The organism is Bacillus sp. 5mfcol3.1 (assembly GCF_900114335.1).
Taxonomy (GTDB): Bacteria; Bacillota; Bacilli; order Bacillales; family Bacillaceae_G; genus Bacillus_A; species Bacillus_A thuringiensis_S.
This window is the reverse complement of record NZ_FOST01000002.1, coordinates 713,360-944,045: the sequence shown is the minus strand read 5'-3', so window position 1 is coordinate 944,045 and position 230,686 is coordinate 713,360. Positions and strand designations below refer to the sequence as shown.

The following is a 230,686-nucleotide window of genomic DNA, read 5'->3' as shown; positions in this document are numbered from 1 at the left end:
ACAGAATGCTCACTACGACAATCAAATACATGAATAAGCTGAGCAAGTACCAACGTCGCGAACGCTACAGTTTGTGCATATTTCAGTTCATTTGGATGTTGGTTATACGCAATAATAAACGCTACTAACGTCACTGCCCCAATTAAAAAACCTCGACTTATTATTTTCCACGCAAGCCCTCTAGCGAATACCCCTTCTTTCGGGTGGCGCGGCGTTCTCTTCATCACATCTCCTTCAGCCTTATCCAAACCTAATGCCATCGCTGGTAAACCATCAGTAACTAAGTTCACCCATAAAATTTGAATAGGAACCATCGGCAGGGGTAATGCAAGTAACATCGCAAATAACATAACTAAAATTTCTCCAACATTTGATGCTAATAAATATCGGATGAACTTACGTATGTTCTCGTATATATTTCTTCCTTCTTTAATCGCTGACTTAATTGTAGCAAAATTATCGTCTAGTAAAACAAGTGAAGAGGCTTCTTTTGCAACATCTGTTCCTGTAATCCCCATCGCTATCCCAATATCCGCTGTTTTTATAGCTGGAGCATCGTTCACTCCATCACCTGTCATCGCTACTATATGCCCTTGATTTTGCAGTGCCTTAACAATTTTTAATTTATGTTCAGGTGATACACGAGCGAATACATACGTATCTTCTACAACATTTTCTAATTCCTCCACATCCATATTCGCGAGTTCTACTCCTTCAACAACGCGTCCATCTGGTGGCAAAACTCCTAATTGTTCAGCAATCGCCATTGCTGTCACTTTATGATCACCTGTAATCATTACTGTTCGAATACCAGCTTCTTTACACTCTTTTACCGCCTGCGCCACTTCTGGTCTTGGTGGGTCAATCATACCTTGTATCCCAACCAACATAAAATCTTTTTCAACGTCTCTTTCATGTTCAATAGAATCCGTTATTTTTAAAGGTTTAAACGCAACTGCAATTGTTCGAAGCGCTTGACTACCTAAGCTATGAATAGCCGCCTGTACTTCTTTTCTATATAGCTCACTTAACGGCTGTTGCTTATCCCCCCATAAAATCGTTTGACTCATTTGTAAAAGAACATCCGGTGCTCCCTTCGTAACAATAAACTTTTTCCCCTCTCGATCTCGTACAATAACACTCATCATTTTTCGAGTTGAATCAAATGGAAATTCACGAATAACTTCAAATTTCCCTTTCAATGCCTCACGTGTTATCCCAGCTTTCATTGCTGCAGCTACAAGCGCTCCCTCTGTTGGATCTCCATCTAATACGTACGCCTTTTTCTTTTGAATAATATTTGCATTGTTACATAGTGAACCAAATGTAAGTAGCTGATAAAGTGCTTTTGTCTTAGCTGGATTCACTTCTTTTTCACCTTTCATAAAAGAGCCATTAGGTTCATATCCTTGCCCTGTCACTTTCCACAATTCTCCGCCTGACCACATATGTGTTACCATCATTTTGTTTTGCGTCATTGTTCCCGTTTTATCAGAACATATAACGGAAGCACAACCTAACGTTTCTACGGCTGGTAACTTTCGTACAATTGCTCTCTTTTTTATCATACGCTGTACACCAAGTGATAAAGCTACTGTAACAATTGCTGGCAACCCTTCTGGAATAGCCGCAACAGCCAGAGACACACCAGCTAAAAACATATGATATACTTCATTCCCTTGATACACACCAGCTAATACAACGAGTGCTGTCAAAATAAGAGCCACAATAATTAATATTTTTCCGAGCTGTTCTAACCTTCTTTGCAGTGGTGTTTCCATTTGCTCTGCATTTTGTAACATATTTGCAATTTGCCCCATCGCTGTATTCATACCAGTTGCTACAACGACTCCTGTACCAGATCCTCGCGTAATCATTGTCCCCATAAAAGCCATATTTTTTTGATCACCAATTGCAACATCTTGCCCTTGCAATGCTTCTACCTTCTTTTGTACAGGTACGGACTCCCCTGTCAAAGCAGACTCTTCAATATATAAACTTGATGCTTCAACAAGACGCACATCAGCCCCAATACGATCACCACTGGAAAACTTAATAATATCACCTAAAACAAGTGCTTTAGATGGTGCTTTTACCCACTTTCCATTCCGCATTACAGTAACTTGTGGAGCGGCTAGTTCCTTTAAAGCTTCCAATGATTTTTCAGCTTTTCTTTCTTGAAAAAATCCGAGAATACCATTGATAATAACAATGGCAACAATAGCAATAGAATCAATGTATTCACCTAAAAACGCAGAAACAATTGTTGCTCCAAACAAAACGAGTACCATGAAATCTTTAAACTGTGCTAAAAATACCATTAGTGCAGAAGGCCTTTTTGCTTCTTCTAATTCATTAGTACCAAATTTCTTTACGCGCCCTTCTGCTTCTTTCTCTGTAAGTCCAACCTTTACATTCGTATTCGTTCTTTCTTCCACTTCATGTGCCCGCATTCCATACCAGTTCATCCTGCCATCGACCTCCTGATTCCAGACATACTCTATTGAAAGCTTATTCAGCCTCGTCCAAAAAAATGCTATAATTAACTTTTAGTTAGAAAGGAGTGTTCATTTATGGCATTCGATGGATTATTTACAAGAGCAATTACACATGAAATTGCAAATTCTCTTTACACAGGAAGAATTTCCAAAATATATCAACCTTCAAAGTATGAGATTTTATTACATATTCGAGCAAACGGAAAGAACCAAAAACTAATTCTTTCGTCTCACCCTACATATGCGCGTCTGCACTTAACGAATCAAAACTACGATTCACCAGCAATACCGCCAATGTTTTGTATGCTTCTTCGTAAACATTTAGAAGGTGGGTTTATTGAAAAAATTGAACAAATTGACTTAGAACGTATTATTCAAATTACAGTCCGCAGTCGGAATGAAATTGGAGACGAATCATTAAAAACATTAGTAATCGAAATAATGGGCCGACATAGTAACATTATCTTAGTAGATACGAAAACAAACGTTATTTTAGATAGCTTAAAACACATATCTTTAGCGGTAAACCGCCATCGTACTGTATACGCTGGAGCTGAATATATTGCACCACCAGCACAACATAAAATTAACCCACTTCAGATTGAAACAAATGATGAATTTATTAGACCACTAGACTTTCTATCTGGAAACATGGATAAACAGCTTGTCGGCACCTTTACGGGAATATCCCCGTTATTCGCAAAAGAAGTAGTGAAAAAAGCTGGTATGGTAAATGAAAAAGCATTAGCGGATGCATTTTTCTCCATACAAAAACCATTATTAACTCATACATATTCACCAGCGATGACTACTTCAAATGGGAAAGAATTCTTTTATCTTTTCCCTCTTGCACACTTGCAAGGAGAAGATAAGACGTTCTCATCTGTTAGTGAATTGCTTGATCGTTTCTTTTTCGGAAAAGCAGAGCGCGATCGTGTAAAACAACAAGCTCATGATTTAGAACGCTTTATGCAAAATGAAAAAAATAAAAACGAGAAAAAACTCATTAAACTCGAAAAAACACTGCAAGATGCTGGAAAAGCAGATAAATATCAACTATTTGGAGAGCTACTTACAGCTAATATGTACGCTTTGAAAAAAGGCGATAAAGATATTGAGGTCGTTAATTATTACGATGAAAATGGCGGAACTGTAAAAATCACATTAGATCCTTTAAAAACACCATCTGAAAATGCACAACGCTATTTCCAAAAGTATCAAAAAGCAAAAAATTCAGTTGTTGTTGTAGAAGAACAAATCGAAAAAACCAATGAAGAAATTCTTTATTTTGATAGCTTACTTCAACAAATGGAAGCTGCTTCTTCAAAAGATATTGAAGAAATTCGTGAGGAATTAGCTGAAGAAGGTTATGTGCGCAATCGCAAAACGAAAAACGCAAAGAAAAAGCCTACTAAGCCAGTATTAGATAAATATTTAGCAAGTGATGGCACAGAGATTTTCGTTGGTAAAAACAATAAACAAAATGATTATTTAACAACGAAGTTTGCCCGCCGTGATGAAATTTGGTTACATACGAAAGACATACCTGGCTCTCACGTTGTCATTCGTTCTTTAGAGCCTGCTGAAGAAACTTTACTAGAAGCTGCCAAAATTGCCGCTTATTACAGTAAAGCGAAAGAGTCTAGCTCTGTACCTGTTGATTTCACTAAAATACGCCATGTGAAAAAACCGAGTGGTGCAAAACTTGGTTTTGTTACGTACGACAATCAGCAAACCGTATATGTAACACCAGATGCTGATATTGTAATGAAATTAAAAGCGTAAATACAAAAATGCGTTGCTTATAAGCAACGCATTTTTTATATTCGTTCACACTAGTTCATATACCCATTTACTAATTCATAACATCTTGCTTTTGTCATCTTATATTTCTCTTCTGAAGCTTCTATACGCCTCATCGTTCCATTATTTGTATCAGTACCAATTGCTTTAACTTTACTTTCTTTTTCTTTAACCCACGCAATTTGTTTCGTTTTTAACGACTGAAACGCATCAGGTGACATCGTACTTTTTAATGTACTGTAAATTTCATTTAGTTTATTATCCCACAGTTCATAATTTCCTTCTATTTCATTTACTATATCATTGGTTGACATAGCATTCGTATGTTTTTCTTGTTTATCTATAGCAGCTAATTCACTTAAAACATTTGCTCTATCTATCTTTGAAGAAGATTCTTTTTGCGATTGTTTCTCTTCTTTTGAGCCTGTATACGCACTCGAATCCTTTCTCTGTACTTGTTCTGTTTCTTGAATATTTCTTTCTTTCGTTACCTTTTCATACCTATTTTTATCTACATTGTATGAAATAAGAGATGTTTTCGCATTTACAGTAATTAATCCGTTACTATCTTTGAATATGTATTTCTTATCGCCACTATTTTCTTCACTTACAAATGACACATTCTTATCGTCTGGCATTTTTAAAATTCTATTTGCTTCTTCTTTTGTAAGTTTTAAATCTTCAGGAAAAACAAATGACCATTTATCCATTAACCATTCCCCTTCTTTATACACCAAATGAAATTCCCAATCTTGGGCCGCATTACCTATTTCATCTTCTAAACTTAATGTATGTACCGTTAAATTTTCTTTATCTTGTGAAGAAGAAAATCTTATTTCAGTTTGAAAATAATTTGGGAATGGTAACATATCAGTCTCTCTCGATCTATTAAAGTTAGCAAGCAATTCAGGAAGCTGATTCTCTACAAACTTTTCTGAAACCAATCCTTTAACTCCTTTTTTAGCTGTCTCTAAATCCCCAGGATTATTTCGGCTCCATCCATTTTCTTTTTCCATCTCACTAAACGCATTTGCTATTCCATCTACACTCTTTCTTACAATCTTTTTCGCTTCTTTTTCTGTCACTTCTGGCGCTTCATCAAGCTGTTCAATCGTTTCATTTACTTGAACTTTGTTTTCACTTGTTTCACACCCCGTTATAACAAGCATACTAGCGGCCAAACAAAATGACATTACTTTACTTAATTTCTTCATACATTCACATTCCTTAACCCAATTTTTTCGTTACATCTCTTTACCTACAAAAAAACGTAACAATCCCTTATTATACCAATTTTTTAATTTATTTATACAAAAAATATAATACTTAAATTAAAAAGATTTTGTTTGCAAGTTTACATTATTGTTCATTCACATAAAAACTTACTGTAAAAATTTTATATATATTTATTTTACATCCGTCTAGTTTTTTTGACACACAGCTACCCTCTTCTCTTTTATTCTAAATAAATATATTGGCACAATTCTTGCTTTATTAATGTAAAAAGGAGGAATTAAAATGAATATAAGAATAACTAACATCCAAAAACAACTACATAATTACGGAATCGACGGGTTACTTATTACAAAGAAAGAAAACCGTCAATATGCAACAGGCTTTACAGGTAGCGCTGGCGTCGTCTTAATCTCTGCCGATCAAGCTGTTTTTATCACTGATTTCCGCTATGTAGATCAAGCGAAATCACAAATAAAAGATGCTGAAATTATTATGCATAAAGGAAATTTAGAAAAAGAAATTGCACATCAAGTATCGAAATTAAACATTCAAAAACTTGGAATTGAAGAAAACAACATGACATTGCAACAATATAAAAACTTGCAAAAATACGTACAGGCGGAAATGATTCAAGTGTGCGAAATTATCGAAAATATTCGTATCATTAAAGACACGCCTGAAATAGAAACAATGAAAATTGCAGCTAATATCGCGGACGAAGCATTTCACCACATTCTTACGTTTCTAAAACCAGGAATAAGTGAAAATGCTGTACGAGATGAATTAGAATTTTTCATGCGAAAAAAAGGGGCTACATCTTCTTCATTCCAAATCATTGTAGCCTCAGGCGTTCGTTCTTCACTTCCCCATGGAGTTGCATCAAATAAAATAATCGAACGAGGGGATATCGTTACATTAGACTTCGGTGCACTTTACGACGGATATTGTTCCGATATAACACGTACTGTAGCAATAGGGGAACCATCGGAAGAATTCAAAAAAATATACAATGTTGTACGAGAAGCGTTAAAACGTGGGACTGAAGCGATTAAGCCTGGAGAAACTGCGAAAAGTATCGATGATATAACGAGGGATTACATTACAGAACATGGATACGGTCAATACTTTGGCCACTCTACTGGGCACGGTCTTGGGTTAGAAATACATGAACCTCTTCGCTTATCTCAAGAAAGTACGGCTACTTTAGAAGAAGGTATGGTTGTTACAGTTGAACCTGGTATTTACATTCCGAACTGGGGCGGTTGTAGAATTGAAGATGATATCGTCATTACAAAAGATGGATATGAAGTTATTACAAAATCAAATCGAGAACTAATTGTTATTCCTTGTTGAAATCACGACCTTTTTTAAAGGAGTTTTTCGTTGCACATAGAATTCTTTCTCTGGAGTCATCGTTTAAGAGGGGGAATTTAAATTGAATTTTGTAATTGATAAGATAGATGGGTTACAGCCTGAATTTTCAAATCTTGTTTCCATGATGAATTACGCTCGCTATACAACAATGCAAGGGGTGGAAGGTTTAACAATTGAGGAACTTGATTATTTATATGATAAGGACACAAATTCAATTGGCATGTTATTGTATCATATGGCTGCTATTGAATTTTACTACCAGATTCATACTTTTGAAGACCGTGAACCAACGGAGGCTGAATTAGAACGCTGGTTACCTGGCATTGAATTAGGCGATCTTGGGCGTGAGAAAATAAAAGGAAACGCTATAGAATTTTACATAAATACATTACAAGAAGTACGTTCCAAAACAATCGAGACTTTTCAATCGTTACCTGATGAATGGTTATTTAAAACGACAGACTTTTGGTATGACAAACCAGCAAATAACTATTTTAAGTGGTTTCACGTTTTTGAAGATGAAATCAATCATCGTGGACAAATTCGTTTAATTAAAAAGATGCAAAAAGCTCATGCAGTAAAATGAGGAAATGCCACCGAATAAGGTGGCATTTTCTTTTATTCATTAACGAATAGCTTTTCGTTTACTATTTTAGTGACTACCACTACCAACATTAAAATGCATATTAAATATAGCATTTTCGCAATAAACAACCACCCTTGAAACATTACAATTCCATCTATTATCTCATTTCCTTTCCATAACAAAAACGGAATTGTGCTGATTATAATGACAAATTCGATGCTGAAAACCATTTTCTTTTTTCGACTATATGCTTTCCATTCATTCCAGCGATACATAGGAGCAAAAATCAATACTCCTATACATAATATAACTGGTACCCATTCACTGTTAAGAAATTGTCCTGAAATAATTGATAATAGTAAACAAACTAGCACACCATAATATCCTATTTTTTCTCTCATTCGTACTCCCCCATTCTACTTCTCCTTTAATATGTAACTTGCTATACTTATAACAATTCTTAGAAAAATAACAACTATAATTACAAGATAAAGACCGTTTGCAGAAGACATCCATTCTTGAAAAATAGACATTTTCTCCATTTGTTTCTGACCCTCTATTAAAATAACCCCTGCGAACAATGAGCAAACAACGATGATACCTATCATAATTCCGATACTTTTTACTGTATTGTTTCATACCATCCCAGTTATATAAAAGTATAAATACAAACCCGAAAACAAGTATAATACTTATCCATTCATTGTTTGTAAATAGCTTTAAAATGATTAATAGACTACAAGATATGATAAATCCCAAAAATCCAATTTTTTTGTGCATAAGCCCTCCTCGAATTCCATTTTTAGGATTAATTGTATTGTAACATCCATTTTTATCCTTACCATTGCAGTACATGAAATTTTACCTTTTTTTCTGTTTCTTATACTCACATACTTTCCCTACTTTCATACAATAAACTACACGATTGCCTAAGGATGTGAATGTTATGGGAGTTGAATTAACGCTATTACACGCTCTCTATGTTATTTGTTTACTCACTATTATTACCTTTTTTATTCTCCGGAAAGATACTACAATTATTTGTATCGTTTTTATCTTTTTATTAGCATTAACTGCTACAAGTTCTATCCCTCTTGCCGTTAGCGGCATTTTTCAAAGTTTTATTTACGCCATTACTGAGCTATTACCAACTATATTAATCATTTCTATTATTGTATCCATGAGCAATTTACTCGTTCATACCGGTATAAATGATACAATGATTTCACCATTTACAAAGATGATCCGTACCCCTACCCTCGCCTACTGGATTATTGGCCTTTTGATGATGACAATTTCTTTCTTCTTTTGGCCTTCTCCCGCTGTCGCATTAATGGGAGCTATTTTATTACCGGTTGCTGTACGCGTAGGGCTCCCCCCAATTGGAGTAGCAATTGCTATGAACTTATTCGGTCATGGGATTGCTTTATCCGGCGACTTCGTTATACAAGGCGCACCAAAATTAACCGCAGACGCTGCTGGTCTCCCTGTTTCCAGCGTCGTATCTGCAAGTGTTCCACTCGTTATCGTTATGGGCGTTGTGACAACTTCCGTCGCTTTTTTCTTCTTACGAAAAGAGTTTTATACAGGCTTAGCTATACAAGAATCTATTCTATCAACTGAGTCTTCTAAAACGCTCACTTCATTATCTCCTCGCACAAAGAAATGGCTCGCTATTTGTATCCCTATCGTATATATCATTGATATCCTTTGCATGATTCAATTTCAACTACAAGGAAGCGACGCAACTGCACTTATCGGCGGAACAACTGTTATTATGATTATCATCATTTCTCTCATCGCCTACAAAGGTAATGGACTGAATAAAACGACCGATTATTTCATAGAAGGGCTCCAATTTGGCTTTAAAATTTTCGGACCAGTTATTCCTATCGCTGCACTCTTTTATTTAGGAGATAGTGGCTTTGTGAAAATTATCGGGGACTATTTACCGAAAGGTTCACATGGAATCATTAACGACTTAGGCATCGCTTTATCTCAAACTGTTCCTTTAAATCAATATGTATCGGCAGGGACATTAACCATCGTTGGTGTCATTACCGGCTTAGATGGATCAGGTTTTTCAGGTATATCACTTGCTGGTTCCATTGCCAATCTTTTTGGAACAGCACTTGGCCATGGAACAGCTACATTAACAGCACTCGGGCAAATTGCAGCTATATGGACCGGGGGCGGGACGTTAATTCCTTGGGCACTTATTCCTGCTGCTGGGATTTGTAAAGTCGATCCATTTGAACTTGCACGCCGAAACTTTTTACCGGTTGTTATCGGTTTAATTGTCACCACGATCGTTGCGATGTTTATCCTATAACGTAAGCAAGTGTTCTCTTGCTTACGTTTTTTGCTTGTAAAATTCATCATGAATTATCAGTTTTCAAGAGGGATTCGTTATTACTTAGCGAAATTATATTAGGAGAGTAATTATTTCAAAACGTTTACGAGAAACAGATTACTGCAATTAGAAAAGGGGACATACCTATGAATGAATTGATTTTCGTCTTATTAATTTGTCCATTATTTATCTTTATCGTATCTGTTATTGGAACACGCAAAACGAAAACGTATTACGTAATGCCGATTGTAACGTTTGCTAGTTTTTTAATAATAGGTGTTATCGCCTTTACTCCAAAATTTTTCTTTTGGGTTGGCATGTACAGCATCTTCTCGTTTATCGTTTCTTATATGACGCTATTGTTTGTGAAAGGATATGAGGTTGCTGAAAACGCTAAATAGTTGTTAACAAGGAGACAGCAATATGATTTTCTTTGATATTGATGGAACTTTACTTGATTATGAGGCTGCTGAAAGAAATGGTATTATAGATTTTTTTCAAATATATAATACTATTTTTTCAGGCAATGAATTAGAGGCAACGAAAGTCTGGCATGAATTATCAGAAGAATATTTCAACAAATTTTTATCCAGGGAATTATCTTTTCAAGAACAACAAGTAATGCGAATGTATCATTTATTTAAAACATATGGAGTAAACCTATCACCCAAAGAATCTCAACATAGATTCAATCAATATATAGAACTATATAAGAACAACTGGACCGCGTTTGAAGATGTACACTATACATTACAGAACTTGCAGCAAGGCGGTCACTCATTAGGTATCATTAGTAATGGTGACTATGAACAACAAGTCGAAAAATTAACTGCCCTAAACATTTTAAAACATTTCAAATATATATTTACTTCTAGTGAACTTGGTATATCGAAACCAGATCCTGAAATTTTTCACAGAACCGTATTACAATCGAACCTTGAAATGAAAGATTGCTATTATATTGGCGATCGATTAGAGACTGATGCGATTAGTAGTACAGCAGCTGGGATGCAAGGGATATGGTTAAATCGAGATAACTCACAACTCAAGTACGATATTCCTACTATCTGTTCTTTACATGAAGTTTTAACAATAATATAAAAAACGACCGCGTTCCCCCGCGGTCGTTTTTTTCATGTTACGCTGTGATCCAAGCTTCGTTAGCTGGATTTTTACGCCACTCTTGTAATTTTTTCGTTTCAGCTTGTCCGATCATACCTTTTTCTGCTGCAACTTCAGTTAATGCACTGTAATCACTTAAAGAATATGATGCTACGTTAGCTGCTTCTAGCTTTTCTTTTCCTGCTTCTAGCTCGTATGTGAAGATTGATACGATTCCTAATACTTCACAGCCAGCTTCGCGAAGTGCTTCTACACATGTAATTGCACTTCCGCCAGTTGAAATTAAGTCTTCTACTACTACAACTTTTTGACCTTTTTCAGCTTTTCCTTCAATTTGATTCCCTTTACCGTGGCCTTTTGCTTTACTACGTACGTAGCACATTGGTAAATCCATACGATCGCTTACCCATGCAGCGTGCGCAATACCAGCAGTTGCTGTTCCTGCAATAACTTCTACAGTTGGGAAGTTCTCTTTAATTAACTCTTCTAATCCAGCTGCAATCGCTTGACGTACTTTTGGATAAGATAAAGTTAAACGGTTATCACAATAAATTGGTGATTTCATACCTGAAGACCATGTGAATGGATCATTCGGTTGTAAAAATACTGCTCCAATTTCTAATAAATGCGATGCGATTTCTTTTTTCATACTGTTACACCTTCCCACTGTTGTTTTACTGTTTTATACGCTTCAAGCGGATTTTCTGCTTTTGTAATACTACGTCCAACTACGATGTAGCTTGAGCCAAGTTCCCTCGCACGTTTCGGTGTTGCTACGCGCACCTGGTCATTTACATCATCGCTTGCAAGACGAATCCCCGGTGTTACTGTTACAAATTCATTCCCGCATACTTCACGTAATTTTGGAACTTCAAGCGTTGAGCAAACAACGCCATCAAGTCCACTTTCTTTCGTTAGTTTTGCATAATGAGCAACCGCTTCTTCTAACGTCTTCTCAATGCCAATCTCTTTTTTCATCATAGCTTCCGAAGTGCTTGTTAGTTGTGTAACTGCAATACAAATCGGTCTCTCTTTTCCTTCTTGCTTACCTTCCTCTAATCCCTCAATCGCAGCTTTCATCATGCTGCTTCCCCCAGCAGCATGAACATTTACCATATCAACATCTAGACTAGCTAGGCTACGCATAGCGCTTTTTACTGTATTCGGAATATCATGAAGTTTTAAATCTAGAAAAATCTTATGTCCTTTTTCTTTTAAGTACGTAATAATTGCAGGGCCTTCTTTGTAAAATAACTCCATACCAACTTTGACAAATAACTCTTCCCCTTCAAAGTGGCGCAAGAATTGTTCTACATCTTGTTTCCCTGGAAAATCTAGTGCAACGATTAACGACTGTGACATGTTTGCTTCCAGCTCCTTCCTTGACATTCCGAAATGTGATCAAATCCTAATTCATCTAGTAATGCTGGTAACTCTTCAATAATTGTCGGACATACGAACGGATCGATAAAGTTCGCTGTACCTACTGCAACTGCGCTTGCGCCAGCGTAGAAGAATTCAATTACATCTTCCGCTGTTTCAATACCACCCATTCCGATAATTGGAATGTTAACCGCTTGGCTTACTTCATGTACCATACGAATTGCTACTGGCTTAATCGCAGGACCTGATAATCCGCCTGTACGGTTTGCTAAAATTGGTTTAGCTGTTTTTAAATCTAAACGCATACCAAGCAATGTATTAATCATCGTTAAACCATCTGCACCTGCATTTTCAATCGCTTTTGCAATTTCCACTATGTTTGCCACGTTTGGTGACAATTTCACGTATACAGGTACTTCAGAAACCTCTTTTACTCGCTTCGTTAAATCAGCAGCAATTTCAGGATTTGTACCAAAGGCGATACCACCTGTTTTTACGTTCGGACAAGAAATATTTAATTCTAGTGCATGGACATTAGGCGCTTTAGAAATTTCCTTTGCAACCGCTACATAATCCTCAGCTTGTGAGCCTGCAACGTTAGCAATGATTGGAAGGTCAAATTGTTCTAACCATGGTAATTCAGAATTCATTACTTTTTCTAACCCTGGGTTTTGAAGTCCGATCGCATTTAACATGCCGCCCGGTGTTTCAGCAACACGAGGTGTTGGATTTCCATAGCGTGGTTGTTCTGTCGTCGCTTTAATCATGATTGATCCTAGTACACTTAAATCGTAAAACTGTGCATATTCACGACCAAATCCAAAGCATCCAGATGCCGGTATAATTGGATTTTTTAATGATAATCCTGGTAATTCAACTTGCAATCTGTTCATAGTACAACCTCCCCGATTGGAAATACTGGTCCGTCGCTACACACCTTCTTGTAAGAATGTCCACTTGGATCTTCTTGTAAGTGGCATACACATGCGAAACAAGCTCCAATACCGCAGCCCATACGTTCTTCTAATGAAATATAGGCTTTTTTCTCTTTGTAACGTCCTTCTAATGCACGAAGCATCGCTAACGGACCACATGAATAAAGAATATCAAAGTCAATTCCGTAATTATCAATTACATCTGTGACAAATCCTTTTGTACCGTGTGTACCATCTACTGTCGCAACGTACGTATCACCAAGTTCTGCAAATTTTTCTTCATAGAAAACTACATCTTTCGTTTGAAAACCTAAGATGTGAATTACACGTACACCTTTTGCAACGAGGCGCTGTGATAGTTCATAAAGTGGTGGTACACCAATCCCCCCGCCTACTAGTAAAGCTGTTTGACCAGCTTCTGCTTCTTCTACAGGAAAACCGTGTCCTAGTGGTCCTAGTACGTCTACCATTTCACCTTGTTTTCTAGTTGCTAATGTTTTTGTCCCTTGTCCTTCCGCACGATATAGCATTGTAAATTCGTTCTTCTCTTGATCTACATTACAAATACTAATCGGGCGGCGCAGAAGGGGCGCAATGCCCTCTGCTACCTTAATGTGTACAAACTGCCCTGGTTCGTTCATTTGCTGTACTAAAGTTCCTTGAAGCACTAACTCGTAAATGTTTTTTGCGATTTCTTTTTGATTAACGACGATCATATTTTGCTTTTGCATCATGCATGTACCACCTCGTGACGCTTTGTTTGCGTAATTTCTTTCATTGAATGAGCTGAGAATGTCATAGATTCTAATACTCGTAAGATTGCTCTTGTTGTATCAAGTGATGTTAAGCAAGCCACGCCATTTTCTACTGATTCACGGCGAATGCGGAAACCATCACGCGCTGGTTGTTTACCTTTTGTTAATGTGTTAATTACAAACTGTGCTTTTCCTTGACGGATAATATCTAGTAAGTTGTAGTCTTCAGAATCAATTTTGTTTACAACTTGTACTGGGATATTTTGCTCTTCTAATGATTGTGCTGTTCCAGCTGTTGCTAATAAGTTATAGCCGATTTCGTGGAAACGTTTTGCAATTTCCATCGCCTCTTCTTTATCTTTATCCGCTACAGTAATGATTACTGATCCGTGCGTTGGGATGTTAATTCCTGAAGCAACTAATCCTTTATATAATGCTTTTTCAAGCGTTAAGTCTTTACCCATTACTTCCCCTGTTGATTTCATTTCAGGTCCTAATGTTGTATCAACTGAACGTAGTTTCGCGAATGAGAATACCGGAGCTTTTACATATACTTCTTTCTCTTCTGGGTGATAGCCCGTTCCGTATCCTTGCTCTACTAGGTCTTGCCCTAAAATAACTTTCGTTGCAACATTCGCCATCGGTACGCCTGTAATTTTACTTAAGAACGGTACTGTACGGCTTGCACGTGGGTTTACTTCAATTACGTACACTTGATCTTTGAATACTACAAACTGGATATTTAGTAATCCAACAATGTTTAATCCTTTTCCAAGTGCAATTGTATGTTCAATGATTTGTTCTTTTAGTTTTTCAGATAAACTTTGTGGTGGATATACTCCAATTGAGTCACCAGAGTGAACTCCAGCGCGTTCAATATGTTCCATAATACCTGGAATGAATACATTCTCACCATCTGAAATTGCATCTACTTCAATTTCTTTACCAACCATGTAACGGTCGATTAATACTGGGTGATCTGCATGAACTTTAACTGCATTTTTCATGTAGTGCAGCAGTTCTTCTTGACGATATACGATTTCCATCGCACGTCCACCTAGTACGTAAGATGGTCTTACTAATACTGGATAACCAATTTCTTCTGCGATTGCTACCGCTTGTTCTACAGTCGTTGCTGTTTTACCAACTGGTTGCGGGATACCAAGTTTTGTTAAAGCAGCTTCAAATTTATCACGATCTTCTGCACGGTCTAAGTCTTCAAGTGATGTTCCTAAGATTTTCACACCGTGAGCCTCTAATTTCGCCGCTAAGTTAATTGCCGTTTGTCCACCGAACTGAACAATAACGCCTTCTGGTTTTTCTAAATCAATGATGTGCATTACATCTTCAATTGTTAATGGTTCAAAGTATAATTTGTCAGAAATACTGAAGTCTGTTGAAACTGTTTCTGGATTGTTATTAACAATGATTGCCTCATATCCAGCTTCTTTAATTGCCCATACAGAGTGAACTGTTGCATAGTCAAACTCAACCCCTTGACCGATACGGATTGGACCAGACCCTAGTACAACAACACTCTTACGATCTGTTATCACCGATTCATTCTCATCACCATATGTGCTGTAGTAGTATGGTGTTGCAGATTCAAACTCTGCCGCACAAGTATCTACCATTTTATAAACAGGAGTTATATTGCTTTCTTTACGCATATCGTAAATTTCACGCTCCGTTTTGTTCCAAGCAGCTGCAATGTAGTGATCACTGAAGCCCATTTCTTTCGCAGCTTGTAGTACTTCCATATTTCCTACATTCGCTTTTACTTCGCGTTCCATATTTACGATGTTTTCAATTTTTTGTAAGAAGAAGAAGTCCATTTCACACCATTCGTTGATTTCTTCTTTCGTTACACCTTGACGAATTGCTTCTGCTACAATAAACAGTCGCTCATCGTCTGCTTTAATAATGCGTTTTTTCATTGTTTCTTTATCAAGTTCTTTTAAGTGGTCTAATTCTAAGTGATAAATGCCAAGCTCTAAAGAACGAACCGCTTTTAATAATGATTGCTCTAAGTTACGTCCGATTGACATAACTTCACCAGTTGCCTTCATTTGTGTACCAAGTGTTCTGTTTGCTGATTCAAACTTATCAAATGGCCAGCGTGGAATTTTTGAAACAACATAGTCTAATGCTGGCTCGAAGCAAGCGTAAGTTTTTTGTGTTACTGGGTTTATGATTTCATCTAATGTTAAGCCGACTGCAATTTTCGCTGCTAATTTTGCAATTGGATATCCAGTCGCTTTAGATGCTAGTGCAGATGAACGACTTACACGTGGGTTTACTTCGATTACATAGTATTGGAAGCTATGTGGATCTAGTGCAAGCTGAACGTTACATCCACCTTCAATTCCTAATGCACGAATAATTCGTAATGAAGTGTTTCGTAACATTTGATATTCACGGTCGCTTAATGTTTGGCTTGGTGCTACTACGATAGAATCACCTGTGTGAACCCCAACTGGATCGATGTTTTCCATGTTACATACTACAATCGCGTTATCATTCGAATCACGCATTACTTCATATTCAATTTCCTTACAACCAGCAATGCTCTTTTCTAATAAACATTGTGTTACTGGACTATGTTTTAATCCACCGGATACGATTTCAATTAGTTCTTCTTCATTACTACAAATTCCGCCACCTGTTCCTCCCATTGTAAATGCTGGGCGAACAATAACTGGATAACCAATTTCTTTTACAAATTCATGTGCTTCTTCCAGCGTATGAATGATCGTACTAGATGGAATTGGTTCATTTAAATCCTGCATTAATGTACGGAATAAATCGCGATCCTCCGCTTGCTCGATGGCTGATAATTTCGTTCCTAAAATTTCAACTCCGCATTCTTCAAGTATGCCTGATTTCGCAAGTTCAACAGCCATATTTAACCCTGTTTGACCACCTAATGTTGGTAAGATTGCATCTGGACGTTCTTTACGAATAATACGGCTTACGAATTCTAATGTTAATGGTTCGATATATACTTTATCTGCTGTTGCAGTATCTGTCATAATTGTTGCTGGGTTAGAGTTAACAAGGATTACTTTGTAACCTTCTTCTCTTAGAGATTGACAAGCTTGTGTACCAGAGTAGTCAAACTCCGCTGCTTGCCCAATTACAATTGGTCCTGATCCGATTACTAAAATTGTGTTAATGTCTAGGCGTTTTGGCATAACTCTTCCCCTTCTTTCTTGAAGTTTTCAATCATTGCTAAGAAATCTTCGAATAAATCATTTGCATCTTCAGGTCCTGCTGAAGCTTCTGGATGGTATTGTACTGTAAATGCTGGGAACTTCTTATGACGAAGACCTTCTACTGTTCCATCATTTAAAGCAACATGTGTAATTTCAAGCTCTGTATTTTCAACTGATTCTTCTTCTACTGCGTAACCATGGTTTTGAGATGTAATTGCTACTTTTCCAGTTGCAAGATTTTTTACTGGATGGTTTAAACCACGGTGACCGAATTTCAACTTACTTGTATTTGCACCAGATGCTAGAGCGAACAATTGATGTCCTAGGCAAATTCCGAATAAAGGAACTTTACCGATAATGTCTTTTAACATTTCAATTGCTTCTGGTACATCTTTTGGATCCCCAGGTCCGTTACTTAACATAATTCCATCTGGGCTAAGGCGTAAAATTTCTTCTGCTGTTGTGTTGTAAGGAACTACAATTACATCACAGTCACGCTTATTTAATTCTCGTAAAATACCATGTTTCATTCCGAAGTCTACAAGTACAACTCGGTGTCCGCGTCCTGGACTTGGGTATGGATCTTTCGTCGATACGCGTTTCACGTGATCTGTAAATACTGTCGCTTTTAATTGGCTCACGATGTATTCTACATCTGCATCCATGTTACAAAGGCGTCCGCGTAATGTACCGTATTGACGAATTTTTCTCGTTAATTTTCTCGTATCAATTCCTGCTAATCCCGGGATGTTTCTTTCTTTTAAGTAATCATTTAACGAAATTTCATTACGGAAGTTTGATGGATGATCACAAATTTCGTTTACGATTAAACCATTTACAGATGGGTGAATCGATTCGAAATCGTCACGGTTAATGCCGTAGTTTCCGATTAATGGGTACGTGAATGTTACGATTTGACCGCAATATGATGGATCAGATAATGTTTCTTGATATCCAGTCATTCCTGTTGTAAATACAACCTCACCTGACTTTTCGATTTCTCCTCCGAAACCTTTTCCAATTAATACTGTTCCATCTTCTAAGATAAGTTGTCTTTTCATACTAATGCACTCTCCTTTTGCCATGCGATCTTACCACCAACGATTGTCATTACCGGCCATCCTTGGCATTTCCAACCTGCGAATGGTGTATTTTTTCCTTTTGATAAGAATGTTGTTGGATCAATCTCTTCTTCTTGTTCTAAATCAATGATTGTAATATCAGCTGTTCTACCTTCTTTCAGGCGACCTGCTTCTAAGCCGAATGTATCAGCTGGCTTTTCTGTTAAATATTGAATTAATTGTTCTAGCGTAATAACTCCTTTTTTCACAAGGTTTGTGTATAGAAGCGGGAATGCTGTTTCAAAACCAGTAATTCCGAATGGTGCTCTTTCAATTCCTTGTGCTTTCTCTTCCGCTGTATGCGGTGCATGGTCAGTTGCGATCATATCGATCGTTCCATCTAATAAACCTTCAATTAATGCTGCATGGTCTTCTTTTCCACGAAGCGGTGGGTTCATTTTAAAATTAGGATCAGCTGATGGGATATCATCTTCACATAACACTAGGTGATGTGGTGTTACTTCTGCTGTTACTTTAATTCCAGCGCGTTTCGCATCACGGATTACACGTACTGAACCTTTCGTACTTACGTGACATACGTGATAGTGACAATCTGCTGCTTCCGCAAGCAATATATCCCTTGCAATATGTACAGATTCACATACTGATGGGATACCGTTTAATCCGTGTTTCTCAGAAAACTTCCCTTCATGTACACAACCTTTATTAATAAGCGTATTCTCTTCACAGTGCGCAACTACTGCCATATCTAATTTTGCTGCACGTTTCATAGCCGCTAACATCATGCTCGCATCTTGTACGCCTACGCCGTCATCTGTGAAAGCAAATGCTCCAAGTTCTTTTAATGTTTCGAAATCTGTCATTTCAGAACCAGCTTGACGTACTGTAATTGCTCCGTATGGTAGTACGTTGACATGTGCTTTTTCTTTAATACGATTTTGCAAGTCTTCCATATGTTCTCTGCAATCTGGTACTGGACGTGTATTTGGCATTGCACAAATTGTAGTGAATCCACCTTTTGCCGCTGCTAGTGTACCTGTTTCAATTGTTTCTTTATGTTCACCACCTGGTTCACGAAGATGTACGTGTACATCTACTAATCCAGGTGCGATTAACTTTCCGTTCACATCGATTACTTCAGCATTATCTGCCGTAATATTTTCTGCTACCTTAGCGATTTTACCGTCTTGTACGAGAAGATCTGTTGCTACAATTTTTCCTTCTTCATTCATATAACGACCATTTTTAAACAAGTAATTCATGTTTCATTCCTCCTAATACATTTGGTAAGGCGCGTTTTAGTACAGCCATTCTTACGTAAACTCCATTTTCCATTTGTTTAAATATGCGTGAACGCTCACACTCAACAAGTTCACTTGCAATTTCAACATCACGGTTTACGGGAGCTGGATGCATAATAATGCTTCCTTCTTTCATACGCTTTTCTCTTTCTACTGTTAATCCGTGTTTCTCATGATATTCTTTCATAATGTCTGTTTCATAATGATCATGACGCTCATGTTGTACACGGAGTAACATCATTACATCCACTTCTGGAACAAGTTCATCTAATGGTTTGTATGTTCCAAATGTGTTGTCTTCACCTTTCCACTCTTCTGGACTTGCAAAGTAAATTGTTGCACCAAGCTTCGTTAATGCTTCTGCATTAGAACGTGCTACTCGGCTATGACGAACATCTCCTACTATTGCAATCTTCAAACCTTCAAATCTTCCAAACTCTTGTTTAATTGTAAGAAGGTCGAGTAGGCACTGTGTTGGGTGGTTTCCACATCCATCTCCAGCGTTTAAGATCGGGATATTCACCTGATCTTTTAGTTCATCGAAGTAGCGATCTTGCTCATGGCGGATGACCACTGCTTTTGTTCCGATTGATTCTAGTGTTCTTATCGTATCGTATAAAGTTTCTCCTTTTTGTACGCTAGATGCATCAGCTGAAAAGTTTAAAACATCTAGTCCTAATCTCTTCTCAGCAACTTCAAAGCTAAATCTCGTTCTCGTACTATTCTCAAAGAACAAGTTTGCAACAAAAGTTTGCTCTGTCGTTTTGCTCTCTTTTCCATTCGCAAAATCTTCTGCGTCTTTTAGGATTTCTGAAATTTCTACTTCCGATAATTCACTCATCGTTAACAAATGGCTCATCGTCATCCCTCATCTTTCTGATTTTTATGTTACCACTTTTGTATTTTTATAACAACCTTTGCATAAAAATACCCTAGTCATGTAAGACTAGGGTGCAAGGAAGAAGCCACCCTTTTCTGTCTCACAGGACTGAATTAAAAGGTTATTTTTATGAAGCAATCTGCTTAGATTGTTTTGTATGTTTTTCTTGTTTTGTTTCTGGTAGTAGTAGATTTAACAGTACACCTACAATTGCTGCAAGCGCCATTCCTTCGACTTGGAATGAATCCCCTACGTGAAGTACCGCTCCACCAATACCGATTACTAGTATTACTGATGCAATCATTAAGTTTCGTTTGTCACTTAAATCTGTTTTATCATCTACCATCATGCGTAATCCGCTTGATGCGATTACACCGAATAGTAAGATTGATACCCCGCCCATAACTGGTGTTGGGATCGAATGAATCAGTGCAGAAATCTTACCGATAAATCCGAACATGATTGCGAATACTGCTGAACCGATGAATAAGTATACACTGTATGCTCTCGTAATTGCTAGCACACCGATGTTTTCACCATACGTTGTATTCGGTGGCCCACCGATTAGTGATGCAATTAATGTTGCTACTCCGTCACCGAAGATCGAACGGTGTAAACCTGGTTTTTCAATTAAATCTCTTTTAATAACATTTCCAAGTACAATTTGATGTCCGATATGTTCTGATATTGTTACTAGTGCAACTGGTACCATCAAGAGTACAATCTTCCATGTAAACTCTGGTGTGTATGTTACAAATGGTACTGTGAAATCTGGTACAACAAACCATTTTGCCTCAGCTACCGGCTTTAAGTCTACTAGCCCTTGGAAGTAAGCGAAGATATATCCGCCGATAATGCCAAGTAACACTGGTATGATACTGAAAAATCCTCTTCCGAATATCGAGCAAATGATTGTAATTGCTAATGTTACTAATGCTACTGAAAAATGTGTAAAGCTGTATTTGCCATCCGCACCGTTCATCGCCATGTTAACCGCTGTATGTGCTAAAGCTAGACCGATTACCATTACTACTGGACCAACTACGATTGGTGGTAGTAGTTTCATAATCCACTCTGATCCTGATTTCTTAATTCCGAGTGAGATTAAGATGTACACAAGCCCTGCTAGTAAACCACCAAGCATTGCTGCTCCCGGCCCACCTGCCGTTTTCGCTGTTATAATCGGTGCGATAAAGGCGAATGATGATCCTAAATATGCTGGTACTTGACCTTTCGTTATAAGAAGAAACGCTAGCGTTCCTAATCCACTTGATATTAATGCTACTGATGGATTCAATCCTGTTAAAAACGGAACAAGCACTGTTGATCCAAACATCGCGAACAAATGTTGTATACTTAAAAATAACCATTTTCCCGGTTTCGGTACTTCATTAACGTCTAACACTGGCTTTTGTTCCATTGTTACATCCTCCTTCAGTTTAAATCTTTGCAATAAAAAAACTCTTTGTGCCTGTGCACAAAGAGTCCTATACTTTCGTATGCCAAATTTGACATATGAAAGCCAAGACCCTTTGGCAGCCTCACAGGACTACATTTAAAAGGGCTTTACTTATCGTATATGCTTACTCGATCTTGTTGATCTGTCTCTTGCAAATCAACTTCGATACGCTCTTCACTTGATGTTGGAATGTTCTTTCCTACATAATCAGCGCGAATTGGTAATTCACGATGACCTCTATCAACAAGAACCGCCAATTGAATTTGAGATGGTCTACCTAAATCCATAAGAGCATCCATTGCTGCTCGAACTGTTCTTCCTGTATATAATACGTCATCAACGAGGATAACTTTTTTCTTCGTAATATCTACAGGGATATCAGAACCTTTTACAAGTGGTTCTTTATTTTTGGATTGTAGTGTTAAATCATCACGATATAACGTAATGTCTAACTCTCCAACTTCCATTTCTTTTCCTTCAATTTGACCAATTCGTTCTGCCAAACGTTGTGCAATAAAAATTCCACGAGTTTTAATTCCGACAAGAACACAATTATCGACACCTTTATTTCGTTCCACGATTTCATGACTAATTCGTGTTAAAGCGCGGCGAATCATTTGGTCATCTAAAACGACAGCTTTCTCTTGCATGCTCTACACCTCCAAGCTTTTTTTCTTGCGTGAGAGTAATGGTATAAAAAAAGTCCTCTCAGCGTGTGCGAGAGGACTTTTGAAAAAAGGGTACAACATACCCTAAGTATTTCAAACCGTTACCTTCTCAACCTCACGGGGCTGTGTTAAAGGATCATTATTTAACTGTTGTCAGTATCTCAGTTTTCTTATGATTTGTCAATACTATTTTCGTAAAATATTTAATGCGTCTTCAAACACTTCTGGAATCGGTGCCTCAAACTGAATATATTCACCAGTACGAGGATGATCAAAGCCTAAAATACCCGCATGAAGTGCTTGTCCATTCATATCTAACGTTTTCTTCGGACCATACTTCGGATCTCCTGCAAGTGGATAGCCAATATATTTCATATGAACACGAATTTGGTGCGTACGTCCCGTTTCTAAGCGACATTCTACAAGTGTAAAGTCTTTAAAACGTTCTAACACTTGGAAGTGTGTAACAGCGTTCTTACCATTTTCATCAACTGTCATACTTTGACGCTCTTTCTTATCACGACCAATTGGTGCATCGATAGTTCCCTTATCATGCGGAATCACACCGTGTACAATCGCTTTGTAACGTCTCGTTACTGTTTTGGCTACAAGCTGATTTACAAGCGATTCATGTGCCATATCATTTTTAGCAACCATTAATAGTCCAGATGTATCTTTATCAATACGATGCACGATACCTGGACGCATTACACCGTTAATGCCTGATAAGTCTGTACAATGGTGCATAAGGCCGTTTACAAGTGTACCACTTGTATGCCCTGGTGCTGGATGTACAACCATGCCACGTGGCTTATTTACAACAAGCACATCTGCATCTTCATAATAAATTTCTAAATTTAAATCCTCTGGTTGAATATCTAGCGCTTCTGGCTCAGGAATCGTTACTGTAATTTCATCTTCTTCTTTTACTTTATAATTCACTTTTACTGCTTTCCCGTTCACTGTCACAACATCATCTTTAATCCATTGCTGTACTTGTGAACGTGACCATTCGTTATTTATCCCTGTAACGAATTTATCAATTCGCTCGTTTTTTTGCTCTGCTGCAACTGTTACTTGTACTACTTCACTCATTCAATTACTCCTTCGCTTTCTTGCCTTCTAATAATGTTTGAATAATAATTAATACAACACCAATACATAATGCTGAATCAGCTATATTGAATACTGGATAGTTGTACGAGAAAATATACACGTGAATGAAATCCACTACTTCTTGTCTAAATACACGATCAATAAAGTTACCAATTGCCCCGCCCAAAATTAGACCTAACGAAATACCTAGAAGCTTGTCTGTTTTCGCATACTTTTTCATATAAAATACGATAAACACTACAAAAACAACTGTAATAATGTAGAAGAACCACATTTTATTTTCTAAAATACCCCAAGCAGCGCCTCTATTTCGATGTGATGTTATGTATAATACATTGTCGATAATCGGAATACTCGTACCCAATTCCATGTTCTTTACAATTAACCACTTCGATATTTGATCGATAGCAATGACAAATAACGCTATTACATAATATATCATTTTCATTTCCCCCACAAAGACAGTGTACCTCAAAATTTTAGCATAGCTGCTACCTTTTCACAATGAACCTTTATAGAAGAATAAAATAAATTAAAAAAAGGTAATATAATATCGTTGTGCGTATTCATACATTTACCTTTTCATAGAAGAATTCATGAATCGTACGAGCAGTCGGCATTGTCTTCATTTGCTTTGTCGAAATTAATCTCCCCGTCTCTTCACAAATACCGTACATGTCTATTTCCATTTTAAATAATGCGCGTTCTACATCCTTTAAATCCTCTTTTATATCATGTAATAGCAATTTTTTCTTTATCTCTTCCTTAATTTCATATCCAAGCTCTTGGCTGAACTCGACATCATATTTGTGCATTACTTCTTTAGCTAGTCTCTCTTGCAACTCTTTTCTCATCAATTGCAATTCTTCTTTTATTTCCATGTAAATTTCATTCACGTGTACATTCCTCCTAGCTGTAATGTACAGTTAGTGTGTCCGAAATTTATTTGCTTACCTCACACACATTTTTCCTTCACAGGAAAGAGTCTGAAAAGTTTTTTTGATATGCCATCAACAAAAAAACTGACTGCATGAATAGCAGTCAGTTTTTTATTATTTTACATAGTTTTCTTTAACAACTGTTGCACAACGCTCACATAATGTTTCATGTTCAGCATCTTTACCAATTGTTTCTGAAACTACCCAACAACGTTCACATGTTTCACCAGTTGCTTGAGCAACAACAACCGCTGTATGTTCATACTTCGGTGCATCTGCTGGCGCTTCATCCATCATACCACCAAGTTTATACTCAGAAACGATGAATAATTGCTTTAAGTCTTCGCTAATAGACTCTAACATGGCTTTCATTTCTGCAGTTGGATATAGCGTAATGCTTGCATTTAATGACTTACCGATTACTTTTTCATTACGAGCTACTTCTAGTGCTTTTAACACGTCATCACGTAATGTCATAAATGCATCCCATTTTGTTTTTAACGCTTCCGCGTCATCTAATTGTACAGCTTCTGGCATATCAGTTAATTGTACACTTTCTTCTGTTACGCCTGGAATGTATGGCCATACTTCATCAGCTGTATGCGGTAAGATTGGTGTTACAAGTTTTGTTAACGCAACAAGAACATCATATAATACAGTTTGAATTGCACGACGATCTTCGTGATTTGCACCTTCAATGTATAAAATGTCTTTTGCAAAGTCTAAGTAGAATGAACTTAAATCAATTGTACAGAAGTTATGAATTGCATGATACACAGCAGCGAAGTCGTATGTCTCATATGCTTCTTTAACTTTTGTAATTAAGTCATTTAATTTCACTAACATGTAACGATCTACTTCACGAAGTTCAGCTACAGCTACTGCATTTTCACTTGGCTTAAAGTCGTCTAAGTTTCCTAATAAGAAACGGAATGTGTTACGGATTTTACGATACACTTCTGCTACTTGTTTTAAAATATCATCTGAAATACGTACGTCAGATTGATAGTCAACAGAAGATACCCATAAGCGTAAAATGTCTCCGCCTAATTGATCCATAATTTTCTTCGGTACGACGATGTTTCCAATCGACTTACTCATTTTACGTCCTTCACCATCTAGTACGAAACCGTGACTTAATACGCCTTTATATGGAGCTTTACCTGTTACAGCAACTGCTGTTGATAATGAAGAGTTAAACCAACCACGATACTGGTCAGATCCTTCTAAATATAAATCAGCTGGACGCTGTAAATCTTCGCGCTCTTCTAATACCGCTTGGTGAGAAGAACCTGAATCGAACCATACATCCATGATGTCTGTTTCTTTACGGAATTCGCCATTTGGGCTACCCGGATGTGTAAATCCTTCTGGTAATAGACCTTTCGCTTCACGCTCGAACCATACGTTAGAACCGTGTTCACGGAATAAATCTGCTACATGGTTAATTGTTTCATCCGTAATAATTGGATCACCATTCTCAGCATAGAATACCGGAATTGGCACACCCCATGCACGCTGACGAGAAATACACCAGTCACCACGGTCACGAACCATATTATGAAGACGAGTTTCTCCCCATGCTGGTACCCATTTCGTTTCCGCTACAGCTTCTATTAATTCTTTACGGAATGCTTCAATAGATGCAAACCACTGTGCTGTCGCACGGAAAATAATTGGTTTTTTCGTTCTCCAATCATGTGGGTATGAATGTGTAATGAATGTTAGTTTCAGTAACGCGCCTACTTCTTCTAGTTTTTCTGTAATTGGCTTGTTAGCTTTATCATAGAATAAGCCTTCAAATCCAGGTGCTTCATTTGTTAATACACCTTTATCATCGACTGGGCAAAGTACTTCTAATCCATACTTTTTACCAACAACGAAGTCATCTTCCCCGTGTCCTGGTGCTGTATGAACACAACCTGTACCTGCATCTGTTGTTACGTGATCTCCTAGCATAACTAATGAATCACGATCGTAGAATGGATGTTTTGCAACTGTGTACTCAAGTTCGCTACCTTTTACTGTTTTCACAACTTCAGCATTTTCCCACTCTAACGTTTTTGCAACTGTCTCAAACAGCTCAGAAGCAATGATATATTTCTCATCATTTACTTTTACAATACTATATTCAAGCTCTGGGTGAACAGAAATACCTAAGTTAGCAGGTAATGTCCAAGGTGTTGTTGTCCAAATGATGTACTTTTCATCACCTTCTAATACATTCTTTCCATCTTTTACAGGGAATGCTACGTAAATAGATGCTGATTTTTTATCTTGATATTCAATTTCAGCTTCTGCTAAAGCAGATTCACTCGTTGGAGACCAGTAAACTGGTTTTTGACCTTTATAGATATAACCTTTTTTCGCCATGTCACCAAACACTTTAATTTGTTGTGCTTCATAAGCTGGCTCTAAAGTAATATATGGATTATCCCAATCTGCACGTACACCTAAACGCTTAAATTGTTCACGTTGACGTTCTACTTGTTCATATGCATACTCTGCACATAACTTACGGAACTCAGCAACTGTCATTTCTTTACGCTTTACGCCTTTATTTGTTAAAGCTTGTTCAATTGGTAAACCGTGCGTATCCCATCCTGGAACATATGGCGCACTAAAACCAGTCATTGATTTATAACGAACAATAAAGTCTTTTAATACTTTATTTAATGCATGTCCCATATGAATGTCACCATTCGCATATGGAGGTCCATCATGCAATACAAATAAAGGACGACCTTTTGTATGTTCTTGTACTTTTTCGTAAATATTCATTTCAGCCCATTTTTCTTGCATTGCAGGCTCACGTTTTGGTAAGTTCCCACGCATTGGGAACTCTGTTTTCGGCATCAGTAATGTATTTTTGTACTCCATGCTCAATTCCTCCTTACATGTATAAAAGAAATACTTAAAAAACGGAATAAAAAAGAGACTTTCTCATCCCAAAAAGGGACGAGAAAGTCTCCCGCGGTACCACCCTAGTAGATCATATACATATGTATAGAATCCTCTTTATATTCTTAACGCGAATACACGCCTACGCTTACTCTATTTGTTCAGCGCGGAACTCCAGGGTGATATTCCCACTATCTCCTTATCCTGAGCTTACACCATCCTCAGTTCGCTATATAAGGTTTGAAAAGGTACTTATCCCTATCTTCGTTTTTCTTAATAAATATGTTGTTTAAAATTATATGTAATAATGAGAAAAACGTCAAGCTTACACTGTTTCTTCTTTTTTCAACAGTTCATCTACTTCGTCTTCTAACTCAATTAGTTTATCCCAATCATCGTTGTTTAACATTTCAAGCTGTGTTTCTAATAACATACGGAAACGAGTTCGGAATACTTTCGCTTGTTTCTTTAGCTCTTCAATATCAAAAGCAACTTTTCTTGATTTTACTAATGCTTCGTTAATAATACGATCAGCATTCTTTTCAGCTTCACGCACAATTAATTTCGCTTCTTTTTGCGCATTACGTTTTACTTCTTCCGCTGCTTCTTGCGCAACAACGATAGATTTGTTTAACGTATCTTCAATATTAGAGAAATGATCTAACTTCCCTTCTAACTGCGCAACTTTTTCTTCTAAAGCTTTTTTCTCACGAATGACCAATTCATAATCTTTGATAATTTGATCAAGAAACTCATTTACTTGATCTTCATCATAGCCACGGAATCCGCGACCAAATTCTTTGTTATGAATATCTAATGGTGTTAACGGCACAACGCCACCTCCAAGTAGTTATCTAAATTTCCTCTTTCAATTATATCTTTTCTTCGACAAAATAGGAGGATTTCCTTCTAAAAAACCAATCATTTTAGTATACCATACAAAATTCTCCATTTGTCGCGTTTTGTTCTACCTTCTACAGAAAATAATTTACTTCGGCCATATCCTCTAACAGAAAAAACGTCTCCTGGATAACATTCATAAGAAGTTTGCTCCACTGTTTTCCAATTGACTTTTACTAAACCATTTTTTATGAAAGGTTGTACTTTCTGTCTAGATAAATGTAACATTTCAGCTAACATAACATCTAAACGAAGTGAAGAAACCGTTCCAGATTTCTCCCCCCACGTTTCATGTATTTGTAGAATTTGTTCTCCTTGCACTGCTGATAAGGAGACTTTTACTTTTCCTATTGCTTGTAAGTTCATCTCAATGTACGATACGATTTCTTTCGCAACTACAATTTGGGCACGATTTTCTTGCAGCAAAATATCACCACATTTTTCTCTCGTTAAACCAAGAGACATAAATGTACCTAATATTTGCCTATGTTCTAGCGTATAAAACTTGGAAGGATAGTCAATTTCTAATACTTCTACTTGAAATTCTTCTTCATTTAATTCTAGATAGTCTGGATAAATGAGTGCTCTTTTACGCTCTGCATTAGGCGTTGCACCACCAAATTGCACAGCGACATCTCCTTGTCCAATTACCATAGAAACAATTTGTTGCTGTCTTGGATCAAGGAAATCTGTTAATTTCACTTGATGGTACTCCGCTGTTCGCTTCCACTCCAGCACTTTATCTACAAAGACCTCTTCATCAGGCCTAAAATGTTCGTAAATGCTCATGTATTTAACCTCTTACTATAAGAAATAGCTGAACAAACTGAACAAACCACTTTTAGCAAGTTTTAACGCAAAAATCGCAACGAGTGGAGAAATATCAATCATACCAAGCGGCGGAATAAATCTGCGGAATGGTTCTAAATACGGTTCACAAATTCGCGCCAAGAACTCTCCAAAAGATGATTCCTTTGCACCAGGAAACCATGATAGGAGAATGTAAATAATCAGTGCCCACGAGTAAATCTCGATAGCAGAACTTAACACCATTAAAACTGTTGTCATGGCGTATTACCACCTCTTTATATTTGTTTCTTCTTCTTCACCGAATAACTCTGAAATTGCACCAACAATATCAACATTTTCAGGTGTACACATAAATGTTTTTGGTCCTATTTTTTGAATGTCCCCGCCTATAGCGTATACAGTACCACTTAAAAAGTCAACGATACGTACCGCTTGATCAGTAGACATTCTCTGCAAATTAATTACAACAGCTCGTCTACCTTTTAAGTGGTCCGCAATCCCTTGTGCTTCCGAATATGTGCGTGGTTCTAATAAAACAACTTTTGAAGATTGTTTTGCTGTTTCAATACTCACAACATTTTGCTTCGGTTGCGCTTTTGGAAACGTAACATCTTGTTGTTCTGGTGGATCTTGCTGCTTTTTCATGTCTGTTTGCTCCTTTTCATAACCATATTGAGCTGCTTCTTTTTCTTCCGGTGTATCAAAAAAGAAGTATTTTACTTTTGACCAACTCATAATAAGATTCTCCTTCCTTTTACGCTTTTCCTACTAAAATCGTTCCCAAACGAATATATGTAGCCCCTTCTTCAATTGCAATCGTGTAATCGTTGGACATTCCCATTGATAATTCTTTACATGGCGCATGTAATAACTCTAGCTCCTGCACCTTTGTTTGCAACATACGTAATTCCTTAAAACAGCGTCTGATTTCTTCCTCTTCTTCTGTAAATGGAGCCATCGTCATTAGTCCAACCACTTCAATTTTATCGAATTCTTGCAAACTTTGAATAAAAGAAACAACCTCTTCTATTGCTAATCCTTGCTTCGATTCTTCAGATGAGGTTTTCACTTGAATAAAGCATTTCACTTTCTTATCAGCACGTTTCTGAATTTCTTTCGCCAGGGAAAGACGATCTAACGAATGTAAATAATCAATTTCATTAATGATTTCTTTTACTTTTCTCGTTTGTAATGAGCCAATAAAGTGCCAATTAACTTTTGAACCGAAATGCTCATATTTCTGTAAGAAACCTTCATTTCTATTTTCACCTAAATCGATAATTCCAGTTTCAATTACTTCGTTTGTTTTTTCAATCCCTACAGTTTTTGTCACTGCAACAAGTTTAATATCTTGCAACGAACGTCCAGCTCTAACGCAAGATTCTTTAATAGCTTCGTTTACAATTACTAAATTTTCTTGTACTGTCACTTGCTTCCTTCCTCCTTAAAACCTATGAAACTCAACATTCTTCCTGTCTTACCTTGATCACGACGATGAGAGAAAAATAGTTGCTCTTCACAGCTTGTACAAAGAGATGACATTACAATATGCTCTTCTTTTATGCCTGCTTGTACACATAATATACGATTAATTTCTTTTAAATTAATTGCGTACTGCCCGTCAGAAATTTTTTGATGAGGAACAGCACCGTTAATTACTTTCTGTGCTGCTGTTAATACACGATCATCCACAACATAACAACAAGATCCAATCGACGGTCCAATTGCAACATGAATTTCATCACTTGAAATACCTTCTGCATTCCACTTTTGAATCATTTCCTTTGCAATCTCTTGTACAGTGCCTTTCCATCCAGCATGCGCAAGTCCTATCATACCATGTGATGGTGCATAAAAATAGAGCGGAACACAATCCGCGTAACAAGACGTTAACAGAACATCTTCATTACTCGTATAAATGCCATCTGTTTTTGAAATGCCGTCCTCATATAAATAAACGCCACTTCCTTTTTCCTGTTGCCCTACTTTTTCAACATGATGATCATGAACTTGTTCAGAGCAAATCCAGTTTTCTAATGGTTTTTGTAACTTATTTGCTAAAATGCGTCTGTTTTCATGAACGTTCTCCACGATATCATTCACATGTAATCCTAAATTCATCGCATGAAAGGAGCCCGTACTTATCCCACCATCTTTTGTCGTAAATCCAGCAGTAATGTTTCCAAGTTCTTTCCACGCTTGTAAATACAGTATACCGTCCACATATTTAAATGGTTCTCTCATAATAAAGCGGCTCCTTTTAATTAAAATAACAGAAAAAAGCATGGTACTTCCTGTCTATTTTACCATACTTTTATTTTTTCATAATCCTAACAGAAAAAAAAGAGGAATTTGTAATATTCTTTATGAAATTGTCGGTGTTTGTATTGATTCTGTTACAGTATTAACAGGATCTACTCTTACAAGTATGACATCCTCCCCAATTTTCACAATTTCCTTCCAAGGAATTACAATCTCAACATCTTTTCCAAAAATACCTAGCATACGTGTCTGTTTGGAAATAATAACAGAACAAACTTGCCCTGTGTTCATATCAATTTCAATATCTCCAATATTCCCAATCCTTTTTCCATCTGAAATATTTATAACATCCTTCATCTGTAACTCTGAAATTCGTATCACCATTTTTACCCTCTCCCTTATATGACGAATTGGAAGCTGTTTCTCATATTTACAGGAAGCCACCTATACGAAACACCATGCTAGTTTCATTATATGAACACTAATCCCCTACTATGAGCACAAACCATATTACATATAAAAAGGTCTCACCATAATTGGTGAGACCTTATCCTTGAATCGTTTTATTCATTTGTTTAATGGCTGACTTCTCTAAACGTGATACTTGAGCTTGGGAAATCCCAATTTCTTCTGCAACTTCCATCTGTGTCTTTCCTTGGAAGAAACGTTTTCTAATAATCATTTTCTCTCGATCATTTAAACGCTTCATTCCTTCTTTCAATGCTAGTTCTTCAACCCACTGCTCGTCCTTTTGTTTTTCATCACTTAACTGATCCATAACAAAGATAGGATCTCCTCCATCATTATAAATCGGTTCAAATAATGAAACTGGATCTTGAATTGCATCTAAAGCAAATACTATCTCTTCATGAGTTACTTCTAGCACTTTTGCAATATCCATTGCTGTTGGTTCTTTTGAATTTTCTGCAATTAACTTCTCTCTTACTTGCAAAGCTTTATACGCAATATCTCGCAATGAGCGCGATACGCGAATCGGATTATTATCACGCAAATATCTGCGTATTTCCCCAATAATCATCGGCACAGCATACGTTGAAAATTTTACATTTTGGCCTAAATCAAAATTATCAATTGATTTCATAAGTCCGATGCAACCAACTTGGAATAAATCGTCAACATATTCTCCTCTGTTATTAAATCTTTGGATGACGCTCAGTACAAGACGTAAGTTTCCATTCACTAATTTTTCTCTTGCGCTTATCTCTCCACTTTGCATTTCACGAAATAATTTACGCATCTCTTCATTTTTTAATACTGGAAGTTTAGCTGTATCAACACCGCAAATTTCTACTTTGTTTCTCGTCAAAGTGTTCCCTCCTATCGGGAGTTGCTGTACAGTGTAAAGTATTTCCTTTGAAGGGGATTTTATGCATATGGTTTTTTCACGATTTTTCATTTAAATTATCTTTCCTAATACAACTAAATAGAATAAGACCAGCCTACATAACGGCTGGTCCTATTCTTCACACCATTTTATTAAATTCTTTTCGTAATCTTTTTATAATTCTTTTTTCTAAACGCGAAATGTATGACTGTGAAATCCCAAGCATATCCGCCACATCTTTTTGCGTCTTTTCCTCTCCTCCAGCAAGCCCAAACCGAAGTTCCATAATTTGTTTTTCACGATCATTTAATTGGTGTAATGCTTTCATTAAAAGGTGACGATCTACAGTAGCTTCTAAATCTTTTGTAATAATATCATCATCTGTACCTAACACGTCAGACAACAATAGTTCATTCCCATCCCAATCAATGTTTAGCGGTTCATCAAAAGAAACTTCCGAACGATTTTTGTTATTCCGACGTAAATGCATTAAAATTTCATTTTCTATACAACGCGATGCATATGTTGCTAATTTTATTTTCTTTTCTGGATTAAATGTATTTACCGCTTTAATAAGGCCGATTGTTCCTATACTAATTAAATCTTCAATATTTATCCCTGTATTTTCAAACTTTCTTGCTATATATACAACGAGCCTTAAGTTGCGTTCAATAAGTAATGACCTTGCTGCCTGATCTCCTTTTGGCAATTTATTCAAAAGAACTTCCTCTTCTTCTTTCGTTAACGGTGGTGGCAACGCTTCACTTCCACCAATATAATAAATTTCATCGGTCTTAATTCCTAATTTCAGCAATACTTTATACCAAAGGTATACTAAATAAAATTTTAATTTCATCATATTATCCCGCCTCTCATTATTAAGCGATCACCATTTTTTGTGAAATCAACATTTTTGGATGCACAATACATTGATACTCCCCATTAGTAGACAGTTGTTGTGTATTTAATCCAATTAATACTTTGTTTACAACAATAGAACTACCTTCATGATCAACTTGCACACTGTCAGGCTTAATTGCCCACAAAAATTGACTTTCTACTCCTACTGCACGGAAAGGAATTAAACGTAATTTTGTCGCCCAACCAGAATCATTTTCTGGTATTTGAGGAATTTCTGTTTTGGAATAAATTTGTTCTGTTAACCAAGATGGTAAGCAATGTTCTAATGATGAAACATGCATAATCATAACGGGTGTTTTTGTTAATGGGTCGTAAAGTTGGTTCCCACTGTCAATAAGACCTGCCAGTTCTAGTTCTTCTTCCGCTAATTGAATTTTTACTTTCACAATTTGGTCATAGTGTATTTTCGTGACCTCTACGCTTTCAATACGCTTTTTAGAAAAATAATAAATTACCGGAAAACCAAAAATAACAAATAACCAACTAATTGGATCGCCGTAAGAAATTGACTGAGATTGAACCAATCCATTTACCATTTCATTCGTTTGCAAAAAGAAATGAGTTCCAATTAATCCTCCGCCAACCATAAAGGTTACAAAGTAAAAAGTAAAAACAGTTTGTGCATAATTTCTAAATGTTGTAAACCCAAATGCTGTATACACAATAAGTAACGAGTACAGTAGTTTCATAATTGGATGTGTCATCATAGAAGCAAAAGGAGTAAAGGCAAAAATAACAATAGTTGAACCTATAAATGCCCCTAACACAAGCCTCCATCTTTTGATCTTCTTTTTTAACACGGTAGCTGTTAATAAAAGCAAAAGAAAATCAATGCAGGCGTTTAACAACCAAACAACGTCGGCGTAAACAACCAAACAATTCACCTCTTTTTTCAAGTTGAGACTAGTATAATGCATATCCAATAGGAAAGTGTGTCAATTTGCGGAGGTGTTTTTTTGTTATTTTGTGATTTCTAGACATAATCTGTCGGTAAAAAATAAAAGTACAAATTCATAGAATGATATACTCTTATTTTCACCAACAAAATATATTGAAATATACGAAATAAAAAAAGACCTGCTTAGCAGGTCTTTTCCATTTAAAAAACAAAAAAGGAGCATGAAAGCTCCTTTTTTTATCGTCTACGACGGTTACGTAAAAATGCTGGAATATCGATATCATCTGAATCTGAATGACGCTCATGTACAACTGGCTCTTCACGCTTCATTTCACGTTTTACTTCACGTTGTTTTGAAGGTTGAGCTACTGGTTGTTGCTGTTGTTGCGTGTGGTTCGCATTCGGACGAATAATTGGTTTTGGTGGTTGAGTTGCAATGCTATCATCAAAACCAGTTGCAATTACAGTTACAACGATATCATCTTTTAATCCTTCGTTAATAACAGAACCGAAGATCATATTTACTTCTGGATCTGAAGCTGAAGCTACGATATCTGCCGCTTCTTGTACTTCATATAAGCTTAAGTTAGCGCCACCCGTAATGTTCATGATAACACCTTGAGCTCCATCAATAGATGTTTCTAGTAATGGACTAGAAATCGCTTTTTTCGCAGCTTCTGCAGCACGATTTTCCCCGTTACCAGAACCAATACCCATTAAAGCAGAACCTCTATTAGACATAATTGTCTTTACGTCTGCAAAGTCTAAGTTAATTAAACCTGGCGTTGCAATTAAATCCGAAATACCTTGAACACCTTGACGTAATACGTTATCAGCTTCACGGAATGCTTCTAACATTGGCGTATTTTTATCAACAATCTCTAATAAGCGATCGTTTGGAATTACAATAAGAGTATCTACATTTTCTTTAAATGCTGCAATACCAGATGCTGCTTGCGTCGCACGCTTACGTCCTTCAAAAGTAAATGGACGTGTTACAACACCAACTGTTAAAGCACCTAATTCTTTTGCAACTTGAGCAACAACTGGAGCTGCACCAGTTCCAGTTCCACCGCCCATACCGGCAGTTACGAAGACCATATCCGCACCACGAAGTGCTTCTTGGATCTGTTCTTTACTTTCTTCTGCAGCTTTTTTCCCTACTTCAGGGTTTGCGCCTGCACCAAGTCCACGCGTTAATTTTCCACCAATTTGCATTTTCGTTTCAGCTTTTGATAGATTTAATGCTTGTGCATCAGTGTTCACAGCGATAAAGTCTACACCTTGTACACCGTGTTCAATCATACGGTTTACAGCATTGTTTCCGCCACCGCCGACACCGATAACTTTTATATTCGCTAATTGATCTTGAGTAGTATCAAACTCTAACATGTCGAAATCCCCCTAGAACCTCATTTTTCGTGTCCAATTTTAATCCCATAAATAACGGAATACACGTTTTACTTTTGACATCATGCGGTCATCATTTTGATTATTATTGTTTTGATTACGAGTTTTTTGTTTTGCAGGTTGCTGTTGTACCGGCGTTGGTGCTGGTGCTGGTACTGGTTCAAAATGCTCTTGCTTTTCCTGCACATTTTTCCCACGTAATTTAGCTTTTTGATAAGAATGTTTAATTAATCCAACTCCACTTGTATATTGGGGCTCACGCACACCAATATAATCAGGAGTTGCTACACGAACATTTTCATGTAAAATATCATATGCAAGGTCAAGAACACCTGGCATAGAAGCAATTCCACCAGTTAGTACATAACCAGAAGCCACTTGCTTTACTCCTAACTTACGCACTTCATCTTGAACAAACATTAAAATTTCCTCTACACGAGCCTCTATTATATCCGATAATTCCAACTGAGAATATTGTTCTGTTTGATCACTTCCCATAATAGGAACCGTAAACATCTCTTCTTCAGATGCTGTATCATAAAAAGCATGTCCATATTTCAACTTAATTTGATCTGCATTTTCTGTTGAAGTTTTCAACCCAATCGCAATATCCTTCGTTATATGGTCTCCACCTAATGGTAATACGCTCGTCGCTTGTAACTCTCCATCTTTAAAAATAGATAAAGTTGTAGATCCTCCCCCCATATCAACAAGGGCTACTCCTCTATTTTTTTCATCTGAAGATATAGCAACTGTTGCAGCCGCTAAAGGTTGAAGACAAATATCAACAATTTCAAGACCTGCTTTTTCTACACAACGAAGTAGGTTATGTAGTAAAGTTCTCGAGCCTGTAATAAGTGTACCTTCCATTTCTAATCTTACACCGATCATCCCGCGTGGATCGTTAATCTCGTCAAGACCGTCTACGATGAACTGTCGAGGTACCACATCAATAAACTCACGCTCTGGAGCAATTGACACAACTTGTGCTGCATCTAGAACGCGTAAGACATCTTCATTCCCGATTTCACGATCTTCATTTGAAACAGCGACTACTCCGTGACAAGGAAGTAGCTGTACCTGGTTTGCATTGACACCTACTACAACTTGCTCAATGTGGATTCCCACCATGCGCTCAGCTTGTTCAATTGCTTTTTTAATTGATCGAACAGTCTCGTCTATATCAACTATCGATCCCTTCTTTAAACCATTTGATTTTACATTTCCAACACCAATAATGTTTAAGCTGTCATTAACCATTTCACCAATGATGACTTTAACATTGGATGTACCGATGTCAAGACTAACATATATTTCATTGCTGTTCATTCTTTGGCACCTCCTTCTTTATTTATACCATACAACTCAATATATGGAACAACAATCGCAACTTTACTATTTATAAGAAAAATATTCAACGTCTTTATACGTTTCCCTTTTTTAACCCTATATTTTTCTTATTTTTATTTAGCATTCAATTAAGAATATCGCAGTAAACTATGAATAACTGCTTATCTTGAAATAATTCTATTTCGAGTGTAAAGTTTACCGCCAAGTATAAGTCTACACTAAGATGTACTCATAGAAAAGTGAAACTTGTACCAATACTAGTATGAATCTAAGAATTTTTACATATTTTTCATCAAATGAACCATTCTTCTAAATTCGTATACATATAATAGAACATTCGTTTTGTTTTTTCTGCTATAATCAACGAAAACTACCATTCTATTCTTTTTTTTCTTCCGCACCTAATTCTTTCGTATATGCACCTACTTCTAAGTCAATTAATACCTTCTTACCTGGCTCAATTGTTTTTAAAATAAGCGGATAGGCTTCCATACGTTTTGCAAAATTTTGAATCGTAGTGCTCACTTCATAACCTTCATTCATATATAAAGTAAGATGATCTTCATTCGCATTCGTTGGTGAATAGCGAATCTCCGAAATAGATTTTAAAATAGCTGGTGTTAATTTTTCTAGTTCAGCGATTAACTCCTTCATTTTCTCTTCTTTAAAAGGTTCGAAAATCGGTGCTGCAACAGGAAGTTTTCCATTAGGTAGTACATCAAGCGTTTTTCCATTTTCTAATAACGGTTGTAATTTTCCCTCTTTATTTATATAACCAATCGTTAAATATTCTTCGATATGAATATCAATCTTGTTTGGAAAACGTTTTTTTACATTTACTGCTTTAATTTCTTTTCGCTTCGTTAAGTTTTCTTCAGCTTTATGTGCTGTCACTCGGAAATAACTTGTATCATATGTCACGCCTGAATCCTTCATTACTTGCTCATCCGTCATATAGTGATTTCCAAACACACTAATCTTTTTTATATTACTAAGCGGAGACCGAAAATAAATTAAAAAGAGCACTAATAAAAATAAAATTGATATGTATAAAATCAATCGATGATTAACATTTTTTTTGTTTTTTTTCTTTTGATTTTTCAATTTTGGTACACGATCTTGTAGTTTAATCACTTTACTATTATTCATGTACGATCCCCCTATGTAACATAAAGAACGGCATGTTCCTCATGCCGTTCTTATCTTCTTATTATAACATAAATGATAATGAGCGGAACGAATAACCGTTATCTTCCAATGATTTCTACTTCTGTATGCATATCTACATCAAATTTATCCTTAATTGTATGTTTTATTAATTCAATTAAGGACAATACATCTTGCGCTGAAGCTCCCCCGGTATTAACAATAAAATTGCCATGCATTTCAGAAATTTGAGCTCCACCAATCCTATAACCACGAAGCCCTGCTTTTTCTACTAAATCTCCTGCAAAATGTGGGATTGGATTCCGAAATACACTTCCTGCACACGGGTGATTCCATGGTTGCGTTTCACGGCGGTAATCTTTATTATTTTGCATGCTACGTACAATTTCTTCACGTTTTCCCGCCTGTAATTGAAACTCCGCCTCTAAAACAATACCAGGACGTTTCGTTTGCAATACAGATGCCCGATAAGAAAACTCCAGTTCTTTATTCATTAACCAGTCAATTGTACCGTCTTCAAACAGAATGAGAGCCTTCGATAATACACTCGATATATCCGATTTATGTGCACCTGCATTCATATATACTGCACCACCGACACTTCCTGGAATACCGCTTGCAAACTCCAATCCAGCTAACCCTTGACGACTAAGTAAAGTTGACAATTTAATAAGAGGATATCCACTACCAACTCTTACCTTATGTTTTTCGACCTCTAAGTGATCTAATCCTTCTCCTAAACGAATAACAACACCTTCTATGCCTTGATCAGATACAAGAAGGTTTGAACCGCGCCCAATTACAGTCCACTTCGTTTTGTATTGCTTTACTAACTGTAATGTTTTTTCAATACCGGCTACATGCTTTGGCACAATTAAAATATCCGCTGGTCCACCTATTTTCATAGTTGTATAACGTGCTAACGACTCGTTAACTAAAACATGACCAACGTCTGCTTCTATAAGCTCATTTACTAATTGTTCCATAGACAATCTCCCCCATATTAAGTCTCCTTATGACAATAATATGCAGGGCGTTCACCTAACGTTATCCCTCTATTTACGGGCAGTACAGCTCCTAAATCAAAATTCGGCGGTAACAAAGAAGTTAGGCGAGAATCGGGATGCCAGTAAACATCCGATTAGTGAAAGGTAATAATCAACGAGAAAGAATCACTCCCCACCGATTAAAGCCTCACTTTATTTTTTTACAAGCTTATTCATTACTTCATACAGCTTATTTGCTGCATCTGGAATACCTAGTTGCTTAGCAGCTAGCTTCATATTTTGTAATGTTTGTGCATCCAATAAAATCTCATCAATATCACGAATAAGCGTTTCAGCTGTTAAATCTTTTTCAAGTAACATTTTTGCCGCTCCTTTATCAACAACTGAACGTGCATTCTTTTCCTGATGATTATTTGTTACGTACGGACTCGGTATTAACACACTTGGTTTTCCTAACGCTGTTAATTCTGCAAGTGTTGTTGCCCCAGCCCTTGAAACAACAAGGTCTACACCAGTTAGTACCTCTGGCATATTATGAATGAACGGCTTAATAATAACATTGTTCGGGTTCCCTTTTTGCTTCACGGCTTCCATCACTTTGTCATAATGTACTTCACCTGTTACATATAGTATTTCGTAGCTTTTGTTCCCAAACTGTTCAATTGCTTCAACGAAGGCATCGTTAATCGGTCTAGCTCCACGACTTCCACCAAATATAAGTACAGACTTTTTAGGAAGAGAAAGCCCAACTGAACGTTTCCCTTTCATTCCATTTTGATCCATTACCTCTGATGCTCGCGGATTACCTGTCATTATCACTTTTGACTCTGGAAAATGCTCTGTAGCTGCTTCAAAACAAACAGCAACTTTATCAACATAACGACTTAAAAATTTGTTCGTTACACCTGGTACACTATTTTGTTCATGTACAATAGTTGGAATACCTAATTTGGCTGCAGCGTATACAACTGGTCCACATACATATCCACCCGTTCCAATTACGATATCCGGATTAAAACGACGAATATATCGTTTACTATCCTGTACACCTTTTAGAAAACGCATTACTGTTTTCACATTATCTAATGATATTTTTCGTTTAAATCCACTTATAACAATAGACTGAAATGGTATACCTGCTTTTGGAACGATTGTACTCTCTAGTCCATTTTCCGTACCAATATATAAAAATCTTGCTTCTGGATTTAACTTTTTTATTTCTCTAATTAAAGCAAGAGCTGGATAAATATGACCACCAGTACCCCCACCACTAACTAATACACGCACTACTAACTCCTCCGCTTCTCTTTTCTTATTTCCATTATATTTATTTCTATATACATATTGCATTTTTACACACATACGAAAAACCCTGTCTTATAAACAGGGTTTAGTAGCGAGAATGGCGACTTATATTTAATAATACACCTACTGCCATTAACATTAATGTCAAACTTGATCCACCATAACTTAAAAACGGCAAGGTAATACCCGTAACAGGCATCAGTCCTGTTACAACACCAACATTAATCATTACTTGAATCGCAATCATCGCCACAATACCTACTGCTAAAAACGTACCATATAAATCTGGCGCTCCTAATGCGATACGAATCCCGCGCCATAATAATAGACTAAATAATAATAACACAAATGAACCACCAATAAAACCTAATTCCTCGGATAAGATCGCAAATATAAAGTCAGTTTGTGGTTCAGGTAAATAAAGAAATTTTTGTCTACTTTGTCCAAGTCCAAGCCCAAATAATCCACCAGGTCCAATTGCGAGTAATGATTGGATAATTTGAAATCCACTTCCAAGCGGATCTGACCACGGATCTAAATATGATGTAATGCGTTTCATTCGATACGGTGCTGATGCAATTAATCCTACAAATCCCGCTACACCAATCAAACCAAACATTGCAAAGTGAAAGACCCTCGCTCCCGAAATAAATATCATAATGATACATGTCCCAACCATTACCGTTCCTGTCCCAAGGTCTGGCTGTAACATAATCATCCCAAAAGCAAGAAACACAAAACTAAGAGCCGGTAATAAACCACGTTTAAAAGATGTGATCAATTTTTGCCGTTCCGCTAAAAACTTCGCCAAGAAAATAATCATCGCAAACTTCATAAATTCTGATGGTTGAATCGAAAATGCTCCGATCCCAATCCAACTTCGTGCTCCTCCTCGAACAAGACCTACTCCAGGAATAAGAACGAGAATAAGAAGAATGAAGCAAACTAGCAAAATTACTTTTGAATACGTACGCCACACCCAATAATCAATTTTCATAATAAAAAACATAGCTACTACACCAAGACCCGCAAACAGTAATTGTCTTTTTGCAAAAAAGAATGAGTCCCCCATTTTATAAGAGGCCCAAACTGCACTCGCACTATAAACCATAATCATTCCGATTGTCAACAATGAAAGTGTTACGATGATGAGCATAAAATCAGGCGTTTTCTTCATTACCCACAAACACCACCTCTTTAGGCAGAACCTTTTGCCCTATGTAACAAAACATCAGTAGGTGTTAGCCTACTGATGTTTTGATTTACTTTATATAAGTTTATGCACAGCTTGTATAAAAATGTCTCCTCTTTCTTCAAATGTTTTAAATTGATCCCAGCTTGCACACGCTGGAGAAAGAAGAACAACATCACCTTCTTTAGAATGAGCATAAGCTTTCACCACTGCTTCATCTAAAGTATCGACACTTTCAATTATATCTAATCCCGCTTTTTCTGCCGCTCTTACTAGTTTGGGAGCTGTTTGTCCAAATGTTACAATCGCTTTTACATTTTTGAAATACGGAATTAAATCATCGAATTCATTTCCGCGGTCAAGCCCACCTGCTAGTAACACAATCGGTTGTGTAAACGCAGATAGTGCTTTCTCAGTCGCTAACATATTCGTTGCTTTTGAGTCATTATAAAACTTACGGTTGTTAATCGTTGTTACATATTCTAAACGATGTTTTACACCCGTAAAACGTTTTAACACGACCGTAATTGCTTCATTAGAAGTACCTAATAATTTCGCAATACTCATCGCAGCTAAAATATTTTCTAGATTATGTTGACCAGGTAAAACGATATCGCTTACTTCAACAACTTTTTCACCTTTGAAATAAAGAGCGTTATCTTTTATACACGCGCCATCTTCAATTTCTTTCGTTGTCGAAAACAAGATTTTTTGACCTTTAGTATCCGCAGATAAAGCCATCACATCTGCATCATCCGCGTTTATTACACTATAATCGTTTTCTGTTTGGTTTTTAAAAACATTTGCTTTTGCTAAACCATATTCCTTCTTCGTCCCATGATAATCTAAGTGGGCTTCAAATAAGTTTAAGAACGCTGCAATTTTAGGCTGGAACGATTCTACTCCCATCAATTGGAACGATGAAAGTTCTGTAACTACAACTTCATTTTCTTTTGCATCCTGTGCTACTTCACAAGCTACAGTTCCTATATTCCCTGCAATAACAGGATGCTTTTGTCCTTCTTTTAACATTTCAAATGTCAGCATTGTTGTCGTCGTTTTACCATTAGATCCTGTAATTCCAACAAATGGCGCTTTTGAAATACGATATGCTAATTCAACTTCCGTAACAATTGGAATTTGCTTTTCTTTCGCAGCAACTAATATTGGATTAGAATACGGGATTCCTGGATTTTTAACGACAAGAGAAATATTTCTCTCTAATAATTCTAAAGGATGGCCACCGCATACAACGTCCATTCCTTTTGCTTGTAATTCTGCAGCAAGTACATTGTCAGCTAAAGGCTTTCCGTCATTTACAATGACATTCGCCCCTAACTTTTGTAACAATGTAGCTGCTGCATAACCACTTTTTGCAATGCCTAATACAAGAATATTCTTATTTTGAAATTCAGTTACAGTTTTCAATTACATCCACACCCCGATATAAATTCCTAACACAGCTAATAAAAATCCTGCAGACCAAAACGTCACAACAACACGCCACTCTGACCAACCACATAATTCATAATGATGGTGTAATGGACTCATTTTAAAGACACGTTTTCCTGTTGTTTTAAATGAAATGACCTGAATAATAACCGATAAAGTTTCCATGACGAATACTCCGCCAATAATTACAAGTAGCAATTCTTGTTTTAATAAAATCGCTACAGCTGCAATGGCTCCACCTAAAGCTAATGAACCTGTATCTCCCATAAACACTTTTGCTGGATTCGCATTGAATACTAAAAATCCAAGTACAGCTCCTACCACTGCCATACAGAATATCGCTACTCCAAATTGCTCTTGTGCCACAGCAATAATACTAAATGCTCCAAATGCAATAGCAGCTGTTCCTGATAATAAACCATCTAAACCGTCAGTTAAGTTAACTGCATTTGATCCACCAATAAGCATAAATAGTACAAGTACAAAATACGCCCAACCTAATTCAAACTTAACATCCGTTCCCGGAATCATAATGTATGTGTGGAACGCTTGCCCTTTTCCAATTAAAAAGAATGCAATAGCAATAACAAGCTGCCCTACTAATTTTTGTTTTGATGTTAAACCAAGATTTCTCTTCTTAACTACCTTTATGTAGTCATCTAAAAATCCGATTAATCCGTAACCAAACGTCACTAATAGTAATAACGAAACCTCTGCACCTAAATAATTAAACTTAATCGCCATAATAAGTGAAGTTACCATCATAGATACGTATATGACGATACCACCCATTGTCGGTGTCCCTGATTTTTTTTGATGTGACTTTGGTCCCTCATCACGAATACTCTGTCCGAACTTTAATTTTCTTAAAAATGGAATAAACAATGGCGAAAGGGCAACAGAAATTAAGAATGCTACCCCAGCCGTTACTAATAAACCTTGCTCAAGCACATGTAGTCCTCCTCTCACGTTGTTACTCTTCGTTGTTTAAACGCCCTGTAATTGCTTCTTTCGCAACTTCTCGATCATCAAAATGATGAACTTCTTTACCAATAATTTGATACGTTTCATGACCCTTACCAGCAATAATAATGATATCATCTGCTTTTACTTTAGTGATTGCATGGTGTATCGCTTCTTTTCTATCAATAATCACTTCATAATTATTTCCACTTGCACCATGTACCATATCATCTAAAATAGCCGCTGGATCTTCACTTCTTGGATTATCTGATGTGTAAATTGCATGAGTTGCATATTTTGTTGCAACACTTGCCATTATCGGTCTCTTCGTTCGGTCCCTATCGCCACCACAACCAACGATACAATACACATCACCTTTTGCGAATTGTTTTGCAGTTTTTAATACATTTTCTAAACTATCCGGCGTATGTGCGTAATCAACAATAACTGTATAATTTTGTCCTCCATCAACAACTTCAAAACGCCCTGGAACCCCAGCTAGTTCCTTTATAACAGCAATGATTGTTTCTAATTTCACACCCGAAACAAGTCCTGCTGCTGTTGCTGCAAGTACGTTATACACATTAAATTTACCTATTAATTTCATCGTAACATTTACACTTTCATACGGTGTGACAAGGGTAAATGTAGTTCCGCCACTCGTCATAACGATATTTTTTGCCATAATGTCACTTGTTGTATCAATACCATATGTTACAACAGTTGCTGCAGTACTTCTCATATACTCTTCTGTTACATTATCATCGCTATTCAGCACAGCGTACTTTTCACGATTATGATTATAACTATTGCCAAGCTGTGCAAATAGTAACCCTTTTGCATGTTTATATTCTTCCATCGTTTTATGATAGTCTAAATGATCTTGTGTTAAGTTCGTAAACACCGCTACATCGTAATCACATCCGTGTACACGACCAAGATCTAACGCATGTGACGAAACTTCCATTACCGTGCTGTCCACACCTTGTTCAACCATTTTTGAAAACGTCTGTTGAAGTGTTAGTGCATCTGGTGTTGTATTTTTCACCTCAAATGTTTCATCACCGATTTTCATATTAATCGTTCCAATTAGCCCTGTTTTATGACCATGTGCTCGCATAATCTCATCCATAATATGCGATGTTGTTGTCTTTCCATTTGTACCTGTAATTCCGATTAAATGTAACTTGTGTGTCGGTTGACCATAAAAATAATCAGCTAAAACCGCTAACGAACGAAAAGTATTTTTCACAAGTACAACTGGAACGTCAACATCAATTGGTCTTTCCGCAACAATAGCAGCCGCTCCTTGTGCCGCTGCTTGCTTAGCAAAATCATGGCTATCAACCGTATATCCTTTCATACATACAAATAAGCTTCCTTCTTTCACTTTACGTGAATCAGCTTCTATAGATGTGATTTCTGGATTTTCTTTTGGAACAACTGGAAAATCATGCAAACATGATAAAAGTGTATGCAACTTCATTTCACTAAACCCTCTCTACATTGTTTATTTATCTTTTTTTCAGTAAGCAACACATTACCTCCTATATAAGGAGGTAAGTGCTACTGGCCTATTTATGACTGAGATACTTATTGTCTCAAGTTAAGTAACTGTTCTATAAAGAACTCACTTCCACCAATTGTACCATAAAACGTACTATGTTACCTTTAATTCCCGAAGTAAATTCTAATTTTTGAGCCTTCTTTTACTTTAGCTCCCGCTTCTGGTGATTGCTTAATTACTTTCTCTCCATCTCCACTTATATCAAGCTGCAAATCGACGAGTTGTGTTTGTAAATCTTTCTTTTTCATTCCAATTAAATTCGGAACTTCCACAGTTGGTGTATCGCCCCATTTATATTCTTTTTCAACTTGTTCTTTTCTCGGTTTCACTCCCATAACAGGAAGCGCATCTCGAAGGATATTCCCGACAATTGGAGCTGCTACCACTCCACCAAACTGTGTAACCCCTTTTGGATTATCAACAGCAACATACACAACAATCTCTGGATCATCCGCTGGAGCAAATCCGATAAAAGATACAATATAATTATTCTCTAAATATTTACCATCTTTCACCTTTTGAGCAGTACCCGTTTTTCCACCTACACGATATCCATCAATATAAGCACCTTTACCAGAACCTTTCGCTACAACATTCTCTAATGCATAACGAACTTTTTCTGAAGTTTCCTTGGAAATAACTTTTCTTTTCTCAACAGGTGTCTTTTTACTAACAACTTGATTATTTTTCGGATCAATAAACTCCTTAGCTATATACGGCTGATACAATGTTCCACCATTTACAGCCGCCGCTACAGCTGCTACTTGTTGAATTGGTGTAACAGAAACCCCTTGGCCGAATGAAGTTGTCGCTTGCTCTACTGGACCAACTTTATCTAAATTAAATAAAATCCCACTGCCTTCACCTTGCAAGTCAATCCCAGTCTTCTGCCCAAAACCAAAATTACGAATGTATTTAAATAATCGGTCTTTACCAAGGCGATCACCAAGTTCAATAAATCCCGGGTTACATGAGTTTTGAACGACTTCTAAAAACGTTTGACTGCCATGACCTCCTGCTTTCCAGCATTTCAATCTAGCTCCACCGACTTCAGCTGCTCCATCATCATAAAACGTATCCTTCTCTAAGTCTACTAAATTTTCATTCAATGCTGCAGCTAGTGTAATGATCTTAAATGTTGAACCAGGCTCATACGTACTCCACACAGGTAGATTTCTGTTATACACTTCTGGAGAGACACTTTGAAAATCCGCTGGATCAAAACTCGGCCGACTAGACATACCTAAAATTTCACCATTTTTAGGATTCATTGCAATTGCAATCATACCGTCTGGATTATAAGTTGACTCCGCAATATTCATTTCTCTTTCCATAATCCTTGTAATACGCGCATCGATTGTTAATCCTAAATTCAAACCGGCTTCTGGCTTTTTGAAATCATCACCAACATTAGGCATCCTTTGTCCTTTCGCATCTGCAAAAAAACGAACATGACCTTTGTCCCCATTTAGCTCTTTATCATAATATTTTTCTAGCCCCATAAGACCTTGGTTATCGCTACCTGCAAAACCTAATACATGTGATAAAAAGTTTCCAAATGGATAGTACCGGATAGAATCCTCTGCGATATACACGCCCTTCAAACTTAATCCTCGTACTTCTTTCGCTTTGTCATGTGATATTTTCCTTCCGCCTTTATCTAACCTTACAATCGATTCTTTTTTTGTAATTCTTTTATAAATCTCATCTTTTTCCACACCTAATACTGCAGCTAACTTCTCTGCAGTCTCTGCTGGTTTTTCAATTTGCCTCGGTACAACAAAGACAGTTGGAGCACTTTTATTCGTGGCAAGTTCCACACCATTTCGGTCTAAAATTTTCCCACGTTCGGGTTCAAAAGTAATATTACGACTCCATGAATCTTTCGCACGATCCGTTAACATATTCCCAAGAAAAAATTGCACATATCCAAGACGAATATCGATAATAGTGAAAATAAGTATACCTGATATAAGTATAAAAATAAGTCGTTTTCTAACTGTTACATTTGATACACGCATATCGGAACAAGCCTCCCTTACGCCTAGCTTGTTCCAATATATGCTTGTACTTATTTAATTAGAACTTCTTCTCTTTTACCATTACGGCTTTTCTGCTTCTTGTTGTGGTTCGAGTGGCGGTACGAGTGTGACACCTAATTCTGTACCAGGTTGTAATAATGTTCCTTCCGCCACACTTTGCTCTGTTACGTATCCTGTACCAGAAGGCTTCAAGTTAAGCTGTAATGTCTTCGCTAAATTCATAACATCACGCAGTGCCCATCCTTGTATATTTGGCATTGTAGGCTTATCTCCTACCAAGAAGACTCGGTCGCCTTTCAATGTTTGTTCAGTTGCTTTTGGTACTTGTTGCTGTACTTTCCCTTCACCTAGTACGATTGGACGAAGTTTTGCTTTATCAATTGCTTTCCCCGCTTCAGCCATCGTTTTACCAGTTACATCTGGAACAGTAGTTTGTTGTTCTTTCAGATGTTTTTTCGGATCTTTCACTTCATTTGGCTTAATCTTTAAATACTCTAAACTATTTTTTGTTACATATTTAAAAATATCAGCTAAAGGCTGTGCACCGTTCTCATCATCTTTTAATTTCGGCTGTTTAACAGCTACATACACAACAAGTTGTGGGTCGTCCATTGGTGCCATACCTAAGAATGAGAATATATAATTCTGTCTTCCTGTCATATAGCCGCCTTTTCCATCCGGAATTTGCGCTGTCCCTGTTTTACCACCAACTGAATATCCATCAATTTTATAAGCTGTCCCTGTACCTTTCGGAGATGTAACAACACGTTCTAATAACTGTCTTACTTGCGCTGCTGTTTCCTTTGTAACAGGTTTTCCTACTTCTTCTGGCTTATGTTCTAATTTTACTTTGTCTGTTATTGGATCTACAATTTTATCAATTGCATAAGGTTTCATCATTTTCCCATCATTTGCAATGGCCGTTGCAGCTTGTACAAGCTGAATTGGTGTTACAGTGGAACCTTGTCCAAAAGCTGTTGTCACTTGTTGTATTTGCTGATCAAATAAAATTGTATTCGATCCTTCACCTGATAAATCAATGTTCGTTTTTTCATCTAATCCAAAACTATGAATATATTTTCGGAAACGTTCTGGACCAAGTTTTTGATCTCCTAAAATTGCAAACGCTACGTTTGAAGAACGCTCTACCCCTTCATCAAACGTGATAGAGCCCCAACCAGCACCACCGTTATGATCTTTTATTTTCCTATTTCCGACTTGATATGTCCCGGACTGATAATAATCTTGCCCTTTGTACACACCTTCATTAATAGCTGCCGCTAACGTGAAAATTTTCATTGTTGATCCAGGTTCAAATGCATTGGCAATTGCGTCATTGAAGAAATATTTAATTTGACGATCATTAGGGTCATAACTAGGTTTAGTAGACATCGCTAATATTTTTCCGGTTTTTGGATCTGCAACAATCCCTATTAAACTTTCTGGCTCATATTGCTTACTTGCTGCTTTCATCGCGTCTTCTAAATAACTTTGGACACGTTGATCAATTGTTAAATAAGCGTTATCTCCATTTTTAGGTGCCTTTACATTAACTTTTCCACCATCAAGGGATACACCTTTACGATCACCTGTATACGCTACTTCTCCATTAGAAGCACTTAAGTATTTATCCAAGCTTTTTTCTATGCCAAATTGACCTACCGAGGTTCCATTCTCATTTGGTTTTGCATGACCTATAACGTAAGATGCAAAATCACCGTTTGGATACACCCTTGCATTTTCTGTAATAAAAGATATTCCCGGCAATTTCAACGCTTCTATTTGTTCCTTCTTTTCTTTCGTCAAATCCTTGCCTAACGTTCCAAATTCGACTTGACTTCTACCTTCCTTATTTAAAGAAGCTAAAATATCCTCTTCGCCTTTTCCAAGTACTCCTGCAATTTTCTTTGCAGTATCTTCTTTATTCTCAACAGAGTTAGCACCTTTTAGCGCAGCTACTATTTTATAAGAGTTTGCGTCTTGTGCTAACACATGACCGTTTTGATCATAGATGGTTCCTCGGTTCGCTTCAAGAACTCCTTTTTTACTATGCTTTTGTTTAGCAAGTGCATCTAAATCCTGATTATGAACTGTTCCTGTTGATTGTATGTAAAAAAATCGGGCTAATAACAGCAAAAAGAGCAGGAGGAAAAATATCATAAAATAACCTGCTCCCTTATTGGTATGAAATTTAGTCATATTCTTCTTCATCGTTCCTTCACACCTATTGCCTTATTTGAGGCCTTTCACATTATTCGCATTAATTTCTAGCCCATGTTTTTTTGCAACTTCAGCGATTCGTTCATAGCGACTTAACTTCTCTACTTCAGCTTGTAATTCTTGATTTTCTTTTTGCTGCTGTACAATTTTTTCTTCTATCGTCGCTGCTTCTACATTAACTTGATAAAGGCCTGCTTTATTTCCAATAAACGCGACACAGGCATACAATAAAAAGCCAATAAACGCTACATACAACAGTTTTTCGATTCTTGTAATTTTCGCTTTAACCTTCGGCTTAGCCATCTGCTGTGGGGGCGTTTGAATTTGCACCTCTTCTTGCGCTTGTTGTTTGTACTTTACAGCTAAATTAGTCATACCTCTCTCTCCCTTTTATCGTTTTTCAGCGATTCTCAACTTCGCAGAACGCGCACGATTATTTTCTTCTAGCTCTATATCAGAAGGTAAAATCGGTTTTCTTGTAATAAGCTTTAATTTCGGCTTAAATTCATCAGGAATAATCGGTAATCCTGGTGGCAATTGTGGCGTTGTACTATTTCGCTTAAACGTTGTTTTACAAATACGATCTTCCAATGAATGGAATGTTATAACACTAACCCTTCCACCTGGCTTAACCATCTCAATAGCAGATTCCAATGCTTCTTCAAATACTTTTAATTCATCATTTACAGCTATACGAATTGCCTGAAACACCCGCTTAGCAGGATGCCCACCAGTTCTACGAGCAGGAGCCGGAATACCTTCTTTAATTAGCTCTACTAATTCTCCTGTCGTTTCAATAGCTTTATTCTCACGATAAGCTTCAATTTTTCTTGCAATTTGTTTTGAAAATTTCTCTTCACCGTATTGGAAGAAAATCCTTACAAGTTGTTCATATGACCAGCTATTTACAACATCATATGCCGTTAATGGGGCATCTTGATCCATCCGCATATCTAACGGTGCATCATGATGATAACTAAAGCCTCGCTCTGGTGTATCTAATTGTGGGGATGAAACACCTAAATCAAATAAAATACCGTCTACTTCTGTTATACCTATTTCTTGCAGTTTTTCAGCTAAATAACGGAAGTTACTCTTTACTGTTATAAACTGTTCACCGTATGAAGAGAACTTTTCTTTCGCGTTTTGAATCGCTATCTCATCTTGATCAAACGCTATTAATTTTCCACCTTCAGTTAATTGGGATAATAAATAAGAACTATGTCCTCCTCCCCCCAGTGTACAATCTACATATGTACCATCTGGCTTTATATCTAAGCCGTCTACTGTTTCCTTTAAAAGCACTGTTACGTGTTTAAACATTGTTGCACCTACTCTTTTTCCAATTAATTATGTTGAATGTATCCCTTCCTCTAAGCACATATTTCACGCTTAGAGAATGAAATAATACGAAAGAACGACTCATTTAACTTACCAACAAAGGCAACATACTATACAAATCGCTATTTTCTTTTATTATATACTAAATTTTATCATCTTTTGCGGGAATTTAAATAAAAAACTGTCGAAAAAGCGAATAATACGTTTACATTTTGTGCTATTTTGTCATATATTTAAGTATCCAACACAATTACCATATCCAACACTTTTTTTGATTGATAATTCAGAAAAAAATCACTTCACAGTAAATTCAACGGAATAAAAATAAAATCCTGCTCCAAAGAGCAAGATTTTATAGTTTTATAACATGATGTTTTCCGTCCCAAGAAAAAGGGTTTTCCATTACACGATCAACGAAATCCAAACCAAACTGATTTAAATAATAACATACATTCCACACACGTTCTTGCGGCGCACCTAATGGACGAAGTGCGAATTGTATACGGCGGAATTTATTTAGCTCAACCTCATACTTTTTCTCAACATTTCTTTTCAACATTCTTTCCAGCAGTTCAATTTGTTCATTAATTTTCAATTCGTTTTTCCCTGCAAACGCACCTAATCCTGGCTCTATTTTCTTTACAAATTGCTGTAAAGATATATGAATATCGGCAATTTCTTTTTTCGCCTTTTCAAAATGATCATCAATCGGTTCCTCTACTCGATTAGACAACCAGTTTTCACGCAGTTTATCGACATCATTTAAAAACGGATCACTTTCTCTCAATTGCAGATCGAATAAATCTGTCGCTATATCTCTCTCCACATAAGTAATTGTAAGACGAGGAACGACAGGTGGCATTTGAAAACCGACAGTATGGAATACTTGTTGTAATTCACTCCAATAAGCTAATTCCCCTGGACCTCCAATAAATGCGAGCGTAGGAAATACATACTCTTGCATAAGAGGACGCGTTACAACATTATTACTAAAACGTGCCGGATTTCTCTCCATTTCTTCAATCAACTCTTCATATGAAAAGGAATGCGCCCCATCCTTTCCAACAAACTTACCTTGATGCTCTTCAAGCAATACTCGTTCATTATCTATTTCCATGAATATATGCACTGCATGAGACTTCGTTTCAATAATCGGTTTGTATCCTAGTTCTTTAATTACTTCCTGCTGATTACGAAGCCCCTCTTGCACCTCTTTATACTTACTTATAATTCGCTTAAAAAATGGAATTTCTAACTTTCTTAATTCAGGATGATGTGAATCAACAAGGATTAAACCAGAATTAGCAAAGATTTTCGTAATAAGATGAGCAAAGAAATCTACATACGTATTCGATTTTTTCAAAGCATCATCAACAAATTTTAATACATCCTTTGTAAAATTTGTTTCTGGGTATGTTTTAAAAATCTCTTCAATCCAACTTCTACAATCTTCAACAGAAAGTTCAGACTCAGAAGCACTCGCCTTTTTCGGATTACGATCATAAAAAATAGTTTTTTTCATCTTTTTATTTTTCGCTACAAAAGTATGGTTAATCTCATCCATATCATGATCTTCACCCGCAATCCAGAAGACAGGGACAACTTTAACTCCTAAACTTTCTTCCTTTTCCTTTGCAAGCTGTAAAATTGAAATAACTTTATGAATTGTATAAAGCGGTCCAGTTAATAACCCCGCTTGTTGTCCAGCTATAACAACATATGTATTTTCATCTCCAAGCGCTTTTACATTTTGAAGTGTAGATTCTCCCGCTTGTAATTTTGTATTATATTCTAATAAATGCGCTACTAAATCTTGGCGGAAAAACTCCCTTTCACGCAAATCATGTAAACGTTGTTTAAAAGCATCTTCTGTTAACATATAATCAAAACATGACTGTATCTCTTTTTTACCGTTCATATAGTCCGCTACAACACCTTGTTGCGGAACAGAGATTTCTTTTATCTCCATATAATTCTTCCTTTCGTATCCAGTTCTCTCACCAATCCACATTGTAGTCAATGTTTCACTTAAAAGCAAAGAATAACACTTATACTCTTGTTTCTAACCCCTTTATTGCATCGAACAAAAATTGAAGTATCGGAACTGGTCGTTGCTGTTTCTTAGCCTCTTCTAATACATACCCAACAATCGCATTAATTTCCGTCTGTCTATTCGCTCTTACATCCGCTAACATAGAGGATGTATTACGAGACGTTCCTTCACACACATTTCGTACCATTTGCCATACCATTTCTTTTTCTCCTCTAATAAGAAATGCGACCTCCTGAAACACTTGCTCCATCATTTGATAAAAAAAACGATTCGTGATTAATTCACCATTCTTAACTCCCAATAACGCTGTCAACGGATTGATACATACATTTACTACTAATTTTTTGCGCATAATCTCTTCCCAATCTGTTTCTATTTGAACTGGAAAATAAGCAACCGGAAAAGAATGAAATATTTTTTTAAAATGTATAGATTGGCCACAAACCACTCCAAATCTCGTTACACCTACTCCAGTATGATGAACGATGTGCCCTCCCTCTTTTTTCGCACCATGTTCTACAATACCAACAGCTATATTTTCACTCCCTATTTGCAGCATCTTTGGAAGATGCGACATTCCGTTTTGCAAAAAGATTAATGATGATGCACCTTCCACAAACGGTAGTATGTCATCTATATGATATTGCTTCACAGCAATAAATATATAATCTAAATTTTGCGCTACCATACTTTCTATCGGTAAAACAGCTGGATATACTGTTTCACATCTTCCATCTCTAATACAAGTTACACCTGTTTCATTTAACTCTTCAGCTTGCTTAGCTGTTCTTGTAAACAACGTAACATCTTGGTTACTTTTTTGTAAATAAAATGTATACAATAGACCAATAGCACCTGGTCCGACAATTCCAATTTTCATTTTCACACAAGGGATTCACATTAAGCGCCCTTGCCTCCCCCCTTTTTTATATCTTTTTAAAGTACATAAGCACACCCTATAATTTCGTTGTCCTCTGCCAAACAAATACACTCTCACTTTTCACTATGTATATACTGCCTATTAATACGCTTATACTCTTAGTTTAGCAAATCCTCAAAAAAATAATAAAAGAAATATACTATCTTCTTCATAAAAATAAAAAAATGAGTTATACTATTATTATAAATATTTTTACTTTTCTGCATTCAACGAGATAAGAAAAGGATGTGATGTAATGGGATTCCCAAAAGTTGAGCGCTTGCTCATCAATTATAAAACGTTAGATGAATTCAAAAAATTTAAAGGGTGCGGAGCCCAGGAACTATCTATGCTGGAAGAATTGCAAGCAAACATTATTGAAAACGACAGTGAATCTCCATTTTACGGTATTTATTATGGCGGATCACTAATCGCACGTATGAGTCTATATATGAAAAGAAACGGCGGAGAACCATTCGAAATTACAGGTCCTTACCTAGAACTTTATAAACTTGAAGTATTACCAACTTTTCAAAAACAAGGATTCGGACAAATGCTTGTAAATCATGCGAAACAACTCCAATTTCCTATTAAAACGATAGCGCGTATTCATTCAGCTGGTTTTTGGGATAAATTAAATTTCAGCCCCGTATCAGTAACTGATGGAGATTTTTATATTTGGCATCCAGAAACAAATTTGAATGCGGTTACAAATGAAGAATCGGCTTAAGAAATAAAAAAAACAGCTGTATAACAGCTGTTTTTTTATTTCTTAAGCTTCTCTAACTTCTCAGTCGAGCGAGCATTGTTTCTTTCCGCTACCATTACACTTCTTTTTTGATCGATATAATCAAGCAATGTTCTATACTCTTCCTCATATACTGATAATCGCTCCAGAAGACGCTCTCTTTCTGTTTGTAATGATTCAACTTGTTGTTGCAACACCGTTAAAGAGTTTTCATCTTTATAATTTTGCAAGAAATCAATAACATCATTCAACGTAATTGACGTAGGTTCTAACACTTTTGTCTCTTTCACTTCATAATTTTCTACTTTACGAAGTTGCTTCGCTTCCTCAATACGTTCTTTATATTGCTTTCTTACGTAAGAATTCCATCTAAATCCACATGCTGCTGGTGTACGAGATAAATTTTTCCCCACTTCCTTAAAGGCAGAAAGTTGTGTTCCACCTTCTCGAATATGCCGGAGTACTACTTCTGCCAGAAGCAAATCTTCATCATCAGTCCAAGCATCTTGTCTTGTTGTCGCCATTTCTCTAGTCCTCCCTATGCATTTTTTATTAAGCATATGCAGTTACTAGAAAAGATAGAATACAACAACTAAAGATTAAGACAAAAAAAATAAACGCAGAAGATATCTTCTGCGTTTATTTTCCCACAATTACTTGCTGATTACTTCTTTACCTTTGTAAGTACCGCATGCTTTACATACACGGTGAGCTAATTTCGCTTCACCACAGCTTGGGCACTCTACCATACCAGGTACTGATAATTTGAAATGCGTACGACGCTTTCTTTTTACTGTTTTAGAAGTTCTTCTAAAAGGTACAGCCATTCTTCCCACCTCCTTAAAAGAAATAGTTATTTTCATATGAAGGCCTGAACCAGTCTTCCGATTATTTGTCAAAAAACTTTGCAAGTCCTGCCAATCTTGGATCAACAGTCTTTTCTTTGTCTTCTTCCGAAATCACTTGCCAGTCTTGACCTTGCGTCGGTGCTCCACCAGAAACATCATCACTGAAAATTTGCATTGGAATCTCCAAAAGTATATTTTCCTTGATTACGGGCAGTAAGTCAAGTACTTCTCCTTCTAAACAATGAATTTCAGCTTCAGCTTCAAATTCTTCTTGTGAAGTTTGGAACACCTCAGTTGTTTTAATGTCAAATGGTAATGTCACATCTACTAAAGAGCGAGAACATGGTAAAACCATGCTTCCAGTTATATGTAGATGAAACGTAAACTTACCGGAGCCAAAATCAACTCTTCCCGTTACATGAACAGGATTAATTTCACGAATATCTTTCTCGACCTCTTTTAGCTCACTTACATCTACCATCTCATCCAATGTCAATCCTTTATTTCTCAATTTATTCAATTGATGGATGGACCATTTCATATCATATCACCTCAAGGCAACAAACAAAATTATAGCTAGCCATTTTATATTTGTCAATGTTTTTTCTTTACACTATAATGAAGTCATCATAGTAAATAATATATAGAGTATCACGTTTTTCAAAAAGATGCTACATCGAAAGGAGAGATTACCATAAAAGCTGGTGGTATTGTTGTTGAATATAACCCTTTTCATAACGGTCACCTTTATCATGTGCAACAGACAAAAAAGTTAACACAATCCGATATAATAATTGCCGTTATGAGTGGTCCTTTTTTACAGCGTGGTGAGCCCGCACTCATTTCCAAATGGTATCGCACTAAAATGGCCTTAGCAAACGGCGTAGACCTTGTTGTAGAGCTTCCATACGTCTTTGCAACACAAAAGGCTGAAACCTTCGCAAATGGTGCTATTTCCATTTTAAATGCCCTACATGTTTCTGAAATTTGTTTCGGTAGTGAGGATGGACAAATCGAAAATTTTTATAATACCATCTCCGTACAAAAAAACGAAGAAGAGACTTTTAACTGCCTTGTAAAACAATTCATGGACGCTGGAAATAGTTATGCAAAAGCAACATCGGATGCTTTTTCACACATTTTAACATCCGAAAAAAACATAGATATGTCACAACCAAATAATATTTTAGGCTTCCAATATATGAAAGCAATTCTGTCACAAAATAGCTCTATACAAGCTCAAACTATAAAAAGATTCGCCTCTCATTATCATGATGAAACATTTAATGACCAACATATTGCAAGCGCGACAAGCATTCGGAAACAACTCTTTAGCGAAGAAGGATCATTTACAACAATTGAACCTTTTCTCCCACAGGCAACCACTTCGCTTTTAGCAAATTACAAACAAAACTACGGGATATTACATAATTGGGAACAATACTTTTCATTTTTTAAATATAAACTCATGACAATGTCTTCAGGAGACTTACGACATATATATGAAATAGAAGAAGGTTTAGAGCATCGTATTTTATCAAAAATACAAAACAGTTCCTCCTTCTATTCATTCATGGAAGCATTAAAAACAAAACGTTATACATGGACTAGACTACAAAGAGCTTGTACACACATTTTAACAAACACAACAAAAGAGGAAATACGTAGCGCAAATATAGAACAACATGCACCATATATCCGCCTGCTAGGCATGTCACAAAAAGGACAAACTTATCTTTCAAAAAACAAGAAAAAAATCGAACTTCCAATCCTTACTCATACAAAAACATTTGACCATGCTGCTTTAGATATAGAGAAAAAAGCAAACTCTGTATATTTCTCCATCATGCACGAACCGTTACGCACGCAACTATTAAAACAGGATATAACACACCATCCTATTCGCTATGATGAAACAACTACAAAATTCCTATAAAAAAACCTCTCTATTTCAGAGAGGTTTTTTCCTTATCCATCTTTTCTAAATATGTTAACGCATCATCCAGCGTATCCACTGGTACAATTTTCATTTTTGTTTTAATGTCCTTTGCAGTCTCAAGTGCATTTTTATAGTTCGATTTCTCCGCTCCTTTTTCATTTGGCGCAAAGAACACCTCAGCCCCAGCATCGCTAGCAGCCACCACTTTTTGATTTATACCACCAATCGGGCCAACTTCTCCTTTTTCATTAATTGTACCTGTTCCAGCTATTTCATGTCCTTTTGTTAAGTCTTCTTCCACAAGTTGATTATATATTTCTAATGTGAACATTAAACCTGCGGATGGTCCACCAATTTCATGAGAATTAATTTTCACTTTCGGATCGACCACTAATTCTCTTTCCGTAACGATAGAAACACCTATACCGACACGTCCATTCCCATTAGGAATCGTCTTTACATTTAAATTTTCTTTCAATTGTTTTCCATTTCTCATGTACTCAATACTTACAGCATCGCTTTCTTTTTTCCCAGTCATATATTCAATAAATTGCTCCGTCTTTTCAAATGTTTTTCCATCAACAGCTATAATAACATCACCAAGCTTAAGCTTTCCTTCTGACGGCATTCCTTTTGCCACACCAGCAACTAATACACCTTTATTTTCAAAAGAAACGGAGCGATTTGCACGTTTATATGCATTATAAATTGCTGCATTTTGTGAATCTTTCATCGCATAATTTTGGCGAAATTGATATTCTTCATCACTCTCACCTTTTTGCAATATTTCTTCCGCTTTTGAAATATGTGTATATTTATTAAACTGTGCCGCTATTAAATTCACCACATTTGCTGGTCCCATTGAAACCGTAACAAGCATAAAATCACCAGATTCTTTCGTTCCACCCTCAACTTGAACGTAAGGCTCTAATTTGGCAGCCATTCCTGGTTTTGTTACATAATACGGTAAACGCACGTAAACAAGTAACATCGCCAATATAACCCCTATTAAGATTGCATATATAAACCGAAAACGCTTAAACATTATGTTTCTCCTTCCACTGCTCAATTAATAAATAAATATTTGAAACATGTTTTTCCGCTTCTACTTCTCCAACTCGAATAATGTCTTCAATGTTTGTAAAAGCACGTGAACTAAATTGCTCTACAGCTGGTCGCATCATTAAATCCGATGCAATTTGCCGATTCATTACAAGCTCATGCTGCATAATTTCTATACTTTGCATGATTACGTCATAAATGGACGTAACATCGCCATTCACCTTAATTGGAGACACATCCACAGCGATAACAATATCGGCCCCTAATTCTTTCACAACCGATACTGGGATACGATCAATAACCCCACCATCCACTAATAATCGTCCATCTATTTTTTCTGGTACAAACACTCCAGGAACAGATATGCTAGCCCTCACCGCATCTGCAACTGGTCCACTTGTAAAAACCACTTTTTCCCCCTTCAATATGTCAGTAGCCACAACAGCCGTCGGGATATCTAACTCTTCTAAATTTTTATTATATGTAAACATTTTAATCATATCTTTGACACGTTTTCCAGCAATAAATCCCATTTTCGGTACCGTGAAATCTAAATAATACTTCCGCTTGAAAACAGATGCCAATTTATACAATCTTTCAACGTTACTACTTGCCGCATAAAACGTACCTATTAGCGCCCCCATACTACTTCCTGCAATCATATGAATAGGGATACCAGCTTCCCTTAAAACCTTTATTACACCAATATGAGCAAACCCTTTCGCTCCTCCAGACCCAAGTGCTAAACCAATCTTTGGTTCTTTCATTTTTCTCACCCTTTAATTTTTTTCATTCCTTTTTCATACTTATGGTCTAAATTCACTACGTATCCACGTATACTGAAATGAACGTTTTTTGGGACAAAGGGGGATTTACTTACATGTATGAAAAATGGAAAACCGCTTTCCTTACCATATCAACGCTTTTTTTAACCTTTTCTCTTGTACTCCACCCCCAAGCCGCTTTACAAGCTTCTATTCGCGGGTTAAATATATGGTGGGAAGTTGTATTCCCTTCACTACTACCGTTTTTCATCATTGCGGAACTTCTAATTAGTATCGGTGTTGTAAAATTTATTGGCGTTATATTAGAACCACTCATGCGCCCACTTTTTCGCGTTCCAGGGATAGGTGGATTCGTTTGGGCAATGGGAATGGCTTCAGGTTTCCCTGCAGGCGCCAAACTAAGCGCTAGACTACGAAAAAGCAACCTTTTAACTCAGATTGAAGCGGAGCGCCTCGTTTCTTTCACAAATTCTTCTAATCCACTTTTTATTTTCGGTGCTGTGTCTATCGGTTTTTTTAATAATCCAAAATTAGGGATTATATTAGCGGCTGCCCATTATTTAAGTAACTTTGCTGTCGGATTAATTATGCGTTTTTACGGCCATAATACCGCTTACAAAAATAATACACACACTACAAAAAAACGCCGCTTTCAAAACCCTTTTTTAATTCTTCACGAGACACGCTTACAAGAAAAAAGACCAATCGGTAAATTACTTGGGGATGCTATCGTTTCTTCTATTCAAACATTACTTATGATTGGCGGATTTATTATTTTATTCTCTGTGTTAAATAAAATGATTACTGTATTCCACATTACAGCAGCTCTTTCTTTTATTATGCAACATATTTTATCATTCTTCCAACTAAGTACAGATTTTAGTATACCTATATTATCAGGTGTTTTCGAAATGACACTCGGAAGCCAAATGATTAGTCAAATAAATGAAACACCCCTCTTACAACAAGCTATGGTAACAAGCTTCATTTTAGCATTTAGCGGTCTTTCTATTCAGGCACAAGTTGCTAGCATATTAGCTGAAACAGACATCCGATTTAAACCCTATTTTTTCGCACGAATTATTCAAAGTATTCTTGCCCCTATTTTTACATTTATATTTTGGACACCATTTTATGAGAAAGTAAGTTCTTTCTCACCTATGCAAAAAGATATTCCTGTATTTTTATCCAAGCATCCTTCTATACTACATGAAATTTGGACATCTTTTATACATTACGGACCAATTTTCACATTATTTTGTCTATATTTATATGTTATTTTATTATTTTTTCGCACGTATAAAGAAAAACCCCGTTCACTTTAACGGGGTTTGAAACTTTTCTTTTAAAGCACGCTCTACAATAGGAGGCACAAGATCTACTACACTCCCTCCATACCTCGCAACTTCTTTCACAATACTCGAGCTTAAAAATGAATATTGGTTGTTTGTCATAATAAAAAATGTTTCAATATTTTCATCTAATTTTCGATTCATAGAAGTAATTTGCATCTCATATTCAAAATCAGAAACTGCTCGTAAACCACGTAATATTGCATTTGCATTACGCATTTTTGCATACTCTACTAACAGCCCACTATGCGAATCTACTTTTACATTCGGGATATCCTTTGTCGCTTCTCGAATTAGTTCTAATCGCTCTTCAACTGAAAAGAATGGTTTTTTAGATGAATTGTTTAAAACGACTACGTACACCTCATCAAATACTTTTGCTCCCCTTTTAATAATATCCAGATGCCCAAGGGTAATTGGATCAAAACTTCCTGAAGAAATAGCTATACTTGTCATTCTGTCCCCTCACCTTCATACTTATAAATCGATATTGCAGTAATCCCATAATTCTCAGCTCGTACTTTTACAAGCTTTCCTATTGAATCAGGTAAAACTACATCATTACCATGCTCTGCCATAATTAATCCATCACTATGTAGCAATCCATGTTGATCCATTACACTAATTAAAGATACAATTTTTTGCTCTTTATATGGTGGGTCTATTAATATAAGATCGAATGACATTTCACGTTTTATAAGCGCCTTTACTGCACGTTCCGCATCATTTCGATATACTTCAGCTTGTTCCTGTATTCTACAACTTTCTAAATTTTGATGAATTACTTTTATCGCTTTACTATCCCTATCAACAAAAATCGCTTTATCGATCCCTCTGCTCAAAGCCTCAATTCCAAGGCCACCACTACCACCAAATAAATCAAGGGCGATACCACCATCAAAATAAGGACCTATCATATTAAAAATAGATTCTTTTACTTTATCTGTCGTTGGACGTGTTGTATTACCAGGAACCGCTTTAAGTGGGTGTCCTTTACATTTTCCTGAAACTACTCTCATCTGTTGTCACTACCTTTATTTCAATCTATCGAGCGATTATAGAAAGCCATTCCCACTTTGGTAACCGTTAACAAATTACATTCACCAAAATATTAGAAAACTCAGCATCAAATAACCACTCATTATTTTTATGTATTCATCTCATCATTCACTAATATGAATCCAATATGTATATTAGTTCCACTTTATCTTTTTTATCCTATCACAAAATAAAAAAAAGAAAAATAAAAAGCCTGACATAAAATTTAATTTCATTATGTATATCTTCATTTAGATTGGACATAAATAATTATAACAACATCACCTTCGATGTTGTTGCCAACCGCGGAGAAGACTTACGTTTCCCCATAAGTTCTTCCTCCGGTTTCTCCTCTCCCTTTGCCTTCTTACTAGTACATGCTAGTATAAGAAGGGCCCTGCTATGCAGGGTTTTTTTTCTTTGTGTGCTTTTCATTTAAAAAGTGAAATGGTACAGTAAAAGAAAGAGGAGGAAAAAATATGATTCAACGCTTTATAGAACTCGGAGAAGGCTACTCTGATTTATATGAATTACTTGAAATTGCCAAAACAAATCAAGAACGTATAGCACATATGTTACAATTTGAAACGATAAAAAACGATAAAAGAGTGTGTTCGCTTGTTGTAATATTAAAACCAACTACTACTGGTGATTTCCAACCATTATACATATGTCGTGAAGGCATTCCTGTATTTGAAAATAAAAAAAGTAAACGTGTCATTTTATTTGAAGAAACGGCAGAGCAACTCGGAAAAAAAGTGGCTACTTTTACTGTAAAGCCATCTACAACTTTCCCAGAAAAAGAACTATTTTTTAATCATTTAATTGGTATTTTACGAATGAACAATTTCATTCCTCCGATGAAATAACACTTTATTTCAATTAAAAAATCCCCCGCTAAATTTAGCAGGGGATTTTTTCTATTAGCTATAATCGTATTCTTTTGCTCGATCAGGACGGGAATTTTCAAATTCCGTTTTTAAATACGGGCGATACGACTGTTCTATCTTTTTCACAAAAGGAAGTTTGTTCAACTTATGCATCATATGCTCAATTTGTTCCATGTCACAATATACTACAGCATATTTTAATCGTTTTGATATGTAATGTATATTACCATATTTCCTTAAAATCTTGGCATGTTTCAATGAATGTAAATAAACAATCATACTTTGTCGTTGCCCGAACATAATCTTCTCCATCTTCTCCTTTTAAAAACATATATTTTATATTCTATGAAAACCAATCAGAAATTTATAACATTACAGGACAAACTCTGTATACGTTTTCTTCCAACTTCTAAAAAACGGGGTACATCACCCCGTTTTTTTACAACCACAACCTCCGCCAGTACCACAACCTCCACCACAGCCACCAGCATCAAAGAATGGATTTCCTGTTGGTACTTTAATGGAAGAAGACACTTCCGAACCGATTGCTACACTAACTTCATCTAATAACTTCTGCAAAGCAGTTTCTGCTCTTTTAAAAGCTGCAACCTTATCATGTAAGTCCACAGAACGCTTTAATTCTCTCATTTTCATCGATACGGTAGTGTAGTCAGGATGGTATTTTCCAAAGCGCTGTACTTCCTCATACCGTTCTTTCATCGCTGTAAATTGCTGAATTAACGTCTGAAGTTCTATATCTTCATGTAATTCTCTATAATACTTACGATAATCTTCTGCTATATCTGAACAGATAATCGCTTTTGCAAGCTGCTCTGCCTTATCTAATATTAATACGCTTTCTAGCGTCGCTACAATCATGAGAGACACCTCCGAGTATCCATCATACCACATTTAGATTAGAACTACTAATTGAAGTGACTTACTCAAAAGAAAGATATAATGAAACTATTTTCACACTATATCCGTACACACTTATACATTAATATGTTCCGCTATATTATATTTAAGAACATCCCATTTCCCACTATTTTGTTTCACATAACTAATACACGCATTTTTTAATGGTGTCTTAAATGTAATTTCATCTGGTTCAATGGCATGTAAAATTGCTTTTATCGCGTGTGAGTGAGCAACAATAATAATACGTTTGCCAAAATGAGTTGTTGCAACATCTTCTAAAGCAGCAAAGCAACGAGCTACAATCTCTTCATCTTGCTCCATACCTTCTACTTTACCCTCAGCAATCAACTCTCTAACAGTCGCAACTGGCTTCCCTGAAGCTTCTCCAAAATTCCGTTCAACAAATCGATCATCTAATAAAATCGATTGTAATCCAGCCGCCTTTGCGATTTCATTAGCCGTTTCTTGCGCTCTAATTAACGGGCTACTTATAATGATATCCCACGTTTCTTCTTGTAAAGCAGCTGCACTTTGACTCGCTTGCTTCTTACCAACTTCATTAAGCGGAATATCTTCTCGTCCCTGAATAATTTCTTGAAAATTCCAATCAGTTTGTCCATGTCGTACTAAACAAATTTCCGTCATGCTGCAACTCCTTTTTAAATAATCAATCTCTATTGTAACAAAAGTTCTGCATGACGGACATATTTTTCACTTGTAATTAGGTTGCATTTTGTTGCTTCATATACTGAAACATATCAATCATGATGGAAGCAACAGCCAATTGATTTTGAAATTTTTCCACTTTATCTGGTATTGTTTTTTTGAAATGTTGCATCGCCGCTAACTCAAAAGCCTCTTTTTCTTCAGGATTTCGTGTTAATTTTCTATACCAGTACGGTTGCTCTCTAATATAGCGAGATAAATCCTCATCAGCCTTTATAAACTCCATAATTTCTGCTCTCATCATCTTTCCCCCTAATCCTTTTGAAAGAAAAACGGGTTATTTTCTGAAGTACTTTGTTCTTGCTGCGTACGGTTACCTTGAAATTGCTGAATAACTTGTTGCACGCTCCCAATAGCACTCGTCACATTAGCTAAATGGTTCTGCATTTGTTCCACGTCCAACTTTTTAAAAAAAGAAAGCATTTGCCCCATCACATCAGCAGTTTTTTCCTCTTCAGTTCGATTATCTTCTTCTTTTTTATTTTCTTTTACCGAAGAAAACGCAGGCGCTCCATCCGGTCTATAAGTTGCCCATATTGGATCTTCTTCACCCAGTAAGTACCATTCTTCATAAAATTGTTGCCAAGTTTTGTGACCACTTCTAACCTCATGAACCATTTTAGGGTGATGGTTTACAAATTCTTTAAACTGTTGAACCGATGGATGTAACGGCCCTTTTGTTGTTGGCATAATCCTCACCTCTCCATGTATATCTACTATATAGTAAGAAAAAAAAGGCACATGGTTCGCCTATTTTTAGACGATTCATGCACCTTTTTTTCTGCTATTTGCATACGGTCAGATTCCCACCTACAATTCAGTGAATACGAAGTAACTAATTAGGTGATGTAACACCCCACCGCTTACAGTTTCGCTTTATTTTCGAATAAAGTTTTGTGTATAAAATTTATCGTATACACCAACACCTAATCCTGTAAATTGTTCATTTAATAAATTCTTTCTATGCCCCTCACTATTTAACCAACCTTGCACTGCCGCAATTCCATCACTATGTTGCGCCGCTATGTTCTCACCAGCAAGTTGAAATCCTACTTTCCCGCGCTGCAAACGATCTCCTAGCGTACCTAATGTAGGTGAGTCATGAGAAAAATAATTATTGTCTTTCATATCTTTACTGTGACCAACAGCAACATCTGCCGTTTCCTGATCCCATGTTAATAATGGTAATTTATGACGACTTCGAATGATATTTGTTAAATCAAAAATTTGTTGCATATTCCCATTTTCTACTTGTTTTATCTTTTCTGGAGTCAATGGTTGTTCTGCTATTAATTCACCTGAATAAACGAGCTGATATGGTCTTTGGCGTAATAAAGTTTCATCATCCATATAACGAACACCCACAAGCTCATGTGTAAATTGATCAAAATACAATTGCGCCCATCCATCTTCTACAGGTATTAACGGTTGTTCCATGACTTCGGTATCAGATAGTTCAAATTGATAACTATTTTTCCCTCTTTTTAATGAAATTTCATGCGAAAGCGGACTTTTTTTATATACTTCTTCATATTTTTCATTTATATAATAAGGTGGAACCTTAACTTGTTCACCAGCAGCGTACGCCGTTATAACTTTACGTTCAGAAACTCCGAATTGAACATACTGAGTTAAATCCTGATTGTATACCCACCATTCATATCCGTATGCAGATGGCTCTATTCGAGAGGGTTCTCCCCACTTCGCTAATAAATTTTCAGAGTCTTCACCAATCATATTTAAAACAGTGTCTGAGGAGTCTTCCTTAATTTGCTTTTTCTTTTTCACAATTTTATTTTCTTGCTTTGATTGAGATGGGGTTAATATATATTGTGAAACGAGTAATTTCCCGTATAAATCAACAGCTAAAATTAAAATTGTAATCATTACGATACGCAATAATTTCTTCAAACGATATACCTCCTGAACAAAACATAAAATTGAGATATACACAAATCCTTTTCTTTCTTTTTGTGTGTACCGTACTCTTTTCACTATATCATATTTTTGTGAAAAAAGTCTGGATTATCCCTTTTCTCTCAATATGAATTGCACTTTCTTATTATTCATACTATTATAAAAATAATGGTGTAACATTAAAAAAGGAGGTATTATATGCAATTTACAAATACGAAATTTAATGGAGCCGTCGTTGAATTAACTCTTTTAACTGAAATCATGGAAAACAACCACTTCGTACTTGCTGGACAGTGGGATTATGAACGGGTTACATACGATTATAAATTTGAAATATTAAAGGATGTTTATTATTTGCGAGTGCAAGGCGTTGCTGTTGAAGGTGACATTGGCAGTAGACACGCTGAAGTAAAACTACTCCCTCCCTTATTAGGAAAACATTATTATCCTCACGGCGTTGAATATGGCGATGATGAGACTTTCCCAACGAATGTACTTCAAAAAAGTGAACAACTCCTACAAAATGTCGAAAAAGAGTTAAAAGAACTTCAAATTATTGATTAACAAAAACAAGCGCATCAATATGATGCGCTTGTTTTTTCCCTCCCCTAAGAATGAATCGTTTTTTTTACTGGATATCCATAAATAGATCCATCTTTTACTTTAATCTCATCTTCCCAAGGAACCTTATATTTACCTTCAGCTAAATCTTTTACAAACGTATATGGATTTTCTTTCACCCCACCAGGAGTTGCTACATATCCTCTTGAACCTAGATTATATATATTATTTTCTAATCCCCATCCTAATCTAGCCTGATCTGCTAGTTCTGGATATACTTCAGCAGTAACAATCTCCCAAGGATTTCGATGCCCCTGTACTAAAGTAGTCCCATCAAAATTACATACTTGTCCTTCACCAAAGTAATAAAATACACCATCATAACCCGCTAAGTTTACCGACAATGTATACATTAAATTCTGCCATGCATTTGAACGATTGGTTAGCATCCATTGTTCACTAACTTGTGTGCTATACCCAGAAATACGAATCAAGACATTTGCACCTTTATAGGCCGCTTCACGAGCTACTTCAGGGAACATGCCATCATGACAAATACAAACAGCTAATTTACTTCCTCCAGGTCCATCACAAACAGGTAAACCTAAATCTCCAGCTTTCCAAGGCTCGACTGGCACCCAAGGATTTAGCTTACGATACTTCAAAATCATTTCACCTTGTGGATCAATAATAACTGCTGTATTATATGGCTCTCCACCATCAGGGTTTTTTTCCATTATTGAAAAAACACCATATACTTTAGATTCCTTACATGCCTCAGCAAATAAGTCTGTTTCTGGCCCAGGCACTGTACATAAAAATTCTTCTGTAGTCCATTTTTTTGTATTGAGCCCTTGTGTACTATATTCAGGAAATACTATCAATTCTAATCCAGGGTAACCTGATTTGGTCGAATGAATTGTTTTTATGATTTGTTGAATTTGTTTATCAATGTCTGCACGTGACTCTACTACTGGTACTGGATATTGAATTAGCGCTGTCAAAAAACCACTAATCGGCTTTACCATACTTCCACTACTACCCATTTAAATTCCCCCTTAAAATAGTTCGTGTTTATTAAAGATAACAATATATTTTTGTAACTCTCTAAAAAACTTGCACTACATATGGAATTATTACGCATGAAAGCTAGTAGTAAATTTTATATCCACTTTTAGTACACGCCTACACTAACTTAACATAAATAATTAGAAAATTCAATCTTTCATAAAAAACTAAAACTAAGTAAAAAAAGCGTATGGAATCCCATACACTTTTTTTACTTAGTTTGTAAATACGGCGGCAATTGTTGCAACTGCTCCTTATCCTTTTCACGTTCTCTACGTGCCCATCTAAAGAATACATAGCCTATAATTGTACCGTACACTATTTCCTGGACAATTTTCATTATGATACCACCAGTTTGCTGGTCTTGTACTACTGGCATCCAGTGCAAAAATTCCGGTCCCGTTATATTTAAATCTGATAAAGTGCCCGCTGGTACACATAGTTCCATCGCTTTCATCCAAGCAGCCGGATCCGTATACGTTGCAAATAACGGGGCTGTCGCAAAAATTATTAACGCACAAGCTGGCGTTAATAATATACCATTAGCAAACATGTAACCAAGTTTCTTTATATCACTTAACGTTTGATATTCTGGTAATGGATTTAACATCGGCCACCACATCATGATTGCTGTAAAAAACAATATAGCGAGACAAATAGGATGAGCAATTTGACTTTGTTTTACCGTATCAAAAACAACTGGTAAATGATAAAAAGAAAACAGGCCGTTAAATACAAACAACGCAATAAGTGGTTTAGCAAATACCTTTAATATAATTTGAACGAACTTAAAAGAAGTAATGTAACGATATAACCAAGTTGGTATACCAAGCAACAGTAACGGTGGAACTGCAATATACATGACTGCCATTTCAAACATATGAGCACTAAATATAATATGGCCAATTAAATCAATAGGCCCTCCCTTTACAAAATACAAAAGAACAATACCAGTCGTAAAATAAAAAATTTGCTTCTTACTCACCTTCGTCGCATTTTCAAATCGCATTCTATAAGGTCCAATAATTAAGAAGTACCCAATAAGAATCGAAAGCATAAATAATAAAAAAATTGGACTCCATAAAGCCTGAAAACCAAATATCCACAAGTTACTCATTTTCACACCTACCTTCGTAAGGTTATCCCATAATATGAAGAGGGAGCTGTGACAACACAAGCTCCCTTATATTTCACTTTTCAAATCCACACAATTGTCATAAAAGCTAAAATTGTAATTAACCCTATTAGCAGGCCAGAGTAAAGAAAGAAACTTGCTGCTTCATGTCCTTTATGGCTCATATGCATAAAATAATACAATTGAAAAATTACTTGTACCACTGCTAATAGTAAAATAAATGGCACAGAGAAAGTCGGACTAAAAGTTTTTGGATACGCCACTGCTACAAATGCAACTAATGTTAAAAAAATCATTAATGCAAACGTAATAACTTGATGCTTCATTTCCTCCGCACTTTTTCTCTTCCGATAAACAAGATCAACTTTAGGATTATTTGTTTGCTTTATCGCCATTGTTTATCCCACCATTCCCATTAAATATACTACAGTGAAAATAAACACCCAAACTACGTCAATAAAGTGCCAATAAATTGATGCAACATAAAACTTCGGTGCATTGTATAAATTTAGACCTCTCTTCGCATTTCTAAAGATTAATGTTAAAATCCAACACAACCCAAACAATACGTGGAGTCCATGTGTACCAACAAGAGCATAAAATGCAGAGCCAAACGCACTACTTCTCATAGTATGCTTAAATTCATGTGTATAATGATAAAACTCATATATCTCAAACCCTAAAAATCCTAAACCTAGCAATACAGTTACTAGTAACCAAAGTTGCATTTTCTTAAAGTTAAAGTTTTTCATGTGATACATCGCATATACACTTGTTAAGCTACTCGTTAATAAAAGCATCGTCATAATGAAAACGAGTGGCATTTGGAACATTTCTTGAGATGTTGGTCCACCATTTGTAGAATTCTTTAATGCTAAATATGTTCCGAATAAGGAAGCGAACAACACTGTTTCGCCTCCAAGAAATAACCAAAAACCGACAAACTTATTTTTCCCTTCAAGGGTTGCTTTTTCAGGCTCTGCTGGAAATGTTTCATTCGTTAATTTTTCATCTACATGCATTATGCCTTGCCCCCCTTATCATCTAAATCTTCCTTATGAATATGGTATCCATGATCATCGATTACTGAACGTAGGAACATTGCGCCAAATGTAATGATTAAACCAATAATTGCTACTAATAACCAGAACTTATCTTTTCCGCCCTGCATATACATTGCACCAAATGCCGCTATAAACAATCCGAAAGAAATGACAAATGGTGAAAACGAAGGATTTGGCATATGAATATCACCAATTGGTTCCGCTGCTGTCATCTCTTTATTACCTTCACGTTTTTCAATCCAAAACGGATCTAATCCGCGAACAAATGGTAGTTGTTTAAAGTTATATTCTGGTGTCGGTGCTGGCATCGTCCATTCTAATGTACGTGCATCCCACGGATCACGACCAGCTTTTTCTTTTGATACTGTCGTTTTAATTACATTGAATAGAAGAACAATCGTCCCAAGAGCCATAAACACCGCTCCGATAGAACTAATCATATTCCCCATTTCCAACCCTTGCCCTTCAAGATATGTGTAGTAACGGCGCGGCATACCAATCAAGCCAAGGAAATGCTGAATAAAGAACGTTAAATGGAAACCGATAAAGAATAGCCAAAACGTTATCTTTCCTAATGTTTCATTTAATACTTTATTAAACATCAGTGGCCAATAATAATGAGCTCCTGCAAGTAAACCAAATACAACACCGCCAACGATTACATAATGAAAATGTGCTACTACGAAATAATTATCATGAAATTGATAATCAGCTGGTGCAGATGCTAGCATAACCCCTGTAACTCCACCCATGACGAATGATGGAATGAAAGCTACTGCCCACATCATCGGTGTCGTAAAACGAATATTTCCGCCCCACATTGTAAAGAGCCAGTTGAATATTTTGATACCAGTCGGAACCGCAATCGCCATTGTTGCAACTGAGAAAATAGCATTAGCAACTGGACCAAGTCCAACAGTAAACATATGATGCGCCCATACCATAAATCCTAAAAATCCAATTAATACAGTCGCAAACACCATCGATGAATAACCAAACAATCGTTTTTTCGAAAATGTCGCGAAGATTTCTGAGAATATTCCGAAAGCTGGGAGTATAAGAATGTATACTTCTGGATGACCGAAAATCCAGAATAAATGCTCCCATATAATTGTATTCCCACCCAATGCTGGATTAAAGAAACTTGTTCCAAATAAACGATCTAACATTAAAAGTCCTAATCCTACAGTTAACGGTGGAAAAGCGAATAATATAAGCGAAGATGTTACAAATGTCGTCCATGTAAACATCGGCATACGCATATACGTCATTCCTGGCGCACGCATATTAATAATGGTGACAAGGAAGTTAATCCCTCCAATTAATGTACCAATACCTGAGATTTGCAAACCGAGTACATAGAAATCAACACCATGACCTTTAGAGGCTAAAGCTAAAGATGCATAAGATGTCCATCCTGCATCAGGTGCTCCACCTAAAAACCAACTTAAATTTAAAAATACTCCACCAAAGAAAAATAACCAAAATCCGAGTGAATTCAAAAACGGGAACGCTACATCACGTGCACCAATTTGAAGTGGTACAGCGGCGTTCATAAATGCAAACACGAGTGGCATAGCTGCGAGGAAAATCATTGTTGTACCGTGCATCGTCAATACTTGATTATAAGCATCCCCAACAAGAAAAGCGTTGTTAGGAATCGCTAATTGAAGGCGAATAAATAGAGCTTCTATTCCGCCTATTACAAAAAACAATCCACCTGCAATTAAATAGAGAATGGCAATCTTTTTATGGTCTACTGTCGTTAAATAATCCCATATGACAGCACCCATCCCCTGTTTTTTTGCTACAGAACTCACGTTTTCAACCTCCCCTTCGCGAATAATCCCTCTTTACTTTTCAACTTTTAACGTTTGTAAGTATGCATTTAATGCATCAATTTGATCATCCGTTAAGTTGCCATATTTGCCAGTCATTTTGTTTCCTGGCTTCATATTTTCAGGATCTTTCAGCCATTTTTTTAAGTTTTCTTCATTGTTTTCGGCAATACCGGCAACCATATCGCGATCCGCAAAGTTTGCTAAGTTTGGTGCGATACGAGCGGAAGGTGGTCTACTATCATTAGATCCAACTGCGTGACAACCAATACAGCTTTTATTAAATATTTCTTGGCCCTCTTGCGCCTTTGTTGAAGCTACTTCTTTCTTCCCATCAATCTTCTTCATATCAGCAAGCCAATTTTTGTACTCGCTTTCATCTAAAGCTTTCACTTTAAATTGCATTAAAGAATGTGATGGGCCGCAAAATTCTGTACAAAAACCATTATAAGTGCCCGATTTATCTGCCTTTAACCACATTTTGTTCACATTGTCTGTATTTGTATCCATTTTCCCAGCTAAAGATGGAACCCAAAATGAGTGTTTAATATCGGCACCCTTCAAATTTAAATACACTTTCTTACCTGTGGGGATGACTAAATCTTGCGAAGTTACTATCTTTTCTGATTTATAAGAAAATTCCCACCAATAAAGATTCGCTGTTACATCAACAACGATAGTATCTTTATCAATATTCTTTTTCTCCATCGCACTTACATCAGCAAGTTTGAATGTATATGTAACCGTTGGAACAGCTAAGATTAGTAAAAGAATAATCGGAATAACTGTCCATATAATTTCTAGCTTGTGATTTCCTTCAACTTGCTCTGGAATATAATCTTCCTGACCTTTCTTTTGTCGGAAACGCACAATTACATACAAGAAAATAATAGTAACTACTAGTACTACTCCTACCATGATTGCACTCGCCAGTAGAAGTAAATCATATTGCATTTTTGCTACTTCTCCTTGCGGAATTAAAGTAGATTGAAAGGCTTTACCGCATCCCCCTAACAGTAAAGCCAGCAGTGAAACGAACGAAAGCAGTCGCCACTGTTTCTTCATACAAACAACCCCCACTTTCCTTGTGAATTAGATTGTACTTTATAGTTAAGTAAAGTAAATCTCAACGTAAAGAAATCCAATTATGTCGTTGTCTTAGAAGAATGTAACTACAATCATTGATACAAATAAGATTGTTAAATAATTTAGGGAATAAACAAACATTTGCACAGACCATTTTATGTCATCTTTCTTACGGAATCCATAAAATCCTAAAGCGATCCATCCGATGTTAAGCAGTGTTGCAATTACCATAAATGTTATCCCTAGTCCACTCATATAAAATGGTAGTGGTAATAAACATACTGTCCAAATCATAATTTGGCGTTTCGTAATTTCAAATCCATGAACTACAGGAAGCATTGGAATTCCTGCATTTCGATATTCATCAACACGTTTCATCGCTAATGCAAGGAAATGTGGGATTTGCCAAATAAACATAATTAAAAATAACATCCAAGCAATTGGATGACCTAAAGATGGATCGATTGCTGCCCATCCAATTAAAGGTGGAACTGCACCAGATATACTACCTACAACAGTATTTAGTGTATACTTTCTCTTTGTCCATAAACTATATAGAACAACATATGTGAAAGCACCAATAAATCCCATTAAGACTGCCATTGGTGTTGTTAATAATAAAAATACAAAACCAAGAAGTAATATGACTAGTCCAAATGTAAGTGCAAATCCTGGTTTATATTTTCCAGTAACCGTTGGACGGGTCTTTGTTCTTTCCATTAATGGATCGATGTCTCGATCAATGTAGTTGTTTAAGCAACATACCCCTGCCATAACTAATCCAGAACCAACGATTGTAAAGAATAACTTATCCAGATTGTCCATTACACTTAATCCATTAAAGTGTAATGCCAACCAAAATCCTGTAAATACAGTAAGTGTATTTGAGTTTACAATCCCCATTTTAACGAGTGCTTTTAAATCTTGTATCCGAGTTGTTTCCGGTACACTTGTAACAGCGGACTCATCATGCAGCTCACTTGTTGCATGGTTCATCACTCTAACCCCCTCTTAAAACTTTCATCTTTCTTTTTGCGCCTATTTCAAATGAAATAATTCGCTTCTATATAGCAATATTATTACAGTAGAAACATTGTTAACCCATTCTACTACTAATCTACGCCCATACTCCAATATATTAAATCATATTTCCCGAACATTTTGTGAAGAAAACATGAACTTTTTGTGTCGAATATAAAAAACTTCATTCTGACTTGTCCTTATCATAACATGATGTTACCTTCTATAATAAACTATTTTATCCTATTTAACACGTATTCTCCCCATTTCTTTTCAAAATAGCCTATTTTTCACCTAATTTTTTCCTTAGGAACCCTGTTTTTACACCTGTTTTCTCCCCCTTTCCTTTCCCCTCCATTTCTTTGCTATTTTATTATTTTTTATATATCATAGGAACTAGCGCGTTTTATTCTATACATAATGGAATGAAAATATTTCGCAATAACTTCATAGCAGAAAGATGGTGAAAGAGATTGCAACGCTTTATTAAATGGTTAGCAGTCATTACAAGCCTTGATTTATTAATAGTTTTATTAGGAGGCGCTTTAGTTACAAAAACAGGTTCTGGTCAAGGTTGTGGTAAATCATGGCCACTTTGTAACGGTGAATTTGTTCCATCTAATTTATCAATGGAAACTATTATTGAACTTAGCCACCGATTAACATCAGGATCAGCTGGAATTCTTGTCACTCTCCTTTGTATTTTGTCCTGGAAATATTATAAACATGTGCGTGAAACAAAAACGTTAGCAATTTTATCCTTCGTATTTTTAGTTGCACAAGCATTAATGGGAGCAGCAGCAGTTGTTTGGGGACAAATGCCAGCTGTACTTGCTATCCATTTCGGTATTTCCTTAATTTCATTTGCTTCTGTCATTTTATTAACGTGTCTTATCTTTGAAATTGACCAAAAATTTGATGCACGTTCTCTTATTATGGACAAAAAAATGAAATTTCATATTTATGGTGTAACAATTTACAGTTATATCGTCGTCTACACAGGTGCTTTAGTACGTCACGAAAGAGCTAGCTTAGCCTGTCCAGACTTTCCTTTATGTAGCAAAAACAGACCTATGCCAACTCAACTACATGAATGGGTTCAAATGGGCCATAGAGTTGCAGCAATGTTAATTTTCGCTTGGATACTTTACGCGATGATTCTCGCTATTCGTCATTACAAACAGCAACCTGTAGTATATTGGGGATGGATCATTTCATTTATCCTTGTTACACTTCAAGCTGTAGTAGGAATTTTAGTTGTATTTACAAACGCTAGTTTAGCAATGGCATTGTTACATTCTCTATTCATTTCTTGCTTGTTTGCCGTACTATGCTATTTAGTTATGTTAGGAACAAGAAGTAAAGTGAATGCAAAAGAAGCCGGATCAACTTCTAAACAAACAAAATAATTTAAAACTAAAATCCCTTGCCAATTCGGCAAGGGATTTTTTGCAATAAAGAAAAGAGCTGTATATTTACAAAGCTCTTTTTTTATTTTAGTGATCTAATTCAATAAGTAAATCACCCGTTTGAATTGCATCACCATCGTTAACATATACTTTTTTCACTTTACCATTGAACGGCGCTTGAACTGTCGTTTCCATTTTCATCGCTTCTGTAATTGCCATAGAATCGCCTTTTTTCACTTCATCGCCTTCTTTTACAACTACTTTAATTACCGTTCCTGGCATTGTTGCACTAATGTGATTTGGATTTTCACGGTTTCCTTTCACACGTTGTGCAACTGTTGCTTTCACACTCTCGTCTTTCACGACAATTTCACGTGGTTGACCATTAAATTCCAAGTAAAGGACACGATTTCCATCCGGCTGTGGTTCTCCAATTGATACAAGTTTAACCATCAATGTCTTACCTTGTTCAATTTCCACATCAATTTCTTCACCTAGTCTCATACCATAGAAGAATGTCGGTGTATCAAGTACAGATACATTTCCATAAAGCTCAGCAACTTTTTCATAGTCCATAAATACTTTTGGATATAATGCATATGCAACTACATCAAAAATTGTTACTTCGCGTCCAAGTTTATGGAATAATTCTTCTTTTAACGCGTCGAAATCTACTGGCTCTAGTAGTTCACCTGGTCTTACTGTTAACGGCTCTTTCCCTTTTAAAATAATCTTTTGCAATTCTTTCGGGAAACCACCGTACGGTTGACCTAAATCACCAGAGAACATTTCAACAACAGATCCAGGGAAGTCCAAAGCATGTCCACGCTCTAAAACATCTTGTTCTGTCAGGTGGTTTTGAACCATAAATAACGCCATATCGCCAACAACTTTTGATGATGGTGTTACTTTTACAATATCTCCAAACATGTCATTCACACGACGGTACATTACTTTCACTTCATCAAAGCGATCTCCTAAACCAACCGCCTTCGCTTGTTGCTGAAGATTACTATACTGTCCACCTGGCATTTCATGCATATATACCTCTGTGTGAGGTGCATTCATACCACTTTCAAACGGTGCATAGTATTTGCGTACATCTTCCCAATAATGAGATAGCTTTTCTAAAGAATCGATATTAACATCTGGTTGTCTTTCATTTCCACCTAGTGCATAGAATAATGTGTTCGCACTCGGTTGTGACGTTTGACCAGCCATAGAACTCACTGCTACATCGACAATATCAACACCTGCTTCAATTGCCTTCGTATACGTTAATATACCATTTCCACTCGTATCGTGCGTATGCAGGTGAATCGGAATCGATACCGTCTCTTTTAATGCTGAAACTAAATCATATGCTGCGTTTGGTTTTAGTAAGCCAGCCATATCTTTAATACCTAAAATGTGAGCTCCCGATGCTTCCAACTCTTTTGCTAAGTTTTTATAATAATTCAAATCATATTTACTACGTAATGGATCATGAATATCTCCTGTGTAGCACATTGTTGCTTCTGCAATTTTACCAGTATCTCGTACAGCATCAATTGCAACTCTCATACCTTCTACCCAGTTTAAACTATCAAAAATACGGAACACATCAATGCCTGCTTGAGCAGAACACTCCACAAATTTTTGAATTAAATTATCTGGATAGTTTTTGTAGCCAACTGCGTTTGACGAACGTAGTAACATTTGGAATAAAACGTTCGGCATTTTTTCACGAAGATCTAGTAATCGTTCCCATGGATCTTCTTTTAAGAAACGATACGCGACATCAAACGTTGCACCTCCCCACATTTCAGCTGAGAATAGGTTTGGTAACATTCTCGCTGTTGGCTCTGCAATTTGATGCAAATCTTTTGTACGAATACGAGTTGCAAGTAATGACTGATGTGCATCACGGAATGTTGTATCCGTTAAAAGTACACGGTTTTGATCCTGTACCCATTTTACTAATCCATCTGCTCCACGCTCGTCCAAAATTTGTTTCGTTCCATTTTGGATTGGCTCTGAATGTTTTAAACATGGAATACGAGCATCTGGGAATATTGGCTTTTCTTTTTTCCCTACTCCTGGGAAGCCATTTACTGTTACTGAACCAATATAATTTAACATTTTCGTTCCGCGGTCTTTACGTTTTGGGAACAAGAATAGTTCAGGTGACACATCAATAAACGAAGTATCATATTCTCCTGATAAGAAGTTTTTATGTTTTACTACATTCTCTAGGAATGGAATATTTGTTTTAATACCACGAATACGGAATTCTTTTAAGTTACGTTCCATTTTTGCAGCAGCTTGCTCAAAAGTAAGTGCCCAAGTTGTAACTTTTACAAGTAAAGAATCGTAGTATGGTGTAATAACTGCACCTTGGAAGCTATTTCCTGTATCAAGACGCACACCAAAACCACCGCCTGATCGATACGCCATAATTTTTCCTGTATCCGGCATAAAATTATTTAGTGGGTCTTCAGTTGTTACCCGAGATTGGATTGCAAATCCGTGTACAACCACTTCCTCTTGCTTCGGAACACCTACTATTTTACTATGTAATGCATGTCCATCAGCTATTAAAATTTGTGATTGAACGATATCCACTCCTGTGATCATCTCTGTAATCGTATGTTCTACTTGAACACGTGGATTTACTTCAATAAAGTAAAACTCATCATCTTTTACAAGGAATTCTACTGTCCCTGCATTTAAATAGTTTACATTTTTCGTTAACTTCACAGCAGCATCACAAATACGCTGACGCAGATCATCTGAAAGTGATACACTCGGTGCTATTTCTACAACTTTTTGATGGCGACGTTGTACAGAACAGTCACGCTCGTATAAATGAACAACATTGCCTTCTTCATCTGCTAAAATTTGTACTTCTATATGTTTAGGTTTTTCAACGAATTTTTCGACGTAAACTTCATCATTACCAAAGGCTGCTTTCGCTTCTGATTTTGCTCGATTATATGATTCTCCTAATTCCTCACTAGTACGCACAATACGCATACCACGACCGCCACCACCAAGGGACGCTTTAATAATAATCGGGTAATCATACTTTTCAGCAAATTTTTCGACTTCTTCTAATGAATCTACTGGACCATCACTACCAGGTATAACTGGAATTTGTGCTAGCTGCGCTTGTGTTCTTGCTTTCACTTTATCTCCAAACATATCTAAATGCTTACTTTTCGGACCGATAAAGATAATTCCTTCTTCTTCGCAACGTTTCGCGAATTGAATATTTTCTGACAAGAAACCATATCCAGGGTGGATTGCATCTACATGATTACTTTTTGCAATCTCAATAATGCCTTCAATATCTAGATAAGCATCAATTGGTTTTTTTCCTTCCCCAACTAAATAGGACTCATCGGCTTTATAGCGATGATAAGAACCACTATCCTCTTTCGAATAGATTGCAACTGTTTTTAATCCAAGTTCCGAACAAGCTCGAAACACACGAATTGCAATCTCTCCACGGTTAGCTACCAATACTTTTTGAATACGTTGCAGCTTTGTCATGATTTTCCCCCTCTACTTTCCTACCACTCTAGAGATAAAATATATACACACTTTAAAAAGCGTGAAGTTCTTCACTTTCCACATTATATTATACTTAGAAAGCTTCACTTTATTTTTATCCATCATACCTTATTTTTTAACAAATGATAAGTTTTCTGTGCAATTTGTTTCACAAAAATAGTATAGCATACCTCTTCCTTTTCTAACAACTTAATTGTATATCACATTTAAACAAATGTGATACATCTTTTAACTGAAAGAGAAATTAATACATCATATTTAAAACTACTTGAAAATAAAAAACACATCCTGCTCTAAAGCACGATGTGTTTTTTATTTTACAACTACAAGATGTGGTCCATTTTGTTCTCTTTCTTTCATTAGACCATTCTGTTGTTTCTCTTGTCGTTTCACGTGACTAGCAATATTGAGTAGTATTCCCATTGCAAGTAGATTAGCTAATAAAGAACTTCCGCCGTAACTAACAAACGGTAATGGTACCCCTGTTAGCGGTATTACTCCAGACATACCACCGACATTGATAAACGTTTGAACTCCAAACAAGCTTGCAATTCCGATAGCTATTAAACTTCCAAATGGATCTGTACACTTTTGTGCAACTCTAAATGACCGAATAATAATAAGTAATAAACAGATTAAAATGATAGCTACACCTATAAAACCAAGTTCTTCAGATATAATTGCCATTATAAAATCCGTTTGCGGTTCTGGTAAATAACCATATTTTTGTACACTATTCCCTAAACCTCTACCATTAAGTCCTCCAGAAGCAATTCCAATAAATGAATTCACTAATTGAAATCCATCCTTTTGAGGATCATTAAACGGATCAAGGAAAACAGAAAAACGTGCCTTTTGATATGGATTTAATGCATAATTACCAAGAAGATATAGTGCCGGAATCCATACTATAGAAGTTAAAGCAATTCGTTTAATCCATAAGTTAACCTGTACTCCCGAACAAAGAAACATAATTCCTACTGTTCCTGCAATTAACAAATCAGTACCTAAATCATTTTGCTTTAATATTAAAAACATGATTATACCAACACCAATAAGTACTGGACCTGACCCTTTGGAAACAGGTGTATTCGTTTCTTGTCTTTTGGCAAAGAAATGAGCTAAGACAAGAATAACTGTTATCTTAACAAATTCTGCAGGCTGTATTCCAAATATCCAGCCGTTTGCACCGTTTACTTTCTTAGTGAAAAAGGCAGCTGCAGCTAATAAGGCAACACTAGCACCGTAACTCCCCAACAAAAAAATTCGTTTTCTCCAAACTTTATATGGGATAGTAGCAATAATTATTAATACTATTGTCCCAACAACTAAAGTAATTAATTGTCTTTTAAAAAAGAAATTTGCTGGTTTATCAAATCTCGAAATCGCAACAATGGAACTAGAACTATATACCATTATTACTCCCAGCACACATAAGATAACAAGAGGAAGTAACAATGAATAATCCATTGATTTCCATACTTTTTTCATTTCATTTCCTCTTTCTGTTTCAATTTAATTATTGTTGTATTCCATATGTACATTGATTCTTCCTGCTTTATTATACAAATAAAAAGCCCAAACTAATTTAGTTTGAGCCCCCTTATTTGAACCCGTTATTGTTGTTTGTTTGTAAACGCTTCATGAAGTGCAGATAACTCACGTTCGAGCTCACCTAACATTGCTTTCCCTTGTTCTTCTGCAATAAGACCAAGGCGAACTGCAAAATCGACCTCGCGGGATAGTCCAAACATTTGTGTGTCTAACACTTCTTCATATAATGGACATTGCGGCATTGTAAGATGGTCCATTTGCACCTTAATAAGTCTTAAAATCTTCTCTGCATCCGCTTGTAGAAGGGCTAGTGCCTTTTCCTGATGATTTGCTACTGTCTCAGACGCCAAATTGATTCCCTCCGTTTCCGTCCTACTCTCCTCTATCCTATCTATTAATATTAGCGATAGTTTTAATAAATTGCAATAGAAACATTTTTTGTGACAACAGTGTCTAATGCTATTATACTGAAAAGTGGGAGTATAACACAAATGGGGGAACAACAATGAGCGAAATTTTATTTATTAACGGAAAAGTACGTTTTCCAATCACTATTGATCCAACTGTTTGGATCTTTGATGATCGAAAAGTAGATTTGACAACTTACTTTGATGAAACTAGAGAAAACACGTCTGAACTAGAAACTTATTTAAAAAACACTTCAGAACATTGGGATCGTGAAATTCGTGATGGTGCTGCCTTCCCGCCGATACAACAAAGTGTAAAGAAATATAAAAAAGAACAGCTAATTACTGGAACATTTGGTATACCATTTCATCCATTCCTTGCTAACGCTGAAATTTTAGAGGACGCTACGCAAGTTGAAATTGAAACTGTAGATCATACAATGACACTTCCATTAGAAACTGTCAAAAATGCTATACTAGGTTTTTCAAAAGAAGGAAAGCCATTAAAAGAAGACGGACCTGTTCATCTCTATTTCAATGATGGATCTAATCGACAAAATCCAATCCGGAACATCCGTAAATTTACAATTATTTAAAGAAAAGGAGTGAGCTTAAGCTCACTCCTTTTTACAATAAATCTGCTGCTAGTTGAGCTAAATTAGATCGCTCCCCTTTAACAAACTTCACATGACCACTAATGCGCTGTTCTTTAAACTTCTCTACAACATACGTTAAGCCATTATTATATTCATCTAAATATGGGTGATCAATTTGCTGAGGATCTCCCATCAATACAATCTTACTCTTTTCCCCTACCCTAGTTAGTATCGTTTTCACTTCATGCTTTGTTAAATTTTGTGCTTCGTCAATGATAATGAACTGATCTGGAATACTTCTCCCGCGTATATAAGTAAGGGCTTCTACTTCAATCGAACCCATTCCAGCTAAAATAGCATCTAACTCTCCTGGCTTTTTCGTATTAAATAAATACTCTAGGTTATCAAAAATTGGTTGCATCCATGGTCTTAACTTTTCTTCTTTTTCTCCTGGTAAATAACCGATATCTTTTCCGACTGGGACAATTGGTCTTGCAACGAGTAATTTTTTATATAACCCTAAGTCTTCTGTTTGCATAAGTCCCGAAGCTAACGCAAGTAACGTTTTTCCTGTGCCGGCTTTCCCCGTTAATGTTACAAGCGGAATATCTTCACGAAGCAACAATTCTAACCCCATAATTTGCTGCACGTTTCGTGGTCGTATCCCCCACACTTGTTCATTGTGAAAAATAAGTTTCTTTACCTTCTTACCTAAGTGATCCACAATGCCAAGCGCAGAACTAGAGCCCCCTAATGCATCTTTCATTACTACAAATTGATTTGGGTAAAAAGGGTGATTCGCAATTTCAGATAGAGGCAATTCACCTTTCTCATAAAAATAATCCAATTGTTCTTTTGATATATATCCTTCTAAAAAGCCAGAATATATATTTTCTACTTCAATTACGCGATCACTTAAATAATCTTCAGCCTTCAAACCAATTGCATCAGCTTTTACCCTTACGAGTACATCTTTACTTACTAAAATAACAGACTTCCCGTCCTCTTTTTCCTGTTCTTCTAAAGATAGATTTTTTGCTACAGCTAAAATTCGATTATCATTTGTTTTTTCTACAAAAATATCTTGTAGTTGCACAAATGAACGATGGTTTAATTCAATACGAAATGTTCCGCCATTTTCTAGCGGGATACTTTCATGCAGCTTTCCTATTTCACGAAATTTATCTATTAACTTAGATACATAACGAGCATTTCGTCCTACTTCATCCATATAACGTTTTTTCGAATCAACCTCTTCTAATACAACTGCTGGAATCACTACTTCATTGGTTTCAAATGAAAAAATAGATAAAGGATCCTGCAAAAGTACATTCGTATCTAACACATAAATTTTATCCAACCTGTTACCCCCTGACTCCACTTTTAAATTTGTAGAACAAGGGTTTCATCCATAAAATATGGACGAACCATTGTTATAATTATATGTACCGTGTAAACGAGGTAGAATCGAAAATCATAGTCATTAAACCTTTTATTTATTCTTTATTCATTTCTATTCAATATATTACTTTTTATTATAATTATTAACGTTAAATCACAATAACCGATTACAAAAGTGAATAAACGAATTTCTTATTTAGCACATTTATAATTCTCTTATTCCTACTAGCACTTCGTTATCCAGCTTTTTGGCCGCCCGAAGATCGTATGTTTTTTCATATGTTGGTTCAATTGCAAGTTTCGCTCCATAAAACATAACATCACGTACTTCTTGCACATTAACTTCTATTACAGTTAATTTCAAAGAAATACCTTCCATTCTATCTGTCAAAATTTCACCTGCACCACTTATGGAAAATACGGATTCATTCGCCATTATAGTCAATACTACACCTGTATTATGCCTTATATTTTCCACAATACGTGAACGTTGATCTACTGCAAATCGAATACTAGTTTTGCTCACTGCATACACCCAAGAAATAGCACTTACGTTAGGAACTTGTTTTTCGAAATCTGTCGTTGCTATCATCACAATACACTCTTTACGCAACGTTTGTACTAAACCCTCTGTTAAAGTAGGCTCTACTACATTCGCCATATTTTCACCTCCAAACATACTTGGTATATCCTTATCATAACTTATTTTTCGAATTGCGAAAATATTATTTTTTCCCACTATTATTCAAAAACATTATACTTCCATGATATACTTATACTGATAGAATTCGTATTGAGGTGACGAAATGAGAGTCAAATGTATGATTTGTGATAAAAAAGATATGTTAGATGATGAAAATCCTACGGCAAAAAAACTGCGTAATCGCCCTATTCATACATATATGTGCATGGAATGTTCGGAACGAATTGCAGAGCGTACAATGGAACGTCATGCAAGTGGTAATTTCCGATTATATCGTGATAAAAAAGTTGAAGACGATTGGTAAAATGTAAATAAGTCCTTACTCATATAGATAAGGACTTATTTATATTTTTCAGGCTCAAGATTCATTTGATCCAAGAAACAATCAATGGCTTCTAGCGGAAACCTTGCAGATTTCCTTTCCCCATTCATTTCATATGTAATTAAATACATTTCCTCGTTCTTTTTAACTTCCACATCTTTTAATTTATGTTCTTCATATATCATATTTTGAAATAACAAATACGTTTCTTTTGCAGCACTATCATCCGGACGTGCTTCCGCAACTGTTTTAATTGTTAACCAATTATATAGTGCATCTTGTACTGAACGCATAAAACTTCGCCCCCTCACCCTGCTTTTTGTTGTTTCGCTTGACGCAAACGCAATCTATAAATTCCAAGTACAATTGCCGCTACAACAAGTCCTTCTCCAACAGGTAAAAATACAGCAAAAAAGGTTAATACTGTACATCCAATTGCTAATGATATGTATATTACTATATTTTTTAGTACAGACAACTTTCTAGCAAATCCTAAATTATAGACGAGAGCACTTAATATAATAATCGTCCCATAAAGTAACCACATTCCTAACTCTGGATTTTCATCAACTTTACATAATTTCGCAAAAAAAGACATTCTTTCTAACACTATTTATCCCCCCTTCTCATAAAAAACAAAATTTCTTTATGTACTTAATACAAGAGTAACCTGCGAAAAAAATACTGTCCACTAAAAAGAGTAAATATTCTAAAAAATAAACATAAAAAAACAGCTACCTTAAAGGTAGCTGTTTTTTTTATGCTTCTACAGATTTCTTTTTCTTAGCAGCTCTTTCACGTTCGCTCTTATCAAGAATCTTTTTACGTAAACGAATTGATTCTGGAGTTACTTCACAGAACTCGTCATCGTTTAAGTACTCTAATGACTCTTCTAGAGTCATTAAGCGTGGTTTTTTCATTGTTGAAGTTTGATCTTTCGTTGCAGAACGAATGTTAGTTTGTTGTTTCATTTTCACAACGTTAACTGTTAAGTCGTTCTCACGAGTATGTTCTCCTACGATCATACCAGCATATACTTCTGTACCTGGTTCAACGAAGATTACACCACGGTCTTCAACTTGCATAATACCGTATTGTGATGCTTTTCCTGTTTCAAGTGAAACTAGAACACCTTGGCGACGTCCACCCACTTGTCCAGCATGTACTGGTTGGTAGCAATCGAATGTATGGTTTAAAATACCGTAACCACGAGTTAATGTTAGGAATTCTGTTGTGTAACCAATTAAACCACGTGCCGGAACCATGAAAGTAAGGCGAACTTGACCGTTTCCGTTATTCACCATATCTAACATTTCACCTTTACGTGCACCCATTGATTCCATAATAGAACCAGTGTATTCTTCAGGAACATCGATTTGTACGCGCTCTACAGGTTCACATCTTACGCCATCGATATCTTTAATAATTACTTCAGGCTTAGATACTTGTAGTTCATAACCTTCACGACGCATGTTTTCAATTAAGATAGATAAATGCAATTCCCCGCGTCCAGATACGATCCATGCATCAGGAGAATCTGTATTATCTACACGTAAACTTACATCTGTTTCTAATTGTGAACGAAGACGCTCTTCAATTTTACGAGATGTAATAAATTTACCTTCACGACCTGCAAATGGGCTGTTATTTACAAGGAATGTCATTTGTAGCGTTGGCTCATCAATACGTAATAATGGTAAAGCCTCTTCATGCTCAACCGGACATACCGTTTCACCTACGTTGATGTCTTCCATACCTGAAACAGCTACTAAATCTCCAGCTTTTGCTTCTTCAATTTCTTGACGTTTTAATCCAATGTAACCGAATAATTTCGTTACGCGGAATTGTTTTACACTTCCGTCAACTTTCATTAAAGCAACTTGTTGTCCAACCTTCATTGTACCGCGGAATACGCGTCCAACTCCAATACGTCCAACGTAGTCGTTGTAATCAAGAAGTGCTACTTGGAATTGAAGTGGCTCTTCGCTGTTATCAACTGGTGCTGGAATATGTTCGATAATTGTATCGAATAATGATTTCATATTCTCTTCTTGATTTGCCGGATTTGAATCCAAGCTTGCTGTTCCGTTCATTGCTGATGCAAATACAACTGGGAACTCTAATTGATCTTCGTTTGCACCAAGTTCGATGAATAAGTCAACTACTTCATCAACTACTTCATCAGGACGAGCGAAGTCACGGTCAATTTTGTTTACAACAACGATTGGAGTTAAGTTTTGCTCAAGAGCTTTCTTTAAAACAAATCGTGTTTGTGGCATACAACCTTCATATGCATCAACAACAAGTAGAACACCATCAACCATTTTCATGATACGTTCTACTTCTCCACCGAAGTCAGCGTGACCTGGTGTATCTAAAATGTTAATTCTTTTATCTTCATAGTGAATCGCTGTATTCTTCGCTAAAATTGTAATACCGCGTTCTCTTTCTAGATCATTTGAATCCATTGCGCGTTCTTCAATATGTTCATTCGCACGGAATGTCCCCGCTTGACGTAATAACTGGTCAACAAGTGTTGTTTTACCATGGTCAACGTGGGCAATAATTGCTATATTACGTAAATCTTGTCGTTTTTTCAACATGTCCAACTCCTAATGTCTTTTTAATCCTTCTCTATTATAAGAGCGAAGGGGATACAATAGCAATTAAAATAAAAGCAAGAATGAAAATATAGTTGTATTCTTACTTTTGTGAAAGTAAAATGAGATTGGAGGGTGAAGAAATGGAACACATTCAATATCGCTTTTTATTAACCGCAATTATCGGTGTTATTTTCTTAATCGGTATCGGCATTATGATTGCTGAAAATAGTCCAATCGGTATTATTATTTGCATTATCGGTACATTTGTTGCAGTTGGATACGGTTTTGTAACAAAAAGAAAAATGCGCAAATCACAATAACGCTAAAAAGTAAGAAGCTTATACATAGCCTCTTACTTTTTTTGTGGCTCTGATATAAAAGATAACACTTCTTCATACACTCCTGGTTTTGCAACTAGCACACTGCTCTTCTCTATGATAGAAAGTGACGCTCCAGAGAATGTCGTTACCTTCCCTCCAACTTCTTCTACAATTATCTGTCCTCCGCCAAAATCCCATGGTGATAATCTCGGCGTTACATATGCATCTATTCTTCCTGTTGCAACGTACACCATCTCTAACGCTGCACAGCCATACGATCTCGTGCCCCTTGCTTTCTTAACAAGTGCCATCATACTTTCCATATTAAGCAATGGATTATCTGTAAGCCATATCGCATTTAAAGCTACAATACCTTGCTCTACAGTTCCTTTTTCCAATGGAGGAATTGATATATCATTACAAAAAGCTCCAGATCCCTTGACTGCATGATATAGTTCATCATGTACTGGATCATAAATAAGTCCAATCTTTCCGATACCGTTCTCATAAATCCCAATTGAAATTGCAAAATTTCTTTTTTGATGAACAAAGTTCATCGTGCCGTCAATTGGATCAATTAACCAAACAACCCCGTCAGAAGACGTTATCTCGTCTCCATAACCTTCTTCTCCTAAAATATTATGATTCGGGAATGTTTCTTTAATTTTCCCAATTAAAAACTGTTCTATCTCTCGGTCCATATTTGTAACTAAGTCAGCTGCATTGGATTTTGTTTCTATAATAAGTGCTTTTTTCATGGATGCTATTAAATGCTCTCCTGCATCCCGAATCCACCGTTTGGCGTGTGCATCGATGTCTTTCCATACTTCTTGCATGTTTAAACACTCCGATCTTTACTGTTCACAGAAAAAACGAACCCTTTATAAGGTTCGCACCAACTAATTTTTTATACATATACTATTATTACGCTTCTAAACGAATCATTTCAAGTCTTAACACTTCTAACTTTTGTACACACTCTTCTTTTTTCTGTTTATCATCTTCCATCATCGCATCATATAAAGTTGCTAATTCATAATCTAGCTCCAAACGTAGCACCGGTATTCTCTTTTCGGCATCTGTTCTCTTTAACGCATTAATCACCTGTCTCATATTATTTGCCTCCTCCCAATATTCGTCTGCCCTCGGACTAGAATTAATTCAATTTTCTGATTTTTTGTTTTATACTATACTATGTTGGATAAATCATCTATGCAACAAAATTATATTTTTTTATTTAAATTTTTTTGTGCTGTTTTTTTTATGAATAGTACAAGCTATGCTAAAATAAAAGCAAAATAGGAGTTGGAGGAACAATCATGACAATACAAACATTCAAGTCAACTGATTTTGATGTCTTTACAGTTGATGGTCTCGAAGAACGAATGAGTGCAATTAAAACGAACATTCATCCTAAGCTAGAAGCTTTAGGGGAACAATTTGCAGAATACTTATCCCAACACACTGATGAGAACTTTTTTTATCATGTTGCAAAACACGCACGTCGCAAAGTCAATCCACCAAACGATACTTGGGTTGCTTTTTCAACAAATAAACGAGGATATAAAATGCTACCGCATTTCCAAATCGGCTTATGGGGTACTCATGCCTTCATATACTTTGGTTTAATCTATGAGTGTCCACAAAAAGTTGAGACGGCTCATGCCTTCTTAGAACATTTAAATGATTTAAAAACAAATATTCCAAATGACTTCGTTTGGTCCATTGACCATACTAAACCAAGTGTGAAATTACATAAAACACTTGAAACCGAAGACTTACAAAAGATGATTGAACGACTAGCTACTGTAAAAAAAGCAGAATTATTAGTTGGTATTCATATATCACCAGAGGAGTTTTCAGCAATGACCAACGAACAATTCCTTGCTAAGATTGAATCTACGATGCAATCACTCCTTCCTTTATATGCACTTTGTAATCGATAGTAGAAAACGGACAATTTATATTGTCCGTTTTTAGTTGTTATCACATTATATCACTTCAGTTTTTATTTTTCAAAATATTTTTTACATTTTTACAAGCTTTTGTTCTTCGACTTCCTTTGCTCTTTGAATAGCACGATATATAGAGTATCCACTTACTTCTTGAAACTCTTTATCAATTTTCTTTTCTTCTGCTTTCGATGGAACAATCTCTTTAAAACGACGATATAAACCCATTAATTCTTCTCTTATAATTCCTTTTTCATAAGCTTTCTCAATTGCTTCATAAAACTTCACAATAATAACCATTTCCTCATTTGACCAATCATAATCTAACGGATATTGATATTCCATTTCGCACCTCATTTATCATTTCTTCTTGTTTCATTATGCTATCTTAAAGAGAATATTTTATTCTTCATTATAGCCACTCTGCATTATACACTATTTATTCATTTTAATGGAATTGTCTTCCTCTATTCATTAGTTGAGGCTAACTATTAAACATACTCACCTTAAAAATATTTTTTTCTATACATCTATAATTATTGGTGATATAATGCTTTTGTTTTATAGAAAATAAAGTGAAGCTACCATCTCAAAACCGATTTTTTGAATGGCAGAAAAACAAGCCTCATTCTAAAAAAAGAACTTACCTTTTTTAGAGCAGGATTATATAAAACAAATTATACTAAATATTATGAAGAAGAAGGGGTGTATAGATTGTCCCAATACGAAACACCATTGTTTACCGCTTTAGTTGAGCACAGTAAGCGAAATCCAATTCAATTCCATATTCCTGGTCATAAAAAAGGACAGGGCATGGATCCTACATTTCGCGAATTTATTGGGCATAATGCATTAGCAATTGATTTAATTAATATTGCGCCACTCGATGATTTACATCATCCAAAAGGTATGATTAAAGAAGCACAGGATTTAGCAGCCGCTGCATTCGGTGCAGATCATACTTTCTTTTCTATTCAAGGTACAAGTGGCGCTATTATGACAATGGTGATGAGCGTTTGCGGTCCTGGTGACAAAATCCTAGTACCACGAAACGTGCATAAATCAGTAATGTCAGCTATTATTTTCTCAGGTGCAAAACCGATTTTCATGCATCCTGAAATCGATCCGAAACTCGGTATTTCTCATGGAATCACAATTCAATCTGTCAAAAAAGCACTTGAAGAGCACTCAGATGCAAAGGGCTTACTTGTTATTAACCCAACGTACTTTGGATTTGCTGCAGACTTAGAACAGATTGTACAATTAGCACATTCTTATGACATCCCTGTACTAGTCGACGAGGCTCATGGTGTTCATATTCATTTTCACGATGAATTGCCGATGTCAGCGATGCAAGCTGGTGCAGACATGGCAGCAACAAGTGTTCACAAATTAGGAGGCTCTTTAACTCAAAGTTCTATTCTTAATGTGAAAGAAGGCTTGGTGAATGTAAAACATGTCCAATCTATTATTAGCATGCTTACAACTACATCAACTTCTTACATCTTGTTAGCATCACTTGATGTTGCGAGAAAACGTCTTGCTACAGAAGGAACAGCACTCATAGAACAAACAATACAATTAGCTGAACATGTTCGTGATGCTATAAATTCTATTGAGCATCTTTACTGTCCTGGAAAAGAAATGTTAGGTACAGATGCTACCTTTAACTATGATCCTACAAAGATAATTGTATCTGTAAAAGATTTAGGTATTACCGGCCACCAAGCTGAAGTATGGCTTAGAGAGCAATATAACATTGAAGTAGAACTCTCAGATCTATACAACATACTATGTCTTATCACTTTAGGAGACACAGAAAGTGATACAAATACACTTATTGCAGCATTACAAGATTTAGCAGCAACATTTAGAAATAGGGCAGATAAAGGTGTTCAAGTACAAGTAGAGATTCCAGAAATTCCAGTGCTAGCACTTTCTCCTCGAGATGCTTTTTATTCGGAAACAGAAGTCATTCCATTTGAAAATGCAGCGGGTCGTATTATAGCTGATTTTGTTATGGTTTATCCGCCAGGGATTCCAATCTTTACTCCGGGGGAAATTATTACACAAGAAAACTTAGAGTATATTCGTAAAAACTTAGAAGCAGGTTTACCTGTACAAGGTCCTGAAGATATGACATTACAAACATTACGTGTTATTAAAGAGTACAAGCCTATCAGTTGATAGGCTTTTTTTTCACCTTTTTTCCTTTTCTTCATACGATACTAAAGAATGTAACGTATAGGTGGGGATACTATTATGATTGTAATAGGCCGTTCTATTGTACATCCTTATATTACAAATGAATATGAGCCATTTGCAGCAGAGAAACAACAAATTTTATCAATAATGGCAGGAAATCAAGAAGTTTATTCCTTCCGAACAGCTGATGAACTCAGCTTTGATCTCAATTTACGAGTTAATATTATTATCTCTGCACTAGAACTTTTTCAAAGTGGATTTCAGTTTCGCACATTTCAACAATCCTTTTGCAACCCCCAGTATTGGAAAAGAACATCCCTTGGAGGATTCGAGCTTCTTCCAAACATACCACCTTCTATTGCCATACAAGATATTTTCAAAAACGGAAAACTATATGGAACTGAATGCGCAACCGCTATGATCATTATTTTTTATAAAGCTTTATTATCATTGTATGAGGAAGAAACTTTCAATCGTCTATTTGCAAACCTTTTACTTTATACATGGGACTACGATCAAGATCTAAGACTCATAACAAAAAACGGTGGCGATCTTGTTCCAGGTGACCTCGTTTACTTTAAAAATCCACAAGTGAATCCAGCTACGATTGAGTGGCAAGGAGAAAACACAATCTATTTAGGAAATTTCTTTTTTTACGGACATGGCGTAGGTGTAAAAACAAAAGAAGAAATTATTTATTCATTAAATGAACGACGAGTCCCTTACGCTTTTATTTCAGCTTTCTTGACCGATACTATTACCCGTATAGATAGCCGTATAATGAGCCAATACGCTTCTTCTAGTACACCACAGACATCCATAAGCTTTATTCCAATTAGAGATGATGCAATCGTTGCAACAGTTGGCCATACAACTACAATTTATTAAAAAAGCGCCTACACATGTAGGCGCTTTTTCTTATTATTAAGCTTTTGTATGTTCTTTATGGTCACATTCGCAATGAGATCCACATTTCCCGTATAGTACTGTTGATTTTTCATCTTCAAAATGTCCAATTGTTCCTTCACATACTTGGCATACGATTGTTCCCATTTTCATTTCCCCCTGAGTTTTAATAGTAATCTATTTATCTATCATTAAGCTTTCGCATTATCTTTTCTAGCACAGTCACAATTTGTTCCACATTTTCCGTAAAGTACTGTCGTTTTCTCATCTTCAAAATGTCCGATTGTTCCTTCACATACTTGGCATACGATTGTTCCCATTTTTCATTTCCCCCTAAGTTTATGGTCCTAAAAACTTTTAGCTGTCCATTTCCTATCAATTATTGGGCTTTTGTATGCTCTGTGTGATCACATCCGCAAGATCCACATTTCCCGTAAAGTACCGTTACTTTCTCATCTTCGAAGTGTGCAATTGTACCTTCACAATCTTGACATACGATTGTTCCCATTTTTCATTTCCCCCTAAGTTTATAATCCCAAAAACTTTTTTGTAACCGCTTAACTTTCTGTCTTTATTTTAATATGTTATACTTTTTACGTCAATAGGTTTTTAGTATAACACATTAAATATTTTAAATTTTAATTAGTATGCGATATTAAAATAAAAAACAGCCATATTTATAAGTACGACTGTTTCACATTAATTATTCTTCATATTCCGCATGTAAAGAAGTTGACGGAACTAGAAATTTGAAAAACTGAGCTAACTCCTTCGCTTCCTCTTCTGATCCTAATTTAAAAATCTCCTGTATATATTGAACATTCTCTACATCATCTCTTCCGAGTAAAGTAGACCTTCCTGTTTGCATACAAACAATGAGCGGTTTTCCAAAAAACATATTTGTATAAATAACACCAAAATCATAACGTGTATCATGTGTCATAAACCCTAAAAATCGTACCTTCACACTTTCATGCTCATCATACAATTTTTCAAACATTGGTTTCCACCTTTCTACATCACGTTTCATTAATAGTATATTAAACAAAACATGTAATACTCCTTTTAATTGTCAAAAAATTCAGTAGGATGTAGAATGATAGTATTCTACTAAGTTAGGGGGAACTTATATGCAACACGCCTTTATTACGCTTGTACCAAAATCCAAACAACAATCTGTTTCAATAGATGATATAAAACAACTTTTTCATTATTATAAAACAGTTACTTCTAAAACTGGTGCCCAAATTAATTACACGTATACAAATACCGCTTTTCCTTATGAAATTTTAGATACATCTACAACAACATTAAAACTTCAATCCAATCACGACCGGTATGACTCAATTTATATTGGTGTTGGTATAGAAAATGAACAATTTTTCATCCAAGTTTCTTTACCACCTAATGCAACATATGGTGACAAAGGGAAAGCAAATGAATTTTGCCGTTTTTTAGCGAAGAAATTAGAAGGAGAGTTACAATTATTTAATGGAAGAACAATGTATTTTTATAAACGTTAATTTAAAAAATAAATAATACGATTAAAAATAGTATACAATTCGAACATGTAAGAAATAACGCTTGCTTTCTTACGTGTAATACAAAATACGCTATTACATAGGCTAAATACAGGAATACGAAAAAAAGAATAACTTTATAATGAAACTTATCACCATTCGATAATGTTAATACAGTGGAAAAGCCACTCCATAGTAGTAAATGATAAAATATAACATGTAATATTTTCATGGAACCTTCTCCTTTGACATGCTCTATTTTATTAATATATGGGGTTAAGTTTGAATCAATTACATATTATAGGATGATATATATTACCTTTGAAGTAAGTTACGCCTAAATCATTTGTTAAAGTATTATATATTCATTCGACAAGTACGTTTAAAGACCTTGCAAGTCATTTGATGAAAATAAAAATAGCCCCTCTCTTACAATAAGAGAGGGGCTATTTACATTACTTAAATTATTTTACAATGTGAATTGGCATTCCAAGAGCAACTTCAGCTGCTTCCATTGTGATTTCACCTAATGTTGGGTGAGCATGGATTGTTTGAGCGATATCTTCAGCTGTCATTCCAGCTTCGATAGCTAAACCAATCTCAGAGATAATATCAGAAGCACCTGCACCTGCAACTTGAGCACCTACAAGAAGACCATCTTCTTTACGTGTTACAAGTTGTAGGAAACCGTCAGTGCTGTTTAATGATAATGCACGACCGTTAGCAGCGAATGGGAACTTAGATACAGTTACAGTCATTCCAGCTTCTTCAGCTTGTTTTTTAGTGTAACCAACAGATGCTAATTCTGGATCAGTGAAGCATACTGCAGGAATTCCGATGTAATCGATAGCTGATGCATGGCCACTAATTGCTTCTACAGCTACTTTACCTTCGTAAGAAGCTTTGTGAGCTAATGGTGGTCCAGGAACGATATCACCGATTGCATAGATGTTTGGTACATTTGTACGACATTGCTCATCGATTTCGATGATGCCGCGGTCAGTCATTTTAACTCCAACTTGCTCAAGACCGATTTCTTGAGTGTTTGGACGACGACCTACAGTTACTAATACGTAATCTGCTTCTACAGTTTGGATTTCACCTTTAACTTCAAAGCTAACTTTTACGCCAGTTTCTGTTTCTTCAACGCCTTTAGCCATAGCTTTTGTATGGATATTTACGTTACCTTTTTTCTGTAGAGCACGTTTAACAACAGAGCTCATAGCTTTTTCGAAACCAGCTAAGATTTCGTCGCCAGCTTCTACTACAGTAACTTCTGTACCGAAGTTAGCATATGCAGTACCTAATTCCATACCGATGTAACCGCCACCGATTACAACAAGTTTTTTAGGAATTTCAGGTAAGCTTAAAGCACCTGTAGAGTTGATAACACGTTTAGAGTATTTGAATCCTGGAATTTCGATTGGTGTAGAACCAGTTGCAAGAACAGCATTTTTAAACGTATAAGTTTGAGCTGCATCTTCAGTCATAACGCGTAATGTATTAGCATCTACGAAGTAAGCTTCACCGCGAATGATTTCAACTTTGTTACCTTTAAGAAGGCCTTCAACACCGCCAGTTAATTTCTTAACTACGCCGTTTTTCCATTCTTGAACTTTTGTAAAGTCAACTTTTACGTTCTCTGCAGTGATACCCATGTCATCAGAATGCATTGCATTCTCATAACGATGACCTGCATTGATTAACGCTTTTGAAGGAATACATCCAACGTTTAAGCATACGCCACCAAGGTTAGCTTTTTCAATGATTGCTACCTTTTGACCTAATTGTGCTGCACGAATTGCCGCAACGTATCCACCAGGACCTGCACCAACAACGACTGTATCTAATTCAATTGGGAAATCTCCTACTACCATTGTTATTACGCCTCCATTACTAATAATTGTGGGTCATTCAATAGACGTTTAATTTGGTTTAACGCTTTTTGAGCAGTTGCGCCGTCAATTAAACGATGGTCAAAGCTTAGAGATAATGCTAATACTGGAGCTGCAACGATCTCACCATTTTTCACAACTGGTTTTTCAGCGATACGGCCGATACCAAGGATTGCTACTTCTGGGTGATTGATAACTGGAGTGAACCATTGTCCACCTGCAGAACCAATGTTTGTAATTGTGCAAGAAGCACCTTTCATTTCAGTTGGAGCTAGACGACCTTCACGTGCTTTACCAGCAAGATCATTGATCTCGTTAGAAATAGTGAAGATAGACTTACGATCTGTATCTTTAACAACTGGTACTAATAGACCTTTGTCTGTATCAGCTGCGATACCGATGTTGAAGTAATGTTTATGAACTACTTCTTGAGATGCATCGTCTAAAGAAGTGTTTAACATTGGGTATTCACGTAATGCAGATGTTAAAGCTTTAACAACGTATGGAAGGTAAGTTAATTTAATACCTTTGTCAGCTGCTACTGCTTTGAACTTCTTACGGTGAGCAACAAGCTCAGTTACATCAACTTCATCCATTAATGTTACGTGAGGAGCTGTATGCTTAGAGTTAACCATTGCTTTCGCAATCGCTTTACGGATACCACTCATTTTCTCACGAGTTTCTGGATATTCACCAGCTGGAATTGGTTGTGCTTTTGGTGCTTCTTCTTTCGCTGCTGCTGGAGTAGCTTCTACTGCTGCTGGAGCCTCAGTTGCTGCTACAGTTTGTCCACCATTTGCAAATGCATCGATGTCAGCTTTTACGATACGGCCGTTCTTACCAGTACCAGCTACTTTATGAATGTCTACACCTTTTTCACGAGCGTATTTACGAACAGATGGCATAGCGATTACGCGCTCATTTACTACTTCTGCAGTTGCTGCTGGAGTAGCTTCCGCTGCTGGAGCTTCTACTGCTGCTTCTTCAGCTTTTGGAGCTTCATCATGATCGTCACCTTTAAATTTAAGGTTTTCGTATCCAGGAGCATCAAATTTAATTAATGTATCTCCTACGATTGCAACTGTTCCTTCTTCTACAAGTACTTCAAGTACTTTACCTTTAACAGGAGAAGGGATTTCTACTACTGCTTTATCATTTTGCACTTCAAGAAGTACATCGTCTTCATTTACTTCATCGCCTGGTTTAATAAACCATTTTACGATTTCACCTTCGTGGATACCTTCACCGATATCTGGTAGTTTAAATTCAAATGCCACGGAATTCAGCCCCCTGATTCATTTCATTATTATGGAATATGTACAAAAGAAACCAGCATGTGCTGATTTCTTTTGCACATGAAAAACTAAAAATTAGAAGTTCATTACTTTGTTTACAGCTTCAACAATATCCTTGTGGTTTGGTAACCATACGCTCTCTGCTTGAGAGAATGGGAATACTGTATCAGCAGCTGCAACACGTACAACTGGCGCTTCTAAGTTTAAGATTGCACGGTCGTTAATTTCCGCTACAACGTTAGCTGCAATACCAGCTTGTTTTTGAGCTTCTTGAACTACAACTACGCGACCTGTTTTTTCAACAGAAGCGATGATTGTTTCGATATCTAATGGTTGAACTGTACGTAAGTCAACAACCTCTAAAGAGATACCTTCTTTTTCAAGTTCTTCAGCAGCTTTTAATGCAGCGTGAACCATAGCACCGTAAGCGATAACAGATACATCTGTACCTTCACGTTTGATATCAGCTTTACCTAAATCAATTGTGTATTCGCCTTCTGGTACATCTTGACGGAATGAACGGTACAATTTCATATGCTCTAAGTAGATAACTGGATCGTTGTCACGAATCGCAGAGATTAAAAGACCTTTAGCATCGTATGGAGTAGATGGAATAACAACTTTTAGACCAGGTTGTTGAGCCACTAATCCTTCTAAGCTATCAGCATGTAGTTCAGGAGTATGAACACCACCACCGAATGGAGAACGAACTGTTACTGGAGCAGTCCAACGTCCACCAGAACGGTAACGCATACGAGCCAATTGACCAGAAATTGAATCCATTACTTCAAAAACGAAACCGAAGAATTGGATTTCTGGAACTGGACGGAATCCTTCAAGTGCAAGACCAACTGCAAGTCCACCAATACCAGACTCTGCAAGTGGAGTATCCATTACACGATCTTCACCAAATTCAGCTTGTAAACCTTCAGTAGCACGGAATACACCACCGTTTACACCAACGTCTTCACCAAATACAAGTACGTTAGGATCATTTTTCATTTCAACGCGTAAAGCATCAGTGATTGCTTGAATCATTGTCATTTGAGCCATGGCTTACTTCGACTCCTTTTCTTTGTAAATTTCATATTGTTCAGCTAAGTTGTAAGGCATTTTTTCGTACATGATTTCCATTAAATCAGTTACTTTTTGTTTTGGAGCTTGGTCAGCCTTAGCAATTGCTTGTTTGATATCTTCTTTTGCTTCTTCGATTACTGTCTCTTCAACTTCTTGAGACCATAGGCCTTTAGCTTCTAAGAACTTACGGAAGCGTACGATTGGGTCTTTTTGTTCCCATTCGTTTTCGATATCTTTCGTACGGTAACGAGTTGGGTCATCACCAGCCATTGTATGTGGACCGTAACGGAATGTTAAAGTCTCGATTAAAGTAGGGCCTTCGCCATTTACTGCGCGCTCACGAGCGAAAGCAGTTGCTGCGTATACAGCTAATGGATCCATACCGTCTACTTGAATTCCGTAAATACCTGCTGCTACTGCTTTTTGTGCTACAGTTTTAGCTGCAGATTGCTTTTCTACTGGAGTAGAAATTGCATAACGGTTGTTTTGAACAACGAAGATTGCTGGAGCTTTGAATGCACCTGCAAAGTTCATACCTTCGTAGAAGTCACCTTGTGAAGCACCACCGTCACCAGTGTAAGTAATTGCAACAGATTTTTTACCACGTAGTTTCATACCTAACGCAACACCAGCAGTTTGGATGATTTGCGCACCGATAATGATTTGTGGAGCTAATGCATTTACATTCTCAGGCATTTGGTTACCCATGAAGTGTCCACGAGAGAATAAGAATGCTTGGTATAATGGTAATCCGTGCCATACTAATTGTGGTACATCACGGTACCCTGGTAAGATGAAGTCTTCTGCTTCAAGTGCGAAATGACTCGCTAATTGAGAAGCTTCTTGTCCAGCTGTAGGTGCGTAGAAACCTAAACGTCCTTGACGGTTTAAAGAAATAGAACGTTGATCTAATACGCGTGTATACACCATACGACGCATTAATTCTTTTAATTGATCATCAGATAATTCAGGCATAGCTGCTTCATTCACAACTTCACCGTTTTCATTTAAAATTTGTAATGTTTCAAATTGAGCTGCGATAGCTTTCATTTGCTCATCAACATTAAATAGGGTCTTTTTTGTTTTAGTACCCATTCCGTTCACCTCTTCCTCTCTTGAACCATATTCTGAAACGCTTTCACTGGCTATTTTCCAGTTTAAAAAGCGCAACGATGTAAACCAACATGTTTGTCTGTCGGTTGAGAATAATTTTGTGTACCTAACAATCTGTACTAATGTTTTTTCAGAAACATATTAATACAATCTTGATCACGTTTTTTAGTTTACAACTATTCTAATTACGATGTCAATTACTTTGAATACGTTTTTTTATAAATAATATGCAGGTTTCTACTACACAAACGTGTTTTTATTTTTTACATCTGTATTAGTAAGCATTGACCTACTGTTATATTATTCCCTTTTTCACTTATTTTTTCTCTTAGAATAATATGTAAACGATTTAATTCTCTTTAGTTTTTCTCTCTTCGTAACAAAAATATACAAACTACTCTTCCTTTTTTAGGTAAATACCTATACATTTCCACCCCCTCTTCCATACATTATAGTAACCGCAGTATTAGCGGGAAATGATAAAGGAGGTCATCTCATGTACGGATACTCATATTGCTATCCAACTTGTTCATATCCTTCCTACGGTTATGGCGGTTCTTGTGGCGGGTCTGGACGCGGCTTCGCCTTAATCGTTGTGTTGTTTATTCTTTTAATTATCGTTGGTGCTGCTTGCATTCGCTAATGTAAAACGAAACAACTATGGAAAGAAAAAGACGGCTTTGCCGTCTTTTTCTGTTTATCACATACATAACTACTCTATAATAGAAAGATTTCCAAAATGCCTACCCTTTCTTGCCGATGACTTTTTCCCTCTCCTTTGGTAGACTAAAGAGGAAAGGAGAGATTACATATGCTTACAATGAAAGATGTTATTCGCGAAGGAGATCCTATTTTGCGCGACGTTGCAGAAGAGGTGTCATTACCGGCAAGCGAAGAAGATACAACTACCTTAAAAGAAATGATTGAATTCGTAATAAATAGCCAAGATCCTGAAATGGCTGAAAAATATAGTTTACGCCCTGGAATCGGATTAGCGGCTCCGCAAATCGGTGTTTCCAAAAAAATGATTGCAGTTCATGTAACCGATGCGGATGGTACATTATATAGCCATGCATTATTCAATCCAAAAATCATTAGCCATTCTGTTGAACGTACATATTTACAGGGTGGTGAAGGCTGTCTATCTGTAGACCGCGAAGTACCCGGTTATGTTCCTCGTTATACAAGAATTACAGTAAAAGCAACTTCTATTAACGGCGAAGAAGTAAAATTGCGTTTAAAAGGTTTACCAGCAATCGTATTCCAACACGAGATTGACCATTTAAATGGCGTTATGTTCTATGACCATATCAATAAAGAAAATCCTTTTGCCGCTCCTGATGATTCCAAACCTCTAGAGCGATAATAATAAAGAGGCGGAAGATTAACTTCCGCCTCTTTATTATGAAATGGGTTCCATATTCACTTATAGCAATCCAGCCCACTTTAGTCCATGATATATACCGTCTTCACTAACATCCTTTGTCACATGATTTGCAAGTTTTTTCAAGTCTTCATGGCCATTTCCCATCACAATACCTGTGCCAACGGCTTCGATCATTTCTAAATCATTTAAACCATCTCCAAATGCATACACTTGATCACGATTAAAACCTAACTTTTCAATGTATTTCTCAATTCCTTTTGCCTTAGAACCACCATTCGGAATGATATCCATTGAATATGCATGCCAACGAATAAAATGAAAATCTGGATAATGATTAATAAACTTTTCCTCTTCATTTACTTCACAAAAAAGTAGTGTTTGATAAATATTACGTTCCTCATAAAAATTAGGCTCATATGGTGGATGCTCAAAGTTTAAGCTTCCAAAGCCTTCTTTCACATAATCATGATATTCCACTGATGCTCTCATATCTTGATGGTCAAGATATACAAGTGGATATCCTTCTTGTTTTGCAAACTGAGTAAACTTATGTAAAGCATCTGGATGTAACGGATTATTAAATATTACCTCATCTTCAAAGACAACGTATTGTCCATTAAAACTAACATAATTATGTATATCAAGTTCCTTACGAATATCTTCGAACATAAATGGCGCGCGCCCTGTCGCAATTGCTACATGTACACCTTTTTCTTGTAACTGTTTTACTGCATCTCGTGTAGATTGTGGAATTTTTTTATCATGATCTAATAATGTTCCATCAATATCAAAAAAGACAATTTTATCATTCATTTGTCAAAATCCTTTCTGGCACTCTATATTCCTATTTTGAATATCACTTTTCAAATTCTAAAAAAAAGTATAACATATTAAACATCTGTGAAGAAAGCGTTCCCTTTCTGACCTTATTTGTAAACTTTGCATATATATATTAGTAAAACATGTGGATACTTGTTCGGATGAATTTTCTTTTCCATTCTTCCTCATACTATACCTATAACTAACGGCTACTAATCGTTACTATAGAATAACTTTCACTGTATGGGAAAGGACAAGACTCACCATTCACTTTTGTCCTATCTCTTATATCAGAGATAGAATTTTCACTAGTAATATGCATGTTTAAAATAAGGAAAGGAAGGAGTAATCATGCTGAAGAAGCTGAAGAAAAAGCTCAAGCGTTATTTAAACGGTCTAGTCCGTAAAAAGACAATCGCTTAAATTGTGCCCATTTCGGGCTTTTTCTTCATTCTCATTCGAAAAAACATGAAAATCGTGACTGTTTGCTTTATAATAAGTAACAGATAATGCAAAACATAGACAAGGAGAGGTTTTCCAAATGATTTTTAAAGTATTTTATCAAGAAAAATTAACTGAGGTTCCAGTACGTGAAAATACAAAAGTTTTATATTTAGAGGCTACGTCTGAAAAGGATGTTCGTACAAAATTAAATAAGTTCGCATATAATATCGAGTTTGTTCAGTCTGTTACTGGCGCTCATCTTGAATATGAAAAAGAAAACGCTGATTTAACATTAGCGGAAATCGTATAGCGATATGAAATTTCTAAAAAACGACCAAGTTGCTGTATTTGCTCTCGGTGGGCTTGGTGAAATCGGTAAAAATACATACGCTGTTCAATTTCAAGATGAAATTATTATAATTGATGCTGGAATTAAATTTCCAGAGGACGAACTTCTCGGAATCGATTATGTAATACCAGACTACACTTATTTTGTGCGAAACGAAGATAAAATTAAAGGGTTATTCATTACACATGGTCACGAAGATCATATCGGCGGAATCCCTTACCTATTACGTCAAGTGAACATCCCGATTTACGGCGGAAAATTAGCAATTGCACTCATCAAAAACAAATTGGAAGAACACGGCTTACTTCGTAAAGCAAAACTTTACGAAATTCAAGAAGATGACGTTATTAAATTCAAAAAAACGTCTGTATCCTTCTTCCGTACAACTCACAGTATTCCAGATTCGTACGGCGTTGTTGTGAAAACACCTCAAGGTCAAGTTGTTCATACAGGTGATTTCAAATTTGATTTCACACCAGTTGGTGAACCAGCTGATTTAACAAAAATGGCTGAAATCGGTAAAGATGGCGTGCTATGTCTATTATCTGATAGTACGAACAGTGAAGTTCCAAACTTTACTATGTCTGAGCGTCGCGTTGGTGATAGCATTCAAGACATTTTCCGTAAAGTAGACGGACGGATTATATTCGCAACCTTTGCATCAAATATTCACCGCTTACAACAAGTTATTGAAGCTGCTGTTGAAAACAACCGTAAAGTAGCTGTGTTTGGTCGAAGTATGGAAGCAGCGATTGAAATCGGACAAAACCTTGGTTATATTCGTTGCCCGAAAGATACATTCATAGATGCATCTCAACTAAACCGTTTACCAGCTAATAAAGTTGTTATTTTATGTACAGGTAGTCAAGGTGAACCGATGGCAGCACTTTCACGTATTGCAAACGGTACACACCGCCAAATTCAAATTATTCCTGGAGATACAGTTGTTTTCTCTTCTTCACCAATTCCAGGAAATACAATTAGCGTAAGTCGTACAATTAACATGTTGTACCGCGCTGGCGCTGATGTAATTCACGGGAAACTTTCAAATATCCATACAAGTGGACACGGTGGACAAGAAGAACAAAAGTTAATGTTACGTCTAATTAAACCGAAGTACTTCATGCCAATTCATGGTGAATATCGTATGCAGCGTATGCACATGAACATAGCAAATGATTGTGGTATCCCTGAAGAAAATTGCTTCATTATGGATAATGGCGATGTTCTTGCTTTACGTTCTGATGAAGCTAGCGTAGCTGGAAAAATCCCATCTGGTTCGGTCTACATTGATGGAAACGGTATTGGGGATATCGGCAATATCGTATTACGAGATCGTCGTATCCTTTCTGAAGAAGGACTTGTAATTGTAGTTGTAAGCATTGATATGAAAGAATTTAAAGTTGCAGCAGGACCTGATATCATCTCACGCGGTTTCGTTTACATGCGTGAAAGCAGCGATTTAATCAATGATGCACAAACATTAATTACAACTCATTTAGAAAAAGTAATGGAGCGTAAAACAACACAATGGTCTGAAATTAAAAATGAAATTACAGACACATTAGCTCCATTCCTATATGAGAAAACGAAACGCCGTCCAATGATTTTACCAATCATTATGGAAATATAAGAAAAAGGACAATGCTATGAAGGCATTGTCCTTTTCTTTTCTCTTATCTTAAAAAGTGTTTAAATCGATCCACTTCATCGTCATGACCAATGACAATTAATATATCTCCTGCTTGAATATTCTCCGTAGCCCGAGGGGATACGATAACTTCTTTACCTCGTTTAATTGCTACAATATTCAATCCAAACTTCGCACGAATATCTAATTCAATTAAAGAGTGCCCATCAATTTTTTTATTCGCAATAATCTCTACAATACTATGCTCATCTGAAAGCTCAAGGTAGTCTAACACATTGCTTGATGCAATATTATTAGCAATCCTTTTTCCCATATCACGTTCTGGATGCACAATATGATCTGCACCTATTTTACTTAACACTTTTTCATGATAATCATTTTGAGCTTTTACAGTAATATTTTTTACACCCAATTCTTTCAAAATCAAAGTAGTTAGAATACTTGAATTTAAATTATCTCCAATAGCAACGACTACGTGATCAAAATTTCGAATACCAAGGCTTTTTAATACCATCTCATCTGTTGAATCTGCAATTACAGCATGCGAAGCTATATTTGCAAATTCATTAATTTTATCCTCATCTGAGTCGATTGCCATTACTTCCATACCTAATTGAGCTAGTTCTCGGCAAATACTTCCACCAAAGCGACCAAGTCCAATGACAGCAAATTCTTTTTCTTTCTCACCCACAGGAATTCCTCCAATAACTTCAAGTACTATTTATTTTCAGTGTAACACACTTTATATGCGTCACAAAAACTGTAATTAGCTCTTATTTTTGTTTTTGTATATAAAAATATTGTTGCAAGTAAAAAGCGATACCAACAAGTAACATAGCAAATACAAATATATTTCCAAACGAACTAAATGTTTCAAAAACGAATAATAATGTTTCTTGACCAAAAAAGGCAAATAGAAGCTGTATGAATGCAAATAACAACGCCCATATGTAATGATGTTGATGGAATAAATAATGCGTTGCACCTAAAAAAGCAATAAACGAAAAGATAAAGATCCACCAATTTTCTAAAAATAGTTGCCAACTAGAAAATTGATATCCATTTACTAATATCGCAATAAGCGCGATAACTGCCATCGTCGGCACACTCCAAAATAATGCCCGTCCTCTAAAGAAACGAGTGCCTTTAACATCACCTTTTTCATGTGCAATATATGTTAGTACTACTGTGCTTATATACAAAACAGAAAGAATTGTTAAAACGATAATAAGCCAAAAATGTAATTGATAATATTCATGTTCTATATTTGTCACGATTGCAGCTAACATGCATGGAATTAACATTCCCGTCCAACCATCTACTTTTCTTTCATTCCAAAAGACCGTATTACCAATCCTTATTCCTAACAACATAAAAATAATGATACCCAATACAAATAACGTAGTTTTATTCCCTACTAAACTCGTTGAGAAAGCAATTAATCCAATAAATAAAAAGAGCACAAACCCATTCATAATTTCTAGTACAGGTGATAAATATCTCTTCACCCATTTGTATGTTTCGTCATATTCATTATTATCTACTAAACGATAGGCATAAAAACTTATCCCAAAATAAACCGCCGCAATAATAACATACGCATATAAGACGAAACATAAAATCGCACTGCTAATTTGCACGTAATTCCCCACCCTTTTTTCTATGTTTCACATTGATTTTACACACTTTTCATACTAAAAGTAAACATATATAAGTTAGTCAAATAATTAATAATGAGCAGTGGCTAAAAACCCCCTGCTCATTATTAAAACAGTCCAATTAACTTTATTCTTTCATTTGTATGTAAATGTCTAAAATCACTCTATACGAGCGTTACTTACACCTCATAACAAAAAGTTTTTTGGAACCTTCAATAAAGCGGAAGTTTTATTTTCTATTCCCTTTCCACTTTACATATTGGCTTAAAAATGTAATTGCCTTTTCAATCACTTCTTCGTCTGGTTTTAATTTTGCATGATGTAAACCATATTCTGAATTTACTCCAAGCCAAAACATAAATCCAGGGATTTCTCGAAGCATATAACCAAAATCTTCACCTGTCATTGCCTCAGTACATGTAATAACATTCATATCTGTTTGTTTATGTACAAATTGCATAAACTCTCTTGTTAACTCTTCATGGTTATATACTTGATGATACATTGCTCCGTAATCTATAATCGCCTCACACTGGAAAGAAGCTTCGATACCTGCAACAATTGCCTCAATTCTGCTTTTCACACGCTTCATTGATTCCACTGATAATGTTCGAATCGTTCCTTCTAAACGAGATTTTTCTGCAATAATATTTTGAACCGTACCACCTGTAATTTTCCCGATTGTAATTACTGCACTATCAAGAGGATTTACATTGCGACTAATAACGGATTGAAGCTGTGTAACAAGATGACTTGCTGCAACAATCATATCATTTGCAGTATGCGGATAGGCAGCATGGCCACCTTTCCCTTTTAAATCAATATATAATTCTGAAGTATTAGCAAATAACAGTCCTTCTTTCGTTGCAATTGTCCCTACAGCGTATTCTGGTGCAATATGAAGACCAAGAATTATATTTGGTTTCCATTCTTTTAACTCTTCACTTTCTAACATAGGAAGAGCACCGCCTGGTCCTTCTTCTGCTGGCTGGAATAGAAATACAAGGTCATCATCTATTCTTTCGCTCACAGCTTTCGTTAGAAGGCCTAAACCGATTGTTGTATGTACATCGTGGCCACATGCATGCATCATTCCTTCATGAATAGAAGCAAACTCATATCCAGTTTCCTCTGTAATTGGCAGACCATCTATATCTGCACGATAACCTATTATTTTTTCTGGATTTTTTCCATTTACTTTAACGATTACACCCGTTTTCCATGTCTTCACTTCCACAAATTCAAGAGAAAGTGTTCCTATATAATCTAAAATATACTGTTGTGTTTTCCATTCCTTAAATCCAATTTCCGGAATTCTATGTAGATCTCTACGAATTTGGACAAATTTGCTTACTGTCATTTTTGCACCTCTATCTATAAAAAGCGTAAGAGCCCATTTACGCTCTTACGCTTTTTTTACTTTTTATTTCTCTGGGTTTAATTGACGAAGCTCTTGTTTAATTTCTGTTTTTGCTTTTGTCTTCTCATCAATTTCTTTAATTACACGTGCTGGAGTACCTGCAACAACTGTGTATGGAGGCACATCTTCTGTTACAACAGCTCCTGCTGCTACAACTGCACCTTTACCTACTGTAACACCCTCTAAAACAACTACGTTTGCACCGATTACTACATCATCTTCAACGATAACTGGTTTTGCAGAAGGTGGCTCAATAACACCTGCAAGTACAGCACCTGCACCTACGTGACAGTTTTTACCGACTGTTGCACGTCCACCAAGTACTGCGTTCATGTCGATCATAGAACCTTCACCAATTACAGCACCAATGTTAATTGTTGCATTCATCATAATTACAGCGTTGTCACCAATTTCAACATGGTCACGAATAATAGCACCTGGCTCGATGCGAGCTTTAATACCTTTTAAATCAAGCATTGGAATTGCAGAATTACGACGATCGTTTTCTACAACATAGTCAACGATGTGCTTATTATTCTCATCAAGAATTGTCTTAATTTCAGACCATTCTCCGAATAATACACCTGATTTTTTATTCACAAATGCTTGTACTGTTTCAGGGAATGTTACTTCTTTTAAATCCCCTTTTATGTATACCTTTACAGGAGTTTTCTTTTCACTTTTTTGAATAAACGAAATAATTTCGTTAGCGTCCATCATTTTCATTCTTGTTGCCTCCTAAATCCATTTATAATGTTACTCTACCAAACGAAAGAGCGAGTAGCAAGATAATAATCTTATTTTTCCCTTTGAATTTCTTCTATAATTTCTAAAAATGCTTGTACTTGCTTCAACTGCCTTGCCGAGTCACTTGTTAACAACCATGTTTCTCTCGTCAGTTGAACAGGTGTTTTATACATATTTTCCTGTACTTCCTTTAAAACAGTAGAAGGTAAAAGGGCGTAACCTATACCATTTAAAACAAGTTGTTTGCATGTTTCAATTTGGTCAACTACAATCGTTCGCTTAGGCGGATTAGAAAATAAACCATACCACCAATTTTGTATTTGTCCATAATAAGTTGAGTCACTTTTAAATTGAATGAACGGTCTATTTGTTTCTTTTAGCATCGAAATATCTTTTATTTCTTTATCAACTAAATACAGTTCATCTTCAAATAATTGTTGCTTTTGACCTTTATATTCTTGTGTTCCCCTCAGTATAGCAACATGAACGTCTCCTTCATAAAACTGCTTTTGCACTTCACTACTCCATCCAGTAAACAGCGATATCTTTACAGAAGGATATTTATGCACAAACTTTTTCAAAACAGGAGGGAGCCAATATTGACCAATAACTGATGCAACAGCTATTTTTAAAGTTCCATGAGTTTCCGTTCTAAAAACAGCTAGCTCACTTTTTATATCCTCTTCCTTTTGCAACATTTCTTTGGCATAATTTGCAACTTTTTCCCCTTCAGGTGTAATTGTCAATCCTTTTTGTGAGCGAATAAAAAACTTCATTCCCCATTGTTTCTCCATAGATTGTAATCGTTGACTCAGCGCAGGTTGTGAAACAAATAAACGTTCCGCCGCTTTTCTCATATTTGATTCCTGAGCTAACACAACCATCATTTGAAAATCATCAATTTGCAACTTTCTCCCTCTTTCCTTAGCTTCCATACACCTTATTCCATTAAGCTTTCATTCAGAAAATACAATTTTTCAGCGCAAACTTCCCTTATGTTTTATGTCTTTTTTAATATAATACATACACAAGTGATATGCACGAAAAAAAAGTGACTTCTTCGTTTCTATGAAGTCACTTTTCTCACGTTATCGATTATGTTGCCTTACTTTCTTATTCAACAATTTTAAAATAGCCCGACGTGTTAAAATCCCCTCAAAATAGCCTTCTTCATTAACAGCGCAAATAAAAGGATGATCAATTGTCATTTCTAAAGCTTTTGCAAATGAATCTTCTAATTTAAGAAAAGGTATATCTTCCTTCATCACCTGCTCTACTTTCATATCATCAAGTCTTTCAAACTCAATACGCTCTAATCCTAACATACCATCTAATATCATGGCCGTACTAATCAAACCATGTAATTTATACATTGGATCTAAGACAGGTATCGCCGAATATCCAGATTTCACAAGAACGAGTAAAGCATGTTCTAAACCATTTCCAATTTGGACATGAGCTACTTTTTCCGATGAAATCATTAAATCCTTCACAAGAATTTGTTGAAATTCGTCTTTCGGAATACTAATCATATTACATCCCCCATTTTCCCTTTTTCCTGCTTATGTTCATAACTCTATTCACATTTTATGACAGCGTTTTCATATTATTATTTTGTCCTAAATTTATTTCAATAAAAATACAATCACACAGCTATTTTAGCATACAGCACAAAAAAAAGACTACCATTCCGGTAGCGCTTAATACCCTTTATTTTTTAATCTGTAAAATAACCTTGTGATTTTTTTATATTGCATCACATCTGTCTGTTTCAAACCATTCTCAATGTCCGTAAGTTCCACAGCTAAAATTTCACTTGCATAATTTTGCTGAAATAAAATATCTAGTAGTAAACTTTCTTCTTCCTTCGTTAAAACAACTTCCCTTTGCATATACCCCTCTCCTTACACTCGCATCGTTACTCACTCTTATTATATAAAAAATTTAACCTATTTAATAGATGTAATATTCAGTTTTCACCAAAAGATATGTAGCAATTATAAACATACAAAAAATCATTTCGTATATCGATTTGCATAACTAAACGCCGCATAAGCATCCGGCTTAATTTTTGCAGTTAATCCCATCGCTCGAATTTTTTCTGTCATATCTAAAATAAATTCTCTTGTTAAACCATCATTCCCAATGTCTAAATGAATTTCCATTATGAATCCAGCCCCATCTTGAGCATAAGGATGCAATAACTCCCATATTGTTTGTATATGAGTAGGCGTAAATAGACATGCGATTTCTTGACTAAACTGCGTTTCTAAATATATTTTCTCACGTAAGGTCGCTGGCTTATCTTTTACTGATCTATGGTGTAAACAACCCCAGGCACCTTTTCCAACACGATGAATATGGATTGCTGTAATAAACCTCGTATCCTTTTGATGCGCTTGCGAGTCTGTCCCAATGGATAATCGATACAAATTTCGCGGATCCTTTTCAATGAAACTACAAATACGGTTAAAGACCATATCAAAATTTAAATGTCTCTCTGAAACATTGTAAAATTTATGTGCACCGTCCACAGAGTCACGTCCTTTCAATTAGACAGACTTTTCGTATTCTCATTGTATGGGACAAAAACTAAAATTATAACTTCCTATCCTTTATTCGTTTCAATATTTCGAATTACAAAGTGACAAACTTGACACGTATAAATTACATTTTGATTAGATTGAGCCGTTAATACATGAATAATCTCAGCAGAACTTTGACAATTAGGACAAATCACAACTGGTAAACGTTCCATACGATAACCTCCTAGTTATATTTCTCCCGCTATTTGCAGAACCCAGCAATTGTGAGAAGTTTAGCTTCACATATTCACCCGGTTGACGGGACTACTTATCCACATGGATAAGCAAACTTGCACGGATTAAATTTTCATTTTAATACCATTGTAGGAAAAATAAAAAACTTCTATACATTACGCTGGAAAGTAATAGAACTAAAAAAGGTACTGCCATATGGCAGTACCTTTTTTATATGTATCAAGAAATGATATCGTAAATCTCAATTGCAACCATGTCGATATTATCGAATTGGTACACTTGAGGTTTTTCACCTTGTTGATACACTTCTAACTCATACATTTCACTTTTATCGAAAAATTTCACGCTACATTTGCGCTCACCGTTCACTTCAAAATAGCGTTGTGCTACTTCACCGCTTTCAGCTTGTTCTTGTAGACTAACAAGTCGAGTTAAAATTCCTTGGAGTAGAGACATGAAATCTCTCCTTTCTCTGATCTTCCTACCAATAGGTTTTACAGCTATACTCATTCTATCCGTCATAACAGAAAAAATGTTCCACACTCTAGGATAAAGGTTATTAGCCAGAAACTCAACTAAAATTTGTCGAAATGCGAAGGAAAAAACAGAAAGAACATATTTCCCCTTCTTTATTGCGGTTTTTATACTGGAAGAATATAATAAAAAACAGAAAAAGGGAGGAATTACAATGAAAAAAATTGAGGTTTATACACAACCTGATTGTCCGCCATGTGTTATTGTGAAAGAATTTTTGAAGCATAATAACGTTGCATATGAAGAATTTGACGTAAAAAAAGACGCTGCTGCTCGCAACCGTCTTTTAAGCGACTATGATTCCTATTCAACTCCAACAGTCGTAATTGATGGCGAAGTAGTTGCAGGTTTTCAAATTGAAAAGTTACAACAACTACTCAATATAGAATAGGAATAGGTAAATACCTATTCCTATTCTTATCCCGCTGTTTGTAGATAGTAAAACTCCCACTAATTAAAAGTTTCACTTTATAATTGTTGCAACCTTTTTATTTCAGTTAAAAGTTCCTGACTTTCATGATATCCTGCTAACTTCCATTTATCTTGATCCCTTTTCAATGTTACAATTTGATATTGTCCACTTTTTGTCCGCTCATATACATATAAATTTTTATGCTCTTGATCATACGACATTTTCGTTTCTGAATTAAAAGAAAACGGTGCTTCTTTTGCCGGAAGTAAATATTCACCACTTTGTTTATCACTTCTGCTATTTTCATCTGTAAATACTTGAAGGAAATTATCTGTAAAATACGGTGATAACGTCTCTATCATCTTATTCATCGGCAAATGCTTCCCACGAATTGAAAACTGGGTTTCATAGCCTTTTTGTATCGTTGTAAATACTTCTTTCCGATCAACTTCCACTTCCTCTTTCCCTAAAACAGTCGTAACACTATAACCAACTAGAAAGGCAACACATACAAATAGAACAAGCCATATTCCATATTTCCTCATTTTTTCACCTTCCTTTTAAAAGAACTTGTCTTTGTAGTATTCATTGTAACAATGATTATGCAAAGAAAGGACAGATTTCGTTCGTAAAATCTTTACAACGATAGACAGCATTTTCATCACCTTTTTCACTATTACCAATTTATGATAAAAACAAACAAAAAATGCACGAATCTCTTCGTGCATTAAAATAAAACATCTTCTTCATATAAATACTCATATGATAAATCTATAAATAAAAAGTTGTCATCATCTATTGGAAAAGAAAATGTTCGTACCATTTCGCCCGTTTCGATATCTGCATATAAATCTGAAAGCCTTGCCTTATTCTCAAAACGCATTTTCATGATATTCTCGAGAAAATACGGGCGCCAACTCCAGTTCTTCATATAATAATCCGGCATCACAATCCATTCTCCATCTTTTTTCATAACATTTCCTGATTGTTGGAAACCATCTTCATTACAAATAAATATGCGAAAACTATACTGTGATACACTTTGACTAAATTGTAATAACCAATCATTGATATCTTCATTCTTTTTTTGTTTTGATAAAACATCGCCAATTCGATCGCGTAACATCTCTGTTAAATTATAAATTTTTTGTAACTTCTTCTTTTCATGCTGAATAAACTGATGACATTCATTACCAAGTCGCTCTTTCAAAACATTCGTTTCAATAAAATCAGGTAAACATTCTTTCAAATAATTACCTTGATAATATCTTCCACCGTTTTTCCAAGCATATTGCAATTGATAAAAAGCATCTATTTCTTCATATAACAAGGTTGCACCAATTCTTCTAGCAAGTAATGATAAAGAATATAAAATATCTTGATAAGATTGTAAAAGTGCTGTTTGCCTTAAGTTCGTTAAATCTACTTTTAAAATATCAGGTGCTAACACGCTAATACGCTCTAAATTACTTGTGCCCGTTCCGACCTTATTAATCGAAATTTGAATACCATATGTACGATAATACATAAGCAAATGATTAAATTGCTCTATATCTTCTTTACATTCATGCTCTGTAATCTCTAAAACAATTTGTTTTAAATTTAAACCTTGTTCTTCATACCTCAATAAAAGTTGAAGCAAGCTTTCATCATCATCATTCATTAATACATTAGCATTCCGATGTATAAATAATAATAATTTTTGATCGCTTTCTAAATAACGATTTAAAGCTTTTTCTACTATAATATTATCCGCTTCCAGTTGAAATTCACTTGGAATCGAATCATCGTGAAAGAAAGAAGCTAAACTTTGTATGCCCTCTTCTGTTTGAATACGTCCTACTACTTCATATCCAATTACAGTATGCTCATCAGCACTAAAAATAGCTTGATAATAAGGAAGGACTTTATCCAAGTTACTCATTACATCTAATGCATCTATCAACGTGCTTCCCTCCCTTTACTTTTCAAAAATTATAACATGATATTTACGGAAAAATAATAAAAAATCCCTTCAGTTTTCCTGAAGGGATTAGAGGGGTAAAATGCTAAGGGGAATTAGCAATTCTACTATGAAGAAAAAAGAGGTCTTAAATATAACGTATATATGACCTCTTGTAAACACTTTTCTTTCATATGTCACAATTCCGTCACATTTAACCATAAAAAAATGAATCAAACATTCATTTTTTATCCCTTTTAAAATGGATATTGATGTAAATGTTGTCCTCCATCCATTGTCATGCAAGTTCCATTTATGTACGCCGCTTCATCTGAGCATAAATAATAAGCTAGACCAGCGATTTCTTCTGGCGTACCCAGCCTTCCAAGCGGAACACTTTGTATCGTACGCTTAGCCATTTCTTCTGAAATCCATAATTTATCAGCACCGCCCGTACGTTCAATTGGTCCTGGCGCGATAGCGTTAACTCGTATTCCATATTTACGCCCCCACTCAACAGCGAGCGTCTTCGTCATCGCTAATACCCCTGCCTTCGCTGCAGCCGAATGAATCACTCCTGGACCTGCATCCCATGCATACGTTGCTACCATGTTAATGATATTCCCTTTTATACCTTTTTCAATCCAATATTTTCCGACAGCATGACTACAGTAAAACGTACCGTTTAACACAATATTAATGACTGAATTCCAGCCATTCACAGATAAATCTTCTGCTGGACAAATAAAGTTTCCAGCTGCATTATTTATTAAAACATCAATTCTACCAAACTTCTCATCAATCTGTTCAATCATTTTCTGAATGTCATCCGTATTTCTTACATCCATTTGTACAGGTAATACTTGCCCTGGAAATTGTTCAATTTCCAACTTTGTTTCCTCTAGTTTTTCCTTTGTACGTCCTGTAATAACAACTCGTGCCCCTTCTTTTGCAAAACGAGTCGCCATTCCTTTTCCCATTCCACTCGATCCACCTGTTATAATAACTACCTTTTCTTTCACATACATCCCCTCCAAAAAATGAATACACATTCATTTTATCACTTTATTTAATAGAAATCTTTATATTTTTAAACTTTTCTGATATTTTAGCGTAAAGAACTTTCTTTTTATTCATTTTTTTTCGTAATCTATACTACTTTTTTATTATGTAAAGTATATTTTAAATAAACTGAAAGGAGATTTGAGTAGCCTATAAATGGAATAAAAACATTGAGGTATACTCATATTTTTATGAAGCACATTACAAGAAGAAATTTTTTAAAAATTGGTATGCGTACTTGTCTCTATTCATTTATAACCAGTAGCATCGGATACTACTATGCTAAATATATAGAGCCCCATTTCATTTCTTTTACACAGCACACATTAAAATCACAACTCATCCCAAAAAGTTTTCATGGTATGAAAATTCTTCAATTCAGCGATTTACATCTCGGATACTATTTCTCGCTTCAACATTTATCTAAAGTTGTTTCTAAAATTAATGCTGTAAATCCAGATATTGTCCTTTTTACCGGAGATCTCATTGATAATTATCAAACGTATACTGACACTCCTTTCGTTGCATCCATTTTAAAAAATATACAAGCCCCCTTTGGTAAATTCGCTATTTATGGTAACCATGATCACGGTGGATATGGAACTGAATACTATGAGCACATCATGCGTGAATCAGGATTTGAGCTATTGCTCAATAGTGAAAAAAGAATTCGCTTAATGGATAATAGTGAAATTTCTATTTTCGGTCTCGATGATATACTATTAGGCAAACCAAAAATAGAGAAAACATTAGAGCATGCACGGCAAAGTACTTATAACATTGTTCTTGTTCACGAACCAGATATCGCGCCCAAAGTTTCTAGATATCCAATCAACTTGCAACTTTCTGGTCATAGTCACGGCGGACAAGTACAAATTCCTTTTTTAGGAGCTATTATTACACCTTCACTCGCCAAAGACTATATTGAAGGCTTCTATACAATTCAGGATTTAACTCTCTATGTCAATCGAGGCCTGGGAAGAACACGTGTCCCATTTCGTTTTATGTCAAAACCTGAAATCACAATTTTCACACTCCAACATTCGTAATAATTCGCCTATTTTCTTACATATCCTTTCTTGTACGCGCTCATCCACGTTTTGTTTACCATATGATAAAAGTGAGTCCAATAAAGGAGGTATGTTCATGTATCCATATTATCAACCAATTCCAGTCCGTTCAGCACCTATTGGTCCAGTAGGCGACTCACGCTTCTTCCCGTTTTTTGGCGTTCCCTTTCTAGCTGGAATTGCTGGTGGATTGCTCGGCGGAGCATTAGCTTTCGGCCCTCGACCATTTTATCCACCTTATCCACCACCTTTCCCGCCGCCAGCACCTTATCCTTGTTACGGTGGACCATGTCAGCAACCATACTATTACTAAGTTAAAATAACGATTCTTTCAAATATTATTCTCTCAACGAGCCATCTCATTACACGCTTATAATAAAACTATTGTTTCTACTCATCCTTCCATTTTTGGAGCATATGAGTAGAAAAAAGTAAAAACCTCTTATTGACATAAGAGGTTTTTACTTTTTTCATTATTCAGCGTCTGTATTTTGATATGCCATCTTAAACAACTTCACTTGGCTATCAATTTCTTCTGTACTACTATTAATAACATAATAGTAATCACCATCTTTATTTTGTTCACGTGTTTTCACATTATCAGCTAATGTAAGCTGTAAAATCGCCTTAATTCGTGCCTTCATTTCAATATCTAATATCGGGAAAGATATTTCCACTCGCTTCTCCATATTTCGCGTCATCAAATCAGCTGAAGATAAATATATTTTCTCCTCCCCATTATGATGGAAATAATAAATACGGCTATGCTCTAAGTATCTTCCAACAACACTAACTACACGAATATTTTCACTTACATTTGGAATGCCAGGTCTTAAACAACATGTCCCTCGAACAATGAGCTCTACCTTTACTCCAGCTTGTGATGCTTCGTACATTTTTTTAATTAATGGTTTATCTGTTAATGAATTCATCTTAGCGATAATATATCCATTTCCATATTGCCTATGATAACGGATTTCTTCATCTATTAAATCTATAAATTGCTCTCTTATATCAAATGGAGCAACCGATAAATGATGAAAATGTGGCTTTGTTGTATAACCACTTAAATAATTAAAGAAATTGGTTGCATCAACCCCAAAGTCTTTTCTTGATGTAATATATCCAAAATCAGTATATAACTTCGCTGTTGCATCATTATAGTTTCCAGTTCCAAGATGTACGAACCTTTCAATTTTTCCGTTTTTTCTTCTTACAACTAACGTAATTTTACTATGTGTTTTCAAGTGACTTACACCGTAAATAACATGACAGCCTGCCTGTTCTAATTCTTTAGCCCAATGAACATTGTTTTCTTCATCAAACCTTGCCTTTAATTCAACCAATACCGTCACTTGTTTTCCCTTTTCAGCCGCTATCTTTAACGCCTGAATAATCGGTGAATCACCACTTACACGATATAACGTTTGTTTAATCGCAAGTACATTCGGATCGTCTGCCGCATCACGAACAAAATCAACTACCGGCTGAAAGGATTCAAAAGGATGATGTAATAAAATATCATGCTCAATTGCTTTTTCAAATACATCTTCTTCATCACCTAAATCTTGAGGCGGTTGCGGAATAAGAGCTGGATATACAAGATGTTCATATAAAGGAGCTAGTTTTTTATATAAAGAAAACAAACATGTTAAATCTAATGGACCATCCATTATATATACATCTTCATCTTTTACTTCCAGAACCTCATATAATAATGCTAATACTCTTTCATCAATGTGTTCTTTCCCAACCTCTAAACGAACAGCAGCCCCCCACTTACGCTTTTTTAATTCTTTTTCAATTACCTTTAATAAATCTCTCGCACCTTCTTCATGAATCGTTAAATCTGCATTGCGTGTAATACGGAAACGAGTAACAGATGATACTGTATATCCCGTAAATAATTTATGAGTAAAGCTACTAATTACGTCTTCTAATAAAATAAATTTATGCTTTTGCCCTTCGCTCGGTAAAATTATGAAGCGCTCAAGTAATGAAGGAACTTGCACAATTCCTAATTTCGTCCTGTTTTCTTCTTCCGCTTGCTTCTCATCATATAAAAGAGTAGCCAAATTCAAACTTTTGTTTAATAACATTGGAAATGGGCGATATGCATCAATAGCTACAGGAGTTAACACCGGAAAAATTTGCTCATCAAAATACTCTTCTATAAATTCTCGCTGCTCTTTCGTCAAATCATTGAATGTTAAACGTTCAATTCCCTCTAACTCAAGCGCTGGTAATACATAATTTTTAAATGTATCATATTGTACTGTCATTAGTGCATGGGCTTTTATCGCAATTTTATTTAATTGCTTTTTTGGTGTTAAGCCAGCTTTATTTTCTGGTTGATTAAATCCAGCACTCACTTGATCCTTTAATCCCGCTACACGTACCATAAAAAATTCATCTAAATTCGAACTAAAAATACTAATAAATTTCAATCTTTCCAAAAGTGGATTATTTGCATCTTGCGCTTCTTGTAAGACACGTTCATTAAATGCTAACCAACTTAACTCTCGATTATTGTAATAAGCTGTATCATTTAAATTTACTGCATTCCCCTTCAATAATTCCATTCTCTTCACACTTCCCCTTGAAACTTTTTTACTATAATTTAGTTACTTTTATTTTAGCAAATTACAATATTATAAAGTGTAATTTTTTTGTAAAGACATCCGTACAACCTAATGTTTTAGTTCAAATAACAAGTTAATATTCGTTTTTAATACTCTTTCTAACTGTTTTTTTTGTTTTTCAGCTTGCACTTTTTCCGCTAATGCTGATTGTTCGCATAAAACTTTAAACGTTAACCCTTCTTCGTTTTCTGTTATAGATATGGTATCAACAAGCGATCGTTGCCTTACATTTAAAGTAGCTGAAAATTGTAAAACAGCTCCTAACAGGCGGATTTTTTTTTGTTCGCTTTTATCAAACCAACCTTCAAATGGTGATAAATGTTGTTTAAATAACATTTTTGATTTATACGATGCAATAAGTGCTAGCCTTACTCGATCTTTATGCATCATGCCATCAATTGTCTTATTCGCTAATAAATAAAACGTATGTAAACGGCTCGCTTCTTCGTCTATATATTTGCCTATATTAAATACTTTCGCTGCTTGATGGAACACTTCCCAGTCTTTTATTGACATAGAAATAAGCCCTATTTCCTCAAGTTGTTTGCAAATTAGTCTTCCATGTTTAATAAGTTGAATTACAAATTCCATATCCATTTCGTATTCATGTGATAGTAAATGCAAACTTTCTTCAACTACGTTCGGATAATATGAAATCCCCAAATCTTTTGTCAACTCTTCATAGAAAACACCTTCTCTTAACCCTTTTCTACTTAATACAAATGCCGGTGCCTCTATAACATGAACAAGTGTATGAAATACTTCAACCGCTGGAATAATCGTATCCGCTCGATCTTTTGCCAATCCTTCCAATTTCTGAAGTTCTATGAACGACAATTTTCCTAATTCATCTTTTACATTTTCAATATCTTCTTCTTTCATCTTGTATAAATGTAATCCTGCTATAGGATAACATATTAAATTTTGATGGATTTTTACTAAGTTCCTCGCACTACCACCAATTGCAATAAGAGGCAATTTCTTATTGCTTAACCATGGTAACGTTCGAAATTGAAACTCTAAATACCGTTGCATTCCTTCTAACTCATCTTTAGTAGGAATATCACCTTTAATAAATTGTTGCTTTAAAGAAAGTGCCCCAAAAGGAAAACTATGGTACTCTAAAATCTCTCTATTTCTAAAGTATGTAACTTCCGTACTTCCCCCACCAATATCTACCGTTATTCCTTCTGAAAACGATGTAGAATTCATAACCGCCAAGTATCCGTAACGCGCTTCCTCATACTCTGATAATACTCTAAGAGTAAAATCCGTTTGTCCTTCAATAAGCTTTTTAATTTCCTCTTGATTCTCAGACTGTCTAATTGTTGCTGTTGCAACACAAAGTACATGATGCAACTGATGGAACCTTGTACTTTCTTGAAATTGAAATAATGTCTGTAATAATACTTCTATTCCCTCTTCATTCAACACACCATCAATTAAGTAATTCCTTAACCTAGCAACCACTTTTGTATTTTCAATCTCTTTATAAAAACCTCCATTTTTCTTTTCATAAATAACTAAACGCATTGTATTAGATCCAATATCTATAATGGCATACTGTTGTTTTAATATTTCTTTCAAACTTCTCACTCTTTCATTATCAAATTTCAAAAACATATTCTATTACTATTATACAAAATAGTTGTTTTTTGTAACAATATTGCTTTAATATTGAAAATATATACAATCACTTTTTGCATATAATAAAAACCTCTTTTATTTATGGTATAATAATGAAAAATTGAAAGGAGATTCAATATGAAACCTTCACAACCACAATCTCAATTACAAAACCAACATTCTATTAATCGACTAGCTCAATCTATTTTCGTTGTGAATCGTCATGCTAAAGCAGCTACTAATCCTAAATATTTATACTGGTTAAAAAAGACAGCTTTAGAACGTTTGATTGCTGAAAAAAAAGCAATTAAAGAAGGATTACATTTTTCTAGAAACCCACGTTTTAGCCAACAACAATCTGATGTCCTTATACGTTTAGGCGATTATTTTTTCCACATCCCTCCTACGAAAGAAGATTTTCGAATTCTACCGCATCTTGGTCATCTTGAATCCTCCTATCGAAATCCGAAAACAACCTTATCTTTAACAGTAGCAAAAAAAACACTTCAAGATTATATTGGTCCTGAAGCATTGAAACAAGAAAAAAAATTAAGTGAACCTGTTCCATGGTATAGTCGTACTTATACAAAAAAATAAAACAGTTTGGCCAAGTGTAGGCCAAACTGTTTTATTTTTTCTCTTCTTTAATTTTAATATTTGCTTGTTTATAAAAAGCTACTTTTTCTGTATTATAAGACTTTGTGAATTCATTAAATTTATCTTTTTCTGACTCAATATCCTTATAAGATTGATTTACTACTTTTACTTTTTCACTAATATCTTTTAATTTAGTACCTTTATCTTGTAACATTGTGTATAACTCTTTTTCTTGTTTTAAAGATTTATTATAGCTGTCATACATTTTATTAAATGAATCGTGTCGTTTCTCATAGGTACTTTTCACTTTATCAGCTTGATCTTTCAACTTATTATCTTCAATTTTCTTCACATACTTATCAGCTGACTTCACTTCTTCTTGAGCTTTATTTAAAGCCTCTTTTTCTTTTGTAAGTACTTTTTCTCGTTCAGTTGTATTCTTTGCTGCTTGATTCAATTTTTCTTTAACAGTTTGATTATTATCTTTTCCTTCTTGCACAATCTGGTTATATAATTCTTGTCCTTCTTTCTCTAAAGCCTCAAGTTTTTTTGCATCTTCAAACATTGTTTTTTCTTGTTTAGCAGCGTTTTCAAACGCTACATATAATTCTTCTTCTGGTTTCGGTCCAAAACAACCGGCTAATAAAGTCATTGATAATGCAGTTATAATTGCTAATTTACTATATTTCAACATCTCTTCCTCCTATTTATAAACGACCATCGTGTAATATAAAAAAGTTATAAAATATGTAATTGTTCTATACACTCGCATCTTTTTTACGAAGATCATTAATATTGTTTGTACGAATTATTACTTAATATTACATTATTCTTTTTGAAGTATTTAGCAGTTCCATATCCATCTTTAAGTATAGTTCTTCGTGTTTTTTAAAACCTGTTCACACTATGTATTACCTTAATGGCCACAGAATTTCACCTCAGTCTTAATAAGACTATAATAGTTCACCTGATAAAAGGTGATCGTTCCGCTCTCACGTCTATCATTCCCTTTCCAGCTTTCTATCAAATAATCTCTTTGTTCATTTTACACAGTACAATCGATATCTCGCAACAACTTACAAATATTCTTTTCATTTCCTAAAAAGGAAAAGTGTAGAGCTTGCTTTCCTCTACACTTTTAAAATAAAACACATTGTGCAAATTGCATTGGCACTACCATCATAATTATATGCTTATTTCATATATTTTTAAAGACTTTTATTACAAACGCAACGTTTTTTGTAATAAAAGTCAAAAAAATGTTACAAATAAAACTTCTTCCTATCATATATCTTCAAATCGAAGCTTCACTCATTTTCTTGCAAATTTCTATACTGATACAATTGATTTTGCGACTTTCTCAACAGTTCTTCAAACGTTTTTCCTTCTACTGGATAGCTAGCTGCTCCAAATAAAAGAGTGACACTGAGTAAATCACCTTCTATTTCACTTTCAATATTTTTCATTAATCTGTTTGTTATTGTTGATGTTTCATGACCATTATCAATTGCTACAATAACATACTTATTTTCATCCCACTTTGTAACAACATCTCCCTTCCGAATTGTCTTTACAATGGTACTCTCTAATTTTTGTACTAACACTCCCAATTTTTTTTCTTGCAACGTGTCTTTTAATCCTTCCCATTCTTTTACAGAAAGAATGTAAACTGTAATATTACGGGAATCTCTTTCAGATAAAGCGGCTACTTTCCCAAAAAAATCAACAACAAAATCGTTGCTTGCCATTCCTCCTACTTCCACATTCATATGCTTGTTCGCTCTTTTATCGTACCAATGTCCAAAATAATAACTTAGTATCATTTGCAGTATATAAATAATAAAGACGGTATAAAATGATCGTGAATCCAGTTTTGCAATTACATCCTGAAGTGCAATCCATTCTGTAACTGCCACTGTATTTCCAAGTAATAATCCACTAATTTTCCCTTTATGTTTCATACTTCTCCCCCTTTTATACCAATATATGTTTCTATATCAATAATGTTTTTCTACAAAATAAAAAATGTACATATGCAATGTACATTTCTGCTTAAGCTTGTATACCTTTCCTACTCTATTTCATATATATAATATATAACTTTTATAGAAAGGAGTAATCTATATGCTACACAAAGAGAATCTATCAGATGCTATGCGTTTACTAGCTGGTTTTCTATTATCATTAAAATTATTATTTACCTCTTTCGGCATACACTTTATTACAAACGATCAAATCGACGCAATTGTAAATGTTGTTTCATTTTTATTTATTCTATACTTTGGCTACAAAAATAACTATGTAGGAAAAAAAGGAATAGAGCAAAAGAAAATACTCAAAAAACACAACCTTCACTAAAAAAGGAACCTTTTGTACAGGTTCCTTTTTATCATTGCCGCACAACAACTTCATTTGTTTGCAGTGGACCATATGATATCTCTTTATCTTGAAATGTATATGTAGCCTGAAAGAATGCTTGTTTAAGAGCTTTATCTTTATTAGCTTTTATTTTGCAACGTAGTTCCACCTTTTCATTTGGTAACAAATCATCAATTCGCCACCTTACAAGCTGGAATAAAAACTCACTTATCCCCTTATCAACTTTTAAAGAATTAGGAATATAAGCAAAGTAATCTCGAATCATATGACTTACAACAACTCTCGAAATCATTTCTACCCCTTTATTTTCCACTTCAATTCGCATAATAAGTATGTCGTTTACATCGTAGGTCAATTCATACGAAAATTGTTCTGTATACATACTACCAATTTGCAATGTAACGGCTACTTGAGGAAATTCATTTTCCTTTTTCGATCCGTCAATCCACAATACTGGTTGTAGCGGTATTGAATACTTTCCTGTATCCGAAATTCGTCCCCATATTTTCATAATATATATTCACCTCATTTCAGATGTACCATACACACAATGAATTCCCCAACTTACTAAAGCTTGCTACAAGTAATGTTTAATATTTCTCTTCCTTTTATCCTATTCGACAATATGAAGAAAAAACCATTTTTCATCTATTAACAGAAGGTGTTCTTTATGAAATTTTTTTACAATTTACTTCATTTCCTTTATAGCAATATTCGTATCGCTCACTCGTTCTCTACTTATATGAAAGAATATTTTGACGGAAGAAAAAATTTGCCTTATAGTCAAATTTGACTATAATATTCTTTATGGCATATTAGTGCACTTATGGAAAAGAAATTAAAATCAACTATACATTTAAATTTTTTATCCACTGCACTCAAAACTTAATATAGTTTACTTATTTCTAAAGGAGGGTTATATTTGGAAACTCAACCATTAAAAAAAGACACCAACAAGACAAAATTTGTTGTTGCTGGTTTGCTACTTGGTATATTAATGGCCGCAATGGATAATACAATCGTTGCAACCGCAATGGCAACAATCGTTGGAGACCTAGGAGGCTTTGATAAGTTTGTTTGGGTCACATCAGCTTATATGGTAGCAACAATGGCAGGGATGCCTATCTTTGGGAAACTTTCTGATATGTACGGGCGGAAACGTTTTTATATTGGGGGCCTCATTCTTTTCTTATTCGGTTCTGCGCTTTGCGGAACAGCTTCAAGTATTGAGCAATTAAGTATTTATAGAGCTATTCAAGGTATCGGTGGTGGTGCCCTTATGCCTATCGCCTTTACAATTATGTATGATATCTTCCCACCAGAAAAACGCGGGAAGATGACAGGACTATTCGGTGCTGTTTTCGGGACATCTAGTGTATTCGGTCCTTTATTAGGTGCTTATATTACAGACTATATAAGTTGGCATTGGGTCTTCTATATCAATATTCCATTAGGACTTATCTCCTTTTTCTTCATTACTAAATACTACAGTGAGTCTCTAGAATTTAGAAAACAAAAAATTGATTGGGCTGGTGCTATTACACTTGTCATAAGTATCGTTTGCTTAATGTTCGCATTAGAACTTGGTGGTAAGGAATATGCCTGGAATTCCACTGTAATTATTGGCTTATTTACAACAGTAGTTATTACGCTTATTATTTTCTTCTTTGTAGAAAGAAAAGCAACCGAGCCTATTATTTCGTTCCATCTATTTAAAAAACCTTTATTCGCAGCTAGTCAAGGAGTTGCCTTTTTCTATGGTGCTGCTTTTATTATCTGTACAGTTTATATTCCAATCTTCATTCAAGGCGTTCTTGGAGGTTCGGCCTCTAATGCTGGATTAATTTTAACACCAATGATGGTTGGTTCTGTAATTGGAAGTCAAACAGGAGGACAATTAGCTTCTCGAACAAGCTATCGTAACATTATGATGGTATCTGGTGTCTTCTTCGTTCTTGGTATTTATTCATTAAGTACTTTAACAATGGACACACCTCGTTTACTCGTAACACTATTTATGATTCTCGCTGGGCTTGGTGTTGGCTTCTCATTCTCAGTATTAAGTATGTCTTCTATTCACAAGTTAGAAATGCGAGACCGCGGTTCGGCGACATCAACAAACTCATTCTTCCGATCACTCGGTATGACTCTTGGTGTAACGATTTTCGGTACAATTCAAAATCATATTTTTACAGATAAACTAAACTCTGTGTTCCCCCCTGAACTAGCAAAATTAGCTCCAAAAGGCGGAGACACAAGTTTCTTATTATCACCAGGCGCTACCGCAAAAATTCCTGCTGAAATATTAGCGGGTATTAAAGAAGCTCTCGCTACATCTATTGCGAACACATTCTTCTGGGCACTCATCCCGGCTGTACTAAGTGTTATTTGTATTTTACTAATGGGAAATGAACGCCTTTTTACAGGCCCTAAAAAGAAAGAAAAACAAAAGCAAGTCAGTTAATATAAAAAAGAAGCGGCATATCCCTTTATGAAAAAGGATATGCCGTTTATAATATGTATAAAGTTTTTATATACAGGAGTTGAGACAGCATGAGCATGAAATTAGTCATTCTCGGCTTGCTACTCGAAGGAGATAAACATCCATATGAAGTGCAGCATATTATGAAAGAACGACAAATGGATTGTTATATTAAATATGCTAAAGGATCACTTTATTACGCTTTCGAGCAATTAGAAAAGCAAGGCGCAATTCACATTACAAATGTAATTAGAGACACAAACCGACCTGACAAAACGATTTTTCATATAACAGAAGAAGGCAAAAAACTATTCCACACTTTACTATTAAAACAATTCGAAGCAAAAAACCAAATATATAAACCTATTTATTCAGCCCTATCTTTCGCTCACTTTAGCAATGATCATGAATTAGTTCCTATTTTAGAAAAAAAGAAAAATGATACTCTTCAATATTTACATACTATGCAAACGATATATGATTGTAATAAAGGAAAGGTTCCACGTGCACAACTATATATCTTGCAAAGTGTAATTGAGCATATTACAGTTGAATTACAATGGCTAAACACCCTCCTTAAAGATGCTATAGCAGGCCGACTTTCAGAAGTTGCTATAGATGAAAATTGAGCTATGAAAGAAGACATCCCTACTTCTTTCATAGCTCAATTTCTCTTTTTATACTGTAATATTATTAGTTACTTCAGAATAAAAAGTCAGAATAATAAGAAATAAAAACTTTGGAATTTTCTTATTTTAAAACAGTAGACAAAATTCCAAAAATTGTGTTAGAATTTGTTTCAATATCATATCGCTTGTTAAATTCCTTTCAAAAGGAAAATAGGTACACGAACATTTCGTTTCGTGTTTAAAAGGGAAGCTTGGTGAAACTCCAACACGGTCCCGCCACTGTAAATGCTGAGATTTCTTTTTGGTGCCACTGTGAAAACGGGAAGGTGAAAGAAATTATATGAAGCATAAGTCAGGAGACCTGCCTGTTTTAACAACACTGATAGATTCACGGATGATGATGAGGTGTTAAAACAAAAAGGAAGGCTTATTTTCTATGTCTTTGCACTTTTTGTTATAAGTATTTCCTAGTAAACGGAAATGCTTACTTTCAATTAGGGAGGAATTTAAAATGGCAATTCAAACAAGTAACTTAGGTTATCCACGTATCGGACTACAACGAGAGTGGAAAAAAACATTGGAAGCTTTTTGGTCCAATAAAATTGATGAAGAACAATTTTTAACAACAATGAAAGAAATTCGCCTTCAACACGTAAAAGTACAGCAAGAAAAAGGGATTGAACTCATTCCAATTGGCGACTTTACATATTATGATCACGTTTTGGATACTGCCTATATGCTAGGATTTATCCCATCACGTTTTTCTGAGTTTACATCTTACCTTGATGTATATTTCGCAATGGCGCGTGGCTCTAAAAATCACGTAGCTTCCGAAATGACAAAATGGTTTAACACAAACTATCACTATATCGTTCCTGAATATGAAGAGGGATTACAAATCTCTTTAAAAGATAATCGTCCACTTCGCTTATACGAAGAGGCAAAACAAGAATTAGGAGTAGATGGAAAGCCTGTTATTTTAGGTCCATATACTTTCTTAAAATTAGCTAAAGGCTATACACAAGAACAATTCCCTTCCATTTTAAAACAGTTAGTTGCACCTTACGTACAACTGCTTTCAGAACTACATGCAGCTGGTGCACAAGCCATTCAAGTTGATGAACCAATTTTCGCTTCTTTAACGAAAGAAGAAGTTCAACAAGCAAAAGAAATTTATGAAGCTATTCGTAAAGAAGTTCCAAATGCGACTCTTCTTTTACAAACATATTTTGATAGCGTGGAAGAAAACTATGAAGAAATTATTACATTCCCGGTATCCAGTATTGGATTAGATTTCATTCATGGTAAAGAAGGTAATTTAAATGCTATTTCAAAATATGGATTCCCAGCTGATAAAACTTTAGCTGTCGGTTGTATAGATGGCCGTAACATTTGGAGAGCTGACCTTGATGAAGTTCTTGAGTTATTTACAACGTTACAAAAACAAGTCCAAACGAAAGATTTCATCGTTCAGCCTTCTTGTAGCTTATTGCATACACCGATCGATAAAACAGAAGAAACTCACTTATCGACTGAGCTATTTGATGCATTAGCATTTGCAAATCAAAAATTAGAAGAGTTAGTTCTTATTCATTCCGCTCTCACTCAAGGTACAGAAAGCATTAGTACTGAGCTGGAAACATATCGAAACGTACATCATACAATTCGCTCATCTGCTGCACGTAACCGAGAAGATGTCAAAGCAGCACGAACAGCACTAAAAGAAGAAGATTTTTCACGTCCTCTTCCATTTGAAAAACGATACGAATTACAACAAGTTGCCCTGGAGTTACCACTATTACCAACAACGACTATTGGTAGCTTCCCGCAAACAACTGAAGTTCGTCAAACGCGAAAAGAATGGCGTAACGGTGTTATTTCAAATGAACAATATGAACAATTTATTGAAAAAGAGACAGAAAAATGGATTCGTTACCAAGAAGAAATTGGGCTTGATGTCCTTGTACATGGTGAATTTGAAAGAACTGACATGGTCGAATATTTTGGTGAGCGCCTTGCTGGTTTCTCATTCACTAAAAACGGTTGGGTACAATCATACGGTTCCCGCTGCGTAAAACCACCTGTTATTTATGGTGATGTAGCCTTTATTAACGGCATGACTATTAAGGAAACAGTTTATGCACAAAGCTTAACGGAGAAAGTTGTAAAAGGAATGTTAACTGGACCTGTTACGATTTTAAATTGGTCCTTCGTTCGAAATGACATTCCAAGAAAAGAAGTTTCGTATCAAATTGCACTAGCTCTTCGTCACGAAATTGAACTACTTGAATCTTCCGGAATTAGAGTAATCCAAGTCGATGAACCAGCACTTCGTGAAGGAATGCCACTAAAAGAAAAAGATTGGGATGCTTATATTACATGGGCAGTACAATCCTTCCTTTTAGCAACTTCTTCTGTAGCAAATGAAACACAAATTCATACTCATATGTGTTACAGTAACTTCGAAGATATTGTTGACGCGATTCGCGCATTAGATGCAGATGTAATTTCTATCGAAACATCAAGAAGTCACGGAGAATTTATTGATACATTAAAACATACAACATATGAAAAAGGCATCGGCCTAGGTGTATATGATATTCATAGCCCACGTGTACCGAGTAAAGATGAAATGTATAAAATCGTAGAACAATCTTTAGAAGTATGCGATCCTAAATATTTCTGGATTAATCCTGATTGTGGTTTAAAAACGAGAAGAACAGAAGAAGTTATTCCAGCTTTAGAACATATGGTGCAAGCAGCGAAAGATGCTCGTTCCCTTTTAAAAACAAACGCATAACAAAAATGGGTTATCCTTTTCTCAGGATAACCCATTTTTTATTCTTTACTTTCAAAGAAGAATTCGTATTGTATTTTATATAATTCATCATCCGTTGGCTCTTCAAGAGGAATTGCTTGTAAGACAACTGTATACTCACCATTTGGAATAGATATTTGAAATTTGTTTGAAAGAATACTCGTTATAATGATACTTTCATTTTCAACCGTAAAAGGAACCGTAATCGTTCTAACCACTTCTTCTTTTTCAATATGTTTCCCTGGGGTCACTTTCACTTCACAAGTATAATCAGAAAGTGCTTCAAAAATAACAGTTCCCTCTGCCTCAGCATAACCTCTTTCAAAATCTTCATCCGTCCAGTCTACATAAGGCTGCTCACCGTCATAGTTCATCAACATTAATTGCGAATAAGAAATTGTTAACTCCATAGTTCCCCTTCTCCTTCATCATGAAATGTACAAATACTACTTCACTTCAAACTTCACACGCGTACCATCTGGATATTTATCTAACTTATTCCCTACCCAAGAGCCTGCTCCCCGGTTATCCGCCGGACTTATATATTCAATATGTGCTCCTTTTCCGCCTTCCTTGCACATCGCCATTGGCCATTCATCACGATCATACCCTTTTTTTGATGGATACGGTGCTAACGACAATTTCCTTCTATCTGCAGCACCACCACGATCGATTGTACAAACTTCTGAATGCCCTTCTTTTATAGCATCCGTAATATGTTTTCCTGTCTCTGGATAACGTTCTTTCGGAAATTCTAACACTTGATCATACGTATTCGTTTTCTTTACACTTGTTTCCTCTGGCACAAGTACTTCATAAACTGCTACTAAAATAGACAGAATTGCGATAATTGAAATGATAATACCTTTTAATTGCTTCATGTATACCTCCATGTTTCTACCAGTTTCTTTTCCTCAGTTATTATAACAAACTTCTCCTGTATATGTTTTCAGACATTATTTTAGTTATTCCTTGCCATTCCGCCAAAAAATTTCATTTTTTCACTAATGCTGTAGAAAACTAATAGCCTTCCGACATTCTTTTTCAAAGGAAGTCCTCATAAAAGATTGAAATGATATATACGATACTTTTTGGGGAGGAAATATCATGGAAGCTACCTATAAAACGAAAGATGTCACGAATAAAACAGGCATCCCAAAACATATAGTCCGCAAATATAGTCAACTGTTAGAGGAACATGGTTATATGATTTCTAAAACAGCTGATGCTCGTATTTATAAACTTGATGATTTAAAACTATTGAAATCTATACATGAAAGAGCTGCCACATTACAAGAAGATATTTCAGAAACGATACCGATTATTTTAAAAGAAAAAGAGGCCCCACCTGTACCAGTTATACAAGATAAGCAAGAGATACAACCGAAAGAAAAAGAAGATGGGCGTAACTTTGAGGAGTTCATGTTGAAACTTGAAATGCTAGCTCAATTAAATGAAGCAATTATTCATCAAAATTCTACTCTAATTACACAAAATCGTTTAAAGGATGAAAAACTAGATGAATTGATGCAACAAGTGTATGTAAAAGAAGGCTCTCAAGAAAAAATGCTTCAAGAATTAGTCGAGCACGCCGCTCAAACAGATGCATTGCAAAAAGAAAAAATGGACTTATTAATGAATCATATGTATAAACGAGAATCCAAACAAGAAGAAAAAATGAATAAACTTGTTAGTCAAATTTATAACAAGGACAGTAATCGTGATGCACAGCTTATGCAAGTTATTCGAGAAATTCAAGAAACAAAAAGAATGGTCGCTGCCTCAAAAGAGCAAAGCTTCTTTCAATCATTTAAAAGTTTATTTAGCCGAGCAAAACAAGAAAAAACAAATGAATAAACAATATAAAATAAAAAGTTACCTTCCATCGGTAACTTTTATTCCTTATTTTGTACAGCTGGTAATATAATAATTGCTTCAGTGCCTTTTCCACTTTCACTCTTATATTCCAATGTACCATTATGCGCTTGTAAAATACTAAATGTTACCATAAGCCCTAATCCTGTCCCTTTTTCTTTTAAAGAATAATATGGTTGCCCCAGCCTTGCTAACTGTTCTTTCGTCATACCAACACCACTATCTTTAACTCTTATTATGATTGTTTCGTCTTTTTGAATAGCTGTTACTTTTAAATATCCTTTATTTCCTTGAATTGCTTCAATACCATTTTTAACAACATTCATAATAGCTTGCTTCAATTTTGTCTTATCACCAATCGTATAAAGACTTTCTGAAATTTCAACTTGTAAATATACACCTTGCATCGCTGCAAATGACGACATAAGAGTGGTCATTTCTATTAATTGGGCTGATAAACAAATGTGTTCTTTTTTCTCAATTTGCGGCCTTGCTAAATTCAAGTAATCTGAAATAATTTGTTCCGCCCGATCCAATTCAGCTAATACGAGACGCATATAATCCTTATTCTTCACATCTTCCGTACTTTCTAGCAATTGGATAAATCCACGAACAACAGTAAGTGGATTTCGAACTTCATGTGCCACACTTGCTGCTAACTCACTTACAATATTAAGCTTTTCTGATTTTTGCATCTCTGTACGTAGCAATGCATTTTCGTTTAAATATTCAGTTAAATACACCTGAAATACCATTGTCATGACCATGATAAGCGAGGCAAATATAAATCCGCTATATATTTGCGAAATATACGGTGTAAATCCTGTTTCCAAAAGAACATTAATCATGCCTAATACTAAAGAAACAAGCACATAAAATGATGAAATCATAAATGCTAAAATTAATTTCTTATCTCTTGAAAAAAGAGACCATTTCTTTGATAAAAATAGCGGAACTATCAATAGAAATGTTACTTCTAAAACTGGAAGAAAGCTCATTCCCTTTAGTAACCATTCATATGCAACAAAAATAACCGCTGGGATTAAACCAACAATCCCACCATATAAAAAACCACTGACAATTGGAATTGGGTGAAAGTTATACCCACACACATTGCCAAAACAAATAGAGTATGTCATGGAGAGAACGAGCGTAACGCTAGATAAAAACATAATAAAGTAACGATTTGGCTTCGGAGGCATTTCTTGATAGCGATTTAAACGAATCGCTTCATATAAAAATAGTGGTAAAATTATGATGGCAATTTGAATCAACAAATCACGGATAAGCTCCATAACCTCTCATCCCCTATATGTATTTTGATATGATTATATCATTTTATAGGTTTATTTGTTTTAAAATTTTGATTTTTCTTAACATATTTGTTAATTCTTTGTTAACAACTCATAATAATTGTTACAGATTTTCGAAATGATTGTAAACCCTGTACCAAATTTCCTTCGTGCAGTATACAATGAATACGGATTACAAAGAAAATGTAAAAATACTTTTTTAGACGGACAACTATAGCAAAATACAGCATATAATCCATACTATCTATGTTTACAAATAAGTGATCATTACTTTAGTAGGAGGAAGATAAATATGGCGGGTACTACGCTTGTTTTAAAAGAAGAAAATTTGGTTGTTCTAGAAAATGTTGAAAAATCAGTATATGAAGAGTTACAGCATAAAGCAGGAGATGAAGATTGCACATGTGCTGTGAACGAATCAGTTGTTCACCTTGGCAAGGTATCCTCTGTACTCTGGAATGAAGATGAAATAGATTGGGAATACGGATATTAAAAAGTCGCTTATAGCGGCTTTTTTTCTTTTCTCTCTCTTTCTAAATTACATATACAAAGCGCAATCATAGAAAATATGATAAAATGAACTTAATTTTCAAACGGAAGAAAGGGAGATACAATGGAACAATTCATTAACCCTAGAGTGAAGGATATCCAAATTTCTGGAATCCGTCAATTCTCTAACATGATTCAAAACTATGATAATTTGATTTCTTTAACAATCGGACAACCCGATTTCCCTACACCTTCTCTCGTAAAAGAAGCGGCAAAACGGGCTATTACAGAAAACTATACCAGCTATACACATAACGCTGGTTTACTAGAATTACGTAAGGCAGCTTGTAACTTCGTAAAAGATAACTACGATTTACATTACTCACCTGAAAACGAAACCATCGTTACAATTGGTGCTAGCGAAGCAATTGATGTTGCATTCCGAACGATTTTAGAGCCAGGAACAGAAGTAATTTTACCTGCTCCTATTTATCCAGGTTACGAACCTATTATTCGATTATGCGGTGCAACGCCCATTTTTGTAGATGTTCGTGAAACTGGATTCCGTTTAACAGCTGACGCGCTAAAAAATGCTATTACAGAAAAAACAAGATGTATCGTACTACCATATCCTTCTAACCCAACTGGTGTAACTTTATCCACAGAAGAATTAAAAGATATTGTAGATGTTTTAAAAGATAAAAATATTTTCGTCCTTTCAGATGAAATTTATAGCGAGCTTGTGTATGAACAAAAGCATACATCTATCGCTCATTTCCCAGAAATGCGTGAAAAGACAATTGTCATTAACGGTTTATCTAAATCACATTCTATGACTGGCTGGCGTGTTGGACTTTTATTCGCACCAAGCTATTTAGCAGGACACATATTAAAAGTTCATCAATACAATGTAACGTGTGCTACTTCAATCGCTCAATACGCTGCGATTGAAGCATTAACAGCTGCTAAAGACGCACCCAAAATGATGCGCCACCAATATAAAAAACGCCGTGATTACGTATATAATAGACTCACTCAAATGGGATTAGCAGTTGAAAAGCCAACAGGTGCATTTTACTTATTCCCATATGTTGGTCATTTGACATCTTCATCATTTGATTTTGCACTTGATCTTGTCAAAGAAGCTGGACTAGCTGTAGTTCCTGGAACAGCATTCTCTGAATACGGTGAAGGCTACCTTCGCTTGTCCTATGCGTATAGTATCGAAACTTTAAAAGAAGGCTGCGACCGATTAGAAGCCTTTCTAAAGAAAAAAGCTAAGAGTTAAACTCTTAGCTTTTTTCTGCATAATGATCACAAGTTTGACGTTTTAGTAATTTATGAGGAATAATGATACACTTTGCAGTGGATTCTGCATTCTCTACTTTATCAACTAAAGCTTTCGCTGCCTCATATCCTAGCTGATAAATATTCACATCAACTGTCGAAAGTGGAGGGCTCGCAATTTCTGATAATAAAGCATTATTAAAGCTTACAATAGAAACATCCTTCGGTACAACGAATCCTTTTTTAGAAAGAGCACTTAACACACCAAGTCCAATTAAGTCATCCGTTGCCATAATTGCCGTCGGCGGTTGCTGCAGTCCCATTAATTCCTCAACGGCTTGTTGACCACTTTCCCTCGAAAAATCAAAATGTAAAATATATTCTTTTGGTAATACAATGTCTGCTAATTTCAAGGCATCACTCATACCAGCTAAACGATCTCTCGTTACAAGTAAATCTGATCCACCACCAATGAACGCGATTTGCTTATGCCCTAATGAAATTAAATATTCTGCCACTTCTCTTGCAGCTGTATAATTGTCATTATCTACATATGTAATTTCATCTTTTCGATCATATGGTTTTCCTATTAAAACAAACGGGAAATTCTGTTCATGTAAATATTGAATAATCCGATCATTCTCCCTTGAATATAAAAGAATAATGCCACCAATTTGGCGTCCCTGTACCATCTTTACGACACCATTAAAAATTTCTTCTTCCGTTTCACCTGTCGACATGTAAAGCGCATAACCTTCTACGTGTGCAAATGAACTAATCCCTCTTATAACTTCTGGGAAAAATGGATTTTGAAAAGCTTTACTTGCAGAACTTGGCATAACAAGACCAAGTGTTTTCGTCGTTTGGTTCGCAAGATTTCTCGCATTTAAATTGGGATGATACCCTAATTCACTCATCACTTTCCTAACACGGCGCTTTGTCTTTTCACTTATACTTGGATTATCAGCAATTACACGAGAAACTGTTGATGGTGCAACATTCGCTTGCTTCGCCACATCTTTAATTGTAACTGTCATAAAAATCCCCCTCCTCTCATTTCTCTGTCATTTTTCATATATTTTATCTCGCATTCATTGCAAGTCATAAACTTTCATTTCTTATATCTTGCAAAACTAATCCTATTCTCCCTCTTCATGTATTGTAAGGGATATAGCTATTTTTTCCTATACTATAATATACTATTTATTTCACTTCTTTTCACATGTGATGTCAAATCTCTTTTCATCTCCCTATAAAGTTATTTATAGGGAGATGAAAAGAAAAATGGGACATAATGTCCCATTTTTCATCCTTTTGTACCTCCAGCTGTTAAACCGGAAACAAAATATTTTTGTAGTGATAGGAATAAAATTGAAATCGGAATCGCAATTAACACTGAACCCGCTGCAAACGTTGTAAATTCATTACCGAATTTTTTCGCAACCATTTCATATAATCCAACTGCTAAAGTATAATTTTCTGGTGTTCGCAAAATAATACTCGCTAAAATGAAATCTGTAAATGGACCAATGAAAGTAAATAATGCTACAACCGCTACGATTGGCTTTGCAAGTGGCATAATGATTTGCCAGAAAATACGGAAATGCCCTGCTCCATCCATTCGAGCTGATTCATCCAACTCTTTCGGAATCGTATCAAAATACCCTTTCATAAGCCATGTATTCATCGGAATTGCTCCGCCCACATAAATTAAAATTAATGCAAGGTGTGTATCAAGTAATCCTGTTAACTGAGCTAATATATATAGTGCGATTAACGCTGCAAAATTCGGGATCATTTGCAGAATTAAAAATGTTAATAAACCATTCTTTCTTCCAACAAAACGATATCTCGAAAATGCATAAGCAGTAAAACTAATGGCTAGTACAGAGAAAATCATCGTCATTACGCTAACTTTCAAAGTATTTTTATACCAAAGTAAGTAATTACTTGAATCGAGATCAAGTAGCTTGCGATAATGATCTAATGTGGCATTTTTCGGAATAATACTTGATCCAGATAAACTATCACCTGGATTAAACGATGAGCCAATTATCCATAGTAATGGATAGAAAACAATCGCACACATTATGAAGATAACTAAATAACTTAATGAAAGACGTAGCATCTTTTGTCGTTTAATATTCATTTACATCATATCCTCTTCTTGGAATGATTTTGTTCTCTTAAATTGCCATAACGCAACTGTAATAACGATTAACGATAAAATCATTGTAAGAGCTGCTGCTTTGCCGTATTGAGCCGAAGTCATCGTTAACTTATAGATCCATGAAATTAAAATATCCGTTCCACCTGCATTTTGTCCAGACACAGCAGGTCCCCCGTTATTAAATAGATAAATAATACTAAAATTATTAAAGTTAAACGTATATTGCGTAATTAATATTGGCGCTGTTGCATATAACACAAGTGGCAATGTAATTTTGCGGAACTGTTGCCAAGCAGTTGCTCCGTCTACTGTAGCCGCTTCATATAATTCTCCTGGAATCGATTGCAGTATACCTGTTGTCATCGCAAAGACGAACGGGAAACCAAGCCACGTTTGAATCATAATTAAAGCAATCTTTGACCAAAACGGGTCTGTCATCCAAGCAATCTTTTCAATCCCGAATAAAGCTAATACTTGGTTATTAATTGCTCCAAATGTTTCATTAAACATACCAGCAAATACAAGAATAGATACGAATGCTGGAACAGCCCACGGTAAAATAAAGATTGTTCGAATAATTGCCTTACCTTTAATACCAGGCTGATTTACGATAATCGCTAAAAAAATACCAAGTGCAACTTGTAATGTTGTTGCAACGAATGTCCAAATGACAGTCCAAGAAAATACACTTAAAAATGTATCTCTCCACATCGGTAATGTGAAAATATCAATAAAGTTTTTAAAGCCCACCCAATCTACTAATTTAGCTGGAGGAGAATGATATAAATCATAGTTTGTAAATCCAATTAAAATTACGAAGATGATTGGAAATACGACAACAAAGATAAGTAGTAGAAAACCTGGTGAAACCATTAAATAAGGAAAGCCTTGATCTAACAAATTACGGTATTGCTCTTTTACAGAATTTAACGGTGTTCCAATATCACGTTTCTTCCCATTTTGATATGCATCATATAAGTTAAATGCATATATGCCAAGCCCAAAAGCGATAACGATAAGTGCCAAGATCCCTTCTACTAATAGAAAGACGGAATGGTCACGTGGAACTTCTGTACCGAGCGTTACAATGCCCCATAATCCCATATTTAATAAATCAGCAAAGGCTACAATAAATGAACCTGTTAATACTAGAAAAATAAGACCTTTTACAAATTGTTTATTATACATTTGGCCCACGCCTGGAATGATTGATAACATGGTTGCCACTTTCCTATGCTTTGAATCATTTAACCCCTTTGCAGGTTCCATAGATGTTTGCATGTTCCTTCCCCCTTTTTTCTTCCTACATGGAAGGGAGAGAATTCGTGCCCCTCATATTAGAGGCACGAATTTCACCTTATTTTTTCTTACTATGATTTGCCTCAATATTACCTTTAATTTGTTTCACTGCACTATCAAGTGCGGATTTTGGTGCTTCTTTATCTGATACAACTAATTGAAGCGCATCTCCAGCTGGTTTCCAAACTTCTTGCATTTCTGGAATGTTTGGCATTGGAATTCCATTTTCAGATTGTGTCGCAACCGCTTTTGCAGCCTCATTTTCTTTAATGATTGGATCTTCCATTACTGATTTTACTGGTGGAATTTCTTTCGTTTTCTCAAAGCGAATTTTAGCATTTTCTTCATTTGTAACCCACTCAGTAAATTTTGTAGCTAAATCATTTTGTTTAGAGAAGCTTGTTACATGCCATCCTTTTACGCCAACGAACGTTTTCATCGGTTGACCATTTGGTAATTTCGGCATTGGAGCAACACCATAGTCTATTCCAGCCTTTTCCATCGCTTGGAATGCCCATGGACCATTCATAATAGATGCTGCTTTTCCTTCATTAAATAATCCATCTGCAGCTGAACCACCAGATTCACCGATAATACCTTTCGGGAATAACTTTTCTTTATACCATTTTTGAATATATTCAGCACCTTGTACCGCACCGCTATTATTTAATCCAATATCATTTGCATTTGGCTTTCCATCTTTTTCACCAAATACATAACCACCCATACCTGCCATAAATGCATTAGCAAAGTAGAAGTTATCTCCTAGTGCTAAAAATCCGTATTTTCCATCTTTCGTAAAGTCTTTTGAGAAGTTAAACAGTTCATCCATCGTTTCCGGCGCTTTTTGCATCATTTTTTTATTATAAATAAAGATTGGTGTTTCAATCGCTTTTGGTAAACCATATATTTTTCCGTTATATGTTTGTGCTTCTATTGATAAATCTGTAAATTTACTTTTTACTGTATCATCTACTTTCACTTCTGAAAGTAGCCCTTCTGTTACCGCATTACCAATATGATCATGTGGCAATGTTACAACATCTGGCCCTGTGCCAGCTGGACCGTCGAGACGAAGTTTTTCTATTTGTTTCGTCATCTGAACCTCTTCAACTTTTACTTTCACATTATATTTCTTTTCAAAACTTTTCACCGCTGGCTCTAGACCCACACCTTTTTTCTCATCTTCCCAAACAAGAAGATCATAATCTTTTTTCGCTTTACTTTCCTCTTTTTTCCCTGAATCTTTCGGTCCACATGCAGATAACATACCAATAGATAATGCTGAAACCGTTAATAATGATAATGCTTTCTTCATCCCAAAAACCTCCCTAAATTGTCTATGTACCTTAGCAACTGAAAACGTTTGCATTTAATAGTTTAATTGAAGCGCAAACAATATCTCAAGTCTATGAAAACGTTTGCGCTATTTGTCTATCATTATACATTCTTTTATTCATTTTGCAAATATTAATTTAAAAATTATGTCATTATACTCTTTATACATTGACTTTATATTAAATGAATACTACTCTTATAAGCAATATTAAAGCTATAAGAAAGGCAATCGTTTGCAATATAGGCTTTATTATTACACTTAAGGGAATACTATGTATAGAGATATTGAAGGGGGATTTTCTATATGTTTAAAGAAGCCATTTATCATAGGCCGAAAGATAATTATGCATACGCTTACGATGAACAAACAATTCACATCCGAATACGTACTAAGAGAGATGATGTTCAAAGCGCCGATCTTATTTACGGTGATCCTTACGAATGGAAAGATGGGAAATGGATATCAGCAAGTACACCAATGAAAAAAACGGGTTCTACTGCATTATTTGATTATTGGTCCATTGCAATCGAACCAAAATTTAAGCGCTTACGTTATGGGTTTGAATTAAAATCTGAAACAGACACTCTTATTTATACAGAGCGAGGATTCTTTTCTAACATTCCAAATGATGATGTTGGTAACTTTTTTTGTTTTCCATTTATTCATGCAGATGATGTATTCAAAGCACCATCTTGGATTAAAGACACCATTTGGTATCAGATTTTCCCTGAACGATTCGCTAATGGCGATAGTACGCTGAATCCAGAAAACACCCTTCCTTGGGGAAGTGCGAATCCTACTCCAACTAATTTTTTCGGTGGGGATTTTGCTGGTGTTATTCAAAACCTTGATTACCTTGTTAAGCTTGGCATTTCCGGAATATATTTCACACCTATTTTCAAAGCTCATTCAAACCATAAATATGACACAATTGACTATATGGAAATTGATCCACAATTTGGGACGAAAGAAACTTTTAAAGAGCTCGTTGAAGAATGTCATAAGCACGGTATAAAAGTCATGCTCGATGCTGTGTTTAATCATAGTGGATACTTTTTCGAGAAATTTCAAGACGTACTAGAGAATGGTGAGAAGTCCGCATATAAAGAGTGGTTCCACATTCATGATTTCCCGATTATAACCGAACCACTTCCAAATTATGATACTTTCGCCTTTACACCGTATATGCCTAAATTAAATACAGCTCATCCAGATGTAAAAGAGTACTTACTTGAAGTAGGACGTTATTGGGTACGAGAATTCAATATAGATGGCTGGCGCCTTGATGTCGCAAATGAAGTCGATCACAACTTTTGGAGAGAATTCCGAACTGAAATAAAAACATTAAATCCTGAAGTATATATTTTGGGAGAAATTTGGCACGATGCCCTTCCGTGGCTACAAGGTGATCAATTTGATGCTGTCATGAGCTATCCTGTTACAAACGCTCTACTTTCTTACTTTGCTAACGATTCCATTAAAGCAAGTGAATTCATGAAGCAAATTACAGAATCTCTACATTCCTACTCTATGAATGTAAATGAAGCAGCCTTTCATTTATTAGATAGCCATGATACTCCAAGAATTTTAACAACATGCAATGGAGATAAAAATAAGTTGAAATTGCTCTATGTATTCCATCTTTCTTTCATCGGCTCTCCATGTATTTATTACGGAGATGAAATCGGCATGGATGGTGGTATGGACCCCAATTGCCGTAAATGTATGATTTGGGATACTAAAGAACAAGATCATGCATTATTTACACATATACAAACATTGATTTCATTACGAAAACAACATGCAGCTTTTGGAGGACATGGTACTTTTCAATTCATCGAAGCAAATGATGAACATAATTATATTTCTTATACGAAAACATATGAGGATGAAACTATCTTTTTTGTTTTAAACCCTACTAATAGTGAAGTTACAGTTTCACTCCCTCTTCATGTTACTGGTAAGAAAATAATTAACATTTATACAAATGAAGAATTTTCAGCAGAAGCAAGTGTATTACAAGTTACACTTCCTCCATATGGATTCTCCATATTAAAATGGTAATCAAAAAAGCCTTATGCCAAGGTGGCATAAGGCTTTTTCTTATTTCAATTTGAATACCATCGCTTCATACGGACGTAATGTAATGTTATCTATCGATCCGATTTCTACATCGTAATTGTGTATGAATAATTCTGATTCACTATAACTAATATCCTCAGGCATTTCAAATACACTTTCATCCGCAGTAAAGTTTGCAATAACAAGTAGTTTTTCGTCTCCATATGTTCTTACATAAGCAAAAATAGAAGGATTATTCTCTAATATTAAATCATATGATCCATATACAACTATTTCATTATTTTTGCGTAGCTCAATTAATTTCTTATAGTAATAAAAAATTGAACCTTCATCTTGGATTGCTTGTTTCACATTAATCTCTTTATAGTTAGGATTTACAGTAATCCAAGGCTCACCCGTTGTAAATCCAGCGTGATTCTGATCATCCCACTGCATTGGAGTTCTAGCATTATCACGACCCTTTATATAAATAGATTCCATTACTTTTTCTATATTTTCACCATGGTCTATCACTTTTTCTTTATACATATTTAACGTTTCAATATCTCTATATTCATCAATTGATTGGAATCGAACGTTCGTCATTCCGATTTCTTCACCTTGATAAATATATGGCGTCCCCTTCATCATATGAAGAACTGTCGCTAACATTTTTGCAGATTCAATGCGATACATTCCATCGTTACCAAAACGAGATACAACGCGAGGCTGATCATGGTTATTCCAATAAAGGCTATTCCATCCGGTATGCTCTAATGCTTTTTGCCACTTTGTTAAATTCTCTTTTAAAGTAAGAAGTGAGCATGGTTTTACATCCCACTTTCCACCTTCTCCTGAATCTAAATCCATATGTTCAAATTGGAATACCATTTGCAACTCTTTTCGTTCTTCTCCAGTATACAATTTGGCTTCTTCTGTCGTTACACCTGGCATTTCACCAACCGTCATAATATCATAATTCGATAATACTTCCTCATTCATTTCATGCAAATATTTATGAATGTTTGGACCGTTCATAAAATGTTTATGACCTGAAACATAACCATCTTCATCTGTTTCAACTGTTGGTAACCCTTCTTCTTTAGAAATAAAATTGATAACATCCATGCGGAATCCATCAATTCCTTTTTCTAACCAAAACTTCATCATCTCATAAACATCTTGTCTTACCTTTTCATTATCCCAGTTTAAATCCGGTTGTTTTTTAGAAAACAGATGTAAATAATATTCATCCGTCATTTCATCATACTTCCATGCAGATCCACTAAAAGCAGCTCCCCAGTTGTTTGGTTCTTTCCCTTCTTTTCCAGGACGCCATATATAGTAATCTCTATATTTATTATCTTTTGATTTACGTGATTCAATAAACCAATTATGTTCATCAGATGTATGATTAACAACTAAATCCATCATCAATTTCATATTACGTTCATGCATTTCATGTAATAGTTCATCCCAATCTTCCATTGTTCCGAACTCGTTCATAATTTTACAATAATCACTTATATCGTAACCATTATCATCATTTGGAGATTCATAGACTGGTGATAACCAAATCACATCAATCCCTAACTCTTTTAAGTAATCTAGCTTTGAAATAATCCCTTGAAGATCTCCTATACCATCACCATTACTATCCATAAAGCTACGAGGATAAATTTGATATACTACGCTTTCTTTCCACCATTGTTTTTCCATTATGCTACCCCATTTCATTCATCATTCATTTTTCTCTTTTTTAAGGCGCAAACGTTTTCATTAATGAATGATAACAGATTCTATCTCAATTTAAAATAGCGCTTACAATTTTTATTGTTCTTTTTCTAAGAAAACATGCGAAAATCACTAATAATTCTCCAATATATGAAAACGTTTTATTTTTTTATTTATTTTTTGAATCTATTCGTTTATAATGAACTCAAAGAAAACGTTTGCATAATTATTTCTAGGGGGAAATACCATGGCAGAACTTAAATTAGAAAACATTTATAAGATATATGATAATAACGTAACAGCTGTAACTGATTTTAATTTACACATTCAAGATAAAGAATTTATCGTATTTGTCGGTCCTTCTGGATGCGGAAAATCTACAACATTACGAATGGTAGCTGGACTCGAAGATATTTCAAAAGGCGAGTTTTCAATTGATGGTAAACTAATGAATGATGTTCCTCCAAAAGATCGAGATATCGCAATGGTATTCCAAAACTACGCTCTTTATCCACATATGAGTGTATATGATAATATGGCATTTGGATTAAAACTTCGAAAAATACCAAAAGATGAAATCGATCGTCGTGTAAAAGATGCAGCAAAAATTTTAGGACTTGAACAATATTTAGATAGAAAACCGAAAGCATTATCAGGTGGACAGCGCCAACGTGTTGCGTTAGGTAGAGCAATCGTTCGAGATGCAAAAGTTTTCTTAATGGACGAGCCATTATCAAACTTAGATGCTAAACTCCGTGTTGCAATGCGCTCAGAAATTTCTAAGCTACATCATCGCCTTGGAACAACAACAATTTATGTAACACATGACCAAACAGAAGCAATGACTATGGCTTCGCGTCTTGTCGTTATGAAGGATGGAAAGATTCAACAAATTGGAACACCAAAAGAAGTATATGAAACACCAGAAAACATTTTCGTGGGTGGATTTATCGGGTCACCAGCGATGAACTTCTTCCGTGGTAAATTGACTGAAACCGATTTCGTTATAGACAATACTATAAAAATCAAAGTATCTGAAGGAAAAATGAAGATGCTACGTGAACAAGGCTATGTAAATAAAGAAATTGTTTTAGGTATTCGCCCGGAGGACATTCATGATGAACTACTATTTTTAGAAGCTTCACAATCTACTACTTTCACAACAAAAATTGAAGTTGCTGAATTGTTAGGTGCTGAATCTATTTTATATATGAAACTTGGAAATCAAGATTTTGCAGCACGTGTTGATGCAAGACATATATTCTCACCTGGAGACCAAATTAAATTGGCATTTGATTTAAATAAAGCGCATTTCTTTGACAGCCAAACAGAACAACGTATTCGCTAAAAAAATTTCCTTCTATATAACATACAAAAAAACCGTCCACATATATTGAGGGCGGTTTTCATTATTATACTAGGGCTTCTACTGTATGAAATGATTGTCCTTTCGTGCCAATAATACCGAAAATCGGTAAATCACTAAGCACCACTTCTTCTTGCTGTTTCATAAAAGATGACGTTAATTGTTTTATCTCTATCCAAACGTCATTAATACAAAGTACATTGGAATCGTTCTCTTGTTGACGAGAAAAAATAGAATCTATTTTATATAAACCAGCATTTTGAAAAAGCATGTCAATGCGACTGAATGCATTCAAAGTAATGCTAATAACGCGTTGCCAATCTCCTTGCTTTTCCATATCATAGAATACAAAAAGGGCTTCTCCGCCTAGATTCGTAATTTCCTCCACTGTTGCTTGTCCACTTTCTTGATCAATGTCCGTCACAATTACTTTTGCGCCTTGTTTAGCCAACAAAAGAGCTGTATTACGTCCAATACCGATGCCACCGCCAGTTACGATAGCAACTTTTCCTGCAAGCTTCATTTTCATTACCCCTTCTATAAGTCTTACCGTCATTCAGTATACTCCTTTATGAGATTATTCTGCAAGCAAGAAAAATTGCTATTCAATTTGTAAACGTTTACTTTTTATCCTTCTTTTTTCTTACTCTTACGCTGATCAAGAACTAGACCGATAAAAATGAGAATGCCCCAAAAAATTATGCTACCTCCTGTCATCTCAACTTCCCCCTTATTATATAAAGTAAAACTTTAATCAGCCCCAAATGGTGAGATAAAGATATTATTTTTAATTATTATACCATTATCTTAATTTTCAATCTATTATAAATAGAAATGACACATTTTAGCTTTTCCTTACTGTAAATATTCACAATATACTTATAAAATAAAAAAAGACCCTTTTATATATAAAAGGGTCTTTTTTTATTTTATTTTATTATACAAGACTTATTATTTTCGTCTTTGTAATTAAGTCCTGAAAACCGCAATTGTCTTTGCGGAACAACATCATATATACGTTACATATTAATGGAATTCCTAATAGCAATACGTTCGGTAATAACACTACAAAAAATCTTATAATTAATGTTTGCAACGTTAGCTTTTCACTCTTCAATGAAATTAATTTTATTCTCGTTACCTTTTTGCCAAGTGTAACACCGTTCCAAATAAAGGGTAATACAATAAAATATATCGCCATTAATATGAAAACTACTGCGAAATCATATCTAAAATCACCTAAGCTTATATTAAAGCGCTTAAACATAGCACTATAGTTTCCGGTCATAATAGCTACTACTGCACCATACATAACCGAGATTAAAAACATGTCAATTAGGGAAGCACCTATGCGATTCATTACAAGCGCTGGACGATGCATCTTTAACTTCATTTTATGTCGACTCCTTCATATCCTTCTTTACCCGTCTCATCGTACCACTTCTAAAAAACATTGTAAACTAGCGTTTCTCTTACTTTTCTTGTACAATTTGTTACAATAGCATTATAAAGGAGGTTCCCATATTGAAAAAATGGATAATCCTATTCGTCGCCTTCCTATTAACTGGTTGTGCAGGAAACACAAGTCACTTAACTTATACGGTTAACGATGAATACGAACTCATACGTACTTCTGGAAATGCATTTGAACTTTTCCCCTCGCAAGATGCTGTATATGCCACACAATACATCCCTGCAAAAATTACAGACATTGCTTGGGATGATAAATACATTATTGCAAAACAAACTGAGGAAAAATCAGATCCAAATAACCCTGACGCAGCAATTGCAAATAAAAAAAGTGAACATTATTGGATTATTGACGTAAAGCACAATAAACGTTTCGGTCCCTACAATGAAAAGCAATTTAACGAACAAAAAGATGCGTTTAAAATTAAGGTACCTTTTCAAAATGTAGATTCATACATAAAAGAAATAAAAAAACAGTCAGCATAATATTTGAGTGCTGACTGTTTTTCTTACATTATTTTAAAAACACCTTACTCCGAAAGTGAGATATTAAACGTTTGTGACTCTTTTACAACATCTTGTGTTTCTGAATCTCCTGCAAGTAAATCATCAGTTGTAAACTGAATATCCTTTACTTTGTCTTTTCCATCGTCAAGTATCAAACCAATAATACCATCTCTTGTTTCACCAGGCTTATAGTCTTCTCTTGACACATTTTTTGTACCAACTAACGTATCTTCATCATATAAAAAGTTTTGAGTCGCTACTTTAAAATGTTGCTTACCATTAATCATAACATCATTCATAGAGAAAAATTGCATATTTTTATTCCCGCTATTCTCCACTTTATATGTAATCTCAACGTAACGAATTGTATTACTAATCTCTGTTCCACTTAGCGATGCATATAATTCTGCATCTTCTTGGCTTACTTTATCCCCTAATCTACGTTTTACTTCTTCAGGAGTTAGTGCCGTGTATACTTTCAATGTATTTTTTGCTTTTTCACTCATCTGTGATAAAGAGATTACTTTCACATCTTGTACGTGAATTTTCATTGGCGCTACTTCAAATGTTTGATTCACAGAGTGCATCTGCTCTAACTTGAAAGTACCCCATCCTGTTTCTTTCACTTTTTGTCCTACTTTTTTCAGCTCACGCCCACCATATTCTTTCGTTTCAGGAATAGATTCTTTTTTCTTCGGTTCAGCTTTCTTTTCTTCTTGATGGAAGCAACCACTTAACATAAGAAGAAAACTACATAAAACAAAAATACTTTTCCATGCTTTCATCATTTCATTTCTCCTAACACTATCATTCATGAATATAAAATTAGTCCCTTGCCTTGTAAACTATAGAAACAATGAAAAGTCCACAAAATGAACTTGTCAGTCCAGATACTATTATACCTCCAATTTGGAAAATATGAAAATAGGGATCTAGGAACGCATGCACGATAAATATAATAGTTGCCACAACAATTACTGAAATCCAATACTTTCTTTTTTCCGAAACTAAAATAAGGTCTTTACCCATTTCATTTCTATATTTCCATAAAACGTATACTAATAATAGAAAACCAATACATGTACTTCCATGTTGCATATATTTATAAACAGGGATACCGTACCATTCTCTTTGCAATAATGGTATTTTCATAACAAAATAGCCTGTCTTATGAGTGAATGCATCCCAAACAACATGCGTTAACATACCGAATAATGCTGAATAACAAAATATAAAAAGATCCTTCCATGTATGAATCCTCCACCCCTTATCTACTACATATGTATAATACCCAGCAAATGGTTTAGGTAAATGTGTTATAAAAGGCTTTTTTAAAATGTAATGATATATACATGCTAATAAGAAGACAAGTGGTAAATTTAAATATAAGAACCCAAGCCACGTATGCCCAATAACACCATACGGTCTAAAGTGTAAAAAATATTCAAAGTCAGGCGCCATACTACCTAATATAAGAGCCGTTACTGACATATATTTAGAATGCTTTTTCGCAAAAGGAAGAACTGCTGCTGGATGTGTAAATGTAAACGGCATACTTTAACTCCTTCTCACATTTTCAGTAGAATACCATATATCATAACGAGAGAATGGATCTTCATGCAATATTTATTTTCACATTGGAATATGATAGTTTAAATGGTTTAGTTAGCAGGGATGTAACCAAATTTAAAGTATATTTTATTGCAAAGACTTACCTGTAACTTTATTATTTTCACTTCAAGAAATAATGTCCTCCATAAATAACAGCGTACTTTTTATTTACTGAATTACCGAAATATCAAATGTCTTAAATACTTTCTTATCCCTAATCACCGAGTACGTTTATTTCTCTAAATCACTGTCCATAATAATAAACAACGACAATCCCTTTATCCCTAAGATATAGGCTCTTTTCCAAGAGTATCAAACTCGGTGATTAGGAGAGAGTGGTATACATGAATTTGTTCCGAGAATCAAAAATGTTTTAGAGGCTTATTATACAACGAGTGATATAGAAAAGAAAAATCGCCTCCTCAAATCGGTGCTTGAGAAAGTTATTTATTTACGTAAAAAAGAGTGGAAAAAATGAATTTGTAGTAGAATTATACACTAAAATATAAAACCAGTTAAATCAACGATTGCTTAAATAAAAAATTAAAAAGTAATAAAATAAGAATCTAGCTTACGTAAAATAAGTGTCCAAATGGAAGCTTCACCTGTCAGTTACTAGACGATTTGGCCCCTATCGAGGCTAGAATTTCACCAATAAGTAGTGTCCAACTTACCTGGGCACGCAAGAAAAAAAGCTCCTTATTGAAGGAACTTCTTTTACAGAAATGTATGTATCTTATTTAAGCAAGCTTTGATGACTTCCCATGGAGCTTACTCATTTACACGCTCCTATTTCTCAGTCTAGACTTTGAACTTAATTAGTTAGAATAATCCGTAATAAGTCAAGCCAGCAGGGAACTCAATCTTAACCGGATAACCTTTTTCCAACTGGTTATCCGGGGCATATAACTGTAATCATTAAATGGTTTGAGAGACCACACAACTGTTGTCCTGCTTCCTGATTAAAGTCTAGACTAAATCCTACCGATCTATAATCACTAATATTAAATCTTTAGAGTTTAGTAGCAATTTATTAATCAATAACTTGTTGGACATTTGTAGATACTTTATTATTCCGTTCTTTAGAGATCTTATTAAAGAATATCCCGGAAAAAATAATACTTGTCGAGCAGGCAATGAATAAAAATACCGATCCACCATACTCTAAAAGCAAACCACCAATCGAAGGACCAATGAAAAAACCAACTTGGCTCAACCCTCCTGCACCATAATAAACAGCTTTTTGTTCAGATGGTGCTATTCTTCCCATAATAACATCAAAGCACGGAAACAGAATAGCTTCTCCTACTGAGACTACAATCGTTGCAACAATTGTCATCACAAAAGCATTCCAGTCTAAAGCAAAAAGAAAAAAACCTGAAGTAAGGAGAAAAAATCCACAAACAATAGACTTGTTTATATCTACATCTTTAAAAAGTCGCAACTGAATTAGTTGAAAGACTATCACTACAAGAGCATTAAGTGAAACTAAAACACCATAAGCTGGCCGATCTCCACCTGATCCTAATACCACCGCAGGCATAAGTCCTTCGTATGCACCATATGCTATTATAATAAACATCGAACTTAATATCCACAACTGTAAGTTTGTGTCTTTAAGAACTAAGAAAGTCTTAAGAACAGTGGAGTTCTTTTTAGGTTTTTCATTTCTAAAATCATTAAGTCGTAACCAAATAAATGTTGCAAATAAAAACATCAAAAATACCACTGTGCTAAGGATAAAGGTATTACCAAATAGTAGCCCGTATGCAGCCACCCCAATTAACGGCCCCAATACGTTCCCTACATTTTGCAAAAGATAACGTAATCGAAAATATCTTTCAACTTCATCCTCTTCAGCAAGTGCAATCATGGTAGCACGAACTGAATTATCTGAAAAGGCTTTACCTAATCCAAATAAAACTAGCGACAAGGAAAATTGAATTAGATTAACAGATATAGCCATAAAAAGAAAAGACATACTATTGAGAATAATACCCAACCGGAGAGTACGCAAATACCCCCAACGTTCAGCTATTATCCCACAAAAGAAACTCATACTAAATTGTGTAACTGGCCAAATACCCGAGATAAAACCAACTTGTACAACAGAGAGTTTAAAATAATCCATTGCATATATGGTTATTATTGGAATTGAAATGAATATTCCTAATGTACTAAGGCCACTACCACAAATCAAAACCCATATTTTCCTGTTTATTATTTTTTGTTTATGGTCCACAATCTGTTACCTTCCCCCTATAAAAGCATCTATTTAAACATACCTATATAACCGAATATTGGTTAATCAATACTTTTAGATCCTGATTAATTTGTTCAGTTGCTTCAGATACAAAAACAAAACTACCTAGGTTGTTAACATAAGAAAATGATCCTGTAAGTGGTTGTCCGATACCTGGAATTTCCGACCATGTCACTGACGGTAAGGAAGCTTGCGGTAAACATACTTCCTTTATTTTTTGTTCACTTTCTGAGTCATATACTTTTGGATAAACTAACCATCCATAATTTTTTGCATTTTTAAGATTTATTTCGGGAGTAATGTCTAGTTGACACTGTAAATGTGCTTCATCCAAGTTGATTCCAACAGCTGCCTCTATAGATGGAACAACAAGACTTCCCCCAGGCCGTATACCTATCTCTAAAAAAATTCTTTCTCCCTCATTTGTAAGAAAAGCCTCTAAATGAAAGGCACCATCAGGGATCTCCATAGCCTCATGAACTTGTTGAGTGAATGCTTTCCAACGGTCTTGTTCATCCTTATCATCTATTGAAATTGACCCCAGTGGTTCTCCTTTAAGAAAATTTAAACATATCCCTTCGTACTTAGATGCACTACAAAAGATAATCTCATTATTAAAAACAAGGCCATCAATGTGAAAAATTAAACCTTGGATATACTCTTCGAATTCAACTTCATCCATCGCAAATTCACGGAAGCTGTCTGTTTGATCGTCTATACTTATATTATGTTCTTTGAGATACTTATCTAACTCTTGTATTGAATGAAGAACACATATTCCTTTGCTACCAGCATACGAACGCGGTTTTACAACTACTGGAAATAAGTCAGGGTTGTTTAATAGCATTTCCATCTCATAGAGATACGGGGCTCTTACCTGATCTTTAAGTGATTTTTTCATTTCAACTTTATCACGAAACTTCGTTACATCTTTTGTACGTAGTCCTTTAACATTAAGATGTTCACGTATTACTGCTGCAAGATGTACTGCATATTCATCGGTCTGTAGTACACAATCGAAGGGCCCCCACTCTTTACTCTTTTCAATAGCTTCACTAATTTCATTCTCGTTACGCAAATCTTGAATGGGGAAAAAATTTTTAAAATAAGTTGAAACTTTTGGGACTTCTCCGAAAAACTCAGCTACAACCGAATATTCCGCTTCTGGTAGAATATTGTTCTTAATCATTTTTATTAACCGACTTTCAATATCTACATGAGTAGTTACAATTAATATTTTCTTCATAAGCCCTCCGCAAAAAATTATTATTTTGTTAAATTTCTTAAATAGTCCGCAATGGCATATGGAAATCCTATTCTATCGAGAGTAATATCCGGTTCAGGATTAACTTCTGCAATAAAAAGGGATCCACTATCAGAAACCAAGATATCGACTCCAGCAATATCCAAGCCTAGTTCACTTACCGCTTTAACAGCAAGGTTACAAATATCACTTGGTAAATTACTAGGCTCCCAAAAAATAATGTCTCCTCCAATTGTCCCATTACATAGGGGTGTTTCAAAGTCATCGTTATACGCAAATCTTTGATTACACTGAATAACTTGCGAATCCACTATATCAATTCTCCATATGAATCTGTTTGGATTATAAATAAACTCCTGAACTATGACCATACCATCTCTATCTAAGAGATTAATAACCTCATTTGGAATTTTCCCATTAGGAAATGGAAAAATATCTTCTGCACAAGCACCAAGAAACGACTTTGCAATATAAAATTCATGACCACTTTGTTTACAAAAGTCTTCAATTTGATTTTTTGTGTATGCGATTTTAGTTAATGGTATAGGTAAATTCGCTGTAGCTAGTTTTACCGCCATTAATGCTTTATTTCTGGCTATTGAGTATGCTTTTGGATTATTTACAATACGTGTATTTGACAACTGTTCCGCTATTCCTTGAAGAAGTGAAAGTTGTGTTGAATAAGAAGGAAAAATTTCACCCATACGATCTAAATAAACTGTGTCAAATTTCTCCAAATTATAAGATAAACTTCCTGCTTCTAAACCTAAGGTATTCCAGTGAACAAGATGTGGTTCGCACCCAAAATCCTCTAATCTCTCATAAATCTTATTCAACAAGGGATGAATTTCTTCATGAATAATAGCTATCTTCTTAGTCATTAAATTCCCTCACAATACTCCTCCTCTTAACTCCCAAGGAGGGGATTTCATCCAGAATTTCCACTGTTAGTTGCACAGTATTACCAAAAATCCCATGAAAACGTTCACTAAACTCTTTTATAGCTGATTCAGCGTCGTTATGCTTAGACCTAAGTTTAATCAGTAACCTTACGTCATGTAATGATTTTTGTACAAGACGAAATTCTTCAACTCCCGAATCCTCACAAACTAAAGTTGTATCGAAAATTTCAAGGATTCTCCCCGGATCTATTGAACCATTATCAGGGCTAACAATTTTCATATCCTGACGACCAATAATTCTTTCCAATCTTCTTAATCCATATTCCGGATCCCTATGTCTCCAAGTAGCATAGTCATTTTGAGCATAACGAATTCTTGGCATAGCAAAGTTCCATAAATCAGTCCCAATTACAGAAGCCATATCTTCTTCATCTCTATTAACTAGTTCAAGATATACTGTATCTTCAGCTACTAAATAAGAACCATCACGTTCCTCCCAAGCAATAATACCAAGTTCTTCGGAGGAGTATTCGTCTAATATCGGAACACCTAACTTCATAGACAGTTGTCTTCTAGTTTGTGCTGATGAAGTTTCACTATTAGTGGTGAATGCCATAATCCCAATATCTTTTGCATCCGGAAGGAGTTGTGCTACCTCTATAATATGACTAGCTACACCTGTAACAATTTTAGGCTTCAACTTACGAATATGTTCAACTAAATCTCCATAGGCAGCACCTAAACCAACCGTAAAAATAGGATATTTCCCCAGTATACTCGAAAGTAAAAATGGTTCATAATATATTGAGTATATCCAGTCACCAGGATTTAAAGTTTTTTGCATCATATTTTCAAACATTTGAAAACGATGAATAAACCAATGTTTTTGTCGATCAGTATCATTAATCAAGGATAACGGGATACCCGTAGATCCTGAAGTTCGTGATTTGTGATTCACTTTTACCCAAGGATGATTTACTGCATCTTGATAAACAATATGTAAATCACCCTTTTGAATAATAGGTAGTTTTTCAAAATCTTTAAGTGTCTTTAAATCTCCAGGCTCAAAACCAACATTTTTATAAATATGATTATAAAATGGAATTTGCTCATAAGCGAAATCTACCAACGCTTGTAGTCGACCTAAAGTCCATTCATCCAATATTTCACGAGGCAATTTATCAAGGTGATTATATCGGGCACGTTCATCATAAAATAGTTTAAGAATCTCCGTATGTCTCTCAAGGGTTTCACTTGGCCAAACTGGTTGAAAATTCACAAATGATTTCAACTTAGAAGGTGAACCAGCTTTTTTAAAAACGTCAATATAGGTGTGTTTCATTATTTTCACCTCTGATAGATTTTTACATGAAGTTTCCGACTACAGTATAACTTTAATCAGTAGAGGTTTCTTCACCCTCCACTGATTATTAGTTAAACCACGCAGGATTTTATCGGCAGTTTCTCCCCACCTAACTTCCTCACTTTTGCTAGATCCTGGGATGAGAGTATTATTTCCAGCTAATATCGGGATAAAAATTAGATAATTCTATATAACATTTACTGGTTTTTGTGCTAAATAGGATTCTATATTTTCTATAAGTTCATACATATTCTTTTCCCTTGCCTCATAGGAATACCAAGCACTTCCAGGTGTCAAAACAACATTATTTAATCCTATTATAGGGTTATCCTTATAATATGTTAAATCATCAAGACCTGCCCCTCTAATCCTATTCTGTTTTAACACAGAATACAAAGCCTGTTCATCTATTAAGTTACCTCTACACGTATTTATTAATACTGCATCTGGTTTCATTAAGCTCAATAATTTCTCAGTCAATATTATTTCTGTATCTGCATTTCTAGGAATATGAAGTGAGATAATATCACTTTTCTTCATTAATTCTGTTATATCTACTTGCTGAATACCTTTAACATTCCTCTTAGATTTATTAAGACCAATAACCTTCATTTGGAAAGCATTCGCTATTTCTGCAACTGTCTGTCCTATTTGCCCAATACCAATTAATCCAATGGTCTTATCTCTTATTTCAGAACATAGAAAAGGAGGATATATGTGACTTAATCCCTTTCTACAAGTTTCATCAGCTTGTAAAATCTTTCTGTTAACAGCAAATAATAAAGCAAATACATGTTCAGCCACAGCTTGTTTAGAATATTGGGGACAATTGGATACCATGATTTCATTATCCTTAAGAGAGTTAACGTCGATATAATCATAACTAGTTGTAATAGTAATAAGGTACTTTAATCTCGATATTTTCTCAATCATTTCTTTTGTGATAGATGTCCATTCAACAATTGCAATGTCAGTACTAGACAGTCTATTAATTGCTTCCTCTTCATTAGGGAAGTCATAAAACACTTCAAAATCCCCATATTCATTTATTTTATTAATAACCCAGCTCGGAAGATATGTAGGCTTGTCAATATAAGTAATTTTCATAACGATTAGACACCAACTGTTATCATAGATTTGGATCTGGTAGCTGTAAGAAACTCTGCAAGTACATCACATGATGCTTTAAACATTTCAGGGTTTCTCGCTAAAGCAATTCGAATATACCTTTCTCCTATCTCTGGATTATTCCAATAAAAATGATCACCTGGAAGAACCCCTAATCCGAAATTCCTCATCTCCTCTAATAAATCCAAACTATTTACATCATCATTAACTATTTGTAGCCACTCCACACTGATAATAGTGTCCGAGTTATATGGAACAAGAATAGAGTTTTCTAAGACTTTGCGAAGATACTTTCTATTTGTATTAATTATATCCCATAATGTAGATTGGAAACCCTCTTTGCTCATATCCTTCATATACTTAATTAATAAGTTTAAGATAAACGGAGATACATTTAAAAGGATGTCATTATGTAATTCAAGGATATCCTCGTATAAATCTTCGCTAGCCGCAAGAATACTACATTTTAAGTCTTGAGTAGGGAAGGTCTTTCCTGTATCTTCAACCACAAAGTAACTAACACCTAAATCTTCTAACATTTTATATTGATCCCAAAATGAATCTGGGTGATAAAATCTAAATGTACAATCAATTATTAATAATTTATTGTTCTTTTTACAATATTTGATTACGGTTTCAAGTTCTCCTTGCGTTAACATGAATCCTGTAGGATTATTAGGCAAAGTTAAGAATAAAGCATCTGTTGTTATATTATCTAATGTAGTTTCTAGATTAATTGATGAAAAAGCATCCTCTGAAACAGGAGATAATTCAACATTTCTTCTCTTAAGTATAGTTGCTAAATTGTCAAAGCAAGGTTGTAATAAACTGACAGTCATATTCTTTTTTTGTAAATATGTAGCTATTAAATCAGTTGATAGTGATGCCGAATAACATAACATGGTTCTAGGGTGATCTATAGCGGAGTGTTGACCAGCTAGTTTGTAAAATTCGTATTGAAATTCTTTCTCTAAAACTTTTTGTTTAGTAAGTTCTGATTCATAAAAGATAGTAGATAGTTCACTAATAATACTTTTTTGTGTCTCTGATTGTCCCTGATGGGCATGACCATCAGCCAAGTTATAATCTTGGTTTAACCCTATTTCTTCATAACGTGTCAAATTTGTAAATTTCGACATTTCCTCTTCACTCCGATTCTCATTTTTTAGAACACAGTTCACAATACTTACATTTTACTGTTTTGTCTGTTTTACAAACATGTGGTACGTTAAGATTCTCAATGACTTTTAACACATATTCTTTGCATACAAACAAAAAATCACCTAGTTCCCTGCATTCATTAATGTAGTTACTTTTTAATTAGGTGAAATAACTTCTAGAGGACTTCTATATTCGTGCAAATTTTACAGATAATCCCGTTTTTAACTACAAATCGATTATACTAAAAAAACAAATAAACGTCTAGTTTTTTTGTCGAAAATTCAGAATATAAAACTTATTCTGAATTAAAATTCTCATTAAAACCACCTTAAAACAAAGGTTTCGTGCTATTTTCAAAGAAAAATTAGAATATATTTTTTTCGGTTTTTTAGTTATATATATAGGTTCACTCATTAAAAGCAAAATATATATTCTCCAAAAATGAATGTTAAATTCCTCCTCAACAACATTAGACAGGATACTTTAATTTTCCTTTAACAAAAATTATTCTAAACAATTAAAAATATTCACCTTATGTTTTAATATTTAATACCTAAACCTCCCATCCTTAATGTCTTTATAAGCAGAAAAAAGGATAGATGATGAGCGATTATACTGATATAATACACATAAAATATTCAGAAAATAAGAAGGAATTCATGTGCCATTAACAATTGTATTTGCTGCTTTTTTAGAATTAAAATCCGTTATGAATTGAGGTTTATATATTGATTGACGTACCCTTTTTACAAAATGTCACATTAAAAAAAGAAAATATCCCTAGTTTTTCCGCATATCCTTACTGCTTACCCGCTATCCGAACATTACAATCACTAGCTTTCCATCCAAATGTAACATTCATTATTGGAGAAAACGGAACGGGTAAATCAACATTACTTGAAGGAATTGCAATTGCGTTAGGTTTTAATGCAGAAGGTGGAACGAAAAATTTCCGCTTTAGCACAAACGATTCACATTCATCTTTACATGAATACCTTCGAATTTCAAAAAGTTTCAATACACCAAACGACGGTTTCTTTCTTCGCGCTGAATCTTTTTATAACGTTGCTTCTTATATTGATGAAATGGATGCTGATCCAGAAGCACGCGGAAATCCAGTTATTGATTCATATGGTGGTGTCTCACTTCACAAACAATCACACGGTGAATCATTCTTTTCCTTATTTATGAATCGTTTTTCAGGACAAGGTTTATACATTTTAGATGAGCCTGAGGCCGCTCTATCACCAATGAGACAACTTTCCATGCTCATTCGAATGCATGAACTAGCGGAACAAGGTTCACAATTTGTTATTGCGACGCATTCTCCTATTTTAATGGCTTACCCTGAATCTACTATATACTCTTTAACACAAGAGGGGATTCACGAATCCACATTAGAAGAAACCGAGCATTACCAAACAACGAAACTTTTCTTTGAAAATCGTGATCGATTATTTCATCATCTATTTGAGTCATAAAAAAAGAAGCAGCAATAGCTGCTTCTTTTTTATAGTGCTTCTATAAATAAGGCAACCCCGATACCGCCACCGACGCATAAAGAGGCAATTCCTTTTTCTAACCCACGTCTTTTTAATTCGTGAATTAAACTTACCGTAATACGAGCCCCTGTACAACCAATTGGATGCCCAAGTCCTACGCCACTACCGTTTACGTTCACTTTTTCACGGTCTAAACCTAACTCTTTCTCTACAGCTAAATATTGAGCCGCGAAAGCTTCATTAATTTCAAGTAAATCTGCATCTTCTAATGACCAATCCACTTTTTCTAAACCTTTACGAATTGCTGGTGCTGGTCCAATACCCATAATTTTCGGGTCTACTCCAGCTACTGAATATCCAACAATTCTAGCTAACGGTTGTAAGCCTTTTTCTTTCGCTTTTTCTTCGCTCATTAATACTAGAACTGCACTTCCGTCATTCAAGCCAGATGCATTACCTGCAGTTACAGACCCATCTTTACGGAATGCTGGTTTTAACCCTGCTAATTTTTCCGCTGTAATATCTGCACGTGGATGCTCATCCTTCGAAAATACTACTTCTTTTCTACGTTCTTTTATTGTAATAGGAACAATTTGATCGTCAAAGTGTCCAGACTCGATTGCCTTCAGTGCCAATGTATGACTGCGAAGAGCAACTTCATCTTGTTCCTCTCTTGTAATTTCATATTGTTCAACTAAATTTTCCGCTGTTTCACCCATCATAATATGGTGAATCGGATCTTCTAACACTTCCCACACCGTATCACGAATTTCTCCGTGCTGTAGACGTTGTCCCCAGCGGTGCTGTTTCAATGCATAAGGGCTCGAACTCATCGCTTCTACTCCACCTGCAACAACAACATCACTTACACCTAATTGGATTTGCATTGCAGCTGACATAATTGCTTGCATACCTGAAGAACATTGACGTTGGATTGTATATCCCGTAACTGTGTCAGGAAATCCTGCCGCTAATGCAGCTGTTCTCGCTGTATTTGCTTCATCAGTTCTTTGAATACAATGACCTAAAATTACTTCATCAACTTCATGTGGTTCTACCCCGCCTCGTTTTACAGCTTCCTGAAGTACAGGAACAGCTAATTCTACTGGCGTTACATTTTTTAGCGCTCCTCCAAAAGTTCCAATTGGCGAACGAACTGCAGCTGTAATAACAACATTATGCATTTTGTACTTGCCCCTCTCTTATGTACCCTAGTAAGTTTTTAGGTGAAATTCCATAAGATGTATATCTATAACTATCATACTATAAACATACTAAAAAATCAAAATATTTAATATAATAAAAATAGAAGGAATTAACCTTCTATTCTGTCAGTGCATATAAAAACTTTTGCAAAATTTTCTCTGTCGTTTCATTCAATTTTGGCAACTTATCTACTGGAAAATATTGAAGTTTCAACCCTTCATGATCGAGCTTTAATTCCCCGCTCACATGATGTGCCTGATACAGATGAATGACATTGAAAATTTCATCGCCATTCGGATAACGGAAATATACTTCTTTTCCTGATAGAACACCAAGAAATTGCATTATTTTTGCAGTTAACCCCGTTTCCTCAAATAACTCTCTACGTGCCGTTTCTTCTGTCGTTTCACCCAGTTCCATCGCCCCGCCAGGTACACCCCAGTCATATGTATCTGAACGATATTGAAGCAATACTTCTTGTTTATCATTTAATATAATGATTGCTGATCCTACGAGAATAAGCGGTCTTGTACCAACGACTTTTCGTAACTCTTCAATATACCCCATATGTAAATTCCCCTTTCCCTAACCTCCCTTATCATAACAAAATTTCTCTCTTTTTGTTCATGTAATTTTAAAGAAAAAAAGGAAGCTTTCGCCTCCGTTTTTTCATCTTTATTTCTTAAAACTTTCATATTTTACAGCTTCAAAAGCTTCCTCAATTTCATCATTACGATAATGGACATATGTAAAACGACCCAATTCTACTAATCTTGCTATTTCCTGTAACGCTTTATGCTGCTCATATGTTTCTTTCAGCTTAATATGTACATAAAACTTCATTAAAGGATGTTCATATAAAGGTTCTCCCACCTCTACATATACATCTTCAACCCCTTGTACAACTCTTACATAACTCGCAAATTGATAAAGTGCTTCTCTGTCTGAAACGATTTTTAATGTATACATATATTCTCCCCCTTTCCTTTACTATATCAAAAAGACGACCATACCATGTTATAGAACTATGAAATTTTTTCGACTTGTCATCTATATATTCAATAAAGAAGGCGTTTATCCATACATGACATCTTTTCCCCACATATATTATAGGAAGAACTTTTTTCATTTGAGGTGTTCCTTATGGATCCATACGTCAATATATGTATTTGCATTACTCCCGGCGCCGATATTTCTGATGACCGCATCGCAAAAGATTTAGCTGTTGCAGAATCAATTTGGCACCCCATTACATTTCAAATTCAAGAAGTAATTGTATTAAATGAACTTTTCCGTTTTTTTGACCGTGAAATCAGTTATAAAAATTCCATTCAAAGTCAAGAAAAGTTGGCATCCTTTTTCCAAACATGTGTAAATGAAGCTCCTGAATGCGACCTTTATATTTGTTATATTGGCAGTGATTATTTCAAAGAAACAGCAGTAATTGCCTGCGCTTATTCTTTAGCAAAACAACAGCAACTTACTGGCTATATCGTTTTAACAAATTCGGCTGCCCCTATGAAAAATATATATACGCTCGCTCACGAAATCGGTCATATTTTATTTACAAGACGTATTCATGGAAAACTTACTCATGCAGATCCTCATTCTCCAACCGGTTCGGAGCACCACCCTTCTCCAACAAATCTTATGTATCCAATAGTCCCTCGTCCAGAAAACGTTCATATTCATTCCTTATTAACAGCAGAACAAAAAGCGCTCTCTTTACAAAGCTCTTTACTACAAAGAAAAAAACAGTAACCCTCATGTTACTGTTTAAAACAACTTGTTCCAATCAACAAACCAAATCCCGGCTGCTAGAAATAAAAATAGACAACTAAATGTAAATGTAATCCCTCTAAAAATCCCTATATAATATTTCTTTGGAAATAATTTTTGGTATATCCAGAGCAGCCGCTTTCCTATTAAACCGAAAAACAGAATATATCCTGATGTGTAATCTAATATATTAATAAAATAGTCAACATATATCCTTTTTATAAAAGAGTTATTGTTAGGTTAACCTTAGAAAACTACTACTCAATTTACCTATAAATAATACTGTCTCTCTTTTTATTCGTATACTTTCCTTTTTCTAATTTTATATGAATTTTCAAAAGCATATAAATAACAATGAAAAGAATTATTTGTTGTACATACATTCCAATAATACTTGATAAATCTATCATTACGAATACATATTCCAATGCAATTGGAACTAGTAAATACGCCAAAGTAAACCAACCACCAAATTTAATATTTACAATAGCTGCAAATAGAACTACTATTCCAACAAGAATGAAGCTTTCTGTCGCAGTAAATTTAATAAATGTTGTACCATAAAAATTATTTAATAATGCAATACTGAAAATTGATAAAAACCATATCGCACCACTTATATACATAATTAAAAATTCAGTTCTTTTACGCTTAAATGAGGCTGTTCTCATGCCCCATATTAATACACTAATTCCTACAAAAATCATAATTGGATATCCGATTAATTCAATTAAAGAATAAGACAAACGATGGTCGACTTCACTAAAAAATACACTCTTCATCATCGTGAATGCTAATAAATTTATAATGAAATAAAGCAATAATTTATAATTCCCTTTTTTATCAACTTCCATCTCTTTGGCAAGTTGATTTGCATACTCTTTTGGAGCATGACCGAATATATCATTTACACTCTTCCCTCTCTTTTCTCCTTCTATTAAATGAACTTCCGCATCTTCTATAAAGAAAAGAATATCAGCTTCTCTAATGCCCTTTGTTCGTAAATACCCTTGAGTATCATCTAAAAACTTTTGCCCTTCATTCGATAGCACTTTTATCACCCCCTTATTTAACCATTTCTCTTCTATTCGTCTTCATCATAATTTCAAAGAAAATTAAAATAAACAAACTTCCGTATAAACATATAATTTGAAATAACATTGGCATGAGATCTTCAGATGTAAATGTTTTAAACAGTAACATAATAGAAAGTGGAATGATTAAATATAAGTTTTTAAACCATCCTTCAAAATATATATTTATCGCTACTGTGATGATAAAAATCCCACCAGCTACTATATAACTTTGGACTTCGGTGAATGTGAGCATTTTTGTAGGATATATCACATCTAATATCGTAACAGCTCCTAATAAAAACAATGGAGCAATCATAACTAAAGACCACATGGAAAACCATGTTTTTGTAAAGCTTGTGACGAAGGTCATTTTGCGAAGTAGAAAATTAGGACCCATAACAACTAAAATCAATGAAAAACTGTAACCAATACACTGAATAAGTGAAATCTGTAACATTCCATTACTCACTATTAAGATAGAAGCAATAATCCAAAAAGATACGATATTCATTACTGTAAAACCAATTTGCTTCCACGTTTCCTGTCTATCTCTTTCCATCACTTTTACAAGTTCATTTGCATATTCTTTCGGTGAGCTTCCGAAAATATCTTCTACACTCTTCCCCTCACTCTCACCTTCTATTAAATGAAGTTCTGCGTCTTCTAAAAAGTTTTCAATATCATTTTCTTTCACACTCTTTGCCGTCAAAAATAATCTCATATCTAACAAAAACTTTCGTGCTTCACTTGATAACATTATTTTCTCCTTCCCTTCCCTTCAAGTAGACGTTCTACACTACTTTGCATCGCTTCCCAGCGATCCATAAATTCATCAAGTGCTTCCTCGCCTTTTTCTGTTAATGTGTAATATTTTCTCTTTGGACCAGATGGAGATTCCTTCATTACGCTTGTTATTAATCCTTCTTTTTGCATTCGTATTAATAACGGATAAATACTTCCCTCACTCGCCATTGTAAAACCATACTTTGCTAGCTTCTCACTCATTTCATAACCGTATATTTCGCCTTCAGAAATAATAGCAAGTAAGCATCCTTCTAAGATCCCTTTCAGCATTTGACTTGTCGACATAATTCAAATCCTCCTACTATCTTGTTTTACAAGATAGATAAGCGTAAGTATCTTGCTTTACAAAATAGTATAGCAAAGACTATTTTGCAAAACAAGATAGCTAACGATATTTTTTCCAAATGTTTGCAGGATTTTCATTATAACCTCTCTAAATAGAGCACTATGAAAACTTTATTATGAAGGGATGTTTTTCATCATGGTTACAAATCGAGTTGTCTTTTTAACAGGTGCTGCGAGTGGTATTGGATATGAAATGGGAAGTGCTTTTGCAAAAGAAGGTGCAAAAGTTGTGATTACTGATCGTCTTGAAGAACGTGCGAAAGAAGCTGCTGAGCAATTACAAAGTGAAGGTTTTCAAGCTATCGGTTTAAAATGTGACGTTACATCTGAAGAGGAAATTACAGCATCAATTTCTCAAACAGTTAGTCATTTCGGTTCATTAGATATATTAATTAACAACGCAGGAATGCAACACGTTTCACCCATTGAAGACTTTCCAACGGAAAAGTTTGAGCTACTAATTCAAATTATGCAAATTGCTCCGTTTATCGCAATTAAGCATGCCTTTCCGATTATGAAACAACAAAAATATGGTCGTATTATTAATGTCGCTTCTATTAACGGCCTTGTCGGGTTTGCTGGAAAAGCTGCCTACAATAGTGCAAAACATGGCGTAATTGGATTAACAAAAGTTGCCGCTTTAGAAGGTGCTACGCATGGTATTACTGTTAATGCCCTTTGCCCTGGTTATGTCGATACCCCTCTTGTACGTAATCAACTACAAGACTTAGCTACTACACGAAATGTACCACTTGAAAATGTTTTAGAAGATGTTATTTATCCACTCGTCCCACAAAAGCGCTTATTACAAGTACAAGAAATCGCTGATTATGCTATGTTTTTAGCGAGTGAAAAAGCTAAAGGTATTACTGGTCAAGCTGTCGTTATCGATGGTGGCTATACTGCTCAATAAAAAATAAAGTTTGCTCAAGAAGAGCAAACTTTATTTTTTATTGCGAGGATCTTCGTACTTTAGTAATTGCCGCGGGAGCTTCTCAATTGCAACAATTACCCCCTCTAATTTACTTTCAATACGGTGGAGTAAATATAATGTTACAACAATTGGAAACCCTACATTACCTATCATCTTGATCCACTCTTCCATCCTCTTCTCCTCCTTTCATTATATAAGTAAGAGAAAACAATGCATTTAGGCATAAAAAAACAAGCTATTATGTATTAGCCTGTTTTTCAAATAATGATGCAATTTCTCGTTTATAATCCCCGCTTATAATACCTTTCTCAGTAATAATTCCTGTAATTAATTCGTTCGGTGTTACGTCAAATGCAGGGTTATAAACATTCGTTCCAATTGGTGCTACTTGTTTTCCAAAGATTTTCGTAACTTCTGTTTCATCTCTTTCTTCAATAATTATTTCGGCTCCAGTTTCTTTCGTAACATCAAATGTTGACAGTGGCGCAGCAACATAAAATGGGATATCAAAGTGCTTTGCTAAAATAGCTAAATTCATTGTCCCTATTTTATTTGCCGTATCTCCATTTGCGACAATTCGATCCGCCCCTACAATAATTGCATTTATTTCTTTCGTTTGAATAGCATGAGCTGCAGTATTATCTGTAATAAGGGTCACATCAATATTTGCTTGCTTCAATTCCCAGGTCGTTAAGCGACCACCTTGTAAAACTGGTCTCGTTTCACACGCATATGCATGTAAACGCACACCTTTCTCTTTTCCAATATAAAAGGGAGCTAATGCAGTTCCATATCTGGCAGTTGCGATACTTCCAGCGTTACAGATTGTTAAAATATTATCGCCATCTTTAAAACATGTTAACGCATATTCCCCAATATTTCGGCACACCTCTTCATCTTCCTGCTGAATGCGAAGCGCTTCTTCTTCTAATGTTTTTTGTGCTTCTTTTATTGTAGTAATCTCTCGAATAGATTCTCTCATACGATCAATTGCCCAAAATAAATTTACTGCTGTCGGGCGTGACGTTCCTAAATAATTACAATCTCTATTAAACTTCTTTTGAAATTCTTCAATATGTACAATGTTATATTTTTTTGATGCAAGCGCTAAGCCAAATGCAGCTACAATTCCAATTGCAGGCGCTCCTCGTACTTCTAACATTACGATGCTTTTCCAAACCTCTTCAATAGTCGTCAATGTTTTGTATTCTGTGCTATGCGGCAATTTCGTTTGATTTAATACCGCAATTGCATCACCTTTCCAGCTTACAGATCTCGGAACAGTAACAATTGTACTCACGCTTTTACGCCCCCTGAAACTGTCTGTTGAAATAATGTTCGAAACAGTTGAATATCAGCACTTTTAGATTCATATTTTATTAGTTCTTTACCTAAGGATAGCGCTTGTTTCTTAGCTTGAATTCTTGTTTCTTTATTTTCTATTTCATCTAAATCTGCTACATGAGCTAAACCAATTGTTCTACGAATCAGTTCACATCCGGCAAATCCAACTGCATCAGTAAAGATATTTTGCAAAATAATTGGTAACCATTGTTTTTCTTTCGTATATGCTTCTACACCTTCTCCAATCCATAACTTTGTAAAAGTTTCTACAAAATAACTCCACGTCTTTTCTATATGGAAAAATAGTACACTTCTTTTCTCTTCTTCTCTAGATAAAGCATTTAATAATAGATTTGCAATAAATTGACCTATGTCAAATCCAAATGGGCCATATGTCGCAAATTCTGGATCAATCACTTTCGTTTCAGAAGGTGACGAAAAAATACTACCAGTATGTAAATCACCATGAATAAGAGTTTCTTTTCTTGTTAAGAACTTATATTTATATTGTGCTACTTTTAGTTTTAAAGTTTTATCACTCCAAAGTTCATCAACCACGAGCTGTAAATCTGGCTCATAATCATTTGTATCATAATGTCCAAACGGATCTGTAAACACTAAATCCTCTGTAATTTTACAAAGGTCCGGATTTACAAAGGTACCTTCTAGTACCCTCTTCTCTTCTGACTGTAAACCAAAATCTGAAGTGTAAAATAAAACATGTGCTAGAAAACGGCCGATATGCTGGGATAAAAGCGGATATTCTTCTCCGTCTATTAATCCTTTTCTTGTAATTGTTAGTCTTGATAAGTCTTCTATTACCGTTATCGCTAACTCTTCATCATGACTGTACACTACTGGAACATAATCCGGTACATACTGCGCAAAAATTTGTAATGCCTTGCTTTCAATCGTTGCTCTTTTTATAGACAATGGCCAGCTTTCACCAACTACTTTCGCATAAGGCAGTGCTTGTTTTATTATAATCGATTTCTCTCCATCATCTAATTTGAACACGTAATTTAAGTTTCCGTCTCCAATTTCATGACAAACGACATTTGCCTTCGCTTCAAAGTAGCCATGATCTTTCGCATATTGTACAGCTGTTATTTCTGTTAATGAATAATATCCCATCGTCTTCTCCCCCTTTTTAAATTCAGAGGTTTTTCTAACATAGAAAAACCTCTTTCCACTAAGAAAGAGGTTTGAAGTTTATCTTCTCCCCTCTTATCTGCCAGAAAGTTTTACTTTCTGCTGGAATTAGCACCGTGCCTTTTGGCGTAATAAACGCCCCATTTCACAATGGTATTACGGTCGGTTGCTGGGCTTCATCGGGCCAAATCCCTCCACCTGCTCTTGATAAGAGTTGTATAATTTTTTGAATTTTTAACTTTATGTTGAAGACTATACCAAGAATAAAAATCACTTGTCAACATTTTATTTGTATAATTCTGGACGGCGATCCGCAAAAACTGGAATTCCTTTACGTACTTCTTTAATTTTCTCGAATTCAAGCTCTCCAAATAAAATTGATTCCTCTTCATTCGCCTCTACTACAACTTCACCCCAAGGGTCCACAATTAAAGAATGACCCGCAAATACATTATTTGGATCCTTTCCTGCTCTATTACATGCAACAACATAACACTGATTTTCAACTGCTCTTGCTTGCAATAGCAAACGCCAATGTGCTAAACGAACTAATGGCCATTCAGCTACAACAAATAATACTTTTGCCCCTTTAGCAGTATGGACACGCATCCACTCTGGAAAACGAATATCATAACAAATTGTTCCAGCGCATTCAACATCATCCAGCTTAAATTCGCCCGTACCATTACCGGCTATTAAATATTTATGTTCATCCATAAGCTGAAATAAATGTACTTTACTATATTCGTTGACTAGCTGTCCTTCATTATTTACAACATACATCGTATTTGTAACGCCTTGCTCTGTTTGCTTTGCTATAGAACCACCAACAATATGTACATCATATTGCTTCGCCCATTCTATTAACTTTTCTTTCGTTTCCACTCCATCCCTATCTGCAATTTCAGAAAGTCTCGTTAAATCATATCCTGTTGTCCATAGTTCTGGTAAGACGATAACATCTGGCCTTTCCTTCATAGCTTCGCTTATTTTATTTTTAGCATTCTCAATATTTTTTTCTACATCTCCAAAAACAATATCCATTTGAATACATGCGACTTTCATTTTTTCAGCCCCATTCTTATTTTTTTCTTTACAAAATACTGGAAAGATTATATCATTTGTCACTAGAATTGTAACAACTTTCAAAAGAGGTGGAAAGTATGAAATTATTTCAACCTTCTGAGATAGTAACATCATTGCCAACACAATTTTTCGCTTCACTTGTTGCAAAAGTTAACAAAGTCGTTGCAGCTGGTCACGATGTTATTAATCTAGGTCAAGGTAATCCAGATCAACCAACACCGCAGCATATCGTAAAAGCTTTACAAGATGCTGCCGAAAAGACCATTCATCATAAATATCCGCCATTTCGCGGACATGAAAGCTTAAAGGAAGCCGTGACTACATTCTATAAACGTGAATACGGCGTCGAATTAAACCCAAAAACTGAAGTTGCTATTTTGTTTGGTGGGAAGGCTGGACTAGTAGAATTACCAATTTGTTTTACAAATCCTGGTGATACAATTCTCGTTCCGGATCCAGGCTATCCAGATTATTTATCTGGGGTTGCCTTAGCAAAGGCACACTTTGAAACCATGCCGCTTATTGCAGAAAATCATTTTTTACCGGATTATAAAAAAATTGACGACTCTATCGCTGAACGGGCAAAGTTAATGTTTTTAAACTATCCAAATAACCCTACAGGTGCTACTGCATCAAAAGATTTTTTTGATACAACCATTCATTTTGCTAATAAACATAATATATTAGTTGTTCACGATTTCGCTTACGGTGCTATCGGATTTGATGGTCAAAAACCTGTTAGTTTCTTGCAAGCAGATGGTTCGAAAGATATAGGAATTGAAATTTACACGTTATCAAAAACTTTCAATATGGCTGGCTGGCGTATTGCTTTTGCAGTTGGAAATGAAAGTGTCATCGAAACCATTAACCTATTGCAAGATCATATGTATGTTAGTATTTTTGGTGCAATTCAAGATGCTGCTCGCGAAGCACTATTAAGTTCACAGTCTTGTGTAGTAAATCTTGTAAATAGTTACGAATCTCGGAGAAACGCTCTTATTTCAGCTTGTCACTCAATTGGTTGGAATGTAGACATTCCAACCGGATCATTCTTTGCATGGCTTCCTGTACCAGAAGGTTATACATCCGAGCAATTTTCTGATATTTTACTAGAAAAAGCACACGTTGCAGTTGCTCCTGGTGTTGGATTTGGTGAACATGGCGAAGGGTATGTCCGTGTTGGTCTCTTGCATACAGAAGATAGATTACGAGAAGCCATTAATCGAATTGATAAATTAAATTTTTTCAAAAAGTAATTGACAACATGAAAAATATCTGACAAAATTCAGTTATCTTAAAAATTTAAACATTTCTAAATACTTCTTATCAAGAGCAGGTGGAGGGACGAGCCCGACGAAACCCGGCAACCGATCTACAATCGTAGACACGGTGCTAATTCTCGCAGCATTATGCTGACAGATAAGGAGCTGGTTGTAAAAAAACCTCTCCTTAGCTGAGAGGTTTTTTTATTTAACTAGGAGGTTATAACAATGAGCGGAATTATAGCGACGTATTTAATCCATGATGATTCACATAACTTAGAAAAAAAGGCTGAGCAAATTGCACTTGGTTTAACAATTGGCTCTTGGACTCATTTGCCACAATTACTGCAAGAACAATTAAAGCAACATAAAGGCAACGTCATTCATATTGAGGAATTAGCTGAACATGAACATACGAATTCGTATTTACGTAAAAAAGTAAAACGCGGAATTATTAAAATCGAATATCCGTTATTAAACTTCAGTCCAGATTTACCAGCAATTTTAACGACTACATTTGGAAAGCTATCCCTTGATGGCGAAGTAAAATTAATTGACTTAACTTTTTCAGAAGAATTGAAAGAACATTTTCCTGGTCCAAAATTCGGGATAGATGGGATTCGAAACCTTTTACAAGTGCATGATCGTCCCCTTTTAATGAGTATTTTTAAAGGAATGATTGGACGAAATATTGGGTATTTAAAAACGCAATTACGTGATCAAGCAAGTGGTGGTGTAGATATAGTAAAAGATGATGAAATATTATTTGAAAATGCATTAACACCACTTACGAAACGCATTGTATCTGGAAAAGAAGTTTTACAATCCGTATATGAAACATACGGACATAAAACGTTATATGCCGTAAATTTAACAGGACGAACTTTTGATTTAAAAGAAAATGCGAAACGTGCAGTGCAAGCTGGAGCTGATATTCTATTATTTAACGTATTTGCTTACGGACTAGATGTACTGCAATCACTTGCAGAAGATGATGAAATCCCAGTTCCTATTATGGCACACCCTGCTGTAAGTGGTGCTTATTCAGCATCTAAGTTATATGGAATTTCATCTCCATTATTACTCGGAAAGCTACTACGCTATGCTGGGGCTGACTTTTCATTATTCCCATCTCCATACGGAAGTGTTGCGCTAGAAAAAGAGGAAGCTCTTGCTATCTCAAAATATTTAACTGAAGACGATGCATTTTTCAAGAAGAGCTTTTCTGTTCCATCTGCTGGTATTCACCCTGGTTTCGTTCCCTTTATTGTACGAGATTTCGGTAAAGATGTTGTTATTAATGCTGGCGGCGGGATACATGGACATCCAAATGGAGCGCAAGGCGGTGGTAAAGCTTTCCGTACTGCAATTGATGCTACTTTGCAAAATAAACCACTCCATGAAGTAGATGACATAAATTTGCATAGTGCACTACAAATATGGGGAAATCCCTCTCATGAGGTGAAATTATGAGTATTCAAGTATTTTGTGATTTCGATGGCACGATTACAAATAATGATAACATTATGTCCATTATGGAAAAATTCGCACCACCAGAAGCTGAAGAAGTAAAGAATAGAATTTTATCACAAGAGCTATCTATTCAAGAAGGTGTTTCTCAATTATTTCGATTAATACCTACTCATCTGCACGATGAAATTATTCAATTTTTAATAGAAACTGCTGAAATTCGTAATGGTTTTCATGAATTTATACAATTTGTAAATGAAAATAACATTTCTTTTTACGTTATATCAGGTGGAATGGATTTCTTCGTCTATCCACTCTTACAAGGACTCATTCCAAAAGAGCAAATTTACTGTAATGAAACAGATTTTTCAAATGAATACATTACGGTGAATTGGCCTCATCCTTGTGATCATCATTGTCAAAATCATTGCGGATTATGTAAATCATCACTCATCCGTAAATTGAGTGATACGAATGACTTCCATATTGTGATTGGAGATTCAATTACTGATTTACAAGCTGCGAAACAAGCAGATAAAGTATTTGCTCGTGACTTCCTTATTACAAAGTGTGAAGAGAATTATATTGCTTATACACCGTTTGAAACATTCCATGATATTCAAAATGAATTAAAACATTTGTTGGAGGTGAAATCATGAAACAACTTTTTCGTCAATGGTATGACTTAAGCGAGATAAAAAAAGAATTAACAACTCGAAATTGGTTCCCAGCAACAAGTGGTAATATTTCTATAAAAGTTAGTCATGAGCCACTTACTTTTCTCATTACAGCAAGCGGTAAAGATAAAACAAAAACCACTCCAGATGATTTTCTATTAGTAGATCATGTAGGAGTTCCCGTTTTAGAGACTGAATTACGCCCTTCAGCAGAAACAATATTGCATACACATATTTATAACAATACGAATGCCGGGTGCGTACTTCATGTTCATACAACTGATAATAATGTCATCACAAATTTATATAGTGATGCAGTTACCCTTCAAAATCAAGAAATTATTAAAGCTCTCGATATTTGGGAAGAAGGGGCAACAATTCACATTCCTATTATCGAAAACCATGCCCATATCCCAACGCTTGGAGAAAACTTCCGAAAGCATATACAAGGTGATTCGGGAGCGGTATTAATCCGTAACCACGGTATTACCGTATGGGGCCGAGATAGCTTTGATGCAAAGAAGAGATTAGAAGCTTATGAGTTTTTATTCCAATTTCATATAAAACTATTATCAATTCAAGGAGGCGTTTCTAATGGCGCAAATTCGTATTCATGAAGTAAATACTCGTATTGAAAATGAAGTGGAAGTATCTAAATTTCTACAAGAGGAATGCGTTTTATATGAGAAATGGAATATTTCTAAACTTCCTACTCATTTAAATGAAAATTATTCTTTAACAGATGAAAACAAAGCTGAAATATTAGCTGTTTTTTCAAAAGAAATCGCTGATGTTTCAGCACGTCGAGGTTATAAAGCACATGATGTAATTTCACTTTCAAATAGCACACCTAACCTTGACGAATTATTAATTAATTTCCAAAAAGAACATCATCATACAGACGACGAAGTCCGCTTTATCGTCAGTGGTCATGGCATTTTCGCTATTGAAGGCAAAGATGGGAAATTCTTTGATGTTGAACTTGAGCCAGGCGATCTAATATCTGTTCCAGAAAATGCAAGACATTATTTTACCTTGCAAGATGATCGTCAAGTTGTAGCTATTCGTATTTTTGTGACAACTGAAGGCTGGGTTCCAATCTATTAAGGTAGTTAGTTGAATAAAAGGACTTGGATCCCCTTTTCCAAACTTTTATTCACTCTACATATATACATCCTCCTATGGAACAGGCTTATTTCACTTTTGAAATAAGCCTGATTTTTTATTTACTCAAAAGTACCATTTCATCACAAATTTAACGCCTTGATTTTTCAAGTGTATTTTTTGAACATTTATTGAACATTTATTTAAATTTTTCTGAAAATTCTGTTTTGTATGTGATATACTACAATTAACTAAGAAGGAAAATAATATCGCAAACAGAGGGGGATAATCATGAGCTTACTTATCGCACTTATACTTGGAGTTACATGTGGGGCATTTCCTGTTATTTTAGGAGCTATTATGGAAGAGTTAGAAATTGGTGTTTTAGGATTTGTCGCATCTTGTGTAAGCGCTTTATTATTTGGTTTATTCGGCGCTATTCCTGTTTCAATTCTGTGTGCTTTTTATATAATACGCCATGCTCGTACAAAACAATTTGGTCCTAATCACATCGCACAAATTATCCCATTCCCAGTTGAACGATGTCGCCGAGCTTCTAACTTATAATGACTAAATAAATAAAAGTCCTCAAATGAGGACTTTTATTTATTTTCTTCTAGAAATTGAAACAATTCTTGTAGATGTAGGGCATCTTCACCATAGCTAACAGATACATGAAATATACCGTCAATCTCAGCTTGCATATAAAGATCCACTCCATCACGATCATATTTCAATGCCAAATAAAACTCCATTTCTTCTAACATCTTTTTAGAGGTTCGAATTACATAATGCCCCTTCTCATCTCTTCCATATTCAAAGTCTGGTTCAAAATCATATTTTTGTTTAAAAGCTTCTTTTTGTTTTTCATTAATTTGCATACAAGTAGCTCGCTGTACAGTATCAATCATCTCATCAAACTTTTGAAGGTCCACCTCGTTTACCCCCTTATATATTTTTTATATAATACTTGTGTTCCACTATTTTCTTCGCCATCCTTAATTAACTCTTCATACAATTCTTTCGCCAAACTTAAGCCTGGGACTGGTAATTGTAATTTTTCTGCTTCCTCTAAAGCAATCTTCATATCTTTCATAAAATGCTTTACATAAAATCCTGGCTCAAAGTCTCCTTTTAACATTCGAGGAGCTAAATTACTTAATGACCAACTACCTGCTGCCCCTGTTGAAATACTCTCTAACACTTTATCTGGATTCAATCCAGCCTTCTTCGCGTAAGCAACAGCCTCACATACTCCAATCATATTGGAAGCAATCGCAATTTGATTGCACATTTTTGTATGTTGTCCACTCCCAGCTGGTCCTTGTAATTGAATGTTTGTTCCTAACTTTTCAAGTAAAGGTAAGCATCTATCATATATTTCTTTCTCTCCACCTACCATAATTGCGAGTTTTGCTTCTTTCGCACCAACATCTCCTCCTGAGACAGGTGCATCTAACGTATATATATTTTTGCTTTTTGCAACTTCATTAATACGTTTTGCTAAAGTAGGTGTAGATGTCGTAAAGTCAATTGCTATCGTACCTTCTTTTGCATGTTCTATAATTCCTTCTATACCAAAATACACTTCTTCTACATCATGTGGATATCCAACCATTGTCATTACAATATCAACTTGCTTCACTAACTCTTTTGGCGTATCACACCATTGTGCACCATCTTGCACTAAAGAATCTGTTTTTGCTTTCGTTCTATTATATACATATACTTTATGACCATCTTGCATTAAGTGATAAACCATACTTTTTCCCATTACGCCAATACCAATGAAACCTATTGATAAAGTTTTATGTTCCATTTTCTCATCCCCTTTGTTCTAATAAATCATTTACCATCTTTCGGAACTCTTTATTAAAGTCATCATCCATACTATTTTTTACATTTGAAAATAACATAACAAAAATTCCTTTTTCTTTATTAAAATTATTGAAAGTGTTCCAACCAGATAATACACCATGATTATGAAAATAATCTGGATATATATAAAAACTAAATGCATATTTCCGTTCTGCTGAAGGCGAAAACATTGCTTGTATACTTTGTTCAGAAAGAAGTTTTCCATTTATAATTGCTTCGTCTAACTTCTTCATATCTCCAACTGTCGTATACATCTCACCACAACCATATAGCCAATCCATGCCTAACTTCTGCGCTGGTACAAGCTCTTGATTTTTTTTCACATAACCCTTTGTAAAATTTTTATCTCCAGGTACCATATTTCCCATACCGGATTCATGCATATCTGCTTTTACAAATATGTTTTCTTTTATGTAATCTCCTAAAGGTTTTTTCGAGATATGTTCTATTATATAAGCAAGAACCATATAATTATAATCTGTATATCTCCAACCTGTTCCTGCAGGAAATTCTAAATTTTGACGTCCAATCCAATTAACTAACTGTAAACGGGAAGCAGCATTCACATTTCCTTTCGCATGTTCAGGTAAACCAGAGGTATGGGTTAACAAATGATATAGTGTAATATTTTTATTCTCCGGAAATGAAGGAATATATTTATTTACATTATCTTGAATATTCAATTTACCTTGTTCTTGCAACTGTAAAATAGATGTGGCAACAACTGTTTTCGTAATAGAACCAATACGATATTTTGTTTGAGGCGTATTTTCTATTTTATTTTGAACATCAGCATACCCATATCCTTTATTCAATATAACACGCTCTTTATCTGTTACCAAAACTGTTCCATTAAATTGCTTTCCGACTAAATATTGATCTAATTTTTGAGATATGCTAGCATAATCAATTTGTTGCTCTTCTTTTTCTTCTATATTCCCTTGTACTTCTGATTCAATAGTAGGATTCACTTTAGTTGTTAATACAGTGTTTTCCTTTATATTGGGGCTAACAAGAAAATAGTATACTCCGCCGCCAACTATAGCAGACAGTGAAGCCATCACCATTACTTTTTTTATCATATTGATCCTCCATAATTCCTTCACTAAAAATTGTCCCCCTATTCTATTATCAAACAATAAAAAAAAATCGCAACAATTTGTTGCGAAAAATTACATTTTTTCTTTTCTATACACACATACTTGATTCTTCCCATTTTTTTTCGCTTCATATAATGCAATGTCCGCTCGTTGCATTAATTCTTCTCTTGTAGTTCCTTGTTCATATAACGCAACTCCAAAGCTAGCTGTTAGCTTCGAAATTCCAGTGAATTGCTTTGTTTCAATGAAGAATCGTAATGACTCCGCAACTTGAAATGCTTCCTTTTCTACTGTATTTGTCACTAATATAATGAATTCTTCTCCTCCCCATCTTGCAAATACATGTTGTTGCTCCACTTTAGATTTCATAAGCTCTGCAAGTTGTATTAAAGCCAAATCACCAAAATCATGACCATATGTGTCATTAACCGTTTTAAAATTATCTATATCAAATAAAATGATAGCTATTTTCTCATCACTACGTATTACCTTTTCCCACTCTACCTCTAGTATTTGTTGAAACTTTAAACGATTATAAATCTCTGTCAATGAATCTACCATAGCAAGTCTTTCTTGCTCTTGATAGATTTCATCTAATTCTGTAATTTCCGTGCACTTTACAATAAATCTTGATAAATCTTCTGGCAATGGTGTCGCACGTAATAAAAAAGTGGATACTACCCCTTCATAATTTAGCATCTTAATTCTTCTACCACTTGATAAAGTATCGTCTAACCATGTGATATCATGCGTCGTCGAATAGTATCCACTTTCTCTAATAAAATGTTCAGCAAATACTAAATGTTGCTCACGATAGGCAAACAGATTTTCATATCCAAAAAAAGCTAAAAAATTTGTATTACAATCAACAATCTCATCATCTTCTACTATAAATAATAGATCATTTTGAAAATCAAACATCGTTTGAAGCAATTCCTGCTGCAAACCGACTTGCCTTACTAAAGAAAGTTGATACAAACTCTTATTCACTTCCTCTAACACTGCTTGCGGAGTTACAGGAGCTATTACAATATTACGTATTCCTAATGCAAGTACATCTGTGAATTCTTTTGTTATTTGTTGATCCCAAATGACAATGAATGTACTGTGCGGAGTATACATATTCTTTATATATTTTATTTGAGAATAATCTGTTACATACGTAATGATAATGTGTGGTTTCGTTCTTTGAAATAATAGTTCGCCCTCTTCAAAACTATTTGCTATAAACATACATTTTGGATGGATATTTTCTACCGTTTGTTGATGCTTACATCCATTTTCTATATAAAGGACATTTAACTGCAGATCTTGTAACACATTTTGGAAAACCGTATTCTCTAATAAAAAATGTAGTATGTTCATCACTAGTCTTCACTCACTTCATATATCTTGTTCTACTGAATTCCTCACAAACTTTTTTAAAAGACTGTTCTCCAATAAACTTTAATTTGTGAGAGATACATATTAACAAGCTAATTGAGAATGTTATCTTCGCTTTTCACTCTATAAATTCCTTTTTTAGTGTATGATTGTAGGAATTGTATCGTTTGTATGAATGCCCTAGCTTATTTTTAAAACTTGACAATTAAAATAAAGATATTATATTCTTAAATTCGATAACTTACAAAATGTAAGTAGTGTATATTATTTTTTTGAAAATAATTCGATATACAATTTGGAGGATATACAATGACAAACGACAACTTTTTTAACGTTCTATATGAACGCACATCTACACGTGCATTCAACCCAAATAAAGAAATCTCATCTACAGAATTACATGAGATTTTAAAAGCCGCAGCACAAGCACCTTCCGCTTGGAACTTGCAACACTGGAAATTCCTTGTTTTTCAAGGTGAAGATGTACAAAAACGATTACACCCAATAGCTTATAACCAGCAACAAATTCTTGATGCTTCTGCAGTAGTCGCTATTTTAGGTGATTTAGAAGCTTATAAAAATGTTGAGCCAGTATATGGTCCAATTGTAGAACAAGGATTTATGAAAGAAGAAGCAAAAGAACGCTTAGCTAAAAATATTGAATCTGCATATGCTCGTGAACAATTCCCAAGAGATGCTGCCTTTTCAAATGCATCTTTAGCAGCAATGCAACTTATGCTTGCAGCTAAAGCAACTGGTTGGGATACTTGTGCTATTGGTGGCTTCAATCCACAAGCACTGACAGACGAATTTAACGTTTCATCTCGTTACGTTCCAATTATGCTTATTACAATTGGTGAATCAACTTTAAAAGGACACCCTGCACCTCGTATGAGCGTAGAGCAAGTGAGTGAGTGGGCAAAATAATAAAAAACGAAGGTAACTACATTGCCTTCGTTTTTTTATTCCCTGTCATACTTTTGTAATATTACTACAAATCATTCGACATTTATGATAAGGGAAAAGTATATTCTATTCCCTTATCATAAATAAACTTGACGTTTTGTGTCGAATTTTGTTTAGGTGTTGAAATATACCCGTGTATTTTTGTTACAATTGTGATACAATGATAACAAATAGATAACAAGAGAGGGATTTTCATTGAGTTCATACGGAAGCTTTATCGCACTTTTATGTTACATAGTAACTGTACTGCTTCTATATTTTATTGGTGATGCCGCAAACATCTCCATTTTACAATTCCCAAAAGAAGAAGCATTCCAATTAGAATCAGAAAAACATACTGCACGATCCATTGTACCACTACTCCTAGCTCTTCCTGTATATATCATCGTTTTATATAAAAGTAAAAAAGTGTAAAGGCTACCTATTTCATTTATTTCGGTGGTTTTTACATTTTTTTGTTATATTTCCCCTATTTTAAACATCATTCCATACTAAACACCCAGCTAGTCATTTAAAATGAGAAAATCCCCTAGAAAAAATTCCACTCTCTGTCCAGTCACTCACTACCGAACTTACATAGATTATAAGTGTGAAGGGGGTGATGAGGATTATGTTTGGATCATTTGGATGCTGTGATAACTTTAGAGACTGTCATCATCATGAAAGAGAGTGCAGACATCATGAGAAAGAGAAAGAGAGAGAAGTAGTTAGACCACAACAACCAGCTGTATGTAACGTACTTGCTAGCATTTCAGTTGGAACAGAACTTTCTCTTTTAAGCATTAGAGGTAATGGCACTTTCAACAATGTAATTTTTGAAGGTTTCGCTAACGGTGTTGCTCTTTTCTCTGCTTTAGCTCGTAATAACAAAGACGACAAAGATAACAATAAAGACGATAAGAACAATCAAAATCGAAATACTTTTACTGGTATTTTACGTGTATGCCCAACTGATATCGTTGCTATCGCTATCTAATTCCGTTCCTTATCCTCTATAGTAAGAAAATAAGATTTATTTTTCTCATAGAAAAAACCTGAGACCGATTTCAAATCGACTCAGGTTTTTTTATTGGTTATATGCTTTTAACTAGTTCAACAACTTCTTCAGCAGTTGACATCATTAATGCTTTTTCTGCTAATGTTTCCATTTCTGCTTTTGACAACTTGCTTAGTTGTGTTCTTGCAGGAAGAATAGATGTTGCACTCATACTGAACTCATCTAAACCTAATCCTAATAATAATGGGATAGCAAGTGAATCGCCTGCCATCTCACCACACATACCAGCCCATTTGCCTTCTTTATGAGCAGCATCGATAACCATTTTTACAAGACGTAAAATAGATGGGTTATATGGTTGGTATAAGTATGATACTTGTTCGTTCATACGGTCTGCAGCCATTGTGTATTGGATTAAATCATTTGTTCCGATAGAGAAGAAGTCAACTTCTTTCGCGAATTGATCTGCTAATACTGCTGAAGCTGGGATTTCAACCATCATACCAACTTCAATAGAATCAGAAACAGTTGTACCCGCTTCTACAAGTTTCGCTTTCTCTTCTAATAAAATTGCTTTTGCTTGACGGAACTCATCAAGAGTTGCAATCATTGGGAACATAATTTTTAAGTTACCGTATACGCTAGCACGAAGTAATGCACGAAGTTGTGTACGGAACACATCTTGCTCATCAAGACATAAGCGAATTGCACGGTATCCTAAGAATGGGTTCATTTCTTTTGGTAAATGTAAGTATGGAAGCTCTTTATCTCCACCGATGTCAAGTGTACGAACAACGACTGGTTGACCTTCTTTTACACCTTCAAGAACTGCTTTATACGCTTCGAACTGCTCTTCTTCTGTTGGAAGATTGTCACGACCCATGTATAAGAATTCTGTACGGTATAAGCCAACGCCTTCTCCGCCATTATCGATAATACCTTGTACATCATTTGGTGTTCCGATATTTGCAACAAGCTCAACGTGATGTCCATCACTTGTTACAGTAGCTTGGTCTTTTAATTTTGCCCATTCAGTTTTTTGCTCTTCAAATTTCGCTTTCTTTTCTTCAAACGAACGAAGAGTTTCTTCTGATGGGTTTACAATTACTTCTCCATCTAAACCGTCAATGATAACGATATCGCCGTTTTGGATTTTCTCCATAACAACTTTCGTACCAACAACAGCTGGAATTTCCATAGAACGAGCCATAATTGCAGAGTGAGATGTACGTCCACCGATATCAGTAGTGAAACCTTTTGCATACTTACGGTTTAACTGAGCTGTATCAGATGGTGTTAAATCTTCAGCAATAATGATTACCTCTTCAGAAATTGTACCAGGATTTGAGAAGTTAATTCCTAGTAAATGTGCAAGAACGCGTTTTGTTACGTCACGAATGTCCGCAGCACGTTCTTTCATATATTCATTATCCATGTTTTCAAACATAGAAATAAACATTGATGCAACTTCATCCATTGCAAATTCAGCATTTACTTTTTCGCTATTTACTTTATCTTTTACTGGGTTTACTAGTTCTGGATCATTTAACACTAATAAATGTGCTTCAAAGATCGCAGCTTTGTCAGCACCTAGCTCAGCAAATGCGTGGTCCTTAATAGCTTCTAATTCAGTTTTTGCTTTCTCAAGCGCAGCGTCTAAGCGTGCAATTTCTGCAGCTTCGTTTGTAATTGATTTCTTTTCGATGTTAAATTCAGGATTTTCAAGTCTGAAAGCCTTTGCAATAGCAATCCCACTTGATGCAGCGATCCCTTGAATGTTAAGAGTCATTATTCTCCTAATCCTTCGTTTTTCATAGTTTCTTCGATAGCTGCTAGTGCTTGAGCTGCATCATCACCATTTGCAGTGATTTTAATTTCTGCGTTTTGTTGAATGCCTAAAGACATAACGCCCATGATTGATTTTAAGTTAACGTTCTTTCCGTTATACTCTAAGTTAATGTCAGAACCGAATTTGCTTGCAGTGTTTACAAGTAGAGTTGCTGGACGAGCATGAATTCCTGAGTCGCTAGTTACTTTAAAGATTTTTTCCATGATTATTTATCTCCTTTAAATTACAGTTTTTTTTAGTTGTATAGACGTGAGTACTACATCATCTATTGTATATAATAGGCGATGTTCGGTCAACCACATCGCCTATTATAATTATAAACATTTTGCGTCAAATTCCTACTGAATGTCAATAATAGCGGTTTCGCCCTTCTTAACATTTCCATCTTTTTTCAATTCGACTTGTTGCCCTTGTTGTAAGTTTGTAAATACAATTGGTGTAATGATAGATGGTGCATTTTCTTTTACAAATGCAAGATCTACTTTTAATAATGGTTGGCCTTGCTTCACTTTATCACCTTGTGCTACAAGTGCCTCGAATCCTTCACCATTTAATTTTACAGTATCAATACCAAAGTGGATTAAAATTTCTTTTCCGCCTTCAGATTGAATACCAATCGCATGTTTTGTAGGGAATACATTGACAATTTCACCGTTAACTGGAGAAACTACTGTTCCTTCAGTTGGCTCAATTGCAAATCCGTCTCCCATCATTTTTCCTGAGAATACTTGGTCAGGCACTTCTGTAATTGGTAAGATTTTCCCTTCGATTGGTGATACAATTGTTTCATTTTCATCAACTTTTTGAGGAGTTTCTTCCACTTTTACAGGTTCTTCTTTTTCAACATGAGGTGTACGACCTGACATTATATCATGAATTTGTGATTTTAACGTGTCAGATTTCGGTCCGAAAATAGCTTGAATGTTATTTCCAACTTCAAGTACACCAGCTGCTCCAAGTTCTTTTAAGCGGTCTTTGTTTACATTCTTTTGTTCGTTAACTTGAACACGTAAACGAGTAATACAAGCATCTAAAGAAGCAATGTTTTCTTTACCACCAAGTGCTACTAATACTTCACGAGGAAGTTCGCCTGCCTCTGTTTTTCCTGCACCGTCATTCGCATTTGCCTCTTCACGACCAGGTGTTTTTAGATTCCATTTACGGATTGCAAAGCGGAATCCGAAGTAGTAAATAACTGCTAGTACAAGACCAACAATAATTACCCACCACCATGCTGTACGGCCTGGTAATACACCGAATAATAGGAAGTCAATTAAACCACCAGAGAATGTCATACCAATTTTAACACCTAAAATTTGCATTGTCATAAATGATAGACCAGCAAATACAGCGTGAATTCCGAATAATACTGGCGCTACGAATAAGAATGAAAATTCAAGTGGCTCTGTAATACCTGTTAAGAAAGATGTTAATGCTGCAGAACCTAAAATACCTGCTGCTAATTTTTTATTTTCTGGACGTGCTTCATGGTACATTGCTAAAGCTGCTGCTGGAAGACCGAACATCATGAACGGATACTTACCAGTTGTAAATGTACCTGCTGTTAATTCTACACCGTCTTTTAACTGTGCCATAAAGATTTTTTGGTCACCACGGATTAATTCGCCAGCTGCATTTGTATACTGACCGAATTCGAACCAGAACGGTGAATAGAAAATGTGATGTAGTCCAAATGGAATTAATGAACGTTCAATTAAACCGAATATAAATGCTGCGATTGTTCTATTTGCATCAATCATTTGATGTGAGAACGTGTTTAAGCCACCTTGAATGTATGGCCAAACGAAGCACATGATAATACCTACTATTAAAGAGAATGTTGCAGTTGCGATCGGTACGAAACGCTTACCTGCAAAGAAACCTAAGTATGATGGTAATTCAATGTTGAAGTATTTATTATAGCAATATGCCGCTACTATACCGACGATAATACCACCAAATACCCCTGTTTGTAGCGTTGGAATACCTAATACGTTTGCATACGCTGGATCTGCAAATCCAATTTTTACTGGGTCTGCTCCAGAACTTGTTACTTTCACTAGCTTATCTACTTCTAAGAACACACTCATCGTTTTGTTCATAATTAAGTAGCCGACGAATGCTGCTAAACCAGCTACTCCATCTCCACCAGCTAAACCAATTGCTACCCCAACTGCGAATAATAATGCAAGGTTAGCGAAAATAATATCACCAGATTGTTCCATAATTTTTGCAACCATTACGAACCAATCTGCCTTTAAAGCAGGAATAACATTTGTTAACTGTGGATTTTGAAATGCATTACCAAATCCAAGTAAAATACCTGCTGCCGGTAAAATCGCTACTGGAAGCATTAACGCTTTTCCGACTTTTTGAAGAACACCAAAGATCTTCTTAAACATGGAAACCCTTCCTCTCTTATCTATATTGATACCTTCCGACAAACGCCAAAAAGACATGAGGAAAAAAAGATAGAACGATAGCTATACAAAGGGTAGTATATCCCTTTCTCTAGCTTACATTCCTTACTTTTCTCCACTCATGCCTGATCGAATCAGTAACACGTGTCAAAAATAGGTTTACGTATAAGTTCACTATAATTAAGGCAAACGTTTTCGTTACTCACCTTAATGTGTTTGTCGAAATTTGTATAACTTTGCAATAGTTATTATACATAACTATTGTAAGCGATTCAATCATTTTTTTTAACGTTTTCATTTTAGACAAAAATATATGACTTATTACACATGCTCTGCCTTGACTAAGCGTTGCAAGTGCATCGTTAAATAAATACTTTCAGCTTCATATACAGGTAGTTGCAACTCTTTTTGCATGACCTTAACTAGCTTCCAAGCTACGTTATAGCAAACTGGATACTCCGCCTTTAATAAATCGGCAAAACTTTGCGATTCTTCTACTTTTTCTCCCTTTTTCACCCTCTCAATAGCATATTGAAGATGACGAATAAGGCGTAAATAATGAATGCTCTCTTGATCTAATGTAATTTCTAAGTTTGTCTCAATTAAAGATACAAGTTGTGCAATGAGACGGGAGTTTTGATTAACTGAAGATAAATCAGAATTTGTAAGCGAACTGTAAATGTGAAGTGCAATAAAACCAATTTCTCCTTCTGGCAATGTAATTTGCAAACGAGAATTTAAAAGTTCTACAACACCTTCCGCAATTTCATATTCCTCTGGATAGAGCATTTTTGTTTCAACTAAAAAAGGATTATCAATTGTAAGTCCTTGTTTTAACCTTTTAATTGCAAATGAAATATGATCTGTTAACGCAATATGAATATGTTCATTTAGTGGAGATTTCGCTTTTTCTTGAATGTACAGCATAATATCGTTCATCAATCCAATTAATTTTTCACTAACATGCGGCACTAATAATTTATATTGTTCACGATCACGTTCATTTTTTAAGACAAACATTTTTTCGATTTGTTCTTGCTCCAATACATCTTTCGCTTTTTTCCCAAATCCAATTCCTTTACCAATCACTACTACTTCCTCGTGTTCAGGATGGCTAGCAATGATGACATTATTATTTAAAACTTTTTTAATTTCTAGATAATTATTCATATAACACCACCCTCGTACTTAAATAGCCTACTTTTATGTTACAGAATATTCTTCTTTGTCGTCAATGTAAAACATCTGCCATTTAATAAAAATTCATTTTTTAGACATGTTTATATATGATGCGTATAATGTAAGAGCACCTGTACATAGAAAGGAGATAACAGCATGATTAAAATGTTTGTAAGTGATATCGATGGTACAATGATGCAACACGGAGGTCTTATTGATGAACAAGATGTTGCGGCACTACGCAGCCTCGCCGAGCAAAATGTTATTCTTTGCTTCGCTTCCGGAAGACTTGATAATGAAATTGCAGACTTAATGAAAGCTGTAAATACAAATTTTCATCGTATTAGTGTAAATGGTGTTTTTGTATATACACATGAAAATAAACAACTATTATCTGCAACTTTTGATTCCAGCATACTTCCCGATTTGTTAGCTATGACGAATGAAAATCCTTATTTCCGTTATGTAAGTGATGAGCATAATTATTACATTGAAGAGAAAACACCTTTTATTCAAGAACTTGAACAACAAGTAACAATGACTTCTGTTGAAGAACCAAACTTACTACAGAAGATTGATGATACAATTTTCCCAAATAAAATTTCCGTCGGTGGAACAAAGGAGAGCTTACAACTCCTTCAAAAAAAAATTGATGAAAAATTCCACGGGAAAGTTAGCACTTTCATCTCAGCAGAACAATGTTTAGATGTAATGCCACCGAATGTTAGTAAAGGCTCTGCCATTTCTATTTTATTAAATGAGTTTCAAATAAAACCTGAGGAAATTGCTTGTATAGGGGATTCTTACAATGATATTCCTATGTTTTCTTTAACTCCTCACAGTTTTGCTATGTCGCAAGCAGATGATGCAGTAAAAAAACACGCTCACTATGTAGTAAATCACGTCAAAGATGCTGTTAACCACGTAATTGCTCATAATAAAAATACGACTCATTCCTTATAAGGATGAGTCGTATTTTTATTTCTTTACATGTTATCCATTTTCATTTCGACTGTACTTCACAAACTGAAATATACTATTTGTTACGTGCGATATTCGTAATAAATTTATAACGATCTCCACGATAAATACATTTCACGTACTCTAGCGGTATCTCACCTTCTGAATATGACCATTGACGCATTACAAGTACAGGCGCCTTTTTAGGAATATGCAGATGTTCAGCTTCATTTTCCGTCGCAACAGAAGCTTCAATTGACTGAGTAGCGCTAACAAGTTTAAAGCCCAGTTTTTTCTCTAAATGTTCATATAAAGATTGTTGCAATATCTCTTCGTTAATATCTTTTACAAGAGCTGGCGACAAATATGTCGTCTCAAAAGCAATCGGTTCATCATCAGCTAAGCGAATACGCCTCACTTCATAAACCGATTCCCCCTCCTGTATTCTCAACCGGTCTGCTATTTTAGCAGTAGCTGGAACTAGGCGGAAACTAAGTAATTGACTACTTGGGTTCATTCCACGAGAAATCATATCTTCTGTGAAGCCCGTCATTCCTTGCAATTTTTGTTCCACTTTCGGAAGTTGGACAAATGTTCCAATTCCACGCTTCCGATATAAATAGCCTTGTTCCACTAAATTATTAATCGCCTGTCTGATTGTCATACGACTCACTTCGAACTTATCACAAAGTTCATTCTCAGATGGGATTTTATCTCCCGGCTTCCATTCGCCGTCCTCAATTAGCTGTTTCACCCACTCTTGAATCTGATAATAGATCGGAAATGGTGAATACTTGTCGATGTTCATCAGCAATCGCCTCACTGCATAAAGATAGAGCTTCTTGATCTGCGATTACGGTTACATTCGGATGACGTTGTAAAACTGTAGCCGGACACTCTTCACTATATTCACCTTGCAATAATTCTTTAACAGCTTCTGCCTTTTTAGAACCCATAGCAACAAGTAGAACTTGTTTCGCTTTCATAATGCTTCCAATTCCCATTGTAATCGCATGAGTTGGCACATCTTCTTCTTTTTCGAAGAAGCGAAGGTTTGCTTGGCGTGTAGATTCTGTTAATTCAACAATGTTCGTTGGAGAATTAAACGGTGTTCCTGGCTCATTAAATCCGATGTGACCGTTTTCACCGATTCCAAGAATCTGTAGGTCAACTGGGTTAGCAGTTAGAATGCCCTCGTAACGTTTGCACTCTTCCTCTAAATCACTTGCCATCCCGTTTGGTACATAAGTTTGTTTAAATGGAAGATGATCAAACAACTGTTCTTGCATAAAATAGTGATAGCTGTTTTTATCTTCATGTGGTAAATTTACGTACTCATCTAAGTTTACAGTGGTTACACGGCTTGTATCAAGTTTATTTTTTCGCATTTCTGCATAAATACCTAATGGAGAGCTTCCTGTAGCCATTCCTAATGTTGGATTTTCTTTTGTTTTTACAACTTCTTCAATTAATTTATAACCTGCTTCGGCTAGTTCTTCTGGAGTTTTTACAACAAGAATATTCATTTAATTACTTCCCTTCCTTCATATGAATTCCTAAACGAACCGTATCATATACATGTAAATCTTCATTCATCACAACAAAGTCTGCATCTTTTCCTACTGCTAATGCACCTTTATTATTTAATCCAAACTCTTCTGCTTGGTTAACTGATGTCATCAGTACTGCATCTTCGATTGAACAACCCGTAAATTCAATTACATTTCGGAAAGCTTGATCCATTTTTAGAATACTACCAGCTAACGTTCCATCTTCTAATCGAGCACTACCATCTTTTACATGTACTGGCTGTCCGCCAAGCTCATATAATCCATCTTCAAGACCTTTTGCGCGCATTGCGTCAGTAATAACACTTACTTTTTTCGGTCCTTTTAACTTATATGCTAATTTCACCATATCAGGGTGAATATGAATACCATCTGTAATTACTTCAACCATTACATCTGGATTTAATAACACATGACCAACAACTCCTGGTTCACGGTGATGTAATCCACGCATTTGATTGTATAAATGTGTCGCATGTGTAATCTTTCTATTTTTTAGTTGCGCATCAATTGCATCTGTATGCCCCATTGTGCCCACTACACCAGTTTCAGCAAGATATTGTTCAAACTCTAATGCTCCCTCTTCTTCTGGTGCATATGTTACTAATTTAATTAAATTCCCACTTGCTTCTTGCCATTGTTTAAATTGCTCAATATTTGCAGGAACGATATGTTCAAGTGGTTGTGCACCTGCACGTTTCTTTGAAACATAAGGTCCTTCTAAGTGAATATATTCGAAATGCGCTCCTTTTTCTTTTGCTTCTTTCGCAGCAGTTAGCGCTGCTTCAATTGCCTCTGGAGCTTGTGTCATTGTTGTCGGGAAGTAAGTTGTAACCCCTTCTTTTAACATTTCTTTACCTAGAGTTACTAACCCATCGCTATTTGCATCCATCGCATCAATATCGTATCCACCATGAATATGAACATCGATCATACCTGGAATTACAATCTTCCCTGTAGCATCAAAAACAGTTTCATTTTCTTGTGGTACATATTGAGCCATCAAACCAATTTCTTTAATGGTTTCTGCGTAACGGATAAATCCGTTTTCCACTATTTCTTGACCTGTGTAAATTTTGGCATTGATGACAATTTGCGTTTTCATTTTCATCGATCCTTTCCCATGAAATACCTACTTGTTATTATTACCTTATTCGCCTAGTTCCATCTTAATATATGCACGAGTAGTTGTCTATACATTCTAATGAAATTTCCTTTTTATTCAACAAAAAAGGAAATTTCTTACGTCCCTTATAATTATAATATATATTATTCATTTTTCCAAAAAGGGACAGTATCCACCCCTAATATAGAAATCACTTCAACAATGGCATTAACCCGCTAGACTCTAACATAACATGTTCACCATCTGTTTCTATTTCTACTGTACGTTTATTCGTTCTATATACCATTATACAGTGCCTTTTTAAGCGTTTTACTACACTTTGATGAGGATGTCCATACGGATTACTACTCCCGTAAGACAGAATAGCAAACTGCGGTTCCACTTTTTTTATAAACGTTTCACTTGTTGAAGTATACGAGCCGTGATGCCCCACTTTTAAAACATCTGCATGTACATCAAATTGTTTTAATATTTCATGTTCTGTCCGTACATCCGCGTCACCCATTAATAAAAAATCCGCTTTTCCATATCGCACCTTTAAAACAATTGAGGATTCATTATTTTCATCTTTTGATTTCCCATTGTTTAATACTTGTATAGAAACATGTGGATCCAGCGGTATATATTGCCCTTCCTTTACTGAAACGAAAGGTATCCCTCTTTTTTTAATATTATTCCGATATGTATGATAAGTAAGAGAACTATATGTTTTTCCGCTATCTAATATAAGCGATACCGGCATTTGCTCTACAATTGGAATTAGCCCCCCTATATGATCCATATCAGGATGAGTACTGACAATTACATCTAAATGATTAATCCCTTTCTCAATTAATTTCTGAATAATAACCTCTCCTGCTTCATAAGGTCCTCCATCAATTAACATTGTTTGTCCGTTTGGCATTATGATAAGTGTTGCATCACCTTGCCCCACTTTTAAAAAGCTCACTTTCATTTTACTAAGATGTTGCCGATGCATATGTAAAGGAGACGTAGTATGAATAGACATCATATACCTTTTAGCTGATGCGCTATTTAAAGAAAAACATAATAAAACAGAAACTAATAATAGAATAATCCGCATACCTCTCATAACTCGTCTCCTTTTTTCATTTAGTATGGCACTGTAAATAATTGATATACAAAAAAAAGCTTAGCAAAATGCTAAGCTTTTATTTCGATATCTCTTGTAAGGAACCGAAGAATAAATCCGCTTCATTCATTTGTTCATTCTCTTCAGAAAGCGGCGGTAAATCATCTAATGTTTTCAATCCAAATGTGTCCAAAAATTCTTTTGTTGTTCCGTATAAAATAGGACACCCTGGTCCTTCTGCTCTTCCCATTTCTTTTATAAGTAAATGTGAAACCAACGTTTGTAACGCCTTATCGGTTTTAACTCCTCTAATCTCTTCCATTTCAGTCCTTGTGATTGGTTGACGATATGCAACAATCGCTAACGTTTCAAGGGCAGCTTGTGAGAGTGAAGCTGCTGTTGGTGTATCTATTAATTTTTGATAATATGAAGCATGTTCTTTCTTTGTAGCAAAACGATATACTTTTGCATACTGTACAATTTGCAAACCACGGTTTGCACCTTCACATTCTTGTTGCATTTCTTCTAAAATATTAATTACTTCATTCATTTCAATTTCAAGAACTTTCGCTATTTGTTCTGGATAAATCCCTTCATCACCAGAAACAAATAAAAGGCCTTCAATAATTGACTTTTGTTCTTTCCTATCCATTTCACGAGCTCCTTCCTTCTATTTTCCCATAAAAATACACATCAAAAAACCGAATCACAATCAATGCGTTCGGTTCAATATTTCTTCTCTTGTTCCAAACGATACATTAAAACATAGCATGAGATAAAGTGTTTCTATCCCAATTTCATATACTTGCTCTATGCAGATTTATTAGAGCTTGATACGAAAATTTCATCAAAATTATGTTCTTGCTCAATTATGATTTGTTGATTTTTCATAAGTTCCAGAACTGCTAAAAATGTTACAACCATTATTTCACGTTCATCATCAACAAACAAATCATGAAAACTTTGGCGACCACCCTTTATTTTTAACTGCTTTAAAATATCAGTCATTCGCTGTTCAATTGGTATTTCTTGACGAGTAATACGTGTTGTTACAGGTTTTTTTGCCTTTTTACGGCGCATTAATTTTTGAAATGCCGCTAGCATATCATATAACGTAACATCAAGAGGCAAGCTTGTCTCTTCTTCTTGTTGCAACGATGTAAAGTCAATTGGTGGACGTGTATATAGCTGTGCTCTTTCTTGTTCTCTTTCTTTTAACTCAGTAGCAACTTGCTTATATTTCTTATATTCAATTAACCTCTCCATCAATTCTTGACGAGGATCATCTATAAAATCATCACCGTTATCAAGTACATCTTCTTCATGTTTCGGCAACAACATTTTACTTTTAATTTGTAATAACGTTGCGGCCATTACTAAATACTCACTTGCAACATCTAATTGCAGTTCTTTCATCGTATGCACATAAGATAAATATTGCTCTGTAATATCTGCTACAGGAATATTATATATATCAATTTCATAACGATGTATTAAATGTAACAATAGATCTAAAGGCCCTTCAAAAGCCTCTACTTTAAAATTATATTGCACAAAGCATCCCACCACATTTTTTCTATAACAACATAAGTATAGAGCATACTCATGTTCTATCCAACCTTTTTAAGAAATTTAATTAAAAATAGACCGATGCCTATGTCATCATGCCCACCACTTCATATGATAACAGTGTAGTAAGAACAATGTAGGAGGTCAAAAAACTATGGGTCACGTTGATTGTGGTTTTAGCGGTGGGTTCGCATTACTTGTTGTACTGTTTATTTTGCTAATTATTGTAGGAGCAGCTTGCTTCTGCTAATATGAACAATAACGGCTAGGGGGAAATCTCCTAGTCGTTTATTGTTCATATTTCTATGATACACTTATATGTATAACCGTTAGATAGGGGCGAGAAAACATGTATCCTACCGAATACATACAATTTTTAATTCATTTCCAAGGAGATTACGACTATTTTGAATGCCACGAAATACTAGAAGAGTACTGGAAGACAAAACCAAGAGGAAATCGTGATCATTACTTAGTTGGTCTCATTCAAATTGCAGTTTCTTTATACCACCAAAGACGTGCTAACTGGAATGGTTCCACAAAAATGATGAAAAGCGCAATCACAATTTTAGAAAAAAGCGGTGTGTCTTTACAACGTTTAGGAATTAATCAAGTACAACTTCTTTCCTTGCTCAATGAAAGATTGCAATCTATCCATAAAAAAGAACGTTTTGTACCTTTATTTTTACCCTTATCAGATCCATTGTTAGAGAAGCAGTGCATAGAGTTATGCAAAAAACAAAACCTCTCTTGGAAAGACTTGAATGCTATTCCAAGTGAATATATTATACACAAGCACACTTTGCGTGATCGCACAGAGGTCATTACTGAACGAAACGAACAATTACAAAAAAGAAAGCAGAGATAATAAACTACTTATCCCTGCTTTCACGAATGTATATTTTGTTCTAGCCCTTTACATTTTTCGCAAAAATTTGCTGTTTGCTCATTTCCGCAAATTGTAAACTCAAGAAATTTACTCTTTAACTCTTGAACCATCTTCGTTCCAATCCCCACATGACGGTGAGACGGATTTACACTTAAATGCTGAATTTCTAATACTTGATTCTCTTTTTTTACAATCCCCATTATTCCAACAAAATCTTCATTTTCTTTCCACAAATACAATTGCCAATCATCTTTTGCTTCATATTCTTTCATTGTCAATTGTAATGTTTTCAAATCTTTTTCAGTTGGCATAAACGAAAGAAGCCCCATTGCGATTTTTTCATAACTTTTTTTAAAACGAATTAACATAACCCTTATCCCTTCTCACAAAAGTTACAAACTAGTAATCCCCTCAATCACTCTTTTCATATCACATTCATTTTACAATATTTTCAACAGAGTGAGAAGAGTCTAAAACAACTTGATAATCATACAAAGCGAAAAGAAGAAAGTCAAATCTATGTTTCAGCACTATTCCTTTAATAAATAGAGTGAAAAAAAGAAAATTTTATATAGAATGAAAAGAAACATATCATTCAACATCACTTCATTCATAGTTACCCTAAAGCAGCACAATTCTAGCAAAATTAATATAACAAAAAGTATTTGTGGAAACATATAATGTAATGTATTCTATGTAATTTGTTAAAGGTTTGTTCTCACAAGCAATATATTTTAGCAACAATACTACTTGTATGATGCTGTAGAAGAAGTACTCAATCTCATTAAAAATAAAAAAGAGAGCAAAAGCTCTCTTTTCCCTTACCTTATTCTTCCCAAACTTTAACTTCTTTCATTACATCGCCTTGACGCATTTTTAATACTGTTTCAATACCGCTTGTTGCTTTACCAAATACAGTATGAACGCCATCTAAATGTGGCTGTGGCTCATGAACAACAAAGAATTGGCTACCGCCTGTGTTACGGCCAGCGTGAGCCATAGAAAGTGATCCTACAAGGTGTTTATGAGGGTTTCCATCAGTTTCACATGGAATAGAGTAACCTGGACCACCAGCACCTGTACCTGTTGGGTCTCCACCTTGGCTTACGAAGCCAGGAATAACACGGTGGAATGTAACACCGTCATAAAATCCTTGCTCTGCTAATTTTTTAAAGTTTTCTACTGTTTTTGGCGCTTCTTCTGGGAAAAATTCCAATTCGATTTTTTCACCGTTTTCCATTAATATGTATCCTAAAGTTTTCATATGTATATGTCTCCTTTCAACTATCTCAGCATTATATTACCACATTCATGACTAGAAACAAAAAGAATCCGACAATCTAGATACTTCTTTTTTAAAATGTGGAAAAAGCTAGGTGACAAATAAGAAATATATACTATAATAACTTTGTTGCCCGAAAATTTTAGAAAGAGAAAGGGAGCGGTTTTTCGTGAAAACGAAATTATTAGCTCTGCTATTAGCTGTAACGGTATTTATGATGCCAACAGCTTCATTTGCAGACATCATCGAGGGAGAATCAATTGTTACACTAGGAGATAACTTATCCGAACAACAAAAACAAGATCTGTTAAAAGAAATGAAAGCACCGAAAGATGCTACAATTATTACTGTATCTAATGCGGAAGAACATAAATTTCTAGAAGGCATTGTTCCAAAAGCACAAATTGGTACGAGAGCAATTTCTTCTTCTATGATTACATACACAAAACCAGGATCTGGTCTTATTGTGCGATCAAAGAACATTAACTGGGTAACAGATGCAATGTACACTAACGCTTTGATTACAGCAGGTGTAAAAGATGCAGAAATTCAAATTACTGCACCTTTTAAAGTTTCAGGAACTGCAGCTTTAACTGGATTAATGAAAGCATATGAAACTGCGTCCAATAAACCAATTCCGGAAGAAGTTAAAAAAGTAGCGAATGAAGAAATGGTACAAACAGCCCAGCTTGGTGATAAAATTGGTGAAGAAAAAGCAGTTCAACTTGTTGCAAAAATTAAAGAAGAAATTGCAAAAGAACAGCCAAAAACAACAGAAGATTTACGTTCATTAATTAAAAAAATTGCTGATCAACTCGGCATTACATTAACAGATGAACAATTAGATAACCTAGTAGCGTTATTTGATAAAATGAAGAATCTTAATATCGATTGGAATCAAGTTGGTAGTCAATTAAACAAAGCAAAAGAACACGTTTCTGCCTTTTTAGGATCTGAAGAAGGACAAAGTTTTCTAGATAAAGTGAAAGATTTCTTCTCAAGTATCATTGATTTTGTTAAATCTTTATTCAAGTAAAAAAGAAGCCCGCCAGTGACGGGCTTCTTTTTTATACAAGTAACGGTAATTTCATAACAGCCTCTTCAACCGAACGCACTATATGATTTGCTTTCTCCTTTACATATGGATGGGCATGATGAAGAGTAAATGAATGCGGGGTTACTTCAAACATAGAAATATCATTGAAGGAATCTCCAATACAAGCAACTTCATTTGCTTCAATTTGCAAATGGTCCATTAGTCGCTTTAGAGCACTCCCCTTACTCACGCCTCTTGGCATAATATCAACATAGCGTTTACCTGATATAAAAACTTCCGCTTCGCCTTGAAACATATCTCGTAGCTCTTGATCTAACGTCACAATTTTCTCTTCTTCTCCAAAAACAAACAATTTTGCAGGGTGTACAGTCTTACCAAACTCTTCTTCTAACGCTTCAATTTCAGCGATATGCACGCCCATATACGCTTCAAAATTATGGTGATGTTCATTTTTCCTTTTTGTATATCGTTGCTCATTTGCACAAACAATATCCGCTAGTCCTTTTTTATGTATATATCGATATATTTCCTGGGCAACCGTATTTTCAAAACTCGATTCATGAAATAAATTCCCATCTGGAAGTAACATTGTCGCTCCATTTAAGCCAGTTGTGTAATATGGGAATGAAAACCTTTTTACAACTTCATCAATTCTGTGTGTAAAGCGGCCAGAGGCAAAACAAATATTTGTCCCTTTCTCAGCTAACCAACACAGCGCACGTTCATCTTCTTTTTGCATATGATTCACATCGTAAACGAGCGTGTCATCTAAATCACTTACAAATAATTTAATCATGTCCTCTTCCCCTTCCATACACAATATCTACTCTAAGTGTACACAAAAAATGTTTGATTTTTGTTAAAAAACAATAAATTTTTACTAAAAAAAATAAACGGGTGTATAATCCCGTTTATTTTTGTCTTTTTACATTTTGAGGTCTTACAATACTTGGTCGTACTTTTAAACTAGACATCGTTGGGCGGAGTAAAATTTTTGTTAACGCGCCCCAATCAAATGGTAAAAACGGCCATAAATAAGGTGTTTGTAAACTTTTTATAGACGTTAAAAATAAAATTAATATCGTCATACCAATTACAAATCCCATCTCATGGAAGAGACCTGTTAAAATAATAACAAACAATTTCCCAACCTTATTTCCTAATCCTAATTCATAACTCGGTGTTGCATATGCACCAATCATCGAAACCGCTACATACAAAATTACTTCTGGCACAAACAAACCTACATCAATTGCAATTTGACCAATTAATATGGCGGAAATCAACCCTGCTGCAGACGATAATGGGGTTGGAGTATGAATAGCAGCCATCCTTAAAAACTCAAGTCCGACCTCTGCCATTAACACCTGTAATAGGATTGGTAAATGCGTCATCTTAGTCGGTCCAATAAAAGCAAGATTTGCTGGTAAAAGAGTTGGATCAAATACAAACACTAACCAAAATGGTAATAAAAATAACGAGAATATAACACCTAAAAAGCGCACCCAGCGTAAAAATGTACCGACAGCTGGATTTTGTCTAAACTCTTCTGCATGCTGTAAATGGTGAAAATATGTTGTCGGTGTAATCATGGCACTTGGCGATGTGTCAACAAGTACTAACACATGTCCTTCTAGTAGATGATTTGCTGCTACATCTGGCCTTTCTGTATATCGAATAAGCGGGAATGGGTTATAGCTTTGCTTTACAACAAATTCTTCTACTGTTTTATCCGCCATCGTAATTCCATCTACATCAATGTTATTTAATTCTTGTTTTATAATCTTTACTAAATCTGGATTTGCAACATCTTGAACGTATGTAATACAAATATCCGTTTGTGATCTATCTCCTACTCGAACCATTTCATTTCGAAGTCGTGGATCTCGAATTCTCCTACGAATTAACGCTGTATTTACAACGATATTTTCAACAAATCCATCCCTCGCACCGCGTACTACCTTTTCGGTATCTGGTTCTGTCGGTGTTCGCCCTGGATAACTACGAACATCAATCGCGAACGCTTCCGTTTCACCTTCCACAAATATCACAATGAGCCCTGATAATACTTGGAGCATTACCTCATCCATCGTTTTCACTTTGCTTACTTGTTGATGGATTAAGCGATTCTCTAAAAGCTTCACTGTATCTTCTTCTACATCCCTTATCTCATTTGTATCCACCGCTTCTTCTAAAATAGGGATAATATAATTTGTATCACAAAGTCCGTTTACAAATAACACACCGATTTCTTTATTCAAAATTTGAAATTTACGAATGCCAACATCGTATGTAACGCCTAGTCCAACTGTCTGCTTTAAATAATTTTCATTATCACTTATGAAAGTTGATATAGGGATATCCACTTTTTTAGGCTTCGTCATAAAAACCACTCCTTTCCAAAATTAATTGAATCGCTTTTCTAGTAATAGGTGATCCCCTCTCCCATTCATCATTCCCGCACATCTTACCAATGTCACCGACTCCAACGATGACAGGAACATTCAAGTCATCTAAACAATAAATTGTATCTCCGCTAATTCTGCCAATTTCACCATCTGGAAGTCCAAATTTATCAACACCGTATTCGGTTAAATTTCCGTTCCGATCTACACTTACATCTACACGTGCCCATTCCCAATGATGCGTATTAGACGCTACCGCTAAAATACCGAGCACATCAATTTGTTTATGGGTAGCTACATATTTTAAAGCCTTTTCACCAGATCCTTCTCCAATAAATCCACTGTCATCAAACATGACAAATACAGGGTCATATGGCGTTTGCATAATAAGCTCAACAACTTTTTTCCCTGTCAATTTGGTTGGATTACTTTGTGATGCTGAAATACACCTTCCCCCAAATTCCTTTGTTAAAAGCTCAATTGTCCGCTTTGCATATTCATCTCCATCTGTGACCAAAACAACCCTTCGTCTCATTTGATTTATCCTTTCGGTTTACATATAAGTGCTATAAAAAACGAAAACAATATCGCTGCGGAAATGCCCGCAGACGTTAAACTAAACATGCCAATACCAATTCCTAAATATCCATGTTTTTCTGCTGCATGCATTGCTCCGTGCAATAGTGAATGTCCAAAACTTGTAATAGGGACTGTTGCTCCAGCACCTGCAAACTTTATTAGTTTATCGTACAATCCAAATCCATCTAAAATTGCTCCGATGACTACAAAAGTTGCCATTAAATGAGCTGGTGTTAACTTTGCGAAATCTAACAATAGTTGCCCAATTACACAAATAGCTCCACCTACAAGAAATGCATATATAAAATCCACAATTCACTCTCCTTTAACTCTCTCAAATACGACACCATGTGCAATTGTTGGAATCGTTTCTTTCTGTTGCATCATTATCGGGCTTAATAATGCGCCAGTGGCAACGACAAAAATTCGTTGTAAATTCCCTTTTTGCATCTCGTGTAATAAATGGCCATATGTGACAACTGCTGAACAAGCGCAACCACTACCACCTGCAAATACTTCTTCTTGACTTGATTCATAAATCATTAATCCGCAATCATTGTATATATGTCCAAGATCGTAACCTTCCTCAAGTAAAAGTTGTTTTGCAATCGGTGTCCCAACAGCTGATAAATCACCCGTAACAATCAAATCATAGTCATCGGCACTTCTTCTTAAATCTTCAAAATGCTGTTGAATTGTATGAGCTGCTGCTGGAGCCATCGCTGCCCCCATATCCAAAGGATTTGTGATTCCTAAATCTTGCACTTTTCCGATTGTAGCCGCCGTAATTTTAATTGCACTTTTTTCATTGCTAATTAATATAGATCCTGCACCAGTCACAGTTGAATTTGCTGTCCCTGGTTTTTGCCCACCGTACTCTGTTGGATAGCGAAATTGTCTTTCAGCCGTTGCATTATGACTACTTACTGTAGCTAAGACACGATTTGCAAATCCACCGTCTATAAAAGCTGAGCCAACTGCTAAAGTCTCCATAGACGTCGCACAGGCGCTAAACATTCCTAAAAAAGGAATGCCCCACTGACGCGCAACATAATTTGCTGTCACTGTTTGATTTAATAAATCTCCCGCTAAAAAGAAATCAATTTGCGATGTTTTTATATTCCCTTTTTGCACTGCTTGTTGAATTGAGTCTGACATTAATCTTCGTTCGGCGAGCTCCCAATTTTCCTCTCCACAATGCAAGTCATCATATGAAATATCAAAATCTTTTCCAAGAGGGCCCTCAGCTTCTTTCGGACCGACAGCAGTACCCGTTGCATTCACATATATATCGTTTTGAAATACCCACGTTTGTTTTCCGGTCAACCTCATACTAGCCCCTCCTTTAAGACATAAAAATTTTAAAGGTATACCTTATTAACCCAATGATATATGCACCAACAACCCCAAATACAATCACACTTCCTGCCAGTTTAAACATATTTGTCGCAATCCCTAGAACAATCCCTTCACTCTTATGTTCTAAAGCAGCGCTTGCCATAGAATTTGCAAATCCTGTTACCGGTACCGCTGATCCTGCTCCAGCAAATTGACCGATTTTATCATATACACCACACCCCGTTAAAATCGCGGATAATAAAACAAGCGTTGCAACAGTTGGGTTTCCTGCCTCTTGTTCACTGAAGTGAAAATAATGTATATAAAATTTCATCAATACTTCTCCAACTGTACAAATGAGTCCACCTACAAGAAATGCTTTGATACAATTTAGTAAATAGTTTGGCTTTGGATGATACTCCTTCACTTTATTTATGTAATCATCCTTCAACTTCTGACTTGTCATTTATATATTGCCTCCTACTTTACGAAATAAATCCAGTGAAACAACGACCCTATTACTTTCCCAAGTACAAGAGCAACGAGTAAAACAATAATCTTCCCCTCTACCCCTACTCGTTTAGCTAAAATAGGTAGAACATTTAACACCTCTGTTAATGCCGCAGCGAGCATTCCAATGAACGTACCACAAAATAGCCCTAATATAACGAGCCAATATTGCGACGTTTGAAGTGTAATGTTTTTCAAACTGCACCAAGCCCCTGTTAAAGTACCTGCAATGACTGCCCACTCAAAATATTGAATATGCTTTCCACTTCTCGTTAATTGGGCTAAACGGGGGATTATACCAAGTACAGCTAAAAATGCGACATATCCACTACCTACCGCTATCCCTCCAGCTAAACCAATTAAAATAACAAACCCAGACTCAATCATCGGCAAGTTGTTTCATATTATCCTTGTTTTCATTAACGATTACATACTGATCAAGTGACTGTTGGTATTGAAACATCTCAACTTCTAACGGACTCGGCTCTTCATTAATTCGTTTTTGAAATACATGATTAAAGAATAGAACCATCCCTAAACCAAGACCTAAAGAATAAGGAATTTGAAATAAAAGTGGTTGTGCATTGAATTCTCCAGTAATCATGTAATATAACCGTTGATGTACTTGTTGCATACTTACATCTTCATGGAAATAAATGATTGCAAGGGCCGCTCCAATGAACAGTAACAGCCATACAAGCCCGAAAAAAATTGGGTGTGCCTTCTTTTTTTCATATATAATTTCAACAAGAGTTTGTCCGGAACCGAGTAAATTAATTTGTACGTGAGATGCTTTCTGTTGAATAATCTCAATTACTTTCATAACATCAATTACAACATGCGTCTTATCATGCGCTGTTATTTTGTAAACTATCTCATTTTGTAACAACTCAACTACGGAAGAATCTCCGGCAAGTTGAGCAACATCGCCCAGCTTTACTTCATAAGTAGGAGAAACTTTTAAACGATTGCGCATTTTAATATAAATCGTTTGTTCCAACTTTCATTCACCCCTTCACTCTTCCTCGTAGTTGTAGTATGGTTATTGAATTTTTTTCTAATACAATTTTTTCATAAAAAAACATCTGCACCATTTTGGTACAGATGTTTTTTACTTATGCCTTTTTCTTAAATAAGTTTGCAATACTTAATGCAAGCCCTCCCCAAATGACTACTATTCCAATAACCATCATCATAATCGCTGATCCACTCATTATGAAACACCTCGATCTTTCCATTCTTTTTCAAGCTTGGCAGAATCCGAATGAATTTGTGCATCCCATTTTTTCAGGCCAATGATTATTGCAACTATGAGGAATGCTGCTGCTATCGACCAACCATACGTTACAACAAACTCAGTCGGATAATCTCCGTAGTTCTTTTTAATATTTTGGATTGTACCATCAATTAGCATATAGCCTAACATAAGCGGAGTAATAACGAGTAAACTCACTCTCCAAAACGTTCCTAATTTAATATCAGATACAAAGTTTGCATGATTTTGATAAACTGGTAAACGGCGTAAAATGAGCCCTATCGTAACTACTTCCGCAAGTGCAATTGTAATTAATCCGAAATTATTAGCGAAATAGTCGACAACATCTAAGAACATAAGTCCACCACGTGTTGCAAAAACAAGAGAAACTAACACGAGAAGGGTTCCCATAATTCCAATAGTTTTTTCCCGACTTAAACTGAATTTTTCAGATACAGCGGCAAAGCATACTTCCGCGAGTGAAATAAGTGATGTAATTCCAGCAACCGTTAACGATAAGAAAAATAAAACACCAAACAACGGTGACATCGGCAATTCATTAATAATTTTGGGAAATACTACGAACGCAAGCCCAACGCCAGCACTTGCTACTTTATCAACCGGTACTCCCATATTATTTGCCATAAATCCAAGAGCTGCAAAGACCCCAATACCTGCTAATAATTCAAATCCTGAGTTTGCAAATCCAGTAATAAAGGCATTATTTGTTGTATCCGAGTTTTTCGGTAAATAACTAGAATACGTAATCATAATTCCAAATGCTAAAGATAAACTAAAGAATATTTGACCGTAAGCAGCAAGCCATACTTTCCCATCAAAAATACGACTCCAATCTGGTTTAAAGAATGCATCTAGTCCTTGCATAGCACCTTCCATCGTCACTGCACGAACAACGATAATAAGGAACATAACAACTAATAAAGGAATAAATATACGGTTAACAACTTCGATTCCTTTTTTAACTCCTTTAAATGCAACGCCAAGCACAATAATCCAAACGAGAGCTAACGGAATTAATACTTCTGGTACAAGTCCTCCAAATTGTCCTGGCTTATCTGCAACATGTAAGTACTCTTTAAATAAAAATGATTGCGTGTCTTTTCCCCATGCTCCAGTAATTGCAAAGTATGTATACGATATAGACCAAGCAATAATCACTGCATAATATGTTGAAACAATAAATGTTACGCACATTTGCCACCATCCAATAAATTCTGCACGCGGGCTAATACGGAAAAATGTAAGTGGTGCTGAGCCACGATGACGATGACCAAGGGCAAACTCAAACGCTAACAATGAAATACCAGTCGTTAATAATGCAAATAAATACGGTAAAAAGAATGCTCCTCCTCCATTTTCATACGCTGTATAAGGAAAACGCCATATGTTTCCTAATCCAACGGCAGATCCGACCGCTGCGAAAATAAAGCCAGCCCTCGTTCCCCATTGTTGCCTCGTTTCCATGTTTCCTTCCCCCTTTATGACAAGTTCATACTTGGATTATATTTTAAATTGACTAAATTATCAATAAATTCTGTTAATTTTTGCGAAAATTAACATCTCTCTCCTATTAACGGCATAAAAAGATCGAATAGACAATTATTCGTCTATTCGATCTTTCATCTGTTTTAATATTTTCTTTTCAAGTCTTGAAACTTGTACTTGCGAAATGCCTATGCGCTCGGCTACTTCTGACTGTGTTTGATCTTTATAGTAACGCAAGTATACAATTAAGCGCTCTCGTTCATCTAGTTCTCTAATCGCTTCTTTTAAAGCAATTTTATCGAACCATTTCGTTTCAGATTGATCTGCAATTTGATCTAAAATAGTGATTGGATCTCCATCGTTTTCATATACAGTTTCATGTATAGATGAAGGGGCCCGGCTCGCTTCTTGTGCTAGAACAACTTCCTCTGGCGTTAGTTCTAGTGCCTCTGCCACTTCATTAATCGTTGGAGCCCTTCCGAATTCTTTGGAAAGCTCATCTCTCATCTTTCGAATTTTGTTTCCTGTTTCTTTTAAAGACCTACTAACTTTCACTGATCCATCATCGCGTAAGAAACGTTGTATTTCACCAATAATCATTGGAACTGCATATGTTGAAAATTTCACGTCGAAAGATAAATCAAATTTATCTACCGATTTCAAGAGCCCAATACATCCAATTTGAAATAGGTCGTCTGGTTCGTATCCTCGATTAAGAAACCGCTGTACAACCGACCAAACGAGGCGCATATTACTTTGAACGATTGTATCTCTCGCTTGTTGATCTCCATCTTGACTTTTTTGAATTAACGCTTTTAGCTCGTGGTCCTTTAACTGAGGTTTCTTCTTCTCATTTTTGACCTCTATGTCCATAGGCTATTCTCCTTAATTGCATAGAGCGTTACTATTTGATAAGTATTTTGTCAAATGGATTGTTGTCCCGAAAGATTCGTTTGAAATAACTTCTACTTCATCCATAAAATTTTCCATGATAGTAAATCCCATTCCGGAACGCTCTAATTCAGGTTTAGTTGTAAAAAGGGGTTGTCTCGCTTCATCTAAGTTAAAGATTCCAATCCCTTCATCTCGAATCGTGAGTTTCACCATTGCTTCTTCCAAAATTACAGAAATATAAACAATACCTTCTGCATTTCCTTCGTATCCATGAATAATTGCATTTGTAACCGCTTCTGACACAACTGTTTTAATCTCCGTTAATTCTTCCATCGTTGGATCTAGTTGTGCAATGAAAGCCGCCACTGTAACGCGAGCGAATGATTCATTTTGACTTAATGCTGAAAATTGAAGGTTCATTTCATTTCTCATCTATGCCACCCCCAACGTCGCGAGCGCGTGCGCTTCACTTTCTTCTAAGCGAACGATTTTGAATAAGCCCGACATTTCAAATAAACGCTTAACAGGCGGTGAAATTGCACAAACAACCATTTCTCCACCTAATCCCTTTACGTGTTTATATCGGCCTAATATAACACCTAGACCAGAACTATCCATAAACGATAAGTTCTCTAGGCTCAAAACAATATGATGAACACCATGTGTCTCAATCATATCTGTTACTTTCGTTCGCAACTCTTCAGCCGTATGATGATCTAATTCACCCTCTAGTCTCACACATAGGACGTCACGTTTTACTTCTAATTGCATGGAAAGACTCACACGATTTCCTCCTTATGCTCAAACTTTACTTATTCACATACATAAAGATTTTCGTGATATAAAATAAGAATCCTTCCTGCTGACAAAAGAAGAACTATTTCGTCATAAAGTGAAACCTTTCAGCATTATTCACTTACATACGAATAGAAAAGCGGCAAAATATTTGCCGCTATTTTGATGTTGAAAACATCCCAAAACTTCTTTTAAATAACTCCCACCAGCTCGCTGCAGCAACATCTTCTTTTGCTATAATTGTTTGTTTTAATAAAACATCTTTATCTTTTTTTATAACAAGGGTGCCAAGCGCGTCACCTTTTTTAATCGGTGCTTTTACTTTCTTTTCAGCAATTACTTCTTGTTTTACCTTGTCCATATTCTCGCCCTTCTTCATAAGAAGAGAAACATTATCTGACGCAACTAAATCTACTTTTTCTTTTTTCCCTTTTCCTACTTGAACTGTCTTAATTTTTTCGCCGCGCGTATACAATTTCTTTGTCATATATTGTCCAAATGCATAGTCAAGAAGCTTTGTCACTTGGTTGTTCCGTTCTTTTGATGTTGGTGCTCCCATGACAACTGAAATGACACGCATACCATTTTTTTCAGCCGATGCTGTTAAACAATATTTCGCTTCTGTCGTAAAACCTGTTTTTACTCCATCTACGCCAGGATAAAAACGTACTAGTTTATTCGTATTAACGAGCCAAAACTTTTTATCCGTATCTTCACGTAAATAATCTTCGTACTTACCTGTGTATTTACGAATAAGTGGATACTTCATCAATTCTCTCGCCATTATAGCCATATCATTTGCTGTCGAATAATGGTCTTTGGCCGGAAGACCTGTTGGGTTTTGAAAATGTGTATTTTTCAGCCCTAAATCTTTCGCCTTTTTGTTCATCATATTTACAAATCCTTCTTCTGAACCTGCGATGTGCTCGGCTACTGCAACAGATGCGTCATTTCCAGATGCAATTGCAATACCCTTTAACATCTCATTTACAGTCATCTCTTCCCCAGGTTCTAAAAAGATTTGCGATCCACCCATTGAAGCTGCATGTTCGCTTGCTCTAACTTTATCGGTCAGTTTTAGTTTTCCTTTTTCAACTTGTTCCATAATTAAAAGCATTGTCATAATCTTTGTCATACTAGCAGGTGGTAATTTTTCATTTGGGTTTTTATCAAATAAAACTTTACCTGTATCTTGCTCAATTACGATTGCTGACGACGCTTGTTCCGCTAACTTCGGCGTTGTTTCTTCTGTTTTCTCCTGCTTCGTTTTTTCAGATTGCGCAAAACTCACTGAAGTTCCAGAAAGCAATAACATGAAACAAACAAGTATTCCAAAAACTCGCTTCATGACTAACCCTCCATTCTATATCAGACCTATTTTTTCCAATTCTCCTTTTTTTAATACCAATTTTTTCTATTATTTTCAGTTGACAAATACATTCGCCCCCTATATTGTATTAAGTGTATTACGCATAGTAGTACACTTAATACATATGAGGAAGGAGACATTGCTCTTGCATATTCAACTTGACCCAAGAAGCAACACTCCGATATGGGAACAAATTGTTCAAAATATAAAAGAACTCGTATTGAAAAACATGTTGGCTCCAAGTGATAAACTTCCTTCTGTACGCGAACTCGCTTCTTTACTCGTTATAAATCCAAATACAGTGAGTAAAGCGTATCAAGAGTTAGAGCGACAAGGAATTATTGAAACGTTACGAGGAAAAGGAACATTTGTATCCCAATCGATTACCCCAACATTAGACGAAAGGAAAATCGCTATGGTTGAAAAGCAATTTCATCAATTACTATTAGAAGCCTCTTATCTTGGTATTACGAAAGATAAAATTCATGATTGGATAGATTCATACTATAAAGAGATTGGAGGGAATACGAATGTTGAAAGTGACAAGCTTGAAGAAAACAATTGATAATCAAACAATTTTAGACGATGTTTCTTTCACATTACAAAAAGGTAGTATCGTCGGATTACTTGGAAGAAATGGTGCGGGGAAAACAACTTTATTACGAACGATAGTCGGCATTTTAGACCCCGATGAGGGAACTGTTACATATGAGGATATCGACATTCATAAGAATCCTGAAACGAAACAAAAAATCGTATATGTCCCGGATTCTACTAACATACTGAACGGTTATACAGTAAAAGAAATCGTGAAGTTTTATAAAGCAGTTTATACCGCATTTGATGAACCATATTTCTACGAACTACTAGAACGTTTCAACTTACCAAACAAACGAATTCGTAGTTATTCAAAAGGAATGAAGGCACTGCTTGCCATCATTTTAGCTGTTGCTGCACAGGCAGAATATATTATTTTAGATGAACCAACAAACGGACTTGATCCTATCGTTAAAAGACAGATTTTACAGTTTCTCGTTGGAGAAGTTGCAGAAAAAGAGATTACCATTTTCATATCTACCCATCATTTAGATGAAGTTGAACAAATTGCAGATACAATCATCATATTAAAAGGACATACCGTATCTTCTATTACATCACTAGACGATGCAAAATCACAATTTGCTAAAATTCAAGTTGCTTATGAACGATCATTACCTCAAAAACTAGAAAACTTAAGCAATATTAAAATATTAAATCAAACGGGAAAAGTATATACGATTTTAATTGAAGGAAATGTAGCTGTAACGCTTGAGAAGTTTTATAAAGAGCAACCTATACTCATTGAAGAATTAACAATGTCACTTGAAGATATTTTTATCACTACATTTGAGGAGGATTCACATGTTTCATAAAGCTTTATGGATGAGGCAATGGAAGCAAGGAAAATATATAATTCTATTATTCTGGTTAACTAGTTTATATCAACTACCTTATAAATATTATCAAGAAGCGCAAATGCAACTAAAACTATCAAAAATGAAGTTTGGTGACTATGCATATTACTACTCCTACTATTTTCAGACATCTGATGGTGCCGTCTTCTTTCAAGGAGCTACTCTAATTGCACTCGCTTGTCTTTTAATTGGATGGGAACGTAATAATCAATCAACTGATTTTCTATTCTCGATGCCTTTTAAACGAAAGGATATTTTTTTAACAAAATGGTGGCTTGGTGTTTTGAATATTATTATAGTACAAATTGTTTGCTGGATTAGCATGTACGGAATAAAGAACATGTCGTTTCACAATGAGTATCAAACCTTTGCTCCGTTCTATAGTTACTTTCTATATGCTACCGTTGTACTTATCGCTATTTATACATTCACCTTATTTATCGGGACTTTTACTGGACATATATTTTCTCAAAGTATTTTAACTATCATTCTATTATTTTTACCATACGGTTTTGGATGGTTAATTTCCGGATTCATTTATTCACACGCACAATGGTCTGTAGATGCAATCGGAGAAATAGAGCTCCATACTCATGAGTACTTACAACATATAGGTATCATTTCACCATTAGAATATTTTTCTATTACTTATGATTACCACCCGATAGAAACATTTGATGACTATGGCAATAAACTTCCCAGTGTATCACAGGACAATCCTACGGAGCGTATTTCTGTACCTTCTCCTTGGACACTATTAACACCATTTTCTTACATCATTACCTTTTTATCAATAGCAACCTTTCTATATACACGTACACCGAACGAACAAAGTGGAAAAATACTATTGTTTCCTAACTTGCAAAAATGGTTCATAATTTGCACTGTTCTATGCTTCGGACTACTTGGTGGTAGAATATTAGGCGGACGAGATGCACTTCTGTCTTATTATGTTGGATTTTTCCTATTCGCTACCATAAGTTACTTCATTTTTACACGTCTATTAAAATTGAAGTTTGCTTTTGTAGGGAAATAAATATGCATTAAGGTGGTGGATACATGTTTCCAAAAGCATCTTAGATGTGAAACTATAAACACGGAACAATGACATTAAATAGAAGCTGACGAAAAAGGTATATAATGACAAAAGAAATATGTTATGAATTATTTAACTCTTATATGAACTAAATAAAAAAGGCATTGCACAAGAGCAATGCTTTTTTATTATATATCCCGATCTAAATAAAGAGGTTATTTCACATTCTCTCTCCTATCCCCATACACCCTCTCTTCTTTCATCCCAAATCCATCACCATTTTGCACAATTTGCTCTGTCGGTGCAACTATACTTTCAGCAATTTTCCATTCCCCACGCTCTTTTACGAATACTTGTAGAAAATAGTTCATGCCATCTAATTGATATGCATTTTCTTTTTTCACATTATAGTGAATCGCAATGTAGTACACTTGAATGTTTTCTTTCCCTATTTTTGATACGTATTGCGATAGTCTCGGTATATAAAGTGCTGCTTTCTGAAAAGATAGTTGCTTCGCTTTAACAAGCGATGAACTTGTTACATTACGTAATGTGTCCCGATTACGAATATTATCGCTATGGTGGAATAATACTGCGTTTTGCATAGAACGAACCCATAATTTTGAATATAAGACTGTATTATCGTTTTCGATGTACTTCACTTCTTTTCGCACCACTTGGATAGGCGTATCTGCGTACGTGAATGTTTGAAAACAGAAAAAACTACCAAATAAAATGGTAAGTGCAGCAATATATTTCATAATCTTTCCTCCGATCTTTTAATTAAAGTATCGGAGTTTCAAAATATTTTTATTCAAAAGAAAAAGGATAGGAGTGCTTTCGCTTCCTATCCTCATTTATTATAATACGCGGCCAAATAGTTCTAAGACCATTTCTATTTCTTGGTCGCTCCAACCTTTAAATCTCTCTTTATAATATTCTTTACGCACAGCTTCAAGTTTTTCAGTTACTTCTCTTCCGTGCTCTGTAATTTCTAAGTACACGATTCGACGATCTGAATTAGAACGTTTTCTTTCTACTAATCCTTTTCGTACGAGACGATCTGTAACAGCTGTAATATGACTGGAGGTTACGTTTACTTCACTCGCAATTTGCGAAGCCATCTGTGGACTGTTTAAAAATAACGCACGTAATACAGAAAATTCATTATATGGCATATGTTCTGCAAAACGTGTATTAATATCATTTTGTAATAAACGTATCATTTTTCGAAATGATGCAGATAAATCTAAAATCAGCGTTTCTCTTTTTTCGTTCAATAGCCTCGTCCCTTTTTTATCATATTTACACATATTATAATCTATAAATACCTATGTTGTATATGCTTTCTTTCCTCAACATTCTCATTTATGTAACTTTTTTCATATAAATTTCTTTTTTGTTCACACATATACATATAAAAAGGATGGTGATGGAAAATGCAGGGTGGAATGAATCCTTATTTACACAACGTACGCACTGCTAATACTGGTAAAGAAGCTACTATTACTGTACAAGGAGAAGGTGTTGTAAAAGCAAAACCGAATGTTGTTATATTAACACTCGGCATTCGAACAGATGATAAAAATGTAAAACAGGCTCAAGAAGAAAATGCAGTGCAATCCAAACAATTGCTGGATGCACTTAAACAGCTTGGTATTGCCGATAAAGATATAGAGACGATTTCTTATACAATTACTCCTCAATACGAATATGTAAATGATAAAGCATTGCTACAAGGATACCGTGTAGAGCATTTGTATGAAATTACCGTTTTAAATGTACAAAAAGCTGGGGAAGTATATGATATAGCCGTTTCAAATGGCGCAAATGTAGCAAAAGGGTTACGTTTCCGAGTATCTCATCCAAATAAATATTATGAGCAAGCTCTCATTCAAGCTCTGCACCAGGCAGTAGAAAAAGCTCGTGCTATTGCGAGTACATATAATTTAAATATTAATCCTGTTCCCCTCTCATTCGTTGAAGAATCTGCCCAATTACCAAGGGAGGTTACGTCTTATGCTACTTTACATGCGCAAGCAGCTCCACCTATTCAATCGGGAGAATTAGAAATTATTTCAACAATACGGGCAATTTTTACGTATTTATAAATAATTTCATTTATAAGTAAACGTTATCATTTTCCTTGTTGTAAAAACATGATGTTCTGATATAATAAAGGACGGTGAGCTCTTACGAAAGAGATATCACGGGTGGGAGAGGGATATGAAAAAGAAGGTTTAACATGAAAGGAATACTTGAAAGAACATTTAAATTAGGTTTACACGAAACATCACCAAAACAAGAAGTTTTAGCTGGAGTTACGTCATTTTTCACGATCGTATATATTATGATTGTAAATGCGTCAATTTTATCCGATGCTGGCATTCCTCTTGAAGCTGGAATTTTAGCAACTGTTTTCAGTTCATTTGTCGGATGTCTACTCATGGCATTTTGGGCAAATGCACCTGCTATTCTTGTCCCTGGTATGGGTGTAAATGCATTCTTCACGTACACAGCTGTGCATACGCTTGGACTAACTTGGCAAGAAGCATTGGCTGCTGTCTTTATCTCTGGTATTATTTTTGCAATTGCCGCTTTTACACCAATCGCTCGCGTGCTATCAGTATCAATTCCAAAGTCATTAAAGGAAGCGATTACTGTCGGCATCGGATTATTTTTAGCGTTTATCGGATTGCAAAAAGGTGGTTTAGTCGTTTCGAACCCAAATACTGCTGTTGCAATGGGTAAATTAAGTAACCCTGTCGTTCTTGCGACCGTGCTTACTCTTATCGTTGCACTTGTACTATTTATTCGTAACGTACGTGGAAACTTTTTATGGACGATTGCAATAGGAACTGGTATTGCATGGCTATTTGGCCTTGTTGATACAAGTCAAATCGGAAATAGTTCATTCTCATTCGCTAATTACGGCGATGTCTTTGGAGCTATGTCATTTGGCAAACTTTCTTCCTTACCGTTTTGGATTGCAACATTCTCCTTAAGCATGGTGCTTATTTTTGAGAACATGGGACTTCTGCACGGTTTATTAGAAGATGACCGTAAATTCCCACGTGCTTACCAAGCCAATGCAATTTCAGCAATGACATGTGGTCTATTTGGCACAAGCCCTACCGTATCAACAGTAGAGAGTGCCGCAGGTATTACTGCAGGCGGAAAGACAGGTCTGACGTCTATCGTTACGGGGTTGTTATTCTTTGCATCATTGTTTGCACTTCCGTTTGTCAAACTAATTCCTGATAGTGCCATTGCACCAATCTTAATTATTATTGGCGGCCTGATGATTACAAGCATTCAGCAAATTCCTCTGAATGATTTTTCAGAAGGATTTCCAGCGTTCTTAATTATCGTCATGATCCCGCTCACATATAGTATCGCTGATGGCATTGCGTTCGGATTTATTGCTTACCCTATCTTAAAAGTTGCTCTTGGAAAGCGTAAAGAAGTCGCACCATCTATGTATATCATTACATGCTTATTCTTAGCTATGTTTGTATTACATGCTATTGGTTAAGAAAAAACACCGGGGAAATCCTCGGTGTTTTTTACTTAAACCATCCTTTTTTATAAAACCAGGCCATCATTCCGCCGCCAATTAATGCCATTAGAAGAAGACAAATAAAATAACTATATTGTCCACCAAGCTCTGGCATATGCGTAAAGTTCATTCCATATACTCCCGCAATAAATGTTAATGGCATGAAAATAGTCGAGAATACAGTTAATGTTTTCATAATGTTATTCATATGATGTGAGTTTAATGAAAAATAACTATCCCGAATATCCGCCGTTAACTCTCGACTTGCCTCAATCATTTCCGTAAGTTTAAGTAAATGATCATGTATATCTTTAAAATAAATCTCATGATCACTTATACCGTAAAAACGAGTGGAATTCAAAATACGATACAATAAATCACGCATTGGAATAATTGTACGTCTTAACTTAGATAAATCTGCCCTAATATCAAATACTTCTTCTAGCACGGCTCCTGCTGTCTCACCTGTTAAATTATCATCAATCGCATTTAAATGGTCTTCAATGTAATATACAGGTGCGAAATAATCATCTACAATTTGATCAGTGATCGTATGTGCTACATGTAAAGGCCCTTTCTTAATCCGCCTCTTCTCACCAAGTGTTTTCCATACTCTTTCAATTGCATTATTATGAGAAAAATGGAAAGAAACAATATAGCGATCACTAACAAACAAATCAATTTCATGTGGTTCTAGCCCATCTTCTCCAAACGCGTGAAGAACTAAAAAGTTATATCCATCATAAAAATCAACTTTTGGCCTCTGTACATATTCTAGACAGTCTTCAATTGCAAGGGGATGGAACTTAAAATGGTCTTGCAAAATATATGTATACTCTTCTTTCGTTGGCTTATATAAATCTAGCCAATACCATACAATATGGTCTTTCTTTGTTTCTTCTAGAGAAACATCATATAATACTTCATCTGTTTTTGTTACTGCACAAATTCTAATCATAATTTCACCCATTATTATTATAAACAAAAAATAGTAAAAAAAGCCAAGGAGAAATCTCCTCAGCTTTTTTTTATTACTTCGTTACGATACCGTGTACTAAAGTTGGTGCATCTACGTGTTCTTTAGAGATCTTCATGTTCTCATAAATTTTCGCTTTTACATCTTCAACATTTTCGCGGTTTGCGTAAATTGTAACAAGGGATTCACCTTGCTTCACGCCATCGCCTACTTTTTTGCGCAGCATTAGACCAACTGCTAAATCAATTTCAGACTCTTTCGTTGCACGTCCTGCTCCTAAAAGCATTGCTGCTGTTCCGATTTCGTCTGCAACGATTTCTGATACATATCCGTCTTCTTTCGCTTCCACTTCAATTTTAAATTGTGCTTGTGGCAATTTAGAAGGGTCATCAACAACAGATGCGTCGCCGCCTTGCGCTGATAAGAACGTTTTAAATGATTCTAGCGCTTTTCCGTTGTTCATTACTTCAATTAGCTTTTCACGTGCATCTTCTAAAGATGAAGCTTGTCCAGCAAGGTACACCATTTGACTTCCAAGTGTTAAACATAGCTCTTCTAAATCTTTCGGCCCTTTACCTTGTAATGTATCAATTGCTTCTTGTACTTCTAATGCGTTACCGATAGCTTCACCGAGTGGTTGACTCATATCAGAAATAACTGCCATCGTATTACGACCAACGTTATTACCGATGCGTACCATTGCTTCTGCTAAACGTTTTGCATCTTCATCCGTTTTCATAAATGCACCTGCTCCAGTTTTTACATCAAGAACAATTGCATCTGCACCAGCAGCAATTTTTTTACTCATAATCGAACTTGCAATAAGCGGAATTGAGTTTACTGTTGCTGTTACATCACGAAGTGCATATAACTTTTTATCAGCAGGTGTTAAGTTACCACTTTGGCCGATAACAGCGATTTTGTTTTCATTTACAAGACGCATGAATTCATCGTTTTCAATTTCCACATGGAATCCTGGAACTGCTTCTAATTTATCAATTGTACCACCAGTATGTCCTAAACCGCGTCCAGACATTTTCGCTACTGGTACACCTAAAGCAGCTACTAATGGACCTAATACAAGTGTCGTTGTATCACCAACACCACCTGTCGAATGCTTATCTACTTTTACACCTTCAATAGCTGATAAGTCGATTGTATCACCGCTATTTACCATTGCCATCGTTAAATCAGCACGCTCTTGATCGTTCATATCTTGGAAGAAAATTGCCATTGCAAGTGAACTTACTTGATAATCAGGAATATCACCATTTGTATATCCTTCAACAATAAAGTTAATTTCTTCTGTCGTTAATGCATGTCCGTCACGTTTTTTTGCAATTAGGTCCACCATTCTCATTGTGAAGTCACCCCTTCATTTGTTTTACGATTGCTTTTACTAATGCTAAGAAGTTAGCTTTAACACGTTCTGTCGTTTCAATTACTTCATCGTGGTGAAGTGGCTGATCTAAAATACCAGCTGCCATATTTGAAATACAAGAAATACCTAATACTTTCATACCAGCATGACGCGCTACAATTACTTCAGGTACTGTTGACATACCAACTGCATCTCCGCCAAGTGTACGAAGCATACGAATTTCAGCAGGTGTTTCATATACAGGACCTGTCATTCCTACGTATACACCTTCTTGTACTTTAATATTTAAGTCTGCTGCAACTTGTTTCGCCATTTCGCGAAGTTCTACTGTATATGATGTAGACATATCAGGGAAACGTACGCCCATTTCAGAATCATTCGGTCCGATTAATGGATTCGTACCCATGAAGTTAATGTGGTCTGAAATTAACATAAGATCGCCTGGCTCAAATGATGTATTTACACCACCAGCTGCGTTTGTTACAACTACTGTTTCTACACCTAGTTCTTTCATAACACGAACTGGGAATGTTACTTTTTGCATGTCGTATCCTTCATAGAAGTGGAAACGTCCTTGCATTGCTACTACTGTTACACCTTGAAGTGTACCAAATACTAGTTGACCTGCATGGCCTTCTACAGTTGATACTGGGAATTCAGGGATTTCACTGTAAGGTACTGTTACTGCGTTCTCAATTTCGTCTGCTAATACACCTAGTCCTGATCCAAGGATTAGTCCTACTTGTGGTGTCTCTTGAAATTTCTCTTTTAAGTATGAAGCTGATTTTGTAATAAGTTCACGATTCATTTGTTTATCCCCCTATTTCTTTAGCTCGTTTAAGAAGCTTGTTCCGTATTCTGGCATTTTCACACCGAAGTTTTCTGCTACTGTTGCACCAATATCAGCAAATGTTTGACGAAGTGGTAACTCTTGTCCGCCTTCTTTCATGCTTGGGCTATATGCTAATAATGGTACATATTCACGTGTATGGTCAGTACCAGGGTGAATTGGATCATTACCGTGGTCTGCTGTAATTAATAATAGATCATCTTCTTTTAGTTTTGCGAATACTTCTGGAAGACGTGCATCATATTCTTGCAGAGCTTCTCCGTATCCTTGTGGATCACGGCGGTGGCCGAATAATGCATCAAAGTCAACTAAGTTTAAGAAGCTAAGACCTGTAAAGTCCATATTTAATGTATCTACAAGCTTATCCATTCCATCCATGTTAGACTTCGTACGAAGTGATTCAGTTACCCCTTCGCCATCATAAATATCAGAGATTTTACCGATAGCAATTACATCGTAGTCACTATCTTTTAATTCATTCATTACTGTACGACCGAATGGTTTTAATGCATAGTCATGACGGTTTGGTGTACGTGTAAAGTTTCCAGGTTCACCAACGAATGGACGAGCAATAACACGACCTACCATGTATTTCTCATCTAATGTTAATTCACGTGCAATTTTACAAATTTTATATAATTCATCAAGTGGCACTACTTCTTCGTGTGCTGCAATTTGCAATACGCTATCAGCAGAAGTATAAACGATTAAAGAGCCTGTTTCCATTTGCTCTTGACCAAGTTCATCAAGAATCTCAGTTCCAGAAGCTGGCTTATTACCGATAATTTTACGGCCTGTTTTTTCTTCTAATTCATCAAGTAATTCTTTCGGGAATCCTTCTGGGAACACTTGGAATGGTGTATCAATGTAAAGGCCCATGATTTCCCAGTGACCTGTCATTGTATCTTTACCAGTAGATTTCTCTTGCATTTTTGTGTAATATCCAAGTGGTTTCTCTACTTTAGAGATACCTTTCATTTCTCGAATGTTACCAAGACCTAATTTCACCATGTTAGGCATTTGTAACCCATTCATATGTTCAGCAATGTGACCAATTGTGTCAGATCCTAAATCACCAAATTGCTCAGCATCTGGTGCTTCACCGATTCCCACAGAGTCCATTACGACTAGGAATATACGTTTATATTTATTCATAACTGCGACCTCCTATAAGTTCAGTTCTACTTCTTGTAGTATGTTCAAAACGCTATAAAGTGAAACTGTTATCCAAAAGAATTCTCATTGTCAAACAGTACTTCTTTAAATCATTTTCTAACCTATTTCGTTTACTTGAAACGATTCAAAAACATTTCTAGTTTTTTCTAAGTCAGATGTCAGACATCTGATACTGATATCATAACATGTTTACGCTTTCTTTTTAATACATTTTCGTAGAATTTCTCATTTTCTTCACACTTCTATTGTAATCCATTCTGCAACGAAGTGCTAATTTTTTTATGATTTATTTCTTCATATTAAAAATAAAAAGTAGCTCTAAAGAGCTACTTTTTATTTTACTTCTATTGTTTCTTCTTTATGTTCATGCAATTCGCCTTTTCTTACATGTACTTTCACTTTGTAAGCACCGTTCTCTTTGAAAGTATGTTTCGTTTCATACTCTCCTTTATTCCCTTCTTTCGCTGGAATAAATTCGTGTTTTTCAACACCATCTTTCCAAATCTCTAGTTGTACTTCAGCACCAGTTAATGCTTCTTCTTTTTGCTTTAAATGAACTTTCATTGTAGATTCAGCATTTGCCTTTATGTCTCCAGCCATAAGATGGATCATTGTGTCACTTTTATGATCTCCATGTCCTGCACTGTGATCACTATTTTCTTTTTTCGCATCTTCTACTTTCGCATTTCCTACAGCAACTTTCACTTCTGGCATAACGTGCATTTCACGTGCATTTGTATGAGGAATAATATGATATACTCCATCAGTTTCAAATGTTTTCTCGACTGCATAAACACCTTTTCCTTTATGCTTACCATCTAACATCTCGTGTTTCTCGTCGCCATCTTTCCAAATTTCAAACTTTACGTCATCAGCATCCGTTACTCTTTCTTTTCCTTGTGTAACAAGTGCTTGTACTTCTGTTTTTTCACCTGGTTTAATTTCTTTCGGATTTGTTTGGACTGCTACTTTTATAGCTTCAAGTTTCTGTTCTTTTTTCGGTTCTTCTTTGTTTGTATTACAGCCAGCCAACGCTAGCATCGCGATAAATAAAGTTATAATCAGTTTTTTCATCATCATTTCCTCCTTTATACTTTATTTAGTATAGAGGAAATACATTGTAATATTCCAGTCTTCTGCTGAAAACAATATACGAAATGTTTGTGAAGTTTCTGTGAAACGCTCTTCCCCTCTTAATCTATGAAAAAAAGAGCATAGTAACTATGCTCTCGGATGAAACTGTTTATATACATCTTTTAATCTAGTTTTTGAAACGTGCGTATAGATTTGCGTCGTTGAAATATCTGCATGTCCAAGCATTTCTTGTACAGCACGTAAATCTGCTCCATTTTCTAATAAGTGCGTAGCAAACGAGTGACGCAACGTATGAGGTGTAAGCTCTTTTTCAATATTTGCTTCTTTCGCTAATCGTTTTAATATTTTCCAAAATCCTTGTCTTGATAATCGATTACCATGATGGTTTAAAAAGAGTGCATCTACTACTTTTTTCCCCATTAATTCTCTTCTTCCTTTTTCAATATACTTTTGAATCGCTTCCGTTGCTAAACTTCCTAGTGGAATAATTCTTTCTTTATTCCCTTTCCCTATGCAACGAACAAATCCCATCGTTAAATGTACATCTTCTAAATTGAGTGCAATCAATTCTGAAACACGAAGTCCTGTCGCATACAGTAACTCTAGCATCGCCTTATCACGAATCCCAAAAGCACTTGTCATTTTTGGTGTTTGAAGTAACGCCTCTACTTCATCAACTGATAATACTTTTGGTAATTTCCGTTCCCCTTGTGGCGTTTCAATATGTACGGATGGGTCGTGTTCTACCGCTCGTTCACGAAGTAAAAATTGGTGGAACGAACGAATTGATGCGATATGACGCGCCAATGTTTTCGAAGATTTTCCGTTTTCTTTTAAATACTGCAAAAAGTTAACAATGTGTAAACGGGTGACTTCATGAAAAGTTTTCGTCTGTTCCACATTTTGCAAATACTTTACGTAGCTTTTTAAATCCCGTTCATAAGATACTACTGTATTCTTTGCTAATCCTTTTTCGACAACCATATAATGAATAAAATCTTTTAATTGATCTTCCACTCTACACTACTCCCCATTTTCATAGAAAAACATCATTCTATTTACGAAAGCATCCTTTGCCGGTTCTTCATTCCCTGATACTTTTTCTACAGTCTCTTCTTTAGGTTTTTCATAACGATGATAGCTTTCATATTCTTCATTTATCCATAGTATAGCGAAATAAAACAAAATCGTACAACTTGTAAATAATAAAAATACTTTTATTCCATCAAAAGTTAATTTTAAAGCTCGGCGCATTGTAAATTCCTCCAAAATATAAGTTATTACAACATATGCCAAGCTTTCACCAATTTATACCTTATTCAAATAAAAAACCTCTTCCTAGATAAATAGGAAAAGGTTATTTTTCATCCGTTTCATTTTCTTGACAGTTTTTACAAATCCCATGGAATGTTAAACGATGATCTTTCACCTTAAAGCTCCAGTCTCGTTCTACTTTCCTTTCCACTTCACCAAGTAAATCTTCTTGTATTTCTTGTACAGCACCACATTGTGTACAAATCAAATGATGGTGGAAACGCTGCGCACCTTCTTGGCGTAAGTCATAGCGTGAAACACCGTCTCCGAAGTTAATCTTATCGACAACTTTTAACTCAGATAATAGTTCTAAAGTTCGATAGACGGTTGCTAATCCGATCTCTGGCGACTTTTCTTTTACAAGGAGGTAAACATCTTCTGCGCTTAAATGATCTTCTTCATTTTCTAGCAGCACACGAACTGTTGCTTCACGTTGCGGTGTTAATTTGTAGCTCGCTGCATGTAATTGCTTCTTAATTCGTTCAATTCTTTCTTCCATTCGGTACTACTCCCTCCTCGCCACTCTTACACCATTATATCAGAAGAAGGGCTTCTGTCAAAAGAAAAAACAATAAAAACAAATTGATAATTATTCTCAAAAAGTATTTATTTTTTATTAATAGCCTCAACGACTTCTTTCATTAAAACTGGTGATGCGTAAGCCTCCACACTAGAAGCAAGTGCTAACACCACTCCAATTACGAGAAAGAAGCATGTATAACGGATTAATAATGGTAATAGTGGCTCGGTTATTTTTCTAATAAATTGATGCCTAATCATCCGTAAAGAAAAACTTGCAGCAATGGTTGTCATAACGAGAAAGACTGGAATGATAATTAAATTTTGTGGCAAAACAGATACAAATGCTAATAATAGTCCATTCCATCCATGCTGACTTACTAAAAAACCAACTGTAAATCCAACGACAACTCCTTTTACAAATAATAAAATAAAAATAAGTGGTAATCCAATAATTGAAATTCCTAAAATCCAAATAAATCCGATGTATTTTAATTGCGAAAAGTAACTTTCTCGAAACATTTCGCCCGCAATGGCAAATTCTCCTTTAGAGACTTGTCCAAAAAAACGTTGTAAATAAAATGATAAATCTTGTTTTTGATTGATTTGTAAACTATTCACGAGAATGGCTCCGAATATTACTCCCATCAATAATAAAACAGCGTTAAATATATATAATGAAGAGTTTTCCTGTATGTGAGACATTACACGGTCTTGCCAATTTTTTCGCCACATTTTTCTTCCCTCCGTTCACACTCTTATTAAAAATGTATGAAAGAAAGAAAAAAGTATGACGAATTAACATTGAAATTCCGCTCTACTTTGCTAAACTAAAAAGTAGAGAATAGGAGGGATTTCTCTTGAAACCATTATTATTAGATTTTCCAACATTATTTCAAACTGAACGCTTGCAAGTTCGTAAACCATTTCCAGGTGATGGTGCAGAAGTATATGAAGCAATCCAAGCTTCTCTAGAAGACTTAGTACCGTGGATACCAATTAACGCTGAAACAGAAGAGAGTGCTGAAGAAATTGTTCGCGAAGCTCACGGACAGTTTTTACTTCGTGAAACACTTGATTTTCACTTATACGATAAAGTATCTGGTACATTCATCGGAGCAATTACACTAAAGCCTGAAAACTGGGATATTCCAAAGTTTTCACTTCACTTCTGGCTACATAGTGCCTATACAAAACAAGGCTATATGACCGAAGCTGTTAAAGGTGCAATTCAGTTCGCCTTTGATAAACTAGGCGCTAGAAGAATTGAAATTCGTACTGATGCAACAAATATAAATGCATGTAGCTTAGCAGAACGTCTAGAATTCATTCTAGAAGGGACAATGGAAAATGATTTCCTAGCACCAGATGGTAGCTTACGTGATGCACGTGTATATGCAAAAATCAATTAAAAAACACTCGCCTTTGGCGAGTGTTTATTTTTGTAGTTGTAAATATTGTACTGCAAACATCGTCTTCGCATCATGAATACGAAGATCTTTCATAAGAGTAATCGCTTCTTCTAACGATACTTCCATTAATTCCACAAACTCATCTTCATCTAACTCAGCTTTATTTTCTTTTCTTGTCAAACCTGTCGCTTTATATACATATAAAATTTCATCTGCGAATCCTGGAGATGTATAGAAAGAAGTAATGAGCTCCATATTTTCACATACATATCCTGTTTCCTCTTCTAATTCACGAACTGCTGTTACCTCAGGTTTTTCACCAGGTTCTAACTTGCCAGCCGGAATTTCTATAATCGCCTTTTCAAGTGCTTTACGATACTGCTCAACAAGCACAATTTTCCCCTCATCAGTAATAGCAATAATAGCAACTGCACCAGGGTGATTTACAATTTCACGTTTACTCATTGCTCCATTTGGTAATACTACATCATCAACACGAACTTTTATAACTCTACCATCAAAAATTGGCTCAGTTTTTACTGTTCTCTCTGCAAGATTACTCATACTACTTCATCTCCCTGTTCTATTTCCTATTCTTTCCTCATACATTTTACCACATTGAAAGGAGCGTGATAGAAATGAAAGTTTATATTTTACCAAATCGCGTCACTTTAGTCGGAAAAGCATGGCAAATTCGCCATAAGCTAAAGCAATATAGCAAAGAGTATACAACTGTACAAGAGTGGATTACAGCAAATAAAGTGAAACATTAATCATGCTTTTACGGGCAGTTAATGCGAAGCGGAAAGTAAACGTTTGTCAACCTCTTTTCCCTCTCGTACAATAAAGGTAAGGAGGTTGACCTATGAAAAAACGTCAATTAGGAAACTCAGATTTGTTTGTTACAGAAATGGGCCTTGGCTGTATGTCTCTCGGTACATCTGAAACAGAAGCTATGCATATTATCGATGAAGCTATCAATTTAGGAATTAATTTTTTTGATACAGCAGATTTATATGATTACGGATTAAATGAAGAATTTGTTGGAAAAGCCTTGAAGGGAAGAAGAGACCAAATTGTACTTACAACGAAGGTTGGAAATCGTTGGACAGAAGAAAAAAATGGCTGGTCTTGGGATCCTTCTAAAGCTTACATAAAGACTGAAGTAAAGGAAAGTTTACGTAGACTTCAAACTGATTATATTGACCTTTACCAACTTCATGGCGGAACAATTGAAGATCCAATAGATGAAACAATTGAAGCTTTTGAAGAATTGAAAAAGGAAGGTATTATTCGCCATTACGGTATTTCTTCTATACGCCCAAATGTCGTTCGTGAATATGCAAAACGCTCAAACATCGTTAGTGTACTAATGGAATATAACCTTTTAAATCGTCGTCCAGAAGAATGGTTCCCCCTTCTAAATGAACACCAAATTAGCGTCATTGCCCGCGGGCCACTTGCAAAAGGAATTTTAACTGACAATAATGCAAGAAAGATAGAAAGAGTAAAGGAAAAGGATTATCTCTCTTATTCTTACGATGAATTACATGCAACTCTAGCAAGTGTAAAAGAAATGATTGGAGAACGCTCTTTAACAGGAACAGCTATTCAATATTGCTTACATAATAAGACTGTTGCAGCTGTTATACCTGGTGCAAGCTCTCTTCAACAATTACAGGAAAATATACGAGCTAGCCAACAGTTACCTTTAACAAAAGAAGAATATATACAACTTCAAAAGATTGTTAAATATGACACATATGCTTTGCATCGTTAAAAATATCGAATTACCGATAAAACAGAAGACTGCCTCCAGTATTAGGAGACAGTCTTTTTTATAACGTATCATATTTATCAGGATTCGTTCCTACATGTAAATCACGATTCAACGTGTTAATTTGACGTATCTCTTCTTCATTTAGTGCAAAATCAAAAATAGTAAAGTTTTCTTTAATGCGAGATGGTGTAACAGATTTAGGAATCGTCACAATCCCGCTTTGAATATCCCACCTTAATATAACTTGCGCAGGTGTTTTTTCATATTTAGTAGCAATAGCCTGAATAATCGGGTGCTGAAATACTTCTCCGCCTCTCATTAATGGACTCCATGCTTCCATTTGAATCTGCTCACCTTGACAGAAATTACGCAACTCAAATTGCGTCAACATCGGATGAAGTTCCACTTGGTTTACCATCGGCTTCACTTTGCAATTTGGTAATAATAGTTCTAAATGATGTTTATGAAAATTAGAAACACCAATCGCACGCACTTTACCTTCTTCATACAATTTCTCTAAAGCTCGGTACGTATCAACATACTTCCCTCTTACCGGCCAATGTATTAAATATAAATCTACATAGTCCATTTGTAATTTTTTCAAACTCTTTTCAAACGCCTCGAGTGTCTCCTCATATCCTTGATCGTCGTTCCATACTTTTGTTGTAATAAATATATCTTCTCTTGGAATTCCTGATTCACGTATCGCCTCTCCGACACCGCTTTCATTTTCATATACAGTTGCTGTATCAATCGAACGGTATCCAACTTCTAACGCTGTTTTTACTGCTTGCTTTACTTCGTCTCCTTCTTTCGCTTTATATACGCCTAGACCAATCATCGGCATTTTCACGCCATTATGAAGTGTAGTTGTTGGAATATGCACAGTCGTCTCCCTTTCATTGTTACATTTTTTATAAGCCACAATTTTATTTCAACAAGATTCATCCCAAAAGTCAAAACATACGTACAGTTTACATAACACTTTTATATAGCTAAAAAATAGCGTGAACTCATTCATTCACGTTATTTTTTCTCCATTCTTTCGCTTTTTCATCCACATTGCGCACAAACTCATTTTTTCCTTCCGTATATAACGCGCCATCATATGTATACTTTTCGGCTAATTCTTTCTTTAAGGTTGCATATGCCTCTGCTTCTTCACAATGAGCCATCATATAATCACGAAATGCTAAATGCCTTACTATCTCTGGATTTCCTTTTTCAAACACGTGTAAATGATACGAGCGTTTTTCTTCAGTTCCATGAATAAAATATCGGCGTCTTGAAATACCATTTTCCCCTTTTACGATGTAACCAAGCTCTATAAATCGTTCATTCCACCCATCTACTCTTTCGATATTTTCTACTTCCATGATCATATCAATAATAGGTTTAGCTGCCAGTCCGGGAACTGACGTACTTCCAATATGATGAATTTTTACCGTTTCTGGCATCGCTGATTTTAATCTTTTAGCCTCCATTTGAAATTTTTCACTCCAATGGTTTTCATGTGGAACAACGACAATTTTTCTCATTCTAACTCCCCTTTTCTTACAAGCTCGTCAAAAAATGACCAGTGGTATTTCACTGATCATTTTTTTATTATTTAAAGTCTTTCCAAGTAAGGTTACTTTCACTTAGCAGTTCTTCAAATGATTTATTCTTTTCACGTTCTTTTTGTTCTTGGCGCTTTCTTTCCAGTTCAGCTGCCTCTTTTTCCTCTTCCCTCACTTGCAACTCTTTCTTCTTACTCTTTAATTGTTGCATGAGTGAATCATTTAATTGATCGCCTAATGTAAGTGTTTCTTTCTTTGGTTGATTCACTTGTGATTGTCTTTGCATTTGTCTTTGTTTCTTTTTCTTCATGCTACTCACCTTTTACTTTTTTCTCCATTATAGTAGATACACAATGAAATCGACAATAAAAAAGGGTCTTTACTCTATTATTCACTTTTTGTAAATATGTTAATTTTTCGAAAAGACTAAATTTTTATGTAGCTATAATCCTATGAATCTATTAAAATTATGTCGTATGATGTCAGATTATAAAAAAAGGAGAATTATATTATGTGGAAAAAAATTATTCCTGCCGTTGCTGTTTTAAGCACCATTACTTTTTCAAGCGTATTTGCCGCTCCCCCATCTCAGAATCCAGCTGAACAAAACCGCTACATAGACGTACAAATGCTTGGTATTAATGATCTCCATGGACAACTAGATACTGTTAAAAAAATCAATAATAAAGAAGCTGGTGGCGCTGATTACTTAGCTACTTATTTAAAAGAACATAAAAAACAAAACCCTAATACACTTCTTGTACATGCTGGTGATATCGTCGGAGCTAGTCCACCAGTTTCAGCATTATTACAAGATGAACCGACGATTGAATTTTTAAATGATTTAAAATTTGATGTTGGTACAATCGGAAACCATGAATTTGATGAAGGCATTGATGAAATGAAACGCCTCATTTACGGTGGATATCATGAAAAAACAGGGAATTTCAAAGGGGCTAACTTCCCCTATGTAGCTGCTAACTTCTATAACAAATCAACTGGCCGCTTATTTTTACCACCATTTACTGTAAAAATGGTAGATGGTGTTCCTGTTGGATTCATTGGTGTTGTTACAACTGATACACCAAATGTTGTTATGCCTACGATGCTTAAAAATGTACAAATTACTGATGAAGTAGAAGCAATTAATAAATCAACACAACAATTAAAACGCCTCGGCGTTAAATCGATCGTCGTTCTTGCTCATGTCGGTGGAACAACCGATGAGTCTGGGGTAACAAATGGCGATCTTACTCGAATTGCAAATGAAACAGACCCAGAAGTTGATGTTATTTTCGGTGGACATAGTCATACGTATGTAAATGGTACAGTAAATAATAAACTAATTGTCCAAGCAAATTCATACGGAACGGCTTTCTCAGACGTGGATGTAACAATTGATCGTAAAACAAAGGATATTGTAAAGAAAAAAGCTGAAGTTGTTACAACGTATCATGAAGGTGTAGAACCTGATAAACAAGTAAAGAAAAAACTAGATCAATATAAAGAAAAAATCGCACCACTTGTAAATGAAGTGGTCGGAAAATCTACAGCACCTATCGACCGTAAACAAAATGATGCTGGTGAGTCCACTCTTGGAAATTTAGTTGCCGATGCTCAGCGTCAAACGATGCAAACTCAAATCGCCCTCATGAATCCTGGTGGCATTCGTAATGACTTAGATGCTGGTGATATTACGTGGGGTGAGTTATACGGCATTCAACCTTTTGGAAATCAATTGATTAAAGTAGATTTAACAGGTCAAGACATTCGCGATATTTTAAATCAGCAATGGCAAAAAGGAACAACAAGAATGCTTCAAATTTCAGGTATTCAATATACGTGGGATGCAAATAAAACAAACGGTGAAAAAGTTACAAATATACGTTTAACAAACGGAGAAGAATTATCTCCATCTAAAACGTATAGCGTAGTTGCAAATGCCTTCTTAGCTTCTGGCGGTGACGGATTCGTATCATTTAAAAATGGTAAAAATGCAGAAACTGGTCCAAACGACTTTGAAGCGTTAGTCGATTACGTAAAACAATTAAAAGAACCAATTCAGCCAGTTATTGATGGAAGAATTCAAAAAGTAAATTAAGTGTTTCTCTAATAATAAATTTTATTTTTCACGCCATAAAGGATTTGTACTGACCCTCTATTTTATACGTAATATACATCATAAAAAGGATACTCGTTCTTCCAATGAACATAGTATCCTTTTCTTTAGTTATCAAAATGTGATGTTTTGTCAACTTCATATTGCTGTAAAAATTGTTGCAACGCCTCTTCTACAAGTTTAGACTTTTGAATTCCTTTCGATTCTGATATAAGGTCCAATCTTGCTAATATTTCTGTATTAATAGAAAAGGTTCGTCTCTTTTTCTCTGTACTCTTACTCATAATTGGTGCAATTACTTCGCCTCTTTTTCTTAGTAACTCATAAATGCTTTGTAATTGCTCGTAAATTAATAATTGATAATCTGTTTTCTCATATTGAAGGGCGGTCGCTTCTTGGAGTTGTAAGTGACGTGGTTCTTCTCCATCTCCTACAAAAATACGTTTCTTCTGCTCTCCATCATATTCGTATCCAATCAATCTTAATTTCTTCGATAATGTATACGGGCTTATTTCAAGACGTTTTGCTATAATAGCGATGGATTCACGTCTGTTTAAACCATCTATAATTTCTCCAATCGTCACAATTTCCCTCCTCCCGTGTTGAAATGACACTAGTATGGTATGTTACAATGATTTTCTAACAGTATATGCAAAATGAATAGCCTGTGCGATTCATACGATTTCACAAAAGGAGGTTTTCAATATGCTTTTTCGTAGCTACACCCCTCAGTTCTATAACGAAAACAAACAACTCATTCCTAATAGTATCGCTACGATAGAAAGCGTTATGATAAATAATCGAAAACAAACTCTCCTTATGCGTGGACAAAACGTAGAGCAACCTATTTTATTATGCTGTCACGGCGGACCTGGGATGGCACAAATCGGATTTATTCGCCATTTTCAAAAAGAATTAGAGAAGCAATTTATTGTTATTAATTGGGATCAGCGCGGGGCTGGTAAATCCTTTTCAATGAAAGATTTCGGAGCAAATTTCACAATTGAACAATTCGTTTCCGATGCAAAAGAAGTGATTCAATATGTACTTAAAAGGTTCAACAAACAAAAACTATTTCTCGCTGGTCATTCTTGGGGAAGTATTATTGGGCTTAACATAGCACATCAATATCCAAAGTATATCGAGGCTTACATCGGTATTGGGCAAATTGTACATATGAAACAAAATGAAGAATTGCTATATCAACATTTAATTCATTCTGCAAAAAAACATGATCATAAAAAAGCATTAGCTTCCCTTTTAAAATTAGGCAAACCACCATTTTTAGATACGAGACGTCTCATTATTCAAAGAAAGTGGCTTGGCACATTTGGAGGCGCAATCCAAAACGGATCTTCCTTTTCTTTCATACGAAAAGGTTTCTTTTCTCCTGAGTATACGCTATTAGATTGGTTCAAGTTTCTCGCAGGAAATTTAAAATCTGGCGTTTTATGGGAAGAAATGCTGACAATCGATTTCTTTTCTTCTATCTCAAGTTTATCTATCCCAGTTTATTTTTGTTCTGGTCGCTATGATTATCAAACTCCTTATGCACTCGTTCAGGAATATTGCGATATTATTGAAGCGCCTATAAAAAAGATGATTTGGTTCCCAAATTCAGCACATTCTCCTGATTTAGAAGAACCAGAATTATTCGCTAATTCTTTGCAATCAATTAAACAAGAGCTAGCTTTTCAGCATTAGTAACAAAAGGCTCTTTTACATTTCATAGAAAACATTTTATAATAATATGTCGCAAGTATGTATAAACATCGCAAAATGTTTCATATTTACTTGTCTTAACAGAATAAAAATTTAGGGAGATTACATTTATTATGAACGCTGTACTCGTCGCAGTAGCAATTATGCTATTGCTTAGTTTGTTACGTGTCCAGGTCATTGTCGCCATCATTGTTGGAGCTTTAACAGGCGGAATTATCGGCGGACTCGGTATTTCAGAAACGATTAACACTTTTACAACTGGTCTTGGAAACAGTGCTCCAATCGCTTTAAGTTATGCAATGCTTGGTGGTTTCGCTATTTCCCTTTCCAAAACAGGACTTCCAGATGCTATGATTCAAACTGCATTAAAATGGATTGGCAATGAACAAGACACGAAAAAACAAGTTTATTCTAAAATACTTATTTTATTCATTATTTTAACGATGGCTTGTTTCTCACAAAATGTGATTCCTGTTCACATTGCTTTCATCCCCATCTTAATTCCAGCACTTTTAAAAGTATTAAATGAGCTGAAAGTGGATCGCAGACTTGTCACATGTATTATTACATTTGGATTGATTACTCCTTATATGTGGATCCCTGCAGGATTCGGAAAAATTTATCATGACGTATTACAAACCAACGCTGCGCAAAGCGGCCTTACATTTGATGTCACACTTATTCCAAAAGCAATGACTATTCCAGCAATTGGTATGATTATTGGATTATGTGTAGCGGTATTCATTACGTACCGAAAACCTCGTACGTATGAAACAGAACAAATTCATACTACCGAAAATGAAATCGTTCCCTATACAAAACGTAGCATTACTTTCGGGTTATTATCTATCATTGCTACATTAACTGTTCAATTAACAACAGAATCAATGATTTTTGGTGCTTTAGCAGGTATTATCGTCTTATCGGTTAGTGGCAGTCTACCACTTAAAGAAGCAGATGCGATATTAACAAGCGGAATGCGTATGATGTCCTTTATTGGCTTTGTTATGATTGCTGCCGCTGGATTCGGCGCTGTTCTTCGAAAAACAGGACATGTTGAATCTCTGGTGCAAACGAGTGCACATATAATCGGAAATAACAAACCACTCGCTGCATTTCTTATGCTCGTTATTGGACTTCTCGTTACAATGGGAATTGGTTCATCCTTTTCAACCATCCCTATCTTAACAACCATTTTTGTACCTCTTTGCATTCAGCTTGGATTTAGTCCAATGGCCACAATTGCAATTATTGGTACAGCCGGAGCACTAGGTGACGCAGGATCTCCAGCATCGGATAGTACCCTTGGACCAACATCCGGTTTAAATGCTGATGGTCAGCACCATCATATATGGGATACATGTGTACCCACTTTTCTACATTACAATATACCGTTACTTATATTTGGCTTTATTGCCGCAATTACATTATAAAAAGGTGCGTATAAAACGCACCTTTTACTTTTTTATTTTTCCTTTTAATTGTTGAAAAGCTACTTTTCCATTATCTCTGACATAGTTTTCAATTGTCGGTAGTGATGAACCTATCCATTCACACTCTATACTCCCATTCGGTCCAACAATTTTTAATTTATCTGGTATATGTATATTTAGAAATCTCGCTGACCGAATTAACTCAATAGCAATCTGATCACTTGAGGCTACAATTCCATCTACATACGGATTGTTTTGCAATAATGTAATAAATTGTTTATTTGTATACCCTTGTACACATTCTTCTCGATAAGAGATTCCTTCATCCCAAACAGCGTCTAAAAACCCTGCTATATGATCTTCCATTTCTTCACTTTCTTCTCCCTCACCGAAATATGCAAGAAAGTGACACCCTTTCTCTTTTAATAAAGAAACAGCTCTCTGTCCACTTTCATAATAATTTCCATGTGATTGTTGCTCATCGATCACAACAAACGGAAATGGAATTTCTCCTACACTTTTAAAAACTGCTCTTGTCAAAATAACACCTGCAATGTTATTTTGCTTCAGCATATGTATGTATCTATCTTTATTCTCTATATTACAAATAATGATTTGATAACCTTCTTTATATGCTATTTCCTCAATACAATGTAGCAAAGTGATGTTTGATTGGTTACATAAATTATCTACAAGTAATGCAATTATCGTTGAATTCTCTTTAAATAGTGGCTTCGCTGCACTGTTTGGCCTATAACGTAATTCTTCAATTGCTTCCTTTACTTGTTTTACTGTGTCTTCATGAACGTATCCTTTTTCATTAATAACTCGTGAAACGGTTGCGACTGAAACACCTGCCAATTTTGCAACATCACGTATAGTTGCCACATCGTCACCCCTTAATATGGTAATAGATTACAATTTTACGGTAACCTAAATTACACTATCCGTCAAGATTAATAACTCATATTTCTGAAAATTGTTACATCATTTAACTAAATGATACTCCAACTGAATTTCATGTAAAATTGGGATATTATCATATCCAATACGTGGAATTTCTTTCTTTATTTTTCGTGCCTCCTCTACCGCATTCACATATAAATTAGTCATTACAAAATTACGTTTTTGGTAAAATCGTAACGCATTCATATTATCATTTGTTGTAATAAGCCAAACCTGTCTGCACCGCTCTTCTTCTGCAACTTGTAATACACAATCCACAAGTTTCGTCCCTATTCCTTTTCTTTCTTCAAAGCTATCTAGCGATACAATTTCACACATATTTCCGGTCACTTCATACGTTATAATTCCGATTATTCTGTCATCTGAGAGCGCAACAAATCCTGGCAACTCTTCTAACTGATGTCCCTTACCACGTGAAACCATCAATGAACTTCCCCAGTTCTTACACATGAACATTCGGATTGTTTCTTTCATCGCTGGCGTAATTTTTTGTATATGCAGCATTTCCTATTTCTCCCCTTTTATATCATTGTGATACAATATAAGTGTATCACATGTAACGGTATTTGGAGGATGAGGTAAAGTATGAAACGTTTTTTTGCAGCATTGTTTACTATACTAGGTGCAATAACTGCCCTTGGGATTTTCTTTACAAATAAAGTGATGTACTTAAAGAAAAAAACAGAGGAAGAAGTACTCGAAAGAGAAACGAAAAAACATTTTCGTATAGAGGATTTTGATGCTCTTCATAAAGAAGAAATTCATATCCCTTCACAATTCGGATACGACCTTCACGGATATTACATTCCTGCTGGTCATTCCAATAAGTTTATGGTTTTTTGCCACGGTGTAACTGTAAATAAAATAAACTCTGTAAAATATGCAAACTTATTCTTAAAAAGGGGATATAATGTCCTCATTTACGATCATCGTCGTCATGGTAAAACTGGCGGAAAAACAACAAGCTATGGATACTATGAAAAGCATGATTTGAAATCCGTAGTTGACTGGCTAAAAAACCGTTTTGGAACCAATATTACACTTGGTATTCATGGTGAATCTATGGGAGCCGCAACAATTCTTCAATACGCAGGACTTGTAGAAGATGGCGCTGATTTCTATATTGCAGATTGTCCTTTCTCTGATTTTCACGGACAATTACAGCACCGTTTAAAGGTTGAATTCCATTTACCAAAATGGCCTTTATTACCTTTAGCAAACGCATTTTTAAAAGTTCGTGACGGTTATACAATTCGTGAAGTTTCACCAATCGACTGTATAAAAAACATTAACAATCCCGTTCTCTTTATTCATAGTAAAGATGACGACTATATTTTAGCTGATATGACAAAAGCGTTATATGAAGCGAAAGAAAATAATAAGCAACTTTATATTGCAGAACACGGTGCACACGCTTGCTCTTATAACGAAAATAAAGAAGAGTACGAAGCAGCCATCGATCAATTTTTAAACACATATGTGAAAGAAACAAAAAACAGGCTTGCATAAGCCTGTTTTTTTATTGCGCTAAAACGTCTGTAACTTGTTCCATATTTTCAGAAATCCATTGCATTGCATCATCTAACGTTGGAAATTCTGTCGTTTGAAATGTTACTTCATCTTGAAGTAACCAAACATCCTTTACCTCTTGCCCTACACCTGCAATGGACCAATGTAACAAACTATATGGATGATTATCATTCAAAAATGATGCCCACGTGCGCTCATTTGCAATGTTTCGTAATGTATGTAATTGTTTATCCATCTCTCGTCACCTTACTCTAGTCAGTTATGAAAACTATTATAACACTCTCTTCTTTCTCAAACAAAGTGCTCTTTTTTCCCCGCTATTTGTGGGCAGTAAAACTCCCACCTCAAAATTCGGCTGAAACAAAGAAGTTAGGCGGGAGATTAACTGCCCCTAAAAGCCCGATTGGTTCAAATAATAATTAGTGGGGGATGCCTCCCCCACTAATTAAAGTTTCACTTTATATTGCCAAGCACTTCCCTTGATTATATGATGAAATTAAGCGTTTGGGAAGGAGGGATAACGTTGGCAAAAGTACAAATTAAAGTAAATGATAATGGCTCTTTTCGCGTTACAGGGGACGTGGAATTAGTCGACTCACAAGGGAATGTATTCCCAGCAAAACCGGCATTTTCTTTATGCCGTTGTGGTTTATCAAAAAATATGCCTTATTGCGACGCTTCGCATAAAGGTAAATTCGAGTCTGTTGTTAGAGCACCAGAGGCAGAATAATTTTACATGTGACATGCACATTTTTTTGTGCATGTTTTTTCTTTTTAGCAACTCCGTTATATCCCTTCTCCTTACAACATTTCTAATACTTTTATTTCCATTCCAGCCTGCATATATTTTCACACAATTCTTCACATTCGAATATTTTTTACTAGCCTTTTATTTTTTTTGTGCTATAATTTGAGCAAACAGCATCCTTCGGGGTCGGGTGAAATTCCCAACCGGCGGTGATGAAGTGAAAACTTCTAAGTCCGTGACCCGTTTTCAACTCGAAAACGGTGGATCTAGTGAAACTCTAGGGCCGACAGTATAGTCTGGATGGGAGAAGGATATGTTTCTAGTTTTTTATATAGTGAATACACTTTTATTTCAGTATGCATATTTTTAAAGATTCATTTTGATTCTTTATATATGTTTAATTTTCTATACTTATTTTTTATACTGAAATAAAAAGAGACAACTAGCGTTTAAAAATTCGATATTTTGCTAGGTTTTTTCCTTATGCAGAAATATCAATTATCGTTAGGTTTCTTTCCTATGCTTTCGTATTCAAACTATATTTCTAGAAATCACGTCTCCCAAACCCCAAGGATATTAAATCCTTGGGGTTTTTTGATTTTTTTAGGAGAGGTGAAGAAAATGACAGATCAAGAATATATGAGGATTGCCCTGCAGTTAGCAGAAGGAACATCAGGACAAACAAGTCCAAATCCTATGGTTGGTGCTGTTGTTGTAAAAGATGGAAACATCGTTGGTA

At 35.5% G+C, this 230,686-nt stretch carries 246 protein-coding genes, 3 pseudogenes, 4 riboswitches and 1 other annotated feature (2 of these 254 cut by a window edge); of the genes and pseudogenes, 68 read left to right on the top strand and 181 right to left on the bottom strand.

Going from position 1 to position 230,686, the window contains the following annotated elements; all coding sequences use genetic code 11:
* Positions 1–2,468, bottom strand: the 5' portion of a protein-coding gene (locus BM089_RS14385; protein WP_001104774.1) for a calcium-translocating P-type ATPase, SERCA-type. It extends 256 nt beyond the left edge of the window; only the first 2,468 of its 2,724 coding nucleotides appear in the window; it begins with the start codon at positions 2,466–2,468; its stop codon lies beyond the left edge, outside the window.
* A 105-nt stretch (positions 2,469–2,573) separates the two neighbouring features.
* Between BM089_RS14385 and BM089_RS14380 the strand changes: the two genes are divergently transcribed.
* Positions 2,574–4,283, top strand: coding sequence for an Rqc2 family fibronectin-binding protein (locus BM089_RS14380; RefSeq protein WP_000863271.1), 1,710 nt, complete (start codon positions 2,574–2,576; stop codon positions 4,281–4,283).
* Between the two features lie 50 nt (positions 4,284–4,333).
* Here the strand turns inward: BM089_RS14380 and BM089_RS14375 are convergent, their stop codons facing one another.
* Complete coding sequence (locus BM089_RS14375) at positions 4,334–5,515, bottom strand: lysozyme inhibitor LprI family protein (protein ID WP_090977184.1); 1,182 nt, start codon at positions 5,513–5,515, stop codon at positions 4,334–4,336.
* Positions 5,516–5,819: 304 nt separating this feature from the next.
* Here BM089_RS14375 and BM089_RS14370 point away from each other — a divergent pair, with 304 nt between their 5' ends.
* A complete protein-coding gene (locus BM089_RS14370) occupies positions 5,820–6,890 on the top strand; it encodes a M24 family metallopeptidase (protein WP_001026209.1) in 1,071 nt (356 codons plus the stop codon).
* A gap of 82 nt (positions 6,891–6,972) precedes the next feature.
* The gene (locus BM089_RS14365; RefSeq protein WP_001012043.1) at positions 6,973–7,497 is read left to right on the top strand and encodes a DinB family protein; all 525 of its coding nucleotides are present in this window, start codon (positions 6,973–6,975) and stop codon (positions 7,495–7,497) included.
* A gap of 32 nt (positions 7,498–7,529) precedes the next feature.
* Here BM089_RS14365 and BM089_RS14360 read toward each other — a convergent pair whose 3' ends face one another.
* Positions 7,530–7,898 carry a YoqO family protein gene (locus BM089_RS14360; RefSeq protein ID WP_001208250.1) on the bottom strand — a complete coding sequence of 123 codons (369 nt, stop codon included), beginning with the start codon at positions 7,896–7,898 and terminating at the stop codon, positions 7,530–7,532.
* 15 nt (positions 7,899–7,913) lie between these two features.
* Positions 7,914–8,277, bottom strand: a pseudogene (locus BM089_RS14355) (YoqO family protein).
* 166 nt (positions 8,278–8,443) lie between these two features.
* On the opposite strand from BM089_RS14355, the gene BM089_RS14350 reads away from it, so the two are divergent.
* The 3 genes from BM089_RS14350 to BM089_RS14340 all read left to right on the top strand — a co-directional run bounded on the left by BM089_RS14350 (position 8,444) and on the right by BM089_RS14340 (position 10,951).
* The gene (locus tag BM089_RS14350) at positions 8,444–9,829 is read left to right on the top strand and encodes a hypothetical protein (RefSeq protein ID WP_090977182.1); all 1,386 of its coding nucleotides are present in this window, start codon (positions 8,444–8,446) and stop codon (positions 9,827–9,829) included.
* 167 nt (positions 9,830–9,996) lie between these two features.
* Positions 9,997–10,251 carry a YbeF family protein gene (locus BM089_RS14345; protein ID WP_001003915.1) on the top strand — a complete coding sequence of 85 codons (255 nt, stop codon included), beginning with the start codon at positions 9,997–9,999 and terminating at the stop codon, positions 10,249–10,251.
* 22 nt (positions 10,252–10,273) lie between these two features.
* Entirely contained in the window at positions 10,274–10,951 is a 678-nt protein-coding gene (locus BM089_RS14340; RefSeq protein ID WP_053563752.1) for an HAD family hydrolase, read from the top strand.
* 37 nt (positions 10,952–10,988) lie between these two features.
* On the opposite strand, the gene pyrE is transcribed toward BM089_RS14340, so the two are convergent.
* The 39 genes from pyrE to panE all read right to left on the bottom strand — a co-directional run bounded on the left by pyrE (position 10,989) and on the right by panE (position 54,690).
* A complete protein-coding gene (pyrE, locus tag BM089_RS14335; protein ID WP_053563751.1) occupies positions 10,989–11,621 on the bottom strand; it encodes an orotate phosphoribosyltransferase in 633 nt (210 codons plus the stop codon).
* Entirely contained in the window at positions 11,618–12,334 is a 717-nt protein-coding gene (pyrF, locus tag BM089_RS14330; protein WP_000083496.1) for an orotidine-5'-phosphate decarboxylase, read from the bottom strand. The genes pyrE and pyrF overlap by 4 nt, the downstream gene beginning before the upstream one ends.
* The gene (gene pyrD / locus BM089_RS14325) at positions 12,319–13,248 is read right to left on the bottom strand and encodes a dihydroorotate oxidase B catalytic subunit (RefSeq protein ID WP_001081057.1); all 930 of its coding nucleotides are present in this window, start codon (positions 13,246–13,248) and stop codon (positions 12,319–12,321) included. The genes pyrF and pyrD overlap by 16 nt, the downstream gene beginning before the upstream one ends.
* Positions 13,245–14,024, bottom strand: coding sequence for a dihydroorotate oxidase B electron transfer subunit (gene pyrK, locus BM089_RS14320; RefSeq protein WP_000983359.1), 780 nt, complete (start codon positions 14,022–14,024; stop codon positions 13,245–13,247). Before pyrK ends, pyrD begins: the two co-directional genes overlap by 4 nt.
* Complete coding sequence (carB, locus tag BM089_RS14315) at positions 14,021–17,239, bottom strand: carbamoyl-phosphate synthase large subunit (RefSeq protein ID WP_001126128.1); 3,219 nt, start codon at positions 17,237–17,239, stop codon at positions 14,021–14,023. Before carB ends, pyrK begins: the two co-directional genes overlap by 4 nt.
* Entirely contained in the window at positions 17,224–18,321 is a 1,098-nt protein-coding gene (locus BM089_RS14310; RefSeq protein WP_000828670.1) for a carbamoyl phosphate synthase small subunit, read from the bottom strand. The genes carB and BM089_RS14310 overlap by 16 nt, the downstream gene beginning before the upstream one ends.
* Complete coding sequence (pyrC, locus tag BM089_RS14305; RefSeq protein ID WP_001108371.1) at positions 18,318–19,604, bottom strand: dihydroorotase; 1,287 nt, start codon at positions 19,602–19,604, stop codon at positions 18,318–18,320. Before pyrC ends, BM089_RS14310 begins: the two co-directional genes overlap by 4 nt.
* The gene (gene pyrB / locus BM089_RS14300) at positions 19,588–20,502 is read right to left on the bottom strand and encodes an aspartate carbamoyltransferase (RefSeq protein WP_000018860.1); all 915 of its coding nucleotides are present in this window, start codon (positions 20,500–20,502) and stop codon (positions 19,588–19,590) included. The genes pyrC and pyrB overlap by 17 nt, the downstream gene beginning before the upstream one ends.
* 148 nt (positions 20,503–20,650) lie before the next feature.
* Entirely contained in the window at positions 20,651–21,943 is a 1,293-nt protein-coding gene (gene uraA / locus BM089_RS14295; RefSeq protein ID WP_139213262.1) for a uracil permease, read from the bottom strand.
* Between the two features lie 146 nt (positions 21,944–22,089).
* Entirely contained in the window at positions 22,090–22,632 is a 543-nt protein-coding gene (pyrR, locus tag BM089_RS14290) for a bifunctional pyrimidine operon transcriptional regulator/uracil phosphoribosyltransferase (protein ID WP_001156491.1), read from the bottom strand.
* 204 nt (positions 22,633–22,836) lie between these two features.
* The gene (locus BM089_RS14285; RefSeq protein ID WP_000005832.1) at positions 22,837–23,745 is read right to left on the bottom strand and encodes an RluA family pseudouridine synthase; all 909 of its coding nucleotides are present in this window, start codon (positions 23,743–23,745) and stop codon (positions 22,837–22,839) included.
* Between the two features lie 4 nt (positions 23,746–23,749).
* The gene (gene lspA, locus BM089_RS14280) at positions 23,750–24,208 is read right to left on the bottom strand and encodes a lipoprotein signal peptidase LspA (RefSeq protein WP_000642180.1); all 459 of its coding nucleotides are present in this window, start codon (positions 24,206–24,208) and stop codon (positions 23,750–23,752) included.
* Between the two features lie 124 nt (positions 24,209–24,332).
* Positions 24,333–24,662: a TraR/DksA C4-type zinc finger protein gene (locus BM089_RS14275; RefSeq protein WP_001002956.1), complete on the bottom strand. Its 330-nt coding sequence runs from the start codon at positions 24,660–24,662 to the stop codon at positions 24,333–24,335.
* Positions 24,663–24,818: 156 nt separating this feature from the next.
* Positions 24,819–27,584, bottom strand: coding sequence for an isoleucine--tRNA ligase (gene ileS2, locus BM089_RS14270; protein ID WP_090977178.1), 2,766 nt, complete (start codon positions 27,582–27,584; stop codon positions 24,819–24,821).
* A 71-nt stretch (positions 27,585–27,655) separates the two neighbouring features.
* Positions 27,656–27,879, bottom strand: a binding site (T-box leader).
* Between the two features lie 51 nt (positions 27,880–27,930).
* Complete coding sequence (gene divIVA / locus BM089_RS14265) at positions 27,931–28,437, bottom strand: septum site-determining protein DivIVA (RefSeq protein ID WP_001131611.1); 507 nt, start codon at positions 28,435–28,437, stop codon at positions 27,931–27,933.
* An 89-nt stretch (positions 28,438–28,526) separates the two neighbouring features.
* Positions 28,527–29,294: a YlmH family RNA-binding protein gene (locus tag BM089_RS14260; protein WP_000029713.1), complete on the bottom strand. Its 768-nt coding sequence runs from the start codon at positions 29,292–29,294 to the stop codon at positions 28,527–28,529.
* Positions 29,295–29,309: 15 nt separating this feature from the next.
* A complete protein-coding gene (locus BM089_RS14255; protein ID WP_000214324.1) occupies positions 29,310–29,573 on the bottom strand; it encodes a YggT family protein in 264 nt (87 codons plus the stop codon).
* A gap of 6 nt (positions 29,574–29,579) precedes the next feature.
* On the bottom strand, positions 29,580–30,050 hold the full coding sequence (locus tag BM089_RS14250; RefSeq protein ID WP_000119129.1) for a cell division protein SepF: 471 nt from the start codon (positions 30,048–30,050) through the stop codon (positions 29,580–29,582).
* Between the two features lie 19 nt (positions 30,051–30,069).
* The gene (locus BM089_RS14245; RefSeq protein WP_000218011.1) at positions 30,070–30,744 is read right to left on the bottom strand and encodes a YggS family pyridoxal phosphate-dependent enzyme; all 675 of its coding nucleotides are present in this window, start codon (positions 30,742–30,744) and stop codon (positions 30,070–30,072) included.
* On the bottom strand, positions 30,741–31,559 hold the full coding sequence (gene pgeF, locus BM089_RS14240) for a peptidoglycan editing factor PgeF (protein ID WP_090977176.1): 819 nt from the start codon (positions 31,557–31,559) through the stop codon (positions 30,741–30,743). The genes BM089_RS14245 and pgeF overlap by 4 nt, the downstream gene beginning before the upstream one ends.
* A 120-nt stretch (positions 31,560–31,679) precedes the next feature.
* The gene (locus BM089_RS14235; protein WP_000236749.1) at positions 31,680–31,961 is read right to left on the bottom strand and encodes a YlmC/YmxH family sporulation protein; all 282 of its coding nucleotides are present in this window, start codon (positions 31,959–31,961) and stop codon (positions 31,680–31,682) included.
* Between the two features lie 163 nt (positions 31,962–32,124).
* The gene (sigG, locus tag BM089_RS14230) at positions 32,125–32,904 is read right to left on the bottom strand and encodes an RNA polymerase sporulation sigma factor SigG (protein ID WP_000197755.1); all 780 of its coding nucleotides are present in this window, start codon (positions 32,902–32,904) and stop codon (positions 32,125–32,127) included.
* A 157-nt stretch (positions 32,905–33,061) separates the two neighbouring features.
* Positions 33,062–33,781: an RNA polymerase sporulation sigma factor SigE gene (gene sigE, locus BM089_RS14225; protein WP_000976948.1), complete on the bottom strand. Its 720-nt coding sequence runs from the start codon at positions 33,779–33,781 to the stop codon at positions 33,062–33,064.
* Positions 33,782–33,800: 19 nt separating this feature from the next.
* Positions 33,801–34,718: a sigma-E processing peptidase SpoIIGA gene (gene spoIIGA / locus BM089_RS14220; RefSeq protein ID WP_000261975.1), complete on the bottom strand. Its 918-nt coding sequence runs from the start codon at positions 34,716–34,718 to the stop codon at positions 33,801–33,803.
* Positions 34,719–34,978: 260 nt separating this feature from the next.
* Complete coding sequence (gene ftsZ, locus BM089_RS14215) at positions 34,979–36,133, bottom strand: cell division protein FtsZ (protein ID WP_000888984.1); 1,155 nt, start codon at positions 36,131–36,133, stop codon at positions 34,979–34,981.
* Positions 36,134–36,172: 39 nt separating this feature from the next.
* Complete coding sequence (ftsA, locus tag BM089_RS14210) at positions 36,173–37,480, bottom strand: cell division protein FtsA (RefSeq protein WP_001087557.1); 1,308 nt, start codon at positions 37,478–37,480, stop codon at positions 36,173–36,175.
* Positions 37,481–37,879: 399 nt separating this feature from the next.
* Complete coding sequence (gene divIB, locus BM089_RS14205; RefSeq protein ID WP_001065789.1) at positions 37,880–38,650, bottom strand: cell division protein DivIB; 771 nt, start codon at positions 38,648–38,650, stop codon at positions 37,880–37,882.
* A gap of 98 nt (positions 38,651–38,748) precedes the next feature.
* Positions 38,749–39,654 (bottom strand): UDP-N-acetylmuramate dehydrogenase, encoded by a 906-nt coding sequence (gene murB, locus BM089_RS14200; RefSeq protein ID WP_090977174.1) that lies wholly within the window; start codon positions 39,652–39,654, stop codon positions 38,749–38,751.
* Positions 39,655–39,867: 213 nt separating this feature from the next.
* Entirely contained in the window at positions 39,868–40,962 is a 1,095-nt protein-coding gene (gene murG, locus BM089_RS14195; protein WP_090977634.1) for an undecaprenyldiphospho-muramoylpentapeptide beta-N-acetylglucosaminyltransferase, read from the bottom strand.
* A gap of 103 nt (positions 40,963–41,065) precedes the next feature.
* Positions 41,066–42,157: a stage V sporulation protein E gene (gene spoVE, locus BM089_RS14190; protein ID WP_000753524.1), complete on the bottom strand. Its 1,092-nt coding sequence runs from the start codon at positions 42,155–42,157 to the stop codon at positions 41,066–41,068.
* A gap of 90 nt (positions 42,158–42,247) precedes the next feature.
* Entirely contained in the window at positions 42,248–43,600 is a 1,353-nt protein-coding gene (gene murD / locus BM089_RS14185) for a UDP-N-acetylmuramoyl-L-alanine--D-glutamate ligase (protein ID WP_000860103.1), read from the bottom strand.
* The gene (gene mraY, locus BM089_RS14180) at positions 43,601–44,575 is read right to left on the bottom strand and encodes a phospho-N-acetylmuramoyl-pentapeptide-transferase (protein WP_000893060.1); all 975 of its coding nucleotides are present in this window, start codon (positions 44,573–44,575) and stop codon (positions 43,601–43,603) included.
* 22 nt (positions 44,576–44,597) lie between these two features.
* Positions 44,598–46,073, bottom strand: coding sequence for a UDP-N-acetylmuramoyl-L-alanyl-D-glutamate--2,6-diaminopimelate ligase (gene murE, locus BM089_RS14175; RefSeq protein WP_000766289.1), 1,476 nt, complete (start codon positions 46,071–46,073; stop codon positions 44,598–44,600).
* A gap of 185 nt (positions 46,074–46,258) precedes the next feature.
* Complete coding sequence (locus tag BM089_RS14170) at positions 46,259–48,175, bottom strand: stage V sporulation protein D (protein ID WP_001266235.1); 1,917 nt, start codon at positions 48,173–48,175, stop codon at positions 46,259–46,261.
* Positions 48,176–48,256: 81 nt separating this feature from the next.
* Positions 48,257–50,356 carry a penicillin-binding protein gene (locus tag BM089_RS14165; RefSeq protein WP_002094122.1) on the bottom strand — a complete coding sequence of 700 codons (2,100 nt, stop codon included), beginning with the start codon at positions 50,354–50,356 and terminating at the stop codon, positions 48,257–48,259.
* 72 nt (positions 50,357–50,428) lie between these two features.
* On the bottom strand, positions 50,429–50,791 hold the full coding sequence (gene ftsL, locus BM089_RS14160; RefSeq protein ID WP_000182804.1) for a cell division protein FtsL: 363 nt from the start codon (positions 50,789–50,791) through the stop codon (positions 50,429–50,431).
* A gap of 15 nt (positions 50,792–50,806) precedes the next feature.
* The gene (gene rsmH, locus BM089_RS14155) at positions 50,807–51,739 is read right to left on the bottom strand and encodes a 16S rRNA (cytosine(1402)-N(4))-methyltransferase RsmH (RefSeq protein WP_000472508.1); all 933 of its coding nucleotides are present in this window, start codon (positions 51,737–51,739) and stop codon (positions 50,807–50,809) included.
* Positions 51,740–52,109: 370 nt separating this feature from the next.
* On the bottom strand, positions 52,110–53,726 hold the full coding sequence (gene bshC / locus BM089_RS14150) for a bacillithiol biosynthesis cysteine-adding enzyme BshC (protein WP_000403041.1): 1,617 nt from the start codon (positions 53,724–53,726) through the stop codon (positions 52,110–52,112).
* 79 nt (positions 53,727–53,805) lie between these two features.
* Positions 53,806–54,690, bottom strand: coding sequence for a 2-dehydropantoate 2-reductase (gene panE / locus BM089_RS14145; RefSeq protein WP_002094123.1), 885 nt, complete (start codon positions 54,688–54,690; stop codon positions 53,806–53,808).
* Between the two features lie 295 nt (positions 54,691–54,985).
* Between panE and BM089_RS14140 the strand changes: the two genes are divergently transcribed.
* Positions 54,986–55,459 (top strand): N-acetyltransferase, encoded by a 474-nt coding sequence (locus tag BM089_RS14140; protein ID WP_000506690.1) that lies wholly within the window; start codon positions 54,986–54,988, stop codon positions 55,457–55,459.
* Positions 55,460–55,494: 35 nt separating this feature from the next.
* On the opposite strand, the gene BM089_RS14135 is transcribed toward BM089_RS14140, so the two are convergent.
* From BM089_RS14135 to BM089_RS14125, 3 genes are all read right to left on the bottom strand, one after another.
* Positions 55,495–56,001: an RsfA family transcriptional regulator gene (locus BM089_RS14135; RefSeq protein ID WP_000246469.1), complete on the bottom strand. Its 507-nt coding sequence runs from the start codon at positions 55,999–56,001 to the stop codon at positions 55,495–55,497.
* Positions 56,002–56,130: 129 nt separating this feature from the next.
* Positions 56,131–56,304: a 50S ribosomal protein L32 gene (gene rpmF / locus BM089_RS14130; RefSeq protein WP_001984764.1), complete on the bottom strand. Its 174-nt coding sequence runs from the start codon at positions 56,302–56,304 to the stop codon at positions 56,131–56,133.
* Between the two features lie 61 nt (positions 56,305–56,365).
* Positions 56,366–56,866 carry a YceD family protein gene (locus BM089_RS14125; protein WP_090977172.1) on the bottom strand — a complete coding sequence of 167 codons (501 nt, stop codon included), beginning with the start codon at positions 56,864–56,866 and terminating at the stop codon, positions 56,366–56,368.
* Positions 56,867–57,079: 213 nt separating this feature from the next.
* On the opposite strand from BM089_RS14125, the gene BM089_RS14120 reads away from it, so the two are divergent.
* Positions 57,080–58,261, top strand: coding sequence for a nucleotidyltransferase (locus tag BM089_RS14120; protein ID WP_254791360.1), 1,182 nt, complete (start codon positions 57,080–57,082; stop codon positions 58,259–58,261).
* Between the two features lie 10 nt (positions 58,262–58,271).
* Here the strand turns inward: BM089_RS14120 and BM089_RS14115 are convergent, their stop codons facing one another.
* Together BM089_RS14115 and BM089_RS14110 are read right to left on the bottom strand one after the other, a co-directional pair.
* A complete protein-coding gene (locus BM089_RS14115) occupies positions 58,272–59,309 on the bottom strand; it encodes a SepM family pheromone-processing serine protease (RefSeq protein ID WP_000476299.1) in 1,038 nt (345 codons plus the stop codon).
* Positions 59,302–60,093 carry a patatin-like phospholipase family protein gene (locus tag BM089_RS14110; protein ID WP_000662590.1) on the bottom strand — a complete coding sequence of 264 codons (792 nt, stop codon included), beginning with the start codon at positions 60,091–60,093 and terminating at the stop codon, positions 59,302–59,304. The genes BM089_RS14115 and BM089_RS14110 overlap by 8 nt, the downstream gene beginning before the upstream one ends.
* Before the next feature lie 113 nt (positions 60,094–60,206).
* Here BM089_RS14110 and ylbJ point away from each other — a divergent pair, with 113 nt between their 5' ends.
* Positions 60,207–61,436, top strand: a complete 1,230-nt coding sequence (gene ylbJ / locus BM089_RS14105; RefSeq protein ID WP_000273089.1) for a sporulation integral membrane protein YlbJ — start codon at positions 60,207–60,209, stop codon at positions 61,434–61,436.
* Here ylbJ and coaD read toward each other — a convergent pair.
* Positions 61,428–61,919, bottom strand: coding sequence for a pantetheine-phosphate adenylyltransferase (gene coaD / locus BM089_RS14100; protein ID WP_000200601.1), 492 nt, complete (start codon positions 61,917–61,919; stop codon positions 61,428–61,430). The genes ylbJ and coaD overlap by 9 nt on opposite strands.
* Positions 61,916–62,482 carry a 16S rRNA (guanine(966)-N(2))-methyltransferase RsmD gene (gene rsmD / locus BM089_RS14095; RefSeq protein ID WP_001266976.1) on the bottom strand — a complete coding sequence of 189 codons (567 nt, stop codon included), beginning with the start codon at positions 62,480–62,482 and terminating at the stop codon, positions 61,916–61,918. The genes coaD and rsmD overlap by 4 nt, the downstream gene beginning before the upstream one ends.
* 498 nt (positions 62,483–62,980) lie before the next feature.
* Here rsmD and BM089_RS14090 point away from each other — a divergent pair, with 498 nt between their 5' ends.
* Positions 62,981–63,370, top strand: coding sequence for a DUF7147 family protein (locus tag BM089_RS14090; RefSeq protein WP_090977168.1), 390 nt, complete (start codon positions 62,981–62,983; stop codon positions 63,368–63,370).
* 54 nt (positions 63,371–63,424) lie between these two features.
* Here BM089_RS14090 and BM089_RS14085 read toward each other — a convergent pair whose 3' ends face one another.
* The 6 genes from BM089_RS14085 to BM089_RS14060 form a co-directional block, all read right to left on the bottom strand.
* The gene (locus BM089_RS14085) at positions 63,425–63,691 is read right to left on the bottom strand and encodes a YlbG family protein (RefSeq protein WP_002082261.1); all 267 of its coding nucleotides are present in this window, start codon (positions 63,689–63,691) and stop codon (positions 63,425–63,427) included.
* 126 nt (positions 63,692–63,817) lie between these two features.
* Positions 63,818–64,270 (bottom strand): YlbF/YmcA family competence regulator, encoded by a 453-nt coding sequence (locus BM089_RS14080; RefSeq protein ID WP_000634361.1) that lies wholly within the window; start codon positions 64,268–64,270, stop codon positions 63,818–63,820.
* A gap of 114 nt (positions 64,271–64,384) precedes the next feature.
* Entirely contained in the window at positions 64,385–64,957 is a 573-nt protein-coding gene (locus BM089_RS14075; RefSeq protein WP_000134944.1) for a histidine phosphatase family protein, read from the bottom strand.
* A gap of 76 nt (positions 64,958–65,033) precedes the next feature.
* Positions 65,034–65,279, bottom strand: coding sequence for a YlbE-like family protein (locus BM089_RS14070; protein ID WP_001200990.1), 246 nt, complete (start codon positions 65,277–65,279; stop codon positions 65,034–65,036).
* Between the two features lie 11 nt (positions 65,280–65,290).
* A complete protein-coding gene (locus BM089_RS14065; RefSeq protein ID WP_001143345.1) occupies positions 65,291–65,728 on the bottom strand; it encodes a YlbD family protein in 438 nt (145 codons plus the stop codon).
* Between the two features lie 186 nt (positions 65,729–65,914).
* Entirely contained in the window at positions 65,915–66,949 is a 1,035-nt protein-coding gene (locus BM089_RS14060) for a CAP domain-containing protein (RefSeq protein WP_000735387.1), read from the bottom strand.
* A 204-nt stretch (positions 66,950–67,153) separates the two neighbouring features.
* Between BM089_RS14060 and BM089_RS14055 the strand changes: the two genes are divergently transcribed.
* The gene (locus BM089_RS14055; protein ID WP_001160948.1) at positions 67,154–67,519 is read left to right on the top strand and encodes a YugN family protein; all 366 of its coding nucleotides are present in this window, start codon (positions 67,154–67,156) and stop codon (positions 67,517–67,519) included.
* Positions 67,520–67,563: 44 nt separating this feature from the next.
* Here the strand turns inward: BM089_RS14055 and BM089_RS14050 are convergent, their stop codons facing one another.
* From BM089_RS14050 to ctaB, 7 genes are all read right to left on the bottom strand, one after another.
* Positions 67,564–68,562, bottom strand: a complete 999-nt coding sequence (locus tag BM089_RS14050; RefSeq protein ID WP_000535802.1) for a formamidase — start codon at positions 68,560–68,562, stop codon at positions 67,564–67,566.
* A 233-nt stretch (positions 68,563–68,795) separates the two neighbouring features.
* Positions 68,796–69,701, bottom strand: a complete 906-nt coding sequence (ctaG, locus tag BM089_RS14045; protein ID WP_000069031.1) for a cytochrome c oxidase assembly factor CtaG — start codon at positions 69,699–69,701, stop codon at positions 68,796–68,798.
* Between the two features lie 80 nt (positions 69,702–69,781).
* The gene (ctaF, locus tag BM089_RS14040; protein WP_000985703.1) at positions 69,782–70,114 is read right to left on the bottom strand and encodes a cytochrome c oxidase subunit IVB; all 333 of its coding nucleotides are present in this window, start codon (positions 70,112–70,114) and stop codon (positions 69,782–69,784) included.
* Positions 70,115–70,117: 3 nt separating this feature from the next.
* Positions 70,118–70,741, bottom strand: coding sequence for a cytochrome c oxidase subunit III (ctaE, locus tag BM089_RS14035; RefSeq protein WP_000557861.1), 624 nt, complete (start codon positions 70,739–70,741; stop codon positions 70,118–70,120).
* Complete coding sequence (ctaD, locus tag BM089_RS14030) at positions 70,741–72,576, bottom strand: cytochrome c oxidase subunit I (protein ID WP_170924972.1); 1,836 nt, start codon at positions 72,574–72,576, stop codon at positions 70,741–70,743. Before ctaD ends, ctaE begins: the two co-directional genes overlap by 1 nt.
* Before the next feature lie 60 nt (positions 72,577–72,636).
* Complete coding sequence (gene coxB, locus BM089_RS14025; protein WP_000745273.1) at positions 72,637–73,686, bottom strand: cytochrome c oxidase subunit II; 1,050 nt, start codon at positions 73,684–73,686, stop codon at positions 72,637–72,639.
* A 93-nt stretch (positions 73,687–73,779) separates the two neighbouring features.
* Positions 73,780–74,703, bottom strand: coding sequence for a protoheme IX farnesyltransferase (gene ctaB / locus BM089_RS14020; RefSeq protein ID WP_001015053.1), 924 nt, complete (start codon positions 74,701–74,703; stop codon positions 73,780–73,782).
* A 497-nt stretch (positions 74,704–75,200) separates the two neighbouring features.
* On the opposite strand from ctaB, the gene ctaA reads away from it, so the two are divergent.
* Entirely contained in the window at positions 75,201–76,136 is a 936-nt protein-coding gene (gene ctaA, locus BM089_RS14015; protein ID WP_001188740.1) for a heme A synthase, read from the top strand.
* A gap of 87 nt (positions 76,137–76,223) precedes the next feature.
* Here ctaA and pyc read toward each other — a convergent pair whose 3' ends face one another.
* The 3 genes from pyc to BM089_RS13995 all read right to left on the bottom strand — a co-directional run bounded on the left by pyc (position 76,224) and on the right by BM089_RS13995 (position 81,595).
* Positions 76,224–79,670, bottom strand: a complete 3,447-nt coding sequence (gene pyc, locus BM089_RS14010) for a pyruvate carboxylase (protein WP_000164055.1) — start codon at positions 79,668–79,670, stop codon at positions 76,224–76,226.
* A 333-nt stretch (positions 79,671–80,003) separates the two neighbouring features.
* The gene (locus tag BM089_RS14000; RefSeq protein ID WP_016512362.1) at positions 80,004–81,182 is read right to left on the bottom strand and encodes an FtsW/RodA/SpoVE family cell cycle protein; all 1,179 of its coding nucleotides are present in this window, start codon (positions 81,180–81,182) and stop codon (positions 80,004–80,006) included.
* A gap of 125 nt (positions 81,183–81,307) precedes the next feature.
* A complete protein-coding gene (locus BM089_RS13995; RefSeq protein ID WP_000135694.1) occupies positions 81,308–81,595 on the bottom strand; it encodes an Fpa/YlaN family protein in 288 nt (95 codons plus the stop codon).
* Between the two features lie 155 nt (positions 81,596–81,750).
* Between BM089_RS13995 and BM089_RS13990 the strand changes: the two genes are divergently transcribed.
* A complete protein-coding gene (locus BM089_RS13990) occupies positions 81,751–82,248 on the top strand; it encodes a molybdopterin-binding protein (RefSeq protein WP_001289810.1) in 498 nt (165 codons plus the stop codon).
* Positions 82,249–82,279: 31 nt separating this feature from the next.
* Here BM089_RS13990 and BM089_RS13985 read toward each other — a convergent pair whose 3' ends face one another.
* Both BM089_RS13985 and BM089_RS13980 read right to left on the bottom strand, forming a co-directional pair.
* Positions 82,280–83,608, bottom strand: a complete 1,329-nt coding sequence (locus BM089_RS13985) for a PhoH family protein (RefSeq protein ID WP_000358083.1) — start codon at positions 83,606–83,608, stop codon at positions 82,280–82,282.
* A 246-nt stretch (positions 83,609–83,854) separates the two neighbouring features.
* Positions 83,855–84,310 carry a pyridoxamine 5'-phosphate oxidase family protein gene (locus tag BM089_RS13980; protein WP_000024600.1) on the bottom strand — a complete coding sequence of 152 codons (456 nt, stop codon included), beginning with the start codon at positions 84,308–84,310 and terminating at the stop codon, positions 83,855–83,857.
* Between the two features lie 145 nt (positions 84,311–84,455).
* Between BM089_RS13980 and BM089_RS13975 the strand changes: the two genes are divergently transcribed.
* Positions 84,456–84,656 carry a YlaI family protein gene (locus tag BM089_RS13975; protein WP_002093346.1) on the top strand — a complete coding sequence of 67 codons (201 nt, stop codon included), beginning with the start codon at positions 84,456–84,458 and terminating at the stop codon, positions 84,654–84,656.
* Between the two features lie 35 nt (positions 84,657–84,691).
* On the opposite strand, the gene BM089_RS13970 is transcribed toward BM089_RS13975, so the two are convergent.
* From BM089_RS13970 to typA, 3 genes are all read right to left on the bottom strand, one after another.
* On the bottom strand, positions 84,692–84,967 hold the full coding sequence (locus BM089_RS13970) for a hypothetical protein (protein WP_090977166.1): 276 nt from the start codon (positions 84,965–84,967) through the stop codon (positions 84,692–84,694).
* A gap of 14 nt (positions 84,968–84,981) precedes the next feature.
* On the bottom strand, positions 84,982–85,284 hold the full coding sequence (locus BM089_RS13965; RefSeq protein WP_000893662.1) for a YlaH-like family protein: 303 nt from the start codon (positions 85,282–85,284) through the stop codon (positions 84,982–84,984).
* A gap of 148 nt (positions 85,285–85,432) precedes the next feature.
* On the bottom strand, positions 85,433–87,277 hold the full coding sequence (gene typA / locus BM089_RS13960) for a translational GTPase TypA (protein ID WP_000914752.1): 1,845 nt from the start codon (positions 87,275–87,277) through the stop codon (positions 85,433–85,435).
* Between the two features lie 140 nt (positions 87,278–87,417).
* On the opposite strand from typA, the gene BM089_RS13955 reads away from it, so the two are divergent.
* Positions 87,418–87,597, top strand: coding sequence for a DUF5325 family protein (locus BM089_RS13955; protein WP_000400123.1), 180 nt, complete (start codon positions 87,418–87,420; stop codon positions 87,595–87,597).
* A gap of 32 nt (positions 87,598–87,629) precedes the next feature.
* Here the strand turns inward: BM089_RS13955 and BM089_RS13950 are convergent, their stop codons facing one another.
* The gene (locus tag BM089_RS13950; RefSeq protein WP_001158700.1) at positions 87,630–88,433 is read right to left on the bottom strand and encodes an inositol monophosphatase family protein; all 804 of its coding nucleotides are present in this window, start codon (positions 88,431–88,433) and stop codon (positions 87,630–87,632) included.
* 88 nt (positions 88,434–88,521) lie between these two features.
* On the bottom strand, positions 88,522–88,710 hold the full coding sequence (locus BM089_RS13945; RefSeq protein ID WP_001250164.1) for a hypothetical protein: 189 nt from the start codon (positions 88,708–88,710) through the stop codon (positions 88,522–88,524).
* 206 nt (positions 88,711–88,916) lie between these two features.
* Here BM089_RS13945 and BM089_RS13940 point away from each other — a divergent pair, with 206 nt between their 5' ends.
* Positions 88,917–89,543 (top strand): YktB family protein, encoded by a 627-nt coding sequence (locus BM089_RS13940; RefSeq protein WP_000155318.1) that lies wholly within the window; start codon positions 88,917–88,919, stop codon positions 89,541–89,543.
* 81 nt (positions 89,544–89,624) lie between these two features.
* Here BM089_RS13940 and BM089_RS13935 read toward each other — a convergent pair whose 3' ends face one another.
* Positions 89,625–89,894 carry a UPF0223 family protein gene (locus tag BM089_RS13935; protein ID WP_000456546.1) on the bottom strand — a complete coding sequence of 90 codons (270 nt, stop codon included), beginning with the start codon at positions 89,892–89,894 and terminating at the stop codon, positions 89,625–89,627.
* Positions 89,895–90,263: 369 nt separating this feature from the next.
* On the opposite strand from BM089_RS13935, the gene speA reads away from it, so the two are divergent.
* Both speA and BM089_RS13925 read left to right on the top strand, forming a co-directional pair.
* A complete protein-coding gene (gene speA / locus BM089_RS13930) occupies positions 90,264–91,736 on the top strand; it encodes an arginine decarboxylase (RefSeq protein ID WP_000084899.1) in 1,473 nt (490 codons plus the stop codon).
* Positions 91,737–91,811: 75 nt separating this feature from the next.
* Complete coding sequence (locus tag BM089_RS13925) at positions 91,812–92,642, top strand: protein-glutamine gamma-glutamyltransferase (protein ID WP_000635337.1); 831 nt, start codon at positions 91,812–91,814, stop codon at positions 92,640–92,642.
* Positions 92,643–92,678: 36 nt separating this feature from the next.
* Here BM089_RS13925 and BM089_RS13920 read toward each other — a convergent pair whose 3' ends face one another.
* The 4 genes from BM089_RS13920 to BM089_RS13905 form a co-directional block, all read right to left on the bottom strand.
* The gene (locus BM089_RS13920) at positions 92,679–92,807 is read right to left on the bottom strand and encodes a GapA-binding peptide SR1P (protein WP_000536796.1); all 129 of its coding nucleotides are present in this window, start codon (positions 92,805–92,807) and stop codon (positions 92,679–92,681) included.
* 44 nt (positions 92,808–92,851) lie between these two features.
* Positions 92,852–92,980: a GapA-binding peptide SR1P gene (locus BM089_RS13915; RefSeq protein WP_000536803.1), complete on the bottom strand. Its 129-nt coding sequence runs from the start codon at positions 92,978–92,980 to the stop codon at positions 92,852–92,854.
* 59 nt (positions 92,981–93,039) lie between these two features.
* Entirely contained in the window at positions 93,040–93,168 is a 129-nt protein-coding gene (locus tag BM089_RS13910; protein ID WP_000536778.1) for a GapA-binding peptide SR1P, read from the bottom strand.
* A gap of 195 nt (positions 93,169–93,363) precedes the next feature.
* Positions 93,364–93,660, bottom strand: coding sequence for a DUF3055 domain-containing protein (locus BM089_RS13905; protein WP_000462038.1), 297 nt, complete (start codon positions 93,658–93,660; stop codon positions 93,364–93,366).
* A 130-nt stretch (positions 93,661–93,790) separates the two neighbouring features.
* On the opposite strand from BM089_RS13905, the gene BM089_RS13900 reads away from it, so the two are divergent.
* The gene (locus tag BM089_RS13900; RefSeq protein WP_023522926.1) at positions 93,791–94,183 is read left to right on the top strand and encodes a DUF1885 family protein; all 393 of its coding nucleotides are present in this window, start codon (positions 93,791–93,793) and stop codon (positions 94,181–94,183) included.
* A 1-nt stretch (position 94,184) separates the two neighbouring features.
* Here BM089_RS13900 and BM089_RS13895 read toward each other — a convergent pair whose 3' ends face one another.
* The 5 genes from BM089_RS13895 to pdhA form a co-directional block, all read right to left on the bottom strand.
* Positions 94,185–94,412 (bottom strand): hypothetical protein, encoded by a 228-nt coding sequence (locus BM089_RS13895; RefSeq protein WP_000697470.1) that lies wholly within the window; start codon positions 94,410–94,412, stop codon positions 94,185–94,187.
* 232 nt (positions 94,413–94,644) lie between these two features.
* Positions 94,645–96,057 carry a dihydrolipoyl dehydrogenase gene (gene lpdA / locus BM089_RS13890; protein ID WP_000260104.1) on the bottom strand — a complete coding sequence of 471 codons (1,413 nt, stop codon included), beginning with the start codon at positions 96,055–96,057 and terminating at the stop codon, positions 94,645–94,647.
* 5 nt (positions 96,058–96,062) lie between these two features.
* On the bottom strand, positions 96,063–97,352 hold the full coding sequence (gene pdhC, locus BM089_RS13885) for a pyruvate dehydrogenase complex dihydrolipoyllysine-residue acetyltransferase (RefSeq protein ID WP_000863420.1): 1,290 nt from the start codon (positions 97,350–97,352) through the stop codon (positions 96,063–96,065).
* Positions 97,353–97,445: 93 nt separating this feature from the next.
* On the bottom strand, positions 97,446–98,423 hold the full coding sequence (pdhB, locus tag BM089_RS13880; protein ID WP_000068163.1) for a pyruvate dehydrogenase complex E1 component subunit beta: 978 nt from the start codon (positions 98,421–98,423) through the stop codon (positions 97,446–97,448).
* 3 nt (positions 98,424–98,426) lie between these two features.
* On the bottom strand, positions 98,427–99,542 hold the full coding sequence (pdhA, locus tag BM089_RS13875; protein WP_000536895.1) for a pyruvate dehydrogenase E1 component subunit alpha: 1,116 nt from the start codon (positions 99,540–99,542) through the stop codon (positions 98,427–98,429).
* Between the two features lie 514 nt (positions 99,543–100,056).
* Here pdhA and BM089_RS13870 point away from each other — a divergent pair.
* Both BM089_RS13870 and def read left to right on the top strand, forming a co-directional pair.
* Positions 100,057–100,203: a YjcZ family sporulation protein gene (locus tag BM089_RS13870; RefSeq protein ID WP_000274562.1), complete on the top strand. Its 147-nt coding sequence runs from the start codon at positions 100,057–100,059 to the stop codon at positions 100,201–100,203.
* A 168-nt stretch (positions 100,204–100,371) separates the two neighbouring features.
* Positions 100,372–100,926 (top strand): peptide deformylase, encoded by a 555-nt coding sequence (def, locus tag BM089_RS13865; protein ID WP_000957039.1) that lies wholly within the window; start codon positions 100,372–100,374, stop codon positions 100,924–100,926.
* 60 nt (positions 100,927–100,986) lie between these two features.
* On the opposite strand, the gene BM089_RS13860 is transcribed toward def, so the two are convergent.
* Entirely contained in the window at positions 100,987–101,760 is a 774-nt protein-coding gene (locus tag BM089_RS13860; protein ID WP_090977163.1) for a Cof-type HAD-IIB family hydrolase, read from the bottom strand.
* Positions 101,761–102,307: 547 nt separating this feature from the next.
* Here BM089_RS13860 and BM089_RS13850 point away from each other — a divergent pair.
* Both BM089_RS13850 and rnjA read left to right on the top strand, forming a co-directional pair.
* A complete protein-coding gene (locus BM089_RS13850) occupies positions 102,308–102,520 on the top strand; it encodes a DNA-dependent RNA polymerase subunit epsilon (protein ID WP_000576435.1) in 213 nt (70 codons plus the stop codon).
* 4 nt (positions 102,521–102,524) lie between these two features.
* The gene (rnjA, locus tag BM089_RS13845; protein WP_000670375.1) at positions 102,525–104,192 is read left to right on the top strand and encodes a ribonuclease J1; all 1,668 of its coding nucleotides are present in this window, start codon (positions 102,525–102,527) and stop codon (positions 104,190–104,192) included.
* 43 nt (positions 104,193–104,235) lie between these two features.
* On the opposite strand, the gene BM089_RS13840 is transcribed toward rnjA, so the two are convergent.
* The 10 genes from BM089_RS13840 to BM089_RS13795 all read right to left on the bottom strand — a co-directional run bounded on the left by BM089_RS13840 (position 104,236) and on the right by BM089_RS13795 (position 111,271).
* On the bottom strand, positions 104,236–104,901 hold the full coding sequence (locus BM089_RS13840) for a potassium channel family protein (RefSeq protein ID WP_000504032.1): 666 nt from the start codon (positions 104,899–104,901) through the stop codon (positions 104,236–104,238).
* 82 nt (positions 104,902–104,983) lie between these two features.
* Positions 104,984–105,850, bottom strand: coding sequence for a hypothetical protein (locus tag BM089_RS13835; RefSeq protein ID WP_001167322.1), 867 nt, complete (start codon positions 105,848–105,850; stop codon positions 104,984–104,986).
* A 247-nt stretch (positions 105,851–106,097) separates the two neighbouring features.
* The gene (locus BM089_RS13830; protein ID WP_000218677.1) at positions 106,098–107,228 is read right to left on the bottom strand and encodes an N-acetyldiaminopimelate deacetylase; all 1,131 of its coding nucleotides are present in this window, start codon (positions 107,226–107,228) and stop codon (positions 106,098–106,100) included.
* 63 nt (positions 107,229–107,291) lie between these two features.
* Positions 107,292–108,014: a 2,3,4,5-tetrahydropyridine-2,6-dicarboxylate N-acetyltransferase gene (gene dapD, locus BM089_RS13825; RefSeq protein ID WP_000783241.1), complete on the bottom strand. Its 723-nt coding sequence runs from the start codon at positions 108,012–108,014 to the stop codon at positions 107,292–107,294.
* Between the two features lie 71 nt (positions 108,015–108,085).
* Positions 108,086–108,970, bottom strand: coding sequence for a LysR family transcriptional regulator (locus BM089_RS13820; RefSeq protein WP_002094125.1), 885 nt, complete (start codon positions 108,968–108,970; stop codon positions 108,086–108,088).
* A gap of 153 nt (positions 108,971–109,123) precedes the next feature.
* Positions 109,124–109,567 (bottom strand): cyclic-di-AMP-binding protein CbpB, encoded by a 444-nt coding sequence (gene cbpB / locus BM089_RS13815; protein WP_000623573.1) that lies wholly within the window; start codon positions 109,565–109,567, stop codon positions 109,124–109,126.
* A gap of 168 nt (positions 109,568–109,735) precedes the next feature.
* Positions 109,736–109,927 carry an antirepressor AbbA gene (gene abbA / locus BM089_RS13810; RefSeq protein WP_001188692.1) on the bottom strand — a complete coding sequence of 64 codons (192 nt, stop codon included), beginning with the start codon at positions 109,925–109,927 and terminating at the stop codon, positions 109,736–109,738.
* A gap of 123 nt (positions 109,928–110,050) precedes the next feature.
* Positions 110,051–110,569, bottom strand: a complete 519-nt coding sequence (locus BM089_RS13805) for a ribonuclease H-like YkuK family protein (RefSeq protein WP_000348490.1) — start codon at positions 110,567–110,569, stop codon at positions 110,051–110,053.
* A 74-nt stretch (positions 110,570–110,643) separates the two neighbouring features.
* Positions 110,644–110,793, bottom strand: coding sequence for a hypothetical protein (locus BM089_RS31085; RefSeq protein ID WP_000440540.1), 150 nt, complete (start codon positions 110,791–110,793; stop codon positions 110,644–110,646).
* A 241-nt stretch (positions 110,794–111,034) separates the two neighbouring features.
* On the bottom strand, positions 111,035–111,271 hold the full coding sequence (locus BM089_RS13795; protein ID WP_000055151.1) for a YkuJ family protein: 237 nt from the start codon (positions 111,269–111,271) through the stop codon (positions 111,035–111,037).
* 232 nt (positions 111,272–111,503) lie between these two features.
* Between BM089_RS13795 and BM089_RS13790 the strand changes: the two genes are divergently transcribed.
* A complete protein-coding gene (locus BM089_RS13790; RefSeq protein WP_090977161.1) occupies positions 111,504–111,740 on the top strand; it encodes a glutaredoxin family protein in 237 nt (78 codons plus the stop codon).
* A 77-nt stretch (positions 111,741–111,817) separates the two neighbouring features.
* Here BM089_RS13790 and BM089_RS13785 read toward each other — a convergent pair whose 3' ends face one another.
* From BM089_RS13785 to fadH, 3 genes are all read right to left on the bottom strand, one after another.
* Positions 111,818–112,306, bottom strand: a complete 489-nt coding sequence (locus tag BM089_RS13785) for a DUF3993 domain-containing protein (RefSeq protein WP_001233805.1) — start codon at positions 112,304–112,306, stop codon at positions 111,818–111,820.
* A gap of 182 nt (positions 112,307–112,488) precedes the next feature.
* Positions 112,489–113,706 (bottom strand): EAL domain-containing protein, encoded by a 1,218-nt coding sequence (locus BM089_RS13780; protein WP_000564307.1) that lies wholly within the window; start codon positions 113,704–113,706, stop codon positions 112,489–112,491.
* A 254-nt stretch (positions 113,707–113,960) separates the two neighbouring features.
* The gene (fadH, locus tag BM089_RS13775; RefSeq protein ID WP_000660913.1) at positions 113,961–114,725 is read right to left on the bottom strand and encodes a 2,4-dienoyl-CoA reductase; all 765 of its coding nucleotides are present in this window, start codon (positions 114,723–114,725) and stop codon (positions 113,961–113,963) included.
* A gap of 231 nt (positions 114,726–114,956) precedes the next feature.
* On the opposite strand from fadH, the gene BM089_RS13770 reads away from it, so the two are divergent.
* Both BM089_RS13770 and BM089_RS13765 read left to right on the top strand, forming a co-directional pair.
* Complete coding sequence (locus BM089_RS13770; protein ID WP_030027732.1) at positions 114,957–115,814, top strand: metallophosphoesterase; 858 nt, start codon at positions 114,957–114,959, stop codon at positions 115,812–115,814.
* A gap of 97 nt (positions 115,815–115,911) precedes the next feature.
* Positions 115,912–116,148, top strand: coding sequence for a hypothetical protein (locus tag BM089_RS13765; RefSeq protein WP_000283738.1), 237 nt, complete (start codon positions 115,912–115,914; stop codon positions 116,146–116,148).
* Positions 116,149–116,308: 160 nt separating this feature from the next.
* Here the strand turns inward: BM089_RS13765 and BM089_RS13760 are convergent, their stop codons facing one another.
* The gene (locus BM089_RS13760; protein WP_000421677.1) at positions 116,309–118,417 is read right to left on the bottom strand and encodes a polyphosphate kinase; all 2,109 of its coding nucleotides are present in this window, start codon (positions 118,415–118,417) and stop codon (positions 116,309–116,311) included.
* A 108-nt stretch (positions 118,418–118,525) separates the two neighbouring features.
* The gene (locus tag BM089_RS13755) at positions 118,526–120,100 is read right to left on the bottom strand and encodes a Ppx/GppA family phosphatase (RefSeq protein ID WP_071713521.1); all 1,575 of its coding nucleotides are present in this window, start codon (positions 120,098–120,100) and stop codon (positions 118,526–118,528) included.
* 141 nt (positions 120,101–120,241) lie between these two features.
* Between BM089_RS13755 and BM089_RS13750 the strand changes: the two genes are divergently transcribed.
* On the top strand, positions 120,242–120,700 hold the full coding sequence (locus BM089_RS13750; RefSeq protein WP_000804864.1) for a YkyB family protein: 459 nt from the start codon (positions 120,242–120,244) through the stop codon (positions 120,698–120,700).
* Positions 120,701–120,731: 31 nt separating this feature from the next.
* On the opposite strand, the gene BM089_RS13745 is transcribed toward BM089_RS13750, so the two are convergent.
* Together BM089_RS13745 and BM089_RS13740 are read right to left on the bottom strand one after the other, a co-directional pair.
* Positions 120,732–121,394 (bottom strand): YkyA family protein, encoded by a 663-nt coding sequence (locus BM089_RS13745; RefSeq protein WP_000922465.1) that lies wholly within the window; start codon positions 121,392–121,394, stop codon positions 120,732–120,734.
* Positions 121,395–122,007: 613 nt separating this feature from the next.
* Complete coding sequence (locus BM089_RS13740) at positions 122,008–122,661, bottom strand: diguanylate cyclase domain-containing protein (protein ID WP_090977159.1); 654 nt, start codon at positions 122,659–122,661, stop codon at positions 122,008–122,010.
* 163 nt (positions 122,662–122,824) lie between these two features.
* On the opposite strand from BM089_RS13740, the gene BM089_RS13735 reads away from it, so the two are divergent.
* On the top strand, positions 122,825–123,058 hold the full coding sequence (locus BM089_RS13735; RefSeq protein WP_090977157.1) for an SPP1 phage holin family protein: 234 nt from the start codon (positions 122,825–122,827) through the stop codon (positions 123,056–123,058).
* A 31-nt stretch (positions 123,059–123,089) separates the two neighbouring features.
* Here BM089_RS13735 and BM089_RS13730 read toward each other — a convergent pair whose 3' ends face one another.
* Complete coding sequence (locus tag BM089_RS13730; RefSeq protein ID WP_000708119.1) at positions 123,090–123,590, bottom strand: hypothetical protein; 501 nt, start codon at positions 123,588–123,590, stop codon at positions 123,090–123,092.
* 411 nt (positions 123,591–124,001) lie between these two features.
* Here BM089_RS13730 and BM089_RS13725 point away from each other — a divergent pair, with 411 nt between their 5' ends.
* From BM089_RS13725 to metE, 3 genes are all read left to right on the top strand, one after another.
* A complete protein-coding gene (locus BM089_RS13725) occupies positions 124,002–125,543 on the top strand; it encodes an MDR family MFS transporter (RefSeq protein WP_090977155.1) in 1,542 nt (513 codons plus the stop codon).
* Between the two features lie 89 nt (positions 125,544–125,632).
* Positions 125,633–126,190 (top strand): PadR family transcriptional regulator, encoded by a 558-nt coding sequence (locus tag BM089_RS13720; RefSeq protein WP_000062063.1) that lies wholly within the window; start codon positions 125,633–125,635, stop codon positions 126,188–126,190.
* 195 nt (positions 126,191–126,385) lie between these two features.
* A riboswitch (cobalamin riboswitch) is annotated at positions 126,386–126,574 on the top strand.
* Between the two features lie 127 nt (positions 126,575–126,701).
* Positions 126,702–128,990 carry a 5-methyltetrahydropteroyltriglutamate--homocysteine S-methyltransferase gene (metE, locus tag BM089_RS13715; RefSeq protein WP_001007615.1) on the top strand — a complete coding sequence of 763 codons (2,289 nt, stop codon included), beginning with the start codon at positions 126,702–126,704 and terminating at the stop codon, positions 128,988–128,990.
* Positions 128,991–129,028: 38 nt separating this feature from the next.
* Here the strand turns inward: metE and BM089_RS13710 are convergent, their stop codons facing one another.
* Both BM089_RS13710 and nucA read right to left on the bottom strand, forming a co-directional pair.
* On the bottom strand, positions 129,029–129,418 hold the full coding sequence (locus BM089_RS13710) for a competence protein ComJ (protein ID WP_000424023.1): 390 nt from the start codon (positions 129,416–129,418) through the stop codon (positions 129,029–129,031).
* Positions 129,419–129,454: 36 nt separating this feature from the next.
* The gene (gene nucA / locus BM089_RS13705; protein WP_000811494.1) at positions 129,455–129,889 is read right to left on the bottom strand and encodes a DNA-entry nuclease; all 435 of its coding nucleotides are present in this window, start codon (positions 129,887–129,889) and stop codon (positions 129,455–129,457) included.
* A 226-nt stretch (positions 129,890–130,115) separates the two neighbouring features.
* Between nucA and BM089_RS13695 the strand changes: the two genes are divergently transcribed.
* Positions 130,116–130,865, top strand: coding sequence for a DUF3967 domain-containing protein (locus BM089_RS13695; protein ID WP_000388467.1), 750 nt, complete (start codon positions 130,116–130,118; stop codon positions 130,863–130,865).
* Between the two features lie 38 nt (positions 130,866–130,903).
* On the opposite strand, the gene kinB is transcribed toward BM089_RS13695, so the two are convergent.
* Positions 130,904–132,178, bottom strand: coding sequence for a sporulation sensor histidine kinase KinB (gene kinB, locus BM089_RS13690; RefSeq protein ID WP_000420372.1), 1,275 nt, complete (start codon positions 132,176–132,178; stop codon positions 130,904–130,906).
* A 310-nt stretch (positions 132,179–132,488) separates the two neighbouring features.
* On the opposite strand from kinB, the gene BM089_RS13685 reads away from it, so the two are divergent.
* Together BM089_RS13685 and BM089_RS13680 are read left to right on the top strand one after the other, a co-directional pair.
* A complete protein-coding gene (locus tag BM089_RS13685; RefSeq protein ID WP_000929276.1) occupies positions 132,489–132,689 on the top strand; it encodes a hypothetical protein in 201 nt (66 codons plus the stop codon).
* A 120-nt stretch (positions 132,690–132,809) separates the two neighbouring features.
* The gene (locus tag BM089_RS13680) at positions 132,810–133,973 is read left to right on the top strand and encodes an aminotransferase A (RefSeq protein ID WP_023522939.1); all 1,164 of its coding nucleotides are present in this window, start codon (positions 132,810–132,812) and stop codon (positions 133,971–133,973) included.
* 4 nt (positions 133,974–133,977) lie between these two features.
* Here the strand turns inward: BM089_RS13680 and malR are convergent, their stop codons facing one another.
* The 4 genes from malR to BM089_RS13660 all read right to left on the bottom strand — a co-directional run bounded on the left by malR (position 133,978) and on the right by BM089_RS13660 (position 138,759).
* Positions 133,978–135,009, bottom strand: coding sequence for a maltose operon transcriptional repressor MalR (gene malR, locus BM089_RS13675; protein WP_016512354.1), 1,032 nt, complete (start codon positions 135,007–135,009; stop codon positions 133,978–133,980).
* A 269-nt stretch (positions 135,010–135,278) separates the two neighbouring features.
* Positions 135,279–136,121, bottom strand: a complete 843-nt coding sequence (malD, locus tag BM089_RS13670; RefSeq protein WP_001022603.1) for a maltosaccharide ABC transporter permease MalD — start codon at positions 136,119–136,121, stop codon at positions 135,279–135,281.
* Positions 136,122–137,423: a maltosaccharide ABC transporter permease MalC gene (gene malC, locus BM089_RS13665; RefSeq protein ID WP_001194982.1), complete on the bottom strand. Its 1,302-nt coding sequence runs from the start codon at positions 137,421–137,423 to the stop codon at positions 136,122–136,124.
* A gap of 76 nt (positions 137,424–137,499) precedes the next feature.
* A complete protein-coding gene (locus BM089_RS13660) occupies positions 137,500–138,759 on the bottom strand; it encodes an extracellular solute-binding protein (RefSeq protein ID WP_000709931.1) in 1,260 nt (419 codons plus the stop codon).
* Positions 138,760–139,083: 324 nt separating this feature from the next.
* Between BM089_RS13660 and BM089_RS13655 the strand changes: the two genes are divergently transcribed.
* Positions 139,084–140,844, top strand: coding sequence for an alpha-glycosidase (locus BM089_RS13655; protein WP_000471773.1), 1,761 nt, complete (start codon positions 139,084–139,086; stop codon positions 140,842–140,844).
* Positions 140,845–140,883: 39 nt separating this feature from the next.
* On the opposite strand, the gene malL is transcribed toward BM089_RS13655, so the two are convergent.
* A complete protein-coding gene (malL, locus tag BM089_RS13650) occupies positions 140,884–142,560 on the bottom strand; it encodes an oligo-1,6-glucosidase (protein ID WP_000415172.1) in 1,677 nt (558 codons plus the stop codon).
* Between the two features lie 262 nt (positions 142,561–142,822).
* Here malL and ugpC point away from each other — a divergent pair, with 262 nt between their 5' ends.
* The gene (ugpC, locus tag BM089_RS13645; RefSeq protein ID WP_000818934.1) at positions 142,823–143,923 is read left to right on the top strand and encodes an ABC transporter ATP-binding protein; all 1,101 of its coding nucleotides are present in this window, start codon (positions 142,823–142,825) and stop codon (positions 143,921–143,923) included.
* Positions 143,924–143,987: 64 nt separating this feature from the next.
* Here the strand turns inward: ugpC and BM089_RS13640 are convergent, their stop codons facing one another.
* The 3 genes from BM089_RS13640 to BM089_RS13630 all read right to left on the bottom strand — a co-directional run bounded on the left by BM089_RS13640 (position 143,988) and on the right by BM089_RS13630 (position 145,334).
* Positions 143,988–144,497 carry an SDR family NAD(P)-dependent oxidoreductase gene (locus BM089_RS13640; RefSeq protein WP_000218413.1) on the bottom strand — a complete coding sequence of 170 codons (510 nt, stop codon included), beginning with the start codon at positions 144,495–144,497 and terminating at the stop codon, positions 143,988–143,990.
* A 71-nt stretch (positions 144,498–144,568) separates the two neighbouring features.
* Positions 144,569–144,658 (bottom strand): hypothetical protein, encoded by a 90-nt coding sequence (locus tag BM089_RS13635; protein WP_000145638.1) that lies wholly within the window; start codon positions 144,656–144,658, stop codon positions 144,569–144,571.
* A 220-nt stretch (positions 144,659–144,878) separates the two neighbouring features.
* Positions 144,879–145,334, bottom strand: a complete 456-nt coding sequence (locus tag BM089_RS13630; RefSeq protein ID WP_000769080.1) for an RDD family protein — start codon at positions 145,332–145,334, stop codon at positions 144,879–144,881.
* A gap of 131 nt (positions 145,335–145,465) precedes the next feature.
* Between BM089_RS13630 and BM089_RS13625 the strand changes: the two genes are divergently transcribed.
* A complete protein-coding gene (locus BM089_RS13625; protein WP_000758789.1) occupies positions 145,466–145,897 on the top strand; it encodes a DUF3997 domain-containing protein in 432 nt (143 codons plus the stop codon).
* A 44-nt stretch (positions 145,898–145,941) separates the two neighbouring features.
* Here BM089_RS13625 and BM089_RS13620 read toward each other — a convergent pair whose 3' ends face one another.
* Together BM089_RS13620 and BM089_RS13615 are read right to left on the bottom strand one after the other, a co-directional pair.
* Positions 145,942–146,706 carry a hypothetical protein gene (locus BM089_RS13620; RefSeq protein WP_000973900.1) on the bottom strand — a complete coding sequence of 255 codons (765 nt, stop codon included), beginning with the start codon at positions 146,704–146,706 and terminating at the stop codon, positions 145,942–145,944.
* Between the two features lie 37 nt (positions 146,707–146,743).
* Positions 146,744–147,472 (bottom strand): DUF4184 family protein, encoded by a 729-nt coding sequence (locus BM089_RS13615; protein WP_090977153.1) that lies wholly within the window; start codon positions 147,470–147,472, stop codon positions 146,744–146,746.
* A 397-nt stretch (positions 147,473–147,869) separates the two neighbouring features.
* Here BM089_RS13615 and BM089_RS31900 point away from each other — a divergent pair.
* Positions 147,870–148,038: pseudogene (locus BM089_RS31900) on the top strand (recombinase family protein); the annotation flags it as partial.
* A 524-nt stretch (positions 148,039–148,562) separates the two neighbouring features.
* Here the strand turns inward: BM089_RS31900 and BM089_RS13610 are convergent.
* The 6 genes from BM089_RS13610 to BM089_RS13585 form a co-directional block, all read right to left on the bottom strand.
* Positions 148,563–149,771, bottom strand: a complete 1,209-nt coding sequence (locus tag BM089_RS13610) for an MFS transporter (protein ID WP_157812355.1) — start codon at positions 149,769–149,771, stop codon at positions 148,563–148,565.
* Positions 149,772–149,814: 43 nt separating this feature from the next.
* Positions 149,815–151,038, bottom strand: a complete 1,224-nt coding sequence (locus BM089_RS13605) for an ATP-grasp domain-containing protein (RefSeq protein WP_090977149.1) — start codon at positions 151,036–151,038, stop codon at positions 149,815–149,817.
* A gap of 20 nt (positions 151,039–151,058) precedes the next feature.
* Positions 151,059–151,937, bottom strand: a complete 879-nt coding sequence (locus BM089_RS13600; protein WP_097924716.1) for an ATP-grasp domain-containing protein — start codon at positions 151,935–151,937, stop codon at positions 151,059–151,061.
* Positions 151,930–153,300, bottom strand: coding sequence for a phenylacetate--CoA ligase family protein (locus tag BM089_RS13595; RefSeq protein ID WP_090977147.1), 1,371 nt, complete (start codon positions 153,298–153,300; stop codon positions 151,930–151,932). The genes BM089_RS13600 and BM089_RS13595 overlap by 8 nt, the downstream gene beginning before the upstream one ends.
* A 207-nt stretch (positions 153,301–153,507) precedes the next feature.
* Positions 153,508–154,428, bottom strand: coding sequence for a 2-hydroxyacid dehydrogenase (locus BM089_RS13590; RefSeq protein ID WP_090977145.1), 921 nt, complete (start codon positions 154,426–154,428; stop codon positions 153,508–153,510).
* A 5-nt stretch (positions 154,429–154,433) separates the two neighbouring features.
* Positions 154,434–155,588 (bottom strand): aminotransferase class I/II-fold pyridoxal phosphate-dependent enzyme, encoded by a 1,155-nt coding sequence (locus tag BM089_RS13585; RefSeq protein ID WP_090977143.1) that lies wholly within the window; start codon positions 155,586–155,588, stop codon positions 154,434–154,436.
* Between the two features lie 750 nt (positions 155,589–156,338).
* On the opposite strand from BM089_RS13585, the gene BM089_RS13580 reads away from it, so the two are divergent.
* Entirely contained in the window at positions 156,339–157,091 is a 753-nt protein-coding gene (locus tag BM089_RS13580; protein WP_088114594.1) for an AAA family ATPase, read from the top strand.
* Positions 157,092–157,120: 29 nt separating this feature from the next.
* Here the strand turns inward: BM089_RS13580 and BM089_RS13575 are convergent, their stop codons facing one another.
* The 3 genes from BM089_RS13575 to BM089_RS13565 form a co-directional block, all read right to left on the bottom strand.
* Complete coding sequence (locus tag BM089_RS13575) at positions 157,121–158,296, bottom strand: acetyl-CoA C-acetyltransferase (protein ID WP_000552075.1); 1,176 nt, start codon at positions 158,294–158,296, stop codon at positions 157,121–157,123.
* Positions 158,297–158,435: 139 nt separating this feature from the next.
* Positions 158,436–158,885: an NUDIX hydrolase gene (locus tag BM089_RS13570; RefSeq protein WP_002005651.1), complete on the bottom strand. Its 450-nt coding sequence runs from the start codon at positions 158,883–158,885 to the stop codon at positions 158,436–158,438.
* 108 nt (positions 158,886–158,993) lie between these two features.
* Positions 158,994–159,287 carry a DUF3928 family protein gene (locus tag BM089_RS13565; protein ID WP_000288330.1) on the bottom strand — a complete coding sequence of 98 codons (294 nt, stop codon included), beginning with the start codon at positions 159,285–159,287 and terminating at the stop codon, positions 158,994–158,996.
* Positions 159,288–159,461: 174 nt separating this feature from the next.
* Between BM089_RS13565 and BM089_RS13560 the strand changes: the two genes are divergently transcribed.
* Positions 159,462–160,079 (top strand): ImmA/IrrE family metallo-endopeptidase, encoded by a 618-nt coding sequence (locus BM089_RS13560; protein WP_000371605.1) that lies wholly within the window; start codon positions 159,462–159,464, stop codon positions 160,077–160,079.
* Between the two features lie 15 nt (positions 160,080–160,094).
* Here BM089_RS13560 and BM089_RS31520 read toward each other — a convergent pair.
* The 4 genes and pseudogenes from BM089_RS31520 to BM089_RS13540 form a co-directional block, all read right to left on the bottom strand.
* A pseudogene (locus tag BM089_RS31520) lies at positions 160,095–160,395 on the bottom strand (DNA-binding protein).
* Positions 160,364–161,149: a DUF1129 domain-containing protein gene (locus BM089_RS13550; RefSeq protein WP_090977141.1), complete on the bottom strand. Its 786-nt coding sequence runs from the start codon at positions 161,147–161,149 to the stop codon at positions 160,364–160,366. The pseudogene BM089_RS31520 and the gene BM089_RS13550 overlap by 32 nt, the downstream one beginning before the upstream one ends.
* A gap of 13 nt (positions 161,150–161,162) precedes the next feature.
* The gene (locus tag BM089_RS13545; RefSeq protein WP_071713529.1) at positions 161,163–161,930 is read right to left on the bottom strand and encodes a DUF1129 domain-containing protein; all 768 of its coding nucleotides are present in this window, start codon (positions 161,928–161,930) and stop codon (positions 161,163–161,165) included.
* Positions 161,930–162,262, bottom strand: coding sequence for a PadR family transcriptional regulator (locus tag BM089_RS13540; RefSeq protein WP_000107977.1), 333 nt, complete (start codon positions 162,260–162,262; stop codon positions 161,930–161,932). The genes BM089_RS13545 and BM089_RS13540 overlap by 1 nt, the downstream gene beginning before the upstream one ends.
* Before the next feature lie 196 nt (positions 162,263–162,458).
* Here BM089_RS13540 and BM089_RS13535 point away from each other — a divergent pair, with 196 nt between their 5' ends.
* On the top strand, positions 162,459–163,235 hold the full coding sequence (locus BM089_RS13535; protein ID WP_000258450.1) for a 3-hydroxybutyrate dehydrogenase: 777 nt from the start codon (positions 162,459–162,461) through the stop codon (positions 163,233–163,235).
* 30 nt (positions 163,236–163,265) lie between these two features.
* On the opposite strand, the gene BM089_RS13530 is transcribed toward BM089_RS13535, so the two are convergent.
* From BM089_RS13530 to BM089_RS13515, 4 genes are all read right to left on the bottom strand, one after another.
* Positions 163,266–163,427 (bottom strand): YvrJ family protein, encoded by a 162-nt coding sequence (locus tag BM089_RS13530; RefSeq protein ID WP_000393338.1) that lies wholly within the window; start codon positions 163,425–163,427, stop codon positions 163,266–163,268.
* A gap of 67 nt (positions 163,428–163,494) precedes the next feature.
* A complete protein-coding gene (mtnA, locus tag BM089_RS13525) occupies positions 163,495–164,556 on the bottom strand; it encodes an S-methyl-5-thioribose-1-phosphate isomerase (RefSeq protein WP_071713530.1) in 1,062 nt (353 codons plus the stop codon).
* On the bottom strand, positions 164,553–165,734 hold the full coding sequence (mtnK, locus tag BM089_RS13520; protein ID WP_000542674.1) for an S-methyl-5-thioribose kinase: 1,182 nt from the start codon (positions 165,732–165,734) through the stop codon (positions 164,553–164,555). Before mtnK ends, mtnA begins: the two co-directional genes overlap by 4 nt.
* 90 nt (positions 165,735–165,824) lie before the next feature.
* A riboswitch (SAM riboswitch) is annotated at positions 165,825–165,966 on the bottom strand.
* A 71-nt stretch (positions 165,967–166,037) separates the two neighbouring features.
* Positions 166,038–166,901 carry a carbon-nitrogen family hydrolase gene (locus BM089_RS13515; RefSeq protein WP_016512349.1) on the bottom strand — a complete coding sequence of 288 codons (864 nt, stop codon included), beginning with the start codon at positions 166,899–166,901 and terminating at the stop codon, positions 166,038–166,040.
* Between the two features lie 14 nt (positions 166,902–166,915).
* Here BM089_RS13515 and BM089_RS13510 point away from each other — a divergent pair, with 14 nt between their 5' ends.
* The 6 genes from BM089_RS13510 to BM089_RS13485 all read left to right on the top strand — a co-directional run bounded on the left by BM089_RS13510 (position 166,916) and on the right by BM089_RS13485 (position 171,918).
* Positions 166,916–168,094 (top strand): pyridoxal phosphate-dependent aminotransferase, encoded by a 1,179-nt coding sequence (locus BM089_RS13510; RefSeq protein ID WP_000765536.1) that lies wholly within the window; start codon positions 166,916–166,918, stop codon positions 168,092–168,094.
* A 64-nt stretch (positions 168,095–168,158) separates the two neighbouring features.
* A riboswitch (SAM riboswitch) is annotated at positions 168,159–168,264 on the top strand.
* Positions 168,265–168,328: 64 nt separating this feature from the next.
* The gene (gene mtnW / locus BM089_RS13505; RefSeq protein ID WP_000014203.1) at positions 168,329–169,573 is read left to right on the top strand and encodes a 2,3-diketo-5-methylthiopentyl-1-phosphate enolase; all 1,245 of its coding nucleotides are present in this window, start codon (positions 168,329–168,331) and stop codon (positions 169,571–169,573) included.
* On the top strand, positions 169,570–170,229 hold the full coding sequence (gene mtnX / locus BM089_RS13500; RefSeq protein WP_000027487.1) for a 2-hydroxy-3-keto-5-methylthiopentenyl-1-phosphate phosphatase: 660 nt from the start codon (positions 169,570–169,572) through the stop codon (positions 170,227–170,229). Before mtnW ends, mtnX begins: the two co-directional genes overlap by 4 nt.
* Positions 170,226–170,864 (top strand): methylthioribulose 1-phosphate dehydratase, encoded by a 639-nt coding sequence (locus BM089_RS13495; RefSeq protein ID WP_000811341.1) that lies wholly within the window; start codon positions 170,226–170,228, stop codon positions 170,862–170,864. The genes mtnX and BM089_RS13495 overlap by 4 nt, the downstream gene beginning before the upstream one ends.
* Entirely contained in the window at positions 170,842–171,354 is a 513-nt protein-coding gene (locus BM089_RS13490) for a 1,2-dihydroxy-3-keto-5-methylthiopentene dioxygenase (RefSeq protein ID WP_090977139.1), read from the top strand. Before BM089_RS13495 ends, BM089_RS13490 begins: the two co-directional genes overlap by 23 nt.
* Before the next feature lie 288 nt (positions 171,355–171,642).
* Complete coding sequence (locus tag BM089_RS13485) at positions 171,643–171,918, top strand: hypothetical protein (protein ID WP_000054659.1); 276 nt, start codon at positions 171,643–171,645, stop codon at positions 171,916–171,918.
* Between the two features lie 35 nt (positions 171,919–171,953).
* Here the strand turns inward: BM089_RS13485 and BM089_RS13480 are convergent, their stop codons facing one another.
* From BM089_RS13480 to BM089_RS13465, 4 genes are all read right to left on the bottom strand, one after another.
* Positions 171,954–172,286, bottom strand: a complete 333-nt coding sequence (locus BM089_RS13480) for a DUF3909 family protein (RefSeq protein ID WP_000365617.1) — start codon at positions 172,284–172,286, stop codon at positions 171,954–171,956.
* Positions 172,287–172,291: 5 nt separating this feature from the next.
* Entirely contained in the window at positions 172,292–173,170 is an 879-nt protein-coding gene (locus tag BM089_RS13475) for an NAD(P)-dependent oxidoreductase (RefSeq protein WP_000400437.1), read from the bottom strand.
* Positions 173,171–173,174: 4 nt separating this feature from the next.
* Positions 173,175–174,311: a serine hydrolase gene (locus BM089_RS13470; protein WP_000592904.1), complete on the bottom strand. Its 1,137-nt coding sequence runs from the start codon at positions 174,309–174,311 to the stop codon at positions 173,175–173,177.
* Between the two features lie 90 nt (positions 174,312–174,401).
* The gene (locus BM089_RS13465; RefSeq protein ID WP_001023187.1) at positions 174,402–175,694 is read right to left on the bottom strand and encodes a GGDEF domain-containing protein; all 1,293 of its coding nucleotides are present in this window, start codon (positions 175,692–175,694) and stop codon (positions 174,402–174,404) included.
* Between the two features lie 327 nt (positions 175,695–176,021).
* On the opposite strand from BM089_RS13465, the gene BM089_RS13460 reads away from it, so the two are divergent.
* The 3 genes from BM089_RS13460 (at position 176,022) to BM089_RS13450 (ending at position 177,654) form a co-directional block, all read left to right on the top strand.
* Positions 176,022–176,639: a nitroreductase family protein gene (locus tag BM089_RS13460; RefSeq protein ID WP_000180387.1), complete on the top strand. Its 618-nt coding sequence runs from the start codon at positions 176,022–176,024 to the stop codon at positions 176,637–176,639.
* Positions 176,640–176,873: 234 nt separating this feature from the next.
* Positions 176,874–177,092 carry a hypothetical protein gene (locus BM089_RS13455; RefSeq protein ID WP_000100485.1) on the top strand — a complete coding sequence of 73 codons (219 nt, stop codon included), beginning with the start codon at positions 176,874–176,876 and terminating at the stop codon, positions 177,090–177,092.
* Between the two features lie 196 nt (positions 177,093–177,288).
* Entirely contained in the window at positions 177,289–177,654 is a 366-nt protein-coding gene (locus BM089_RS13450) for a DUF3915 domain-containing protein (RefSeq protein WP_000468017.1), read from the top strand.
* 97 nt (positions 177,655–177,751) lie between these two features.
* Here the strand turns inward: BM089_RS13450 and ptsP are convergent, their stop codons facing one another.
* The 4 genes from ptsP to glcT form a co-directional block, all read right to left on the bottom strand.
* Positions 177,752–179,464, bottom strand: coding sequence for a phosphoenolpyruvate--protein phosphotransferase (ptsP, locus tag BM089_RS13445; protein WP_000174216.1), 1,713 nt, complete (start codon positions 179,462–179,464; stop codon positions 177,752–177,754).
* Entirely contained in the window at positions 179,464–179,727 is a 264-nt protein-coding gene (gene ptsH / locus BM089_RS13440) for a phosphocarrier protein HPr (protein ID WP_000411080.1), read from the bottom strand. The genes ptsP and ptsH overlap by 1 nt, the downstream gene beginning before the upstream one ends.
* Before the next feature lie 135 nt (positions 179,728–179,862).
* Positions 179,863–181,926 (bottom strand): PTS glucose transporter subunit IIABC, encoded by a 2,064-nt coding sequence (gene ptsG / locus BM089_RS13435; RefSeq protein ID WP_061659903.1) that lies wholly within the window; start codon positions 181,924–181,926, stop codon positions 179,863–179,865.
* A 339-nt stretch (positions 181,927–182,265) separates the two neighbouring features.
* A complete protein-coding gene (gene glcT / locus BM089_RS13430; protein WP_090977137.1) occupies positions 182,266–183,114 on the bottom strand; it encodes a glucose PTS transporter transcription antiterminator GlcT in 849 nt (282 codons plus the stop codon).
* A 165-nt stretch (positions 183,115–183,279) separates the two neighbouring features.
* Here glcT and BM089_RS13425 point away from each other — a divergent pair, with 165 nt between their 5' ends.
* Positions 183,280–184,086 carry an HAD family hydrolase gene (locus BM089_RS13425; protein ID WP_090977135.1) on the top strand — a complete coding sequence of 269 codons (807 nt, stop codon included), beginning with the start codon at positions 183,280–183,282 and terminating at the stop codon, positions 184,084–184,086.
* Positions 184,087–184,159: 73 nt separating this feature from the next.
* Here the strand turns inward: BM089_RS13425 and BM089_RS13420 are convergent, their stop codons facing one another.
* The 6 genes from BM089_RS13420 to scpA form a co-directional block, all read right to left on the bottom strand.
* The gene (locus tag BM089_RS13420; protein ID WP_014894892.1) at positions 184,160–184,891 is read right to left on the bottom strand and encodes a GntR family transcriptional regulator; all 732 of its coding nucleotides are present in this window, start codon (positions 184,889–184,891) and stop codon (positions 184,160–184,162) included.
* Entirely contained in the window at positions 184,821–185,609 is a 789-nt protein-coding gene (gene nagB, locus BM089_RS13415) for a glucosamine-6-phosphate deaminase (protein ID WP_001024208.1), read from the bottom strand. Before nagB ends, BM089_RS13420 begins: the two co-directional genes overlap by 71 nt.
* 4 nt (positions 185,610–185,613) lie before the next feature.
* The gene (gene nagA / locus BM089_RS13410; RefSeq protein WP_001987227.1) at positions 185,614–186,756 is read right to left on the bottom strand and encodes an N-acetylglucosamine-6-phosphate deacetylase; all 1,143 of its coding nucleotides are present in this window, start codon (positions 186,754–186,756) and stop codon (positions 185,614–185,616) included.
* Between the two features lie 211 nt (positions 186,757–186,967).
* Positions 186,968–187,870 (bottom strand): ComEC/Rec2 family competence protein, encoded by a 903-nt coding sequence (locus BM089_RS13405; RefSeq protein WP_090977133.1) that lies wholly within the window; start codon positions 187,868–187,870, stop codon positions 186,968–186,970.
* 79 nt (positions 187,871–187,949) lie between these two features.
* Positions 187,950–188,522 carry a segregation/condensation protein ScpB gene (gene scpB, locus BM089_RS13400; protein WP_090977131.1) on the bottom strand — a complete coding sequence of 191 codons (573 nt, stop codon included), beginning with the start codon at positions 188,520–188,522 and terminating at the stop codon, positions 187,950–187,952.
* A 158-nt stretch (positions 188,523–188,680) separates the two neighbouring features.
* Positions 188,681–189,424, bottom strand: a complete 744-nt coding sequence (gene scpA / locus BM089_RS13390; RefSeq protein WP_001199751.1) for a segregation/condensation protein A — start codon at positions 189,422–189,424, stop codon at positions 188,681–188,683.
* A gap of 169 nt (positions 189,425–189,593) precedes the next feature.
* Between scpA and BM089_RS13385 the strand changes: the two genes are divergently transcribed.
* Positions 189,594–189,689 (top strand): YjcZ family sporulation protein, encoded by a 96-nt coding sequence (locus tag BM089_RS13385; protein WP_000510194.1) that lies wholly within the window; start codon positions 189,594–189,596, stop codon positions 189,687–189,689.
* 99 nt (positions 189,690–189,788) lie between these two features.
* On the top strand, positions 189,789–190,307 hold the full coding sequence (locus tag BM089_RS13380; RefSeq protein WP_000283610.1) for a DUF309 domain-containing protein: 519 nt from the start codon (positions 189,789–189,791) through the stop codon (positions 190,305–190,307).
* 20 nt (positions 190,308–190,327) lie between these two features.
* Here BM089_RS13380 and ribT read toward each other — a convergent pair whose 3' ends face one another.
* Together ribT and BM089_RS13370 are read right to left on the bottom strand one after the other, a co-directional pair.
* Positions 190,328–190,696: a GNAT family N-acetyltransferase RibT gene (gene ribT / locus BM089_RS13375; protein WP_090977129.1), complete on the bottom strand. Its 369-nt coding sequence runs from the start codon at positions 190,694–190,696 to the stop codon at positions 190,328–190,330.
* Positions 190,697–191,154: 458 nt separating this feature from the next.
* Positions 191,155–191,592 (bottom strand): peptidylprolyl isomerase, encoded by a 438-nt coding sequence (locus BM089_RS13370; RefSeq protein WP_000853788.1) that lies wholly within the window; start codon positions 191,590–191,592, stop codon positions 191,155–191,157.
* 187 nt (positions 191,593–191,779) lie between these two features.
* On the opposite strand from BM089_RS13370, the gene BM089_RS13365 reads away from it, so the two are divergent.
* Positions 191,780–192,646, top strand: coding sequence for a DUF1002 domain-containing protein (locus BM089_RS13365; protein ID WP_090977127.1), 867 nt, complete (start codon positions 191,780–191,782; stop codon positions 192,644–192,646).
* 31 nt (positions 192,647–192,677) lie between these two features.
* Here the strand turns inward: BM089_RS13365 and BM089_RS13360 are convergent, their stop codons facing one another.
* The 14 genes from BM089_RS13360 to dacF all read right to left on the bottom strand — a co-directional run bounded on the left by BM089_RS13360 (position 192,678) and on the right by dacF (position 203,297).
* Positions 192,678–193,481 carry a Cof-type HAD-IIB family hydrolase gene (locus BM089_RS13360; RefSeq protein ID WP_003271593.1) on the bottom strand — a complete coding sequence of 268 codons (804 nt, stop codon included), beginning with the start codon at positions 193,479–193,481 and terminating at the stop codon, positions 192,678–192,680.
* A 97-nt stretch (positions 193,482–193,578) separates the two neighbouring features.
* Entirely contained in the window at positions 193,579–195,051 is a 1,473-nt protein-coding gene (spoVAF, locus tag BM089_RS13355) for a spore germination protein SpoVAF (protein ID WP_000165595.1), read from the bottom strand.
* Positions 195,038–195,607, bottom strand: a complete 570-nt coding sequence (locus BM089_RS13350; protein ID WP_001254416.1) for a stage V sporulation protein SpoVABEA — start codon at positions 195,605–195,607, stop codon at positions 195,038–195,040. The genes spoVAF and BM089_RS13350 overlap by 14 nt, the downstream gene beginning before the upstream one ends.
* A gap of 5 nt (positions 195,608–195,612) precedes the next feature.
* Entirely contained in the window at positions 195,613–195,963 is a 351-nt protein-coding gene (gene spoVAE, locus BM089_RS13345) for a stage V sporulation protein AE (protein ID WP_000345907.1), read from the bottom strand.
* 3 nt (positions 195,964–195,966) lie between these two features.
* A complete protein-coding gene (spoVAD, locus tag BM089_RS13340) occupies positions 195,967–196,983 on the bottom strand; it encodes a stage V sporulation protein AD (RefSeq protein WP_001241140.1) in 1,017 nt (338 codons plus the stop codon).
* 13 nt (positions 196,984–196,996) lie between these two features.
* Positions 196,997–197,455 (bottom strand): stage V sporulation protein AC, encoded by a 459-nt coding sequence (gene spoVAC / locus BM089_RS13335; protein ID WP_000203808.1) that lies wholly within the window; start codon positions 197,453–197,455, stop codon positions 196,997–196,999.
* A gap of 14 nt (positions 197,456–197,469) precedes the next feature.
* A complete protein-coding gene (gene spoVAB, locus BM089_RS13330; RefSeq protein WP_000572941.1) occupies positions 197,470–197,886 on the bottom strand; it encodes a stage V sporulation protein SpoVAB in 417 nt (138 codons plus the stop codon).
* The gene (locus BM089_RS13325) at positions 197,879–198,499 is read right to left on the bottom strand and encodes a stage V sporulation protein AA (RefSeq protein WP_000438367.1); all 621 of its coding nucleotides are present in this window, start codon (positions 198,497–198,499) and stop codon (positions 197,879–197,881) included. Before BM089_RS13325 ends, spoVAB begins: the two co-directional genes overlap by 8 nt.
* 115 nt (positions 198,500–198,614) lie before the next feature.
* Positions 198,615–198,713: a methionine/alanine import family NSS transporter small subunit gene (locus tag BM089_RS13320; RefSeq protein WP_000016826.1), complete on the bottom strand. Its 99-nt coding sequence runs from the start codon at positions 198,711–198,713 to the stop codon at positions 198,615–198,617.
* On the bottom strand, positions 198,713–200,239 hold the full coding sequence (locus BM089_RS13315) for a sodium-dependent transporter (RefSeq protein ID WP_090977125.1): 1,527 nt from the start codon (positions 200,237–200,239) through the stop codon (positions 198,713–198,715). The genes BM089_RS13320 and BM089_RS13315 overlap by 1 nt, the downstream gene beginning before the upstream one ends.
* Positions 200,240–200,374: 135 nt before the next feature.
* A complete protein-coding gene (gene sigF / locus BM089_RS13310; RefSeq protein ID WP_000350729.1) occupies positions 200,375–201,133 on the bottom strand; it encodes an RNA polymerase sporulation sigma factor SigF in 759 nt (252 codons plus the stop codon).
* A 12-nt stretch (positions 201,134–201,145) separates the two neighbouring features.
* Positions 201,146–201,586: an anti-sigma F factor gene (gene spoIIAB, locus BM089_RS13305; protein ID WP_001243398.1), complete on the bottom strand. Its 441-nt coding sequence runs from the start codon at positions 201,584–201,586 to the stop codon at positions 201,146–201,148.
* Positions 201,587–201,937, bottom strand: a complete 351-nt coding sequence (gene spoIIAA / locus BM089_RS13300; protein ID WP_000059135.1) for an anti-sigma F factor antagonist — start codon at positions 201,935–201,937, stop codon at positions 201,587–201,589.
* 169 nt (positions 201,938–202,106) lie between these two features.
* Positions 202,107–203,297, bottom strand: a complete 1,191-nt coding sequence (gene dacF, locus BM089_RS13295; protein ID WP_000831997.1) for a serine-type D-Ala-D-Ala carboxypeptidase DacF — start codon at positions 203,295–203,297, stop codon at positions 202,107–202,109.
* Between the two features lie 166 nt (positions 203,298–203,463).
* Here dacF and BM089_RS13285 point away from each other — a divergent pair, with 166 nt between their 5' ends.
* The 3 genes from BM089_RS13285 to BM089_RS13275 are packed head-to-tail and all read left to right on the top strand — an operon-like array spanning position 203,464 to position 205,808.
* Entirely contained in the window at positions 203,464–203,883 is a 420-nt protein-coding gene (locus BM089_RS13285) for a GntR family transcriptional regulator (RefSeq protein WP_000548028.1), read from the top strand.
* Positions 203,849–204,730, top strand: coding sequence for an ABC transporter ATP-binding protein (locus BM089_RS13280; protein WP_000922125.1), 882 nt, complete (start codon positions 203,849–203,851; stop codon positions 204,728–204,730). Before BM089_RS13285 ends, BM089_RS13280 begins: the two co-directional genes overlap by 35 nt.
* Entirely contained in the window at positions 204,720–205,808 is a 1,089-nt protein-coding gene (locus BM089_RS13275) for an ABC-2 transporter permease (protein ID WP_000468508.1), read from the top strand. The genes BM089_RS13280 and BM089_RS13275 overlap by 11 nt, the downstream gene beginning before the upstream one ends.
* Positions 205,809–206,023: 215 nt before the next feature.
* On the opposite strand, the gene BM089_RS13270 is transcribed toward BM089_RS13275, so the two are convergent.
* Positions 206,024–206,569 (bottom strand): hypothetical protein, encoded by a 546-nt coding sequence (locus BM089_RS13270; RefSeq protein ID WP_090977123.1) that lies wholly within the window; start codon positions 206,567–206,569, stop codon positions 206,024–206,026.
* A gap of 99 nt (positions 206,570–206,668) precedes the next feature.
* Positions 206,669–207,088 carry a MarR family winged helix-turn-helix transcriptional regulator gene (locus tag BM089_RS13265; RefSeq protein ID WP_001003307.1) on the bottom strand — a complete coding sequence of 140 codons (420 nt, stop codon included), beginning with the start codon at positions 207,086–207,088 and terminating at the stop codon, positions 206,669–206,671.
* A 159-nt stretch (positions 207,089–207,247) separates the two neighbouring features.
* On the opposite strand from BM089_RS13265, the gene BM089_RS13260 reads away from it, so the two are divergent.
* Both BM089_RS13260 and BM089_RS13255 read left to right on the top strand, forming a co-directional pair.
* A complete protein-coding gene (locus tag BM089_RS13260) occupies positions 207,248–207,919 on the top strand; it encodes an SIMPL domain-containing protein (protein ID WP_001161449.1) in 672 nt (223 codons plus the stop codon).
* A 134-nt stretch (positions 207,920–208,053) separates the two neighbouring features.
* Entirely contained in the window at positions 208,054–209,343 is a 1,290-nt protein-coding gene (locus BM089_RS13255) for an NCS2 family permease (RefSeq protein ID WP_000676248.1), read from the top strand.
* 31 nt (positions 209,344–209,374) lie between these two features.
* Here the strand turns inward: BM089_RS13255 and corA are convergent, their stop codons facing one another.
* The 9 genes from corA to spoIIM all read right to left on the bottom strand — a co-directional run bounded on the left by corA (position 209,375) and on the right by spoIIM (position 217,383).
* Entirely contained in the window at positions 209,375–210,337 is a 963-nt protein-coding gene (gene corA, locus BM089_RS13250; protein WP_002026281.1) for a magnesium/cobalt transporter CorA, read from the bottom strand.
* Between the two features lie 61 nt (positions 210,338–210,398).
* The gene (locus BM089_RS13245; RefSeq protein WP_069356161.1) at positions 210,399–211,703 is read right to left on the bottom strand and encodes a pyrimidine-nucleoside phosphorylase; all 1,305 of its coding nucleotides are present in this window, start codon (positions 211,701–211,703) and stop codon (positions 210,399–210,401) included.
* 7 nt (positions 211,704–211,710) lie between these two features.
* Positions 211,711–212,532 (bottom strand): purine-nucleoside phosphorylase, encoded by an 822-nt coding sequence (locus tag BM089_RS13240; protein ID WP_001078446.1) that lies wholly within the window; start codon positions 212,530–212,532, stop codon positions 211,711–211,713.
* A 12-nt stretch (positions 212,533–212,544) separates the two neighbouring features.
* Positions 212,545–213,729: a phosphopentomutase gene (gene deoB / locus BM089_RS13235; RefSeq protein ID WP_001046079.1), complete on the bottom strand. Its 1,185-nt coding sequence runs from the start codon at positions 213,727–213,729 to the stop codon at positions 212,545–212,547.
* Between the two features lie 354 nt (positions 213,730–214,083).
* Positions 214,084–214,827 (bottom strand): FixH family protein, encoded by a 744-nt coding sequence (locus BM089_RS13230; protein ID WP_002183918.1) that lies wholly within the window; start codon positions 214,825–214,827, stop codon positions 214,084–214,086.
* Between the two features lie 144 nt (positions 214,828–214,971).
* Positions 214,972–215,862, bottom strand: a complete 891-nt coding sequence (gene xerD, locus BM089_RS13225) for a site-specific tyrosine recombinase XerD (RefSeq protein ID WP_000390088.1) — start codon at positions 215,860–215,862, stop codon at positions 214,972–214,974.
* Positions 215,863–215,868: 6 nt separating this feature from the next.
* Positions 215,869–216,099: a YqzK family protein gene (locus tag BM089_RS13220; RefSeq protein ID WP_001250432.1), complete on the bottom strand. Its 231-nt coding sequence runs from the start codon at positions 216,097–216,099 to the stop codon at positions 215,869–215,871.
* Between the two features lie 103 nt (positions 216,100–216,202).
* A complete protein-coding gene (locus tag BM089_RS13215; protein WP_000392657.1) occupies positions 216,203–216,658 on the bottom strand; it encodes a ferric iron uptake transcriptional regulator in 456 nt (151 codons plus the stop codon).
* Positions 216,659–216,765: 107 nt separating this feature from the next.
* Entirely contained in the window at positions 216,766–217,383 is a 618-nt protein-coding gene (spoIIM, locus tag BM089_RS13210) for a stage II sporulation protein M (RefSeq protein ID WP_013142149.1), read from the bottom strand.
* 155 nt (positions 217,384–217,538) lie between these two features.
* Between spoIIM and BM089_RS13205 the strand changes: the two genes are divergently transcribed.
* Complete coding sequence (locus BM089_RS13205) at positions 217,539–218,090, top strand: GNAT family N-acetyltransferase (RefSeq protein ID WP_000803479.1); 552 nt, start codon at positions 217,539–217,541, stop codon at positions 218,088–218,090.
* 24 nt (positions 218,091–218,114) lie between these two features.
* Here BM089_RS13205 and BM089_RS13200 read toward each other — a convergent pair whose 3' ends face one another.
* Positions 218,115–218,654: an NUDIX hydrolase gene (locus BM089_RS13200; RefSeq protein ID WP_000067042.1), complete on the bottom strand. Its 540-nt coding sequence runs from the start codon at positions 218,652–218,654 to the stop codon at positions 218,115–218,117.
* Positions 218,655–218,728: 74 nt separating this feature from the next.
* Between BM089_RS13200 and mciZ the strand changes: the two genes are divergently transcribed.
* The gene (gene mciZ / locus BM089_RS13195) at positions 218,729–218,863 is read left to right on the top strand and encodes a Z-ring formation inhibitor MciZ (RefSeq protein WP_000870302.1); all 135 of its coding nucleotides are present in this window, start codon (positions 218,729–218,731) and stop codon (positions 218,861–218,863) included.
* 92 nt (positions 218,864–218,955) lie between these two features.
* Entirely contained in the window at positions 218,956–219,870 is a 915-nt protein-coding gene (locus BM089_RS13190) for an aldo/keto reductase (RefSeq protein ID WP_065222906.1), read from the top strand.
* 58 nt (positions 219,871–219,928) lie between these two features.
* On the opposite strand, the gene BM089_RS13185 is transcribed toward BM089_RS13190, so the two are convergent.
* The 3 genes from BM089_RS13185 to BM089_RS13175 all read right to left on the bottom strand — a co-directional run bounded on the left by BM089_RS13185 (position 219,929) and on the right by BM089_RS13175 (position 221,739).
* Positions 219,929–220,756 (bottom strand): aldo/keto reductase, encoded by an 828-nt coding sequence (locus BM089_RS13185; protein WP_000547989.1) that lies wholly within the window; start codon positions 220,754–220,756, stop codon positions 219,929–219,931.
* Between the two features lie 127 nt (positions 220,757–220,883).
* Positions 220,884–221,408 carry a GrpB family protein gene (locus tag BM089_RS13180; RefSeq protein ID WP_001227186.1) on the bottom strand — a complete coding sequence of 175 codons (525 nt, stop codon included), beginning with the start codon at positions 221,406–221,408 and terminating at the stop codon, positions 220,884–220,886.
* Between the two features lie 67 nt (positions 221,409–221,475).
* On the bottom strand, positions 221,476–221,739 hold the full coding sequence (locus BM089_RS13175) for a YqkE family protein (RefSeq protein WP_000727561.1): 264 nt from the start codon (positions 221,737–221,739) through the stop codon (positions 221,476–221,478).
* A 201-nt stretch (positions 221,740–221,940) separates the two neighbouring features.
* On the opposite strand from BM089_RS13175, the gene BM089_RS13170 reads away from it, so the two are divergent.
* On the top strand, positions 221,941–223,530 hold the full coding sequence (locus BM089_RS13170; RefSeq protein ID WP_090977121.1) for a bifunctional metallophosphatase/5'-nucleotidase: 1,590 nt from the start codon (positions 221,941–221,943) through the stop codon (positions 223,528–223,530).
* A 125-nt stretch (positions 223,531–223,655) separates the two neighbouring features.
* Here BM089_RS13170 and BM089_RS13165 read toward each other — a convergent pair whose 3' ends face one another.
* Positions 223,656–224,132: a ribbon-helix-helix domain-containing protein gene (locus BM089_RS13165; protein ID WP_000151933.1), complete on the bottom strand. Its 477-nt coding sequence runs from the start codon at positions 224,130–224,132 to the stop codon at positions 223,656–223,658.
* Between the two features lie 121 nt (positions 224,133–224,253).
* On the opposite strand from BM089_RS13165, the gene BM089_RS13160 reads away from it, so the two are divergent.
* Together BM089_RS13160 and BM089_RS13155 are read left to right on the top strand one after the other, a co-directional pair.
* Positions 224,254–225,252, top strand: coding sequence for an alpha/beta fold hydrolase (locus BM089_RS13160; protein WP_000898973.1), 999 nt, complete (start codon positions 224,254–224,256; stop codon positions 225,250–225,252).
* A 131-nt stretch (positions 225,253–225,383) separates the two neighbouring features.
* Positions 225,384–226,703: a Na+/H+ antiporter family protein gene (locus tag BM089_RS13155; protein WP_000994810.1), complete on the top strand. Its 1,320-nt coding sequence runs from the start codon at positions 225,384–225,386 to the stop codon at positions 226,701–226,703.
* Positions 226,704–226,727: 24 nt separating this feature from the next.
* On the opposite strand, the gene BM089_RS13150 is transcribed toward BM089_RS13155, so the two are convergent.
* Both BM089_RS13150 and BM089_RS13145 read right to left on the bottom strand, forming a co-directional pair.
* Positions 226,728–227,591 (bottom strand): LacI family DNA-binding transcriptional regulator, encoded by an 864-nt coding sequence (locus BM089_RS13150; protein ID WP_090977119.1) that lies wholly within the window; start codon positions 227,589–227,591, stop codon positions 226,728–226,730.
* 99 nt (positions 227,592–227,690) lie between these two features.
* Complete coding sequence (locus BM089_RS13145; protein ID WP_000902440.1) at positions 227,691–228,173, bottom strand: GNAT family N-acetyltransferase; 483 nt, start codon at positions 228,171–228,173, stop codon at positions 227,691–227,693.
* A gap of 81 nt (positions 228,174–228,254) precedes the next feature.
* Here BM089_RS13145 and BM089_RS13140 point away from each other — a divergent pair, with 81 nt between their 5' ends.
* Positions 228,255–229,178 carry an alpha/beta hydrolase gene (locus tag BM089_RS13140; protein WP_000819228.1) on the top strand — a complete coding sequence of 308 codons (924 nt, stop codon included), beginning with the start codon at positions 228,255–228,257 and terminating at the stop codon, positions 229,176–229,178.
* Between the two features lie 10 nt (positions 229,179–229,188).
* On the opposite strand, the gene BM089_RS13135 is transcribed toward BM089_RS13140, so the two are convergent.
* Positions 229,189–229,434 (bottom strand): DUF2552 family protein, encoded by a 246-nt coding sequence (locus BM089_RS13135; protein WP_000360796.1) that lies wholly within the window; start codon positions 229,432–229,434, stop codon positions 229,189–229,191.
* A gap of 288 nt (positions 229,435–229,722) precedes the next feature.
* On the opposite strand from BM089_RS13135, the gene BM089_RS13125 reads away from it, so the two are divergent.
* Together BM089_RS13125 and ribD are read left to right on the top strand one after the other, a co-directional pair.
* A complete protein-coding gene (locus tag BM089_RS13125; RefSeq protein ID WP_001151582.1) occupies positions 229,723–229,929 on the top strand; it encodes a CDGSH iron-sulfur domain-containing protein in 207 nt (68 codons plus the stop codon).
* Between the two features lie 190 nt (positions 229,930–230,119).
* Positions 230,120–230,263, top strand: a riboswitch (FMN riboswitch).
* A 305-nt stretch (positions 230,264–230,568) separates the two neighbouring features.
* Positions 230,569–230,686, top strand: the 5' end (the start) of a protein-coding gene (gene ribD, locus BM089_RS13120; protein WP_000131984.1) for a bifunctional diaminohydroxyphosphoribosylaminopyrimidine deaminase/5-amino-6-(5-phosphoribosylamino)uracil reductase RibD. Its footprint extends 995 nt past the window's final position; only the first 118 of its 1,113 coding nucleotides appear in the window; its start codon is at positions 230,569–230,571; its stop codon lies off the right edge, out of view.

Bases quoted from the DNA above. Each gene is read 5' to 3' on its own strand.
- pyrK (WP_000983359.1), bottom strand. From the start codon at position 14,024: ATGATGCAAAAGCAAAATATGATCGTCGTTAATCAAAAAGAAATCGCA.
- abbA (WP_001188692.1), bottom strand. From the start codon at position 109,927: ATGCAAAGGGAAGTTGTTTTAACGAAGGAAGAAGAAAGTTTACTACTA.
- spoVAC (WP_000203808.1), bottom strand. From the start codon at position 197,455: ATGACAAGTCAGAAGTTGAAGGATGATTACATAAATAAAGTGAAGGAG.
- BM089_RS14135 (WP_000246469.1), bottom strand. From the start codon at position 56,001: ATGGCGACAACAAGACAAGATGCTTGGACTGATGATGAAGATTTGCTT.
- ileS2 (WP_090977178.1), bottom strand. From the start codon at position 27,584: ATGGAGTACAAAAATACATTACTGATGCCGAAAACAGAGTTCCCAATG.
- lpdA (WP_000260104.1), bottom strand. From the start codon at position 96,057: ATGGTAGTAGGAGATTTCCCAATTGAATTAGATACAGTCGTTGTTGGT.
- BM089_RS13590 (WP_090977145.1), bottom strand. From the start codon at position 154,428: ATGAAAATTACTTATATTGACAAGCCTACATATCTTCCGAGCTGGGTT.
- BM089_RS13785 (WP_001233805.1), bottom strand. From the start codon at position 112,306: ATGAGGAAATATGGAATATGGCTTGTTCTATTTGTATGTGTTGCCTTT.
- BM089_RS13595 (WP_090977147.1), bottom strand. From the start codon at position 153,300: ATGAAACACACCTATATTGACGTTTTTAAAAAAGCTGGTTCACCTTCT.
- BM089_RS13920 (WP_000536796.1), bottom strand. From the start codon at position 92,807: ATGGGAACAATCGTATGCCAAGTATGTGAAGGAACAATTGGACATTTT.
- coxB (WP_000745273.1), bottom strand. From the start codon at position 73,686: ATGAAGAAACAGTGGCGACTGCTTTCGTTCGTTTCACTGCTGGCTTTA.
- BM089_RS13720 (WP_000062063.1), top strand. From the start codon at position 125,633: ATGAGCATGAAATTAGTCATTCTCGGCTTGCTACTCGAAGGAGATAAA.
- malD (WP_001022603.1), bottom strand. From the start codon at position 136,121: ATGAATATTAAACGACAAAAGATGCTACGTCTTTCATTAAGTTATTTA.
- BM089_RS13980 (WP_000024600.1), bottom strand. From the start codon at position 84,310: ATGGCGAATGTAGTAGAGCCTACTTTAACAGAGGGTTTAGTACAAACG.
- BM089_RS13685 (WP_000929276.1), top strand. From the start codon at position 132,489: ATGGCGGGTACTACGCTTGTTTTAAAAGAAGAAAATTTGGTTGTTCTA.
- BM089_RS13565 (WP_000288330.1), bottom strand. From the start codon at position 159,287: ATGTATACATTAAAAATCGTTTCAGACAGAGAAGCACTTTATCAATTT.
- BM089_RS13405 (WP_090977133.1), bottom strand. From the start codon at position 187,870: ATGAGAGGTATGCGGATTATTCTATTATTAGTTTCTGTTTTATTATGT.
- BM089_RS13940 (WP_000155318.1), top strand. From the start codon at position 88,917: ATGACAATACAAACATTCAAGTCAACTGATTTTGATGTCTTTACAGTT.
- spoVAB (WP_000572941.1), bottom strand. From the start codon at position 197,886: ATGATTGAGTCTGGGTTTGTTATTTTAATTGGTTTAGCTGGAGGGATA.
- BM089_RS13175 (WP_000727561.1), bottom strand. From the start codon at position 221,739: ATGAAGAAAAAGAAACAAAGACAAATGCAAAGACAATCACAAGTGAAT.
- BM089_RS13460 (WP_000180387.1), top strand. From the start codon at position 176,022: ATGACAAACGACAACTTTTTTAACGTTCTATATGAACGCACATCTACA.
- ftsL (WP_000182804.1), bottom strand. From the start codon at position 50,791: ATGACTAATTTAGCTGTAAAGTACAAACAACAAGCGCAAGAAGAGGTG.
- BM089_RS14165 (WP_002094122.1), bottom strand. From the start codon at position 50,356: ATGATATTTTTCCTCCTGCTCTTTTTGCTGTTATTAGCCCGATTTTTT.
- BM089_RS13370 (WP_000853788.1), bottom strand. From the start codon at position 191,592: ATGAAAACTTTAGGATACATATTAATGGAAAACGGTGAAAAAATCGAA.
- BM089_RS13240 (WP_001078446.1), bottom strand. From the start codon at position 212,532: ATGAATCGTGAACTTATTACAAAATCAGCTTCATACTTAAAAGAGAAA.
- BM089_RS13910 (WP_000536778.1), bottom strand. From the start codon at position 93,168: ATGGGAACAATCGTATGTCAAGATTGTGAAGGTACAATTGCACACTTC.
- BM089_RS13935 (WP_000456546.1), bottom strand. From the start codon at position 89,894: ATGGAATATCAATATCCGTTAGATTATGATTGGTCAAATGAGGAAATG.
- BM089_RS13830 (WP_000218677.1), bottom strand. From the start codon at position 107,228: ATGACAGTAAGCAAATTTGTCCAAATTCGTAGAGATCTACATAGAATT.
- BM089_RS13450 (WP_000468017.1), top strand. From the start codon at position 177,289: ATGTTTGGATCATTTGGATGCTGTGATAACTTTAGAGACTGTCATCAT.
- BM089_RS13950 (WP_001158700.1), bottom strand. From the start codon at position 88,433: ATGCAAGAAGTATGGAAAGACATCGATGCACACGCCAAACGGTGGATT.
- BM089_RS13135 (WP_000360796.1), bottom strand. From the start codon at position 229,434: ATGGATAAACAATTACATACATTACGAAACATTGCAAATGAGCGCACG.
- bshC (WP_000403041.1), bottom strand. From the start codon at position 53,726: ATGGAGATAAAAGAAATCTCTGTTCCGCAACAAGGTGTTGTAGCGGAC.
- BM089_RS14350 (WP_090977182.1), top strand. From the start codon at position 8,444: ATGGGAGTTGAATTAACGCTATTACACGCTCTCTATGTTATTTGTTTA.
- BM089_RS14255 (WP_000214324.1), bottom strand. From the start codon at position 29,573: ATGACAACAGTTTTAATGGTGTTAAGTTCTGCTATCGAGATTTACTCG.
- BM089_RS13680 (WP_023522939.1), top strand. From the start codon at position 132,810: ATGGAACAATTCATTAACCCTAGAGTGAAGGATATCCAAATTTCTGGA.
- ylbJ (WP_000273089.1), top strand. From the start codon at position 60,207: ATGTATGAAAAATGGAAAACCGCTTTCCTTACCATATCAACGCTTTTT.
- mtnW (WP_000014203.1), top strand. From the start codon at position 168,329: ATGAGCGGAATTATAGCGACGTATTTAATCCATGATGATTCACATAAC.
- BM089_RS13585 (WP_090977143.1), bottom strand. From the start codon at position 155,588: ATGTCGAAATTTACAAATTTGACACGTTATGAAGAAATAGGGTTAAAC.
- BM089_RS13575 (WP_000552075.1), bottom strand. From the start codon at position 158,296: ATGCATAATGTTGTTATTACAGCTGCAGTTCGTTCGCCAATTGGAACT.
- murE (WP_000766289.1), bottom strand. From the start codon at position 46,073: ATGAAGTTGCATACACTTTTATCATGTTTGCATGATTTTCCAGTTGTT.
- BM089_RS13820 (WP_002094125.1), bottom strand. From the start codon at position 108,970: ATGGAAGCTAAGGAAAGAGGGAGAAAGTTGCAAATTGATGATTTTCAA.
- dapD (WP_000783241.1), bottom strand. From the start codon at position 108,014: ATGAAAATGATGGACGCTAACGAAATTATTTCGTTTATTCAAAAAAGT.
- mtnK (WP_000542674.1), bottom strand. From the start codon at position 165,734: ATGGGATATTATTCATTAACAGAAATAACAGCTGTACAATATGCGAAA.
- BM089_RS13315 (WP_090977125.1), bottom strand. From the start codon at position 200,239: ATGGAAACGAGGCAACAATGGGGAACGAGGGCTGGCTTTATTTTCGCA.
- BM089_RS14090 (WP_090977168.1), top strand. From the start codon at position 62,981: ATGATTCAACGCTTTATAGAACTCGGAGAAGGCTACTCTGATTTATAT.
- BM089_RS13630 (WP_000769080.1), bottom strand. From the start codon at position 145,334: ATGAAGTTAAAGATGCATCGTCCAGCGCTTGTAATGAATCGCATAGGT.
- BM089_RS14380 (WP_000863271.1), top strand. From the start codon at position 2,574: ATGGCATTCGATGGATTATTTACAAGAGCAATTACACATGAAATTGCA.
- BM089_RS13545 (WP_071713529.1), bottom strand. From the start codon at position 161,930: ATGTTATCAAGTGAAGCACGAAAGTTTTTGTTAGATATGAGATTATTT.
- divIB (WP_001065789.1), bottom strand. From the start codon at position 38,650: ATGAATAATAGTAAAGTGATTAAACTACAAGATCGTGTACCAAAATTG.
- rnjA (WP_000670375.1), top strand. From the start codon at position 102,525: ATGAAATTTCTAAAAAACGACCAAGTTGCTGTATTTGCTCTCGGTGGG.
- BM089_RS13745 (WP_000922465.1), bottom strand. From the start codon at position 121,394: ATGTTGAAATATAGTAAATTAGCAATTATAACTGCATTATCAATGACT.
- spoVAD (WP_001241140.1), bottom strand. From the start codon at position 196,983: ATGAGGTTGACCGGAAAACAAACGTGGGTATTTCAAAACGATATATAT.
- ptsH (WP_000411080.1), bottom strand. From the start codon at position 179,727: ATGGAAAAAATCTTTAAAGTAACTAGCGACTCAGGAATTCATGCTCGT.
- nagA (WP_001987227.1), bottom strand. From the start codon at position 186,756: ATGAAAACGCAAATTGTCATCAATGCCAAAATTTACACAGGTCAAGAA.
- metE (WP_001007615.1), top strand. From the start codon at position 126,702: ATGGCAATTCAAACAAGTAACTTAGGTTATCCACGTATCGGACTACAA.
- BM089_RS13925 (WP_000635337.1), top strand. From the start codon at position 91,812: ATGATTGTAATAGGCCGTTCTATTGTACATCCTTATATTACAAATGAA.
- BM089_RS13425 (WP_090977135.1), top strand. From the start codon at position 183,280: ATGATTAAAATGTTTGTAAGTGATATCGATGGTACAATGATGCAACAC.
- pgeF (WP_090977176.1), bottom strand. From the start codon at position 31,559: ATGAGAGAACCATTTAAATATGTGGACGGTATACTGTATTTACAAGCG.
- BM089_RS13350 (WP_001254416.1), bottom strand. From the start codon at position 195,607: ATGAGACGAAGGGTTGTTTTGGTCACAGATGGAGATGAATATGCAAAG.
- BM089_RS14115 (WP_000476299.1), bottom strand. From the start codon at position 59,309: ATGTTTAAGCGTTTTCGGTTTATATATGCAATCTTAATAGGGGTTATA.
- BM089_RS13970 (WP_090977166.1), bottom strand. From the start codon at position 84,967: ATGCGTTCAGTACAAGATGCACTATATAATTGGTTAACAATTAAAACA.
- BM089_RS13760 (WP_000421677.1), bottom strand. From the start codon at position 118,417: ATGGAATTATTGAAGGGGAATGCAGTAAATTTAAATGATACAGCTTAT.
- pyrB (WP_000018860.1), bottom strand. From the start codon at position 20,502: ATGAGCCATTTGTTAACGATGAGTGAATTATCGGAAGTAGAAATTTCA.
- BM089_RS14140 (WP_000506690.1), top strand. From the start codon at position 54,986: ATGGGATTCCCAAAAGTTGAGCGCTTGCTCATCAATTATAAAACGTTA.
- BM089_RS14260 (WP_000029713.1), bottom strand. From the start codon at position 29,294: ATGAGCATTTACGAACATTTTAGGCCTGATGAAGAGGTCTTTGTAGAT.
- cbpB (WP_000623573.1), bottom strand. From the start codon at position 109,567: ATGATTAGTATTCCGAAAGACGAATTTCAACAAATTCTTGTGAAGGAT.
- BM089_RS13475 (WP_000400437.1), bottom strand. From the start codon at position 173,170: ATGGAACATAAAACTTTATCAATAGGTTTCATTGGTATTGGCGTAATG.
- BM089_RS13755 (WP_071713521.1), bottom strand. From the start codon at position 120,100: ATGTTTTTGAAATTTGATAATGAAAGAGTGAGAAGTTTGAAAGAAATA.
- murB (WP_090977174.1), bottom strand. From the start codon at position 39,654: ATGGAACAATTAGTAAATGAGCTTATAGAAGCAGACGTTGGTCATGTT.
- pdhB (WP_000068163.1), bottom strand. From the start codon at position 98,423: ATGGCTCAAATGACAATGATTCAAGCAATCACTGATGCTTTACGCGTT.
- BM089_RS13600 (WP_097924716.1), bottom strand. From the start codon at position 151,937: ATGACTAAGAAGATAGCTATTATTCATGAAGAAATTCATCCCTTGTTG.
- BM089_RS13170 (WP_090977121.1), top strand. From the start codon at position 221,941: ATGTGGAAAAAAATTATTCCTGCCGTTGCTGTTTTAAGCACCATTACT.
- BM089_RS13360 (WP_003271593.1), bottom strand. From the start codon at position 193,481: ATGGAAGGGGAAGAGGACATGATTAAATTATTTGTAAGTGATTTAGAT.
- BM089_RS13570 (WP_002005651.1), bottom strand. From the start codon at position 158,885: ATGGGGTATATTGAAGAGTTACGAAAAGTCGTTGGTACAAGACCGCTT.
- BM089_RS14000 (WP_016512362.1), bottom strand. From the start codon at position 81,182: ATGAAAAAAGTATGGAAATCAATGGATTATTCATTGTTACTTCCTCTT.
- def (WP_000957039.1), top strand. From the start codon at position 100,372: ATGCTTACAATGAAAGATGTTATTCGCGAAGGAGATCCTATTTTGCGC.
- BM089_RS13155 (WP_000994810.1), top strand. From the start codon at position 225,384: ATGAACGCTGTACTCGTCGCAGTAGCAATTATGCTATTGCTTAGTTTG.
- BM089_RS14345 (WP_001003915.1), top strand. From the start codon at position 9,997: ATGAATGAATTGATTTTCGTCTTATTAATTTGTCCATTATTTATCTTT.
- BM089_RS13860 (WP_090977163.1), bottom strand. From the start codon at position 101,760: ATGAATGATAAAATTGTCTTTTTTGATATTGATGGAACATTATTAGAT.
- BM089_RS13735 (WP_090977157.1), top strand. From the start codon at position 122,825: ATGCTACACAAAGAGAATCTATCAGATGCTATGCGTTTACTAGCTGGT.
- BM089_RS13485 (WP_000054659.1), top strand. From the start codon at position 171,643: ATGAGCTTACTTATCGCACTTATACTTGGAGTTACATGTGGGGCATTT.
- BM089_RS13140 (WP_000819228.1), top strand. From the start codon at position 228,255: ATGAAACGTTTTTTTGCAGCATTGTTTACTATACTAGGTGCAATAACT.
- BM089_RS13900 (WP_023522926.1), top strand. From the start codon at position 93,791: ATGCAACACGCCTTTATTACGCTTGTACCAAAATCCAAACAACAATCT.
- typA (WP_000914752.1), bottom strand. From the start codon at position 87,277: ATGTTGAAAAAACGACAAGATTTACGTAATATAGCAATTATTGCCCAC.
- BM089_RS13230 (WP_002183918.1), bottom strand. From the start codon at position 214,827: ATGATGAAAAAACTGATTATAACTTTATTTATCGCGATGCTAGCGTTG.
- BM089_RS13260 (WP_001161449.1), top strand. From the start codon at position 207,248: ATGCAGGGTGGAATGAATCCTTATTTACACAACGTACGCACTGCTAAT.
- malR (WP_016512354.1), bottom strand. From the start codon at position 135,009: ATGACAGTTACAATTAAAGATGTGGCGAAGCAAGCGAATGTTGCACCA.
- BM089_RS13955 (WP_000400123.1), top strand. From the start codon at position 87,418: ATGGAACACATTCAATATCGCTTTTTATTAACCGCAATTATCGGTGTT.
- ctaE (WP_000557861.1), bottom strand. From the start codon at position 70,741: ATGCATGTAGATGAAAAATTAACGAATGAAACATTTCCAGCAGAGCCT.
- BM089_RS13750 (WP_000804864.1), top strand. From the start codon at position 120,242: ATGAAACCTTCACAACCACAATCTCAATTACAAAACCAACATTCTATT.
- BM089_RS13490 (WP_090977139.1), top strand. From the start codon at position 170,842: ATGGCGCAAATTCGTATTCATGAAGTAAATACTCGTATTGAAAATGAA.
- BM089_RS13465 (WP_001023187.1), bottom strand. From the start codon at position 175,694: ATGAACATACTACATTTTTTATTAGAGAATACGGTTTTCCAAAATGTG.
- ctaG (WP_000069031.1), bottom strand. From the start codon at position 69,701: ATGAGTAACTTGTGGATATTTGGTTTTCAGGCTTTATGGAGTCCAATT.
- corA (WP_002026281.1), bottom strand. From the start codon at position 210,337: ATGGGTGAAATTATGATTAGAATTTGTGCAGTAACAAAAACAGATGAA.
- BM089_RS13850 (WP_000576435.1), top strand. From the start codon at position 102,308: ATGATTTTTAAAGTATTTTATCAAGAAAAATTAACTGAGGTTCCAGTA.
- BM089_RS13535 (WP_000258450.1), top strand. From the start codon at position 162,459: ATGGTTACAAATCGAGTTGTCTTTTTAACAGGTGCTGCGAGTGGTATT.
- BM089_RS13975 (WP_002093346.1), top strand. From the start codon at position 84,456: ATGAGAGTCAAATGTATGATTTGTGATAAAAAAGATATGTTAGATGAT.
- sigF (WP_000350729.1), bottom strand. From the start codon at position 201,133: ATGGACATAGAGGTCAAAAATGAGAAGAAGAAACCTCAGTTAAAGGAC.
- BM089_RS13255 (WP_000676248.1), top strand. From the start codon at position 208,054: ATGAAAGGAATACTTGAAAGAACATTTAAATTAGGTTTACACGAAACA.
- BM089_RS13275 (WP_000468508.1), top strand. From the start codon at position 204,720: ATGTTTCATAAAGCTTTATGGATGAGGCAATGGAAGCAAGGAAAATAT.
- BM089_RS13215 (WP_000392657.1), bottom strand. From the start codon at position 216,658: ATGGAAGAAAGAATTGAACGAATTAAGAAGCAATTACATGCAGCGAGC.
- ctaD (WP_170924972.1), bottom strand. From the start codon at position 72,576: ATGGGTGCTGTCATATGGGATTATTTAACGACAGTAGACCATAAAAAG.
- BM089_RS14250 (WP_000119129.1), bottom strand. From the start codon at position 30,050: ATGAGTTGGTCAAAAGTAAAATACTTCTTTTTTGATACACCGGAAGAA.
- BM089_RS13180 (WP_001227186.1), bottom strand. From the start codon at position 221,408: ATGAGAAAAATTGTCGTTGTTCCACATGAAAACCATTGGAGTGAAAAA.
- rpmF (WP_001984764.1), bottom strand. From the start codon at position 56,304: ATGGCTGTACCTTTTAGAAGAACTTCTAAAACAGTAAAAAGAAAGCGT.
- pyrE (WP_053563751.1), bottom strand. From the start codon at position 11,621: ATGAAAAAAGAAATCGCATCGCATTTATTAGAAATTGGAGCAGTATTT.
- rsmH (WP_000472508.1), bottom strand. From the start codon at position 51,739: ATGTTTAAACACGTAACAGTGCTTTTAAAGGAAACAGTAGACGGCTTA.
- BM089_RS13605 (WP_090977149.1), bottom strand. From the start codon at position 151,038: ATGAAGAAAATATTAATTGTAACTACTCATGTAGATATTGAAAGTCGG.
- sigE (WP_000976948.1), bottom strand. From the start codon at position 33,781: ATGATGAAATTAAAATTTTATTTAGTATACCTTTGGTATAAAGTATTG.
- mciZ (WP_000870302.1), top strand. From the start codon at position 218,729: ATGAAAGTTTATATTTTACCAAATCGCGTCACTTTAGTCGGAAAAGCA.
- BM089_RS14085 (WP_002082261.1), bottom strand. From the start codon at position 63,691: ATGTTCGGGCAACGACAAAGTATGATTGTTTATTTACATTCATTGAAA.
- BM089_RS14125 (WP_090977172.1), bottom strand. From the start codon at position 56,866: ATGAAATGGTCCATCCATCAATTGAATAAATTGAGAAATAAAGGATTG.
- ptsG (WP_061659903.1), bottom strand. From the start codon at position 181,926: ATGTTTAAGAAGATCTTTGGTGTTCTTCAAAAAGTCGGAAAAGCGTTA.
- BM089_RS13655 (WP_000471773.1), top strand. From the start codon at position 139,084: ATGTTTAAAGAAGCCATTTATCATAGGCCGAAAGATAATTATGCATAC.
- BM089_RS13245 (WP_069356161.1), bottom strand. From the start codon at position 211,703: ATGAGAATGGTGGACCTAATTGCAAAAAAACGTGACGGACATGCATTA.
- BM089_RS14285 (WP_000005832.1), bottom strand. From the start codon at position 23,745: ATGAGTGAAGTAGTACAAGTAACAGTTGCAGCAGAGCAAAAAAACGAG.
- BM089_RS13640 (WP_000218413.1), bottom strand. From the start codon at position 144,497: ATGACGGTAAGACTTATAGAAGGGGTAATGAAAATGAAGCTTGCAGGA.
- BM089_RS13895 (WP_000697470.1), bottom strand. From the start codon at position 94,412: ATGAAAATATTACATGTTATATTTTATCATTTACTACTATGGAGTGGC.
- BM089_RS14235 (WP_000236749.1), bottom strand. From the start codon at position 31,961: ATGGTGATACGAATTTCAGAGTTACAGATGAAGGATGTTATAAATATT.
- pdhA (WP_000536895.1), bottom strand. From the start codon at position 99,542: ATGGGTACTAAAACAAAAAAGACCCTATTTAATGTTGATGAGCAAATG.
- BM089_RS13730 (WP_000708119.1), bottom strand. From the start codon at position 123,590: ATGAAAATATGGGGACGAATTTCGGATACAGGAAAGTATTCAATACCG.
- ctaB (WP_001015053.1), bottom strand. From the start codon at position 74,703: ATGAACCATGCAACAAGTGAGCTGCATGATGAGTCCGCTGTTACAAGT.
- BM089_RS13190 (WP_065222906.1), top strand. From the start codon at position 218,956: ATGAAAAAACGTCAATTAGGAAACTCAGATTTGTTTGTTACAGAAATG.
- pyrF (WP_000083496.1), bottom strand. From the start codon at position 12,334: ATGTCACAGTCGTTAATCGTTGCACTAGATTTTCCAGGGAAACAAGAT.
- BM089_RS31085 (WP_000440540.1), bottom strand. From the start codon at position 110,793: ATGGAACGTTTACCAGTTGTGATTTGTCCTAATTGTCAAAGTTCTGCT.
- mtnX (WP_000027487.1), top strand. From the start codon at position 169,570: ATGAGTATTCAAGTATTTTGTGATTTCGATGGCACGATTACAAATAAT.
- spoVAF (WP_000165595.1), bottom strand. From the start codon at position 195,051: ATGACGAAGCCTAAAAAAGTGGATATCCCTATATCAACTTTCATAAGT.
- BM089_RS13540 (WP_000107977.1), bottom strand. From the start codon at position 162,262: ATGTCGACAAGTCAAATGCTGAAAGGGATCTTAGAAGGATGCTTACTT.
- BM089_RS13320 (WP_000016826.1), bottom strand. From the start codon at position 198,713: ATGAGTGGATCAGCGATTATGATGATGGTTATTGGAATAGTAGTCATT.
- malC (WP_001194982.1), bottom strand. From the start codon at position 137,423: ATGCAAACATCTATGGAACCTGCAAAGGGGTTAAATGATTCAAAGCAT.
- BM089_RS13870 (WP_000274562.1), top strand. From the start codon at position 100,057: ATGTACGGATACTCATATTGCTATCCAACTTGTTCATATCCTTCCTAC.
- ptsP (WP_000174216.1), bottom strand. From the start codon at position 179,464: ATGACTCTTAACATTCAAGGGATCGCTGCATCAAGTGGGATTGCTATT.
- BM089_RS13530 (WP_000393338.1), bottom strand. From the start codon at position 163,427: ATGGAAGAGTGGATCAAGATGATAGGTAATGTAGGGTTTCCAATTGTT.
- BM089_RS14170 (WP_001266235.1), bottom strand. From the start codon at position 48,175: ATGCGTGTATCAAATGTAACAGTTAGAAAACGACTTATTTTTATACTT.
- BM089_RS13380 (WP_000283610.1), top strand. From the start codon at position 189,789: ATGTATCCTACCGAATACATACAATTTTTAATTCATTTCCAAGGAGAT.
- glcT (WP_090977137.1), bottom strand. From the start codon at position 183,114: ATGAATAATTATCTAGAAATTAAAAAAGTTTTAAATAATAATGTCATC.
- BM089_RS13160 (WP_000898973.1), top strand. From the start codon at position 224,254: ATGCTTTTTCGTAGCTACACCCCTCAGTTCTATAACGAAAACAAACAA.
- pyc (WP_000164055.1), bottom strand. From the start codon at position 79,670: ATGACAAAGCTGCAACGTATTCAAAAAGTATTGGTAGCTAACCGTGGA.
- BM089_RS14055 (WP_001160948.1), top strand. From the start codon at position 67,154: ATGCAATTTACAAATACGAAATTTAATGGAGCCGTCGTTGAATTAACT.
- BM089_RS13660 (WP_000709931.1), bottom strand. From the start codon at position 138,759: ATGAAGAAAGCATTATCATTATTAACGGTTTCAGCATTATCTATTGGT.
- dacF (WP_000831997.1), bottom strand. From the start codon at position 203,297: ATGAAGCGAGTTTTTGGAATACTTGTTTGTTTCATGTTATTGCTTTCT.
- BM089_RS13615 (WP_090977153.1), bottom strand. From the start codon at position 147,472: ATGCCGTTTACATTTACACATCCAGCAGCAGTTCTTCCTTTTGCGAAA.
- BM089_RS13495 (WP_000811341.1), top strand. From the start codon at position 170,226: ATGAAACAACTTTTTCGTCAATGGTATGACTTAAGCGAGATAAAAAAA.
- carB (WP_001126128.1), bottom strand. From the start codon at position 17,239: ATGCCAAAACGCCTAGACATTAACACAATTTTAGTAATCGGATCAGGA.
- BM089_RS13905 (WP_000462038.1), bottom strand. From the start codon at position 93,660: ATGTTTGAAAAATTGTATGATGAGCATGAAAGTGTGAAGGTACGATTT.
- rsmD (WP_001266976.1), bottom strand. From the start codon at position 62,482: ATGAGAGTAGTTTCAGGAAAATGTAAAGGACACCCACTTAAAGCGGTT.
- BM089_RS13510 (WP_000765536.1), top strand. From the start codon at position 166,916: ATGAAATTATTTCAACCTTCTGAGATAGTAACATCATTGCCAACACAA.
- BM089_RS13270 (WP_090977123.1), bottom strand. From the start codon at position 206,569: ATGAAATATATTGCTGCACTTACCATTTTATTTGGTAGTTTTTTCTGT.
- spoIIAB (WP_001243398.1), bottom strand. From the start codon at position 201,586: ATGAGAAATGAAATGAACCTTCAATTTTCAGCATTAAGTCAAAATGAA.
- BM089_RS13620 (WP_000973900.1), bottom strand. From the start codon at position 146,706: ATGATGAAAGCATGGAAAAGTATTTTTGTTTTATGTAGTTTTCTTCTT.
- BM089_RS14375 (WP_090977184.1), bottom strand. From the start codon at position 5,515: ATGAAGAAATTAAGTAAAGTAATGTCATTTTGTTTGGCCGCTAGTATG.
- BM089_RS14310 (WP_000828670.1), bottom strand. From the start codon at position 18,321: ATGAAAAGACAACTTATCTTAGAAGATGGAACAGTATTAATTGGAAAA.
- BM089_RS13770 (WP_030027732.1), top strand. From the start codon at position 114,957: ATGAAGCACATTACAAGAAGAAATTTTTTAAAAATTGGTATGCGTACT.
- BM089_RS13220 (WP_001250432.1), bottom strand. From the start codon at position 216,099: ATGCGCCGAGCTTTAAAATTAACTTTTGATGGAATAAAAGTATTTTTA.
- pyrR (WP_001156491.1), bottom strand. From the start codon at position 22,632: ATGCAAGAGAAAGCTGTCGTTTTAGATGACCAAATGATTCGCCGCGCT.
- BM089_RS14080 (WP_000634361.1), bottom strand. From the start codon at position 64,270: ATGATTGTAGCGACGCTAGAAAGCGTATTAATATTAGATAAGGCAGAG.
- pyrC (WP_001108371.1), bottom strand. From the start codon at position 19,604: ATGAATTACTTGTTTAAAAATGGTCGTTATATGAATGAAGAAGGAAAA.
- ribT (WP_090977129.1), bottom strand. From the start codon at position 190,696: ATGTTAATTCGTTTTAAAAAAAGTTATGAAAAAATCGCAATGGGGCTT.
- uraA (WP_139213262.1), bottom strand. From the start codon at position 21,943: ATGGAACAAAAGCCAGTGTTAGACGTTAATGAAGTACCGAAACCGGGA.
- BM089_RS14360 (WP_001208250.1), bottom strand. From the start codon at position 7,898: ATGAGAGAAAAAATAGGATATTATGGTGTGCTAGTTTGTTTACTATTA.
- lspA (WP_000642180.1), bottom strand. From the start codon at position 24,208: ATGATATATTATGTAATAGCGTTATTTGTCATTGCTATCGATCAAATA.
- BM089_RS13915 (WP_000536803.1), bottom strand. From the start codon at position 92,980: ATGGGAACAATCGTATGCCAAGTATGTGAAGGAACAATCGGACATTTT.
- ftsZ (WP_000888984.1), bottom strand. From the start codon at position 36,133: ATGTTAGAGTTTGATACTACTCAAGATCAATTAGCGAATATAAAAGTT.
- coaD (WP_000200601.1), bottom strand. From the start codon at position 61,919: ATGACAAGTATAGCTATTTCTTCAGGAAGTTTTGATCCAATTACCCTT.
- BM089_RS13765 (WP_000283738.1), top strand. From the start codon at position 115,912: ATGTATCCATATTATCAACCAATTCCAGTCCGTTCAGCACCTATTGGT.
- spoIIM (WP_013142149.1), bottom strand. From the start codon at position 217,383: ATGTCTCACATACAGGAAAACTCTTCATTATATATATTTAACGCTGTT.
- deoB (WP_001046079.1), bottom strand. From the start codon at position 213,729: ATGAATAAATATAAACGTATATTCCTAGTCGTAATGGACTCTGTGGGA.
- BM089_RS13740 (WP_090977159.1), bottom strand. From the start codon at position 122,661: ATGAAACATAAAGGGAAAATTAGTGGATTATTACTTGGAAATACAGTG.
- BM089_RS13280 (WP_000922125.1), top strand. From the start codon at position 203,849: ATGTTGAAAGTGACAAGCTTGAAGAAAACAATTGATAATCAAACAATT.
- BM089_RS13695 (WP_000388467.1), top strand. From the start codon at position 130,116: ATGGAAGCTACCTATAAAACGAAAGATGTCACGAATAAAACAGGCATC.
- malL (WP_000415172.1), bottom strand. From the start codon at position 142,560: ATGGAAAAACAATGGTGGAAAGAAAGCGTAGTATATCAAATTTATCCT.
- panE (WP_002094123.1), bottom strand. From the start codon at position 54,690: ATGAAAATTGGAATTGTCGGACCAGGTGCTATTGGTCTATTGTATACA.
- kinB (WP_000420372.1), bottom strand. From the start codon at position 132,178: ATGGAGCTTATCCGTGATTTGTTGATTCAAATTGCCATCATAATTTTA.
- BM089_RS13560 (WP_000371605.1), top strand. From the start codon at position 159,462: ATGGATCCATACGTCAATATATGTATTTGCATTACTCCCGGCGCCGAT.
- nagB (WP_001024208.1), bottom strand. From the start codon at position 185,609: ATGAATATTCTTGTTGTAAAAACTCCAGAAGAACTAGCCGAAGCAGGT.
- BM089_RS13635 (WP_000145638.1), bottom strand. From the start codon at position 144,658: ATGACAGGAGGTAGCATAATTTTTTGGGGCATTCTCATTTTTATCGGT.
- BM089_RS14340 (WP_053563752.1), top strand. From the start codon at position 10,274: ATGATTTTCTTTGATATTGATGGAACTTTACTTGATTATGAGGCTGCT.
- BM089_RS13790 (WP_090977161.1), top strand. From the start codon at position 111,504: ATGAAAAAAATTGAGGTTTATACACAACCTGATTGTCCGCCATGTGTT.
- BM089_RS13795 (WP_000055151.1), bottom strand. From the start codon at position 111,271: ATGTCTCTACTCCAAGGAATTTTAACTCGACTTGTTAGTCTACAAGAA.
- BM089_RS13420 (WP_014894892.1), bottom strand. From the start codon at position 184,891: ATGAACATCGACAAGTATTCACCATTTCCGATCTATTATCAGATTCAA.
- nucA (WP_000811494.1), bottom strand. From the start codon at position 129,889: ATGAAGCAATTAAAAGGTATTATCATTTCAATTATCGCAATTCTGTCT.
- spoVE (WP_000753524.1), bottom strand. From the start codon at position 42,157: ATGAAGAAAACGCCTGATTTTATGCTCATCATCGTAACACTTTCATTG.
- BM089_RS14075 (WP_000134944.1), bottom strand. From the start codon at position 64,957: ATGACGGAAATTTGTTTAGTACGACATGGACAAACTGATTGGAATTTT.
- ftsA (WP_001087557.1), bottom strand. From the start codon at position 37,480: ATGAACAGCAATGAAATATATGTTAGTCTTGACATCGGTACATCCAAT.
- BM089_RS13385 (WP_000510194.1), top strand. From the start codon at position 189,594: ATGGGTCACGTTGATTGTGGTTTTAGCGGTGGGTTCGCATTACTTGTT.
- BM089_RS13470 (WP_000592904.1), bottom strand. From the start codon at position 174,311: ATGATAAAAAAAGTAATGGTGATGGCTTCACTGTCTGCTATAGTTGGC.
- ugpC (WP_000818934.1), top strand. From the start codon at position 142,823: ATGGCAGAACTTAAATTAGAAAACATTTATAAGATATATGATAATAAC.
- BM089_RS13145 (WP_000902440.1), bottom strand. From the start codon at position 228,173: ATGCTGCATATACAAAAAATTACGCCAGCGATGAAAGAAACAATCCGA.
- BM089_RS13710 (WP_000424023.1), bottom strand. From the start codon at position 129,418: ATGGAGTTAACAATTTCTTATTCGCAATTAATGTTGATGAACTATGAC.
- BM089_RS13200 (WP_000067042.1), bottom strand. From the start codon at position 218,654: ATGAGTAATCTTGCAGAGAGAACAGTAAAAACTGAGCCAATTTTTGAT.
- BM089_RS14370 (WP_001026209.1), top strand. From the start codon at position 5,820: ATGAATATAAGAATAACTAACATCCAAAAACAACTACATAATTACGGA.
- BM089_RS14065 (WP_001143345.1), bottom strand. From the start codon at position 65,728: ATGCCAACAACAAAAGGGCCGTTACATCCATCGGTTCAACAGTTTAAA.
- BM089_RS14110 (WP_000662590.1), bottom strand. From the start codon at position 60,093: ATGAAAGAACCAAAGATTGGTTTAGCACTTGGGTCTGGAGGAGCGAAA.
- pyrD (WP_001081057.1), bottom strand. From the start codon at position 13,248: ATGAACAGATTGCAAGTTGAATTACCAGGATTATCATTAAAAAATCCA.
- BM089_RS14050 (WP_000535802.1), bottom strand. From the start codon at position 68,562: ATGGGTAGTAGTGGAAGTATGGTAAAGCCGATTAGTGGTTTTTTGACA.
- scpB (WP_090977131.1), bottom strand. From the start codon at position 188,522: ATGGATAGGAAAGAACAAAAGTCAATTATTGAAGGCCTTTTATTTGTT.
- BM089_RS14070 (WP_001200990.1), bottom strand. From the start codon at position 65,279: ATGAGAGCAGAAATTATGGAGTTTATAAAGGCTGATGAGGATTTATCT.
- ctaF (WP_000985703.1), bottom strand. From the start codon at position 70,114: ATGGCGATAAAGCAAACAAATAATCCTAAAGTTGATCTTGTTTATCGG.
- BM089_RS13945 (WP_001250164.1), bottom strand. From the start codon at position 88,710: ATGAGACAGGTGATTAATGCGTTAAAGAGAACAGATGCCGAAAAGAGA.
- BM089_RS13990 (WP_001289810.1), top strand. From the start codon at position 81,751: ATGAGCGAAATTTTATTTATTAACGGAAAAGTACGTTTTCCAATCACT.